Source organism: Streptomyces sp. NPDC104106, from assembly GCF_055584345.1.
In genome coordinates this window covers 1-230,686 of the sequence record NZ_JBVJMF010000004.1, presented here as the reverse complement: position 1 = coordinate 230,686, position 230,686 = coordinate 1, and the positions used below count along the sequence as shown (strand labels likewise).

Below are 230,686 nucleotides of genomic sequence, written 5' to 3'. Positions count from 1 at the left end.
AGACCGCCGACCAGGGCGTTGAGGTCGAGGGCACCGAGGACGAGCAGCGCGTCGACGACGGAGCCGAGGATCGCCGAGGCCGCCGAGCCGACCGCGAGGACCGGGGTCAGCGGGTCCTGGAGTTCGCCGCGTACGGCGCGGCCCAGCCGGTAGGTCCAGCGCGCGGGCGCGGCGAGCGGATGCCGGGCGACGCCGGCGGCCGCCTTGCGGACACGGGCGGTCAGCGCCTCGAACTCGCCGCCCTCGTCGGGCCGTTCCTGCTCCAGCCGCTCCTGCGCCGCCGCGCAGTCCAGCTCGTGCCAGTGCACGCGCGGACGCGGGTGCGGAGGCCGGGCCGCCGCCACGCTCAGTGCGCCCCTCGCCCCGGACAGCAGGGCGGTCAAGGCGCCCGCGTCGACGGGGGCGTGCCTGAGGCCCGGCAGCGCGGCGAAGCGGCCGCGGGCGCCGCGCGACTCGCCGACGGCCACGAGCAGGCCGGAGAGCGCGGCCCCGGAGCGGGCCAGGGTCTGGGCGTGCCGGCCGACCCTGCGGGCGGGCGGGATCGCGGTCAGCACCCGCCATACGTCGGGCAGTCCGTGCGGGGCCAGGAGGTCCGCGCCCCAGACCACGGCCCCGTCCCGGTCGGTGACCGCGACGGCGATGTCGGCGGCGGACAGCGCGGCCAGGAGGTCCCGCTCTTCGGCCGCGCTCACCCTGGCGACGACGAGCACCGCACCGGCGTCGTCGCCGCGCGCCTCGTACACCACGTCGTCCAGCGGCCGGCGCGCGTCCACCACCTGGTCGGCCAGACCGGTGAAGTCCTCCAGGGCCGGGTCGTCCACGAGCACCACGCGCAGGCCCGCCCGGCGGGCGGCGTCCAGCACGGGCTCGGCCCACGGGTCCGCCTCGCCCTCGTCGGTGCGCAGCACACCGGAGTGCAGCACGACCGTGCCGGCCAGCTCCAGCCGGCGCAGCCGCTCCGGGTCGCGGACCAGCACTCCCTTGCGGGCGAGCGCGGCGCTCAGCAGCGCGTGGAAGGCGGCGGGGCCGTAGCGGGCGGCCTTCGGCGAGCCGGCGAGGACCGCCTCCGCCGCCTCGGCGCCGTTGCGTTTGACGAGCAGGGTGGCGGCTGCCCCCAGCAGGCTGCCGGTGAAGGCGTGGTCGGCGTACTCCTGCGCGGGGGACTCGCGCAGCGGCGGGCGGGGGGCGCCGTCCGCCGGGAGGCTGACGCGGCCGGGCGCGCACAGTTCGTCGTGGTGGGCGTCGAAGGCGGCGGCGCGGGCCACCGTCTCGGCCACCTGGCACGCGCGCAGGGCGCCGTCGAGCACGAGCGACGTCGGGGTCTGGCCGGCACCGTGGACGGCCGCGTTCGCGGCGGCAAGCCCCAGGTCCATGCCGGTGTGCCCCAGCCGCGCGCGCAGCCAGGCGCGGCAGTGCGGGTTCTCCCGCAGCAGCGTGACCACGGCGGTCGCCAGCCGGGGCGAGGGCGGCAGCCGGAGCGCGTACGCGGTGAGCGCGCCGGCCACGCCGAGCCCGTCGGCGGCGAGCGCGGCCACGGCGGCGCGCACTCCGGCGGGGTCGGCCGGATGCGTGGTGTCCTCCGCGTCCGCGTCGGCCACGCCGAGCCCGTGCCGCTCGGCGAGGTCGGCGGCGTGCTCCACGACCCGGTCCGCGGCCTCGTCGCCGACCGCGGTCACCACCAGGCGGGCGAGCCCCTGGTCCCAGTACGCGACGAGGACGTCGGGGTGCTCGGCCAGTGCCCCCGCCACCTGGCGCGCCAGCACCGCGATGCCGCCCGCGCGCCGTACGCGCTCCGGCTCCACGGCGTGCAGGGCGAGGTGGGCGCGGGCACCGGCCCGCCACAGGTCACCCGTTCCGGGCAGAGCGTTGCGCGCGACCCGTCCCACGCGTACGGCGGCGTCCGCGCCGCGCACTCCGGCCCGCGCCGTCCCGGCGGCGGCACCGGCGACCGCCCCGACCGCGGGTGCCAGCAACCGCGTCGGGGCGGGCAGCCGCCGTACCATCGCCGACGGCGCCGTCAGCAGCCCCACCATGGGCCCTCCTCAGAGTGTGGTGCGATCGGGTCGTGCGGTGGGCCCGAGCGGGCCGGTGGCGCCTGTGGACTCTCCTCTGGTGCCGTGGGTGGCGCGGGAACCACGGGACGCCGTGCGGTGGTGCGGGGCCTCGGAGCCACCGGAGGCGCCGCCGGACCTCTCCGCACCGCCGGCTTCGAGTGCACCGCCGGACGCCGCGCCGCCGTGGGCGGCCTGCGCACCACTGCCTCCTCCAGGTGCGGTCCCGGTCTCGTCCTCAGGCTCGCCGGACGCCGCTTCGGCGGTCTTTCCGCCATGTCCGGACCTGAGCGCCGCGGAGCCGAGGTCGAGCGGGGGTTCGGGCTCCGCGCCGGTGGTGCCGTGTCCGGCCCGCCGCTCGGTGGCCGCCCGTCCGCCGACGGCCACGGGACCGGGGGGCTCGGCCCCGCCCCGGTCCCCGGCCGCCGCGAGCCCCGCGGCCGACGTGTCCGCGCCCTGGCCGCCGGCCGCCTGCTGTGCGGGCCGGGGCTGGGTGAGCCAGGCCACCGCCGCGCCGGTGAGGGCGACGGGCCACTCGACCACTCCCGCGGCACCGAGCACTCCGGCGCCCACGTACACGGCGATCCGCCGCCCCCGGGGCGACACCGCGCCCACCTTGTCCAGGGTTTCCGTCGCGGTCCTGCCCACCATGCCGGCGCCCGGCACCTTGCGCACCGCCGACAAGGCACCACGCACGGGCGCCGTGAGGGCCGGCGACGACTTCTGCTCAGCCATGACTCTCCTCGGGTGAGACCCGCCGTTCCAGTCTCACCCGAGTGCCCGGCACCGCGCCTTTTATCCCCTTTCGCCCCGGTCACGGAAGAGTCCGCCGGGCACCGCCTCGGCGAGCACGCGGTAACCCTCGGGGTTGAGATGCAGCCCATCGCCGACCTGCAGGGCCGGGCGCAGCCGGTTCGGCGCCGAGGGGTCGCGGACCGCGCGGTCGAAGTCGATCACCGCGTCGAAGTGGCCCGGGGTGCGGATCCAGGTGTTCACCCGCTGCCGTGAGGCCTCCCGCAGCCCGGCCGGGTCGTCGTACGGGGTGTTGCCCCCGAACGGCGTGATCGTCGCGCCGTAGACGCGGATGCCGACGGCGTGGGCGCGGACGACGATCTGCTGGTAGCCGGCGATCAGGTCGTCGGTGACCGCGCGCTGCGCGGCGGGGGTGGCCTCGGCGGTGCCGATGTCGTTGACGCCCTCGAAGAGGATCAGCCAGGAGACACCGCTGCGGGACAGTACGTCGCGGTCGAGGCGGGCGAGGACGTTGGGGCCGAGCCCGTCGTTGAGGACGCGGTTGCCGCCCGCCGCCTGGTTGAGGACGGCGACGCCGGAGGTGTCCGGCCGGCTCCGGAGGCGGTCGAAGAACTGGTCCGGCCAGCGGTCGTTGCCGTTGGTCGTGGAGCCGCGTCCGTCGCTGAGCGAGTCGCCGACGACGGCCACCGCGCGGGTGCGTGCGGGCGCCGGCACCTCGACGTCGCTGAGCAGGTACCAGTGGTCGACGGCGGTCGCCCCGGTCAGATCCTGGTCGCGCGTGTGGTCGCCGCGCACGAGGTACGAGGTGGTGCGCGAGCCGGGGTGCGAGGTGAGCGCCAGGGAGGCCTGACCGCGCGCGGTGTACGCCGTGACCGTCAGCTCGGTGCCGGCGCGCAGGTCGAAGTCGAGGTCGTCGGAGACCACTTGGGCCCCGACCGGCACGGTCGTCGCGTCCCGGCCCGCGAAGGTGACCCGCCGTACCGAGCCCGGTTCCACCGCGCTGACCCCGGCCTTCCCGCCCTGGGGCAGGGCGACGGTGACGGCGGTGAGCGGCAGCGGGGTGTCGCCGTAGGCGTTGGAGAAGCGCAGCCTGGCACGGTGGCCGCCGACGGTGACCCGGACGGTCTGCCGCAGGGTGGCGTCCACGAGCACCGACTTCTCGCCGGTGTACGGCGCGGGCGGCAGGTTGGCGGGCTCGGTCAGCTGGGGCATGGCGGTCCAGGTGTCCACCCAGTGCGTGCCGGGGCCCGGGCTTTCGGCGGCTGCGCCCGAGCCGGGCCGGTCGAGCAGTGCTCCGACCGCCGAGCCCGTCACGACCAGGGTCAGCACGAGGACACAGACACTCAGCACAGTGGCGAACGACGCTCTCATGGGCTGCTTCACGGCCGCATCGTGGCATGAACACGCCCGCTATGGAAGCGCTCCCACGGCACTGCCACCGCCCGCGCGGCCACTGGCCCACCGCCGACGGAAGCCAGGCGGTCGCCAAGACCATCTCGCGGCGGCCTGCAAGGGCCTCGCGATCGTCGGCATCAACACCGACTACGGCGACGGCGCGACCCTGAAGAGGATCACCATCGTCGGCGACTTCGGCAAGGAGCTCGTCCCGTGCCAGAAGTGCATCGGGAACATCAGGTACAAGTGAGCCCCGACCAGGGCCGCCGCCACCGCGCACGGCGGCCCCGCACCCGCCCCCTCCCCCGTCCGCGCCGGGCGGGGGAAGGATGCGGGGCGAGGGGGAGGGCGGATGGGGCGCAGGGAACGGGAGGCGGTCGCGCGCGGGGCGCGGCTGTACGAGGCGGCGCGGTCGCCGGCCGGTGGATCACGACCAGGCCATGGAGGTGGTACCGAGGACGCGGCGGTTCAGCAGGCGCTCGCCGCCCTCCCCGTGGCCCGGCTCCAGGACGCCACGGGCGGACGGCTGCGGCTCGGCGATGTCGAGGCCGGCGGCCTGCGCACGGTCCGGCAGGTGCTCGAAGCCGGTCCCTACCGGGTGCGCCAGATCCCCGGAGTGGGGGCGCGCGGCGCGGACCGGATCGTCGCGGCCGCGCGTCAGCTCGCCGACGCCGTACGGAACGCCGTCGCCGTCCATGTCGACGTCGACCGGCCGGAGCCGCGGACGACCGCGCTCGTCGCGGCCCTGCACGTGCTGGTGGAGGCGGGGCCAGGGGCACGGCGCGCCGTCGGGGCGGCCGAGGAACTGGCGCGACGGCTCGAACCGCTGCTGGCCGACGCCCGGCCCGCCGCCGGGCGGCTGAGCCTGCTGGTGGCCGGGCAGGACGAGAAGGCTCGCGCGCTCAAGGCCGTCGAGGAGATCCGTACGGTCGTGGCGCGGGCCGAGCGGACCGGCATTCCGGAAGCGCTGGCGCAGGCGTCGGCGGACCTGCTGCGGCCACCGGCGGACGGCCTCGCCGTCCTGGTGGACTTCGAGCTGCGCTCCGCCGAGTACTACGGCCTCCTCGCGGAGATCTCGGGGCGCGCTCCGGACACGGCCGCCGCCGAGGGGTTCCTGCCCGCCGACATAGCCGAGCGGGTGCGCGGCCAGCGGTTCGACGACTCCCGGCTGCGGGTGTCGCTGCGCGGCTACCGGGCGTTCGGCGCCCGCTTCGCCCTGGCGCAGCGCCGGGTGATCCTGGGCGACGAGATGGGGCTCGGCCAGACGGTCCAGGCGCTGGCCGCGCTGGCCCATCTGGCCGCCGAGGGGCAGAGCCGCTTCATGGTCGTCTGTCCGGCGAGTGTGCTGGTGAACTGGACGCGGGAGGTCGAGGCGCGTACCGCGCTGCCTGTCACGCCGTTGCGGGGCCGGACCGGCGCCGGGCGTTCGCCGACTGGAAGGAGCGGGGCGGCGTGGCCGTGACCACCTTCCAGGCCCTGCCGCCGGTGCCGAGGTCGTGGTCGCGGACGGGTCCCCGGGCACGGGCTGCCCCACGCCGTCGTAGCCCGCCGGGACGAAGCAACCGGTGGGCGGCCGGATCCCGCAGGGGCGTGTCCGCGTTCGTACGGGCGTCGGCGCAGGCGCCGCGGTGCCAAGCCGGCTGACGCACGTCACGCGATCAGGGGCAGATCCGCGCGGGCACCGGTCCTGGGCGCAGGGCCCGGCCCGCTTCGTCTTTCGCGGGTGCGGCCGTCACTCGCCACGCAACACCGGGCGATGGCTGCCGTTCGGCCGGCGCGATCCCGGGCCGACTACGGGCACACGGCCGGGCGACACCTGCTGGGGGACCATCCGGGCCCGGCCGGATCAGATGTCGGGCACCGTTGAGCCTCCCGCCCCCGTGGCGCGCGGGAAGGCCGCGCGGGGCGCCGCAGTCACGCGGCACGCGCCCGCCGGCCCACCGACGCGGACAGCTCTCCCTGGTAAGCGGCGTACGCCGTGCGCAGCGCGCCCCCGGGCCAGTCGGCGGGCAGGAGCGCGGGCGGCAGCACGGGGTCGGTGAGCAGGTGGCGTACGGCAGCGGTGTAAGCGGTGAAGCGGTGCGCCGGGCCGCGGTCGGCCGCCGTGTGCGTGAGCAGCGTCCGCGCGGTGGCCGCCCAGTCGTCCAGCGGCCAGAGCCGGGCGGCGAGTTCGCGGTCGGGCTCGTCGGGGCGGGCGGTGCAGGTCAGGGCGACACGGCGGAGTTCGTCCGGCAGCGGGCGGACGAGGTTGGCGGGGCGCAGCCACACCCCCTCGCGCAGTTCGGCGAGGCGCAGCGCGGTCAACCGGGCACGCAGATCGGCGCGTTCGGCGGGGCCGCGGCCCGTCGCCGTGATGACCACCATCTCCCAGTCGCCGTCCCACGCGCGCGTGCCGGGGTGCAGCGCCTCGTCCTGGCGGCGCTGGCGGGCCAGCAGCCGGTCACTGAGCCGGTAGACGGCGTCGGTGCGCCGCAGGTCCCCTGCGGCCACCATCCGGCTGAGCGCGGCCCGCAGCGTGGAGCCGCCCACGCCGAACGGCTCCACCAGCCTGACCAGGTCCTTCACCGGCAGCTCAGGCGGGTGAGCGCCGAGGAGCAGGCTCAGCACGGCCGACCGCGCGGACAGCGGCCGCGCGGCCGCCTCCTCGGCTTCCGGCGGGACGTTCATACGCATGGGCACGTACTGTACGTGCGCCCACGCTGTTGCGTTATTGCTACAGCCGCAGGAAGAGTGCAACATGGCCGCATGGTCTCGATTCCCGCGCAGCCGCCGTCGCAGTCGCCGTCCCTGCCGCCGCAGTACGCCACCCACGACGTCACCAACCAGGCCCCGCCCCTGGCCCCCTACGATGCCTCCGACGACCGCGCCCTGCTGGAGGGGCTGCGCCGGGAGGGCGCCGGGTGGGCCGAGGCGGACATCCGGCGGCTGGGGGCGCGGGCCGGGAGCGCGGAGGCGCAGGAGTGGGGCGAGCTGGCCAACCGGCACGAGCCCGAGCTGCGCACCCACGACCGCTACGGCAACCGGATCGACGAGGTCGACTTCCACCCCAGCTGGCACCACCTGATGCGCACGGCGGTCGCCGAGGGCCTGGCCGGCGCGCCCTGGGCGGACGAGCGGCCCGGCGCCCATGTGGCCAGGACGGCGGGCGGGCTGGTGTGGGGGCACACGGAGGCCGGGCACGGCTGCCCGACGTCGATGACGTACGCCGCCGTCCCCGCGCTGCGCGCCCAGCCGGACCTCGCCAAGGTGTACGAACCGCTGCTGACCAGCCGGGAGTACGACCCCGGGCTGCGGGTGCCGGCCGAGAAGCCGGGGCTGCTCGCCGGGATGGGCATGACCGAGAAGCAGGGCGGCTCGGACGTCCGCACCAACACCACCACGGCCACGCCCACCGGCGAGCCGGGCGTGTACACCCTGCGCGGGCACAAGTGGTTCACGTCGGCGCCGATGTGCGACGTCTTCCTGGTGCTCGCCCAGGCCCCCGGCGGCCTGTCGTGCTTCCTCGTGCCGCGCGTGCTGCCCGACGGCAGCCGCAACACCTTCCGCATCCAGCGGCTGAAGGACAAGCTGGGCAACCGCTCGAACGCCTCCTCCGAGCCGGAGTTCGACCGTACGGTGGCCTGGCTGGTGGGGCCGGAGGGGCGGGGCGTGAAGACCATCATCGAGATGGTCAACTGCACCCGGCTGGACTGTGTGATGTCCACGGCGACGCTGATGCGCAAGACGCTCGTGGAGGCGGGGCACCACACGCGGCACCGCAGTGCGTTCGGCGCCCGGCTCCTCGACCAGCCCCTGATGCGCAACGTCCTGGCCGATCTGGCACTGGAGTCGGAGGCGGCGACCACGCTCACGCTGCGGCTGGCCGGCGCGGCCGACCGCACGGTGCGCGGGGACGCCGGGGAGCGGGCCTTCCGGCGCATCGCCACAGCCGTCGGCAAGTACTGGGTCACCAAGCGGGGCCCGGCGTTCACCGCCGAGGCCCTGGAGTGCCTGGGCGGCAACGGCTATGTGGAGGACTCCGGCATGCCCCGGCACTACCGGGAGGCCCCCCTGCTGTCGATCTGGGAGGGTTCGGGCAATGTCAACGCGCTCGACGTGCTGCGCGCCCTCCGCCGGGACAGCGACACCGCCGAGGCACTGTTCGCCGAACTCGCCCTCGCGCGCGGGGCGGACACCCGCCTGGACGCCGCCGTGGCCGCGCTGAAGGACCAGCTGGCCGAAACCGGCCAGGTGGGCGCGCGGCGGCTGGTGGAGCGGATGGCACTCGCCCTCCAGGCCTCGCTGCTGGTCCGGTACGCGCCACAGCCGGTCGCGGACGCCTTCTGCGCGAGCAGGCTGGGCGGCGACTGGGGGCACGCGTTCGGCACGCTGTCCGCCGGAACCGGCCTCGACGCGATCCTGGAGCGGGCCCTGCCCGGCCTGAACTGACCCCTCTCCCCAGGCGAGTGCGGGCCACGCGCGCGTGGCCGGTGACTGCCGACGGATCGCACACAGTCAGCGTGCGGCTGCGGTGCGTTGTCAGTGCCGTGGTGCACACTCGCGATCAGGTGGCACTCGCTGGGGGAGGACTACGTGTTCACGGGGATCGACGAGGTCGACTGGACCTCGCTGCGGCACGCTCGCGGCAGCGCGCGGAACGTGCCGGGATGGTTACGGGCGCTGTCGTCGGCGGACGGCGCCGAGCGGGCGAGCGCGCTCGACGCTCTGCACGACGCCCTGCGCCCCGGGGGCGGGGGGTACGACGCGACGCCGGCCTGCGTTCCCTTCCTGCTCTCGCTCGCGGCCCGCACCGAGGTCGCGGACCGGGCCGGCATCGTGGAGCTGCTGGTCGGCATCGGCGCGGAGGACGAGGACTCGGACGGGGACACCCGCGCGCGGGACGCGGTACGGGCGGGTGCGGAGGCCTTCGTCCCGCTCGCCGGGGACCCGGATCCGGCGGTGCGCGCGGCGGCGGCCGGGGCCGTCGTACGGTTCCTGCCCGAGCCCGCGCGGGCGCTGGAGGTGCTACGGCGGCGGCTGCGCTCCGAGCGCGACGGCCGGGTCCTGCTCGCCCTCGTCGAGGCGCTCGGCCTGTTCGCCCGCCGTCACCCGGCGCGCGCCGACGGCGCTGTGGATCTCCTGGCCGAGCAGAGCGCGGCGCCGTACGAGGCCGGGCCGCGGCTCGCCGCCCTCGGGCAGCTCGCGCTCGCCGCGCCCGGGCGGCTCCCGCCCGACCTGGTGCCGAGGGTCGTCCGGCTGCTGCGCGAGCGGTCCGCGCGCCGCGCCAGGGCGGCCGAGTCCCCGGGCCCCGACACCCTCGTGGAGCGGCTGCGGCGGCTGCGCCCCTCGGACGAGGAGGGCGCCCGTCTGCTGCGTACCCTGCACACCGCGCTGGGCGACCGCGTGCGCGACCGGAACGCCCTGCTGTCCGGGCAGCTGACCAGCCCGGCCCCGGTGGACCGGTGCAACGCCGTGTGGCTGGCGGCGGCCCTGCTGCGCGGCTGGCGCGGCGACCACACGGCGACCGTCGCCCTGCTCGGCCGCCAACTGGGCGCCGACCAGGACAGGTTGCGGGACGCGGCGGTCGCGGTCCTGGCCGAGCTGTACGCGCTGGCCGCTCCCGCCGCCGACGACCTGCACGTGCTGGTGTGCGCCCGGCCCGACCTGTGGGTCCACCGCTGGGAGCGCGGCTCCCCCACGCTCGGCGGTCCGCTGAGGGCGCTGGCCAGGAGCGGTGACCGCCGCGCCCTGCCGGCCCTGGCCCAGCTCCTCGCCGGCCCGGCCCTGCCCGTGGACCTGGGGTTCGAACTGGCCCACCTGGGCGCCGCCGCGGCCCCGCTCGCCCCGGCGGTACGTCACCGGCTCGCCCGGATCCGGCCGTCCTCCCCGTCCGCCGCCGGGCTCGCGGCCCCGTTACTGGCGGCGGTCGCTGCCACGAGGGACGAGGATGCGGTCCCCGAGGTGCTGCGGCTGCTTTCGGGCGCGCCCGACGGCCTGGGCGCGCGGGACGCCCTCGCGGGCCAGGTGATCGTGACGCTGCAGGCCCTGGGCGCCACCGCGCGGGCGGTGCCGCTGCTGCGCGCGCTCCTGTCCACCCGGCACGCGGCCGCCGCGGCCGGTGCGCTGTGGTCGGCCGACGGCGACACGGCCGCCGTACTGCCCGTCCTACTGCGGGAGTTGACACAGGGCGACCCGACGAGCCGGTGCGTGGCCGCCGACCGCCTCGGTCGCCTGGGCCCCGCCGCGCGGCCCGCCCTGCCGGCGCTGCGCCGGGCCGCCCTGTCCGGACGGACACGGCAGCGGGCATCGGCCGCGTGCGCCCTGTGGCACATCGACGCCGATCCCGAACCGGTGCTTCCCGTCCTCCGCGCGGCCTGGACGGACGACCCGCGCGCCCGCGGCCCGATCGCCGACTGCCTGGCCACGATGGGCCCGGCCGCGTCCCCCTTCCGTGACCTGCTGTCAGCGGAACTGGCCGCCCCACACCGCCACCTGTCCCACGCGGCCGCGTCCTGCCGCCGACGCATCCCGAAGGACGAGGCACTGCTGACCGCGTGCCGCAAGGTGCTTGCGGTGGTGTAGGGGGCGCACGGCCGGTCGGATGCCGGGGTCTTGTGCGCCCCGTGTGACATGGAGCGGGGGGACGAGTAGTGGTGGGAGCAGGGGCGGGGACGGGGGCCTCACGTACGGCCGTCGGACCGTGAGCGCCCCTGGCCGGAACCCGCTGGTGGCCGGCCCCGGCCACGGATCCAACCGGTGATCAGCCCTCGCCATGATCCCACCGACCGCCAACTCCCCCGGCATAAGATCCAGTCAACGGCCGGCCCCGGCCGCCACGAAACGGCCACCTGCCACCAGCCACCAGCAGCCCACGAGCCAGGCTCCGGATCCGGCCCACAGCCAGTCCCCCGCCAGGAACCCTGCGAGCCGCCCGCAGCGGCGGGTCGTCGGTGGCCAGTCCCGCCCCCACGGAACGGGCCAGTGCTCGGCCCGGTCAGAACCGGCCGGTGGTCGGCCCACCGGTACCGGACCCGGCCGGCGGCCAGTCCCGACCGAGGCCTGGAACCGGCCGTCAACCCGCTTCCGCCCCGGCACAGAACCGGCCCGGTGACCAGCATCACCGCACGGAACCCTCCCGACGACCAGCCCCCCACAGCGCGGAACCGGGTCGGCGAGCGGCGGCCGCCGGGGCGGTCGACCGGTGGTCAGACCATCCGTCCCCACTGGGGACCGAGCCTCGACCATTCCGTGTCCCACGCGGCCATCCGGCGGCGTTCCAGCCGGCCGCGCAGGGCCAGGCCGCCGACGAAGGGGACGGCCGCGACGCCGACTCCCACCAGTCCGCCGATGAGGGTGCCGCGGAAACCGGCCTCGGAGGCGGAGGTGGGACGGCCGACGAGGCGGCCCTGGGGATCGGTCCAGACGGTGACCGGGGTGCCGACGTTGCTGCCGGGATCGATCTGGACCTGTCCGGTGTGAGCGGTGCCGTCGGCGCCCCTCCAGCGCACCTTGGCCCACACCCGCTCCTCCGCGGAGGCGTGGCTGTCCATGGGCGAGGCCGATCGCGTCGACGTGACGCGGGCCGCGACGGGGTGCGACGCTGCGCGCTCCCGGGCGAGACCGCCCTCCACCGCCCCGGCGGCGACGAGACCGGCCAGCACCCCGGCGACGACCGTCACCAGCCAAGTGCCGAGGACCACCCAGGCCTCCACCACGTCGGCCCGGCGTTTCAGCGGATTTCGCCGCCAGCGCCAGAGCCACACCTTCGGACCACGGAACGCCTTCAAAGGCATCCTCCTCACGAGCGCACCGACCGCCGGACCGCCCTCCCATACGCGGGAGATCGCACCGTTGCTCACCACGAACCGTCTCCTCGACGGTCGCACGAGACGGCCCGTTCGCGCAGGCACATGACAAAACGCATCCGGCCGGTCCTGGCCACCCCCGGCGCCGCCGCCCGCGAACCATCGAGGAGTCACCGACGAGCCGCCGATGACCTGCGCGAACGCTCGTGCGGGGGAGAGTGTCAGTGGTGGGGTGCAGACTGGCCGATAACTGACGACTACCTGGACAACGGCGTCCCGGAGGTGAGCGGCATGACCGAGGTTCTGCTGGCGGTGGGCACCCGCAAAGGGCTGTTCATCGGGCGGCGAAAGGGCCGCGGCGGCTGGGAGTTCGACGACAGCCCGTATTTCAACGCACAGGCGATCTACTCGGTCGCCATCGACACCCGGGAGGACCGGCCCCGGCTGCTGGCGGGCGGCGACAGCGCGCACTGGGGTCCTTCGGTCTTCCACTCCGACGACCTCGGCCGCGGCTGGACCGAGCCCGCGCAGCCCGCCGTCAAGTTCCCGAAGGACACCGGCGCCTCGCTGGAGCGCGTCTGGCAGCTGCATCCGGCCGCCGCCGAGCCCGGCGTGGTCTACGCGGGCACGGAACCGGCCGCGCTGTACCGCTCGGAGGACCGCGGCGAGAGCTTCGAGCTGGTCCGGCCGCTGTGGGAGCATCCGACACGCGCCCAGTGGGTGCCGGGCGGCGGCGGTGAGGGGCTGCACACCGTGCTCACCGACGCCCGCGATCCGAAGGCGGTGACCGTGGCCGTCTCGACGGCCGGAGTGTTCCGCACGACCGACGGTGGCACGAGCTGGGCTCCGGCCAACTCCGGTGTGTCCGCGGTGTTCCTGCCGGATCCGAACCCGGAGTTCGGCCAGTGCGTGCACAAGGTCGCCAGGGACGCGGCGGACCCGGACCGGCTGTATCTCCAGAACCACTGGGGGGTGTACCGCAGCGACGACGCGGGAGGGAAGTGGACCGACATCGGCGCTGATCTGCCGTCCACGTTCGGCTTCGCGGTGGCCGCGCACCCGCGCCGGGGTGACACGGCGTACGTCTTCCCGATCAACGCCGACGCGGACCGGGTGCCCGCCGAGCACCGCTGCCGGGTGTTCCGTACCGCGGACGCGGGCCGCACCTGGGAGCCGCTGACCGCGGGACTGCCGACCGAGGACCACTACGGCACGGTCCTGCGGGACGCCCTGTGCACCGACGACGCCGACCCGGCCGGTGTGTACTTCGGCAACCGCAACGGCGAGGTGTTCGCCTCGGCCGATGACGGCGACAGCTGGCAGCAGCTGGCCTCGCATCTGCCGGACGTGCTGTGCGTGCGGGCGGCGGTGATCGGCTGAGCCCCCGCGAGCCGGGCGCCGCAGACCCGCGCGTCGTGCTTCGGCCATCGGTTGATCACTCGCCTGTGTCCGGCAGTAGGGTGACGCCCGTGGCACCACGACCCTTGCATGAGATCGTCGAACCGGGCTGGGCGAAGGCCCTGGAGCCCGTCGCCGCGCGGATCGCGGCGATGGGTGACTTCCTTCGCGCGGAGATCGCCGCGGGACGCACCTACCTCCCGGCCGGATCCAACGTCCTACGGGCCTTCCAGCAACCCTTCGACGAGGTGCGGGTCCTGATCGTCGGTCAGGACCCGTATCCGACTCCCGGGCACGCGGTGGGCCTGTCGTTCTCGGTCGCACCCGAGGTGCGACCACTGCCGCCGAGCCTGATCAACATCTTCCGCGAGCTGAACGCCGACCTGAGCGTGCCCCAGCCGTCCAACGGAGACCTGACCCCGTGGACGCAGCAGGGTGTCCTGCTGCTCAACAGGGCGCTGACCACGGCTCCGCGCAGCCCCGGCGCCCATCGCGGCAAGGGCTGGGAGGAGGTCACCGAGCAGGCGATACGGGCGCTGGCGGCCCGCGGCAAGCCGTTGGTGTCCGTGCTCTGGGGCCGCGACGCCCGCAATCTGCGCCCGCTGCTGGGCAATCTGCCGGCGGTCGAGTCCGCGCATCCCTCGCCGATGTCGGCCGACCGCGGCTTCTTCGGCTCGCGCCCCTTCAGCCGCGCCAACGACCTGCTGATCCAGCAGGGCGGTCAGCCCGTGGACTGGCGTCTGCCGTGACCCACGGCGGCTATCTGGCGGTCGACTCCGGGGGCTCCGGCCTGCGGGTGGCCGTCGGTGTCCCGGGGCGCGCGCCCGGAGCGCGCCGGGAGTCACGGGAACCGGTCCGCACCGGCGCGCGGGGTATCGATCCGGCGCATCTGCTGGCGGAACTGCTCCCGCTGGCCCGTGCCGCGGCCACGGAGGCGGAGGTGAACGGGCTGGACACGGCCGTCGTCGGGGCCGCGGGGTTCGCCACGCTGGGCGACGCGCTGCGCGCCGAGCTGCCGGGCGCGCTGGCCCGTGAGCTGGGGGTGCGGCAGGTGGCACTCGCCGCCGACGCCGTCACCGCCTACGTGGGCGCCCTCGGGCCGCGTCCGGGCGCGGTGCTCGCCGCGGGCACCGGGCTGATCGCGGTCGGTACCGACCTCACGCGGTGGCGGCGGGCCGACGGCTGGGGTCATCTGCTCGGCGACTGTGGGAGCGGCGCGTGGATCGGCCGGGCCGGCCTGGAGGCGGCGCTGCGCGCCCACGACGGCCGCGACTGCGGCTCCGTACCGCTGCTGGACTGCGCGCGGGCGCAGTTCGGCCCGGTGGGCGAACTGCCCGGCCGGCTCTACCCGCGCCCCGACCGGCCCGCCGTGCTGGCCTCCTTCGCGCCCCAGGTGGCCGGGTGCGCGGCGCACGACCCGGTCGCCGCGGGCATCCTGCGTGCGGCGGCCCGGCACATGGCCGACTCCGCCGCAGCCGTGTGCCCGGCGGACGGGGCGCCCGAAGTGGCGCTCACCGGCGGCCTGTTCCACATGGGCGACCCGCTCCTCGTACCGCTGCGCGAGGAGTTGGCGACCAGGCTGCCGCATGCCCGGCCGGTGCCGGCCGAGGGCGATCCGCTGCACGGTTCGGTACGCGTCGCGACCGACCTGGCGACCGGTCGGCTCACTCTGCCGAGTGAACCGACGATGCTCCACGTGGTCGCCGTCGCAGGGGATCGCGGGCCCCGGGAGACAACGACGCCGAGATCACCGTAAAAGCGGATTGTTCGCCCCCCGGGTCATGTTCCGGGCACGTGCCCGGAACACGCGCGCTGCGTACGTAACTCATCAGACAAAACCGGACGGATACCGCTCACCTGCACCCTCCCCGAACGGAGCAACCCGCAAAGCCAGTAACATGCGGCGCCATGAGCTCCCCCACTGGACCCGCGTCCGGCCTGCCAGTACGAATGCCGCGACCCCGCCAGCCCGGACGGCACCGCCGACCGGAGCCGCTGGTGGCTCCCGAGGGCGCGCCCGCGCTCGTCCTCGCGGTGCCAGGCGCGCCCAGCACCGCCACACGCGGCCTCGCGGAGGAGGTCGTGAGCATCGCCCGCTCCGAGCTGCCCGGCCTGGATGCCCGGATCGGGTACCTGGACGGGGACGACGCCGAGTTCCCCACGCTCCGGTCCGTGCTGGCGCACGCGGCCGAGGAGCGCACGGCCCGGTACGAGCAGGCCGTCGCCGCCGGGATCGAGGGGATCAGGGAGCCCGACGGCCCGGTCGCCGTCGTCGTACCGCTGCTGGCCGGGCCGGACGGCGCCCTGCTGCGCCAGATCCGGCAGTCCGTGATGGACAGCCGGGTCGCCGCCGACCTGACCGACGTCCTCGGTCCGCACCCGCTGCTCGCCGAGGCGCTGCACGTACGGCTGTCCGAGGCGGGCCTGGCCCGCGCCGACCGTGCCCGGCTGTTCACCGTGGCCACCGCCGCGGACGGCATCATCCTGGCGTCCGTGGGCGGCGACGAGGCGGCGCAGGCGGCCGGGATCACCGGCATGCTGCTCGCCGCGCGCCTGGCCGTGCCGGTGATGGCGGCGGCCCTGGACCAGGAGAGCTCGATCTCCTCCGTCGCCGAGCAGCTGCGCTCCTCCGGCTCGCAGCAGCTGGCCCTGGCGCCGTACCTGATCGGCCCGGAGATCGACCCGGCGCTGCTGGCGGCGGCCGCCGAGGAGGCGGGCTGCGCCACGGCCGAGCCGCTCGGCGCGTACCCGGCGATCGGCAAGCTCGCCCTCGCCAAGTACACGACCGCGCTCGGCATCGCCCCGCAAGCGCCGCAGAGCGCGCCGGTCCGCTGATCCTTCGCCGGCACCCACCCGGCATCCGTACGCCCAAGGGCCCGCTCCCCTCCCGGGAACGGGCCCTTCGCGCCGCTGCGGGCCGGCTCAGCCGAAGACGACGCAGGAGGCCGCGGGCACCGGGACCGAGCCGTCGTAGCGGGGCAGTCCGGTCGCCTCGTCCACGGTGAACCAGGTGACGTCGCCGGAACGCTCGTTGGCCACGTACAGGAAGCCGGCGTGCTCGGCGAGCGCGCGCGGCCAGTCGCCGCCGCAGGTCACCGCGCCGACGAGCCGGAGTCCGTCGCCCTCCACGGCGAGGACCGACAGGACGTCCTCGCCGCGCGTGGCCGTCCACACGAAGCGGCCGTCTGACGAGACGACGATCCCGGACGGATAGGCGTCGCCGGCCGGGGCGCCGGGCAGTACGGGGACCTCGGTCAGCGGCTTCAGGGAGCCGCTGTCGGCGTCCCAGTGGCAGACGGTCACCGTCGGGGTGAGTTCGTTGACGAGGTAGGCGTGCCGGCCGTCCGGGTGGAAGGCCAGGTGGCGGGGGCCGGAGCCGGGGCGCACGGCGGTCTCGCGGTGCAGGACCGGGACGCCTTCCGCCAGGGCGCACACCCGGACCGAGTCCGTGCCGAGGTCCACGCTGACGGCCCACCGCCCGCTGGGATCGGCCTGCACCTGATGGGCGTGGGGACCGCGCTGGCGCCGGTCGTGCGGTCCGGAACCGGTGTGCTGCAGCAGGCCCGAGGGCTTGGCGGCGAGCGTGCCGTCCGGGCGCACGGGTACGGCGGTGACGCTGCCGGAGCCGTAGTTGGCGGTCAGCACGTGTCCGGCGTACAGGCCGAGGTGGGTGGGGCCGCTGCCGTCCACCGGCACGGGCGGCCCGGCGAGTTCCGGCCGCTCGCCGCCGAGGCGGAACGCGGCGACGGCGCCCTCGGCCGTCTCGCTGACCGCGTAGAGCGTGTCGCCGTCGGGCGACAGGGCCAGATAGGAGGGGTCGGGTACGTCGTTCACGGCGGCGCCGAGGGTGAGGGCGCCGTCCGGCGCGACGGACGCGGTCACCAGTCCGGGACCGCCGGCCGCCGTGAAGGAGCCGATGAACGCCCGGGGCCTGCCGGAACTGCCGTCCTGTGCCACCGCTGTCCCCTCTCGGTCGTGCCGGTCCAGGGCCGACCGTAGCAGTCGATCACGCCGGTCCCGGCCGAGAGAGCACGGTGCGTTGCGCCCTCTCCCACTGGTCGCGAGCCGACTCAGGCCCCCACCAGCCGCGAGCCGGACGGTGCGCGCAGGGACTCGGCGAGGTCGGTGAGAGCGCGCTCCAGACCATGCAGATGGGCCAGAGCGGGCACGTGGGCCGGGGCGGGCACGTGGGCCGGGGCGGTCTCGGCGGATGCCTCGCCCTGGCCGCGGACCGGCTCGGGGCGGTCCGCGGTGAGCGCCTCGACGGCGGCCTCCACCCGCCAGCAGGCCGCGGCCAGCCGGGCGTCGTGCGAGGCCTCGGGATCCGCGGCGACCGCCACCAGGCCCCGCACCTCGCGGGCGCAGTCGTCGAGGAGGGCGAGGACCCGGCGGGCGCGCCGCTTGCGGGCCGGCATCGGGTTCAGCGGGTGCACCAGAGGGGCCACCGCGAGCCGGACCCGGCCGAGCAGCTGCTCCAGCTCGGCCACGCGCGGCGCGGGGTCGGCCGTGGCGGAGCCCGCGAGCCGGGCCGCGGCCTCCGCGGTGCAGGCGTGGACGCAGCGAAGGGCGCGCTGGATCCAGGCGTCGGTGACCGCGTGGGTGGTGACCGGCAGGACGAACAGCACGGCGAGCGCGGCACCGAGCGCGCCGACGCCGGTCTCGGCGAGGCGCAGGGCGAGCAGGCCGGGGCTGAGGACGCCGAGGAGGCCGTAGAGGGACTCGGCGAGCACGGTCACCCAGAGCATCATCCAGGTGTAGGAGACGGCGGCGGTGTAGAAGATGCCGAAGACGGCGAGGGCGACGAGGACGGCCGTCGGCACGTGCGCGCCGTGCACGGGGACGGCGACGAGGAAGCCCAGGCCGATGCCGATCAGCGTGCCGAGGACCCGGCGGAAGCCGCGGACCAGCGTCTCGCCGCGCGAGGCGGTGTTGACGAAGACCCACCAGGTGGCACCCACGGCCCAGTACCAGCGCTGTCCGGACACGAGCTGGCCGGCGACCAGGGCGAAGCCCGCGCCGGCGGTCGCCTGGATCGCCTGCCGTGTGGTCACCCGGGCCAGTCCGCGGCCGGCGGGCGGGGCCGGGGTGGCGGCGGGGGGCAGCCGGCGTTCGTAGCACCACAGGCCGAAGCGCACCGCCGCCGCACTGAGCACGGACAGCAGGACGGCGGCGTACAGCTCGGGCAGCTTCTGCGGGGTGGCGTGCAGGAACTGGGCCACGAAGAAGGTCATGAAGGCGAACACGCCGAGGCTGTGTCCGCGCGGCCCCCATCGGCGCGCGTACACCCCGGCACCTACGACGGCCAGGAAGGCGAAGTCCCGCGCCACGGGGGCGGCGTGCAGCTCGGCCGCCACGGCGAGCACCGGCGCGCCCACGACGGGCAGCAGTGCGGTGGTGACCGCCTGCCCGCGCACGGTCGGGTCGGTGACGGTGAACAGCGCGAGCAGCGCGGCGAGACCGCCGGTGACCGCGCCGACGAGGGAGTGTCCGGCGAGGAAGCACACGACGACCGCCAGGCCGACGCCGAGGACGGCCCGGGCGGCGAAGCGCAACCGCGCCCGCCCCGGGTCCGGCGCCACGAACATCCTCTTCAGCACTGCTGCCCTCCCCTGGGAACACGGCACAGAAAAGGCGCCGCGGGGATCCGCAGCGCCATCGACTCCCCCATGAGAGCATCCAACGGGTCACTGGCTCAAGTGTTGCCCCGATCACTGAGCCATTGGCCCAGATCCAACCCTCCGACGCCATCAGCCGGACGGCCAACGGACCAGGTCGGGCGGTCCACCCCGCAGCCACTCCGCTGAGCCATTGGTACAGTCAGCGGTCATGGCCGTGGACGAACTCGACACCCGCATCCTGCGGCTGCTCCTGGAGCAGCCGCGCACCAGCGTGCGCGAGTACGCGCGTGTCCTCGGCGTCGCCCGCGGCACGCTCCAGGCCCGGCTGGACCGCATGGAGCGCGACGGCGTGATCACCGGCACGGGCCCGTCCCTCTCCCCCTCCGCCCTGGGCCATCCGGTGCTGGCGTTCGTGCACATCGAGGTCACGCAGGGCCATCTGGACGACGTGGGGGACGCGCTGGCCGCCGTACCGGAGATCGTGGAGGCGTTCTCGATCACCGGCGGCGGGGATCTGCTGGCGCGCGTGGTGGGCCGGGACAACGCCCACCTGGAGGACGTCATCCAGAAGCTGATCAGCCTGCCGGGCGTGGTGCGCACCCGCACGGAGGTGGCGCTGCGCGAGCGCGTCCCGTACCGGCTGCTGCCCCTGGTGGAGTCGGTGGGCCGGGCGGCCCGCGCCTGACGCCCGGCACGGCCGCCCGGGCTTGGCATGCTGGACCGCATGGGCGATCTCGGCGCACTCCCGGTCATCTTCGATCTCGACGGAACGCTGGTGGACAGCGAGCCGAACTACTACGAGGCGAGCCGCCAGACCCTGGCCGGCCACGGCGTTCCGGATTTCTCCTGGGCGGAGCACCAGAGCTACGTCGGGGTCAGCACGCTGGAGACGGCGGCCCTGTGGCGCAAGCGCTACGGCCTGAGCGTTTCGGCGCGGGACCTGGTCGCCGAGCTGAACCCACGCTATCTGGCACTCGCCCGTGCCCGTACCCCGGTCTTCCCCGAGATGCGCGCGCTCGTGGAACTGCTGGCCGCCGACGGGGTGCCGATGGCGGTCGCGTCGGGGTCCTCCCCGGAGACGATCGCGGCGGTCCTCGCGAGAACGGGCCTGGACACGTCGCTGCCCACGGCGGTGTCCGCCGAGGAGGTACGGCAGGGCAAACCCGCCCCTGACGTCTTCCTGGAGGCGGCCCGGCGCCTCGGCGCGAACCCCGCCGACTGCGTGGTCCTGGAGGACGCGCCCTTGGGCGCGGCCGCCGCCCACGCGGCCGGCATGCGCTGCGTCGCGATCCCCTACGTGGCCGCCCAGGCCGACGCCCCCGAGTTCGCCACGGCGGCGCTGCTGCTGCGGGGCGGTCAGCGGGAGTTCACGGCGCGGCGGGCGTATGCATGGCTCAGGGACACCGCCGCCGCGCGCGCTGGGCGTTCCTAGCAGCCGAGGGGCCGTGCGGTCCTGGGAGCGGTCCGAGGGATCAGTACCACCGGTACGGCCGTACGCGCCGGATCGCCGTGACCGGCCCGCACCCCGGCGCGCGACAGCGCGTCCCATGCCGCGCGGGGGTACACGTCGTGCGCGGAAGGCCGTGACTGCATAGCGTGATCGCATGACCACAGACCAGGCCGGACCGGTCGTCGGCGACCGGCGGTGGAAGGCGCTCGCCGTCTGTCTGACCGCGGCCTTCATGACGCTGCTGGACACGTCGATCGTGAACGTTGCCCTGCCCTCGGTGGAACGCGGGCTGCACGCCGACGAGGCGGAGCTGGCGTGGGTGATGTCGGGTTACGCGCTCACCTACGGTCTCTGTCTCGTCCCGGCGGGCCGGCTCGGTGACATGCGTGGGCGGCGCCAGGCCTTCCTGACCGGGCTCGCCCTGTTCACGCTGGCGTCGGCGGCCTGCGGGCTGTCCTCGGGGGCCGCCTGGCTGGTGCTGTTCCGGCTGGTCCAGGGCGCGTCGGCGGCGCTGATCGCACCGCAGACCTCGGCGCTGATCCAGCAGATGTTCCAGGGCCCGGAGCGGGCGCGGGCCTTCGGCATGATGGGCAGCACCATCGGCATCTCCACGGCCGTCGGCCCGCTGGCGGGCGGCCTGCTGATCGAGGCGGCCGGCGGCCCCGACGGCTGGCGCTGGGTCTTCTACGTCAACCTGCCCATCGGCATGGCCGTCTTCTGCGCGGCGTTGCGGCTGCTGCCCCGGTCCTCCGGCTCGCCGGGCAAGCGCGAGTGCTTCGATCTGCCCGGTGTGCTGCTGCTCGGTGCGGGCGTGCTCGCCCTCATGCTGCCGCTGGTGCAGAACCAGCAGTGGCACGGGCGGCTGAAGTGGGCGCTGCTCCCGGCCGGCGCCGCCCTGCTCGCCGCGTTCTGGGCATGGGAGCGACGCCAGGGGCGGCGCGGCCGGGCCCCGCTGATCGACCTCGGGCTGTTCCGGCTGCGCTCCTTCACGCTCGGCGCGCTGTTGAGCCTTGTGTACTTCGGCGGCTTCACGACCCTGTTCTTTGTCTACACGCTGTTCCTCCAGAACGGCATGGGCTACGGCGCCCTCGCGGCGGGCCTGTCGTCCATGCCGTTCGCGCTGGGCGCGGCGGTGGGGGCGGCCCTCGGTGGCCGGCTGGTGCTGCGGTTCGGGCGCCGGACGGTCATCGGCGGGCTGGGCACGGTGGCCGTGGGCATGCTGGGCGTCGTCGCGGCGGTGCAGTTCGTGCCGGGCCGGGCGGTGGCCTGGGGCGTCGCGCTGCCGCTGCTCGTCGCGGGGCTCGGCTCGGGCCTGACCATCTCCCCGAACACCACGCTCACCCTCTCCCGCGTGCCCATCGGCCGGGGCGGGGCCGCGGGCGGTGTCCTGCAGACCGCTCAGCGCATCGGTTCCGCCGCCGGTATCGCGGTGGTCGGCTCGGTGTACTTCGCCCACCTGGCCCATCAGGGCAGCCCCTCGACCGCGCTCCAGCTCGGGCTCCTCACCTCCGTCGGCATCATCCTGCTGGCCCTCGCCCTGGCCTACACGGACCTGCGGGACCGACGCGCCCACCCGGAGCCCGAACGCACACCGGAGGCGGCGCGGCAAGGGTCGTAGCCCGCCCGTCCTCGCGGCCGCGACAGGGACCGGGCGCCCGTCCCGTACGCGCCCTGCCGTCGGCCGTGCCGGATCCCGGGGCATCGGCGTACGGGGCACCCGGCGCCGGGGCCCTGCCCTCCACCCCGGTGGTGGCCGCTGGTGGGCTACGACCTCCGGCGTGGTTTGCCCCGCTTCGGTGCCGGCTTGGTTCCCGCGGTGCGGGCGCGCGGGGTGCGGCTCGGGGTCTTCGGCTGTGGTTTCTGGCGCGTGCGGGTGCCCTCGGCTCGCTCGGCCTGCTGCCCGGCCGGAGGCTTGGCGCGGCCACGGGTGCTGTTGACCGTGCGGCCGCGGACGATGCCGATGAAGTCCTCCACCAGGTCGGTGGTGGCCTCCTCGGGCCAGGACAGGGCGACGGTCGACTGGGGGCCGTCGGTGACCGGGCGGTAGGTGAGGTCCTTGCGGTGGTAGAGGCGGGCCAGGGACTGCGGGACGATCAGGAGGCCGACGTTCGCGGCGACCAGCTCGATCGCGTCCGGTGTCGTCGCGGGACGCTCGAAGGCGGGCTCGCCGGGCGGGCTGTCCCAGCCGAAGACGTCGTCCAGCGGGTGGAAGAGCACTTCGTCGGCGAGGTCGGCGAGGGTCACCTCGTCCACCGCCGTGATCAGGTGGTCCCTGGGCACGACGACCACCGTGGTCTCGGTGTAGAGAGGGATCGCGCTGAAGTACGTACGGTCGACGGGGAGCCGTACGAGTCCCGCGTCGGCCTCGCCCGCGCGCAGTGCCCCGGGCGCCTCGGCGGCCGGGACCTGGAGCAGGGTGAGCGGGATGTCCGGCAGGCGCTCGTTCCAGGTCTTCGCCCATTTGGCGGGCGTCACTCCGGGGACGTACGCGAGCCGGAACGACGGTGATTCCTCCGAGCCTGTCACCCGGCCAGGTTACCGGCCGTGGCCGACGTCCCGTGACCGGCCGTGGCCGAGGCCCCGCGACCGGCCGTGGTCGGCGGGCCGGGACGCGGCCGATACCCTTGGCCTCATGAGTTCGCAGCAGAGCACCCAGACGATGAAGCCCGCGACCGCGGCGAAGAAGCTGGGTGTGTACCTCCCCGCCACCCCCGCCTCGTTCCAGGAGGGCGTCGTCACGCGCGCCGAGCTGAGCGAGCTGCAGGCGAACCCGCCGGAGTGGCTGAGCGAGCTGCGCCGCAACGGCCCGCACCCGCGCCCGGTGGTCGCCGCGAAACTCGGGGTGTCCATCGCCGGTCTCGCGCGCGGCGGGGTCACCGAGCCGCTGACCACCGAGCAGATCGAGGCCCTCAAGCAGGAGGGGCCCGAGTGGCTGGTGAAGGAGCGCGCCACCCAGGCCGAGGTCCGCAAGGAAGCGGTCCGCATCAAGAAGAGGAACGCCGAGCGCGCCGAGCAGACGCGCCCCTGACGCGCCGGGCGCTCCCCTTGCGGGACGCTCCGCCCCCTCCCCCGACGCCCCCTCGCCGATTCGCACGGCGGTGGGGGCGTTGTCGTGCTCGGGAGCGTCACAGACGTGAAGACTCACTCTCATGTCTTGACATACGGAACGACGCGATCCGCAGCTTGGCCGATCATTTAGATATGGTCCGCAAGGACTGGCGCGAGAAGCTCGGTCTGCCGCGGCCGAGGACCTGGCAGGACATGCTCACGCTCGCCAAGGCCTTCGCCACCCGCGACCCGGACGGCGACGGCAGGAACGACACCGGAACCCACTCATCGTCACCCCGATCGCCTTCCGCGACCCGCCCCTGCTGAACTCCAACGGCGTGCACGAGCCGCCGGCGCTGCGCCTCGTCCTCCACCTGGTGCTCGACGACGGCACGGTGGGGCTCGGCGAGTCACCGGGCGGCGAAGCCCGCCTGGAACGGCTGCGGGCCGCGGCGAAGATCGTCCGCGGTATGGACGTCTTCGACACGGCCGCCGTCGCCGCCGCGATCGACGCCACCCTGCTGCCCACCGTGCCCAGCTCCCACGAACGCGGCTGGACCGCCTCGGCCGTGGAGGTCGCCTGCCTGGACGCGCAGGGCCGGCTCCTCGGCCGGCCCGTGAGCGACCTGCTGGGCCGCCGGGTCCTAGACACGGTGCCCTTCGCCGCGTACCTCTACTCCAAGTGGCCCGAACACCCCGCCCTGGACGGCCGGTCCGCCGTCCGGGACGGCTGGGGCGGAGCGCTCGATCCTGCGGCGATCGTCGAGCAGGCCCGGCTCATGGCAGCGGTACGGCTTTCGGTCGTTCAAGCTGAAGGGCGGTGTCCTCCCGCCTGACGAGGAGATCACCGCGATCAGGGCGCTGGCGGAGGCCTTCCCCGGACAGCCGCTGCGGCTGGACCCGGACGTCGCCTGGACCGTGGAGACGTCGCGCCGCGTCGCCCGGGAACTCGACGGGGTCTGGAATACCTGGAGGACCCCACCGCGGGCATCGACGGCACGGCCGAGGTCGCCCGGGAGGTCACCGCTGCCGCTCGCCACCAACATGTGTGTGATCGCCTGGGAGCATCTGCGGCCGGCGATCGAGCGGAACGCCGTACAGGTCCCCCTGCTCAGCGACCACCACTACTGGGGCGGTCTGCGTCGCACCCGCGAACTGGCCGCCGTCTGCGAGGCGTTCGGCATCACGCTGTCCATGCACTCCAACTCGCACCTCGCTATCAGTCTCGCCGCCATGACCCATGTCGCCGCGGCCATCCCGAACCTGGACCACTCCTGCGACACGCACTGTCCCTGGAACGTGGCCGACGACGTGATCGTTCCCGGCGCGCTGGAACTGCGTGACGGAGGCGTCGCGGTCCCCACCGGCCCGGGGCTCGGAGTGCGGCTCGACCACGACGCCCTCGACCGCCTGCACCGGCTGTACCTGGACTCCGGGGTGCGCAGCCGCGACGACGCCGGGTACATGCGCCGCTTCCAGCCGGACTACGAACTGCGGCTGTCGCGCGGGTGAGCGCCCCGGGGACGGCGGTTCTCCCGCTGCCCCGGCCACCTCGGCAGCGGCCGGCAGCCCCGCCCGTGACGCCCGCGAGCCCTTCCTCCCCAGGGCCCGCGGGCGTTGTCAGTGTCCTGCTCTACAGTTCCCGTCACTTGATCAGCACGGGTGCGGGAGGCACGCATGGGGTGGGTGTCGGCCGGCGACTACGAGGCCGCCCTCGGCAGCGGGAACGTGGTGTGCCGCAACGCCTCGGGGCGGCTGCTGAAGTCTTCGGCCGCCTCCTGTCGGCGGGCCCGGCCCGGTTCGCCCGCGCGTGGCTGGCGGCGGCGCGCTACACCGAGGAGGTGGACCGGGCACTCTGCGCAGCGGCCTGGGCTCACTCTCCGTGATTCGTTACCGTGGAGCGGTCCGCCGGGGGCGTGCAGACCTGAAGGGTTGTCAGCCGATTTGTCACGTGATAGGGGCGACTGTGCCGCGAACCCGCGAACCCGCGAACCCGCGAACCCGCGAACCCGCGAACCCGCGAACCCGCGAACCCGCGAACCCGCGAACCCGCAAACCCGCAAACCCGCAAACCCGCAAACCCGCAAACCGCTGACGGTTTCGCGGGGGTTCCGGCCGCCGCCGGGCCCGGCTTCCTCCGGGTTCCGGTAGGTCCCGACGCGCACCGCTGGCGTACGTTTCCCGCCGACCGGACGCTCGTCGTCGCCGCCCGTACCGTGACCTCGACCGTGCGTGTCCTCGAAGCCCTGCCCGCCGTGCTGCGCGACGACCCCCGGGTGAGCGTGGTCTTCGCGCACGACCCCGGCTCCGCGTTCGCCGACGGGGTGCCCGACCTCCTGCGGGCCGCCGGCTGCCGGGTCATGCCCTGGGCGCAGCTGGCGGAGATCCGGGCCGATCTGATCCTCACGGCCAGCGAGAACGTGGACCTGCCGGAGGGTGACTGCCCGGTCCTGGTGCTGCCGCACGGCGTGGGCTTCCACAAGCGTGTCCCGGACGCCCGCGGGCCGCACGACCGGCTCTCCGGCCTCGTCTCCGACGCCCTGCTGGAATCCGGCCGCGCCTGGCTCGCCGTGTCGCACCCGGAGCAGGAGCGGCAGCTGCTCGCCGCCCACCCCAAGACCGCGGGCCGCACCCTGCTGCTGGGCGACCCCTGCTACGACGAGTTGCTCACCGGCCGGGCACGCAGGGACACCTGTCGCACGGCCCTCGGCGTCGCGGAGGATCAGCGGCTCGTCGTCGTCAGCTCCACCTGGGGCCCCACCTCCCTGCTCGGCCGGCACCCGGATCTGCCGGTGCGCCTCCTGGGCGCACTCCCCCACGACGCCTACCGCGTGGCGGCCGTCGTCCACCCCAACGTCCCGTCGGCGCACGGCGACTGGCAGCTCCGCGCGCTGCAGGCCTCGGCGCTGGAAGCGGGCCTGATGCTGATGCCGCCGGTGCACGCCTGGCGGCCGGCGCTCGTCGCGGCGGACCTCGTGATCGGCGACCACGGCTCGGTCACCCTCTACGGTGCCGCCCTCGGCACGCCGGTGCTGCTCGCGGCCTTCGGCGCCGACGCGGTGCCGGGCACGGCGGCGGACGATCTGGCCGCGGCGGCTCCACGCCTGGATCCGGACGCGGATCTCGCGGCGCAGATCGAGAACGCCGTACGCGACCACACCCCCGAGCGGTACGAAGCGGTGGCCCGGCGGGCCTTCGCCGGGCCGGGGCGGGCGCTCGCGCGGCTGCGCACGGCCGTGTACGACCTGCTGGACCTGCCCGAGCCGGGCTCCGCGCCCCCGCCGGACCTGCTGCTGCCCGCCCCGGAACGGCCCGCCGCGCCCGTCACGTCCTGGCTGGTCGTCACCGAGGTGAGCGAGGAGGCGTCCGGCCCGGTGGTCGCGGTGCGACGGTATCCGGCGGTGGCGCGGGCGTACGCGCACGGCGGGCCGGAGGCCGAGGAGAGCGGCCCCGACGCGTCGCCGGACCGCTTCGCCCATCTCGCCTGCTCGGACACGGAACGCGACCGGCGGCTGCTGGAGAGCGCCTCGGTGATCGACCGGGCCGCACCGGCCGGGACGGCGGCCGAGGCGCTGCGCTGGATCCGGGACACGCTGGCGCGGCTGCCGGGCAGTCTGCTGGCCGCGTGCCCGGTGCGGGACGGCCGCCATCTGGTCGGACTGCGCGACGGCCGGGTGGTGGAGGCGGCGGTGACCGGACCGGCGACGGCGGCCGGGCTCGCGGCGGCGGTCGTCCACGCGAGCCTGCGCCAGGGCCGGCCGCCGGACGGGGAACCGCTGACGCTGCGCCTCGCCGGGGTGCGGGACGAGGACGTCGTCCTGCGGCCTCGCCCGGCGTCCCCGCCCGTCAGCTGAGACCGTCGAGCCGGCGGCGTACGTCGTCGGCGCGCCGGTTGCCGTTCGCCTCGTGGATCTCCAGGGCCCGGGCCAGCCAGGCGCGCACCCGGTCCGGGTGACGCCCGGTCCGCTCCGCGAGGTCGGCGAGGTGCTCACGCGCGTCCGCTTCGTAGCTGTACGCGCGCCGCCGACGCAGGGTGTCGGCGGCCGTTTCCAGGGCCTGGAAGGCCTCGTCGAACGCGTCGCGGTGGGCGTGGGCGCGGCCGATGGCGAGGAGCGCGCGGGCCGCCATGCGCTCGTCCGGCTCCGGCAGGTTCAGCAGGTCCGTGCGCGCCTGGCGGAGCAGCGTGAGGGCCTGCTCGTGATCTCCTCGCGCGTCCAGTGCCGAGCCCAGGAAGAGCAGTGCCAGGGCCTCGCCGCGCCGGTCTCCGGCACGGCGGTTGAGGTCGAGGCAGTAGCGGTACGTCTCCACCGCGCGGACCGGGTCGAAGAGGTCGAGGTGGCGGCCGTGGAACTCCTGGACGGAGGCGCGCAGCAGCAGCCGGTCGGTGGGTTCGGCGAGCGCGACCGCCCGTTCCAGCTCATCGCGGGCGCGGTCGTGTTCGCCGAGGTCCGTGAGCGGGCGGGACAGGAGGCTGCGCAGCCGGGCCTCCCCGGCCAGGGCCTGCGCGGCGGTGCCGGCGGGGGCGGCCGGGTCGGCGGCGAGAGCGGCGGCGGCCTCGACGCCGAGGCTGAGCGACTCCTTCCAGGCGCCGAGGTAACGGTGGTGCAGGAACAGCACGGTGAACGCCTCCGCCAGCGGCCAGGCGAGGGCGTACAGGCGGTGGCGTACGGCCGCGCGCAGGACGGCGAGGATCGCCGGGCACTCGGCGTCGAGCCAGGTCAGCGGGGCGGGGTCGCCCGGCGCGGAGAACGGGTCGCCGGCACCCGTCGGCAGCTCGGCCAGGTCGGCGACGCGCAGCCGGTCCGCGCGCAGCGCCCGGTCGGCGAGGGCGGTGAGGACGAGGTAGTGGGTGGTGACCCGCTCGATCAGGGCGGTCTCCTCGGCGGGCCGCTCCTCCGCGGCGGCGCGCTCGCGGGCGTAGAGGCGGACGAGGTCGTGGACGCGGTAGCGGCCGTCGCGGTCGGTCTCCAGCAGGCTCGTGGCGGCCAGTTCGCGCAGCAGCCGCCGTGCGGTGCGCCGGTCGACACCCGCGGCGGCGGCCGCGACGGACTCGTCGAACAGCCCGGCGGGCAGCCAGCCCAGCAGCCGGAACATCCGGGCCGGTCCGGGCGGCAGCAGCCGGTAGGAGGGGCCGAGGACCGCCGAGAGCGAGTGGTCGCCGCCGGGCAGGGAGAGGCCCGCCAGCCGTTCGGCCTCGTCCGCCAGCTCATCGGCCAGATAGGACAGGCTCGGGGCGTCGCCGGTGGTGAGCCGGGTCGCGACGATGCGCAGCGCCACCGGGAGCCCGCCGCACAGCTCCACAAGGCGTTCGGCCGCGGTGCGTTCGGCGGTCACCGCCTCCCCTCCGCACTGGCCGGCCAGCAGCTCCAGGCCGCCGCGCGCATCGAGCGGTTCCAGCGCGACGAGTTCGGCGCCGTCCACGGCGACCAGTTCGCCGAGCTTGCTGTGGCTGGTCACCATGACGGTGCTGCCGGGGCCCGTGGGGATCAGCGCGCGCACCTGGGCGGCCAGGGTGACGTTGTCGATGAGGACGAGCATGCGCCGGCCGCGCGAGTGGGTCTCGTACTGCCGCCTCAACTCCTCGAACCGTTCGGAGACATGGGCGTCGCTCCCGAGCAGCGCCCGCAGGATCGAGGCGAGGGCCTGGGAGGCCTCGGCGGGCCCCATGGCGGCGCCGACGGCGGACTCGTCGCGCAGGGCGCCGTAGTCGACGTAGAACAGCCCGTCGGGGAAGCGGTCGCGTTCCTTGTCCGCCCAGCGGCAGGCGATCGCGGTCTTGCCGACGCCGGGCAGCCCGGCGAGCACCGCCAGGTTGACGCGGTCGGGCTCGCCGCACACGCGGTCGAGCCGGTCGAGTTCGGCGACGCGGTTGCTGAACGTGCCGGTGCGGGCGGGGAGATGGTCGGGCTGGACGCCCGCCGCCGGTGCGAGCGAGGGGACGTCGAAGGCGATGTCGTACGACGCCCCCGGCAGCAGCTCGGCCAGCAGCCGCCGCAGTTCCTCCGCCGCCTCGGGGTCGTCCTCCAGGATGCGCAGCAGGCGCCGTTCCCAGTCGGCGGCGACCCGGTCGGCGGCGCCGTCCTCGTCGCCCTGCTGCCGTGCCGCCGCCAGCTCCTCGCGCGCGGCGTCCAGTTCACCGTCCGCGTCGCGCCGGGCGAGCCAGCGGGTGACCCGGCGTCGCGCCTGTTTCATCTGCAGCCAGGCGTCCGTGACCATGAGCCCGACCAGAGCCGTGGCCCCCTGCGCGGCGAGCGTCCCCAACTCGGCTTCCACCAAGCCCCCTTCACGTCGTCCGGCGGCACCGGGACCGGCGTGGACCACGGTAGAAGGATCTTCGCCGGATTCCCAGTCGGCACCGCCGGAGTCAGCCGAGGAAACTCAGCCGGACCGTGCGCTCGGGGTTGTCCTTGTTGGTCACGACCAGTACGACCGGCAGGATCTGCACGATGCCCCCCTCGTCTCGCGGATGCCGCACGCCGGTCACGAACCCGACGGACGCCCGCATCCGGTACACGCGACCGCCCGCGCCTACACCTCGATGTAGGAGCCCATGATCACGGTGCGGTCGCGGGGCAGGCCGAAGTACTCGGCCGCGTCGGCGGTGATGTACGAGGTGGCGATGAACAACCGCTTGCGCCAGGGTGCCATCGTCGGTGATGTGCCGCGCCGGAGGTCGATCTTCGACAGGAAGTAGGACGCCTGGTCGAGCTGCAACGGTCCTTCGGTCTGGGCCGGGGTGAGCATCGTCAGGGTGCCGGGCACGTCCGGTGTCTCCATGTAGCCGAAGCGGGCGGTGACGTGGATGATCCCGTCGTCGGTGTAGCCGAGGTCGTCGACGGCCAGCCGCTGGTCGGCCGGGACCCGGGGTACGGGTTCTGTCTCCAGGGAGAGGATCACGACCTGGTCGTGGCGTACGTGGTTGTGCTCGACGTTGGCCCGCATGGCCAGGGGAGCGGTCTGCTTGCCCCGGTTGAGGAAGACCGCCGTGCCCGGGATCCGGAGCGTCGACACCTTCCCCGATCGGAGGGCTTCGATGAACTCGGGGAGCGGACCTTCGAGCCGTGCCCGCTCAGCTGTGACGAGCTCACGGCCGCGCTGCCAGGTCGTCATGACGGTGAACACGGTCAGGCCGATCAGCAGCGGCAGCCACGCACCGTGGACGAGCTTGGTCATGTTGGCCGCCACGAACAGCAGGTCCACGAAGAGCAGCACAGTGGCGCCGACGGCGACCAGCCACCTCGGCGTGCCCCATTTCGCGCGGGCGACGTAGAAGAACAGCAGGGTCGTGATGGTGATGGTGCCGGTGACCGCCATGCCGAACGCGAAGGCCAGGGCTGCGGAGCTGCGGAAGGCGAAGACCAGGGTGAGGACCGAGACCATCAGCAGCCAGTTGATCCAGGGGACGTAGATCTGGCCGATGGTGGACTCGGAGGTGTGCGCGATCCGCAGCCTCGGCAGGTAGCCCAAGTGGGCGGCCTGAGAGGTCACCGAGTACGCGCCGGTGATCACGGCCTGGGACGCGATCACCGTGGCGGCCGTGGCCAGCACGACGATCGGCAGCCGCCCCCAGCCCGGTGCGAGCAGGAAGAACGGACTGCTGACGTTGTGCGGATCGGCGAGGATCAGCGCGCCCTGTCCGAGATAGCTCAGGATGCAGGCGGGGAAGACGAGGAACATCCAGGCGCGGGTGATCGCCCGGCGACCGAAGTGCCCCATGTCGGCGTACAACGCCTCGGCGCCGGTGACCGCCAGCACGACCGCGGCCAGCGCGAAGAAAGCGGTACCGAAATGGCCGAACAGAAAGCCCAGCGCGTACGTCGGCGACAGCGCCCTGAGGATGGCCGGATGGCCGGCGATGCCGGCGCCGCCACACGCGCCGATGGCCATGAACCAGGCGATCATGACCGGCCCGAACACCCGGCCCACCGCCGCGGTCCCCCGGCGCTGCACCAGGAACAGCAGGACGATGATCACCGCGGTGATGGGTACGACCGCACTGTGCAGCGACGGCTGGACGACCTTGAGCCCCTCCACCGCGGACAGCACCGAGATCGCCGGAGTGATCATGCTGTCGCCGAAGAACAACGACGCCCCGAAGATGCCCAGCGCGGCCAGTACGGCAGCGGTTCGTCCGGCCCGCCGCGAGCTCCATCGCCGTACCAGGGTGATCAGCGCCATGATGCCGCCCTCGCCCTCGTTGTCGGCGCGCATCGCCAGCAGCACATAGGTGACCAGGACGATGACCACCACCGACCAGAACACCAGCGACACCACGCCGTACACGTTCTGCGTGGTGACCGGGATCGGGTGCGGGTCGCCCGGGTCGAAAACGGTCTGGAGGGTGTAGATCGGGCTGGTCCCGATGTCGCCGAAGACCACACCGAGGGCGCCGATCACCAACGCGAGGCGCACGGGGTCATGCCCGCCCGCACGACGCGCCTCCGGCGCCCCCGACGGCAATCCGTCATGCGGTACAGGCCCTTGCTCGCGATCGGCCATGGTGATTCCTCCTCCTCGCGGGCTGCTGTGCTGCCGGCCCGGCGCACCGGAGCGGACAATACCGATCAGCGGTGCGAATACCGGTAGGCGGAGGCCGTTTCGTTGGACGGAGCCGCTGAGCAATCCACCTGGATTATTTGGTGGGTGCGTTGGACGAGGCCCGGGTGGAGGCGATGGCGGCGGCCTCGGATGAGGGGTGGAGGTTGCGGCGGATCGGGGCGTTCCGCGGGGTTTCACACGAGCAGGTACGGCGGCTTGCCGGCCGAGCGGCAGGCCGGGGGCGGGCCGCCGGTCAGCTGACGACCGTCTCCCGCGTCGTGCGCAGCGGGGAGCTTGCCGACGGCGAGTTCGGGCGGCGTGGCCATCGGCAACCGGGACCCAGGACTGATCTCGTCGGCGCCGAACCTCGCAGTCCCCGTCCTCGCCGCCCTGGTGCTGCGCGCCCGGAGCGGCACCGAGCCCGTCGCGGCGGCTGAAGCGGGCTGAACGGAAGCGAGGGCCGGCCGGGTGTCGCCACCCGGCCTCGCGCCCGGCTGACTCAGTGACCGGAGATCAGGTCGACGTTGCCGTCGAACTGCCACAGCGGGTTGGGCGTCGGCTTGCCGGCATTGATGATCAGGAAGTACCCGTTCACCTGCACCGGTCCGTCCCCGTCGGCGATGTAGCGCCCGGTCGGGGTGACATCGACCTGGTAGACGGCCTGGGCGGTGACGTTGTAGCCGGGAACGTTCCAGGAGACCGTGCAGCGCCAGTCGTTCCCCGGCCCTGCCTGCGCCCCGAGCCCCTCGCTCTTGTCGCAGGCCGCTGTGGTCCGCAGTTGCGCTGCGGTGAACGCCTGCTGGCGCATCTGTGCTTGCTGGAACGGGTAGAGGTGGGCGAACACCGTGGCCACCGACCGCTGCACCTTGTCCTGGGTGATGCCGGAACCGCCCGCCCCGGTCCCGACGGCAACGACACCGACCGTCGCGGCCAGCACGCCCGCCAGCGGGAGGGCACCCAAGGTCAGCGCCCTGCGTCCGGCGCCGTCGTTGTTGACGTTGGTGAAGTCCCGGCGGAGGAACAACAGACAGGCCAGTACCGTCGCCACGACCGCCCACACCAGGCTGACCCCGATGCCGATCAGCAACGGCCCCAGCTGCTGGGGATCGGTGAACAGGCCGTTCCAGGAGATGAAGGCGTAACCGGGCAGTGCCAGGCGCACCGGGACCGGCAGCGGCAGCATCTGCGCCGTCTGCATCCCGAGGGCGGCGATCACGGGCAGCAGCAGGCCCATCGGGGATCGGCCCAGGGCCACCGACCCGAGCAGCCCGATGGCGGCCAGGGCGAGCGTCGGCGCCAGCACGCAGACCCACGCCAGCAGGACCTTGCCGGTCGCGTCCCCGCCGGTGAGCAGGTGGCCGTCCAGGCCGATCAGCGGCTGGTTCCCCTCCGCGAGCAGTCCGCCGAGCATGCTGGAGACGGCCAGACCGGCTACCAGCAGTCCGATCACGGTGACGCTGGCGATCGCCTTGGCCGCGAAGATCCGCCGGTGCGAGCGGACGGCGATGATCAGGTGGCGCCAGGTGCCATGCCGGTCCTCGGAGGCGAAGACGTCGCCGGCGACCACGGACGTGACCAGCGGCAGGGCCCATGTGCCGGCGACGCCGAGCACCACCAACGATCCGGCCCAGCCGGTGGCGTGCATCCACCGGCCGAAGAGGGTATCGGACGGCAGGGTGCTCTGCTGGTCGATCGCGAACACCAGCAGGCCCGGACCGAGCCAGCACAGCAGCACCAGCAGGCGCACCCGCCAGGCAGAGAACTGCTTGACCAGCTCCATCCGCAGAATCCGGACCACCGGAACCGGGCGTCTGCCGGCCGTCCCGGGCTTCAGCCCGACCCCGGCCCCGGCTCCGGATCCGGCGGCGGGGGTGTCGGTGAAGGTCGTGGTCATTGGTCGGCCTCCTGCCCGGCGAGGGCGAGCTGGTCCGTCAGGGAGAGAAAGGCCGCTTCCAGCGGCGAGACGACGGGCGCGAGTTCGCGCACGGGGATGTTCGCGCGCACGATCCGCGCCACGAGTTCGTCCAGAGCAGCCGCCCGCGCGCGTACGACGATCACGTCGTTGTCCGGTCGTGCCGCGGCGGCGGAGTCCTCGACGACGCGAACGCCGGGCGTTCCGGCCGCGACAGCGAGCGCGGCGGACGGATCCAGGGCGCGCAGCCGGTAGTCGAGTTCGTGCTTCTCATCGCTGAGCTTCTTCAACGGGCCGGAGAACACCACACGCCCCTTGGCCAGGATGGTGACCTCGGAACACAGCGCCTCCAGATCGTCCATCCGATGGCTGGACAGGACGACCGTGACGCCCTCGGCCGCGAGCCGGCGCAGGACCTGGTGCACCTGCCTCTTGCCCGCCGGGTCCAGGCCGTTGGACGGCTCGTCGAGTACCAGCAGGCGCGGTTTGGTCAGCAACGCCGCGGCCAGTCCCAGTCGTTGGCGCATCCCCAGGGAGAAGCCGCGGACCTTCTCATCGGCGGCCTCGGTGAGTCCGACCTGCTCCAGAGCCTCGCCGACATCACCGGCGAGCGAGTCGTCGGGCTGCAGCGAAACCAGCGTCGCGAGGTTCTGCTTCGCGGTGAGAGTGGGGTAGAGGCCGGGTCCGTCGACGAACCCGGAGACACCGTCAGGCTCCGGCAGCCCACGGCCCACTGAAGCGCCGAGGATCTCCAGATCCCCCTCGTCGGCGACGGCCAGGCCCAGCATCAGGCCCAGCAGCGTGGTCTTTCCCGCACCGTTCGGGCCGACCAGGCCGTGGATCTGCCCCTGCGCGACGCTTACATCGACATGGTCGAGCGCGACGACGTCACCGAAGACCTTGGTGATGCCGTGGCCCCTCACTGCGATGGTCGTGTCCATCCGTTCCCTCCTCAGCCGGCGAGCAAGTGGGCCCCCGTCCCGCTGGGGGGAACGGGGGCCGTTACCGAGTGGCGCTGGTCACTGCACGTTGATCGCGGTGTCGTCGAGCACGAAGGAGGTCTGGTACTCGTAGTCCTCCGCGCCGGTGAACTTGAGCGTGACCGTCTGGCCCGCGTAGGGGGAGAGGTCGAAGGTGTGCTGCGCGTATCCGGTGACGCGGTCGAGGTTGGAGTAGGTGTGCAGCGTGCCCAGCACCGTGCCGGAGCTGTTCAGCACCTGCACCTTGAGCGTGTCGTAGGCGGTCGTGGTCGAGGTCTCCGCCGTGTCCACGTGCAGCCAGAAGCTCAGCTGCTCCGAGGTGCAGCCCTTCGGCAGGGTCACCGTCTGCGACAGGGTGTCGGTGTGGGTGGTCCCGTAGCCGTCCAGCCACGTGCCCCAGCTGCCGGAGTGCGGCGGCTCGGAGGAGGAGTTACTGATCACGCCGGAGGACGCGGTCCACGGAGCGGGGTTGGAGCTGCCGTTCTCGAAGCCGGGGTTGCCGAGCAGCTGCTTCGCCTGGCAGCCGGTGCTTCCGGTGGGGGTGGCGGACGCCTCGTTGCTCTGTGCCCCCTCGCCCACGCTGTTCACCGCGGTGACCCTGTAGTAGTAGGTCTGCCCCGTGGTGAGCCCGGTGTCGGTGCACGAGGTCACCGCGCCCAGTCCGCTGCAGCCGCCGCTGGTCAGCAGCGACTCGCCGCCGCTGGAGGTGCCGCGGTAGACCTTGTACGAGGTGAGGTTCTCGCCGCCGGTGCTGGCCGGTGGTGTCCAGCTCAGCGCGACCTGCCCGGTTCCGGCTGTCGCCGTCAGGCCGGTGGGCGCGCCCGGTACCGTCGCGGCGATCGGCGAGGCTGTCACGGTCACAGTCGAGGACGCGGAGTTCGCCGGCGAGGCGCTGTCGGTGACGGTCAGCGTCGCGGTGTAGGTACCCGCGGTGCTGTAGGTGTGGCTCGGGTTCTGCGACGTGCTGGTCGACCCGTCACCGAAGTTCCAGCTGTAGGTGTACCCCGGCGTGCCACCGGTGCCGGTGCCGGTGAAGGCGACGTTCAGTGGCACCTGGCCGGAGGTCGGGGTGGCCGAGGCGCTTGCGGCCAGCGGGTTGCCGACGGCGCTGACCGTGGTCGTCACCTGCGAGGTCGCGGTGTTGGCGGGCGAGGCGCTGTCCGTGACGGTCAGCGTCGCGGTGTAGGTACCCGCGGTGCTGTAGGTGTGGCTCGGGTTCTGCGACGTGCTGGTCGACCCGTCACCGAAGTTCCAGCTGTACGCGTACGGGGCCGTGCCGCCGGTCGCCGAGCCGGTGAAGTTCTCCGTCAGCGGCGCGTTGCCGGTGGTCGGCGAGCCCTTGGCGCTCGCGGACAGGGGGGTCGCACCCTGGACCCAGAAGTCCTCCAGCGGGTCGCCGAGCGCGGCCTGGTCCGCGGTCGTCATCGGGAAGGTGGACGAGCCCAGGTTGTTGTTCGGGTCGATGACACCGGAGTGCACGTTCTCCATCGTGCGCTCCATCGCCGCCAGCACGTTGGCCGTCGTGTACGCCACGTGGGAGACGTAGTGCTGCTTGACGTAGGCCGGGTTCCCGATGACGAGCAGCGGCACGCGGTAGGTGTTGCTGACGTGGTCCGGGCCGTTGCTGCCGTTCTGGGTGTCATCCTCGGTGACGACGATCAGCGTGTTGTTCTTGTACGTCGGGTTGCTCATGATGGAGCTGACGATGTTGTTCGTCGCGGTGTCGTTCCCGGCGATGTCCTGGTACGTGCCGGGGTGGTCGTTGAACAGCTCGACGTAGTTGTAGGCCGGCATCCCGTACTTGTTGACGAAGTTGAGGTAGTCGCCGGAGACGGTGCTGTCGGGGATGCTCTGGTTGTTGCAGGTGTACTCGTTGGTGTGCAGCTCTTCGGGGATGGTAGTGCCCGGACGGTTGGGCGGCAGGACCTCGGTCTTGCCGTCGGCCGGGTTCTTCCAGTAGCCGCTGCCACTGTTGAGCATCCAGTAGATGTCACCGTTCACGATCATCGAGTACGGGCTGGTGCCACTGCTGGTGCCGGACGGAGCGGTGCAGGCGCTGGTGCCCTCGTCCGTGGGGCCCTGGTCGCTCTGCAGGAACCGGTCGAACTGGGTGCCGTTCGAAGGGTAGGACTGCTGCTGGCTGCTGGACGAGGACTGCCCCGAGAACAGGAACCAGTGGTTGGGGCCGGACGGCGGCTGGACGCCGGTGCTGTACGAGTCGGACAGCGAGTAGGTCTTGGCCAGCTGGTGCAGGTCCGGAACGGAGCTCATGTGATTGGTGCTCTCCACCTGGCCGTTGCAGCCGGCGGCGATCGTTGTGGCGCAGTCGCCGAGGTAGTCGTCGAAGGTGTGGTTCTCGCGATAGATGATCACGAAGTGCTGGAACGGCGGGAAGTACGGCGTCAGCGGGTTCACCGCCACTGTGGGCTTCCCTATGATCGTCTGATGACCACCGGCCGTCCGCACGACGCTCTTGTCGGTGATCTTGAAGTTCTTGGGCTGCGGGAACTTCGCGAACTCCACGCCGGGCGCGGCGAACTTCGCGCCGGAGCAGTCGAAGTCGTCCGGCTTGTACGTCATCGGACGCTTGCCGGGCGGCAGGTCCTTGGCCTTCGAGGGGGTCGTCGCCGGGTTGTACCCCTTCAGCGTGCACGAGCCGACACCCGTCGCGGGGTGGGCGGCCTCAGCGATCCCGACGCCGTGAGCCACGCTCTCCACCCCGCCGAACAGCAGGGCGAGGCCCGCGCCACCGGTCAGCAGCAACTTCTTCGATCTCTTCATTGGCACTCCCGTGTCGGAGGCGCGCGAAGGCGCGCGAATCTACGCGCGCTGAATGGAGCCATACGGGATTGTGGCAATGAGTCAGGGGCACGACAAGTCACTCGGCGTGATCGACTTTGTTCGCCACGCAACGTTTGCCTGCCGTCCCCCTACGAGCCGTCCCGGCCGTCGGCGAGGAGCGGGACAACGGGGTATTCCGTCCTGCCCGTCACCGATTTCGGCAGCATGTTCGTCGGGATGCCGACGTACCGGGACGCCAGGCGCTGGTCGGGGTGGGGGGAACTCGCCGCAGGCGTCCTCGACCGTGGCCCCCCGCCTTCGGCTGCGGACCGCACCACCGCGGCGAGCGTGGGGAGCACCGGTCCTACAGCCGTCGGGGTGTGCTCCTACTCGGGCGAGGCGTCGGCCTCGGAGTCGGCTCCGAGGACCGGGACCAGCAGGGTGAAGGTGGCCGGAGCTCTGCTGGCCAAGGAGAGCCGGCCGCCCAGGGACACGGCCAGGTCGGCGGCGAGGGCGAGGCCGACGCCCGTTCCCTGACCGCTGCCGGTGTGTCCGCGGTCGAACAGCCGGGCCGGGTCCGCCCTCCGCGGCCCCCTCGTCGTTCACGTCGAAGGCGAGGGCGTCGTCGAGGTCCCGCAACCACGATCCGCGTGGTTCCGCTCCCGTGCACCCGGGCGTTGTCCAGCAGGATGCCGCGCACCTCCGCAACCGGACCACCGGGGACCTCCACATCCGCGGGCGCGTCGCGTGTGCCGCACTCCAGACGTCTGCCGTCGGCCGCGAACAGCCCGTGCCAGCGCTCCTCCGCGTCCCGGAGAAGCTGTGCCACCGTGGTGTCCCCGGCGGCTGGGCGGGACGGGTCCGGCGAGCGGGACAGGCGCAGCACTTCCTCCACCGTGTGGTGCAGGCGATGGGCAGTGGCCAGTACCTCGGCCAGTACCGGCCGCAGCCTGGCGTCGTCGTCCTGGGCGAGGCCCGCCTCCAGGGCGAGCTGCAGGCCGGTGAGCGGGGTGCGCAGCTGGTGGGAGGTGTTGGTGGCGAAGTCGCGTTCACGGCGCGGGAGTTCGGACAGGCCGTGCGTCGGTCGCCGCACAGGGGCTGATGGGCGATCTGCACGAGCCAGGCGCCGTAGACCAAGGACGCGGCGGCCAGGCTGCCGCCCACCGGTGCGGCCCGTTCCGGTCCTGTGCGCCATGCCCGCACCAGGCCGCAATCCGTGGGCAGCAGCGGCGGGAACGCGGGGAGCAGGAAGCGGGGCTTGGACGAGAAGGGGCCGGAGACCACGGTCACCATGGCCGGCAGGACACCGCCGAAGACGACCGGAGGCAGCGGGGCCCTGTCCAGGTCCAGCAGGAGGAACAGTACGAGACTCGCCGCGGTGATCATCAGGGCGATCGGTTGTACGGCCCCGCCGCCGTTCAGCAGCCGCCCTTGAGGAACCTCAGCGTGCCGGTGGCGAAGTCGAGGCGGGAGTCCCAGACGCTCGGGACCTGGAAGTACCCGTGCAGCAGATCACCGGTGTGCTGCCCGATCCACAGCACGTAACCGGTCCAGCCCAGCGGCGCGAGGAGAGCACCTGTCCAGAGCGCGGGAGGGACGCGGCCGCGACGTCGCACCGCCGGCGATGGTCGGCTTGGCCACGGACGTCGACTGGCGAACGAGCTGTCCGCGTCCGGAAGGGCCGATCGCCTGCTCCGCTCGACGGCCAGGTCGGCCGCGTACCGCTCATCGGCCTGGACTCGCGAGTAGGTGAACGCCTTCACGCCCAGCGGACGGTCCAAGGGGCTCCTGACCCCGGTCAGGGCATCGGCGGCCCAGTAACCAGCACCAACTGCGCGACATCGCACCCCAACGGCGTCCCGGGTGCGCCCCGATGCTGTGGATGCCATGGTGATCACAGTCAGCGGCTGCGAAGGGACGGTCACGTGAGGACGCCGAGCAACCACCATCTCCGGGTCCGCTGCTCTGCTGTGCGGGCGGTGCACCTCGCCGGGACGCTTCGCACGGCGGCAGTCACGGTCGCGCTCGTCATGGCGGCCGGCGGCTGTGCCGTGGAGCCGTCCGGGGCCGCCGCGAACGCGGCCGCCAGTCCGGCACTGCCACAGGTCTCAGTGGTCGACCACACCTACCAAGTACCGCAGCCGCTGCCCGATCGCCCCCCGGGCACGCTGATCGCTGCAACCGACCACGGAAGGGACACCCGGTTCGGTGGCGCCCGGCGCTGGACCGTGCTCTACCACTCGGTGAACGCCCGCCGGGCCGACGTCGCCGTCAGCGGCACGGTCCTTCTCCCGCCGGGCGCACCGCCGCGCGGCGGGTGGCCGGTGGTGTCCTGGGCACACGGCACCACGGGCGTCGCCGACTCCTGTGCACCGTCGCAGATGGCGAACCTGGGGTCCGACGCCTATGCCAAGGAAGTGCGCGCACTGCTGCAGGCGGGCTACGCGGTGACCGCTTCGGACTATCCGGGCCTGGGCACCCCCGGCATGCACACCTACCTGGTGGGCGCGGACGAAGGCAACGCGGTCGTGGACATCGTCACCGCCGCCCACCATCTCCTGCCCGGCCTGGGAGACCTCTGGTTCGCGGTCGGGCACTCCCAGGGCGGGCAGGCGGCGCTGTTCGCCGCCCAGGCTCCCGACCGAGCGGGGGCCACCCGTCTGGCCGGTACGGTCGCCATCGCCCCGGCCAGCCACCTGGAAGCGATGCTGCCCGGTGTCAAAGCCTCGCACGTGCCCAGCGAGCTGTCCTTCACCTTCTACGCACTGGCCGGTCTGAGTGCCGCCGAGCCCTCCCACACACTGCGGTCACTGCTCGGGTCCCCTGCGGCAGACGTCGCCGTCCGGTTCCTCGCCCAGTGCCAGGCGGACGGCTACCAGGCGCTCAGTCACCTCGACACCGAACAGGCCCTGCCGCTGAGCGCCGGCCAACTTGCGCGGATCGGGGAAGAGATGGGCGCCTACGGGGACCCCGACCGAGCCGCCATCCGCACCCCGGTCGCGGTCATCCAAGGCCAGGACGACCACGACGTGCCGCCCGCGTGGACCGCTGCCGTGGTCCAGAACCTGCGCCGCCTCGGCTCGCCCTCGATCATCGCCCGCACGTATCCCGGCGCGGGCCACGACGAAGTCCTCGGCCAGTCCATCTGCGACCTCCTCGCCTTCCTCGACACACACGCAGCACACACGCCCGCCCCCTGCGCCCCGTTCCGCACCGACCGCGGCTGAGGTGCAGCAGGCAGCGGGTTCTGGGCGGGCACAGCGCACCTCGTACGCCCCTCCGGACGCTGGGCACCGCGTGGCGTCCACGGGTGGGGCGCCGAGCGGCAGCCGTCGCCGACTGGTCTCCCAACACGTGGGCTCGGACGTACTTCGGCAGCGGACCCACCCAGCTGGGGCATGCGGAAGTCACAAGGGCCCCTTGGGCCGGGTCCACGGCATGGTCATCCACCACACCGGCTCACGAGGCCGCCGTGCCGCGTCGGCCGCGACCCACTGCCCGCCCGGGAGACCCTGCCCGCACGCTCCGGTTTCGGCCGATGGTCGCTGAGGACACGCCACTGCGCAACGGCGTGCAGCCCTCCAAGCTCGTCCGCCTCCATCGCCACGAGCGGACCGAGCAGCGATGCGCGCCCGGAGGGGACCACCGTCCGGTATCCGATCCGGCCCGCAGCGGAAAGGCGCCGACAAGGAGCGGGCAGCAGCTAGCCCCAGCCACTAGTGCCCCGGCAGGCGACGTTTGCCCGTCAAGGAGCGGCGTCCGGTGCGTGCTGTCGGCGTGCCGGCCGGAAGTCCTCGTACTGGGCGTACGTGGGCTTTCGGCCGGTGCGGCGAGTGGGGGCACCTCCCGCGCGGCGGGGAGCGTGCCGGGCGTCGCGACGGGGCGAACGCTGCCTGCCCGGGCACTAGCCCCAGCTACTAGTCGGTACGCCCGGCCGGCACCGTCTCGAACCGCTTCGGGAGCCGATGGACGTCACCGAGGACCATTGCCGGATCGGCGATCGCGTCGGCAGCGGCGCCCGGTAGTTCCTCCTGGGCGCACCAGCGCTGCGGGAGGAGCAGGACGCCTGCCGTGAGCAGCAGCACGGTCCACAGCCGCAGGGTCCCGAGCAGGGACGCGTCGCCGATGACACCCGGCGCCAGATGCAGGCCCGTGAAGGCGGCCAGAGACCACACCGGGACGGGGCGCCGCAGGCCCAGGAGCTCCCAGCACAGCGCGCCGAGGAGCAGACCGGCGGTGTAGTAGTCGTAGACGCCCGGGTCCAGCACGATCCGGGCGCCGACCCCCAGCAGCAGCACCGCCGGCCAGCGGCGTCGCACGACCGCGAGCACGCCCAGGGCGCAGCCCAGGGCGAGCTGCGCGGTGCGGTCCCACGAGGGCGTCCCGGCCGTGGCGACGCCGAGCGCGCGCAGGGCCGAGGAGGGCTCGTTGACGATGGTGTACTGCGCGGCGGTGAGCGTGCCCGGGTCGGCGATCACGAAGGGCAGCCAGGCGAGCAGGACGGTGGCGGCCGCGTAGACCGCGACGTGCCGCCGCCGCATCCGGGGCGCGGCCAGGACCAGCGGCACGAAGGCCAGTGCCCAGGGCTTGGAGTCGGCGGCCAGGCCCAGGCAGAGCCCCGCCAACGCCGGGCTGTCCGCAAACAGGGCCCGTACCGCGAGCACGGCGAAGAGCAGCGCCAGCACGTCGTCGAGGTGGCCGTAGTGCACGGACAGTGACTCCCATACGACGAGGAACACGCCGCCGCCCAGGAGCACGGTCCGCCGCAGGGCGGTGGGCCGTCGCAGCAGGTCCGGGCGCGCGAGGACCGCGCAGCGCTCCAGGGTGTGCAGTACCAGCAGGCCGGCGGCCGTCATCGCCAGCTGGCCCGCCACCATCCCGTTGTCGGACCCGATCGAGCGCAGCGCCTGGGCGCCGATGAAGGCGACCGGCCCTATCTGGAGGCTCGGATAGTTCGCGTAGAGGTGCAGGCCGCCCGCCGGGCTCGCGCCGGAACCGTCGAACAGCAGCGCACTGCCGTGGGCGAAGTAGTGCCACGAGTAGCCGCCGCCCGGCACGTACGCGAGCAGCCACACCAGCGCCCACAGCCCGAGCGCCCACCGATGCCAGGTGCCTCGCAACGACACGTGCTCACCCCACTTCGGCTGATCGCTTCCGAGGGAAGGACGTTCCCCGCGACCGGCCGGGTTCCCGTCGTTTGGTGTGGGTTTGCTGACGGGCAGTTCGGTGGTGGCACCGCCTCGGACGACCCCCACCGCGTGAGCCGGACGGCGGCCTGCCGGCGCCCCTGTGGGACGGCGGCCGGACTCGTCCGACGACGGCGGGGTCCGCGCGTACGCCGTCGACCCCGGCGACGCCGCCCGGCTCGGGGACCTCTCTGTCGCCGCGACCGGCGCCACACCGTTCCCGGCCGCCCCGGGCCAGCCCGCCCGGCGATCCGCCGCCAGCGGCAGAGGGATCCAGTGCCCGGGCAGGCAACACTCGCCCCGTCGCGACGCCCGGCACGCTCCGCCGCTGCGCGGGAGGTGCCCCCCACTCGCCGCACCGGCCGAAAGCCCAGGTACGCCCAGTACGAGGACTTCCGGCCGGCACGCCGACAGCACGCACCGGACGCCGCTCCTCGACGGGCAAACGTCGCCTGCCGTGGCACTAGGTATGCCGCACCGCAATGCACCTCTTACGGTCGAGGGCCGGCGGGGGCTCATTGAGCGCTGCCGCACCCGCCCCATCTCGCACGTCGCCGCCGAGATGGGAGTTCCGCCCGCCCCTGCGCGGCGTCATCCCCGCCGCCCTCGCCCGGTGCAACCGCCCCCAGCACATGGGTCCGCCACCTCAACGTCCCCCACGGCTACGCCACCCACCGGACAGGAGCAGCAGTTCCAGCACCGGGTCAAGAGGGTGAGCCGTCCTCCACCTTCTCGAAGAAGAACTCGTGTTTGAGGAAGGAGACGTCGTACTCATGACCGGACTGAGGTGGCAGCAGTTGGGAGGCCTGGAACAGGCGCCACCCGTCGTGCAGCGCGGCAAGCCCAGTGGGGTAAGGCGGTTCGTCGCTGTCGCCGGTCGTCGGACGGGTCCGGCCGGTCCCGTCGTATCGGGACCAGCCCACGACATCGGAGTCCAGCGCCGACGTCGCGAGATAGAGGACCAGAACCTGCTGCCTCATGCGCGACTCCTCAAAGTGGGCCGATTGTTCACGCGCGTGACCCAGTACTCGACATCGAACGAGTCGTCACCGGTCAGGGCCCGCCACAGCAGGACCCGGTTGAAGATCTCCAGTCGGGCCGTGGCCTGCTCGTACCAGGGGAAGTACGTATTGAGTTCCGCGGCCACCGCAGGGTCGTGCAGGTCGGAGAGGTCCCACAGACGCACCTGCGGCACGGTGGGGTTGAGGCGGAGTTTGTACATGTAGCGGCGACCCGCGGTGTCGTTGCGGCGGCCACTGTGCCAGATACCGTGGTGCACGAGAACGACCGTGCCTGCCGGGCAGGTCAGACGGATCTGCCCCCTGAGGTTCTGGACGCGGCCGACGTCCGTCTCATTGATCCTGCGCAGATGGCTTCCGGGCACGCTGAGGGTGCCGCCCATCTCGGCGGTCACCTCGTGCGGGTAGTACATGAGCTGGATGTCGAACGCGTCCGGCCGCACATCGATGATCGCGTCTCCATGGAGCGGCTGCGCCTGTCCCTCGTGCGGCTCGCGCACATGCACCGCATGATGGTCGACGGTCGGCTCGGGGCCGACCAGGCTCTCGACAGCGCCTGCGACGACCGGCAGGGCGAGCAGCTCGTGGACGAACGTGTCCTGCGCGAAAGCCACGCCCAGCGGGGTGCCGTAGGACACCTCCGGCAGGCCCTCGGTCAAGGCCGCGATGGCCCGTTCATTGATCTCCTGCGGCACCACCCCGTCCAGGCGCAGGAATCCCTGCGCGACGAAGCGCGCTACCTGAACCGATGTCAGGAGTTGCTTGCTGGTTGACATGCGACGAACGTACGTGCCTTGCAGGGATCCGTCGTGGGCTGAAATCGTCCACTGCTGGTAATTTTCCATCCTCGTGAAGCACACAACACTGCGGCTCGACGAGGCGCCCACCGTGGTCGATGCCGGCATCGGGGTGCACGGCGTCTCCACCGCCCACGACGTCTTCCGGCTGCCCGACCTGTGGCAGCTGCACCTCTACCACTACGAGGGTGCTCTGTCCCTCGGGCAGTCGGTCCACCCCATACGCCCCGGCCACGTCAGCCTGGTGCCGCCGAACACGGAGGTGCACTTTCACTACCGGGGCAGGTCGGAGCATATCTACGTCCATCTGCGGCTGCACGACGGCGGAACCGCGCGGGTGGTGCCGGTGATGCAGGACGCCGCGGCCGAGAGCACACGCCTGGCCGATCTGCTCCGACACGCCGTGACGGCCATGCCGACTTCTCCCCCGCGAGCCTCGGCCGAGGTCTGGACCGCTCTGTGGCGCATCACCGAGTTGCCGAGCGGCGATGCAGCCGGGCGCCGCCACCCCTTCGTGTCAGTCGCCCAGGCCTACGTCGAGGAACACCTGGCCGGCCCGTTGTCCGTACCGGACATCGCTCGCGCCGTCGGAATCTCCCACACACACCTGACGCGCGTGTTCCGTGCCGAAACCGGCCTCACAGTCGCTTCGTACATCCGGCATCGCCGCCTTCAACGCGCCCGCCACCTCCTGTTGTCCTCCACTCTGTCCATCACCGCCATCGCCGCTTCCGTGGGCATCGCCGATCTCCAGGCCTTCAACAAGGCCTGCCGCCGTGAACTCGGCGCGAGCCCGCGTAACGTGCGTGCGGCTGCCCCCGCGAGGCTGGACAGCCCAGGACCGTAAGGCTGCCGGCGGACACCTTCGCGGCCCACTGCACCTCTCCCCCGGCTGCCGATCCGATCCCGCTCCGGGCTTCCTCGTCATCGCTAACCTCCCCGCCATCATGCGCACCTCCGGAGCCCGGATCGTCGTCGCCGTGCTTGGCTACGGCGTCGGCCACGTCACCGGAACAGCCCTCGTGCCCCGGCCCATCCGCCTGGGTCAAGTCAGCCGAGCCGGGCTGCGACGTCTGCCCCTTCCCGTACGAAGACCGGGATGCGCTCCAGTGGGGCCTCGGCGTCGAGCATCGTTCCGCCCTCCAGCACGCGTCCGGTGGCCGGGTCGAGCCAGCGGGCGCCGGACGGCAGGTAGACCCGGCGGGCCCGGGCACCCGTCTCGTACACGGGTGCCACCAACACGTCGGGACCGAGCAGGAACTGGTCGTCCACCTCCCAGGCGTGCTCGTCCTCGGGGAAGTCGAAGAACACCGGGCGCATCGGCGGGGCCCCGGTACGGTGGGCGGCCTCGGACAGCGTCCTCAGGTATGGGCGCAGGCGTTCACGCAGCCGCAGGTGATCGCGGAGGATGCCGTACGCCTCCTCCCCGTACGACCAGACCTCGTTCGGCCCACCGGTCATGTCCGCGGAGAAGGTGGGGTGGTTGGGGTTCCTGTCCCCGTGCAGCCGCATGACGGGGCTGAACGTGCCGTACTGGAACCACCGGATCAGCAGTTCGCGGTACGCGGGGTCGTCCGGGTTGCCGCCGAAGAAGCCGCCGATGTCGGTGTTCCACCAGGGGATGCCGCTCATCGCGACGTTCAGGCCGGCCCTGATCTGGCGCCCGAGGGAGTCGAAGGTGGTGGGGATGTCGCCGGACCACAGCAAGGCCCCGTGAGCCTGGCTGCCCGCCCAGGCGGAGCGGATCAGCGACAGCGGCCGGTCCTCGCCCGCCGCGCGCAGGCCGTCGGCGACCGCGCGGGCGTGCAGCAGGGGGTAGAGGTTCGCCGCCGCGGCGGCCGGCCCGACGGCGTAAACGGCGCGGTCGGAGTGATCGCGCGGCAGGTCGGGCTCGCAAGCGTCCAGCCAGAAGCACGCCACGCCCACCGAGCGGTAGTTGTCGTTGAGCCGCCGCCACAGTGCGGCGCGTGCTCCGGGGTGGGTGGCGTCGTAGTACGCCATCGGGCGGATCAGCGCATCCCCGCTGTACCGGGACGGCCACGGGAAGGTGAGCAGGCCGCCGTCCGCGTCCCGTACGAGGTGGCCGGCCGAGCGCAGTTCGTCGTGCGAATCGCTGCCGGGCTCGACGGTGGGCCACACCGAGACGGCGAGTTTCACCCCAAGCTCCGTCAGTTCCTTGACCATCGCGGCGGGGTCGGGCCATTCGCTCTCCTCGAAACGCCAGTCGCCCATCCTCGGCCAGTGGAAGAAGTCGCAGACGATGACCGACAGCGGCAGTCCACGCTCCTTGTGCTCCCGTGCCACCGCCAGGAGTTCGTCCTGGGTGCGGTAGCGCAGCTTCGACTGCCAGAAACCGGACGCCCACTCGGGCAGGAGGGGCGGGCGTCCGGTGGCCCGCGTGTAGGAGTCCAGGAGCTGGGCCGGGGTGTCGCCGGCGGTGATCCAGTAGTCGATGCGCCCGCCGGCGTCGGCGGTCCACCGGGTGGTGTCGGCGCCCAGTTCGACCCGGCCGGTGGCGGGGTTGTTCCACAGCAGTCCGTAGCCGCGCGAGGAGTGCAGGAAGGGGACGGCCGCCACGGTGTTGCTCTGGACGAGGTCGATCACGCAACCCTTCTGGTCCAAGCGCCCGTTGGGGTTCTGCCCCAGGCCGTGCAGCCGTTCACCGTCGTACGCCTCGAAGTGCTGTTCCGTCCGGCCGCCCGCCGCGTGGACGCGAGGGCCGCCGGGTGGCCCGTACGGGCCTTTGTCGGCGAGGAGTTCGCGGCCCGAGACGGCGTGGCTGAACCTCAGCCGGCCGTCCGCCGAGGCATCGACCACAAGGCGGCCGTTGACCAGGCGGGCACAGCCGTCGTCCGATACGGACAGTTCGGCGTGCGGGGCGGGCGAGGGGCTCTCCAGCGCACCGGGGGCTCGGGGGTCCACGGTCCCGGACGAGGCCCGCACCCGGACGGCGTCCGGTCCCCAGGGTTCGACGCGGAGAATCTCTGCGGCGGTGTGCCGTTCCAGACCGCCAGCGCGGACGATGTAGGACAAGGTGATTCCTCCGTTCTTCTCAAGTGGTGGATGAGTAAGGCCGGTCGCCGGTCACCGGCGTCGTATGTCTTTCGCGCGGGGCGCACTCCACGACCATCAGCAGGCCCAGGTAGAGCTGGTAGAGCGCCATGCGGTGCCGGAGGGCGGGCTGAAGTCCAGGCTGCCGCCTTGAGGATGCCCCGCTCGTAGCGCAGTACCGGTGCGTCGGCCGGTGGCGCAAGCTTGACGACGGCGGGCCGGCCATCATCCAGCAGCACGCGGTAGGCGCCGTTGAACCAGCCGTCGGTCAGCTCGTGCTCCGGACGGCACCCGATGCCGAAGGAGCTGCGCAGCAGGGCGTCCGGCGCGGCACGCGTGAGGTGACGTTCGGTGCGGCTCTGCACGGGCACCTCCGGGTGCCAGGTTTGGAGGCGGCAGGGCCCCGGCGCGCCCTTGCGGGGGCGCCGGGCCTCGCACGGCCGGGGTCCGGCCTCAGCCCGGGTAGGGCAGCTCGGCCTCCGCGGTGCCGGGCGGGCCGACGTGCAGGACGCCGTCCGGGCCGCCGATGCGCAGCTGCCAGGGGTGCGGGCTGTCGGTGGTCACCCGCAGCAGGTCACCATCGCGGCGCAGGTGGAAGACGGCGGTCCGGCCGGGGCCGTCGGTGTTCGGGATCACCACGGTGCGCTCGACGCCGTCGGCGAGGGCGTGCACCCGCAGTTCCACGCCCTCGGCCCAGGCAGAGACCGGGTGCTGGTCGTCGGCGGCGAGGGGGATGACGGAGTCGGGGCGGGCGAGCAGCGGCAGGGTGTGGAAGCCGTGCTGTTCGCGCAGCCAGCGCGGGCCGGTGACCTGGTCGCCGGTCAGGAAGTTCGTCCAGGTGCCCTCGGGCACGTAGTAGTCGACCGTGCCGTCGTCGGTGAAGACCGGGGCGACGAGCAGGTCGTCGCCGAGGAGGTACTGCCGGTCGAGCGCGGCGGCGGCGGGGTCGTCGGGGAACTCCAGCACCATGGCGCGCATCACCGGCACGCCGGTGGCGTGCGCCTGCTGGGCGGCGTACTGGAGGTAGGGCGCGAGGCGGTGCTTGAGGAGGGTGAACTCGCGGGTGACCTCGACGGCCTCCTCACCGTAGTCCCACGGCACGCGGTAGGACTTGCTGCCGTGCAGGCGGCTGTGCGAGGAGAGCAGGCCGAACTGCACCCAGCGCTTGAAGACGGTGGGGGTAGGGGTGCCCTCGAAGCCGCCGATGTCGTGGCTCCAGAAGCCGAAGCCGGACAGGCCCAGGGACAGACCCCCGCGCAGCGACTCCGCCATGGCGTTGAAGTGCGATTCGCAGTCCCCGCCCCAGTGCACCGGGTACTGCTGGCCGCCGGCGGTGGCGGAGCGGGCGAAGAGCAGCGTCTCGCCCTCGCCGCGCTCGGCGCGCAGCAGCTCGAAGACGGCCCGGTTGTACAGGTGGGTGTAGTAGTTGTGCATCAACTCCGGGTCGGAGCCGTCGTGCCAGACGACGTCGGTGGGGATGCGCTCGCCGAAGTCGGTCTTGAAGCAGTCCACACCGACGTCCAGCAGGGTGCGCAGCTTGCCGGTGTACCAGGCGCGGGCGGCGGGGTTGGTGAAGTCCACCAGTGCCATGCCGGGCTGCCACAGGTCCCACTGCCAGACGGTGCCGTCCGGGCGACGCACCAGGTAACCCTCGCGCATGCCCTCCTCGAACAGCGCGGACTTCTGCGCGATGTAGGGGTTGATCCAGGCGGAGATCCGCAGGCCCTGCGCCTTGAGCCGGGCCAGCATTCCCGCCGGGTCGGGGAAGGTGTCGCAGTCCCAGTCGAAGTCGCACCACTGGTACTCGCGCATCCAGAAGCAGTCGAGGTGGAAGACGCTCAGCGGGATGCCGCGCTCGGCCATGCCGCCGACGAAGCGGTTGACGGTGTCCTCGTCGTAGTCGGTGGTGAAGGAGGTGGTCAGCCACAGGCCCAGCGCCCAGGCCGGGGGCAGTGCGGGGCGGCCGGTGAGCGCGGTGTAGCGGGCCAGGATCTGCTTCGGGCTCGGGCCGTGGACGATGAAGTACTCCAGCGACTGGTCCTCGACACTGAACTGCACCTGCCCGACCGACTCCGAGCCGACCTCGTAGCTGACCTTGCCCGGGTGGTTGACGAACACGCCGTAGCCCCGGTTCGTCAGGTGGAACGGGACGTTCTTGTACGCCTGTTCGCTACTGGTGCCGCCGTCCGCCTGCCAGATGTCCACCGTCTGCCCGTTCCTGACGAACGGGGTGAACCGCTCCCCCAGCCCGTACACCAACTCGCCTACTCCCAGGGAGAGCTGACCGAGCATGTGGTGACGGCCGTCGGCGTCGGTGACGAAGCCGGTGCCGCGCTCACCCACGGAGGTCAGCACCCGGCCCTCGGCGGTGAACTCCAGCCGCCACGGCTGGGAGGTGTCCACCCGCAGCGTCAGTTCTCCGGAGCCGAGATGCACCACCTCGCCTTCGCGGTGCACCTTTCCGGCCCCGGGCTCCGCTCCGACCAGTGCGAACTCCGGCCCGCGGCGCACCGATCCGGCGTGGTGCGTGGTGCGCACCCCGATCACGCCCTCGGCCGGTGACCAGCACTCGACCGTCAGCAGCGGGCTGTTGAGCGTGTCACCGCGGCCGCGCACGTGTTTGACGGGCGCGTAGAGGGTCATCCGGCCCTCGCCGGTGCGGACGTCGGCGACCTCAGTGGCGTAGCGCGCGGTGACGCCGGGGCGCATCAGCCAGTAGCCGTCGGTGAACTTCATCGGGCAGGTTCCTCCGTCCGCGCGCGGTGCGCGGTGATCAGGCCCCGGTACCAGTGGTAGCTGTCCTTGGGGGTTCGGGTCAGGGTGTCGTAGTCGACGCGGACCAGGCCGAAGCGTTGCTCGTAGCCGCGGGCCCACTCGAAGTTGTCCAGCAGGGACCAGACGTAGTAGCCGCGCACGTCGACGCCGGTCGCGATGGCGTCGGCGACGGCGGTGAGGTGGCCGGCCAGGTAGTCGATCCGTTCCGCGTCGTGGACGAGGCCGTCAGGGGCGACGGTGTCGTCCTCGGCGGAGCCGTTCTCGGTGATCCAGACCGGCGGAAGCTGCGGGTAGCGGGCGTGGAGTCCGCAGAGCAGTTCGGTGAGCGCGGACGGCACGACGGGCCAGCCCATGGTGGTGAGCCGGGTGCCGTACGGGTTCGGCTCGGCGACGCCGATGTCCACGGCGGTGCGCAGTTCGAAGTGGACCCGTCGAAGTAGTCGAGGGTGGCGAAGGTCGGCTGCAAGCGGTGCCGGCTGTGCCAGCGCAGGTACTTGACCAGCTCCTGGTACGGGCCGCCAAGGGATGTCTGCGCGCCCTGGCGGTAGTGGCACAGGAACGGGACGTCCGGCATCACCGCGGCCACGCGGTCCCCGGTGAGTCCGGCGACGGCGAGGGCCAGTCCGCCGCCCTGGCTGCCGCCGGCCACCACGATCCGGTTGGCGTCGAGGCCGGGCAGCTCTGCGACGGCGTCCACGGCGCGCACGCAGTCGGTGATCAGGCGCCGGTAGTAGTAGTTCTCGGGCGAGTCGATGCCGCGGGTCATGAATCCCTCGGCCCACTGCGTGCCGTCGCCCAGGGTTCGGTCCGGGGTGTCGTGGCCCTGGCCGCGGCTGTCGACGACGAGCTGGGCGTAGCCCGCCGCGGACCAGAACAGGTGCTCGGTGGGCAGGCCCCTGCCGCCGGTGTATCCGACGTAGGTGACGACGACCGGCAACGGGCCTTCGGCGGCGCGCGGGCGCAGCAGCCACGCGGCCACCGGTTCGCCGTTCCAGCCGGGGAAGCGCACGTCGTCCACCTCGATGGTGCGCAGCCGGTGCCGGTCGGTGACCGGTTCCGTCTTGATGGCCCCGGCCCGTGCCCGGGCGTCGTCGAGGGTGTGCTGCCAGAACGCGTCGAAGTCGAGCGGGGCGGCTGACTCAGGGCGGTAGCGGACGAGTTCGTCAAGCCCGAAGTCGGTGAACGGCATGGGGTGTTCCTCCGGGTGGAGCGAGTTGGAGGTGACGGACGGGAGGATGACGTGCGACACGCGCGAGCTCCTGGGTGTGGCGGGACGGCGTGGTGGGGGCGGGTGGTGCCTACGTTCCGGTATCCGGGACCTCGTGGAGCGTCTCGAAGAAGAGCTCGTGCTTGAGGAAGGAGACGTCGTACTCGTGTCCCGGGTAGGGCGGCAGCAACTGGGCCGCCTGGAACAGCCGCCAGCTGTCGCGGAGAGCGGCGGTGCCGTTGGGGTACGGGGGTTCGTCGCCGTCGCCCGTGATGGGCGAGGCGCGTCGGGTGCCGTCTCGGCCTGGCTGATCGCCTGCTCCACCCGTGCCCGGGTGGGCTCGGAGATCGCCCGCCTGCCGCTGAGCACGTAGCTGACGGTGCTGGGCGAGACGCCCGCGGCCTTGGTCACCTCGGCCAGTGTCACCATGCCGGTGGTTCCCTCTCTCGTTCTGTCGCCGGCGTGCCGTCAGCCCTTGATGGCGCCGGTGAGCACCCCGGTCTTGAAGTGCTTCTGCATGAACGGGTAGACGAGCAGGACGGGGACCAGCGTCAGCACCACAACCGCCATCTGCAGGGACAACGGTGCGCTCTGCTGGTGCAGCGACCCGAACCCGGAGTTGGTGGTGCCGGGGATGGACTGGCCGTAGCTGACGTACTGGAGCAGCACGTACTGCAGCGGCCACTTGGCGCTCTCGGTCGGCATGTAGAGCATGACGTTGAAGAAGGAGTTCCAGTAGCCGACCGCGTAGAACAGGGCGATCACCGCGGTGACCGCGCGCGAGGTGGGCAGTACCACCGACCACAGGATGCGCCACTGGCTGCACCCGTCCATGCGGGCCGCGTCGATGAGGTCGGCCGCCGTGCCGGAGTAGAAGGCGCGCAGCACCAGGATGTTGAAGACGGAGACCGCGCCGGGCAGGATCAGCGCCCAGTACTGGCCGTAGCCGCCGAGGCCGGTGACGACCAGGTAGGTGGGGATCAGTCCGCCGCTGACGAACATGGTGACGATCAGCCCCATGAGGATGGTGCGGTGTCCGAACGAGCGCGAGCGGGAGAGGCCGTAGGCGCAGAGCACCGAGACGACCATCGACAGGAGGGTGCCGGCCGCGGTGATCACCAGGCTCACCAGCAAGGCCCTGGTGACCGGGCCGTCCCCGAGCACCGCACGGTAGGCGTCCAGGGTGAGGCCGTCGGGGACCAGCACCAGGCCACCCGCGCGGTTGATCGCCCCGCTGGTGGAGAAGCTGGTCAGCACCACGATCCAGAGCGGCACCAGTACGGCGGCGAGGACCAGGAGCAGCACGCCGCCCTTGAGGGTCTGTCCGGCGGCGCCGGGCTGCTCGTCCCACGCAGGGCGGCCCTTGTTGCGGTCGGGCCGAAGCGCGGGCCGGTTCCGAGTGTGCGTCAGCGTCTGGCTCATTTCCGGTACAACCCGTCCTCACCGAAGGCGTGCGCGACCCTGTTGGCGCCCCAGATCAGCAGCAGCGAGATCACACTCTTGAACAGCCCGGCGGCGGCGCCGTAGCTGTAGTTGTTGGTGGTGATGCCGTAGTAGAAGGAGAAGGTGTCCAGCACGTCCGCCGTGTCGTGGCCGACGGCGTCGCGCTGGATCAGGAACTGCTCGAAGCCGACGGTGAGCGCGTTGCCCAGCCGCAGCACCAGCATCAGCACGATGACGCCGCGCATGCCGGGCAGGGTGACGTGCCACATCCGGCGCCACCGGCCCGCGCCGTCGACCGCGGCGGCCTCGTAGAGGTTCTGGTCGATCGCGGCCAGCGCCGCGAGGAACACGATGATGCCCCAGCCGGCCTCCTTCCACACCGCCTGCGAGGCGACCAGCAGCGCGAAGGTGTGCGGGTTGGTCATCACGTCCCAGGTCCCCAGGTTGTGCTCGGCGAGGAAGTGGTTGAGCACCCCAGCGCCCCCGAGCATCTGCTGGAAGATGCTGATGGCCAGCACCCAGGAGAAGAAGTGCGGCAGGTAGACGACCGACTGGATGAAGTTCCGCAGCCGCTCGCTCATCACCGAGTTGAGCACCAGGGCCAGCGCGATCGGGACCGGGAAGAACAGCACCAGTTGCACGAAGCTCAGCCAGAGGGTGTTGCGCAGCGCCCCCCAGAACAGCGGGTCGTTGAACAGCGTGCGGAACTGGTCGAGCCCGGCCCAGTCGCTGTGGAGCACGCCGACCAGCGGGTCGTAGTACTCGAACGCGGTGATCAGGCCGAACAGCGGCGCGTAGTTGAAGACCAGCAGCAGCGCGACAGCCGGCAGGGTCATCAGGATCAACGACCTGTCCCGGCGCAGGCGCAGCCGCCAGGTCAGTCCGCCCTCCTGGGCCCGTCCGGGCCGCGTCCTCGGCCGGGCGCGGCCGTCGGCGTCCGGCTCCGCGTCGGCCGCCGGTTCGGTGCCGCCGGAGCTGCCTGCGCCGACCTTCTTCGTCTTGGTGGTGAACGTGCCGGCCACCGTTCCTCCTCGCTCCGGCGGCGAGCCGAGCGGCCCGCCGTCTGACGTCGTCTGCTACTGGCCGGTGCCGTACTTGTCCAGGACTTCGGTCTGGTACCAGTTCTTCAACTGGCCGCCGCCACTGGACTTCCAGGAGGACACCGCGGCCTGGAAGTCGGAGACCTTCTTCAGGCCGTGGGTGACCTCGGTGATGGTGTCCACGACCGACTTCGCGGCGGCCGCGGTGGCGTACCGCTGCGGCACGGCGATGTTCATGCCGTAGAACACCGGCTTGTAGACGTGCGGGGCGGTGCGGGCGAACCAGGACGTGTAGTCCTTGGTCACCTGGTCGGCGCCCGGGTTGCTGATCACCTGCGGGGCCGCGGCGAGGAAGGTGTAGGTGGTGGGCTGGGCGTACTTCTTGCCCTCGTCCGTGTAGCTGGGCATCCCGTTCACCATCGTGTGGTGGACGCCCTCGGCGCCGTACGTGATCATCGTGTACTCGGTCGAACCGTAGGGCGCCGCAAGGTAGTTGGCGACGGCCAGCAGCTCCTCGATCTGGGCCGGGGAGAGCCTCGCGTTGAGGTAGCTGATGACGCCGGTGGCGGCACCGAGGAAGATCTGCGGGTTGGACTTCCCGTCGGCGGCGATGACGTTGAACGCCCCGCGCCGGTAGTTCTTGTTCGCGGCGGTGCCGGACTGGTGGTCCGACAGGTTCCAGGCGCCGGTGCCGCCGCCCTGGATCAGTTCCTTGCCCGCGTAGAAGCGGTTGGCACTGGCGTTGACGTTGCCGGCCAGGGCGTCGGGGTGCACATAGCCGGACTTGGCGAGCTTGTAGTGCCAGTCGAGTGCCTCCAGGAACTCGGGCAACTCGTAGGCGTGGACCAGCTTCCCGCCCTTGACCGTCCACCCGGGCGGAAGGCCCCAGGAGAGGGACAGGTAGGTCCACACGTCGCCGAACGCCCACACGCCGGCCTTGGCGCTGGTCAGTTCCTTGCCCAGGCTCATGTAGTCGTCGGCGGACTTGACCTGGTCGGCGGTGATGCCCTTCGACTCCAGGATGTCGGCCCGGTAGAAGACGTGGCCGGCCAGCGACATGCCGCTGGCGTTGCACGGGATGCCGTAGAGCTTGTCCTCCCAGGCTCCGACCTGCCAGGCGAAGGTGGGGATGGCGGCCAGGTTCGGATACTTCTTGATCTTGTCCCCCGCCAGGTACGGCGTCAGGTCCGCCAGCTGGGTACCGGCCAGCTCCCCCATGTTGAACGCCGCGTTCCACCACGTGGGCAGCTGGATCCAGTCCGGCAGCTTCTTGGACGCGGCCATCGTCGGGACGATGGTGTCGTAGTTGACGCCGTTGGCCGGCTTGATGGTGAGGTTCACGCCCAGCGCCTTGTTGACGGCCTGGTAGAACGAGTTGTTCGCGGGCGGGACGGTCCCCCAGAGGGGGGTGACCGCGGTGTAGCTGCCGCCCTTGCCCGGGGTGCCGGACACCGTCGAGATCTGCTTGGCCGGGTACGTGAGGAAGCCCGGGTCGGTGAACGCGCCTGCCGCTCCCCGCACCGAGGGGATGTCGGGCTTGACGGCCTGTCCCGGCACGTAGTCCGGCAGCGCGGCCCTCAAGCCACTCTTCGAGCTGGTCCCGCCCTTGCTGCGGGAGGAGCCGCCGCCGCAGGCGGACAGTAAGGGTGACAGGGCAGCAGCCCCGGCGACGGCGACGGCGCCGTTCACGAAGGCTCTGCGGTTCATTGCGATGCTCATGGTGGGCGGCCCTTCGCCGGTGACGATCCGTATCGAGCGACGTGCGGGTGTGCTGCGGTGCGGAGGGAACGGCGCGAACGGCACCGTCGACATGCAGGCAACCGGCTGGTTGCCGTCGCGTCCCTGCGGAGCGTCGAAGCGCTTGAATGTTGCCGCGAGGTTAAGGGTGGCTTCACGCACGATGCAAGAGCTCCAATGGAAAATGCCACCGCCAACATGAACAGGACTTTCTTGGAAACTTTCTCTTGACAGCCCTTGGGGTGCATGCCAGCGTCGAAGCGCTTCAACGCACCATCCTCACCACCGCTCTCGGACGACCGGAGCCGGCCATCCGGCCCTGCCGTCCGGGGCGTTCCACCCTGCCTCACACACCTGCAAGGGACTTCCGCCTGTGAGCACTGCTGCCGTCACGCTGCCCTTCCGCGATCCAGGGCTCCCGCTCGCCGAGCGCGTCGAGGACCTGCTCTCCCGGCTGACCCTCGAGGAGCGGATCGCGATGCTGCACCAGTACTCGCCCGCGATCCCGCGTCTCGGGGTCGCCGAGTTCCGCACCGGCACCGAGACCCTGCACGGCGTGTCGTGGCTGGGCGAGGCCACCACCTTCCCGCAGGCCGTGGGCCTCGGCGCGACCTGGGACGAGGACCTGGTCCATGAGGTGGCGGCGGCGATCTCCGTCGAGCAGCGGGCGTTCCACCATCATCGGCCGCCCGTCATCGGCACCGGCCGCAACAGCCTGCAGGGGTGGGCACCGGTGGTGAACCTGCTGCGGGACCCGCGCTGGGGCCGCAACGAGGAGGGCTACTCCGAGGACCCGCTGCTGTCCGCCCGGCTGGGTACGGCGTTCTGCCGGGGCATGACCGGCGACCACCCGACGTACCTGCGCACAGCCCCGGTACTCAAGCACTTCCTCGCCTACAACAATGAGGACGACCGCTGCACCACCTCCTCGGCGATTCGGCCCCGGGTCCTGCACGAGTACGACCTGGCCGCCTTCCGCCTGGCCGTCGCCACCGGCGCGGCGACCGGCGTCATGGCCGCCTACAACCTCGTCAACGGCCGCCCCTGCCACGTCAGCCCCCTGCTCGAGCAGGAGCTGCGCCGCTGGGCCGAGCCCACCGGCCACGAGCTGTTCGTCGTCAGCGACGCCGAAGCCCCCTCCAACCTGGTCGACCCGGAGCACTACTTCGACGACCACGCCGCCTCCCACGCCACCGCACTCAAGGCCGGCATCGACTCCTTCACCGACCACGGCGAGGACAGCGCCGTCACCATCGGCCGGATCACCGCCGCCCTCGAGCGCGCCCTGCTGACCCGGGACGACATCGACCGGGCGGTGCGCCGCCAGCTGTCGATCCGCTTCCGCCTCGGCGAGTTCGACCCCGAACTCGACCCCTACGCCGGAATCGGCTGGGACGTCGTCAACTCCCCCGCACACCAGGCCCTCGCGCTGCGCGCCGCCACCGAACAGGTGGTGCTGCTCAAGAACACCGGGCTACTGCCGCTGGCTCCGGAGCGGCGGATCGCGGTGGTCGGGCCGCTGGCTTGCACCCTGTTCGAGGACTGGTACAGCGGCACCCACCCCTACCGCGTCACCGTCTGCGACGGCCTCGGCGTCGAAGGGGTGGAGGGCGTGGACCGGATCGTGCTGCGCACCACCGACGGGCGAGCGGTCACCGCCGTGGGCGAGGACGGCCTGCTGGTGCTCGGCCCGGCCCAGGACACGGACGCCGCCGCCCAGTTCGACCTGTTCGACTGGGACCTGGGCGTGCTCACCCTCCGCTCCGCCGCCACCGGCCGGTACGCCTCCCTGCGCGACGGCGACCAGCGCGTCACCGCCAACCGCGACCAGCCCGGCGACTGGTTCGTGCACGAGACCTTCCACCTCGAACCGGCCACCGACGGCACCGAGGTGCTGCGCAACCAGTTCACCGGCCGCTACGCCCAGGCCGACCCCGCCACCGGCGAGCTGACCATGACCGCCGACACCCACGAGCAGGCCCTGCGGTTCACCCGCACCACCGTCCGCGACGGCATCATCTCAGCCGTAGCCGCCGCCCAAGCCGCGGACGTGACCATCGTCGTGCTCGGCAACGACCCTCACATCAACGGCCGCGAGACCCAGGACCGCGCCGGGCTGCGGCTTCCCCCGCAGCAGGACCGGCTGCTGCGTGAAGTCGCCGCCGTCCAACCCGACACCGTTCTCGTCGTCATGTCCAGCTACCCCTACGCGGTGAACTGGGCCGACCAGCACCTGCCCGCCATCGTGTGGACCTCCCACGCCGGCCAGGAGACCGGCCGCGCCCTCGCCGCCGTCCTGCGCGGTGACACCGACGCCAGCGGCCGCCTCCCCCAGACCTGGTACCGCAGCGACGACGAACTCCCCGCACCCCTCGACTACGACATCATCAAGGCCGGCTGGACCTACCAGTACCACCAGACCGCACCCCTCTACCCCTTCGGCCACGGCCTGTCCTACACCACCTTCGACTACGGCGAACTCAAGCTGCGCCGAACCGAGTTGGACGCGGACGTAGAGATCACCGCCGCCCTCACCGTGACCAACACCGGCACCCGCCCCGGCACCGAAACCGTCCAGCTCTACACCCGCCACCTCGACGCCCGCTACCACGCGCCCCAGCTCCGCCTCGCCGCCTACCGCAAAGTCCGCCTCGCGGCAGGCGCGACCACCGAGCTCGAGTTCACCCTCCCCGCCACAGACGCCCTCGCCCACTGGGACGTGACCACCAGCGCCTTCACCGTTCACCCCGGCCGCTACGAACTGATCACCGCCCGCTCGGCAACCCAGCCGGTCCGCAGCGCCACCCTCACCGTCACCGGCCCTGCTCCGGAGCCTCGCCGTGTCCTCGAAGCCCCGCTCCACGCCGCCGACTTCGACGACTACGAGAACATCACCCTCGTCGACGCCACCCCCACCCACGGCGATGCCGTCACCCCCACCGCCGACCACGGCGAACTCCTCTTCCGCGACGTCGACCTCACCGGCGCCGGCTCCGTGGCCCTCCAGGTCTCCCGCACCACCCCCGGCACCGCCCAGCTCCAACTCTGGGCCGGAGACCGCCTGCTGACCACCGTCACGGTGCCCTCCACCGGCGACCGCCACACCTGGATCACCGTCCTCGCCGACCTCACCGAACACCGACCCACCGGTGTCCACGACCTCCGCATCATCTTCAGCGGCGAACAACGCCTCACCGCCCTCACCTTCACCCCCTGAGAGCCAACGGCGGCCGTACTCCTGTGAGGGGAGGCACGGCCGTCGTCCCCAACGCTCTCCTTCCGTTTCCCTGCCGAGGACCTGACTGCCCTATGCCGACGCCCCAGCCGTCCACCGTCGCGACGAACCCGGTGATCCCGGGCTTCCATCCGGACCCGAGCATCTGCCGGGTCGGCGAGGACTACTACCTCGCCTGCTCCAGCTTCGAGTACTTCCCCGGCGTGCCGATCTTCCACAGTCGCGACCTGGTGAACTGGACGCAGATCGGCAACGTCCTCGACCGGCCGAGCCAGCTGCGGCTGCCCGTGGAGACGTCCTCGTCCGGAGGCATCTACGCGCCGACCCTGCGCCATCACGACGGGCGCTTCTGGCTCATGGTCACCAACGTCTCCGGCGGCGGGAACCTGGTGGTCACCGCGACCGATCCGGCCGGCCCCTGGTCCGAGCCCGTTCACGCGCCCGGCGTGCCCGGCATCGACCCGGACCTGGCCTGGGACGAGGACGGCGACTGCTGGTGCACCTTCGCAGGCGTCGGGCAGGTGCGGTTCAACCCGTACACCGGCGAGACCCTGGGCGAGCCGTACCGTGTGTGGTCCGGCACGCCCGGTGCCGCCGCGCCCGAGGCGCCGCACCTGTACCGGATCGGCGAGTACTGGTACCTGATGATCGCCGAGGGCGGCACCGAACGCGGCCACGCCGTCTCCATCGCCCGTGGCCCCTCCCCCAGCGGGCCCTTCGAGCCGTGCCCCGCGAATCCGATCCTGACCCACCGCAGCACGACCAAGCCCGTGCAGAACACCGGGCACGCCGACCTGGTCCAGGCTCCGGACGGGAGTTGGTGGATGGTGCTGCTGGGCGTCAGGCCTCAGGGCGGCACCCCGGGCTGGCACGTGCTGGGACGTGAGACCTTCCTGGCCCCGGTCACCTGGGAGGACGGCTGGCCCGTGGTCGGCGAAGTCGGCCTCGAAGTCGCGGAACTTCCCTGGCAGGTGTCGCCGCCTCAGCCGCCGGCCGAACGGGACGACTTCGACTCGGCCGAGCTCCGGCCCTGCTGGATCTCGCTGCGGGACCGCCCGGCGGACCTGGTCGACACAAAGGAGCGCGGCGGCTGGCTGGCCCTGCGCGCCCGCGGCAGCTCCCTCGACGAGCCGGACGTCGTCTTCGTCGGCCGCCGCCAGCAGCACCTCGCCTTCGAGGCGCGCACGCTGATCGACCCCGGTACGGGCACCGGCGGCCTGGCCGTGCGACTGGACGAGCGCCACCACTACGCGATCGAGGCCGACACCGACGGGCGGGTCCGGGTGATCGCCCGGATCGGCACGGTCCGGTCTGTCGTCGCCGAGCGCGCGCTCCCCGCAGGCCCGTTGGTCCTGTCCGTGCGCACCGGCCCGGCCCCCGAGCCGCACGACGCGCGCAGGGGCCCGGACTCGCTCGTCTTCGCGGTCGGCACGGCGGACGGCACCACGAGCGAGCTGGCGTCGGTGGACGGCCGCTACCTGTCCACGGAGGTCGCCGGCGGCTTCACCGGCCGCGTGATCGGCATGTACGCCGCCGCGGGCACGGTCTGCTTCGACTGGTTCGAGTACGAGCCTCTCCCGCTCTCCTGAGCACGCATCAGGAACCTTCTCGCCCCGCCACCCATTTCATCCGAAGGGACGAACCGTGAACGACGCACAGCAGAAGGGCACACCGCGCGCCGCCCGCCCACACAACCGCCGCCTGCACCGGACGGCCGGGCTCCTGGCGGCCGTGGTCACCGCCGGCAGCCTCACCTGCGGCACCGCCGTCGCCTCACCGGCCGGCCAGACGCCGGCAGCAGCGGACCACACCCCCCGTAGCGCGATGGCCGCCGTGGCCCAGATGCAGCCCAGCTGGAACCTCGGCAACACCTTCGACGCGTTCCCCGACGAGAACTCGTGGGGCAACCCGCTCACCACCAAGGCCACGTTCGACGGTCTCCGCGCCCAGGGCTTCCGCAGCGTCCGGATTCCCGTCACCTGGTACCCCCACCAGTCCGACACCGCCCCGTACACCATCGACCCCGTGTGGATGAAGCGGGTCAAGCAGGTGGTCGACTGGGCGTTGGAGGACGGCCTCTACGTCGAGATCAACGTCCACCACGACTCGTGGAAGTGGATCGCCAACATGTCCACCGACCACGACAACGTGATGACGCGGTTCAAGTCGACATGGCAGCAGATCGCCACCGCCTTCAAGGACGAGCCGCGCAAGCTGCTCATGGAGAGCGTCAACGAGCCGCAGTTCTCCAACGCGACCGACACCCAGAAGACCCAGTACCTGCGGGAACTCAACACCTCGTTCTACGACGTCGTGCGCAACTCCGGCGGCGGAAACAAGGACCGCCTGCTCGTCCTGCCCTCGGAGGAGACCAACTCCGCCCAGCACTGGCTCGACGACCTGTCCACGACGATGAGCTCGCTGCACGACCCCAACCTGGTCGCCACCGTGCACTACTACAGCTGGTACCCGTTCAGCGTGAACATCGCGAACGGGACCACCTACGACGCAACGGCCCAGAAGGACCTGACCGACGGCTTCGCCCGCGTGCACGACACCTTCGTGGCCAAGGGCATCCCGGTCTACCTCGGCGAGTACGGCCTGCTCACCTCGCCGTACTCCGGCGTGGTCGAACGCGGCGAGATGCTGAAGTACTTCGAGCACGTCAACTACGAGGCGCGGATCAACGGCATGACCTCCGCCGTCTGGGACGCCGCCAACGACTTCCTGAACCGCTCCACCATGCAGTGGCAGGTCCCCGAGATGAAGGCCCTGATCCAGAGCTCCTGGCGGACCCGCTCGGGCACCGCATCCACCGACAACGTCTTCCTGCCGACGTCCGGTCCCATCGCGGCGCAGACCCTCACGCTCAACCGCAACGGCCTTTCGTTCACCGGCCTCTGGCAGGGCGACCGCCCGCTGATCCCGTTCGTCGACTACACCCTCAACGGCGACCGGCTGACCCTGACCGCCCACGCCCTCACCCGGCTCGCCGGCGACCGTGCTGCCGGCGTCAACGCCACCCTCGAGGCCCGGTACTCCGACGGCGTCCCGTGGAAACTCTTCGTGCGCTCGTACGACAAGCCGGTGATGACCAACGCCACCGGAACCGAGGACGGACTCACCATCCCCACCCGGTTCAACGGTGACCTGATGGCCAACGTCGAGTCCACCTACGCCGACGGCACCGCCGCCGGCCCGGCCTCCTGGACCACCTTCCAGTCGTTCGCCAACTACGGCGCCGACTACGGTGGCAACACCACCACCGTCAAGGCCGACTTCCTCAAGACGCTCAGGGACGGCGCCCCGGTGACGCTCACCTTCCACTTCTGGAGCGGCGCCACCGTCACCTACCACCTGACCAAGTCCGGCACCACCGTCACCGGCACCGCCTCCTGAGCCCGGACGCGCCGGTACCGCGAGCCTCTCCGGTGCGGAGCCTCCCCGGGACTGCGCACCGGAGAACTCATGTCAACTTCACGACTTCCAAGGGAAGTTCGGCCGCCGGGACGACCCGGCCGGAGACCGCCGCGACCACGCTTCCGCCCCGCGTGTCCGGCGGCCAGGCGCACCCACCCCTTCAGGAAAGTTTCGTTCATACGCCTGCGAGGAGTGACCATTGTCCGCACGACACCGGAGGCGGCACCGCCGGGCCTGGCCTTGGGCGGCGACTACAACCCCGAGCAGCGGGACGCGGCCGTCGGGTGGTTCTCCCTGTCCGAGGCCCTGCCGGTCACCGCTCAGGGCGTGCGGCTCACCCACGGCAGCCGCGACTCCTACTGCCTCGCCGCCCCGGTCCACCGCGTGGCGGCCCGCCGCCGCGCTGGCCGAACGCTACGGCGACCAGCCCGCCGTAGCGCTCTGGCGTCCACGACGAGTACGCCACGCTGTGCTGGTGCGACCACGTCGTCGCCGCCTTCCGGACCTGGCTGCGCGCCCGGCACGGTTCCCGCGACGCCCTCGACAAAGCCTGGAGGACCGCCTTCTGGAGCCAGCGGTACGGCAGTTGGGCCAGGCGTCGCCGCCGCGCGCCAGCCGGTGGCACCGCAACCCCGGGCAGAACCCCGGCGGACGGGCCTGGCATTTCCTGCTCAACCACCGCCGAGAAACGGTGTCACTGCCCGACCCCGGCCACGCCCTGCTGACCGGCACCTGCGTCACCGAACTGCCTCCCGGCGGCTGCGTCGTACTCCGAAGGTTCTGAACTCCCCTGCCCGCCTTGGCCATTCATCCGGAAAGGAATCCCCGTGACCGAGGAATCCCCCACCATCCGCTGGGGCCACGACGCCCTCCGCCTGGAGATCGGCACCGACCCGGACGGCCCGCCACGGCTGCGCCGGATCGGCGTCCCCGGGCAACTGCCCGCGGAACCGCCCGCGGCAGCGCCCCTGCCGCTCGTCGAAGCCACCACCACCAACCACGGCCACCACTGGTCCGGACACCGGGTGATCGACACCGTCATCGGCGCCGACCTGCGCTACCGCGGGCACACCGCAGCCCGGGACGGCGACTGGCACCGGCTGACCGTCCAGCTCCATGACCCGGCCGGCGGACTGGCCGCGGAAGTGGTCCTCAGCTCCCCCGACGGCGTCCCGGCGCTGCGCAGCCAGGTTGTGATCCGCAACGAGAGCACCCGGAGCCTGCGCCTGGAGTCCGTCACCTCCCTCGTGCTGGGCGGCCTCACCGCGGATGCGGACCTCGAGGCGGCCGACCTGCTGTGGGCGGAGAACGACTGGCTCGCCGAGTACCGCTGGCAGCGCCGGCCGATGCGGCTCAGCTCACCGGTCCTCAGCGGCCGCGTCCACTACCGGTACGGCAAGGGCGGCTTCGCCGTCGCCGGACAGGGCACGTGGTCCAGCTGCGACCGGCTGCCGATGGGCGGGCTGACCGACCGCCGGACCGGCCGGACGTGGGTGTGGCAGATCGAGCACAACGGCGGGGGCTGGCACTGGGAGTGCGGCGAGCACGACGACTCCGCATACCTGGCCCTGTCCGGCCCGAGTGCCGGACGGCACGGCTGGTCCCGGCTGCTGGAGCCCGGCGCCTCCTTCGAGACCGTCCCGGTCGCGATCGCCTTCGGCGTCGAAGGACCCGACGAGGCCTTCGCCGCGCTCACCCGGTACCGGCGCGCCGTCCGCCGACCGCACCCCGACCACCGGCGCCTGCCCGTCATCTTCAACGACTACATGAACTGCCTGATGGGCGACCCGACCACGGCCAAACTGCTCCCCCACATCGACGCGGCGGCCGCGGCGGGTGCCGAGTACTTCGTCATCGACGCCGGCTGGTACGACGACGAGGGCAACTGGTGGACCGGCGTCGGCGCCTGGGAGCCTTCGTCCTCCCGCTTCCCCGGGGAGCGCGGCATCCACGAGGTGCTGGACCGCATCCGGCAGCTCGGGATGGTCCCCGGCCTCTGGCTCGAACCCGAAGTCGTCGGCGTGAGCAGCCCGTTGGCCCACTCGCTGCCAGCGGAGGCGTTCTTCCGCCGCGGCGGCGTCCGGGTCGTCGAGACCGGCCGCTACCACCTGGACCTGCGCCACCCGGCCGCACGCGACCACCTCGACCGGGTGGTGGACCGCCTGGTCGGTGAACTCGGTATCGGCTACCTCAAGTTGGACCACAACATCGACCCCGGGCCGGGCACCAGCGGGAACCCGGGCGAGGCTGCCGCCGACGGCCTGCTCGGCCACAACCGCGCCCACCTGGACTGGCTGGACGGCGTCCTGGACCGCCACCCCGAGCTGGTCCTGGAGAACTGCGCCTCCGGCGGCATGCGCACCGACTACGCGCTGCTGTCCCGGCTCCAGCTCCAGTCCACCAGCGATCAGCAGAACCTCGCGCTCTACGCGCCGATCGCGGCCTCCGCACCCACCGCGGTCACCCCCGAACAAGGCGCCGTCTGGGCCTACCCGCAGCCGGAGGACACCCTCGACGAGGTCGCCTTCACCATGGCCAACGCCCTGCTCGGGCGGATCCACCTGTCCGGTCGGCTCCCGGAGCTGTCGCCCGCCGCACAGGACCTGGTCGCCGAGGCGGTGGCCGTGCACAAGGCCCTGCGCGCCGACCTGGCCACCGCGCTGCCCACCTGGCCGCTCGGACTCCCTGCCTGGGACGACCCGTGGATCGCCCTCGGCCTGCACACCCCGGCCACCACCTACCTCACTGTCTGGCGCCGCCCGGACGGGAAGGACACCACCGTGCTCCCGCTGCCGCAGTTCCGTGACGCCGCCGTACACGCGGAGGTGCTGTACCCCTCCACCAGTCAGGCACGCTCCCACTGGAACCGGGAGAGCGCCGCCCTGACGCTGACCCTCCCCGCCGCGCCGTCCGCCGTCGTGCTCCGGCTCGTCCCGGAGACCGGCGGGCAGGAGGCCGCGGGACCGGCGACGCCGACCGGGTGAAGCCTGAGGGCTCCGCCCCGGGCCGGGGATGCCAGAATGACCCCAGCAGGCACGCTCGCACGTCGCAGCCGTCCCTCCCGTACCAGGAGGCGGGTCCCGGGTGGAGCCATGGTCGAGGAAGGGGCGAACGTGACGGACAACGGATCGGGCGAGCCGACGGCGGACGAGCAGAGTTCTCCTGACGACAAGCCGGGTTCCGTCACCATCGCCTACATCGCGGAGTCCGCCGGCGTCTCGATCCCCACCGTCTCCAAGGTGCTCAACGGTCGCTCGGGCGTCTCCGACCAGACCCGGGCCCGCGTCGAAGAACTGATCAGCCGTTACGGCTACCGGAAGTCGGCGGCCAACCGCGCCAACGTGGTGGAGCTGGTCTTCCGGGAGCTGGAGAGCCTGTGGGCGGTGGAGATCATCCGCGGCGTGGAGCGGGTGGCGCGCAGGAACCGCGTCGGCGTCATGGTTTCCGAGCTCGCGCTCCACGACAGCCATCCCATGTCCATCGACGACACTGTCAGGCGCCGTCCCACCTGCGTGCTGTCCGTGTCCCAGCTCTCGCGGAAGGAACGCGAGCAGCTGGAGGCGAGGGGCATCCCGTTCGTCGTCATCCACCCGATCAGCGACCTGCCGGACGACGTGCCCTTCGTCGGTGCCACCAACTTCCGCGGCGGCCACACCGCCGTCCGGCACCTGCTCGGCCTGGGACACCGGCGCATCGCCATGATCACCGGACCGGACCACCCGTACTGCCTGGCCCGCAAGGCCGGATACCTCGCCGCACTGGCCGAGGCCGGCGTCCCCGCCGAGCCCGACCTGCTGGTGCAGACCCAGCTCACCTGCGAGGAGGGGCACGCGGCCGCCCGCGACCTGCTGTCCCGCGACGACCGGCCCACCGCCGTGTTCACCGCGAACGACCTCCAGGCCGTGGGCGTCTACCATGCCGCCCGCGAGCTGGGCCTGTCCATCCCGGCGGACCTGAGCGTCGTCGGCTTCGACGACCTGCCCATCGCGGCCTGGGTGGAACCACCGCTGACGACCGTGCATCAGCCGCTGACCGAAATGGCCGTGGCCGCGACCGAGTTGGCTCTCGAGCTCGGCCGCGGCGAGGAGGTGGGCCAGCTCGGCCTCGAGATCGCCACCACTCTCACCGTCCGGGCCAGCACCGCCCCGCCGAAGGTTCGCCCGGCACGGGCCGCCCGCAAGGAGCCCAGGTAGCACGGGCGAACCGCTGTTCACGGTGCGCCGCCGGGCAGTGCCGCCGACTGCGGCGGCAGTCGCTCAGGACGCCGGCGGGGCGGTGCTGTCCCGGACCACCAGTGACGTGGCGATGTCGAGCCTGGTCTGCGGCACGTCCTCGCCGCTGCCGAGAGCGAGGGCGAGTTCCGCGGCCGCCCTTGCCATGGCCGTCAGCGGCTGGCGCACGGTCGTCAGCGGCGGGTCCATCCACGCTGCGACGGGAAGGTCGTCGAAACTCGCCACACTCAGGTCCCGGGGGATCGACAGACCGAGTTCCCGGGCGGCCTGATACAGGCCGATGGCCTGCATGTCGCTGGCGGTGAACACGGCGGTGGGCCGGTCCGGACGGGACAGCAGCTCACGCGCCGCCGCGTATCCGTCCTCACGGGTCAGCTCGGTGCGAAGGAACAGAGCCGGCTCCCGCCCGAGGCCCGCCTCCTGAAGCGCGGAGGCGTACCCGGCCACCCGGGCCACGCAGAACGAGTGGTCGGGCCCGCTGATCATGCCGATGTGCCGATGTCCCAGGTCTGCCAGATGCCCGACCGCGGCCCGTGCCCCCTTCCAGTGCGTCGCGCTCACGAACGGCACGTCCTCGGCAAGCTCCTCGGCCGGGTCGAACACGACGAAGGGGATTCCCTGGGCCCGCAGTTGCTCCCGCTGGCCCTCCCGCAGGAACGTGACCGACAGTACATCCTGCCCGCGTTGCCCCCCGCTGTCATCGAGGTACACAGCGGTCGCCCGGTCGAAACCGAGCTCCGAGAACACCACCCCGACGCGGTTCTCCCTGGCGACGCGCTCCACACCGCGGAGGATCTCCGCCCCCCACATGTGCACCAGCTCCGGGAACAGGATCTCCACGATGTCGCCCCGGTCACCCCCAGTCGAAGGCTCGCGGCGAGCGTGCTTTCTGATCAGCTCTCCGAACCGTCTCCGGCTGCGGTCCCAGGTCGGGGAACCGTCCTCGAGCACCGAGAGCGCGGGCACCGGCACGCCGTCCATGGGCTCGGGTATGTAGGCGATGGTCGGCCACGGCGGATCCACGAGGCGCGAGCGCTCGTGACCGACCGGGGCACCTGCGGATCGAATATTCGTCACAGCAGCAATTCCTGTTCGCCGTGGCCTGGCCGCCCCTGTCCAGCCAAGAAGCCTGTGCAGGAGCACTGGGACACAGGCTATTCACCAAGTCCTCCGTGCAACAGCTCCCCAGACAAAGCGCTCCACCCGGACACACACAGGGGGCGGGCTCGGCTCTGCCCCGGCGGTTCCGCGGGCGAGGGGGGGACGAAAGTCGTCGTCCCCTCGCTTCCAGACAGTGCTGCGGCAGGACGCCGGGGCCCGCCGCTGCGCTGCCGAGGCCCTGAACGGCATGGTCGGTGTGCAGATGACGACATGGTCTAGATGGCATCCGATCAGCGATGCGGCACCGCACCCACGAGCACCGTCAACGGCGCATGCACCACTCATGCTCCGATGACTCCGTGCCGCGAGCCATCCCGCCTGGACTCGCCCCCGCCGCGGGACCGGGAAGTCATCGGCGAGACATCGGAAGGGACCCGCGGGACGAGCCCGCCGGACACAGGACCTGATCGTCTAGTGAAGGCCGGGAGCAGCAGGCCACCCGCACCGAAAGCACGGCCACGGGCCTTGACCTGGTCAAGGCCCCCGGCTCCCCGGCGACCAGGTCACCATTCAGCGCGCCCTGTCGATCCGTGGCCTGTGACCGGCGCTGACGCCTTGGCGACGGTAGGCACTGAGCCACAGGGAGCTGTACGGCATATGTCTCGGGGCTCGGTGCTGACCAGGTCATCGACTACGTCGACGACCGCTTCGAGAACCACGTGGACGGCGCCGACGTCGTGCTGGACACCGTTGGCGGCGGAACGCTGGCCCGCTCGTGGGCGGCGCTGCGCCCAGGCGGCACCCTGATCAGCATCGTGCAGCCCCCGGATCCCGATGACGCCGCCTCGCGCGGAGCGCGGGGAGTGTTCTTCGTCGTCGAGCCGGACCGTGCCGTTCTGGAGGCCGTCACCGGGCTGATCGCCAATGGCCGCCTCACGCCGGTCGCGGACCGGGCCGTCCCCCGCACCTGACACAACGAGCCCGGTCCCGGCACACGATCTCGGCTCCGGGGTGCCGCAGGAACAGGTGTGAGCGTCTCCGGTGTGCGATCTGGCTGCACGTCGACGTGCAGCCGCTCTTGATGTCGATGGGCACGGTGCCGTAGACGTGGCCCGTGTCGGGGCTGACCCGGCAGTGCAGCATGTGGGTGAGGCGGGCTCCGGTTCGCCCGGCCAGGAGGCGGGCGATCGCCACCAGTTGTGTCTCCTGGCTCCGGAACCTTCGCACGGCCAGACGTACCACCACGGGTCGTCCGCCGCCCGCGGCGTCGGCAGGCGTTCAGACGCGGCTCCGACGGCCACGGCTGCCAAGTGCGGAAGGAGCAGGAATGACCCAGGGCTCGCGGTACGCACCCGGAGCGATGCGTCACGCGCTTTCGAAATTTCGAAGGTGCCGGCGCTCAGTGGCGGCCGGGGGCCGGGCTGTGCTGCTGCGCTCGATCAGGCTGGTGGCCAGGTCCACGCGCAGCGCGGACGGTGGGTTGCCGCGGGCAAGGCCGATCACCATGCGCGCGGCGACCTCGGCCATCTCGGTCAGCGGCTGGCGGACGGTGGTCAGGGGTGGACCGACCCAGCGGGCGATGGGCAGGTCGTCGAAGCCGACGACGCTGAGATCCTCCGGGATGCAAAGGCCCAACTCCCGTGCGGCCTCGTAGAGGCCGAGCGCCTGCAGGTCGTTGCCGGTGAAGATCGCCGTGGGCCGGTCCTTGAGGCTGAGCAGCTCCAGGCCCACCTGGTAGCCGGTTTCGTGGTGGAAGTCGCCCTCGCGGATCAGTTCGGGATCGAAGGCGATGGCGGCCGTCTCCAGCGCGGCCCGATAGCCGTCAATCCGGGCGCGGCTGCACATCATTCGCCGTGGTCCGGCGATCATGCCGATGCGCCGGTGGCCCAGGTCGAGCAGGTGGCGGGTGGCGGCAAGGCCGCCGTTCCAGTTGGTCGTCCCGACCGCCGGCATGTCCGGACCGGGGTCCCCTGCCGGGTCCATCACCACGAACGGGATGTCGCGACTGGTCAGCTCCGCCTGCTGGGCCTTGTCGAGCCCGGACAGCACCAGGACCACGCCCGTGGGGCGGCGGGCGAGCACCCCGTCCATCCAGGACTGCCCAAGGCTGAGCTGGCCCGAGGACTCTGACAGGACGACGCTCATTCCCTCCTCGCGGACGACGTTCTCGACCCCGCGGATGACCTCCATCGCCCAGGCGCTCTCGAACTCGTGGAACACCAGCTCCAGCAATGGGCCGGACGTGGCGCTGTTGCTGCGTCGCCGCTGGTAGCCGTACTGATGCAGCAGCTCCTCCACTCGCTTCCGGGTGGCGGAGGCGACGTCCTCGCGGCCGTTGAGGACTTTCGAAACAGTCGGCGTGGACACCCCCGCTTCGCGCGCGATTTCGGCGAGTGTTGCCGCTCTGGCCACGACCCCTCCTGTGCTGCCCCGGGTGTGCGAAGTACGAAGCCCTCGCGCCTGACGGTACGGATGCTAGCTGGTCAGGACCTCGCCCGTACGTGCCGGTCGAGACGGACCGACCAACTCCTTGACGAGGGTCGATGTTGCGCCTAGGTTTCCCGCATCATTCGGTACCTGCTTCGAAACTATCGACGGATGGCGAGCCATGGGCTTTCTTCGCGTGACCGTTCACAACGGTGCGACCCGGAACAGATTCGCCGCGGTAGCGGCAACGACCGCGCTGGTGCTCGGTCTGACCGCCGCGTGCGGGTCCAGCGGCGGCTCCAACTCCGGGACGATCCGCGTCCTCGTCTACGGGGACGCCGCGAACAAGGTCGAGAAGCAGATGGTCGACACGTTCAACAAGACCTCGAAGGTCAAGGCCGTGCTGGACACCATCCCGGGCGCCGACTACCAGCAAAAGCTCAACACGATCATCAACACCCCGCAGGCCCCGGACATCTTCTTCAACTGGGGCGGCGGCAGCATCGCACCCTTCGCCAGGAAGAACCTCCTGCTCCCCCTGGACGACATGATCGCCAAGGACCCGGGGCTCAAGTCCAACTTCCTCCCCTCGGTGTTCAACACCGCGGTGGTCGACGGCAAGTCCTACGGTGTCCCGATGCGCGGAACGCAGCCCGTGCTGCTCTTCAACAACAAGAAGGTCCTGGCGAGCGCCGGCCTGAGCGTCCCGCGGACCTGGGACGACCTGATCAACGACGTCAAGGTGCTCAAGGCCAAGGGCCTGACCCCGATCGCGCTCGGCGGCGGCGACCAGTGGCCCAGTCTCATGTGGTTCGAGTACGTCTTCGACCGGGTCGCCGGACCGGGCCTGTTCCAGAAGGCGCTCGCAGGTGACAAGAGCGCGTGGGTCGGCCCGGACAGCCAGAAGGCTCTGGGCATGCTGAAGCAGCTGATCGACGCCGGCGCATTCGGCAGCAACTTCGACTCGGTGAAGTTCACCGACGGCGGGTCCCCGGCACTGCTGGCCAAGGGCAAGGCCGCCTTCGAGCTGATGGGTTCCTGGGAGTACTCCACCCAGCAGTCCAACAACCCCGACTTCGCCAAGAACGACCTCGGTTACAGCGCCTTCCCGACCGTCAGCGGCGGTAAGGGCGACCAGAAGGACGTCGTCGGCAACACCAACAACTTCTACTCCGTCGTGAAGAAGACCCGGCACCCCGACGCCGTGGCGGCCTTCCTCAAGCTCATGTACTCCGACGAGTTCGTGAAGGCCCAGCTCGCCATCGGCAACCTGCCGACCACCACCAACACCGCCAACTTCCTGTCCACCTCGGCCAGTCCTGACTACTCGAAGTTCCAGTACGACCTGGTCAAGGCGGCACCGTCGTTCCAGCTGTCCTGGGACCAGGCCTACCCGCCGGCGGCGGCCACGCCGCTCCACACGGCCATTCAGAAGTTCTTCGACGGCAAAACCGACGCGGGCGGCTTCATCCAGGCGATGCAGTCGCTGTCCAACTCCTGAGTAGGACCGATGAGCTCACTTTCTCTCGCAGCCGTGTCCGGCCGCCGGCTCAAGGCGCGCCGGGCCGGCGTCGGGGTGACCCGCCCGGGCTTCGCCTGGGCGATACCCGCGACCGTCTTCTTCCTGCTCTTCGCGCTCCTCCCGCTGGTGCTGGTCGCGGTGCTGTCCTTCACCAGCTGGGACGGCGTCACCTCGCCGCACTTCAACGGCCTGGCGAACTGGACCAAGCTGATCCACGACCCGGTGATGACCCAGAGCATCTGGCTGACCGTCGTGCTCACGGTGCTCGGGGTCGTGACGCAGACGCCCGTCAGCATCCTGCTGGGCGTCTGGGCGGCCGGACCCCAGCGCAACCGGGCCGTGCTGTCCGCGATCTTCTTCGTCCCCCTGCTGCTCTCGGCGACCGCGGTCTCGGTGCTGTGGCGCGCCCTGCTCGACCCCAACTTCGGCATCCCGGGCCAGCTTCCCTGGCTGTTCGGCAACGGCAACCTGCTCGGCAGCCAGGCCGGTTCGATCGCGGTGCTGACCTTCGTCGGAATGTGGCAGTTCACCCCCCTGCACGCGCTGCTCTACCAGGGCGGCGCCCGCGCGGTTCCGCAGGTGCTCTACCAGGCCGCGGCGATCGACGGGGCCGGCACCGTGCGGCAGTTCTTCCACATCACCCTGCCGCAACTGCGCAACACCATGATCACCTCGATGATCCTCATGGTCGTCGGGGGGCTCACCACCTTCGACACCGTGCTGATCCTCACCCAGGGTGGCCCCGGCACCGACACCACGGTCAGCGCCTACTACATGTACGAGCAGGGCTTCAAGGAATTCGACTTCGGCGCCGGCTCGGCCATCGCGCTGGTCCTGGTCGTGGTCGCCACCCTCATCTCCCTGGCCGTGGTCCGGCTCTCCGGCTACGACAAGATGCGCAGCACGGCGGAGGGGATCTGATGCGCCAGCGCCCCAACTACCTTGCCGGACTGGGCTCCCTGATATGGCTCGCTCTGATCGGTCTGCCGCTCTACGTGCTGCTGATGGCGACCCTGCGCACCACCTCCAACTACTCCAGCCAGGGCCCGCTGAGCTTTCCGTCGCAGCTGACCCTGAGCAACTACTTCAACGCGTTCTCCAACGGCTTCGGCCAGGACTTCCTCAACACCCTGATCGTCACGGTCAGCGTCGTCGGCATCGTGCTGCTGGTGGTGCCGCCGCTCGCCTACGCCATCGTGCGCGCCCAGGGCCGGACCATCACCGTCGTGTTCCGGGTCTTCCTGCTGGGACTCGCGGTCCCCGCGCAGGCGGTGATCGTGCCGATGTTCTACGTGATCAGCCAGGCCGGGTTCTACGACCACCTGCTCGGCGTCATCCTGCCCACCGCCGCGTTCTCGCTGCCGGTGTGCACCCTGGTGCTGACCGGAGCGATGCGCGACATCACCCCCGACCTGTACGAAGCCATGGCGATGGACGGAGCCTCCCCGGGGCGGGTCTTCAGGCAGCTGGTGCTGCCGCTGTCGAAAGGCGGGCTCTCCTCCATCGTCGTCTTCTCGGCCCTGCAGGCCTGGAACGGCTTCCTCTTCCCGCTGATCCTGACCCAGTCGGACTCGACCAAGGTGATCACCCTCGGTCTGTACAACTTCCAGACCGAACACGGCGTCGACGTCCCCGGACTGCTCAGTGCCGTGGTGCTGTCCATGCTCCCCATCTTCATCGTCTACCTGTTCGCCCGCCGCGCCCTGGTCCAGGGGCTCATGGGGGTCGGAGGAAAGTGACCGGCGACATGAACCCCACCGTCGAGTTCGCCACCCCTGTGTGGCGGGACGTCTCGCTCGACCCCGCGATCAGGGCCGACGCCCTGATCGCGGCGATGACCCTGCGGGAGAAGACAGCGCAGTTGGTCGGCGTCTGGGTGGGCGCCTCCGACGAGGGCGGCGAGGTCGCCCCGCATCAGCACGAGATGGAGGAGCCGCCGGACCTGGACGAGCTGCTGCCGCACGGTCTGGGCCAGCTGACCCGGCCCTTCGGTACCGTTCCCGTGGACGCCGCCGTCGGTGCGCTCTCCCTCGCCCGCTCCCAGCAGCGCATCGCCGCCGCCAACCGATTCGGCATACCCGCGATCGCCCACGAGGAGTGCCTGGCCGGGTTCGCGGCCTGGGGGGCGACCGCCTACCCGGTCCCGCTGTCCTGGGGAGCGACCTTCAACCCCGAGCTGGTGCGCACCATGGCCACCGCCATCGGGACCGACATGCGCGCCGTCGGCGTCCACCAGGGCCTCGCGCCCGTGCTCGACGTGGTGCGCGACGCCCGCTGGGGCCGCGTCGAGGAGACCATCGGCGAGGACCCGTACCTGGTCGGCACCATCGCCACCGCCTACGTGCAGGGCCTGGAGTCCGCCGGGATCGTCGCCACGCTCAAGCACTTCGCCGGCTACTCCGCCTCGCGGGCCGGCCGCAACCTCGCACCGGTCACCATGGGCGCCCGTGAGCGCGCCGACGTCATCCTTCCCCCGTTCGAGATGGCGCTACGCGAGGGCCGACCGCGCTCGGTCATGCACGCCTACACCGACACCGACGGCATCCCCTCGGCCGCCGACCAGGAACTGCTCACCGGTCTGCTCCGGGACACCTGGGGCTTCGACGGGACGGTGGTGGCGGACTACTTCGGCATCGCCTTCCTCAAGCTCCTGCACGGTGTCGCCGGAAGCTGGGACGAGGCTGCCGGGCTCGCCCTAGCCAGCGGCGTCGACGTCGAGCTGCCGACCGTCAAGACATTCGGACAGCCGCTGCTCGACGCGGTCGAGGCCGGCACCGTCCCTGAGGAACTGATCGATCGCGCCCTGCGCCGGGTCCTCATCCAGAAGGCGCAGCTAGGCCTGCTCGACCCTGACTGGAACCCGCTTCCGCCGGCGCTCTGCGGAGGGAATCCGACCGATCCCGAGGCGCTGCGCGGCAGCGTCGACCTGGACCCCCCGGCCAACCGGCTGCTGGCGCGCGAGCTGGCGGAGCAGGCCGTCGTGCTGCTGCGCAACGACGGCACGCTGCCGCTCGGCCGCCCCCGCCGGATCGCGCTGATCGGCCCCAACGCCGACACCCCGACGGCGGTGCTGGGCTGCTACTCCTTCCCCGTGCACGTCGGCTCACACCACCCAAAGGTCCCGACCGGCATCGCACTGCCCACGCTGCGTGAGACCTTGGCGGCCGAGTTCCCGGACGCCGAGATCTTCTCCGCGCCTGGTGCGACGGTCGACGGGGACAGCACGGCCGGCTTCGCCGAGGCGGTCGCGGCGGCCCGCGTCGCCGACGTCGTGGTGCTCGCGCTCGGGGACCGTGCCGGCCTGTTCGGCCGCGGCACCAGCGGCGAGGGGTGTGACGTCGAGTCGATGCAACTGCCTGGCGTGCAGGAGCAGTTGCTCGACGCCCTGCTGGATGCCGGCACGCCCGTGGTGCTCGTCATGCTGGCGGGCCGCCCTTACGCGCTGGGTCGCGCCGAGACGGAGGCGGCGGCGATCCTGCAGTCCTTCTTCCCCGGGGAGGCGGGCACCGAGGCGATCGCCGGCGTGCTCAGCGGACGGGTGAACCCCTCCGGACGGTTGCCCGTGAGTGTGCCGCGGCACAAGGGTGTCCAGCCCTCCACCTACCTGGCCGCCCGGCTGGCCCAGGACAGCGACGTGTCCAGCACCAGCACCAGCGCGGCCTACGGGTTCGGCCACGGGCTCGGCTACACGGAATTCGAGTGGTCCGCGCTCGACGTCAGCGTCGCGGAGACCGGCACCGACGGCAGCTTCCGGATCGCCTTCGAGGTCCGCAACACCGGCGAACGCCCAGGCTGCGAGGTGGTGCAGTTCTACCTGCACGACCCGGTGGCCTCCGTGGTCCAGCCGGTGCAGCGCCTCGTCGGCTACCGGCGTCTCCCGCTCGGAACCCGGGGAGTCTGCCGGGTTCTCCTGGAACTGCCCGCGGACCTGGCCTCCTTCACCGGCCGCGGAGGCCGTCGCATCGTCGAACCCGGCGAGCTGGAGCTGCGGATCTCCGCCAGCAGCACCGACCACCGCATCACGGTCCCGCTGCACCTGACCGGCCCGGTCCGAGAGGTCGACCACACCCGCAGGCTGCACCCCGTCGTCACCGTCGAGCCCCGCTGACGCAACGAGAGGCCGCGCGTGTACACCGACCTGTGCGGGAGCACCTGCTCGAAGCACCGCAGGGTACGTCCACCTCAGTTGGACACACGCGGGCCAGGCGCGGGCTGGAGGGGGCCGCCCCCTCCAGCCGCAGCGCTGTGACCGGCTTTCCGAACTGACGCGGACTCAACCCGGTGAACCTGCGACCAGCAGTCGCGGCACCTCTCGGACTCGCTCCACGGCGCCCGGCGGCCCGAAAGGAACACATTCTGTGCGTACGTACGACAACCCTGTGATCAGCGGGTTCCACCCCGATCCGAGCGTGTGCCGGGTCGGTGACGACTACTACCTGGTGTGCTCAAGCTTCGAGTACTTCCCCGGGCTTCCGCTCTTCCACAGCAAGGACCTCGTGCACTGGGAGCACATCGGCAACGTGCTCGACCGGCCCGAGCAACTGCCGCTGCCTCTGCCCGGTGCCAAGGCGTCCGGCGGCCTCTACGCCCCCACGATCCGCCACCACGACGGCCGTTACTGGGTCATCAACACCAATGTCGACGGCGGCGGCAACTTCGTCGTCTCGGCCGAGCGGCCCGAGGGGCCGTGGAGCGACCCGGTGTGGATCGACCTGAGCGGGATCGACCCCGATCTGGCCTGGGAGGAGGACGGCACCTGCTGGTGCGCCTTCTCCGGGCCCGAAGGCGGCATCAACATGGCCAGGATCGACCCGGTCAAGGGGGAGGTGCTGGAGGGGCCGTTCGCCACGTGGTCGGGCAGCGGCCTCAAGTACCCTGAGGCGCCGCATCTCTACCGCATCGGGGACTGGTGGTACCTGCTGATCGCGGAAGGCGGCACCGAACGCGGCCACAGTGTGTCCATCGCCCGCGGCCGCTCGCCGCGCGGCCCCTGGGAAGGCGCACCCGCCAACCCCCTGCTGTCCCACAGCGGTACCGCCCGCTCCATCCAGAACACCGGCCACGCCGACCTGGTGCAGGCTGTCGACGGCAGTTGGTGGATGGTGCTGCTCGGCGTCCGTCCCCGCGGCTTCACACCCGACGTGCACGTGCTCGGCCGCGAGACGTTCCTGACACCCGTCGAGTGGGACGAGGACGGCTGGCCCGTCGTCGCGCCCGTTCCCGAGAGTCACGCGGCCCCAGGCGGTGCCTGGCACCCCGTTCCACCCCTGCCCTCCCGCGAGGACTTCGACGAGTCCGCCCTCGGGCCGCACTGGGTCTCGCCATTCACCCGCCCAGAGGGCTGCTGGTCGCTCACCGAGCGCCCTGGCTGGCTGACTCTCAGAGCCACCGGCGCCACCCTCGACCGCCCCGGGTACACCTTCGTCGGACGCCGCCAGCAACACGACGACTGCCGCGTCACCGCCGCGATCGACCCGGGTACGGGACGCGGCGGCCTCAGCGTGCGCCTGGACGAAGCCCACCACTACGAACTGGAGGTCGGAAACGGAGAGGCCGGCGTCGTCGCCCGGATCGGTCCGCTGCGCCAGACCGTGGCCAGCCGACCGGTCCCGTCCGGGCCGCTGACCCTCACCGTCGCGATCCGCACGTCCGACCTTGTACCCGCGTCACCCGAACTCACCGATGGCGGGACCACCGGCCCCGACACCATCGCCTTCTGGCTCGGCGACCCCGACGCCCCGGACGCCCAGCCACTCGTCGAACTGGACGGGCGCTACCTGTCCACCGAGGTCGCCGGCGGCTTCACCGGCCGCGTTGTCGGGATGTACGCCACCGAGGGCACGGTCGCCTTCGACTGGTACGAGTACACCCCGGCCTCGGCGCCCTCCGCTTGACGCTCGGCCTTCGGCCGCGTGCGACACCTGCGTCGGTGCGGGCGCCGCACGCGACATGTGGCGAGACCGCCCGCCGAACGGAGTGGCCGACGTACTCCGCGAGCGCACCGTGGGACGGCCTCGCCACGCTCACCAGCGGTTTGAGGTCGTCCCGGGGTGCTCAGCCCAGGTCGACCGGGGAGACGCGGGCAAGGTCCTTGCCCATGTTGGCATCGCGAAGGTCTACTCCTTCCACATGACGCTGTGGTACTCACGCGCGTGTGGTGGCCGCCTACCGCCCGCAGGGCAAGGGCCGGGTCGAGCGGCAGGTGAACATCGTCCGCGACCGCGTCCTGGCCGGGCGGGCCTTCTCCTCCATCGAGGAGCTGAACTCCGCCTTCGCCGCCTGGGTCCCGCTGCGGCGGGCGAAGGTCCACGGCACCCACGGCGAAGTCATCGGACACCGGGCCGTGCGCGGTCGACGGTGTGCCGCTCGTCATGATCTACCCGCGACGGCCTGGGGTGAGGCGATCGAGGTCGCCTTGACCGGGTTGCCGATCTCGTGGCGTTCGCCGTAGACGTGGAACTCGGTCATCTCGAACAGGTTGCGGACGATGCCGTAGAGCACGTCGGGCAGGGGTTTGAGCATCTGGACCTTGAGGTAGCGGAATTGCGCGTTGCGCAGAGCCGGGTCGACGTCAAGCGTGTTGAAGTCCTGGGTGAACTGGGTCACGCCCGGGGTCAGCCGGGTCCAGTTCTTGCCGTCGTTCGAGCCGTAGACGGTGGAGTTCGCGAGCCGGTCGGCGAAGATGTTGCTCTGGAATCCGAAGCGGGTCGCCGAGACCCGGAAGTCGGGCCCGAAGTCGAAGGTGTGGGAGAGGTTGACCGCCTGGGTGTACACCGGCGATGAAGCGGCCGTTGAAGCCCTGGCTTGAACGCGTCGGAGGCAGGCTTGCTCGGGTCGGCGCTGCTCCGGTTCGACGACGTCACGCCGGTCCCGGCCGCTGACGACTGCTGCATCGCGTGAAGGGACGAGGTCCAGGGTTCGGCGCCGGCGGCGATCTGCCGACGGGCATTGTCCAGGATCGGCTCGGTCAGGCCGACGCCGGGGTGGACAAACCCCTGCGCGCTGACTCTGGACTGGAACGTCACGGCACACGTACCGAGATCCTGCGCGGCGGCCGGCCGGGCTGCCGCGAAGAGGAGTCCGGTGACGAGCAGGAGCGCTGCGGCGAACGCGCCGAGTCGTCGGACGCGAGCGCCTGCGACGGCTGGAGTCGGATTCACAGAGAGCACCTTCTTCCTTGGGCGAGGATGCAAAGGAGGGGTTCGGTGCGAGCAGGTGCCCTGCGGCGAACGCGTCGGTACCTGCGGCGGCGGATCAAGCAACGGATCGACCATCTCCGTGACCACGAAGAACCGGGTGATGCGCGCAGTCCGCCAGCTCGACGACGTCGTCAACGCCCAGGCCCGGGCCCTGCAGGCGGGTGCCAGCCGCACCATCGCCTTCGTCCTGCACGACATCACCGGGCCGTCCTTCGCCGAAGCCGCGGCCGGAGTCGAGGAGGAGGCCGCCCGCCACGGCCGGCTGTGCGTCGTCTGCACCACGAACGGCAGCCAGGAGCGCCGGTCGGAGGTCATCGACCTCATGCGTGCGCAGGGTGCCGAGGCGGTGATCCTCATCGGCGGGACCGACAACGACGAGGAGGCGCACGACCGACTGGTGGCCTACGCCCGATCCCTTGCCGCGGCCGGCTCCCGACTGGTGCTGTGCGGCTGCCCACCGCCCAGGGAGCCGCTGCCGGTGACCGTCATCGACTACGACAACGAGGCGGGCGCCTACGCGGCCACCGCCCATCTGCTCTCGCAGGGCCACCGGCGGATTCTCTTCGTCGGCAAGGGAGAGGGATACACCACCTCGGAGGCACGGTTCGCCGGGTACCTGCGGGCGCTGACCTCCTTCGGCATCGAACCGGACCCCGCGTTGCAGGTGGTCGTCGACTTCAGCCGCGCGGCGAGCGTGCGCGCGATGCGGGAGGTCCTCGCCCGCCAGGTCGCGTTCACCGCCGTCTTCACCGCCTCCGACATGACCGCGGCAGGGTGCATGCAGGTCCTGCGCGAGCAGGGCAGGAAGGTTCCCGAGGACGTCTCCGTGGTCGGCTACGACGACATCCCGATGGCGATCGACATGACCCCCCGGCTGACCACCGTGCACGTTCCCTACCGGGAGCTCGGCCGGGCCGCCGTCCGACACGTCATGGAACTCGACCCCGCGGCGCGCCAGGACGTCGACCACGTCGTGCTGGGAACGCATCTCATGGTGCGGGAGTCGGTCGCACCGCCGGCTGTCGAGCCGGCCTGAGACACGGTCAACCGGCGAGCAGTTCCACGGCGAAGGACATCGCTCCCGCGGTGAGCCGATGGGCGGGCCGTACGCCGGGCCCGCAGGAAGCGCTGCCGATGCCGTGCTGTGCCGCGTCGAGCGCCAGGTGCAGGTACCCGTCGGGACGCAGGTCCGTGGTGTGCCCGGCCCGGTCCAGTGCTGCGGCGGACCAGGGTCGCACCGCGAGCGAGAAGGGTTCGGGACCACTCACCCGCAGACTGCTGCCGGCCGGTCCGCCGTGCAGCTCGGCCCACCGCACACCCGTCCTGCTGCCGTTGTCCTGCGCGAAGACGTAGGGGGTCTGAAGGTCCTCGACGCGGGCGGTGAAACGCCCGATCCGGGCGGCGGCGCACGTGTCGGGGTACGCCTCGCCCGAGCCGCCGCCGTACCAGGTCAGTGCCGTCGCTGTCACGGGCGGAACGATGTCCAGTCCGACGCGGCGAGGGAGGGCATGCGGTGTTCGTCGCACCGGCACCGCTAGGAGTGCGCGCTCAGGCGCGGGTACGTCGTCGTACAGGGCGGGGGGAGCCCTCGACACGGGCATGTCGGCTCCTGGACACCACGATGTCGAGATCGGTGATCGGTTTGGCGCCGCGCCCTGGCACGGCCGTGCTGCCGACAAACGGCTCGGGCCATCGGGGTTGTGGTCACTGCCCCACGATCACGTCAGTCACCTAACCGAACAGGCGCCGCTGGATCTCCCGCCGGTAGTCCTCGAGCGTCCTGTCGAGATGCGCGGCCGTGGCCTGGGCCGCTTCGTCCGGAAGGCCGTCTCGGATGGCCCGGTAGATCGCCTCATGCTCCTCGACGGCCGACTCGGTGCCCTCGCCCAGTTTGTCGTGGATCCCGATCGCACTCGACTGTCGCTGCAGTCGTCGCGCATCGCGCACGGCGCTGACGAGGAAGGTGTTGTGCGAGGCGGCCGCGACGCCCATGTGGAAGTCCTCGTCCGCCTGGTTGAACTCGTCGACCTGACCGTGGACGAACCCGTGCCGGCACTGCTGCATGGCCACCTCGATGGTCCGCAGCTCGGCGGGCGTGGCACGGGTGGCGGCCAGACTGCTCGCGGCCATCTCCTGAACCCTGCGGAACTCGAACAGCATGAGCACGTGATCGAGGTCGACGGGGCGGAAGAAGCCGCCCCAGCGGCTGGTGATGAGCATGCCCTCGTCGTCCGCCACGAACAGTCCGCGCCCCTTGTGCGCCCGGACCCGGCCGAGCGCCGAAAGGATCTTCACGGCCTCCCGCACGACGGCCCTGCTGGTGTTCAGCCTCTGCGCCAGATCGTTCTCCGTGGGCAGCCGATCACCCGCCACCAGACGCGACTCGGCGATGAACTCGAGAATCCGCTCCGCCACGACCTCATAACCGGGCCGGTAGTCACGCCGCTCGTCCGCGCCGTTCACTGCTTCCGTCACAGCCGGAGGTGCCTGCGTCGGCATGGCCGGCTGGGCCGCGGGCGTGTCGTTCACCTGTCCTGCCTCCTGGCTGACGCAACTGGGGCGGCTGATCACTGTGGAGAGCCACGCTCATCATATCTCAGGCATCAATGAGTCGTACTCATTCTGCGGGAAGATCCACCTCGTAAGACGGGAGGCGTAATCGATATATACGGTGACTTATCAGCCATTCCTCGCCTCAGGTTTCCAACGTCACGCGCAAATCATTGAGAAGAAGGCTGCACAAGCCCTTGACGGTCCCCTCAATGAGGCGGCTAATTTCTTCCGCGGCGGCAAACGGGACGGCCGTCCGTGGTTCCCGACGCCCGACCGGTACGGCCTGGCGTCGCCCCATCCTCGCGCCACCTGCCCATCTGCTCGGGGCGCCTTGTGAAACCAGTGGAGTGGCACATGACCGTCGACAAGCCTTCGTCAGGCCAGGGGAGAGTGTCCGGCAAGGGGCGTGCGGCGTTGCTGGCCGGCTGCGCGGCCGCCGCGGCGCTGACCCTGACCGCCTGCGGCGGCGGCGCCGCGGGTACGACGACCAAGGACGGCTTCGCTCAAGTGCCGCAGAAGGAGGGCGCGTTGACGGTCTGGGTGGACGCGACCCGCATGGACGCCGCGAAGCTGTACCAGAAGCTGCACCCGGACGTGAAGATGAACATCGTCAGCTACGACGGCGACGCCAACGGCTCGAACTACCTCCAGACCAAGGTCCAGCTGTTCAACCGCACCGGCAAGAGCTGGCCGGACGTGGTGTTCAGCTCCCAGAACAACGAGGTGACCTGGGCGGTCGACGCGGGCTTCGCGGCGCCGCTCAACAAGGGTCTGATCTCCTCCGCGACCCTGGCCGGTTTCGCCAAGGGCGCCAACGACGTCTGCACCGTCAACGGCACCGTCTACTGCCTGCGCAACGACCTCTCGCAGGCGGTGCTGTGGTACAACGCGCCGCTGCTGAAGAAGTTCGGCTACACGGTGCCCACGACATGGGAGGAGTACCAGCAGCTCGGCGAGAGGGTGGCCAAGCAGCACCCCGGCTACCTGGTCGGTGACGCGGGCGACTCCTTCACTCCCGAGATCTACCTGTGGGCGAGCAAGTGCGGCGCCAACCACATCACCGGCCCCAAGTCCGTGTCGGTGAACACCACCAGCGAGTCCTGCACCAAGATGGCCCGGCTCATGGACGTATTGATCAAGAACAAGTCCCTGTCCACCACCGGGGTCTTCAGCACCGACTTCGCCAAGAACAAGGCCGACAAGGTCCTGCTCATGCCCGGCCCCGCCTGGTACGGCGGCGCGCTGTTCGAGGGCACCTTCAAGACGCCGGCCAAGCAGATCGCGGCGGCGCCCATCCCGCAGTGGACGGGGGAGACCTCACCGTCCACCGGCAACGTCGGCGGCGGCACCTGGCTGCTGTCCCAGCACTCCGCGCACGTCAAGGCCGCCACCGACTTCCTGAAGTGGGTCACCACCGACAACGCCTACCAGGGTCAGAAGGCACCGGGCTTCCCCGCATACGTGCCCGCCGCCGACATCTGGCTGAAGGGCCAGGGCACCTCCGGCTACTACAACGGTGACCTGAGTGCCCTCAAGGCCGCCTCCTCCCAGGTCTGGCCCGGCTGGGGCTCGGGCCAGTTCAGCCAGGAGGCGATCTGGGCCGCCACCGTCAAGCCCGGCCTGACCCAGGGCAAGACCGTCGTCTCGATGTTGCCGGCCTGGCAGGACTCCATCGTCAAGTACGCCAAGTCCAACGGATACAAGGTCTCCCAGTGACCCTCACCCACTCCCCGGCAGGCCCTGTTGCCCGACGCCGTGGCGGCGCCGCCCGGCAGAGCCGGGCCGGTATGGCCTTCGTCGCCGCCTACGTGCTCCTGCTGATCGCCTTCGGCGTCCTTCCGACCGCATACGCGGTCTACTTCGCCTTCACCGACGCCGGGGGCACGGTCACCGGCGTCTCCAACTTCGTCACCACGGCACAGGACTTCCGCTTCCTGGACGCCGTGAGCCACGTCGCCGTCTACCTGGCCTTCTGGCTGGTGTCCCTGGTGGTGTTCGTGGTGGGCCTGGCGCTGCTGCTGCACCGCCTGGCCTCCGGTTCCGCCGGCAAGGCGCTGCGCTTCCTCTACTACGTCCCCGGAGCGCTCGCCGGCGCCGCCAGTGTTTTGGTGTGGCTGTTCATGCTCGACCCGACGGTGAGCCCGGTCAGCCCGCTGCTGGACGCGCTGGGGTTCCACACCTTCGGTGAGGTGATCGCGCCCGGCAACCTGCCCCTGCTGTTCACGATCATCGCGTTCTGGACCGGCGCGGGCGGCTGGATCGTCGTCATGTACGGCGCGCTCAACAACATCCCCACGGACGTCATGGAAGCCGCGCGCATCGATGGCGCGGGCGCCTGGCAGACCGCCTGGCACGTACAGATCCCGATGCTCCGCAAGTGGATCGTGTACATGGTCATCCTGGCATTCGCGGGCGGTGCCCAACTCTTCGTGGAGCCGCAGTTGCTCTCCCTCGCCAGCGTGGGCGTGGCCGGACGTGACTACTCGCTCAACCAGCTGACCTACGACTTCGCCTTCCAGATGAACAACATCAACGGCGCCGCCGCGGTCTCGGTGGAGCTCCTGGTCGTCAGCGTGTCGGCCGCCGCAGTCTTCGTCGCACGGTCGGGGTTCTTCGATGCCGAATGAGTCCCTTGCCATCCCGGTCCTCGCCACCTCGCATGCGGAAGGAGAACCAAGTGTCATGAGCCGAACGCGGCACCAGGGTCCGGGGCGGCGGCCTCGTCCCCAGCGGCGCGTGGCATCACGGCTGCTGACCGGCTCCGTACTGGCCGTGTTCCTCGCCTTCTTCGTGCTGCCGGTGCTGTGGCTCGTCCTCGCGGCGACCAAGACCGACCAGCAGCTGGTCCACGACAACCCGCTGTCCTTCGGGTCGTGGCATGCGCTGAAAGCCAACTGGGACGCGCTCACGGCGTTCCAGGACGACGCCGTCATGCAGTGGCTGGGCAACTCGGCTCTGTACGCGGTGATCTCACTGGCCATCACCCTCTGCGTGGCCATACCGGCGGGATACGCCCTGGCGATGACCGAGTTCCGCGGTCGGCGCACCCTGCTGATCGCGACCCTGGTCGTGATGCTCATGCCGAACGCCACGCTGGTGGTGCCGCTGTTCCTGGAGATCAACGCGGTGCACCTGATCGGCACGATGTGGTCGATCATCCTGCCGTACTCGTTCTACCCGTTCGGGGTGTACCTGACGTACATCTACTTCACCACCGCCGTGCCGAAGGACCTGCTGGCCGCGGCACGGATTGACGGCTGTTCGGAGTTCCGCGTCTTCTGGCACATCGCGCTGCCGCTGGCGACCCCGGTCATCGCGCTCGTGGGCTTCTTCAGCTTCGTCGCCAACTGGACCAACTACTTCCTGCCGTACGTCATGCTCCCCGAGAGCGGCCAGATGCCCATCCAGGTGGGAGTCGGAACCCTGCTCAGCAACGTGCCGTCCTTCAACCCGGCCGTCGGCGACCTGGCGATCCAGCGGCCGGAGCTGGCCCTGGCGACGCTCGTGGCCATCACGCCCGTACTGATCGTCTTCCTGTTCGCCCAGCGCTTCCTGGTCAGCGGGATGCTCGCCGGCGCCACCAAGGAATAGCGGCCCGTCCCGGCCGTCGTCCCCGGCGTGCGCCGTCCCGCCATCCGCCCCGAACGGAGTCCTGCCCATGCCCTTCAGCTCTGCCCACCGCACCCCGGCCGAGGACGCCCCCTGCCACCACACGGTCGCGCCACCCGACATAGAGGCGGGGGTGCCGCTGCTCGAACCACCCCGCTGGGCCGTGGCACAGCGGTCCCTGTTCGACCTCCTCGACCACGCATGGCGCCGCTTCGCCCGCGACTTCACCGGCCCCGACGGACGACTGAAGTACAGCGGCCGGCTGACCACCCGCGACGGTGTGGACGACTTCTACGAGGTGTTCTTCAACTGGCCCCAGCTGTACCTCCTCGGCGGCGCCGACGACCTGCTGCCCGCCAGTGAGAGGCACTGGGAGGGCGTGACCCGCCAGCTCACCGAGCTGGGCATGCTGCACGACGAGTACGAGCGCGGCTACGACTGGTTCCACCAGGGCGAGAGCCTGCTCCTGCTCTACTTCCTGTGCATGGCCGCCCCTGACCGCTGGCGTGAGCGCGCCCTGCGCTTCGCCGAGCTGTACGTCGACCCGGCCAACGGCAACTACGACCCCGCCCACCGCATCATCACCCGTCCCCACAACGGCAGCGACCCCGACCGCACCGGCCTGTTCGACGGCGACGTCTACCCCTGGCTGCTGAAGGAAGCCGAGACCTACGGCTTTCCCCTGGACTGGATCCCCGAGGCGGACGGCGGCCCGTACGCCCTCTGCGAGGACCCGCGTCTGGGCGCCCAGATGCGGGACCGGACGGGTGTCGGCGACACGGCGGTCAACCTCGCGGCGGCCGGACTGGTCCTCAACGCCTGGATCCTGTCCGGCGAGAAGCGCTACCGCGACTGGATCGTCGAGTACGTCGGCGCATGGCGCGAACGCACCCGTGCCAACGGCGGCCTGGTCCCGGACAACGTGGGGCCGGACGGCGTTGTCGGCAGCCTGCTGGAGGGCCGCTGGTACGGCGGCCACTACGGCTGGTCCTGGCCGCACGGCTGGCACAGCGTGGGCCACGCGGCGTGTGTGGCGGCGCTCGCGGCGGCCACGGTCACCGGGGACGACGACTACCTCTCCATGGTCACGGCCTCACTCGACACCCTCATCGGCCACGCCAAGGTGATGCCCCACACCGAGGCGGACTCCAGCCTTCCCTCCAAGTGGGCGGTCGAACTCGGCCCCGACGTCCACACCCCCACACCGCACCTGCCGTTCCGCCACAACGACTCGGGCTGGTTCGACTACAACCCGGCCACCCCGCCGGTCCCGGTGGCGCTGTGGCACCACACGGCCTCCGACGCCGACCGCACCCGGCTGGAGCGGCTGCGTGCGGCCGACGGCATCGACTGGCGCACCGTCCGGCCCTTCCGCGCCAAGGAGGAGTCCGGGCACGAGAAGGCCTGGTTCGCCTTCCTCGCCGGTGACGACCCCGGCTATCCCGAGCGGATCCTCGCCGCCGCCCAGGCCCAGGTCCGCCACCGCCTGCGGCGCATCGACCGCTACCGCGACCTGGACGTGCCCGAAGCCGACATCCACGTCTGGCAGCAGTGCAACCCCGTGGTCACCGAGGCCCTCGTCCAGCTGACCTGGGGCGGCCCCCAGGTGCTGTACCAGGGCGGTCTGCAGCAGGCCCGGCTGCGTTACCACGACGCCGAGGCCCGCCGTGCCGGCCTGCCGCCGGACGTGGCCGCGCTGGTCACTTCGATCGACCCGGAGGCGACCACCGTCGAACTGGTGAACCTCGCCCCCGAGACGGACCGCACGGTGATCGTCCAGGCGGGCGCCTTCGCCGAGCACACCATCACCACCGTCCGGTACACCACCTGCCAGGACGACGGCTGGATCGGGGACATGTACGACTACGGCCACCGCGCGCCCGTCGTGACCGAGACGGAGCAGGTCCGCGACAGTGCCTTCCTGACGGTCCGGCTGCCCGCGTCCACCCGCATCCGGCTCACCCTTCGCCTCCGGCTGCGCGCCAACGCCCCCAGCTATCGCACCCCGTTCGACACCCCAGCGGGCCGGCCCTCCCCGGGCACGGAAGGAGAAACCGCATGAAGCGCGTCGCCCAGACCATCAGGCTCCGAGCCGAGCACCGCGCGGAGTACCTCGAACTCCACTCGGCGGTCTGGCCCGGAGTCGAAGCCGCGCTGCACCGGGCGAACGTCCGCAACTACAGCATCTTCCTCCACGGCGAGGTGCTGTTCGCCTACTTCGAGTACCACGGCGACGACTTCGAGGCCGACATGGCCGTCCTCGAAGCAGACCCGGAAACCCAACGATGGTGGAAACTCACCGATCCGTGCCAGGAGCCCTGGCCCGACCGGGGCGACTCCCGCCAGTGGACGGAACTCACCGAGGTCTGGCACCTGAACCCGCCAGGCGACGACGCCACCGCCTGACACGGCCCGCACCGGACGACCCGACTTGGAACCAGCCGTGGCCTCAACCCCCTCCCCCTCCCTCGTCGACGCCCACCACCACCTGTGGGACCTCGACCAGCGCCCGCAACCCTGGCTGGACGACCCCACCATGGCATCGATCCGCCTCACCTTCACCCCCGGTGACCTGCGTGCCACCGCCACCCACCCCATCGCGGACCGCCGCCTGCACAGCACGGTGGTCGTGCAGTGCATCCCGGACCTGTCCGAGACCGAGGACCTGCTCGCCCTCGCCGAGCAGGAGCCGCTGATCGAGGCCGTGGTCGGCTGGGTCGACCTGACCTCCCCGGGGATCGGCGAGGTGCTGGACCGGCTGCTGGCCGGGCCGGGCGGTACATATCTGCGGTCCCTGCGTCATCTCGTCCAGGGCGAGACGGACCCGGAATGGCTGCAACGCCCCGACGTCGAAGGCGGACTGGCGACGGTCCAGGACCGTGGACTCTGCTACGACGTACTGGTCCGCAGCCACCAACTCGGCCAGGCGATCCGCCTGGCCGAACGCCTCCCCGACCTGCCCCAGGTACTCAACCACGCGGGCAAGCCGGACATCGCCCGGCGCGAACTGGCGGACTGGGCACGCCAGGTGCAACGACTGGCCGCACACCAGCAGGTGGTCTGCAAGCTGTCGGGACTGATCACCGAGGCCGACCACGACACCTGGACCACTGCCGACATCCGTCCCGTCCTGGACATCCTGCTCACCGCCTTCGGCCCCGACCGCCTGATGTTCGGCTCCGACTGGCCGGTCGCGAACCTCGCGGGCGGCTGGAACCGCTGGGCCACCGCCGTGGACGAACTGCTCGACGGCTGTTCCGACACCGAGATCCACGCGGTTCTGGCCGGCACGGCAACCGCCTTCTACCGCCTTCCCTCCCGCAGCCGACCGTCAGCGTTCGTGCCGGAGGAACCCTGGAGAGCACGATGACAATCGCCGTCCGCTACACGGCCGCACGCACCCTGGACACGGCCCCCGCCGAGACCCGCTCGCCCGGACCCGGTGAGGTGGAGCCGGCCTCCGCCAACGTCGGAATCTGCGGCACCGATCTGCGCACCTTCCACGGCGACATGGACGCCGGGGCCAGGTGCCGGTCCTCCCGGGCCACGAGATGTCCGGCTGTGTCGTCCGCGTCGGCCCGGGCGTGCAGGGCCGGCAGCCCGGTGACTCGGTCACCGTGATGCCGCTGCGCCGGGACGACACCTCCCCGGCGTGCCAGGCCGGCCGTCAGCACATCTGCCGGCACTCCCGCCCCCACCCTGTGGGCCGGCCGGGGCGGCGCCGACGCCGCCCGTGAGGTCGACCTGCGGCTCACCCGGCAGGCCGATGTCGTGGTGGGCGCCCTCGACCGGGCCGGGACGTACCCGGGACAGGCGCGCATCGGGGCCGACGAGATGGCGCAGGCACTTGCCGAGGTGGCCGGCCTGCTGCCCGCCGGTGAAAGTCCCGGCGACGACCCTGCGCGGGGCGCCCTCGGGCAGGGATCAACGACTGGTCCTCGGCCCGGCTGGTCCGCCGCAACGGGCTTCATCACCGGCCCACGCATGCCCGGCCTCGCATGCCCGGCCTGCACGTCCTGGACCGCATCGGCTCCGGCGACGCCTTCGCCGCCGGCCTGATCCACGCACTGCTCACCGGCACCGGCCTGGAGCACGCCCTGGCCTACGGCACCGCTCACGGCGCGCTCACCATGACCACGCCGGGAGACGTCTCCATGGCCACGCTCGCCGAGGTCGAGGCGCTCATCGCGCCGGCTCGGCCCACGCGCGGCGCTGACGCCGCCGACCGACATCCACCAGGAGGACGCCATGCGACGCCGGACCATCCACGACACCCCCGTAGAACTCACCGAGCTAGGATTCGGCACGTCGGTGATCGGCAACCTCTACCGGACCACCTCGGCGGCCGACGCGTCGGCCGCCGTCGACGCCGCCTGGGACGCGGGCATCCGGTACTTCGACACCGCACCGCACTACGGCCTCGGCCTCTCCGAGCGCCGCCTGGGCGCCGCCCTGCGGCAGCGTCCTCGGGACGAGTACGTCGTCTCCTCCAAGGTCGGCCGACTCCTCGTCCCCAACGAACGCCCACAGGGCGTCGACAGCGAAGGCTTCGTCGTACGGGACGACCTGCGCCGGCAGTGGGACTTCAGCCGCGACGGCGTGCTCCGGTCCATCGAGGGCACACTGGAGCGCACCGGCCTGGACCGCCTCGACGTCGTCTACGTGCACGACCCCGACGACCACTGGCGCCAGGCCGCCGAGGAGGCCATGCCCGCCCTCGCGGACCTGCGCGACCAAGGGGTTGTCCGGGCCATCGGCGCCGGCATGAACCAGTCGGCGATGCTCGCCCGCTTCCTGCGCGAGACCGCCGCCGACGTGGTCATGCTCGCCGGCCGCTACACCCTCCTCGACCAGTCGGCGCTGGACGACGTCCTGCCCGCCGCCCAGGAATCGGGCAAGAGCGTGGTCGCAGCCGGCGTCTTCAACTCCGGCCTGCTCTCTCACGAGTGGCCCACCGAAGGCATGAAGTACGACTACCACGACGCCCCACCGGAACTGGTCGACCGGGCACGGGCGATCGCAGAGGTCTGCAAGGGGCACGGCACCAGCCTTCCCGCCGCCGCCATCGCCTTCCCGACCACCCACCCCAGCACCGTCAATGTCACGCTCGGCATGCGCGATCGCGCACAAGTGACACGGAACGTGGAACTCCAGCGAAGCGCCGTACCCACGGCGCTCTGGGACGACCTGCGGTGCCAAGGGCTGATCAGACCCGACGTCCTCACCGCCGGCGGTACCCAGGCAACGCGGCAGCCACCGTCGACGAACTGCTCCACGACCTCGTAGGGGACACGGGTAACGCGTCCCCGCCGGCGCCACGACCGCATTCTGTCGCCGGTCCGAACGATGGCACAGGCCACGCCGCGGCCGCCGCGCGGGAAGTCCGTACCGCCTCTGTCGCTGCGAAGTCTCCCCCGTCCGCGAGGTTGTGCCGCTCACCGACGCTCCTGAACCCTCGGGACGCCCGATGGCCGGGGCGAAGAAGATCCGCGTCCATCACACTGACAACATCCCGGAGCCGCCTCATGAACGCTTTCCCGACCGTCCGAACGAGCGGGAGGGGCAGGCGATGAAGCCCGTCACCTCCACGATCCGCAAGCTGTCAGCGGTGCTGGCGATGGCTTGCTCCGCAGTGCCGCTGACTTCCCTCACGACGCCGGCCCCGGCCTCGGCCGCGACCCAGGCGACCTACTACGTCGCCCCGGACGGGGACGACGCCAACCCCCGGTACGATCACCGCGCCGTTCAAGACCGTGCAGCACGCACGGGACGTCGTGCGCACGGTCAACAGCAACATGACCGGAGACATCACCGTCTATCTCCGCGGCGGCAACTACCCCGTGAGCAGCACCATCGACTTCACGCCGGCCGACTCGGGAACGAACGGCCACCGCGTCGTGTACGCCGTCTACCGGCACGAGAAGCCGGTGCTGAACGGAGGCGTTCGGGTGACCGGCTGGGCACGGCACAGCGGGGACATCTGGAAGGCCACGCTGAACCGCGACATCAAGCTCCGCGCGCTCTACGTCAACGGCAAGCGCGCGCAGATGGCTTCGAAGACGATCAACTCGGCCGGATGCTACGGGACCTACACCGTCACGGCCGGCCAGGCTCCGTGGGCCTGGGAGCCGGGTTCGCAGTGCGACGGAGCCAAGTACAGTCCCTCCGATCTGCCTGCCGTCGCGTCCAACCAGGACGACGTCGAGATCAAGTCGGCGACGACCTGGACCACGGCCATCGTGGGAGTCCGCCAGATCACCACGAGCTCGGACGGCGCCAACCGCGTGGCCCTGTTCCAGCAGCCGGGCGCGGCCATCGCCCAGGGGCCGCCGAACGGCAACTTCAACCCCAACGGCACCCACACGTTCATGAACGCCTACGAATTCCTGGACCAGCCGGGTGAGTTCTACTTCGACAAGACGCACCACACGCTGTACTACTACAAGTCCCGCTCCGAGAACATGAGGTCGGCGCAGGTCTTCGCACCGAACAACGTCTCCACCCTCATCAGGATCGCCGGCACGTCCACGACCCACCACGCGCGGAACATCACGTTCTCCGGGCTCACGGTCGAGCACTCCGACTGGAACCTGGTCAATGTCGCGGGCTCGGTCTTCCGGCAGGGCCAGCAGGGCAACGCCAGCTCGACCGTGTACGCGAGGAAGAACTTCCACGCGTACACCTACCGCAACGTCGACCTGCCGCCGAGTGCCGTCCAGATCGAGAACGCCGACGGGATCATCCTGCAGCGCAACACGGTGCAGCACACCGGCGCCGACGGAATCACTATGGCCAACGACGTGACGGACTCGCAGCTGACCGGCAACATCACGAACGACATAGCGGGATCCGCCATCACCGTGGGGCACCCCCAGCACGTGTACATCGGCGACCACACCTCGACCAACCACGAGAAGTACCCCGTGAACGTCGAGGGAGTATGCAAGAACATCTCGGTCACGGACAACTACCTCTACGACAGCGCGGTGTTGTTCCAGGGTTCGAGCCCCGTGTCGGCGTACTTCGTGGACTCCCTGTCCGTGCAGCACAACAGGATCGAGCAGTCCCCCTGGGCGGGCATCACGCTCGGCTGGGGATGGTGGAACTTCGACGGTTCGGCGAAGTCCATCAATCCCGCCAACCCGACCACCACGGCGAGGAACAACACCGTGAAGTACAACGAGCTCATCGACACCATGCAGGTGCTCGGCGACTCCGCTCCCGTCTACACGCTGGGCAGTCAGCCGAACACCGAGATCAGCAACAACTACATCCAGGGTGTGCCAGCCGGCCACAAGTACGGAATCCACCCGGATGAAGGCTCCGCCTACATCAACGAGCACGACAACGTGCTCGACGTGGACCCGAACGTCGCGTTCGTCATCAACTCCGGCACCTGGGGCCGGCAGCACGACCTGACCATCACCAACACCTACGGCCCCGTCAACACGATCTTCAGCAAGAACGTCCCGAACAGCACCATTCAGGACGTGCACGCGTACGCGGACCATGTGTGGCCGACGCAGGCGTACAGCATCGCCGTGAACGCGGGCCTCGAAAATGCCTACAGGGACCTCGTCCCGCGGACCAACCTGGGCCTGCAGGACTACGCCCTGCCCGCGAGCACGTTCACCGGCAAGGGCGTGTCGTCCATCCCCCTCCGCAACATCGGCGAGGCGACCAGGACACTCTGGCTGGCTCCCTCCGGCACGACGAGGTTCGCCGTCGGCCCCACCATGACGAAGGCAGCCGGAACCGCGCCGACCATCAACGTCCCGCCGACGGCCGGCGACTACCGCCTCTACGTCGTGGACGCCAAGGGGAACGCATCCCCCGCGTCGAAGTCGCTCGTACGGCAGCAATAGGCCTACGTCGACGACGAGGACTCCGGTCTCACCTACTCCTCCGGCCGGTCGAACCGGAACGGCTCCCGTGACTTCAACGGATCCGAGAAGTACACGCCCCTTCCCTGCCAGGAACGCGTTCTACAAGGTCCTCAACAAGAACAGCGGCAAGCTGCTCGCGGTGTCCGGCTCCTAGGACGTCCGGGATGGTGCCGGTGACAGGAACCGGCACCACCTCGCGGGTATGGGCCGCCTCCTGGTCGGCGGCGAGAACTCGTGTCGGTGACCGCGTGCTTCTCCAGCGGCGCGGGCACCGGCCGCCCGGCCTCGGACAGGGCATCCCGCCAGCCCTCGGCGCGCTGCCCGACCCTGGCTGTGGAGGAAGGGAGCGTCACATAGTGCACGGTCGGCTGAGCACGACAGGTGTCGTATGTGCAGCGCATCTGTTGGAAGCCGTAGGACGGCTTGCCCTTGGGACGGCCGGCAGCACGGGTCTTGATCGTCGCGTCGCGGTTGCTGCACTGGATCGCGCCGAGTTCCATCTGTGCGCCCCACGCTTCCATGGGGAAGCGATTCTCGTCGGCGGGATCGTCAAGACCCCAGGCATCATCGTGCCCGTACGTGACGAGCATCTTCTTCTCGTCCCGCATCTTGTATCCGGTGTTCAGGCAATCGACGACGTTGCGGCCGAGCCGGTCCACCGCAGCCGCGACCAAGCCGTCGTAAGGTCCCTCCTCGTCGCGGAACCAAGGGCCGAGCTTCGGGCGGGTCATGGGGTCGGTGGCGCCTGAGCCCTCCCAGCCATCCGCCCAGCCGATGATGTGCGCGCCGACGGAGGCGGGCGGCGCAGCTTCACGCGCGACAGCCGCCGCACTCCGGGCAGGCAATTGCCTCATCCGTCGTAGGGACGTTCGATCACACTCGGGTCCGTACCGCGCATGTTTCTCTGCGTTCGCGCACGCATGGTACGGAGAACTGGCGGCACGACCCCCTCGAGTGATCTTGGTCAGCCGAGGAAGCTCAGACGAACCTGACGGTTGACATTGGAGATGTTGGTGTCGACCAGGCACACCGACTGCCAGGTCCCCAGTTCCAGGCGGCCGGCGATCACCGGCAGGGTCGCGTGCGGGGGGACGACGGCAGGCAGGACGTGGTCGCGGCCGTGGCCGGGGCTTCCGTGGCGGTGCTGCCAGCGGTCGTCGGCGGGCAGCAGGGTGTGCAGGGCGGCGAGGAGGTCGTCGTCGCTGCCGGCGCCGGTCTCGATGACGGCGATTCCGGCGGTGGCGTGCGGGACGAAGACGTTGAGCAGCCCGTCGCGGCCGTCCGCCACGTCCCGCAGGAAGTCCTCGCAGTCGGAGGTCAGGTCGACGACCCGTTCCCGGGATCCGGTGGTGACGCGCAGCGTACGGGTAGTGAAGGCATCTGGCATGCCACCATCCTGGCCCATACGCCGCCTTCCCTCCCGATGGCACGACCGGCTGCTGATATGTCAGGTCCACAAGGCGAGACACCATTGACCGTGGACCGTCCGCCTGGCTACGTTCGGCCGCATGTTGCGTTCAGCCCTGCTCACCACGCGCGGTCACATCGACCTGCTGCGGGTGGTCTCCGCCGCGTGTCGCCGCGGCCGCTGACGCCCCCTTCCGCCTGACCCCTCGCGGCGCCCCTTCCGGCGCGTGCCGCCGCCGGTCCCGCACGCCCGCATCCGGCGATCCGGTACGTCCGTGACCGTCTCCCTCATCCGCGCGTGAGCCGGCGGCACCTGCGCCGCCCCTCTCCCCTCCCGTGGAGGACCGATGAGCATCAGTCATGCCCCACCCGGCTCCCCCGAGCCCGACATTTCCCCGATATCCACCTCGAAGGAGTCCGAATCAGCGCCCTCCGACGGCGCCGCCGCCCCCCTCGACCTCCAGCCCGTCGTCCCCTCGTCCTCGCGCTCCGTCCGCGTCCCCCGCTGGCTGCGCCGCACCACGGGCCCCGTCCTCCTGCTGGTCCTGTGGCAACTCCTCAGCGCCACCGGTGTGCTGACGCCCGATGTGCTGGCCTCGCCGGGCCGGATCGCGCGGGTCGGCTGGGATCTGGTCAGCGACGGTTCACTGCCGTCGGCGATGGGGACCTCGCTCCGGCGCGTCGCGCTCGGGCTGCTGTTCGGTACGCTGGTCGGCACCGGACTCGCCCTGCTCTCCGGGCTGTTCCGGATCGGCGAGGACGTGGTGGACGCCCCGGTGCAGATGCTGCGGACGGTGCCGTTCGTCGGTCTCATCCCGCTGTTCATCATCTGGTTCGGTATCGGCGAGGCCCCGAAGATCGCCATCATCGCCCTCGGCGTGACCTTCCCGCTCTATCTCAACGTGTACGCCGGCATCCGGGGGGTCGACTCCCAACTCGTCGAGGCGGGCGAGTCGTTGGGCCTGTCCCGGTGGGGGCTGGTGCGGCACGTCGTGCTGCCGGGCGCGCTGCCCGGCGCGCTGACCGGGCTCCGGTACTCGCTCGGCATCGCCTGGCTCGCGCTGGTCTTCGCCGAGCAGGTCAACGCCGACGCCGGGATCGGCTTCCTGATGGTGCAGGCGCGGGACTTCCTGCAGACCGACGTGATCGTGGTCTGCCTGATCGTCTACGCCTTCCTCGGCCTGCTCGCCGACTTCATCGTCCGTTCCCTCGAAAGGGTGCTGCTGCAATGGCGACCGACGTTCACCGGCCGGTGAGCCCCACGATTTCCGCGGGATCCGCCGCGCCCACGGCCGTGCATGTCGAGGGGCTGACCCGCTCCTTCGACGGCCGTACCGTCATCGACGATCTGCGGCTCGACATCGCGCCCGGCGAATTCGTCGCCCTGCTCGGCCGCAGCGGCTGCGGCAAGTCGACGCTGCTGCGCATCCTCGCCGGCCTCGACCGGGACATCCGGGGCACGGCGCTGGTCCCGCGCCGCAGGGCCGTCGCCTTCCAGGCGCCCCGGCTCATGCCCTGGAAGAAGGTCTGGCGCAACGTCCTGCTCGGTCTGCCCGGCAGACCCGAACGCGCCGTCGCCGAGCGGGCTTTGACCGAGGTCGGACTCGGCCATCGGGTCGACGCCTGGCCGAGGACCCTCTCCGGCGGTGAGGCCCAGCGCGCCTCCCTCGCCCGTGCCCTGGTGCGCGAGCCCGACCTGCTGCTGCTCGACGAGCCCTTCGGCGCCCTCGACGCGCTGACTCGGATCAACGCCCAGCGCCTGGTCGGGGAGTTGTGGCGGCGCCGCGGCTGCGCGGTGCTGCTGGTCACGCACGACGTCGAGGAAGCCGTGCTCCTCGCCGATCGCGTGCTGGTCATGGACGGCGGCCGCATCGCCCACGAGCAGCACATCGACCTCGACCGGCCGCGCGAGATCACCGACCCGCGCTTCGCCGCACTCCGCGCCGGCCTGCTGGCACGGCTCGGCGTCCACGCCGCCGCCGAAGCGGCCTGACTCCCGGGACTCCGGCGCGCGCCCCGGCCAACCCGGTGCGCGACCCGTCGGCACCCCGAACCCAGCACTCCCCCGCTCCACGTGACGACCCATCCGCTCCCATGGATTACGCCCTCCACATCCCCGCACGCACGTCCCCTCACGCACAGCCCCTCACCCGACATCCACGCACCTGAACGGAAACGTCATGCGCCGACGCCTCGCCCCCGCCGCAGCTCTCCTCCCCCTCGCACTCCTGCTCACCGCCTGCGGCGGAAACTCGTCCGCGAGCACCGGCAGCGACACCGACGGCAAGGGCTCCGTCACCCTGAACGTCGGCGACCAGAAAGGCGGTTCGGAGACCATCCTGCGTGCCGCCGGAGAGCTGAGGAATCTGGACTACAAGATCAAGTGGTCCACCTTCACCTCCGGCCCACCGCTGCTGGAGGCCGTCAACGCGCAGGCCGTCGACATCGGCGGCGTGGGCAACACCCCGCCCGTCTTCGCCGCCGGCGCCGGTTCGAAGATCTCCGTCGTGGCCGCCTGGCACGGGACGTCCAGGGGCGACACGATCCTCGTCCCAGGCGGCTCCGCGCTGACCGACACCAAGCAGCTGAAGGGCAAGTCCGTCGCCGTGGCACAGGGTTCGTCCGCCCACTACCAGCTGATCGCCTCGCTCCGGGCGGCCGGGCTCAGCCTGTCCGACGTCAACGTCAAGTACCTCCAGCCGGCCGACGCGCTCGCCGCGTTCACCTCCGGCAAGGTCGACGCCTGGGCGGTCTGGGACCCGTACACCTCGCAGGTCCTCCGGGCGAGGCAGGGCCGCGTACTGACCACCGGAGACGGCGTCACCAACGGGCTCACCTTCCAGGTGGCCGCGCCCTCCGCGCTGAAGGACCCGAAGAAGGCCGCCGCCATCAAGGACTACCTCGCCCGGCTGCGGCGGGCGACGGCCTGGGTCCACGGCCATCAGCAGGAATGGGCCACGGTGTGGGCCAAGGACACCGGGCTGCCGTACGACGTGGCGCTGGACTCGGTGAAACGGACGAACGCCACGCGCGTCGCGGTCGCCGTCGACAAGCCGCTCGTCGCCTCCGAGCAGCAGATCGCCGACGCCTTCACCACGTTGCGGCTGATCCCGAAGAAGGTGGACTTCGGCGACTTCGTCGACACCCGCTTCAACGGCGGCCTGCCGCCGTCGACGACACCGCCGGCCACGAGCTGACCGGCCGATGCCCGCCCGACGGCCGTACGGCTCTACCTGTGGACGACCGGCACGCCGCGTTCGACGGTGAAGACGTGGACGGCCGTCACAACCGTGTGCTGGTCGGCGGTGATCCCGTGGCTGTCGCTCGTTTCTGGGAAGGGGCGATCAGGGGGCGGGCCTCAAACTTCCGCTGCCTGGTCCTGGTGGAGGACGCGGTAGGTCAGGGCGAAGTCGGCCGCCGCGCACGCGAGGAGGCACGGGGGAACCGCGGCGACGCGCTCTGCGGCTCGCCGAGGGCGAGGAGCGGGGCTGGCGCGAGGCCATGGGACCGTTCTGCGAGACCTTCTCCGCCCACCGCGCGATCGCGTCGGCGGCGTGGGCCGCCCAGTACACCAGCGCCGCCGTCAAGGACCTGTAGTCCCAGGTGATGGAGCGGTTCGTGACCGAGGTGACGGCCGCGATCGAAGCCGAACGCCGCCGCGGGGCCGCCCCCGAGGGCGTCCCCGCCCGTGACCTCGCCGCCTCGCTGAACTGGATGGTGGAACGCGCGCTGTTCAGCACCTTCCGCGGGCAGTCACCGACCGTCCCGGAAGAACGCCTGCTGGACACCTCGGTGTCGGTCTTCATGGGCGCGATCTACCGGCGTTCCGACAGCTGAGCCGGGCGGAACGGGCCGGTGTGCGGAAGCGGCCCGGCTCGGCTCACCGTCGCTCGGCCTGCCGGCAAGGACTAAAGGAGAGAGGCCAACTCCGCGAAAACCACGGGCTCTTTCTCGCTCAGCTCGGCCCAGACCGTCTTGCCGTGCCGGGCGTGGCGTGTTCCCCACTGCTCGGCGAACTGGGCGACCAGCAGCAGTCGAGTCCGGAACCAGCGACCTCCGGGCAGACGGACCATGGAGGGATGCCGAAGGTTCAGCGCACGACGGCCTCGTCCTCCTTCCGTTCCGCCTCGGCCGCCGCGCGCACAGGAAGCCGTGCGCCCTCGATGTCGACGTCCGGCGTGATCCGCTCCAGCCAACGGGGCAGACCCCAGGCGCGGCGGCCGAGCAGGGCCATGACCGCCGGGACCAGGGTCATGCGGACCACGAAGGCATCGACGAGGACACCGAACGCCAGGGCGAAGCCGATGGACTTGATGATCGGGTCGTGGTTGAAGACGAAGCCGCCGAAGACCGCCGCCATGATGAGCGCGGCAGCGCTGACGACCCGGCCACTGCGGGCGACGCCGTGGGTGATGGCCTCGACCGCGTCATCCGTGTGCTCGTAGTGCTCGCGCATGCGGCTGACGAGGAAGACCTCGTAGTCCATGGCCAGCCCGAAGAGGACGCCGATGAGGAGGACCGGCAGGAAGCTGGTGACCGGGCCCGCCGACGGGATGTCGAGGACTCCGTTGAGATGTCCGTCCTGGAAGACCCAGACGGTGGCTCCCAGGGACGCCGCGACGGACAGCAGGAAGCCGAGCGCGGCCTTGACCGGAACCAGCAACGATCGGAAGGCGATGGTCAGCAGAATCAGGGCCAGGACCACGATGATGGCGATGAACAGCGGTAGCGCGTCGGCGAGTTTGCCCGCCACGTCGATCGCGGCTGCGGTCGTACCCGCGATGTAGAGGGTGCCGCCCGCCCTGTCGACGGCGGGCGCGTTCTCCCGCAGCCGGTGCACGAGGTCGGTGGTGGCCTGGGCGTCCGGCCCGGTCTTCGGGACGACGGCGATGACGGCGAGGGTCGAGTCGGCGTTGGCGACCGGCGGGGTGACGACCGCCACACCACGCTCACCGGCCAGGCTCGCCCGCAGATGCGTCACTGCCGAGCCACGATCGGCCGTCGGCACGTCGCGCAGGTCGACCACGGTCGTCAGGGTGGCGTTGAAGCCGGCCCCGAAGCCCTTTGTGAGCAGGTCGTAGCTCTTGTGCTGGGTGCTGTCGACAGGCTGCGAAGCGTTGCTGGGCAGGCCGAGTCGCAACTCGCGCGCGGGTACGGCGAGCGCGAGCAGACCGATCGCTCCCCCCAGCAGGACGAGCAGCGGCTTACGAGTGACCACGCGGGCCCCGGCCAGGCCCCAGGCGCCCGGGGCGCGTCCGGCCGCAGGGCGACCGCGCGGTCGCAGCCGGTCGCCGAACAGGGCGAGGACGGCGGGTACGAGGCTGACGGCGACCAGGACCGCCAGCAGCACGGTCACCGCCGCGGCCAGGCCCATCACCGTCAGGAACGGGATGCCGGTGACCGCGAGCGCCGCCAGCGCGATGATCACCGTCGCCCCCGCGAAGACGACCGCGCCGCCGGCCGTGGCCACGGCACGCGCGATCGAGTCCTCCGCGTCCTGTTCGGGATCGGCGAGCTGCTCGCGGTGGCGGGAGATGATGAACAGGGCGTAGTCGATACCGACGGCCAGCCCGATCATCAGGGCGAGCACGGTGGCGGTGCTGGTCATCTCGACGTATCGGGTCATGAACCCGACGCCCAGGACGCCGATCGCCACGCCCACGAGGGCGGTCAGCAGGGGCAGCCCGGCGGCTATGAGGGAGCCGAGGGCCAGGGCCAGGACGGCGAAGGCGATCACGACGCCGACCACCTCGGCCGGGCCGCCGACCTCCGTCTTGACATCTATCGCCGAGCCGCCGAACTCGATCTGCAGTCCTGCGTCGCGGGCCTGGGCCATCGCGCGGGACAGGGCGTCCTTGGACGACTGCGGCACGTCGCTGGCCTGCTGGCGGAAGCGTACGTCCGCGTAGCCGATGCGCAGGTCGGGCGAGACCGTCCTGGCCTTGAGCGGGTCGGAGACGTTCACGACGCCGGGGACCCCGGCGGCCTTCCTCAGGCTCGCCTCAACGGCCGCCGTCGCCATCGGCTCGGTCAGCTGCCGCCCCTCGGGCGCAGCGAAGACCACCCGGGCCACCCCGCCGGCGGCCGCGGGGAACTTCTCCTTCAGCAGGTCCTGCGCTCTCTGTGACTCGATCCCCGGCACCGAGAACTCGGTGGTCACCTTCCCGTGCAGGGTGATCCCGAGGCCGCCGACGACAGCGAGCAGCAGCAGCCAGCCCGCGATGACCCGGCCGCGACGGCGTACCACCCATCGCGCCCATGCGTACAGGCGTGAGGCCAATTCCCGGCATTCCTGTACACGTCGTCCCGCGAGGTGGCGAAGATCGGCGTCGACGCGCTCGACGCCGACCGGGGCGTGGTCGTCGCCGGCCTGCCCATGCGGATCGTCAGCCGCCTCATGCGCCTGACACCGCGACGTGTCCTGCCGCCCGCGCTCGCCCGGCAGAACCCGGGGATGCAGCGCGACCGCCAATGACCTCCCGCGAAGGCAGGGAAGATCCGCGTCCGTTCCCCCGTTAGTAGAAGCGTGAACGAATCGCGCGAGGTCGAGGTTGTCGTCATCGGCGCCGGTCAGGCGGGGTTGTCCAGTGCCTACCATCTGCGCCGCACCGGCTTCGAGCCGGACCGCGACTTCGTGGTCCTCGACCGCTCCCCCGCGCCGGGCGGCGCCTGGCAGTTCCGCTGGCCCTCGCTGACGTACGGCAAGGTGCACGGGATGCATGCGCTGCCGGGCATGGAGCTGACGGGCGCCGATCCGGCGCGGCCCTCGGCGGAGGTCATCGGCACGTACTTCGACCGCTACGAGCGCGCCTTCGGTCTGCGGGTGCGGCGGCCGGTCGGTGTACGGACCGTGCGGGAGGGCGACGGCGGCCGACTGTCGGTGGAGACCTCGGCCGGCACCTGGTCCGCACGGGCACTGATCAACGCGACCGGCACCTGGGACCGTCCGTTCTGGCCGCGCTACCCCGGCCAGGAGTCCTTCCGCGGGCGGCAGTTGCACACCGCCCAGTACGCCGGTCCGGACGAGTTCACCGGGAAGCGGGTCGTGGTGGTGGGCGGTGGCGCCTCGGGCACCCAGCATCTGCTGGAGCTGGCCCCGTACGCGGCCGAGACCACCTGGGTCACCCGGCGGCCCCCGGTGTTCCGCGAGGGACCGTTCGACCAGGAGGCCGGCCGGGCCGCGGTCGCGCTGGTCGAGGAACGGGTGCGCCAGGGACTGCCGCCGCGCAGTGTGGTCTCGGTCACCGGTCTGCCCCTCAACGACGCCGTCCGGCAGGGCCTGGCGGACGGCGTCCTGGACCGGCAGCCGATGTTCGACCGGATCACCCCGGACGGCGTGGAGTGGAACGACGGCCGCCGGGTCGAGGCCGACGTGATCCTGTGGGCCACCGGGTTCCGAGCCGCCCTGGACCATCTCACCCCGCTCCGGCTTCGCGAGCCGGGCGGCGGCATCCGGGTCGAGGGCACCCGGTCGGTCGCCGATCCGCGGATCCACCTCGTCGGCTACGGCCCCTCCGCCAGCACCATCGGGGCCAACCGGGCCGGACGCACGGCCGTACGGGACATCCGGCGACTGCTGGCCGAGGAACAGCCGATCGCCGCGTGACGCCCCCGCCCTGTCGACCGCTTCGTACACCTGCCTCGCGCGCCGGCCCTCGGGGACGACCACCGTGGCGGGCCAGGTCTCCGCGGAACCGCCACGGCGGTACCGGCCACGACGAGGACGTGCCTGCCCCTCCGTGTCAACCGGTTCGTGCTCCGGGGCGGCATCTTCGTCTGCGTGCGGGAACGTTGATACTCGCATCCCCCCGATCCCGGCACGTATTCAGCTTGTCAGCCGGCCCTGTCCCCCGCGGGCGCGCATCCCCGCGGATTCAACTGGTCGGCTCCAGTTGCGCGTCCCGGCGCACCAGGGCGGCGTACCGTCCGTCCCGCTCCAGCAGTTCCTCGTGCGTGCCGCGCTCGGCGACGCGGCCGGAGTCCAGCACCACGATCTGGTCGGCGCCGCGGATGGTGGACAGGCGGTGGGCGATGGTGATCGTGGTCCTGTCGGCGGACAGGGCGTCGATGGCCTCCTGGACCGCGGCCTCCGTACGGGTGTCGAGCGCGCTGGTCGCCTCGTCGAGGATGAGGACCGGCGGGTCGCGCAGGATGGTGCGGGCTATCGCCAGGCGCTGCTTCTCGCCGCCGGAGAAGCGGTGGCCCCGTTCGCCGACGACCGTGTCGTAGCCATCGGGCAGCGCGGCTATGTGTTCGTGGATCTGCGCGGCCTTGGCCGCCGCGTGCAGTTCGTCGTCGGTGGCGTCCGGCTTGGCGAAGCGGAGGTTGTCGGCGACGGTGGCGTGGAAGAGGTACGTCTCCTGCGAGACGACGCCGACCGCCCGCGCGAGGGTGTCGAAGTCGAGATCGCGGACGTCGACGCCGTCCAGGGTGACGCGGCCGCCGGTGACGTCGTAGAGCCGGGGCACCAGGTAGCCCAGCGTGGACTTGCCCGCGCCGGTCGGGCCGACGACGGCGAGACTGCCGCCGGCGGGCACGGTGACGTCGACGCCGTCGAGGACCGGACGGCCCGTGTCGTCCTTGTCGTAGCGGAACTCGACGCCCTCCAGCCGGACTTCGCCCTTGATCCGGTCGAGGTGGACGGGCCGCTCCCGCTCGGTGATGTCGATCGGCAGGTCGAGGTACTCGAAGATGCGCTGGAAGAGCGCGAGGGAGGTCTGGATCTGGACACCCGTCGCGAGCAGGCTCACGGCCGGGCGGAACAGGCCCTGCTGGAGCGAGACGAAGGCGACGATGGTGCCGAGCGAGACCCTGGGACCACCGAACTGGAGGGCCAGACCGGCGGTCCAGTAGATGACGGCCGGCATCGCGGCCATGACGATCGTGATCACGGCCATGCGCCAGCGCCCGGCCATGTTCGACCTCACCTCCAGGTCGACGAGGCGCTCGGACTCCTCGGCGAAGGAGGCGGTCAGCGAGTCCGACCGGCCCATGGTGCGGCCGAGCAGGATGCCGCTGACCGACAGCGACTCGGTGACCGTGGCGGCCATCGCGGCCATCTGCTTCTGCCGCTGCGTGGTGATCTTCTTGCGTTCGTTGCCCACGCGGCGGCTGATCCACACGAACGCGGGGAGCAGGACCAGCGAGACGATCGTGAGCCGCCAGTCGAGGGCGACCATCGCGACGATCGTGGCGACCACGCTGGTGACGTTGGAGACCAGGGCAGTGGCCGTGGAGGTGACGGTGGCCTGCATGCCGCCGATGTCGTTGGCTATGCGGGACTGCACCTCGCCGGTGCGGGTGCGGGTGAAGAAGGCGAGCGACATGCGCTGGAGCCGGCCGTAGACGGCGGTGCGCAGGTCGTGCATGACGCGCTGGCCCACGGTGGTCGAGATCAGCGTCTGGAGCACGCCGAAGACGCTGGAGAGGACCGCGCTGAAGATCATGCCGAGGGCGAGCAGGCTCAGCAGGCCGGTGCGGCCCCGGGGGATCGCGACGTCGAGTGTCTCCCTCAGCAGGAACGGTGTGGCCACCGAGACCAGCGAGGAGGCGCCGACCAGCAGGCCGACGATCGCGAGCCGCCCGCGGTAGGGGCGGAAGAGCTTCAGGATGCGACGCACCTGCCGGGGCTGCTCCTTGGCATCGGCGGGTGGGGTCCAGGACGTTTCACGGTCGGGATGCATGGGCTCCTACGGGGGTGGGCGGGGGCCGGGCAAGGACCGGCCGACGATGACTGAGGGATCGTAGCTCATTGTTACCTATACTCACAATGAACGGCATCCTGATATTGTTCCCGCATGAGCACCCCTGATTCCGACGGCCTGCTCGCCGAGCAGTTGCTGCGGCTCACCCGCCGGGTGCACCGCATCCAGAAGCGCCATCTGGAGGAGCGCGACCTGGGCGTCACCCCGGCCCAGTCCCGGCTGCTGCGCACCCTCGCGCACTATCCCTCGCCCCCGCGCATGGCCGACCTGGCCGAGCGCCTGGAAGTGGTGCCGCGCGCGGTGACGACGCTGGTCGACGGGCTGGAGGCGAGCGGAAAGGTGCGTCGGGCGGCGGATCCCGCGAACCGGCGCGTGACCCGCATCGAGCTGACCGACGAAGGGCGAGCGACCCTGCGCGAACTGCGCGGCGCCCGCCGGTCGGCCGCCGAGGAGATACTCGCCCCGCTGACCGAGAAGGAGCGCGCGGTGCTGGGCGTACTGCTGGACACACTGATCGACGGGGAGACGGCCAAGAACTGCTGACGGCGGCGGAGTGCGCCGTCGGCGCGTGGTGCAGGTGCAGCCCGGGCACACCGCCGACCCCGTGTCGCACCCCCGCACCGCACCGCCGGCACGTCGGCACCCCCCAACGCCGCGTCGCCGCACCGCCCCACCCGTCCCACCACCACGGCACGCTTCGTGGCGGAGGGCGGCGCCGCGGACGGCGCGGGCCCCGCGCAGGGCCTCGTCCTCGCCGGCCGAGAGGGCCGGCCGGCGAACGCGTGAGGTGCGCGGGCGGATGGCGCCAGGCGGGCTCAGAGGCCGTGAGGGCGAAGTGGCGCGCGGGAAGCCGGCGAGGGCGAGGACGAAGGTGTCACCCCGCCTCGGGGGCGGGTTCCTTCGCAGCGGACCGGACCGGCACCACGACATCGGCATCCTGGTTCGTCCCGCCGGTGCTGCTCTCCCCGTCCCCCGCGCCCACCCCGCTCGTCCCCCTCGTGGCGCCCTCCTCCGGTACGACGATCTCCCCGTCCAGTACCTTCTTCGCTCGGGCGGAATCCAGCGCGCCCTCCCAGCGGGAGACGGCGAAGACGGCGACGCAGTTGCCGAGCAGGTTGGTGGTGACCCGCATGGAGTCCATGATCCGGTCGACGCCGAGGAGCAGGGCGACCGCTCCGGCGGGGATGACGCCCAGAGACGTCGCGGTGGCGGACAGCGCGAGGAAGGCCGAACCGGGCACGCCCGCCATGCCCTTGCTGGTCAGCATGAGCACGAGGACGACCGTGATCTGCTGACCGAGGCTGAGGTCCACACCCACCGCCTGCGCGATGAACAGCGTGCCGGTGGACAGGTAGATCGAGGCGCCGTCGAGGTTGAAGGAGTACCCGGTGGGCAGCACCAGGCCCACGGCGTCGTCCCGGCACCCGGCCTGCCGCAGCTTGTGCATCATGCGCGGCATCACGGTCTCGCTGGAGGCGGTGCCGAGGGCGAGCAGCATCTCCTCGCGGGTGTAGCGCACGAACTTCCACAGGCTCAGCCCGCTGACCAGTCGCAGCGCGACCGCGAGCACCACCAGGAAGAGCGCGGCAACGGCGTAGCACAGGGCGATGAGCTTGCCGTAGGTCGTGATCACACCGAGGCCGTACTGACCGACCAGGTGCACCATCGCACCGAACACGGCGAGCGGCGCGAGCCGCATGACGAAGCCGACGACCGCGAAGACGACCTCCTGCACCTGCTCGACGGCCGGCAGGATCCACGGGACCCTGGTGTGGCCGAGACGCAGCAGCGCCGCGCCCACCAGGCAGGCGAGGACGAGGACTTGGAGCAGCGCGTTGTCGGCGAAGGCGCCCACGAAACTGTTCGGCAGCGCGTCGAGGACGAACCGGGTCGTGGACGGCAGCGAACCGCCCTGCGTCTGCTTGTCGAGCGCTGCGGCGTCGAGCTTGGCGCCGTCGACGTGCATCCCGGAGCCGGGTGCGACAACGTTGGCGGCCACCAGGCCGAGGACCAGCGCGGCCGTGGAGGCGACCTCGAACCAGATCAGAGCCTTCAGCCCGATCCGCCCGAAGGCCTTCAGATCGCCGGCCTTGGCGATGCCGACGACGACCACGCAGAACACCAGCGGCGAGATCACCGCCCTGACCAGGCGCACGAAACCGTCGCCGAACGGCTGGAAGGCCGCGGCCGATTCCGGCCACAGCCTCCCGACGACGATACCGAGCACAAGAGCACAGGCGACCTGCGCGAAGAGAGAGGTACGCAGTATGCGTGCGACGCGTCGCGGCAGGGACGGTACGGACTGCGGCACGGGCACTCCTAGAGGACGTCGACTCGCGGAAGCCGAACGGAATTTCCGTCATACGGAAAACGGCTTCCGTGTCGATCACTCTGGAGACGTCGTTGATCCCTTCGGAGACGCCCGTGTCACAGCCGTGTAAATCACGCCACGCGTGGCGCATCCCACATCGCCGGGCTCAACAGCGCCTGCGGTCCTGCGTCAGCACTCCCTGAGCCGTGGCCAGCGACCGGTCGTAGCAGCCGGCGGAGCCGTAGAGGCGGTAGCGCTCGCCGGAGGTGCCCACCGCGTGCCGCTGGTCGCGCGGCACGTTGATCGTGTACGCCGCGTCGCCGCTGTAGATGTCGTCGAGCCGCGACCACGCGATGCTCCGGCCGCCCTGCCGCTGTGTCACCGCGGCACGGTCGCCGAGCGTCAGCACCGTGCGCAGCCGGTTGTCGGTGCCGATGGTCGTCGCGCCGTCCAGGGTGTACGTCCGCTGCGTGTGCGCGGTCCGGACGGGGCCGTGTCCGCCGGTGGTGACCGTCTCGTCGTCGCTCCAGGTCGCGTCCAGCGCGTCCGTGTTCTCGCCGTCGGTCCAGCGGTGCACGGAGGTGTTGGCGAGCGTGCGGGTGACGGTGGTGGTCACACGGCCGTGCGAGGTGTCGACGTACCCCGAGACGGTGAGCCGGTGTCCGGCCTCGGTGTTCACCCGATTCAATGTACCGGGCGCGTATACGGAGGAGTTGGCGAGATCCGTCGCCTTGTCCGTGGAGAGCGCGCCGGTGAGGCGGTCGCGGTGCGCGTCCTGCCAGACCAGCACGTTCACCGGCGTGCTCCAGCCCGGCTGCCCGGCGGGCACGCCGGCGACGGAGACCTGGACGCGGTGCGGGCGGCCGTCGTCGAGCAGGCCCGCGAAGGGCGTGAGGTCGTACTGGATCGGCCGTACGTCGAAGGCGCCGGGCGCGGGGAGGACGTACCAGAGGAAGGGGTTGGACCAGCCGCCGGTCCAGACGTTCGGGAACGGCGCCGCGATCCCGGCGAGCCGGCCGTCGACGGTGACCTGCACCTCGCGGTAGGGGCCGTGGTCGGCCTTGCAGGAGTACGAGGCCGGGTCGGCCACGGTCAGGTACCAGAACTCCTCGCAGCCGCCGCCCGAGCCGGCCGCGTACACCTCGGCGACGATCCGCTCGCTGTTGCGCGGGGTGGTCAGGGTCGTGCCGTTCGGGGTGTCGGCGAGGGTGAGGACCCGGTCGGGAGTGCGCTCGGCGGGGCGGCCCGCGTAGAAGGTCAGCGTGACGTGCACGCCGATGACGCCGGTGTACGTGCCGTCCACGACGTTGCCGATCAGCATCTCGACGTCCTGCGCGCTGCGGAAGGTGTCGCTGTAGCGGGTGACGTCCTTCTCGACGTGCCACGCGATGCCGTCGGGCGAGGGCTCCGGGGTGGAGGTGCGCAGGATCTCGACCCCGCCGACGTGCAGATAGCCGAGCCGGTCGTACTGACGGCCCTTCACCGTGCCGTCGAGGCGCAGGACGACCTTGCTCCAGCGGTCGCCGCAGCCCTGGGGCGGGGTGTAGGCACCGCGGTAGGGCGTGAAGTCACGGAACTGCGCGTCGGCCAGGGTGACCTGGCACGACTTCGTGTGCGGCCGGGCGATGGGCGGTGCGGCGGTGACCGGGTCGTGCCAGTCGGTACCGAACTCGGCGGGAACATCGGCCGCTTGGGCGGCGGACGCCCCGGCGCCGAAGAGCGCGCTCGCCAGGAGGGTCACCCCGGCGACCATGGACATGACTATCCGTCTTCTCATGGCCCGTGTTCTACGGGCAGTACGCGCCGCCCCGCAATGACGCCTCGTACGACACCCCCGCGGTGACGGCCCGCATGACGCCTCGCCGCGTCAGGCGCCCAGCTCCTCCTCGTCCCCCATCACCATCACCGGATGGCGGGCCGGGTCGAGCGTGCGCAGCAGGAACCTCATCGCCCCTTTGGGCACGCTGACGCAGGCGGACGTGCCGTCACCGTGGTCGGGGTGCAGCCAGATGCCGCCGCCCCTGTCGTTCCCCATGGGGCGGGTGGGGTCGTGCGGCGGTGTGCCCGGCCGGCGGTTGTAGTCGATGGCGATGACGTAGTCGAAGACGTGCTCGTACGCCTCCCCCTCGATCGTCGGCGCGTAGGCCCGCACGTCCTGGTCGTACGGCAGCCTGCTGCCCGGGTCGTCGAGGACGCCGCCCGCGTCGGTGAGGCCGAACACGCCGACGGGGCTGCGGTCGTCACCCGAGTAGTGGTGCTTCGTCCAGCCGTTCCGGCCATTGTGGGCGGGCCACGTGGCCACCGGCCGCCACTCCGGGCCCTCCTTCATGTACAGCACCGCCGTGGAGTCGGGAGAGTCCCTGCCCTTGCCGTACACCGCCAGCACCTGACCGGAGTCGTCGGGGATCCGTTGCTGCAGGCGGTCGCCGAGCCCCGGGACGCGGGTCGGGTCGGTCGGCGGGAGGGCCGCGACGGCCGGGTTGGGCGCGGCCGGCCCGCGGGGACCCAGCGCGCCGTCGGCGCGCGCGGGACCGGATCCGCCGCTGTCACACCCGGAAAGGACCGCCAGCAGGGTTCCGAACGCCGTCACCGCGACCGTCAGGCGCCGCGCACTGTAGATCTGCACGTGACCATGGTGGCATCACACACACTTGATTGTGTGATTAATGCGGATATTTCACTGTGTTGGGCGACGGTGCCGGAGAGGGCAGCCGGCTGACGGAACGGCAGACGGCCACTTGCCGGAAGGCGGCCGAATCCCCGACCCCGCCGGGAAAACCGTTTGAAATTCACCACTGCGCGACGCGAACCTTTCACGGCTTGCTGCCACCTCTCATCGCCTCCCCCTCCTGACACGAGCCACTGGGACGTCATGCAGATTCAAGACCTTCCGTACTCCGATCCGGGTGTCCCTGACGCTCGTTCGGGCCCCCGATTCCTGTGGTGGCTCTGGCGGAACCAGCTGGGCGGACAGCTGAAATCACTCGCCTGGGGCCTGCTGCACTTCGTCTCCGTCTCGGCCCTGCCCTTCTGCGTCGGCCTCGCCGTCCAGGCCGTCGTCGACCGCTCCGGCACCCGGCTCGCCCTGACGGGCGGTCTGATGCTGCTGTGCGGCACGGGTATCGCCGCCGGCGACACCTTCCTGCACCGGGCCGCCGTCACCAACTGGATCACCGCCGCCGCCCGGGTCCAGCAACTGCTGGCCCGCAAGGCCGCCCAGCTGGGCTCCGCGCTGACCCGCCGGGTCGCGGCCGGCGAGGTGGTGGCCGTGTCCACCGGCGACGTCGAGAAGATCGGCTGGTTCGTCGAGGCGGTCTCCCGGTTCACCGCGGCCGCCCTGACGGTCGTCATCGTCTGTGCCGGCCTCCTCGTCTACCAGCCCGCCCTGGGCGCGATCGTCGCGATCGGACTGCCCCTCGTCGCACTCTCGGTACTGCCGCTGCTGCCGCGGGCCACGCGCCGCGCGGACGTCCAGCGTGAGAAGGCGGGCCGGGCCACCGAGCTGGCCTCGGACACGGTCGCCGGGCTGCGCGTGCTGCGCGGCATCGGCGGCGAGGAGCTGTTCCTCGACCGCTACCGCCGCGCCTCGCAGGAGGTGCGCCACGCGGCCGTGCACAGCGCCCGGATGTGGTCGCTGATCTCCGCCGTCCAGGTGCTGCTGCCCGGCCTCCTCCTCATCACCGTCGTCTGGCACGGCATCGACCTGGCCCGGCAGGGCCGCATCTCCGTCGGCGAACTCGTCACCGTCTACAGCGCCGTCATGGTCCTCAACTACCCGCTGCGGCATTTCGAGGAGATCGCCATGGCGTACTCCTTCTCCCGTCCGTCGGCCAAACGGGCGGCCCGGGTGCTGTCGCTGCGGCGGACCACGGCCACCGACGGCACCCGTGCGGCCGAGGCGCCCACCGGGGACCTGTACGACCCCGGCACCGGTCTGCTCGCCCCCGCCGGCCGGCTCACCGCCGTCGTCTGCGGCGACCCCGACGCGGCCGGACGCCTCGCGGAACGCCTGGGCGGACACCCCGCCGAGCCGGACCGCTCGGTCCTGCTCGGCGGCGTCGCCCTGGACGAACTCCCCCTGGACAGCGCCCGAACGGCCGTCCTCGTCCAGGACAAGGAGCCGGTGCTGCTGTCCGGCACCCTGCGCGAACTGCTCGACGTGCCCGCCTCCGGAGCCGTCGCGGCCGAGGACGCGCTGGCCGCCGCGCAGTGCGACGACGTGCTGGACGCACTCGTCCAGGGGTCGCTGGACGCCGCCGACCCGATGGACGCCCGCATCACCGAGCGCGGCCGTTCCCTGTCCGGCGGCCAGCGCCAGCGGCTCGCGCTGGCCCGGTCGCTGGTCACGGACCCGGAGGTGCTGGTGCTGGACGAACCGACCTCGGCGGTCGACTCGCACACCGAGGCCCGGATCGCGGAAGGACTGCGCCGGCTGCGCTCGGGCCGCACGACCGTGGTGTTCACCTCCTCTCCGCTGCTGCTCGACCGCGCGGACCAGGTCACCCTGGTCCACGACGGCGAGGTCGTGGCCGTCGGGATCCACCGCGACCTCGTCGACAACGAGCCGCGGTACCGCGCCGTGGTCACCCGGGAGACGGACGAGGAACTGGCCGCGGCCGACGAAGAGGTCCTGCTGGACGCCCTCCAGGAACTGGAAGAGATCGAGGGAAGCGCATGATCGGCGTTGCGCCACCGGCGTACGACCCGGCGGCACCGATGACCGCCACCACCCTGCCCGTCGGCGCGAGCGCGACCGTGCGGGCCTACGTCACCGAGCTGTTCCGCCGGCACCGGCGGGCCTTCCTGCTGCTCATCGCCGTCAACACGGTGGCGGTGATCGCCTCCATGGTGGGTCCGTACCTGCTGGGCGGCCTGGTCGAGCGCGTCTCCGACCGCTCGCGGGACCTACAGCTGGGCCTGACCATCGGGCTGTTCGCACTCGCGCTGGCCGTGCAGGCCGTGTTCGTCCGGCAGGTGCGGCTGCGGGGCGCGGTGATCGGCGAGCGGATGCTGGCCGATCTGCGCGAGGACTTCCTCGTCCGCTCCGTCGGGCTGCCCCCGGGCGTGCTGGAACGGGCGGGCACCGGAGATCTGCTCTCGCGCATCACGACCGACATCGACCGTCTGGCCAACGCGATGCGCGAGGCGGTGCCCCAGCTGGCGATCGGTGCCGTGTGGGCTCTGCTGCTGCTCGGCGGGCTGGTCGTGACGGCCCCGCCACTGGCGGCCGCCGTGCTGCTCGCCGTGCCGGTGCTGCTGGCCGGGTGCCGCTGGTACTTCAAGCGGGCACCCTCCGGCTACCGCTCCGAGGCCGCCGGGTACGCCGCCGTCGCCGCCGCGCTCGCCGAGACGGTGGACGCGGGCCGCACCGTCGAGGCACACCGCCTGGGCGCGCGCCGGGTCGCCCTGTCGGAGCGGCGGATCAAGGAATGGACGGCCTGGGAGCGCTACACCCTGTGGCTGCGGTCCGTGCTCTTCCCCGTCATCAACGCCGTCCACGTGATCGTCCTCGGCTCGGCCCTGATGGTCGGCGGGATGTTCGTCCTGCACGGCTGGATCGGTGTGGGCCAGCTGACCACCGGCGCGCTGATCGCGCAGATGCTCGTCGACCCGGTGAACCTGATCCTGCGCTGGTACGACGAGGTGCAGGTCGCCCAGGTGTCGCTGGCCCGCCTGGTCGGCGTGCGGGACATCGAACCGGATGCCGGGGACGCCGCGCTGGCCCCCGAGGGACGCAACGTCTCCGCCGACCGGGTCCACTTCGGCTACCGCGAGGGCGTCGACGTGCTGCGCAAGGTCTCGCTGACGGTCGCACCGGGCACCCGGCTGGCCCTGGTGGGCCCGTCCGGAGCGGGGAAGTCCACGCTGGGCAGGCTGCTCGCCGGGATCTACGCGCCCCGGGACGGCACGATCACCCTCGGCGGCGCCGAGCTGTCCCGCATGCCGGCCGAACGCGTCCGCGCGCACGTCGCCCTCGTCAACCAGGAGCATCACGTCTTCGTCGGCTCCCTGCGCGACAACCTGCTGCTGGCCCGGACCAGTGCCACGGACGCCGAGCTGTGGGCCGCCCTGGGCGCGGTCGACGCGGACGGCTGGGCGCGGGCCCTGGACGACGGTCTGGACACCGAGGTCGGATCGGGCGCCCTGGCGCTGACGCCGGCGCAGGCCCAGCAGATCGCGTTGGCCAGGCTGGTGCTGGCCGATCCGCACACGCTGGTTCTGGACGAGGCGACCTCGCTGCTCGACCCGCGCGCCGCCCGCCATCTCGAGCGGTCCCTGGCGCGCGTCCTGGACGGCCGCACGGTGGTCGCCATCGCCCACCGCCTGCACACCGCCCATGACGCCGACGTGATCGCCGTCGTGGAGAACGGCCGGATCAGCGAGCTGGGCAGTCATGACGAGCTGGTCACGGCGGGCGGCCCGTACGCGGCCCTGTGGCGGTCCTGGCACGGGTGAGCATCCGCCGGTGCGTGCGGTGGCCGGCGCCGGGGTGGCAGCTCCACTGGCGGCGCCGACCGCCCCGCCGGCCTCGCCGGCTGGGGCAGCATCCGCGCGGAAGGGGCCGGGAAGGGGCTCGCCACCGGCCTCCGGGAAGCCGGAGCGAGGCCGGCAGCCGACGTCCGGCCTCCCGCCGGAAGCGGGGGCCCATCCGATCGCCGGTGACCCGGGCAGGGGCGGGGCGTGATCCCCCCGCCCAGCGTGTCCACGCGGTGCGGCCGCCCCATGGGGTACGGCCCCCTCACCGTTCCCGCTCCCGCCCACCCGCGACGACGGGGCCGGGCCTCGGCGCACCGGGCCGCTGCACCACCGCCACGGGCCCCGGACGGACGGGGCCGGGTCCCGGCGGTCCGCGTCGCCCAGGGCCCCGCCGCGGTCGCGTACCCGTGCGCGGGACCGCGCCGGGAGCCGTGCCGTTGCGCGGTCCCGAGCCGGGGTGGAAGGCTGGAGAGCGGCACCGGTTCGGGGAACTCCGGAGGACCACCTGGTTCCCGGCGTTCGGCACCCGTGCCGTGCGTGTCGGCGGCCCGCCGCCCCGAGCGGTGGTATGAGGCCGTCCTCATCACCCGGAGGTACTCGTGGACAACGCCGACAAATGGGGGGATGACGTCTACCAGCCCGATCCAGCGGAGATCGCGGAGGACTCGGGGATTCTCGACGTCGAGGACACACTGGACTTCGACGGCGTCACCGACCCGCTCGACCGCGGCTGGTCCCCTCCCGAGCGGCCGTGGGCGGTCGAGCACACCGGGGTGACGGCGGCCGAGCGCCAGGCGGGCGAGACCCTGGACCAGCGGCTCGCCGAGGAGCAGCCCGACCTCGTCACGTCCGACAGCGACGGCATCGGAGACTGCGCCGGCACCGACGGGGAACCCCTCGACAACGAGGTCGGCGACCGCCGCTCCGGCCGACTGGTGGCCCCGGACGAGGGTGTGCACGAGGACGACGAGGCCGCGCTGGTCGCCACCGATGTCGGCATCGACGGCGCCGCCGCCTCCGCCGAGGAAGCCGCGATGCACATCGTCGACGAGGACTCCCTGCCCAGCTGACCCGCCCGAGGAGCCGCCATGCAGCAGGACAAGCACCCGGACTACCACCCCGTGGTCTTCCGGGACCGGGCAGCCGGATACGCGTTCCTGACCAGGTCGACGGCGCGGAGTGAGCAGACCATCGAGTGGGACGACGGCGAGAGCTACCCGGTGATCGACGTGGAGATCTCCTCGGAGAGCCACCCCTTCTACACGGGCAAGGCCCGCACGGTCGACACCGAGGGCCGGATCGCCCGCTTCGAGCGCCGGTACGGCGGAGCGGGGTCCGGCGAGACCGGCTGACCGGGACCGAGGGCCCGCCTGCTCCGGGACCCAGCGGCGAGACCTGCCCCGGATGCCGCCCCCGGCGCGACCCCGCCGGTCAGATCACATTGAGCGCGGCCGCGCAGCCCACCCCGCCGAGCAGCATGAACACGGGCATCAGCACCTTCAGCTCCACCCAGCTGCCGGCGCGAAAGCGCATCGCCTTCGGCGGGCCCAGCGGATACCAGCGCTTGCGGCCGATCGGGATGGGCCACAGGATCGGGCAGCCGGACACGGTCAGCGCGTCCCCGAGGTCGTGCACGAGCGCACCCAGCACGATCGGCAGCCCCAGCCACAGGTACTGCTGGTCCGGCCCCGAGAACAACCAGTCGGAGCCGTTGCCCGGCTGGTCCAGGATCCCGGCGAGGATCCAGGCGCTGGTCGCCGCCAGCAGCCAGACCAGGACATCGCTGCTGGAGCCGCGGGCCGCCCGCCACAGCAGGCCTTCGATCGCCAGCACCATGTGCACGAAGAGGATCCCGAGCACCGCCCAGCGGCCTCCCGTGATCGCTCCCGCCGAGCAGCCGGCGCCGATCAGGACCGCCCACAGCCACGTGTGCGTCAGCGTGCGGTGGCCGCCGTTGCGCCGCGGGTCGCCCTTCATCCGCGTCGCCTTGTACACGCCGTAGGACAGCTTGTCCACGATCTCGCAGACCCAGTGGGAGACCGGACCGAAGGAGCGGGAGATGGTCGCCGCCTTGTGGTCCAGGTCCGGAGCGAGCGCGGCACCGGCACAGATCAGCGCACCGACGAGGAGGACGGGCCAGGGCATCGGGTGCCCCGCCGCCGCGGCGGCCGCTCCGATCCCGAGCCAGGCCGCGGCCCCCGACAGTGAGTGTGCTGGTCCCATCATGGCCGCTGCCCGCCCCATTCCTCGTATCACGCCGCTCAGTTGACCCGGCGCGCTGATGCCTCGTCGGTGACACAGCGTAGCTTCCGTGATCTTCGTCGTCCCAGCCGATTCCCCCCTCGGGGACCAGGCCAGGCAAGATGGGTGCGTGACCCTCATCGATCAGCTGCCGCCGACCGCCGACCCCGACGCCCTGTACGAAGCCTTCGAGTCGTGGGCGCAGGAGCGCGGCCTCACGCTCTACCCGCACCAGGAGGAGGCGCTGATCGAGGCGGTCTCCGGGGCGAACGTGATCGTCTCGACGCCCACCGGGTCCGGCAAGAGCATGATCGCCGCGGGCGCGCACTTCGCCGCGCTGGCCCGCGACGAGGTCACCTTCTATACCGCCCCGATCAAGGCGCTGGTGTCGGAGAAGTTCTTCGAACTGTGCAAGCTCTTCGGCACCGAGAACGTCGGCATGCTCACCGGCGACGCCTCCGTGAACGCCGACGCCCCCGTGATCTGCTGCACCGCGGAGGTGCTGGCGTCGATCGCGCTGCGCGACGGCAAGAACGCCGACGTCGGCCAGGTCGTCATGGACGAGTTCCACTTCTACGCCGAGGGCGACCGCGGCTGGGCCTGGCAGATCCCGCTGCTGGAGCTCCCCCAGGCGCAGTTCATCCTGATGTCAGCGACTTTGGGCGATGTGTCCTTCTTCGAGAAGGACCTGGCCCGCCGCACCGGCCGCCCCACGGCGGTGGTCCGCTCGGCGACCCGCCCGGTCCCCCTGTCCTACGAGTACAAGCTGACCCCGCTCACGGAGACGCTCACCGATCTGCTGGAGAGCAGGCAGGCCCCGGTGTACATCGTGCACTTCACGCAGGCGCAGGCCGTGGAGCGGGCGCAGGCGCTGATGAGCATCAACATGTGCTCGCGCGAGGAGAAGGACCAGATCGCCGAGCTGATCGGCAACTTCCGCTTCACCACGAAGTTCGGCCGCAACCTCTCCCGCTACGTCCGGCACGGCATCGGGGTCCACCACGCCGGCATGCTGCCCAAGTACCGCCGACTGGTGGAGAAGCTCGCCCAGGCCGGCCTGCTGAAGGTCATCTGCGGCACGGACACGCTGGGCGTGGGCGTCAACGTGCCCATCCGTACCGTGCTGTTCACGGCGCTGACCAAGTACGACGGCAGCCGGGTGCGTACACTGCGCGCCCGCGAGTTCCACCAGATCGCGGGCCGGGCCGGCCGCGCCGGGTTCGACACGGCCGGACTCGTCGTGGCGCAGGCGCCCGAGCACGTCATCGAGAACGAGAAGGCACTGGCGAAGGCGGGCGACGACCCCAAGAAGCGCCGCAAGGTGGTGCGCAAGAAGGCCCCCGAGGGCTTCGTCGGCTGGACGGACAACACCTTCGAGAAGCTGATCGCCTCCGAGCCCGAGCCGCTGACCTCGCGCTTCCGGGTCACGCACACGATGCTGCTGTCCGTGATCGCCCGCCCGGGCAACGCCTTCGAGGCGATGCGCCACCTGCTGGAGGACAACCACGAGCCGCGCAGGCAACAGCTGCGGCACATCCGCCGGGCCATCGCGATCTACCGCTCCCTGCTCGACGGCGGGATCGTGGAGAAGCTGGACAAGCCGGACGCCGAGGGCCGCATCGTCCGGCTCACGGTCGACCTCCAGCAGGACTTCGCACTCAACCAGCCGCTGTCCACGTTCGCGCTCGCCGCGTTCGAACTCCTCGACCCCGAGTCGCCGTCCTACGCGCTCGACATGGTGTCCGTGGTGGAGTCCACCCTGGACGACCCGCGGCAGATCCTCGTCGCCCAGCAGAACAAGGCACGCGGCGAGGCCGTGGCCGCGATGAAGGCGGACGGCGTCGAGTACGAGGAGCGCATGGAGCGCCTCCAGGACATCACCTACCCCAAGCCGCTGGAGGAGCTTCTCTTCCACGCGTACAACACCTACCGCAAGAGCCATCCGTGGGTCGGCGACCACCCGCTGTCGCCCAAGTCCGTCATCCGGGACATGTACGAACGGGCCATGTCCTTCACGGAGTTGGTGTCCTTCTACGAGCTGGCCCGCACCGAGGGCATCGTGCTGCGCTACCTCGCCGGCGCCTACAAGACCCTCGACCACACCATCCCCGACGACCTGAAGTCCGAGGACCTGCAGGATCTGATCGAGTGGCTCGGCGAGATGGTGCGCCAGGTGGACTCCAGTCTGCTGGACGAGTGGGAGCAGCTCGCGAACCCGGAGGAGATGACCGCCGAGGAGGCCCAGGAGAAGGCCGACGAGGTCAAGCCGGTCACCACCAACGCGCGCGCCTTCCGGGTGCTGGTCCGCAACGCCATGTTCCGCCGCGTGGAACTGGCCGCCCTCGACCAGGTCGAGGAACTGGGCGAGATGGACGCCGAGGCCGGCTGGGACGCCGACGCGTGGGGCGAGGCGATGGACAAGTACTGGGACGAGTACGAGGACCTCGGCACCGGCCCCGACGCCCGCGGCCCCAAGCTGCTGGTCATCAAGGAGGAGCCCGAGAACGGCCTGTGGCGCGTGCGTCAGATCTTCGACGACCCGAACGGCGACCACGACTGGGGCATCAGCGCAGAGGTCGACCTCGCGGCCTCGGACGCCGAGGGCCGTGCCATCGTCCGTGTCACCGAAGTCGGCCAGCTGTGAGCCGTCCGCGACCAGGTGTGAGCCAAGGAGAGACCCACCGATGACCAACCCGGCCGAGAGACTGGTCGACCTGCTCGACCTCGAACAGATCGAGGTCGACATCTTCCGTGGCCGCAGCCCGCAGGAGTCCTTGCAGCGGGTCTTCGGCGGCCAGGTGGCCGGCCAGGCGCTGGTCGCCGCCGGCCGCACCACCGAAGGCGACCGCCCGGTGCACTCGCTGCACGCGTACTTCCTGCGCCCGGGCCGACCGGGCGTACCCATCGTTTACCAGGTGGAGCGGGTCCGCGACGGCCGGTCGTTCACGACCCGCCGGGTCACGGCCGTGCAGCAGGGCCGTACGATCTTCAATCTGACCGCCTCCTTCCACAAGCCCGAGGAAGGACCGTTCGAGCACCAGCTGCCGCCCGCCCGTGAGGTGCCGCACCCGGAGTCGCTCCCGACGGTCGCCGAGGAGGTCCGGGGGCACCTCGGCGCGCTGCCCGAGCAGTTGGAACGGATGGCGCGCCGTCAGCCCTTCGACATCCGGTACGTCGACCGGCTGCGCTGGAACGCCGAGGACATACAGGGGGCCGAGCCGCGCAGCGCCGTGTGGATGCGCGCGGTCGGACCGCTCGGCGACGATCCGCTGGTCCACACCTGCGCGCTGACCTACGCCAGTGACATGACCCTTCTGGACGCCGTCCGCATCCCGGTCGAACCCCTGTGGGGCCCGCGGAACTTCGATCTGGCCTCACTGGACCACGCCATGTGGTTCCACCGGCCCTTCCGCGCGGACGAGTGGTTCCTGTACGACCAGGAGTCGCCGATCGCGGTGGGCGGCCGGGGCCTGGCCCGGGGCCGCATCTACAACCTCGAAGGGCAGCTGATCGTCTCCGTGGTCCAGGAGGGACTGTTCCGCAAGCTGGGCTGACCTGGGTTTCAGCTCACGGTCCCTCGCCGGGGCGAGGGCGTACGGCGTCAGTGCGCCAGGCCAGAGCGAGTTGGGTGCGGTTGGCGCTTCCGGTCAGTTCCATGGCTCGGGTCAGGTGTTTCTTGACGGTGTCGACCGTGACACCGAGTGGTGATCGGCGATGCGGGCGCGGTGGACCTGTGGCTGAACGGCAAGGGCATCGGGTCACCGAGTCCCTCCGACGAGCTGGTCCGGCTCGCCTTCACGGACAAGGCACCGCCCTGACCCGGCTCCCAGGTGTTCTCACCGGCAGCTGATGCGGTGCACCGGCCGGCCCGTCGCCGGGGATCGTGTGCGCCGGCGGTTGGGTGTCACGCCGGCCCCTGCGGCCTCGGTCCTCTCCCGTGCCGACGCGTTCGGTGCCAGGGGTCGCGGCCGGCAGGCCGATGAACCCGGAGGCCTCGGAACCTGTTGGCCGTCGGGATCGCGGGCGATGCTGCGCCGTGCGAAACGGAGTTGGAGCGCCCTGTGCGCAGGGCCTGGGACAGCTCGCCGACCCTCCTGCGAATCCTGCCAGACCGGGATCGCCGGGACCGCCCTCGCTCCGGATCACTGCCCGTACCTCAGCACCAGCACCGCCGCCGCGGCCGCCCAGCGCAGGGCCATGGAAACGAGGACCGGCCGCCCCGCGGAACGCGGTCTCGTTTCCGGCGCCATCACCCCCGGTCTGCGGGCGTACGGCGCAGTGAAGCCGTTCAGCGCCCGCAGGGTGCTGCCGTTTCGCGCTATGCCGATGTACGCGGCGATGGAACCGACCCCGAAATGCCCCCAGGTCCAGGTGAACCGCTGGGCCTTGCGGGCGGCCTGCTGCCCGCAGGCGCGGCAGAGAACCTTGGTCTCGCGCTGCACCTTCGCGGCCAGCAGGATGCTCAGTACTCAGGTCGCCGAGACCGGTACCGCCGGGAACCAGCCGCAGATCTCGCACTCGCAGGGCAGCCGGGCACTGGCTGGGTGAGACGACTCCGGCCGTCCCGGAGTGGTCGTCCTGGTCATCATCCAGGTGGAGTTGACCGCCACGCCGGTGGCCGCGGTACGGGTGCCAAGGTCGTCCAACTGCTTGCGGTAGCCCAACCGCAACCCGAGCGCGCCCACCACAGCGGCGTACACGTCGGTGTACGCCCGCGCCGCCGCCGCGACGTCCACCCGGCCGGCCGCGAGGTCCTGGTCGATGGAGCCGATCCTGGCAGCGGCCGCGCGGTGCACGTCATCGGGCTCGGCTCCCTCGGTGACGCCGAGCCAGGCAAAAGGACTGGCAGTGGCCACAGAATCCCCCCAATCACCCGATATCAAAGCCGCGTTGAACGGCCGACCTCCGACGAGCCCCTCGGCCGGCGGGGTGAAGACCGCACGCCCGTACCATGGCCCTGCCGAGCCCGGCTCCCCCGTTGCCGGCGGAACGCCAGGTCCCATGCTCGTGCGCCTTCTGCCCAGGTACGTACGACACAGCCCGACGTCCCCACGCAGCGGGCACGACGAGCGCGGACCGCGGCCCGCACCGCACCATCGTCGCCGCCCCGGGGGCACCTGGCGATTACCCGAAGGTGGAATCGAACACCGCCTGAATCCGCGCCGCCCGGGCGTCGTACCGCGCCACGCAGCAGCACCCACGACCAACCCCCCTGCACTGGCCGGCGCCGTCAGCCCGTGGCACCCTGGTCCTCGACAGCCGGGGCCTCGCCAAGGCCGGCCTGCGCGACGCACCGTCACCAGACGGCTCGTCTGCGCCTGCGCCGACGGCCTTCGGTGATCAGCTTCGCGGCCACCTCGTCGAGGTGGCCCACCCCTGGGTCAACCGCCCCGCCCCGAAGTGGCCCCTGTCCCGCCTCGTCGTCGAACCGGTCACAGAGAGTCTGATCAGCGGCCGGTCCCGAGGGTGCAGCGGCGTGCAGCGCGCGGGCCGGCATGTGCAGTCCCGTCGAGACCTGGCCAAGGTCAGGTCACCTGCGGGAGCGGCATCAGGCATGCCCACCACGGTCGCTGTGACCGTCGCCGGGCGGGACGATCCCGATGGCGGCAAGGTTCCGCGCCTCCTGACCTGCCGGATCGAAGGGCTTCGCCGCGGTGAAGACGATCCGTGCGTTCTCGGGGGTGATCACCTCCACATCGCGGGTGTTCCAGGGCGTGTCCCGTGGACCGTCCACCGAGTCCGCGCGCACCGCGCGGCAAGCCTCGGCAAGGGCATCGACCTGGCTGAGCACGCACGCGAAACTGAAGCTCACCGCCGGCGGCTGCTCCGGAACGTCCGCGGCCGAGACGAGGAGTACGTCCTGGAACGCCCAACGGCGCAGATGCACGAGCCTGCCGGGGATGCTGAACAGCTCGAAGAACCCGAGCCCGCGAATCCAGAAGTCCACCGACGCGGCCAGATCGCTCGTCGGGATCGTCATGAAGGCAGGCATCCCGTAGATGCCGCGGAACGGCTCCGGCGGAACCGCATCCGGTCCGGGAGCGGGCACAGGACTCATCTCGAACGCGTTGTAGTAGTCACTCATGCGCCCCACCCTCCAGCCTCACGCCACGTGAGGAGCAAGCCGGTTCCGTGGATCTCGCCCCACTAGGTCTCATGTCTTCCGACATCAAAGAGCCCATGGGCAACGGGCGTCGTCAGCGTGATCGCGATCTGCATCTGCCGTCCGCCCATGCTTCATTGCCCACTTGCGCAGTAGGTAAAGTATTTACACTCGTCGTCTTGTGGACCAGGAGGTTCCCCTTGCTCTCCTCTCTCGTACGGCCCCGGTACCTGGTCCGGCCGTTGGCCGCGCTGGCCGTGACAGCGACGGTCACCCTCGCCCTGCCGCCGGTCGGCGCATCTGCCGCCGAAACCGGCCCCGCCGCGGTGGCGGACGCGTTCCGGACGGGGCCGGTCTACGTCGACCCCCGGGCTGGCGGCGAGTTGCCGAAGGCGGAGGCCGACCAGCTCGCGGAGAAGATCAGGAAGGCGGACAAGCCGGTCTTCGTCGCCGTACTGCCCGCGACATCCGACTACCCGCGGGCCACGCTGTTGCGCGACCTGCGCTCGCTGACCGGCATCACGGGCGTGTACGCGGTCCGGCTCGGCACCGGGTTCAACGCGGGCGCGGACCATCAGGTGATGCCGAGGGACGCGGTCGACAATCTCAAGGGCGCGGTGAGGCGTTCGTACGCCTCCGATGCCTCCGCCGAGGTGAACGCGTTCGTGGACCAGGCGCTGAGGCAGGCTGCGGGGCACGCACCCGCCTCCTGGCAGGATTCCGGCAGCGGGAGCGAAAGCGCGGCCACCGGCATGCTGGTGGGCGGCCTGGTGGTGGCCGGCGCGGCCGGGGGCGGGTACGCACTGTACCGGCGGGCGCGCAAGAGGCGGGAGGAGCGCGAGCGGGTCGAGCTGGAGGCTCTGCGCCTGGTGGTGGACGAGGACATCACCGCCTTCGGCGAGGAACTGGACCGCCTCGATTTCTCGCCGTCCGAGCCGGGCGCCACGGACGCGATGCGCGACGACTACGGCCGCGCCCTGGACGCCTACGACCGGGCCAAGCAGCAGATGGCCGCGGCACATCGCCCGCAGGACGTCCAGCCAGTGACGGAGACCCTTGCCGAGGGACGTTTCGCGCTGGCCGTCCTGGCGGCCCGGCGCACCGGTGCGCCGCTGCCCCAGCGGCGTGTCCCGTGCTTCTTCGACCCCCGTCACGGCCCGTCGGTCAGCGATGTGAACTGGTGCCCGCCGGGCGGGGTACTGCGGATGGTGCCCGCCTGCGCCGAGGACGCGCTGCGGGTGAGCCAGGGCGGACAGCCGCTGACCCGCATGGTACCCACCGACCAGGGCGCCCAGCCGTACTGGAACGCGGGCCCCGCCTATGCCCCGTGGGCGGGCGGATACTTCGGCGGCGCCGGCGGTGTGGTCGGCGGCCTGCTCGCCGGCACCCTGCTCGGCAGCCTGCTCGGCGCGCCCTCGGCCTTCGCCGACGGCGGCGACGGCTTCCCTGGCGTCGAGGGCCTGCCGGAGGGCGGCGAGTTCTCCGGTGCGGATTTCACCGCCTCGGACTTCGCGGGCGGCTTCGGTGACTTCGGCTCCGACGGCGGTGGTGACTTCGGCGGCGGCGACTGGTGACCTGACGCCGTCCGGTGCCGGCCGAAACGCCGGCACGTTTCCGGGGTGGCTGCGGTCTACTTCCCAGTGCACCCCAATCCGGCCGTGGGACTGACGACATCGGTCCGCCGCGATGCCCAGGAAGCGCTCGGAGAGGGAAAGCATCCATGCCTCGCGGCAACGATCTCCGAGACAGGGAGCCTCGCCCGTGCCCCGGCGAGGCACACGCCCGGACCGGCGCTCCGCACTGGTCGAACGGGGCGCAGCGTGGATCAGCGAGGTCAGGTCGGCAAGGGCCGGTGCAACGCCCTGCGGATCACACCTCTGTGCTCTGGAAGTTGATCTCCAGCGCGTCACCTTCGTGACCCGTGGCGGAGGGTGCGCCTTCCTCTCCGCGCCGCACGCGGCACAGCAGTACGGCGCAAGGCTGGTCGTCGCCCACGCCGGCGCACAGGCCCGCGACCCACTCCAACGGCTCGGAGTGGTCAGCACGCGTCGGCGGAGCCGGATCCCACGGCATCTCCCTCTGCGCGTCCGACCGGGCGTTGCGGCGAGCGTTTCATTTGCTAGATTGCGCAACTAATTAATTCACGTCGCCTCACTTCGCCTGCCGGACACGGACGCTCCCCGGACGGCACCCGGGGCGTGACCGTTTGTGGGAGTGGGAGATGTCTGACCTGCGGGACGGCTCCACCGGCCGCGCCACACGCCGCCGTGGTACCGAGGTGCCGCACCAGCGTACGGACGGGTCCACCGGCGGGCACCCCCCTGGCGGCCGGGCCGCCGCGCGGGCGGCGGCCTCCCGCTCCGCCGGCCGGGGAGGCGCACGGCGCCGTGTCCGGCCGGCGAGCCGGGCCAGGCGGGCCCTGCGGGCGGCCGGGATCTGCCTGGCTCTGGTGGTGCTGGCGGCGGCTGGTGCCGGGTGGTGGTTGTACCAGCACCTCAACGGCAACATCACGAGTGTCTCGCTCGACGGCAAGGGCGGCGCCGAGAAGGCGGACGCCTTCGGCCGCACGCCGATCAACATCCTCGTCATAGGCTCGGACGGGCGCACCAGCGCGGCCGACTGCAAGCTGGGCGGCGGCTGTTCGCAGACGGGCGTGCAGTCCGGCAACGGGAACGCGGACGTGGAGATGGTGGTGCACATCGCCGCCGACCGCTCCAACGCCACCGTGATGAGCATCCCCCGTGACACCATGACCTCCGTCCCGGCCTGCAAGGACAGCGCGAGCGGCGCCTCCACCGCCGGCTACTACGGCCAGATCAACAGCGCCCTGTCCTACGGTCCGGCCTGCCAGGTCGCCACCATCCACCAGTTGACCGGCATCCCCATCGACCACTTCGTCAAGCTCGACTTCGCCGGCGTGGTGAGCATGTCCGACGCGGTGGGCGGGGTGTCGGTCTGCGTCAGCGACAACGTCTACGACACGTACTCGCATCTGAAGCTGTCCAAGGGCACCCACATCCTCAAGGGAGTGGGTGCGCTGGAGTTCGTCCGCTCGCGGCACGGCTTCGGCGATGGCAGCGACCTGGGCCGTACCTACGCCCAGCACATGTTCCTCAGCTCGATGATCCGCAAGTTCAAGAGCGCGGGCACCCTGACCGATCCCTCTGCGGTCTACGACCTGGCTAACGCGGCCACCAAGGCACTGACCGTGGACGACGGCCTGGGCAGCATCAGCAAGCTGGCGGGACTGGCCTCCGACGTGAACAAGGTGCCCTCGCACCGGATCACCTTCACCACCATGCAGACCGCTCCCGACCCCAACAACAAAGACAGACTGGTGCCGGGCGCCGGGGCGAAGTCGCTGTTCGCGACCATCGCCGGCGACCAGTCCCTGACCGGCGACTCGGGCAAGAAGTCCACGACGGCCACCGCCACCCCCCAGCCGGTCGACCCCTCCCAGATCGCCGTGAAGATCGAGAACGGCACGGGCACCAGCCGCCCGCGCGCCTCCGAACTCGCCACCGCGCTCACCGACAAGGGCTTCAGTTCGGGCACGACCACGGCGAACGCCCCCAGTACGACCACCACCACGACCCTTGCGTACGGAGCCGACCAGAAACCGCAGGCCCAGGCGGTGGCCAAGGCGCTCGGCCTGCCGTCCTCCCATCTGAAGCAGGGCACCGCCGGCGGCCTGACCCTCGTGATCGGCAGCGACTGGCCCAGCGGCACCACCTACTCGAGCACCAACGGCAGCGGGTCCTCCCCGGCACCCGCCGACACCCATGCCGCAGTCTCCAACGCCCATGCCGAGACCGCCGACCAGTCCAAGAGCTGCGCCCAGGTCAGCCCCTACAAGACCGTCCAGCTGAACGGCGTCAACATGACCCCCGCCCAGGCGTACGCCGCCGCCACGGACCAGCCCGACTCGGACCGCTGACCCGTAGGCAACCGCCTCAGCCGCCGGGAGCACGCGAACGGGGAGCCGGGCCGCGACCCACCACGGCCCGAGCGGTCAGCCGGCCGACAACTCCTTCACGACGGTGGCCGCGTCCCTGTCGGCGGCGAAGCAGACCTGGCGTCGCCCCGCACGCCGGGAGCCGACGAGGCCCGCGAGGGTCACGTCGCTCTCGCCCTGGGCGAGCACCGACAGCGGATGCAGCCGTACCGAGGACGCCGGCAGTCCGAACAGCGCACCCCTCCGCGAGCACGTCGGCAGACGGCTCGACGGGTCCGCCGGCCTGTGCTGCCACGTCTTCTCCCGCTTCCCGAAGTCCTGGGCGATGCCGTGCGGACCCGAGGCATAGCCCTGACCGATGGCGCGGAACTTCCACTCGCCGCCGTGGCGGTACAACTCGCCGAAGACCATCGCCGTCTCGGTGGAGGCGTCCTCGGTCACGTCGTCACGGGCGATCTCGCGGCCGTCGGCCTGGTTGACGACGCGGGTGCTACCGCAGTTGCGGAGGTGCGGGGCCGATGAAGCCCGGACCGCCAGGGTCGTCGTCGGCGACTGCCTCGTGAGCGGAGCGGACGGCTTCCTCCGGCGTGTGCTCCCGCTCCAGGAGGCCGAGGAGGAACGGCACCACGCCGCGCTCCAGCAGCGCCGCCTGCCAGGCATCCCGCGCCTGACGCACGCGCGGATCTCTGGCGCCATGATCCGCGTGCCCTGTCAACGACCGGTTGCGCGCCGCGGCGACCAACAGCCATATGAGATCGACGACCCCGGATCCGACAGCCAGGACGGCGGCAACCGCGCCTGCGGCGACCAGGGCGTCGCCGATGCGCCGGGCCTGGTCCAGGGCGTGCAGTCCGTATCCGAACACCAGGAACACGGCCCCCGCCATGGCCGAAAGGCTCGGCACGAACACGGCCAGCACGGGGAGGATCCCGCCTGCCGAACGGGCGGCAGCGCCTTCGTCGCGCCTGCCGGACGCCCCTTTCAGTTCAAGGTAGTCCTGGTACTCGACTCCGGCTGCGGCCGTGATCGTCTCTCGTGCCGCCAGTGCCCGGGCACGCAGGTCTTCACGGGTGGCCCTCCCCGCATGCCGACGCAGTGCCTGACTCACTTCCGGGGAGTCCAGGGCCTGGTCCAGGATCCGCTCGAAGACGGCACCGCCACCTGCCGGCAAACGGTCGGGCGTGGGCATGTGTGGCTCCCCGTTGGAAGTGGTCCCGCGTTCGGCACCGTAATAGTTCTCCGATTGCGCAACTAAGAAACCTTAGTCAAGCACGAATGACGGTTCGCCGGAGAAGAAGCGCGGCCGGGATCAGACGCGGGGACCGTCGGGCCACTGTGCAGACGCCGCCGTCGAGGTTGCCGCACGCCCCGCAGACGGGAGAGAGGTCCGCTGATGCCCTCCGGGGCACTGATGGCGACCACGCTCTTCCCCGCGGTCAGGGCAGCGGTCCCGATCGATCAGTGCCGCTGCCGGGCGGCGTCGACCAGGAGGCAGGTGATGTCGGCGGGCAGGTTCAGATGGCGCTCGATCCAGTGGGCGTCCTGGGCGTGGACGGCGAAGACCCAGGCGGTGTACAGGGTGTTGAGACTCGGCGCGTTCTTGCCGAGCAGATACGGGCGCACGCCCTCCATCGGGAATCCCTCCAGCGTATGGGCGGTGAACCACGACTCGTCGACCGTCTCCGTCAGGTTCCGGCGGCGTTGGCGGGTCGCGCCGTGGTGGCCGTGCCACAGGGCCGCCACCACGACGAACGTGGCGGTGCCCGCGCCGATGAGGGCCCCGCCGACGAGCGGCCGGTCCCGGGCAGGCGCGGTGGCCAGCGCCGTCACCTCCAGCACCATCAGCACGATCACGCCCAGCAGGGCGGTGACCTCGCCGGTGTGCGGCTGGGCCCTCATGACACCCTCTCCTTCGGCTTCCATCCTGGCCCGGCACCGGACCGATGTCCTGGGGCCGTACGACCCCTGCCCAGGCCGGGCGGGCGGAGGGCGCTGTCCTGGTGTGTCAGGCCAGCGCCCGGGGGCGTTCCCGCTCGGACTCCTCGTCGTCCACGTGCCAGTGCAGGTCGCTCACACCCGGCTCCAGCGACAACCGGGAGATGACCTGCTCCAGCGCGGCGGCGACATCGCCGTTGATCACGACCGCGGCGCGCAGGCTTGCGGCCTCCTCCTCCCGGCGGGCACGCAGCCCGGTGGGGGCGAGTCCGGAAGCGGTCAGGGTCTGCAGCAGCAGGGCCCGCAGGTGCGTCTCGGCCTCGCGGTCGCACACCAGGTGCACCGTGGCGCGGACGGTGGCGTCGGGGTCCGTACCGGAGGCCGGCGCCCGGTCCAGCAGCCGCCCGGCCGGCCGCAGCACCACGTGGACGGCCAGGACCACCACGGTGCCGAGCACGGCCAGGCTCAGCTTGCCGGATGCGGCCAGCACCCCGACGGCCGCCGAGCACCACAGGGTGGCGGCGGTGTTCAGACCCCGCACCCCGGCCCCGTCGCGCAGGATCACGCCACCGCCGAGAAACCCGATGCCGGACACCACGTAGGAAGCGACCCGGGTGGGACTGCCCATATCGCCCACGGCCTCGCTGTACAGCACGAACAAGGTGGCGCCGGTGGCGACCAGGGCGTTGGTGCGCAGGCCCGCCATCCGGGCGCGCCACTGGCGCTCGACGCCGATCAGCGCGCCGCAGGTCACCCCGGTGCCGAGCCGGGTCAGGAAGTCGACGGTGGTCAGAGCGTGCACGAGGCACCTCCTTCGGGGAGCGGGGCCGCGAGCGGCCGGATCAGGTGCGTGACAGTGAGGCCCCGGGCGGTGGCCGTACGGCGTCCGGGGCCGGACGTCAGGCGAGCGGTTCGAGGAATTCCAGGCGGTTGCCGACCGGGTCGGTACTGTAGAAGCGGCGGTGGCCGGGCAGGTTGTCGTCCCACACGACCGGTGCGCCGTGTGCGGCGAGACGATCGGCGAAGGCGTCGATGCCGGTGACGCGCAGGCCGGGGTGGGCCTTCATCGCGGGGTGGAAGGGGTCTTCGATGCCCAGGTGGATCTGGACGCTGCCGTCGGGCGTGGCGAACCAGCAGCCGCCACGGGCGGCCAGGACCGGGGGCTTGGGGATCTCGGTCATGCCGAGGGCGCCGGTGTAGAACCCGCGCAGCGAGTCCTCGCTGGCGGGCGGTGCGGCGAGCTGGACGTGGTCGAGAGCGGTGAGCATGCGGACCGGCCTTTCCGTACGGGCTGTGGGTGGATGGTTCTCCACGGCGTCCGGGGTGGCTCGGCCACCCCGGCACAGTCCGGGCTCAGTGGCCGAGGGCCACTTCGACGATCTTGATGACGACGAGGATCATGGCGACGAGGAGGTAGGTACGCAAGGCGCCCATGCCCATCTTGCGGGCGGTGGACATGGCCGGCCGGGTCAGCGTGTCCAGTGCGGGCATGCGCCAGGTGTCCCGGCCGGTGCGGTCGATCGGGTCCTCCCTGGTGCCGGTGCGGCGACGCGTGAAGGCGTATCCGGCGGCCAGCACCCCGACGACGCCGCAGGCGGCCATGATGTCGAGGATCGCGGTCGCGGAGATGTCCGGGAAGAGGACCGAGGCGGTCAGAATGACCGACAGGGCGACCAGGACACCGACGACGGCGGAGGTGAACGCGTTGGTCTTCGGGCCGTTGACCCAGGGGCCGAGGACCTGCCTGTCGTTGCACAGCAGGAGCAGGAACACGCTGGCGGAGGGCAGCAGGACGCCGGCGAGGGTCTGGACGCCCTCGGTGAGCAGGCCCAGCGGGGAGCCGGGGATGAGCACGATGGCGGCAGCTGTGGCGACCAGGCCGGCGTAGACGGCGTAGAAGCCCTTGGCGCCCTTGACGCCCCGGTGGAGCGAGTGCCGGATGCCGAACACGTCCCCGATGGCGTAGGCGGTGGACAGGGACACGGCGAACGCGCCGATGATCGAGGCGTCCAGCAGCGCGATCGCGAACAGCACGCCGGCGAGCTTGCCGGCCTTGGCCTGAAGGCCGGTGGCGATGCCCCCGGCGTCGGTGAACTGCCCGAAGCCGTGGGTGCCCGCGAACGCGGCGGCGGTGAAGCCCATCATCGCCGCGGCCCCGATGACGACCACGACGATGCCGATCCACAGGTCGGCCTTCTCGTACTTCATGAAGCGCGGGGTGATCCGCTTGTCGATCACGTAGGACTGCTGGAAGAACAGCTGCCAGGGCGCGACCGTGGTGCCGACGATGCCGATGATCAGCAGCATGACGGTGGACAGCTGGCCGGTGCCGCCGGGCATGTTCGGCACGACGAAGTCGCGGGCCATCTGCGAGGCGTGCGGGTGGACCATGAAGTAGACCGGCACCAGCAGCAGCGAGGCCGCGCACAGCGTGATGGCGACCCGCTCGAAGCGGCGGAAGGAACCGGTGAAGGCCGAGGCGATGATGATCGCGGCGGCGAGCACCACGGACGCGGCCTTGGGTAGGCCCAGGTAGCCGGTGGCCAGGGTGATCCCGATGAACTCGGTCACCAGGGTCAGCGCGTTGAGCAGGAACAGGTCGATGACGGAGAACGCGCCCCAGAACTTCCCGAACCGCTCCAGGATGAGCCGGGCGTGGCCGACGCCGGTGACGGCGCCCAGGCGCAGCACCATCTCCTGGTTGACGTACAGCACCGGAACCAGGAGCAGCAGGGTCCACAGCAGGTGGGTGCCGTAGTTCTGGCCGGCCTGGCCGTACGTGGCGAAAGCACCGGCGTCGTTGTCGCCGACCATGACGATCAGGCCGGGCCCGACGATGGCCAGCAGCGTCTTCAGCTTCGCCGACAGGCCGGTGCGCGGTGCGGTGTCGTCGAGCCGGATGGTGCCGAGCGCGCCCTGGATGTCGCCGAGGTGCGCGTCGTCCAGGACGGCGCTCTGGCGGGGCTCGATCGTGGTGGTCATGACGTACCTCCCGAATCCCCCCCAAAAGGGGAAGGTAGGGGGCACGCGAAAGCCATCCCCCCTGCGCGAGCGCGCAGGACGGCGGCCCGTGACGGCACGGGGCCGTACGGGAGCGCGGGACGCGGACGTGAATCCGCGCAGGGAAGGTGGTTACCGCGTGCCGGAAGAATGCGAGGACAAGCGGGAAAGGGGCCGACTGTGGCCCGGACTACTGCAACTGCAATCCATGTCTCTCGCCTCCTTCCGGCCGGGGACGCGCACGGCGCACGTCAGCATCGACTCGGCAAGGAGCGGACCGGCACACACGACAGCGGCCGGTACACCCCAACTCGTCAGAGCTTTGGCACTCCACGGCGTAATCCCCTTGCCGGGGAAGCCACTTGGCCTCACCCCTTAGGCCGGGGAGAGGTGTCCTGACCCTGGGCGTCTCTCGACGTCGTGGGGTCAGTGGCCTGTGTCCGTGAAGACGCCTCACCGAACGAGGTGCCTCTTCAAACCTCCAGAAGCATAGCCCTACAGTTTCAAGATCGCGCAACTGATTGACGGATTCTTGACGTGCTCACGAGCCGAGGGCCGTATCGCCACGGGCGATCCAGCCATCGATCACGGCGAGCTTCACCCCTGCGTCCAGGGCCAGGACCTCGGGCGCGACACCGGCGCTCCACGCAGCGACCACCGCACGCCGCAGCTCCTCCGCACGCGTCGCCAGCCCGGCCTCGGCTGCCTCCGCGGAGGCAGCCATCAGGGCCCCGGCATCCTCGGTCAGCCGGTGTGCAGCCTGGCGCACCGCGAGGCGTTCCTCTTCCCACCGCCGATCGTTCACCGTCCGCCTCCCTGGGCCCGCGTCCGATCAGTCCTGCGTGGCCGACCGGGCCAGCTTGGCGCCGAGCCCCAGCAGGCGCACCGGCGTCCCGACACCGCAGGCATCGGCTACGGCGAGGAGGGCCGGCTCCGCGAACGGAAGCAGCATCCGCAGGCCACGCTCAGCCCCTGCGGGCAGCGTGAAACGGGGCAGTGTGATCGTGATCGTCATGACGCACCTCCGCCTGATCAGCACCCGCGGACGGACCGGAGGCAGACGTGATGGCTGCCTGGCACATCCAGGAGAGGCAGGCCGTCAGACAGGGATGCGGTGCCCGCCGGGCGCCCCGGGTGCCACGGAATGGGAGCTGGGACTACTGCTACAGGAACTCATCCCGTTCACCTCCTCGCGCTCGCGGCGGTCAGATCGGGCAGCGACGCATCGCTCCCTCCGACCAGGGTACGCCCGCCCACGGCGCGACAACATGCCACGGCGGTTCGCGCACCTGCGACGCGGGCCAGGCGGCTCCGCGACATCGACCATCAGACGCAGAGGGCCCTGGCGAACGGCCCGCACGGTGGACGCCGGCGATGAGCGTGCGGCATGCGTGCGGGCCGTGGGCGGCGGCCGTGATCGTGAAGACGCGGGCTCCGGGACGCCGCTGCCGACGATTGGCCGACATCGCTCCACACGGAGTCAAGGCGCCATCAAGGAGTTGCGAGCTTGCGCAAGCATGGGTCTAGACTCTGACGCGTTTGAAGAGGCACCTCGTTCGGTGAGGCGTCTTCACGGACACAGGCCACTGACCCCACGACGTCGAGAGACGCCCAGGGTCAGGACACCTCTCCCCGGCCTAAGGGGTGAGGCCAAGTGGCTTCCCCGGCAAGGGGATTACGCCGTGGAGTGCCAAAGCTCTGACGAGTTGGGGTGTACCGGCCGCTGTCGTGTGTGCCGGTCCGCTCCTTGCCGAGTCGTACGGCGCCACGGCGCCACGGCCGGAGGGAGGCGAGAGTCGGATGGACCACAGTTGCAGTAGTCCGGGCCACAGCCGGCCCCGCATCCGATCGACCTCGCCCGTCCTCGGCACGCGGTAACGCCACTCGGCCACCTGCACTTCGATTGACCTGACACCCGTGCGGCCCTACGCCGCCGCGGGCGGCCGGGCTGTCCAGGTGTGCCCGTGGAGTGTGCCGCGGTGTCCGTTCCCTCCCCCATCGGGGAGTAGGAGGCTCACGCATGACCACGCCTGAATCCCTCATCCCCACGCCGCTCAGCGCCGTCGCGGACGACGCCACCAGCACATCGGTGCTTTCGCGCGTCGGCTCCGGACCGGTCCTCGACGTCGGGGCCGCCTGCCGTGCCGTAGGGGCCCTGGCCGCCGGGAACTGCCTGCACCCGCCGACGCACCACGACCGAGGAGGGGCCGCCCGACCGCGCCGGGAGCGGCAACCGGCGGATGCCGCCGTTGTCCCGCCCCAGCCCGGCGACCACGTCCTCTGCTCGCAACGTCGGCAGCGGGGCCCCGCGCGCCTACCTGCCGGTGGTGACGGTCCGGTTCGCCGGCGTGCCGGAGCAGAGGCAGCTGAGCGGGAGGTGCGTTCGTGATACTCGCCGCTCTCGACCACGTGCAGTTGGCCGCCCCGGCCGGGTCGGAGGAGACGCTGCGCGGTTTCTATCTCACCGGGTTGGGGATGGTGGAGATTCCGCAGCCTGCGGGACCGGCCCGGCTCGGCGGATGCCGGTTCGCCGCCGCCGACGGGGGCCGCCTGGAGATACACATCGGCATCGAGGACGGGTTCCGCCCACCGCGCAGGGCTCATCCGGCGGTGCGGGTGAGCGGTCTCGACCAGCTCGCTGCCCGCCTCGAAGCCTACGGCGCACCGGTTGTGTGGACCACGAGCCTGCCGACCCACCGCCGCTTCTACACCCAGGACCCGGTCGGCAACCGCCTGGAGTTCCTCGAACCGCTGCCGTGACGGCCACGGCAGCCTCGGATCCCCCACCAGGTGGATCCGTTTTCAGCCTCGGAATCCGCGCGCTCCAGCGCGCCCTTCCCGGGAAACAGGAGGCTTCTCATGAGCCGCTCCGCACTCATGGTGCTGCGTCTGATCCTGGCCGACGGCACCGAACGCCGCTACCTGGTCGAGGATCCGACCTCCGAGGCACTCGCCTCCGGGGCGGTGTACGACCCGTGGGTCCACCTTGCCCATCTGCTGGCCCAGCAGGGCCGCGACGTCGACTGGCTCGTCCGCTTCACGGGCCTGCCGCCCGCGGCCGCCCGCCGTATCACCGAAGCCGCCCGCTCCTCCTGACCCGCCCTACCAGCAGACCCGTTGCCGTACCCCCGTACGCACGCGCCCGTCCCCGGAGGTGACTTCCATGTCCGCGCTCATCCACCGCAGCACCCCGCGCACCACGTCCGTCCCGACCACCGACGCCCTGCTGGCCTTCTTCACCCGCGCCATCCGGCGCCTGGCCGACAGCCCGCTCGACCACACCGTGCTGCACGTGGCCACCCGCTCCCCCACGCCGCCGCGCACGTCCGCCCTCGCTCCGGGACGGCTCCGCGCTCACTGGCACACCGTCACCGGCCCGGACGGCCGGCGCCGCCCCGAGGCCCGCTGGCACATCGGTGCGTGACCACCCGCCCGTCGCTGTTTCCACGCCGTTTGGAGGGCCCCTTGCCATGCTGGCGACCCTGGACCACGTCCGACTGACCGCCCCTGCCGGATGCGAACCGCTGCTGCGCACCTTCTACGCCGACCTGCTCGGCATACAAGAGGTGACCGGCCCACCGGTGCTCGCCGTGCGAAACGCCTGCTGGTTCACCGGCGAACACGGCGGCGCGCAACTCCACCTCGGCGCCGAGACGCCGTTTCTGCCCGGGATCCGCACCCATCCCGGTCTGCGCGTCCACGACATCGACGCCCTCGCCGACCGGCTCGCCGCCCATCGCGCACCCGTCGTCTGGGACGATCGGCTCCCCGGCCGGCGCCGCTTCTTCACTCTCGACCCGGTCGGCAACAGGCTGGAATTCCTTCAGTGAAGGTGGATCAGTCGACGCACGGCACACCGCCCGCTTTCACAGCCGGGCCGGAGCCGTCCGCTGTTGCCGTGTTCGACGCCGGAAGCGGGCGGCGTCGGGGGGGGGGGAGAGCCGCCTGGCCGGGATGCGGGCCGCGTCGCCGGGAGTGACGACGACGCGGCCCGCGGGCAGGCCGCGGGCCGGTGTTGCCCGTCGTACCGGCCCTGTAGCCGAGTTCGGCCAGGCAGGACGGTTCCACTGGGCTGAGTCCCCGGCCGCCGTCGCCGTTGACGACATCGCCGTGGGCACCGTCGGTGTGGGTCAGGCCGGCCCGGTCAACGACCGGCGCCCTCGACGTTGGCCACCATCTTTCGGAGCACCTTGAGAGCGGCCACGTACTCCTCATCGCTGATGCCCTTGTGCACCACGGTCCGAAGGTCGGTCACCAGCTCACGCAGCCGCGCTCTGGCAGCCTCCCCCAGGTCCGTGAGGTGCAGACGCTGATCGGCGCCGGTCCGGAGCCAGCCCCGATGGAGCAACTGGTCGACGGCCCGGGCCATCTCATGCTCCCCGTCGGCAAGGGGTGTCAGCTGCGTGACGGCCTCCTCGCGGGTCGGTGCTGTCGTTGCACCGTTCACACGGTTCAGCACCCAGTACTGCGGCTGCGTGACGTCGATCTTGGCCATCGCGTCACGCAGATGCCGGGTCACGGCCGTGTGCGCCAAGCCGCTCCAATAGCCGACCGGCTGAGTGGCCAGCGCGTCGTCGGTTGCCGCCGGGTCTGCCGGCGCCTGGTCCGTAGTGATGCCAGTCAGCTGTTCCATGAGCGCGACGCTACAACCCGCCGTGAGCGCCCTTGGGACGCCGCATCAGTCGAGCTGAACAAGGAGGTCGAGGCGGGATGCCCGCAGACGACGCAGCCGGATCGCCGGAGCCGGTTCAAGCGGGCCGACGCAGCACCGCGCCACGTCCGCCTTCAGGAAACCGACCGGCGGGTCGTCACTCACCCGCCCCACCCTGACGGCTGCTATTCACGCCTCGTCAAAAGCCCTGCCAGCTACGGCAGTTCTCCATTCCGTTCCTGCTGGGGCCCTCGGAAGCCCAGCCGCGGGACGGAGCGAGTCCTGGTCACTGCTATCGCCGGATCTTGCGGTTGATGACGCGCTGGACCTCGGTGATCGCGACACGGATGTCCCCGCTCCTGGCGCCCTGTTCACGGGCGAGCTTCAGGGCTTGGTCGACGTACTTCTTGTTGGTGAGCACCTTGGCGAGCCCCTTGGAGCACTCCTCGGTGACGGCGGTCGCCTGGTACGCCTCGATCGTGGCGACGACGGTACCGAAGGAGATCTTCGGGAAGCGCCGCTCGTCCTGCTTGACGAGGCTGAGCAGTTCCTTGAGCTCGTTGAGGTCGTTCGTCGTCACGGTCTTGTCTGCCAGCTTGTCGAGCTCGACGACCACCTTGTCGAGGACCACCGACGCCTTCTCCAACGGTTTGGCCCTCTTGTCGAGCCAGCGGTAGACGAAGCCGACGATGACGGCGATCGCCGCGATCAATGCCGCCCAGGTGAAGGTGCTGTCGAGGCCACCGCCGGCAGCGGCGGCCGACCGGATCACGCTGCCAGGGGAGGCATAACCGGCGTTCTGCTGCGGAAAACTAGGAAGAGAGGGCATCATTAGGGTGTCCTAACTGAGAACTAGGGAGGATGCCCGGCGGGCGGGTCCTGGCAGATCACCCGGCGAGCGTCAGAAGGTTCTCCGTGCATCGAAGACACGATGCGCGTCATACAGCTGCGGTCTCTGGCTCCACCAAGCCCGAGGCCGCAGTTGTGTCTAGGGCAGCTCACTTCCTCGGGGGTCCGAGTATCGAGAGCAGGTACCGGTGCGCGTACGCGCGTATGAGAGGCCTGGTCATCTCCCGACCGCGACGCGGGCAGAAACGTCCCGGATGCACAGAAGATCTGTCATTTGCTGCATACATTGCCGTATGTGTGGAAACTGACGGCATCGGCTCTTCCTTCAGTCGTCTTGCTGAACAGCGTGCAGGGAGCGAGCGGGGACGGGCTGCGGCCGCTCGGCGCTTCCCACGGGCTCGGAATCCTGGAAGCGCTGGGCGGTCTGCCCGTCAGTCGAACGGGTGCCGGGGGACCAGCCGGGCCAGCACGCGGTGTCGGCGCCGCCAGTCGGGGTTGTCATGGACCACCGAGATCCGCACGTCGTTCACGGCGCCGTACATCGCCGCGGACACCGCGCCGATCGACAGCCCGGCCGCCGTCGACACCCCGCAGAACGCGAGCGTCACGACCGCCGCGATGACCAGCAGCGCCACGCCGGCGATCGGCATCACGGCATCCGGCACCCTGGCGAGCCGCAGCCGGGTCTGCACCCGGGCCGTCCGTCGGCCCTCGCGGCACGCCTTCTCGACAGACGCCGCGTAGGCCTCGATGTACATGTCGCGGGTGGCAGACGTAGGGGGCTCCGTCACTGCTTCCTCCTTGATGCCGTCGGTGTGGCAGGTACCAGGCATGGCTTTTCCTTCGTTCTCTCAGTTCACTTACGGGGCATGGACTCGGGCACCTTGCCGGTGAGGAACCACCGCACGGCCTTGTCGTCGACGCCGTCCTCGCGCATCCGCTTCCAGGCGTTGCTCAGGTGCGTCTTGAGGTTGCCGCGGGTGATTCCCATGACCCTGGCGGCCTCTTCACGGCCCCTGTGGATGACGCACCCCAGGTGGATCGCGTCCTTCTCGCGCTTCGTGAGCCCCCCGTTCTCGATGTAGTCGAGACTCCGGTGGATCTCCGCCTCCTTCTCGATCGGATCCCACAAGTCCGGGAGGTCGACCGCGAGCTGCTCACGGATCTGGTCCGCGAGCAGGGGGCTGAGCGGCTCCAGGTACAGTTCGGGCACTTCACGGGAAGACAGGATCTTCTTCCGCTCGTTACGTGCCTCCTTCATGGTTTTGGCCGAGAACTTCCTCCAGTTGGAGCTCCACCGCCTCGCGTCGGACGCCGCGTAGTTGCTCACCCGGTCCCTCACCCAGTCCGGGACCCGGAACACCGGCGCGCCCTGGAGGTAGACGTTCCTCATCAGTTCGAACACACGGCTGCCGTCGTCCGACTGGTGATGGTGGTTGCTGAAGCTCACCGGAGCCTCCTGTGGCGTCCCGCACGGGGTGAACGAGGTTTGGCGCAGAACCTACTCGGCGGGTGAACTTCCAGGGTTTAGGCGGAGAGTTCGGTGAGGCCAGAGAAGTCAGTGCGCTGCTGCGGAGCGACGATCTGATCGGGGCCGGCCTCGCGCGCCAGGCACAGCATGGCCGTTCCGGCCACCGGCGGCACCATCCTCGCCCGGTTCGCCCGTATCCTAGCCGCGGCCACGTGCTCGATGCGCTCGAGCCTGGCGCCGCGCTCGGGGTCCGACGGTTCCTTCCGCGTCTTGGTGCGCTGGAAGGTGACGCCACGGGCGGACAACCAGGCGCCGCGGCGCCGCGGTTGGATCCCGATCGCGCGCAATCACGGCTTCGGCATCCGCGAACTGCCGTTCACGGGGCTGTTCCGCAGCACGCTGCACGGGATGGTGCGGCGCTGGGACCCGAGTCCGCACCGTCGGCAGCAGCTGTCCGCCGTCGCGGGTCTGCTGGCTGGACCCTGCCCGATCTCTTCGCGGTGGCCGATGAGCCGTACTCGGAGGAACTCCGCCCGATGCTGCACTGCCCCCCTTGGCCACCGCTCAGCTGATCTCAGGGCTCTGCCAAGCAGTGCCCGGACTTCCCCAAGCCCCTGATCAGTACGGTCGGGTCGTTCGCTCCAGGCGGACGACGACGATGGCGATGTCGTCGTCGGCGCCGCTGGCAAGGCCCAGGCGGGCGAGGAGGGCGTCGGCGAGGTGTTCCGCGCCGAATTCGGTGCAGGTGGCGAGCGTGGAGGTCAGACGGGTCAGGCCGGTGTCGATGTCCTCGCCACGGCGTTCGATCAGGCCGTCGGTGTAGAGGATGAGGGTGTCGCCGGGGGTGTAGCTGGCGGTGGCCTGGGGTCGGGGGACGTGTTCGGGGCGGGCGCCCAGGGGTGGGTCGGTGGCCTGGTCGAACAGCTCGCAGGTGCCGTCCGGGTGCAGCAGGACGGGCGGGGGGTGGCCGGCGCTGCTGTAGATGAGCAGGTGGCTGTGGCAGTCGACGAGGACCTGGACGGCGGTGGCGGCCAGTGCTCCCTCGACCGAGCGGGCGTACAGGCCGAGGACCTCCAGGGCTTGCGCGGGGCCGTGGACGGTGCGGGTGGCTGCGCTCAGCGCACTGCGGAGTCTGCCCATGACGGTGGCGGCCATCAGCCCGTGGCCGACCACGTCGCCGACCGCGACGGTGAAGCGGTCCGCGGGCAGGTCGACCGCGTCGTACCAGTCGCCGCACACATTCAGTGCTCCGACCGCGGGCAGGTAGCGCACGGCGATGTTCGGGTGCCGGTCCAGGTCCGGGGAGTGGAGCATGGTTTCCTGGAGAGCGACGGCGATGCGCCGTTCATGGGCGTGGGCCTGGCGCAGTTCCTCGTTCAGCCGCTGCAGCTGCCGCGCCCGGGCGTACAGCTCGGCCTCCATGGCCGCTTCCCGCCCGGGGCTGACCGACGGCAGCGCCGTGCGGTGGGCGTGGACGACATCGGTCATGTCCTCGGACCGGTGGATGATCCAGGCGACCTTTCCGTCCGGGCCGAGGACAGGCACGTTGATCGCGGTCCACCACCGCTCCTTGAATACCTCGCGGTTGCCGGGGACCGGAATGTCGTACTTCTGCAACTCCATGTGATCGGTCTGGCCGGAGGCCAGGACACGGTGCAGCGAGGCCTGCAGCGTTGCCACCCCGTCGGCCGCCGAGTCGGCGGGGTTGTCCGGGAAGGCATCGAAGAGGTAGTGCCCGAGCAGCTCGGCCCGGCTGCGTCCGGTCACCTCGCAGAAGGCCCAGTTGGCGTCGGCGATCACCAGGTCCGTGCCGAGCACCAGGCACGGACTCGGAAGGGCGGCGAACACCCCGGTATAGTCGATCTTCGGTGTCACACGCTTTTCCTGCCGGTCGCTCCCTCTTCAATCTACGGAAGGTCCCGCTCCCGCGCCCGCCGACCTCGCTGGCGGGCAGTGTTGCCCCGTGCCCCGCGGCGGCCTAGGCGTGGCCGGCGCGACGACACCTGGTGCCGGGCCCTAGGCTGCGGACATGGCCGAGTCCAAGACCCCGACGCCCCGCGACGCCTTCGAGCTGCTGCTGGCCGGTAACCAGCGCTTCGTCGCGGGCACCCCCGAGCACCCGAATCAGGACGCCACCCGCCGCGCCGAGATCGCACCGTCCCAGCAGCCCTTCGCCGTGCTGTTCGGCTGTTCCGACTCCCGTCTGGCCGCCGAGATCATCTTCGACCGCGGCCTGGGCGACATGTTCGTGGTGCGCACCGCGGGCCACGTCATGGGCCCGGAGGTGCTGGGCAGCATCGAGTACGGCGTCGACGTGCTGGGCTGCCCGCTGGTCGTGGTCCTCGGCCACGACTGGTGCGGCGCGGTCGGCGCGGCGTGCGCCGCCCTGGAGGACGGCATGACACCGGCCGGATACGTCCGGGACGTCGTCGAACGGGTGACCCCCAGCGTGCTGGCGGCACGGGCCGCCGGACACGTCGAGCCGGAGGATATCCTCGCCGAGCACATAAGGCACACGGTCGACCTGCTGCTGGACCGCTCCCGGGTGCTCGCCGAGAAGGTCGCCGCCGGCCGGGCCGCCGTGGTGGGCCTGTGCTACCGCCTGGGCGACGGCAGTGCTCAGCTCGTCGCGGCCCGCGGCCTCGACGTGGTCGTGCCCGCCGCGTCCTGAGAGCCACGACCATGGCCGCTCGGGCACGCCGCCGATCCGGTGCCGGTCACTCGGCAGGCCGGGCCCCGCGGCGCGGCGGAGCCGGTTGGCGATGGCGAGCCCCAGCCCCTCCTCCGCCGGCAGGGACGTGACGATGAGGTCGCACCCCTGCTGGTCGAGTTCGCGCAGGAACCCGTACAGGCCGCGCGCGCAAGCGGCCATCGGAGCGGGGACCGTGACCACAGCGTGCGCCGTCGACGAGGAAGAACCGCGCCGGCGGCCCGTAGTGCGACGGATGCCGGCCCGGCGCCCGGACACGGCTGGTGGAGTGGACCGCGAGCGGGCAGCCCAGCACCGCTGCGAGGTCCTCGCACGTCACCCCGCCGGGCGGGAGGAGACTGGGGATGGATGTCGCCCGCGGCGTCGACGATGGTCGACTCGACGCCGACCTCGCAGGGGCCGCCGTCCAGGCCGCCCGGCACGAAGTCGACGGCATCACCAAGCTCGACACACACGTGGTACGCCGTGGTCGGGCTGACCCTGGCCGAAGCGGTTGGCGGACGGGGCCGTGACACCGCCGCCGAAGGCCGACAGCAGCGCGAGGGCGACGGGGCGGCCCGGCACGCGCACGGCCACCGTCTGAAGGCCACCGTTCGTTTCGAGGGGCACACGGGGACCGCGCCTCACGAGGAGCGTGAGTGGTCCCGGCCAGAAGTCTTCCGCCAGCAGGCGCACCGTCGCGGGCACGCCCTGGACCCGGTCGTCCAGATGCCGCGCGCCGCCGATGTGGGCGATCGGCGGGTGGGAGGGCGGACATCCCTTGACCTGGACCGACGACGCTCGTGATCGGCCTCAGCGCCGACCTGGGACCCCGGCACCAGCCGTCGCACCACCCGGCCCGGCCGCAACTCGCCGGACCGGGCCACACCGACGGCTCGGCCACCACCCCCAGGCGCCGGGCGAGGACCGCCCGGTCGGCACCTCGGCGAGCGGCGCCGCTGGTCCAGAACCCGCCGGTTCGTCATCCACGCGCGTGACGAGCGGAGCGCTGCCTGCGCTGTCAGCCGAACGCCGGCTTGCCTGCCGGGGCGGGGGAGAGAGCCCCGGCCGCCCGCATCGGGTCGTGCCGGGTTTCGAGGCGGACCTCCTGGGGAGTCGGTGCGCGTGGTGTCGTATACGCCGGAGCAGCGCGTGTACCTGCCGACACTGCGGGCCGACTGGCTCACGCAGACGTTCCTGCACTGGGCCTACTCACCCGACCAGGTGCAGCCCCTTTTGCCGGCGGGTTTGACAGTGGACACCTGCGACCGGTGGGCGTGGGTGAGCCTCACGCCGTTCGTGATGGCTGGCGTGCGCCCGCCGGGGGTGCCTGCCGCCCTGCCCTCGTTCGAGGAGACCAACCTGCGCACGTATGTGCGCGAAGGGAGCGGCAGGGACGGGCTGTGGTTCCTCTCCCTCGAGGTGGACTGCCCGGTCATGCTGGCCGCCCGCGCGGTCGGTGCGCCGTACCACCTCGGGCGCATGACCCTGTCACTCGGCGGTGATGTACTGACCTACACCGGGACTCGGGGGCGCGGCGGGCCGTCGTACCGCGTGGTGGTCCGTCCGGGCGAGCCGGTCCGGCCGACCCAGCGGGACATGTGGCTGACGTCGCGGTGGCGGGCCTTCACACGGGGCCGCGGCGTGCTCTGGCAGACGCCCGTCGAACACGAGCCCTGGGCGCTCCGCGCGGCGCGCCTGGAAGACGTCGAGGAGACCCTCACCTCGGCGGCCGGGCTGCCGCCTCCCGCGCAGGAGCCGCTCGTCCACTTCTCGGACGGGGTGCACAAGGTCCGTTTCGGGGTCTCACGCCCGGTGTGGCCGACAGTGAGGAGACGGGGATGAACGCGGTGCTCGTGGCGCGGTCCCAGGGGCTGTTCAACCTGGTCGGCGGCGGCTGGCCGCTGCTGCGCCTGCGCAGCTTCGAGTGGGTCTTCGGACCCAAGTCCGAGGAATGGCTCCAGCGCACGACGGCCGGGCTGCTGGCCACGGCAGGCTGGAGCATGCTGTTCACCCCGGCCACGACCGCGGGAGTGCGCCAGGCCCGCCGCACGGGGCTCGGGACGGCGGTGACCCTGCTGGCCGTCGACCTGGTGTACGTGCCGATGCAGGCCGGATGGCTGCTGGCATGGCGCCGTTGCGGCCGACTCGGGCCGGCCGCGGGCGGATGAACCGGACCGCCACCGAGGCGCCCCTGATGCGCCGATCCCCGAGGACCGGCCGTCTGCGCTTCCGCGGCTGGATCGCCGGCATCGGCACAGCGTCCGGCGTCCGACTGATCCTCGGCCACTGGCCCCGCTCCCCCTTCGGGCCGTTCAGCGATGTGCTGACGGAGGAGGCCGACGGCCACCGCCTGCTGCTGGCCCCCACCCGCCGCACGGCGGACTTCGTCGCCGGCACCTACGCCTTCGACGAGGTCCGCATCGAACCCGTACGCCTCCGCGTCACCGGCGACGACTGGACGGTCACCGCAGGCCCGCTGCTCGACCTCCGCTTCACCGTGGGCCGGCGCGGGTCCGTGGGGCTGCTGCTGCGGGCGGTCCCCGGTGCACTGGCCGACCGGCCCTTCTGGACGGCAGTGACGAACCCACTCGCCCGCATCCTCCTGGGCGTACGCACCCGGGGGACGGCCGGCGGCGGCCGGTACGAGTGGTACGGCGCCCGCGATCTGCATCTGATCACCGCGGCCACCGCGATCCTCCAGGGGCGGGACCTCGGCGCCCTCACCGCCGTGGAACCGCCGGTACGGTTCGGCTTCGGCTCCACCCCCCGCACGCCCTGCCTCGTCCGCGTCACGACGACGGTGAGTACACCGCGCACGCCCCCACCTTCCGCGGGACCATGTCCGCGGGAGCCACGCACACACGACGGAGGCTTGAGATGAACGCCCCACCACGCTCGGAAGCCGCCCGGCGCCGCCCGCCCGCACACGGCGCTGACATGGATTTGCTCGGCATCTATCTGAACGACCACCTCGCGGGCGCCACCGCGGGCGCCCAGCGGGCCGCCCACCTGGCACGGGTCGCCCGCGGTTCCGCGCTCGGCGGGGCGCTCGGGCCTGTCGCCACCGACATCGCCGAGGACCGGACGGCGCTCGTCGGCATCATGCGGGACTTGGGCGTCCCCGTACGCCGCCACAAGGTATGCGCGGGCTGGGTGGCAGAGAAGCTGGCACGACTGAAGGGCAACGGCCGCCTGGTACGGCGCTCTCCGCTGAGCACCGTGCTGGAGTTGGAGGCGCTGCGGCTAGGTGTCGAGGGCAAGGCGGCCGGATGGCAGACCCTGCGCCGGCTCACCGGGACGGACGAGCGCCTCGATCCAGCCCTGCTGGACAGGCTGCTGGAGCGAGCCCGACGACAGCAGGACACCGTGGAGGAATGGCGCATCCGCCAAGCCGAAGCGGCACTGCGCACAGCGACCGACTGAACGAGCGCTCCGCGGGCCGGGGGCGGAACCATCCGTCGGGAAGGGAGGCACCTGGGGGATGCGAGTCGCTTGGATGGAGGTTCGCCGCAGCCGTACCGTCCTCGGCCGCACAGACTCGCCCTGGCTCTTGTCCTGCCTGGACCACGGGAGGACGGCTCCGCAAGCTCGGCTTCCGGCTCGCGGAGGCCCGCTCGACCGCGTTGTTCCAGCTCGCCGTCGCACTGCCCGCCGTGGTCCTCGCCCGCACCTTCGGCATCGACATCACCGTCCGCCGTCAAACGGCGGAGACCTGCCGCCGGAGACGGGGGCGCCCACTCAGCCGAGATCGACACGACGGAACTCGAAAGCCGACCCCCGCACCGATGTCAGACCCGCTCGAACGGCTCCGCGTACGTGAAGGCGCCCCACAGCGCGGGGTCGTGGCCGGTCAGGGTGCGGACCTGGAAGTACTCGCCCCACGAGGGATCCGGTGCGGTGATGCCGTAGTCCGCGCTGCTGCGGAAGCCGTAGCGGCCGTAGTACGCGGGGCTGCCGAGGAGGGCGACGAGGGGCTCGCCCAGGGCATCCGCTGCGCCGAGCACGGTGTGGACGAGGGCGAGGCCGACGCCTCGGCGCTGGTGGCCGGGGTGCACGCTGAGCGGGCCGAGGCCCAGGGCGGGGGCAGTGCCGACATAGCCCCGGGTGCAGACCACGTGGCCCACTACCTCGTCCTTGTCGCTGAGTGCCACGAGCGACAGTTCCGGCAGCCAGCCGTCGCAGGTGCGCAGCTCGTCGAGGAGGGTCACCTCCACCGGAACCGGGGTCTCCGGCTTGGCGAAGGCCGCCGCGGTGACGGTGCTCACGGCGGGGACATCGGCAGGCGTTTCACGTCGGATCAGCACCGGCACAGTCTGGGTCCCGGGCCGCGGCACCGCAAAGGACTTTTGGGACGCCGGGCTGACCGCCCAACCGGCCTGATCGATCCCGAGCAGGACCCCGGCAGTACCAGCCTCGCCGTCGTCCGCTCGGAGGCCGCCCGCGCCAGTAGCCGGTGCAGACGACGCGGTCGCCGCACGGGTGGCGCGCGATCGGTCGCCGGCCCGAAGCCCTTCGCCTGGCGTGTGGCGACACCCGTGACGAGGTCCTCATGTTCCTCGCCCCGCTCTGTCACGGAGGCATGCGGGCAGTTCCGTTCCAGGCCACCGAGGACGAACGACGGCACCACGAACGCCCCGTGAGTCTGTCGTCCGCTCCGGTCAGCTCAACAGGGCAGCCGTGAACCTCTTGCGGTGGTCCACCAGCCATGTCCGCATACGGTCCCAGCGTTCCCATCCACCACGTTCGGCCAGCGCCTGGAGATAGACGGGGTCACCATCGGTCACTCGGCGGGTGACGAAGGCGCGGCAAACCTCGGTGGCCTGCTCGATGACGCCGGGCAACTCGGCGCGGTCCCCCGCCGGGAGGCCGTAGCTGTCGGCGAGGATCCGCAGCCGCGCGGGAGCGTCAAGGCCGGTGGGATAAAGGGCAGTTGACGATTTCAGATCGAGCATGGGCACCCAATAACGGGCGGTCATGGCGATGTCCCAGAGGGGACGGCCCGGGGCCGCCAGGTCGAAATCGATCAGGGCAGCGGCACGACCATCGCGGAAGACGACGTTGTCCGGGCACACGTCGTTGTGGCACAGCATCGTTCCCCCCTCCGGGTCGGCCAGGTCCCGGGGCCACTCGGCATGGGTGTCGACCGCGACAGCCCTGCTGGTCTCATGCAGGCGCCGCAGCAGGCTCCCCACCGATTCGAGGGCAGTCTTCGTCATCGCCCAGTCCGGGAACGGTGGCAGAGCCACGTCGCCGGGGATGAAGGTCAGCTGCTCGCGGCCATCCGTGAGACCGACAGGGGCCGACGCCGCGTCGAAGCCGTGCTCCTTCAGCGCACGGAGATAGGCGTGCAGGGCGCGCGCGTTGCGCGGCGCCGGGCGCTCGACCAACGCACCCCGGCGGAAGACCGCCCCCGCGTTCGCCATCCCGCCGACCAGCGCCTCGCCTTCAGCCGTCACGAGGATCACACTATCGCCGGATCGACCCCGCACGGACCGGACCGCAGACTCGGCGCGACGCTGCGGCAGCAGCGGTCCCGCAGCTCATCCGACACGATCCGCGGCGACGTCCCCACATCGAACCGAACGCTCAAATGCCGCCTCAGGTACGGCGATCGAGGGACAAGGAGTTTCAGAGGTCGAGGACCAGGCGGTCGCCCTTGGCTCGGGAGACCCAGATCATCATGGTGGCGCCTGCGGCGCGCTCCTGGTCGTCCAGTACCGAATCTCGGTGGTCGATCTCCCGGACAGCACCTTCGTCTCGCAGGTTCCGCGGATCCCCTCCCTGCTCCGCGATGTGCAGTCTCACTCCGTTCACGTCGACGAAGCGGTGGGTGAGCGAACTCTCCATGGGAATGACCTTGAATCGTTGAGGGCGTGCTACTGGTTCAACTGCGGGTACAGGGCTTCCAGATCGGCGGACAGCTGCGACTTGACCCAGCGAGTGGTGTCATCGGCCAGCACCTCGTGCGCCCCCGCCTCGATGCCGTCGAGGGCGGCCACGGCGACGTCGCGGGGGTCGGCCTTGGGTGCGTCGAGGCCCGACGTCATGTCGGTGTCCACGTAGGCCACGTGGAGCCCGGTCACCGCGATGCCGCGCGGCTGCAGCTCCAGACGCAGGGAGTTGGTCTGCGACCACAGGGCGGCCTTGGAGGCGCCGTAGGGCGTGCCGTCGGCCAGCCAGGACAGGGCGGAGTGGACGTTGAGGATGTGGCCCCCGCCGTTGCGCTCGATGACCGGCACGAAGGCCCGGGTAACCAGCAGCGGCCCGTAGAAGTTGGTCTCCAGGTCGCGGCGCACTTCCTCCATCGGGGAGTCGAGGTACGAGGCGCGGACCGAGGCGCCGGCGTTGTTGATCAGGATGGTGACGTCCCGGGCCTGCTCGGCGGCGGCCGTCACGGATGCGGGGTCGGTGACCTCAAGAGCCAGCGGAACGGCACCGGGGTGCGTCACCGTGCGCGGGTCACGGGCCGTGGCGTAGACCTTGCCGGCTCCGCGCCGGGAGAGCTCCTCGACGAGCATCTTGCCGATACCCCTGCCGCCTCCGGTGACCAGCACGGTGGCGCCTTCGATTGCCGTCACGACTACCTCCAAGAGTTGGAAACCGATCGGTTTCAACCACCGTAAACCGATCGGTTTCCAGCTGCAAGTCCAGGAGCATCCCGAATGGCACCAGGCATGAAGGGCGGCATGGGCAGGATCAGCGCACAGGAGAGACGTCAGAGCGTCATCCGCGCGGCCATCGCCAAGTTCGCACTCAGGGGCTACTACGGCACCTCCATCGAGGCGATCGGCAAGCACGCCGGAGTCACGCAGCCGTACCTCACCTCTTCCGACCCTTTCCGGGCAAGCAGGCGACCTTCGCCGCCGCCTCGATGCGGAGAATGGAGGGCACCCGGCCGGCTTTCGAGGCACGGGGCGATGAGCAGATCGGCGAGCTTGTCCGGGCCGACTGGACAAGGCTTCGGGAAACCGTGCGCCTGCCGCCGGCTCGGACACCGACGAGGCCACGGCCTTCCTCGCGCACGGCATGCTGATCAACACCCGGCCATCGGGCTTCTCGCCGACCACCAGGAAGCAAAGCCGTGATCGGGAACTGCTGCGGGCTGCCGCGGGCGGGCGTCAGCCCCGCGAGTACATCGGTCACCGGGCCCGCCGGCAGAGGTGGTGCGTCAGCGCACGCCTGCCGCGTCGAGCAGGGTGGCCACCGTGGGCGCGATGAGCCCGGTGAGGTTGTCCGCCCCGATCCCCGCGCGGGCGCTGGCGCCGTCGAAGACCAGGCTCAGCTGGCGGGCCAGCAGGTCGGGATCGCTCGCTCCGCCCCGTTCGGCCTCGGCCCGGAAGAAGGCCGTCAGGCTTCCCTTGATCCGGTGAGCCACCTGACTCGCGGGGTGACCCTGGTCCTTGAGCTCGATCTGCACGGCCAGGTACTGGCATCCCCGGAACTCGGGCGCACCGGCCTGCAGTTCCACCCGCTCGAAGACATGCAGGATACGCTCGCGGGGTGAGCGGCCGTCGTCCGCCGCGGGCAGGAGTGTCGTCACGAAGACGGAAGCGCGCTGCTCCAGGCTCGCCGCCAGCAGTTCGTCCTTGCTCTCGAACAACTGGTACATGGAGCGCTTGGACACCCCCGCTGCCTTGCACAGCGCCTCGATGCCGATGCCGACGCCGTCTCGGTAGGTGAGCGTGGCCGCCGCCTCCAGCAGCCGCTCTCGGGGAGTTGCCTTCACTTCAGTACGCATACGGCGAGGTTAACCCGAATCGGGCGAAATATAAACCGATCGGTTTCGCGGCCGTCGGGACGGCAGCGCAGCCACACCACGGAGAGGACACCCGAAGGCCCGACAGGCGCTCGGCGACGGCCCCTGGGAAAGGTACCGTCGCTGCGCCTCGGTACGGGCATCGTCGGCCTGACCGGCGAGTCCGGCCGGGTCTCCGGCGTCCGGCTCGCGGGCGACGAGGTCCTGCCGGCCGATGTGGTGGTCGTCGCGATCGGCGCGGAGCCCGCGACGCGATGGCTCGAGGGCAGCGGCCTGAAGCTGGACAACGGCGTGGTGTGCGACTCCCACTGCCGGGCCGAGGAGGGCATCTACGCGGTCGGTGACGTCGCTCGCTGGTACCACGGGCACCTGGGCCGGCCCATCCCTCTGGAGAACCGTACGAACGCAACGGAACAGGCCATGGCCGTCGTCGGCGGCATTCTCGGCGCGGACCCGCCGACGCCGAAGTCGACGCCATGGAGGGCGAGCTGTCAGCAGGAAACCGTGGACCTGGAGCTTGGCGGCGTACTGGTCGGTCCAGAAGTACGGCACCGGCGCGTAGGGCTCTGTGCACGGTCCTGCTCATCGCCGGTCACGAGACCAGCGCCGACATGATCACCCTGGGCACTGCCCTGCTCCTGGACAACCCCGACCAGCCGGCCCTGCTCCGGGCGGGCGACGACCCCGCGTTCGCCGCGAACGCCGTCGAGGAACTCCGGCGCTACCTGACCATCCCGCACCTCGGCCAACGCCGCATCGCCCGCGAGGACATCGAGCTCGGAGGTGAGATCATCCGGGCCGGAGAAGGCATCATCGTCCCGCTGCCCGCCGGCAACTGGGATCCGCCCGCCTTCCCTGGGCCGGACCGCCTCGGCCTCACCCGTGAGGCCCGCCACCACCACACCTTCGGCTGGGGCGTCCATCCGTGCGTCGGCCGGCAACTGGCCCGCATCGAGCTGCAGGTCGTCTTCGGCACGCTCTTCCGACGCGTCCCCACCCTCAAGGTCGCCGTGAGTCCGGACGAACTCGGCTTCACGCACGACTCACTCGCCTACGGCATCCACGAGCTGCCCGTCACCTGGTGAGCCGGGACCAACTGCTGCACACCGGTGCCAGGCAGCAGCGTCGCGTCCCGGCGCCCGAGCAGCCCGTGTCGCAGGCGGTGTCGAGGGCGGGCGCACCAGGCGGCCGCCGATCATCGGCCAGACCCAGGGGAGCCAAGCCTGTCGAGGTGGGCGAAGCAGAGCGTTCCGCACCGCCGAGGGCGTCCTTGACGTCGCAGGCGGCGACCGACCTCGCCGATGACGCCGTTGCCCTCCGGTGCCGGGCGGCCACCAGAGGACGACGGTTCATGTGACCTGCCCCACACCAGTGCGATCAGGATCAAAACGATTGAGTTTCGCGGGCGCACTGCCCTAGATTGGTGTACGAAACCGTTTCGGACTTTTAGTGGGCGAGACCATGATGACCGACGCGGAGGTCAGACTGAAGGGCGCGAGCCGCCCCAGCGCATCTCTGGAGCGGGAGCGCTTCGCTGCCGTCACGAGCCTGCCGAGCGGAGTCGGTGAGGGCCTCACCGCGGGCACTGGTGTTCCCCGGAGGCAGCGCCAAGGCCGCCGCGCATCGATCCGCCTCAGACAGAGGGACTCGCCGCGCGGTGGTCGGCACGACAGCGCGACAGCACCCGTCCATCGCCCCGCCACCGCGCAGACCCGGCTACAGCGCTCCGAGAGACGCCCGGCCGAGCGAAACCGTCACACCTGATCTCAGGGCGCTCCTTGGTCCGTGGGTCGTCGCCCGTCGGTCGAGTCGACGCCGACACCTCATCCGTCGAGGCACGGCACGGCCACCGCGTCCTGTCATTGACCGACAACCGACCAGCACAGCCCCTTGAGGGGAGTTCCATCTTGGAAGCCATCCCGGTCGCCGCCGTCCAGGCCGGGCCGTCCGGCCAGACCCATGCAACGCCGAAGCACCGCTGGTGGGCGCTGGCCGTGATCGGCCTCGCTCAGCTCATGGTCGTGCTCGATGCCACGATCGTGAACATCGCGCTGCCGTCCGCCCAGCAGGACCTGGGCTTCGACAACAACGGGCGGCAGTGGATCGTCACCGCCTACTCCCTGGCCTTCGGCAGTCTGTTGCTGCTCGGCGGCCGACTCGCGGACCTCTTCGGCCGCAAGACCACCTTCATCATCGGCATCGTCGGCTTCGCCGCCGCCTCCGCGATCGGTGGTGCGGCAAACGGGTTCACCATGCTGGTCGTCGCGCGCGCCGTGCAGGGGCTGTTCGGCGCCCTGCTCGCGCCGGCGGCCCTCTCCCTGCTCACCACGACGTTCACCGAACCCAAGGAACGCGCCAGCGCGTTCGGCATCTTCGGCGCCATCGCCGGCTCCGGCGCAGCCGTCGGCCTTGTCCTCGGCGGCCTGCTCACCGAGTACCTGAACTGGCGCTGGACGCTGTACGTCAACGACGTCATCGCGGTTCCCGCGCTGATCGGTGCCATCGTCTTCATAGGCCGCTCCGTCCCGGCCGAGCGGCCCAAGCTGGACCTCCTCGGAGCCGTTCTGGTCTCCGGCGGCCTGTTCGGCATCGTCTACGGCTTCGCCAACGCGGAGACCCACCACTGGGGCCACTGGATGACCTGGGGCTTCCTCGCCGCGGGCGGTGTCCTGCTGGCGGCGTTCTTCCTCTGGCAGACCCGAGCGAGGCACCCCGTTCTGCCCCTGCGCGTCCTGGCCGACCGCGACCGCGCCGCCGCCCTGTCGACCATCCTCATCTCGTCCGCCGGTATGTTCGGCGTCTTCCTGTTCCTCACCTACTACCTGCAGTCGACGCTGGGCTACTCGCCGGTGAAGAACGGCGTGGCATTCCTGCCGATGGTCGGCGCGCTGATGGTGATGGCACAGCTGTCCACCAACTGGCTGGTGCCGAGGATCGGGCCCAAGATCGTCGTCCCGGTCGGCATGCTGCTGGCCACAGGCGGCATGGTCTGGCTGACCCGCCTGGACCTGCACAGCGGCTACGCCGCCCATGTGCTGCCGCCGCTGCTCCTGATGGGCGCGGGACTCGGCATGTCGATGCCCGCGGCGATGAGCTACGCCACCCTGGGGGTGCAGGCGAGCGACCAGGGCGTGGCCTCGGCGGCCCTCAACACCACACAGCAGGTGGGCGGTTCGATCAGCACCGCGCTGCTGAACACTCTGGCCACCAGCGCCGCCACCGACTACGCGAAGCACCATCTGACCGACCCGCTGGTCAAGGCCAACGCGGCGCTGCACAGCTACACCGTCGCGTACTGGTGGTCAGCCGGCTTCTTCGCCTTCGCCGTCGTGGTCACCGTACTGCTGTTCCGCGCCAAGAAGAAGAACGCGAGCCCGCCCTCACAGGACGCCGGTGCGCAGGTCCGGGCCACGGCCACGCCCGACGCCGGGGCAGCCGGGCGGACCGCACCCACACCCGTGCTTCCCGCCGACGGGAGCCACGCGGTCGCCATCCGCGGACGGGTACGGGATGGCCAGGGCGCACCCGTACCACGCACCGCGATCACCCTGCTCGACACGGCGGGCCACCAGCTGGCCCGCGCCGCCTCCCGCGACGACGGCACGTACGCGGTGGACTCCCCCGAGCGCGGCAGCCTGGTCCTGATCGGCTCGGCGCCCGGATACCAGCCGCAGGTCGTCACGCTGACCGTGAACGGCTCACCGGTCTCCCACGACCTTGTGATGGTTTCCAGCACGATGGTCCTGGCCGGTACGGTGCGCGGCGGGGACGGCGCGGCCCTGACCGGCGCGCTGGTCGTGGCCACCGACCAGCGGGGCGACGTGATGGCTTCCACCACCACCGGAAACGACGGCGGCTACCGGATCAGCGACCTGCTGCCCGGCGAGTACACGCTCAGCGTCAGCGCATCCGGCCACCGACCGACCGCCGTGCCGGCCACCGTCTCCACCGAGAGCCCCCGCTGCGACATCCAGCTTCCCGTCGCGGCAATTCTGCGCGGCACGGTGCGCACCCAGGACGGACGTGCGCTGGACGACGCCCGGGTCACCCTCCTCGACGCCGCCGGCAACGTCGTCGGGACCCGCACCACGAGCATCGACGGAAGCTACGTCTTCACCGACCTCTCCAACGAGCACTACACCGTGATCGCCACCGGATACCCGCCGGTGGCCACGCAGGTCACAGTGAGCGGCGGCAAGGACGACGTGGACATCGTGCTGGGCCACAAGGAGGCGTAGGCACTCGGCCGCCAGGATCCCGAAGCGGTGAGCCGCCGGGGGCTCAGGTTCGCACGGGGCGTGGGCCTCTGCGCCGCAGCCAGCCGCGCAGACCGCGGTTCGCCGGCGCCGGGTTCTGCTCGGCCCGTTGTTCCCCGCGCGCGGGTGGGCCGGCCTGGCGTGCCATCGGTGCGCGGCGCCACTGCGGCGTTCGACCTCCGGTCCTGTCCTCGGGCCAGGGCGCCCCGAACACCGGACCGTCGTTCACCTCGGGCACTGCGAGGTCCGGCCCGCCACCCGGCTCGGGCGCCGATGGCGCTCGCTCGCCGTTCGGCCCGAGCACTGCGAGCACCCGACCCCCTCCGGTCACCGGCTTCCCATCCGGCGCGGGCCTCCGGAGCACTGGCTTTCCCGCCGGCGCAGGGGCGCCGAGCGCTGACACGCCCTCCGGCCCCGGTGCTCCGCGCAGCGACGCCCTGTGCGGCCCGGGTACTCCGCGCACCGGCGTCTTCTGCAGCCCAGCTGTCCCGAGCGCCGGCTGCCCTTCCGGCTCGGGAGCCCCGGGCAGCGGCGCCCCGGCCGGCTTCGCCGGCTCCATGGCCCGTGTGACCGTGCGGGCCAAGGGCGGGATCGGGCGGGCGGCTCCTCGCACCATGGGTGCGCGGCGGCGGGCCGCCGGCCGCGGAGCGGGTGAGGTGCCGCGCGCTTCCGCGAGCACGTGGGCCAGTTCGCCACGCAGCCAGTCGATCTCGTCCGCGTCCTGCGCGATGGTGATCCGCTCGGCGAGATGCGCCGCGGGCGATCCGGGAATGCCCTGTCCGGGTGGCACGGGCCGGAAGCGGTTGACGTAGGCCCGTTCGTACGGATCCCTGACGACGTCGGCGATGTCGACGGGCGCGAGGAAGGCTGCCACGGCTCCGGCCCGGGCCCACGGGTCCTCCGCCTGCCGCAGCAGGAAGCCGAGGTGCCGTCCCCGCCAGTTGCGGGCACGCAGGTCGACTCCCGCCTCCAGTTGGCCGCGCAAGGTCTCGGGGGTCCGTCCTTTGAGCAGGTGGGCGTTCTCGGGCGCCTGGGCGAAGTTCCGCAGGTCGTCGGCGAGATAGAGCCAGACCACGGCGCGGTAGCGGTTCAGGTACCAGCGCACGGGCACCACCAGTCCGAGACGGACGAGGCGGGTGAACCGCCCGGCCGGGATCTCCATGAGCGCCGCGCCCTCGGCGGTGCCCACCACCTGCACGCGCTCGCGCAGGGCTTCCGTGACATCGCCCTGTTCGCGGAGGCGGTCGATCTCCGCGCGCTCGACACGCCGGGCTCCTCCCCCACCCTCGTCGGGCACCGTACGGATGTGGCCGAGATGCACGGCGAGGTCGAACTCGCTTCGCTTCAGGCCCAGTTCCCGAGCGGCGTGACCCGGAGTGCAGGTGACGGGGCGGGGCTGGCCGATGATGCTTGCCGACATGATGTCGCTCCCCCGAGGAGTGAGGACTCACGCCCTGTGCGCGAGCCGTGCACACACCGTAGCCGGTTCGGCGCATCCCGTGGCGAGCCTGTGGATAACTCCACGCGACCTAGGAAGAGGCAGGTCAGAGGTCTGTGTGGGGGGTGCGCTCAGGATGTCTGGCGTCGACGCCGAGGTGTTCGCCGACGCGATTGACGAGCAGGGTCATCTCGTAGGCGATCTGGCCGATGTCGGCCTCGGCTCCGCTGAGCACGCACAGACAGCTGCCGGTACCCGCGGCCGTGACGAACAGCACGGCGTCGTCGTACTCGATCATGGTCTGGCGCACGCTGCCCGCGCCGAAATGGCGCCCCGACCCCTTGGCCAGACTGTGCAGCCCGGACGCCACGGCCGCCAGATGCTCGGCGTCCTCGCGGCGCAGGCCCGTGCTCGCGCCCGTGACCAGTCCGTCGTTCGACAGGACCAGCGCGTGCCGCACATGGTCCACCCGTTCGGTCAGATCGTCCAGCAGCCAGCCGAGTCCCTGGTTCTGCGCCATCTCCGTCTCCCCGTGTGGCGTCCCCCTGGCTGGAGGAATTCCCCGCCAGCCTTCACCACGACCGGCGCCCGGGCAAGCGGGATGGACGCATGGCACAGAAGATGACCGACGGGCGATGTCGGACCTTCGCCCCGGAGGGGGCAGATACCGCCAACCTGGCCGCGCGATCACCCGGCTCAGCCCACCGAGTTCAGGAGGCGTGCCGTGTGCATGCGGCCCGCGTACTCCACGAGCCGGATCAGGACTTCCTTGCCGGAGTCCCGCTCGCGCGCGTCGCACAGCACCACGGGGGTGCCGTTGTCGAGGTCGAGTGCACGGGAGACGTCGTGGGCGCCGTAGGCGCGGGCTCCCGCGAAGCAGTTGACGGCCACCACGAACGGAATGTGCCGGTGTTCGAAGTAGTCGACCGCGGGGAAGCAGTCCTGCAGGCGCCGCGTGTCCGCGAGGACGACGGCGCCGAGGGCGCCCTGCGACAACTCGTCCCAGAGGAACCAGAACCGGTCCTGTCCGGGAGTGCCGAAGAGGTAGAGGGACAGGCCGGAGCGGATGGTGATGCGCCCGAAGTCCATGGCGACAGTGGTGGTGACCTTGTGATCCACGCCGTCGGTGTCGTCGACCAACTGGCCCGCCTCGCTGAGCAGTTCCTCGGTGCGCAGCGGCCGGATCTCGCTGACGGCCCCGACGAGGGTCGTCTTGCCGACGCCGAACCCGCCGGCGACCAATATCTTCAACGCCAGTGCGGTGGTGTCGTCGGCGGCGTCGGAGTGCTCGGAGACCATGTTCGCTTCTCTCGGGAGGGCCGGTCGCGTTCGGTGCCCGCGCGCTTCGGGCGTGACGTCGGCATCATGGCAATGGGGACAGCCTCAGGGGCGGTTCGACCGAAACGATCCTGATGTTTTCGGCTCTCGCCCTGTCGGTGCCGCAACGCGTCCGGATGGGGTTGCGGTGGGGCGTACCGCGCTCTCCGCGCGGTCCTCTACAGCGCTCTCAATCCCTCGATGACCTCGCGCAGGATCCGCTCGTCGGGCAGGTGCGCCGGGGGCACGGGGCGGCTGATGACCACGCGGCCGAGTTCCAGGAGATCCCCGAGGAGCACCCTGACCACGCCGACGGGAAGGTCGGCGCCAGCGGCGAGTTCGGCGACGGACTGCGTCTCCGTACGGCACAACCGGACCAGGGACCGGTGTTCGGGGCCGAGCGCGGTGTCGTCGTCGATCGCCGGTGCGGCGGGGTCGAGGGTGACGAGGGCGATCAGGTCGAACCGCACCCCGGTGGGCCCCGGCTGGGTGCGCCCGCCCGTCATCGCGTAGGGGCGGACCAGCGGCCCCGCCTCGCCGTCGTACCACTGGCTGCCCGGCTCCCGGGAGCCGTCCATCGGGATGTCGGTCATCGTTGCCGCCTTTCCGGCTCACCCGGCGGCGGGCGGTTGTGCTGTGGCGCGCGGTGGCGTGTAAAGGTGTTCACCGACCCGTTTGACCAGGCGTGCCATCTCATAGGCGACGAGCCCGATGTCGGCCGTGACGGCGGTGAGCAACGCGAGGCAGGAACCGTCGCCCGCGGCGGCGACGAAGAGGAACGCGTCGTCCATCTCGACCATGGTCTGGCGCACTCCGCCCGCCCCGAAGTGCCGTCCCGCGCCCTTGGCGAGACTGTTGAAGCCGGAGGCGACGGCGGCGAGATGTTCGGCGTCCTCGCGCGTGAGGCCGGTGGAGGCGCCGACGGCCAGCCCATCGTTGGAGAGGACGACGGCGTGCCGTACCTCGCTCACCCGCATCACCAGGTCGTCGAGCAGCCAGTCCAGTTCGCCGGATCGTCGGCCGACGCTCGTGTGGGGGTCCTGGATCATTCCGGGTCTCCTTCTTCGCTGCTGTCACTGGCCGTTTCCGGTTCCGGGGCGGCGCCGTGTCCGGGCTGTCTGCCGCCGCCGCGCGCCCAGCCGTCGCGGTAGGCCGTCATGCGGTCCCGCACCAGTTCGGGGGTGCGCCGTTCGTCCCCGCGCCGGTCCGGCGCCGGCCCTTCGCCGGGCTGCCGCCGGAGCTGGGGAGCGAGGCTCGCCTGGCGCACGCGACGTGGAAGGTCGACGGAGGTCTCGGGGTCGTTCGGCTCGCGGTGCGGCCGCAAGGCGGTGACTCCGGCAGGCGGGGCTTGGCCAGTCATTCCGGGGCCGCCCTGGTCGGCCCTGCCGTGGCGTCCCGCTTGGGCGGCCGGGGGGTGCGGGCCGGGCCCGGTGGCCGCGAGGGCGGGGCGGTCCGGCCGCGCGGTGACGACTTCCTGGGGACCGCTCGTGCCGGGCACGTGCGCGTACGCGCGTTCCCGCTCGCGCGAGGGCAGTTCGGCCTGTGGGGTGGCGGCTTGGGCCGGCCCGCCGTGGAGCAGCGCCGTGGGCAGCAGGACGACGGCCGTCGTACCGCCGTACGGCGACGTGCGCAGGTGCACCTTGACGTCGTGCCGGGAGGCGAGCCGGCTGACCACGAAGAGTCCGAGGCGGTCGCTGTCGAACAGGTCGAGGGCTTCGGACTGTTCGATGCGCCGGTTGGCCTCCGTGAGGCGCTCGGCGCCCATGCCGAGCCCCCTGTCCTCGATCTCCAGGGCGTAGCCGTTGCCGACGGGTTCGCCGGTGACACGCACGCGCGTGTGCGGTGGCGAGAACTGGGCGGCGTTCTCGACGAGTTCGGCCAGCAGGTGGGTGAGGTCGGCGACAGCGGCACCGATGACATGGGTCTCGGGGAGTTGGCGCACCTCCACGCGCGCGTAGTCCTCGATTTCCGATACGGCGGCCCGTACGACGTTGGTGAGGGACACCGGCATGCGCCAGGCCCGGCCCGGTGCCGCACCCGAGAGGATGATCAGGCTCTCGGCGTGGCGCCGCATCCGGGTGGTGAGGTGGTCCAGCCGGAACAGGTCGCTCAGTTCGTCGGGATCGTCGGAGCGGCGCTCCATGGTGTCGAGGAGACTGAGCTGGCGGTGGACCAGTACCTGGCTGCGGCGGGCGAGGTTGACGAAGACTCCTGAGATGCCGCTGGCGAGTTCGGCGCGCTCCACGGCGGCGCGCACGGCGGCGCGGTGGACGGTGGTCAAGGCCTCCGAGACCTGACCGGTCTCGTCCTCCGCAGGTGGTCCCGCGGGTGCCTCCGCGTCGATGTCGAGTTCCTCGCCGGCCCGCAGTCGGCGCATGGCGTCCGGGAGTTTGCGGCGGGCGATGTCCAGGGCGTCGTTGCGCAGGCTCACGAGTTCGACCACGAGCCCGCGTCCGATGCGCACGGAGATGACGAGCGAGGCGGCGACGGCGGCCAGGCCGAGGAGCACGGCGGCACCGGCGGGGCTGAGCAGTCCGCGCGTGACGGGGTCGGCGCGGCCCGCGACGGTCCGGCCGGTGTCCGCCGCGACATTGCGCATGCCGTCCTGCACGCGCGCGTGGTCGGCGCTCCAGGCCGCCTGCGCCACCGCCCCGCCCTGCTTGCCGCCGGACCCGGCGAGGACCGTGTCCTCGGCTGCGCCGAGGGCGGCGTAGGAGCGGCTGTCGGCCAGGCTCCGCCAGGCGGTGCGCTCGGCGGCCGGGAGATCGGCGACGGCGGTGTCGGTGAGGGTGCGGCGCGCGGCGACGGCGGCGCCGAACAGCCGGAGCCGCTCACCCCGCAGGCCGGCCGGGCCACCGCCGAGCAGTGTGTCCTCCTGGGCCAACGCCTCGGCGGCCCGGGAGAATTCGAGCAGTACGCGCGCGTCGGAGCCGACGTCGGCCTGCTGGATGCCGGTGAGAGCGCCGTCCACGGCGAAGGCCGCCCCGATGGTCTTCGTGTACTGCGCGAACACCGTGTCCCAGCCGGCCTTGTGGTCGAGTACGGCCGTGCGCAGCGCCCGCAGGTGCTCGGCACCGGTGACGAAGGCGTCCATGCGGCCGGAGACCCCGGAAGGCAGTTCCTCGCTGTCCGCGACGGTGTTGTCGCTGCCGAGCCGCAGTCCGGCGACGGCCCGGTCGGTGCGGCCCGCCAGATCCTGGAGGTCGCTGCCGTCACCGGAGCCAGGTGAGGTGGCGTAGCGCACGGCCGCGGTGCGCTCGGCCTGGAGCGCGGCGACGGCGGTGGCCAGCGGGGTGCGCAGCTCGGCGTCGACTCGCTGGGACTGGCGCAGCCGGGCGATGTCCTGGGCGGTGCTGACGGTGGCGTAGGCCCACAGGGCGAGCAGCGAGACGACGGGCACCATCAGCAGGCTGACGACCTTGGCGCGCACGGTACGGGGGCGCAGGTACCGGCGGTTCCCACGCGCGCGTGCCGGTGCGGCGGACGCGGCGGCGAGGGGCTCGGCGGCCTCGTCGGCGGGCGGTCCGGCGTGCGCGCGGCGGCCGCGCGGGGGGCCTGCCGGGGCTCCGGTGTTCAGGGCGGTACGGGATGGGCGCATGGCCTCCTCGCTCGGGACGTGGGTCGGGGCGCTCGGGCCGGGTTCCGCTAGCGGGAGACGGTCTCGACGGGCCGTTGGGCGGAGGCGGAGGCCGCGCGCTCGTCTGCGGTGGGCGAGAGGGCGACGAAGGCCGAGGTGATGAAGAGGTAGGACCCGAGGCCGACGGCGAGGGGGAAGATGAACTGCATCGCCGTGGCCCCGGGCAGTGCTTCGCCGGAGGGGTTCACCCGCACGCTCACCGCGAACATCCCGGTGTAGTGCATGCTGCTGACGGCCGCCCCCATGACGAGGGAGGCGACGGTGACCGCGAGGGGCGAGCTGATGTTGAGGCCCGCCCACAGAGCGGCGCTCGCCGCCACGACGGCGATCAGCACGGACAGTCCGACGAGGACGGGGTCGTACCGGATGTCTCCGTGCAGCCGCACGGCGGCCATGCCCAGGTAGTGCATGCTGGCGACGCCCAGGCCGGTGGTGAGTCCGCCGAGCAGCAGGGCCCGGTTCCGGTCGCGGCTGTAGCCGACGGCGAAGACGCCGGCGCAGACGACGACCATCGCGACGAGGAGGCTGAGGATGGTCAGCGGTACGTCGTAGCGGATGTCGGTGCCGCTGACGCGGAAGCCGAGCATGGCCACGAAGTGCATGGTCCAGATGCCCGTCCCGATCGCCGAGGCGGCGGTGACGAGCCAGTTGCGGCGTGAGCGGCCAGTGGTGGCGAGCGCGCGGACGGTGCAGCGCAGTCCGAGCGCGGCACCGGTGCAGGCCATGACGTACGACAGCACGGGGGTCAGCCAGCCGAAGGCGGCGTGGTCCAGGTGTCCCATGGCCAAGGGACGCTAGGGGGCACAGGCGCACGCCGGGGGCGCATTTCGAAAGCTGCTGGAATATGACAGGCGGATGCGCCGGAACGATCGGGTCCGGCCCGAACATGTGCGCATACGTATCCCTCGTGACGGTGAGGAATCATGCGGAACATGAGCGATGACCACACACATGTGCAGAAGTTCTTCGGTGCCCGGGCGGCCGACTGGGACAGCCGGTTCCCCGACGACGGCCCCGCCTACGCGGCCGCCGTGTCCGAACTCGGGCTGAGGCAGGGGGGCCGGGTGCTGGACGCGGGCTGCGGCACGGGACGCGCCCTGCCGTCGCTGCGGGCCGCCGTGGGGCCCTCCGGGGTGGTGGTGGGCGCCGACCTGACCTGGGCCATGCTCCAGGCGGCTGTGCGGGCCGGCCGGGACCGGGACGGACGACTGCTGCTCACGGACGTCGCCGCGCTGCCGCTGCGGTCGCGGACACTGGACGCCGTGTTCGCCGCCGGTCTGATCGCCCACCTGCCGCATCCGGTGAGCAATCTGCGGGAGTTGGCCCGCGTGGTACGGCCGGGCGGCACGCTCGCACTGTTCCACCCCATCGGGCGCGCGGCCCTGGCGGCCCGGCAGGGCCGGCAGATCACGCCCGACGACCTGCGCGCCGAGGCCAACCTCGGTCCGCTCCTGGCCCGTTCGGGGTGGCGCATGACGTCGTACGTCGACGAGGACGCCCGGTTCCTCGCCCTCGCGACGAACGCAGCGGCATAGCGACAAAGCCCTCCGCGCACGGTGCCGCGGCGACGCGATGGTCGCGTCTCCTAGCGCGGTGGCCTCGGCTGCGCGGGTGAGAGGCCCCGCGCCGGACTCACCCGGCCGCGCGCGGCCGCGTCACTCGGCGCCGTCGGCCGCCGGGACGTCCCGGTGCCGTACCGGGCAGCCGCGCACTCCAGGAATTGGGTCGCGTGCCCGGTTGTCGGCACGGTAGCCGTTGGGGTAACCCTTGATCTCTCGGCTCTGGCGCGCGAAGTGCGGTTCGCGGCGCGCCGCGCCAGCGCGGTGGTGGCCGCGCCGGGTGGTGCGCAACGGAACGCACGCAGCAGTGGCTCGCCGAGCAGGGGGAGCGTCGCCGTGCGCGGCACCGGCGCCGGCGGGGGAGGGTACCAGGAGGTCTGTCGTCGTCGCCGATGTCGTAGCCGCGGTGCGTCCGATTGATGCGTCGGGTCGCCGCGCGGCCCTCCTGGGCGGCGAAGCCGTGCTCCACGATCGTGTCCGCGTCACCACACCGTCCCGCCACGGGCGTCGGGAGCGGTCCGCACACAACGTGTTCGAGGCAGCGCCGGCGTCGGCCGGTGATCCTCCCGGGTCGTCGCGGGCCGTACGGACGCCTGTCGTCCGCTGTGGCCGTTTCGCCCCCGTCCAGGCGGAAAGCAGCAGCTCCGCGTGGTGTGAGGGGTCGTGACAAGGCCCTTCCGCTCGCACTAGGGTGCGCGCCGTTGGACGAACCACTGGGAGGCAGGGATGGCCGGGACGGACGATGGGGCCGTCGCCGCCGCGGAAGATGCGCTGTACGTGCTGACGGCGGTACTGCTGACGCCGGCACAGTTTCCGAGCGTGCTGGGCGACGACTATCCGGAGGCGTGCGCGGCGCTGGGTCTGGCGCCCCGTGCCGACGGGTACGGCCTGGTGCTGGGTCAGGACGGCGAGGGCGCCCGCTGGACGGTCGTCATCGACGACGTCTCGCTGGTCGCCGTGGCGATAGCGTCCTGGGACTGCGGCATGGAGTACGAGCTGTCGCCGGACGAGCGCGCGGTCGTCGCGGCTCTGCCCGGCTGGCCCCTGGCGGTCGCCGTGGCGGCCCCCGGAGTCCCCGCACCGCACGATCCCGCCCCCGAGGCGGCGGACGGGCCTCCGCTGAGCCCGCCGGACACCAGCAGCTGGGGACCGGCCCAGCGTCGCCTGGGGGCCGACGAGATCGCCTTGCAGTGGGCGGCGTGGCGGGAGCAGATCAACGACGAGGAGTTCTCCGCACCGGACGAGTCGGCGAAGGACGCGCCGTCGCCGCAGGAGGAGAACGCGCGGTCCGCGCAGGAGCCGGAGGCCTCGCCGGACGGCGGTGACGTGCCGCAGCGGGGTCACCGTGGGGTCCGGCGGGTGCTCGCGGAGGCGCGCGCCTATGTCGACTCGCCGCCGCCGCTCGGCCGGGTGCGTTCGGCGTTCGCGCCGGGTGACGCCCGTACGCTGCGTGCCGACGGCCCCGGCTGGTCGATCGTGGCCCGCACCGACGACATCGCCTTCGTGCTGCTGGACGAGCAGCCCGGCGAGGTTCTGCCGGTGGGCCGGGGCCCCGAGTTGCCCGGGCTGCTGGAGGCGCTCGACAAGATGGCCGTCCGGCCCGTCTGACGCCCGGCGCTCCTCATGCCGGATACGACGACCCGCCCTCCGAGCCGGCCCGCGGGCACCGTTCGCCGGGAGCCGCGCTCCGAGGGAGGGCGCGGCCCGCGCCGTCGACAGGCACTCGTGGACGCCTGCCCCCACGGCACCCGGGCAGGCGTCTGCCGACTGTCCGCCGCCGCCTCAGCCGCCGAGCTCCTTGCGGGTCACCCTGCGCAGCCTGCGCCGCTGTGAGGGGTCCAGTGCCAGGTACGCGGCCACGGGGACCCCGACCACGATCAGGAACGCCACCCACCAGGGCAGCCATATCAGCAGGATCAGACCGACCGCCACGCCCCCTGCGGCGATCTTCGCGTTCTTGGACATGAACGTCGCCTCCTTCGCGGCCGCTGCCGCTCTCTGTTCGGAAAACGGCCCGACGCTCCCGGCGGTTCCGGGCGCCGCCCCTGAGACATCCCCGAGGCCCGACCCCTAATGGTCCGCCAGGCGGGGGCGTTCCCGCCAGGCTCCGTGTGCGCGGTCTGCGGGACCTGCTCGCGGTGCCACTCGGTGAGGCAGCCGGGATCGGCCGCCGGCGCGGGTATTCTCTGCCGCCTGCGCCGTGCCCTCTTCGCCCCGGCCGACGGCGCCCGACAGCCGCGCCGACGCGACCGCCCACGACCACGGGCGCGGCCGCCGCTCGAACAGATTGTGAAGCGGGCTTGGTCACGACGTCCGCACGCCGGGTCGGCCATGGCGGGCTGTGCCCTCGGCCGCCCGTCTCCCGGTAGTCACGTTCGAGCGGTCGGCGAGGGTCGCCAGGATCATCCGGCGAGGAACGTCTCGGTGTCGGTCTGCCCGGCTTCCTGCCGTGTCTGCAGCCACAGCACCAAGTGCCAGTCCTGGTCGTTGGCGAGGGGCTCGGCCGCGTGGGCGCGGCGGCCGTCGATGGTCGAGGGCATGACGAAGGCGCAGGTGGCGGAGCCGTCCTCGCGGTAGTTGGCCATGTTGGCGCGCAGGATCACCTCGGCGAGTCGGTCGGTGCGGTCCGTGCGCAACGTGCGGGGAAGGCGCAGCAGGGTGGTGGCGGTCAGGGTGCTCCAGTAGTGGGGGAAGACGTCTCCCCACAGTCGGTGGGCGCCGAACCAGTAGCCGTCCCGATGGCGGATCGCTATGCCGTGCAGGCGCACGTGGGGCTGGGGGCCGCCGAAGGCCAGCAGCCACGGCAGTCGTTCCTCCACCGCGTCATGGAAGAGGCGATCGCCGGTCAGGGTGTGGGCGTCGATGAGGAGGTCCAGCAGGGGGGCCACGATGGACTGCTCGTAGGCCACTTCGTGGGCGGGGAGTTGCCTGCCCATGCGGACGAACCGCCGGGCGCTGTCCAGGAGTCGGCTCCGGAGCTTGTCGGCGCGGCCGAGCTGGCCGGTGTCGTCCAGACTCTCGCAGAGCGCCGGCGTCGTGGGCGAGAGGCCGATGGACAGGTGGTTCGCGCCGCCCAGTTCGAAACTGCGCTCGATGATGCGGGCGGCGAGGTCGAGGTCGTCCTCATGGCCGAGGACGCGATGCCGGTCGTGGAAGAAGCGGGCCAGCCACGGGGTGTCGTACAGCCTGGGGCCTGTGTGCCAGGTCTGGGAGCCCCGGCGGGGGGCGGCGGTCTCGTCCAGCAGGTGGCGGCGGGCGAAGGGGACCAGCCGTCCAGCAGGGGGGCGGTCTTCCCCGGGTCCGCCAGTTCGCGAGCGGCGGTCGCCTGGAGCAGGAGCGGCATGGCGATCCGCTCGGAACCGTCCGTCCAGTCCGGCCAGCCGTTGGTCGACTGGGTCAGACCCGTCCGGGTGTCCACCGGTACGAAGGCGTGCTTGAGCAGGTCGGGCCGCTCCCGGGCGCGTTGGTGCTCGATGATGTAGGCCACCCGGCGCCGTACGACGTCCTCCAGGGGCAGGTGGAACACCACCTCGGTCCGGGCGTCGGCACCGAGGTCGAGCGTGTACGTGCGGTGCCGGGAGGCCGTGACCTGGTAGCGGCCGTTCGCGGTGCGCCGAACCCTCACGCCCGCATCGGGGCTGCTCACCGAGGACGCCTCGACGACGATCGGCCGGCCGGTCTCGGCGGCGTAGGCGGACAGGACGGCGGGTGGCGTGGTCGCGGCGGTGAAGTCATCGACCGACGTGAGCCAGGCCAGTTCCCGTGCGACCGTCGTCGACGCACCGGGCGCCAGCGTGAGCACCGGCCGGCCGCCGAAGGCCTCCGGGTTGCGGGCGTGGTCGGTGACCAGCAGGACGAGGTGGCCGCGGGCGTCGGACTGGGAGTTCTGGTTGCGCGACTCCACCGAATACGCACGTACGGCGCCTTCCCGCAGATCGGGCCCAGGCAACGGCCCTTGCCCGACATGGGCTGGGCCAGCGCCCATGCCCAGGTCCCGCCGGTGAACAGGTGCGCGTGCACGGCCCGGTCCAGCGAGCCTTCGGCACCGTCGTAGAGATCGGTGAACGGAGTCTGGATGCCCAGACCGGTGAGGGCGAGCGGCGTCGGCGAGCTGTTGACGACCGAGTACCCTTCGTGCAGCCGGTCCCCTCGTACCCGGCGCCGCACCTCCACACGGACTCCCTCGAAGGGCCTGTGCACTGCCTCGACAGTCCCCTCCGCCCCGCCCAGCACCCGCAGCTCGGCGGGGGTGTGCCAGCGGGCCGCTCCCCGGTCCGTGGCCAGGTGACCCGAGCCCCACTGGTGCTCGACGGAGTGCCACGCGGTGGCGGCGCCGTCGAGCAGGAACCGTCGGGCCCGGTTCCCCTCGTCCACGAATTGCACGGGCGCGCCGGTGACGGGGTCAAGTACGTGTGACCAGGGCCGAAGGCAGCCACATGACGGAGCCTGCCGAACCGGCCCGCCAGGCCGGGCTGATGGAGTCCTACGGCGCTACGTGCGTCTACGTCACCGACTCCGGTGGCCGCCTCACCATGGACGGCGTCCGCGACCGAGTCCGCGCCTGTCGCGACCTGCTGGATCCGGCCACCGAGCTGGGCATCCACGCCCACCACAACCTGGCCCTCGGCGTGGCCATTTCGGTCGTCGCCGTCGACAACGGCGTCACGCGCGTCGACGCCTCGCTCGCCGGACAGGGCGCGGGCGCCGGCAACTGCCCTCTCGAAGCGTTCATCGCCGTCGCCGACCTCATGGGCTGGGAGCACGGCTGCGATCTGTTCCCCCTCATGGACGCCGCCGACGACCTCGTACGACCGCTCCAGGACCGTGCGGTACGGGTGGACCGGGAGACGCTCAGCCTCGGCTACGCGGGCGTCTACTCCAGCTTCCTGCGGCACGCCGAGACCGCCGCCAGCGCTACGGCCTGGACACCCGCAGCATCCTTGTCGAGGCCGGCCGCTGGGGCATGGCCGGCGGTCAGGAGGACATGAACACCGACATCGCCCTGGACGTGGCCGGCCGCACCGAGACGGCGGCCTGAGTCCCGGCCACCACGGCGGTGAGCCCACGCGTGGGCAGCGGGAACGGGGCGGGCGGGCAGGAGACCCGTCCGGCCCGGGGGTGCTGTCAGGCGTCGGGGATGCCGGCACCGCTGAGGGCGGGGACCGATTTCTCGGGGCGGGCGAGGGAGCGGGCGCCGAGGCCGGAGCGGGTGAGTTTGCCGACGATGGTCCGGCCGACGGGGTGGCGCCCCAGATGCTGGTGCCCTGGTGGGTGCCGGGTTCCCAGTGGTCTCGTCGATGACGACGGGGTTCCAGCGGGCCTCCCACTCGAAGCCCATCCGCTTCCCGACGGCCGGTGGTGGCCGTACCGCCCCGGTCGCTGCCACCGCGCTCCGGCGGGCGGCGGCCCGGACCACGAGGCGCCGGCCGGCGCCCGCCTCGGCACGACGAACGGGCCGCATCGGGCCGGGAGCGGCCCGGTGGCGGGGCAGTGCCCGGTGGCGGGCTGACGTCCCGCCACCGGACGATCGCCACGATCGGCCAGGCGGCGGCCGGCTTGGCGACGGCCGAGCAGAACGGCTCATGCCTGTCCGCCCGAGCCGACCACCGTGGCGGCGCCATGGGGCTGCCGCCGGTCACCGCCCTGGTGGCCGGTGCTACGGCCACGGCGGCCCCGGCATCAGGCCGGCGAGGTCCCTTCAGCTGCCCCGGTCCGGAGCGCGTGCCCTCAGGCGCCGGTGAGGGCACGCGCGCGTGGGGCCGGTTCAGCCGCGGGCGCCGAGCAGGTGGTCCATGGCGAGCTGGTCGAGCCGCTCGAAGCCCATACCGCGGGCGGCCGCCGTCTCCACGTCGAAGTCCTCGAAGGCCGTGCGGTCGGCGAGCAGGGCCTGCAGGCCGTCGGCAGCGGTCGGCTGGGCCAGCTCGTCCAGGCGGGAGGCGCGCAGGGCCTCCTGGACCTCGGGGTCGGCCCGGAACGCGGCCGAACGCTCCTTCAGGATGAGGTAGTTGCGCATGCAGCCCGCCGCCGATGCCCACACGCCGTCGAGGTCCTCGGTCCGCGGCGGCTTGAAGTCGAAGTGGCGCGGTCCCTCGTATCCGGCGCTCTCCAACAGGTCGACCAGCCAGAACGCCGCGCGCAGGTCACCGGCGCCGAAGCGCAGGTCCTGGTCGTACTTGATGCCGGACTGGCCGTTGAGGTCGATGTGGAACAGCTTGCCCGCCCACAGGGCCTGCGCGATGCCGTGCGGGAAGTTCAGGCCGGCCATCTGCTCGTGCCCGACCTCCGGGTTGACGCCGTACAGCTCGGGGCGCTCCAGGCGCTCGATGAAGGCGAGGGCGTGGCCGACGGTGGGCAGCAGGATGTCGCCGCGGGGCTCGTTCGGCTTGGGCTCGATGGCGAAGCGGAGGTCGTAGCCCTGGGCGGTGACGTACTCGCCGAGCAGGTCGAAGGCCTCCTTCATACGGTCCAGGGCAGCGCGCACGTCCTTGGCCGCGCCGGACTCGGCGCCCTCGCGTCCGCCCCAGGCGACGTAGGTCCTGGCGCCCAGCTCGACCGCCAGGTCGATGTTGCGGATGGTCTTGCGCAGTGCGTAGCGGCGCACGTCCCGGTCGTTGGCGGTGAACGCGCCGTCCTTGAAGACGGGGTGCGTGAAGAGGTTGGTGGTGGCCATCGGGACGGTCATTCCGGTGGCGTCCAGGGCCTGGCGGAACCGCTTGACGTGGGACTCGCGCTCGGTGTCCGAGGCGCCGAAGGGAATGAGGTCGTCGTCGTGGAAGGTCACCCCGTGGGCGCCCAGTTCGGCCAGGCGCTGGACCGTCTCGACCGGGTCGAGGGCGCGGCGGGTGGCGTCGCCGAACGGGTCCCTTCCCTGCCAGCCGACGGTCCACAGGCCGAAGGTGAACCTGTCCTCGGGGGTGGGCTGGTAGCTCATGGCGCGGCTCCCTTGCTGCGTTGCGACTATTTCGTCATGGCCGTTTACAAATTAGTATGCCCGCGCACCGCTGGGAAGAGACAAGATGCGGATACCGCAGAGCCGCGGAAAGAGGAGAGCCCGATGTCAGCAGCCGAAGGTCCGCTCGTCGTCGGCGTGGACACGTCGACCCAGTCCACGAAGGCGCTGGTCGTCGACGCGTCGACCGGGCAGGTGGTGGCAAGCGGTCAGGCACCGCACACCGTGTCCTCGGGCGCGGGCCGCGAGAGTGATCCACGTCAGTGGTGGGACGCGCTGTGCGAGGCGCTCGGCCAGTGCGGTGACGCAGCGCACGAGGCGGCCGCGGTGTCGATCGGCGGCCAGCAGCACGGCCTCGTGACGCTGGACGCGCGGGGCGAGCCGGTGCGTCCCGCGCTGCTGTGGAACGATGTCCGATCGGCACCGCAGGCCTGCCGGCTGGTGGAGGAACTGGGCGGGCCGAAGGCCTGGGCGGAGCGCACCGGCAGCGTGCCCGGTGCGTCGTTCACCGTGACGAAGTGGGCGTGGCTCGCCGAGCACGAGCCGGAGGCGGTCCGCGCGACGAAGGCGGTACGGCTCCCCCACGACTACCTCACCGAGCGGCTGACCGGGTACGGTACGACCGACCGCGGCGACGCCTCGGGCACCGGCTGGTGGGCGGCCGGCACGGAAGGCTACGACGAGGAGACCCTCGCGCACGTCGGGCTGGACCCCGCTCTGCTGCCCCGGGTGGTGCGCCCCGGCGAGGTGGCCGGCACCGTGCGGGACAGCCATGACCTGCCGTTCTCCAAGGGCACGCTGGTCGCCGCGGGCACCGGCGACAACGCGGCGGCGGCCCTGGGGCTGGGCCTGCGGCCCGGCACCCCGGTGCTCAGCCTCGGCACGTCCGGCACGGTCTACGCCGTCTCCCGGCGCCGACCGGCCGATCCGACCGGCACGGTCGCGGGCTTCGCCGACGCGCACGGGGACTGGCTGCCGCTGGCGTGCACCCTCAACTGCACGCTCGCCGTGGATCGCGTCGCGGCACTGCTGGGCCTGGACCGGGAGGCCGTCGAGCCCGGCGGCTCCGCGACCTTGCTGCCGTACCTGGACGGCGAGCGCACCCCGAACCTGCCGCACGCCTCCGGGCTGCTGCACGGCCTGCGCCACGACACGACCGGGGGCCAGGTGCTCCAGGCCGCCTACGACGGCGCCGTGCACGCGCTGCTCGGCGCCCTCGACCTGGTCCTGGACGAGGACGCGGACCGCAGCACCCCGCTGCTGCTGATCGGCGGCGGGGCCCGCGGGACGGCCTGGCAGCAGACGGTACGGCGGCTGTCGGGACGATCGGTCCAAGTCCCCGAGGCGCGGGAACTGGTCGCCCTCGGTGCCGCCGCGCAGGCCGCGGGGCTGCTGACCGGCGAGGACCCGGCCGCGGTCGCGCGCCGCTGGAACACGGCCGCGGGTCCGGTGCTGGAGGCGGTGGAGCGGGACGAGGCGACGCTGGAACGGATCACCGGGGTACTCTCCGACGCGGCCCCGCTGCTCGAGCGGGGGACGCAGAGCGGGCCGCTCGGAGGAAGCCGGGCGGCGGACAGCGAGGATTGACGCAGGCATGACCGCACCGCAGCACGAGGCCCGGACCCCGGGCGCCGGCCGCGCCCTGCCGGACACCCAGCAGGGCATGCGCCGGCGCAATCTCGCGCGCGTGATGCACGCCGTCAGCGCCGAGGGCTCGCTGTCGCGGGCCGCGGTCGCCTCGCGCATCGGGCTGACGCGGGCGGCCGTGTCGACGCTGGTGGACGAGCTGATCCGGTGGGGGCTCCTGGAGGAACTGGGCCCGCAGCGGCCGGGCCGGGTGGGCAGACCCGGATCGGCCCTCGCGGTGAGCAGCCGCGGTCCGGCGGGGATCGGGGCCGAGATAGGCGTCGACCATCTCGCGGTGTGCGCGGTCGACCTGCGCGGCACCGTCCGCGCCCGGACCGTGCGGCGCGGGGCGAACCGGGGGCGGGCGCCCGGGGAGGTGGCGGCGGAGCTGACGGCGCTGGTGCGCCGGGTCGTCGCGGAGGCGGAGCGGGGGGAGCTGTGGCCCGCCGGGCTCGCGGTCGCCGTCCCCGGGCTCGTGGCACGCGACGGCCGGAGGGTCGTGCGCGCCCCGAACCTCGACTGGCACGACACGGACGTCGGCGCCCTGCTGTCCGGCGAGTGGCCGCTGACGGTGGACAACGAGGCCAACTACGGCGCTCTCGCGGAGCTGTGGCTGGGTGAGGGCACCCCGCGTGACTTCCTGCACGTGTCGGCCGAGATCGGCATCGGTGCCGCGGTCGTCGTGGACGGCGGGCTGCTGCGCGGCACGCGGGGCTTCGCGGGCGAGCTGGGCCACGTGCCCGTACGGCCGGACGGCCCGCCGTGTCCGTGCGGCGGCCGCGGTTGCCTGGAGCAGTACGCGGGGGAGGAGGCCGTGCTGCGCGCGGCCGGGCTGGAGCCGGGTGAGGACAGGGTGGGACTGCTCGCCGACCGTGCCGGAAAAGGCGACGAGAGGGTGCGCTCGGCCCTGCGGGACGCCGGTGCGGCGCTGGGCATCGCGCTGACGGGAGCGGTGAACCTGCTCGACCCCGAGACGGTGGTGCTGGGCGGCGCCCTGGCCGGCCTCTCCCCCTGGCTGCTGCCGTCCCTGGAAGCGGAGTTGACGGGCCGCACGGCAGGACCGTCCTGCCCGGTGGCCGTCTCCCGGCTGGGTCCGCAGGGCCCCCTGCTGGGTGCGGCACACTCCGTCGTCCGGTCTGTCCTGGACGATCCGGCGGGGGTGGCGGAGCGCTCCTGACGGTCCGGCCCCTCCCTGAGCCGGAGTTCGTCCGATGCCGGAGTTTGCCGGAGTTCACCCGATCGGGTGGCGGAGTTTTCCACAGGCGGCCCTCCCTCCACGGATCCCCGGCGCGCCCTTCTGCCCAACCCGCCCGCGCCGTACCGTGATTCACGTGAGACACCGCCGACGGCCCGTCATGGATCGTCGGCAGCCATGCGGGTTGACGGCACTTCACTCACGTTCGGGTGTCACTGGGCTGACAGTCATCGGGGGGACACGCATGCACACGGAGGCGACCGGGGCGCTGCGGCACGACGCGATCGGCCTGCGCGAGGTGCTGTTCCAGAGCATCACGGCGATGGCGCCGGCCGCCGCGGTGGCCGCGTCGATTCCGTCCGGCGCCGCCTTCGCGGGCGGCAGCCTGCCGCTGGCGGTGCTGATCGCTCTGGTGGCCTGTCTTTTCACCGCGTCGTGCGTGGCCGAGCTGGCCCGGGCACTGCCGACGGCGGGCTCGGTGGCCACGTATGCGGCCCGGGGGCTGCACCCGGCCGTCGGCTTCATCGTCGGCTGGGGCTACGTCTTCGTGGAGATGCTGATTCCGCCCCTGCTGCTGTTGCAGCTGGGCTTCACGGCGGCCGGCACGCTGCACGAGGAATGGTCTTCGTATCCGGCCGGCCTGTGGTGGCCCTGGTCCCTGGCCGGTGCCCTCGTGATCGCCGTCGCCGGATACCTCGGCGTGCGCGCCTCGGCCCGCTTCGGGACCGTTCTCGGCATCTTCGAGATCCTCGTCTTCCTGGTGTTCGCGGTCCTGCTCATCAGCAAGGCGGGCGGCGCCAACACGCTGTCGGTGTTCGGTACTTCGCACACCGCGCAGGGGTACGCCGGGTTCAGCGGCGTGTTCGCCGGATCCGTCTACACGGTGCTGGCGTTCGCCGGGTTCGAGGCGGCGGCACCGCTCGCCGAGGAGACGCGTGATCCCCGGCGGACGATGCACCGCGCGGTGCTCGGAGCGGCTCTGGGGATCGGCCTGTTCTATGTCATCACGACCTACGCGATGACGGTCTACTACGGGCCGGACCACTTCGCGAAGTTCGGCGCCTCGGGCGCGGCCTCCTGGGACGGCGTCGCCCGGGCCTCCTTCGGCCTCTTCTGGGTGCTGGTGTTCCTGGCGGTGATCAACTCCACGATCGCCAACGCCAACGCGTGTGCCAACGTCTCCACCCGCACGGCCTTCGCCCTGGCCCGTATCCGGGTCCTGCCCGGACTGCTCGCCACGCTCCACCCCCGGCACCGCTCCCCCGTGGTCGGTATCGCGGTGCAGACCGTCGTTGCGGTCGGGGCGGTGCTGGGCCTCGGTTTCGCCTACGGTCCGGCGACCGCGTTCCTGCTGCTCGCGACGGTGATCGTCACCGTCGTCGTCGGCGTGTACATCGTCGTGAACCTCGCCTGCGCGGGCTACTTCCTGCGGGCCGGCCGGCCCGTCCTCGAACCGGTGCGGCATGTGCTGTTCCCCGTGCTCGGCATCGCGGCGTTCGTCCCGGCCCTGCTGACGGCGGCGGGCCTGCCGGTGTTCGACTTCGTGACCGAACTGACGGCCCCCGTGTCCTACGCGGGCCCCGTCGTCGGGATCTGGATGGCGTCGGGCGTGGTTGTGCTGCTCCTGCTGATACGGCGGCACCCCGAGCGGATAGCCGAGACCGCGCGGGTGCATCTCGACCAGGACGACCCGGCCGGCCACCGGCGGGACGGCACCGTCCCCGGCTGACAGCCGCCTGCCCAGCACCACCACGGCGCCGGTCCGTCTCCCGAAGGCCCCCGCTCCCGCAAGGGCTCCGCTCCCCGACCGCCCGCCAGAAGGGACCACTGTCACGATGACCGACCCCCGGATCCTCACCGTTCGCCCGGAACCGGGCCAGTACGCCTGGACGTTCGGCGGGGCGTCGCACGTCGCGCGGATCACGCCCGGCACGGTGCTCGACCTCTTCACGGAGGACTGCTTCGCCGGCCGGGTCCGCTCGGAGAAGGATCTCGTCTCCGAGGTCTGCGAGTTCCCGTACCTCAACCCGCAGACCGGCCCGTTCCACATCGAGGGTGCCGAGCCCGGCGACACCGTGGCGGTGCACTTCGTCTCGATCGAGCCGGCCCGTGACTGGGCGGCGTCGACGACGGTCCCGCTGTTCGGCGCGCTCACCTCCACGCACACCACGGCCACGCTGCAGCCGCCGCTGGAGGAGCGGGTCTGGATCTGGCAGCTGGACCGAGCGCGGCGCACCGCCCTGTTCCAGGCACGGGACAGTGACATCGAGGTCGAGCTGCCCATGGACCCGATGCACGGCACGGTGGGCGTCGCCCCCGCCAACCTCGAGGTGCGTTCCGCCCTCGTTCCGGACGCGCACGGCGGGAACATGGACACGCCCGAGATGCGGGCGGGCGTCACCTGCTACCTCGGGGTCAACGTGGAGGGCGCGCTGCTCAGCCTCGGGGACGGGCACGCGCGGCAGGGCGAGGGCGAGACCTGCGGGGTCGCCGTGGAGTGCGCGATGAACACGGTGGTGATCGTGGACCTCCTCAAGGGCGTCGCCACCCCGTGGCCCCGGCTGGAGTCGGACACCCACATCATCTCGACCGGCTCGGCCCGCCCGCTGGAGGACGCGTTCCGGATATCGCAGCTCGACCTGGTGCGGTGGCTGGCCCGCGACTACGGCTTCAGTGAGCCGGACGCGTACCAATTCGCAACCCAGGCGGTCGAATCACCGTTGGCCAACGTGTGCGACACGAACTACACGTGCGTGGCCAAGCTCCGTAAGGAATGGCTGCCGGCCCGAGAGACGTACCGCGGTGTCCACGCGCGGCTGCGCGAGACCGCGCGGGCACTGCGCCGCTGACGCCCGCGCCACCCTTGCCCCCCATCCCCCACCCTCCGCGATTCCCGAAAGGCGCCCGCCGATGGACATCGACCCGCCCGGCCCGGCACGGCCGGAAGACCCAGCCCGACCGGAGACACCAGCGCGCTCGGCCCGCCCGCACCTCAGCAGGCGACGGCTGCTGAAGGGCGCGGCGCTCGCCGCCGTCCCCTACGCCCTGCTCCCGGACCCGCGGGCCGGTGCGCAGCCCGAGACCGTCGACCGTCTGCCCGCCGAGTGGCGGCCCGCGAGCAGTTCCAACTTCACGGCGTCCGACCGGCCGGGCAGCTACGCGATCGACCGGGTGATCATCCACGTCACTCAGGAGACGTACGACAAGACGCTGGAGATCTTCGCCAACCCGGAGAAGCAGGTGTCCGCGCACTACCTGGTCCGTTCGGCCGACGGGCACATCGCGCAGTGCGTGCACGAAGCCGACATCGCCTGGCACGCGGGCAACTGGGACTACAACACGCGCAGCATCGGCATCGAACACGAAGGGTGGGTGGATCAGTCCTCCTACTTCACCAACGCCCTGTACGAGCACTCTGCCGCCCTCACCGCGGCGATCTGTGACACGTACGGCATCCCCAAGGACCGGGAGCACATCATCGGCCATTACCAGGTGCCGGGCACCGATCACACCGATCCGGGGCCTCACTGGGACTGGGTCCGCTACATCCGACTGGTCAACTTCGCCTAGCCGGCACGCCGAGCCCGGCCGGCCGAGGGGCGGAGCCGACGGCCGGAGCCGGCGTCGCCGCCGGAATCGGGTGACCTCCGGTCGTACGGGTTGCCCACACGAACACTGTGAGTGACGATGTTCCGAGCCGTGTCAGCGTCGTTTCACCGTCCGGGGAGGCCGAGTTGACCGATCCTTGGGTGGCCCTGGAGCCGGGAGCCGACCTCGCCGAGCGGGTCCGTGCGCTGCGCCGGGCGCACGAGACGTTCACCACCGTGGGTACGGTGCCGCGCCCGGTGCGGTCGGTGGTGGCGGAGTCGTGGCGGCGCAGTGCCCGAGCCGGTGTCGGGCCGGACGGCGGCGCCAGTGTGGAGCTGACCGACGACGACCTCGGCACCTACCGTGCGGAGCACCCGCTCGCCAGAGTGATGCCGCTGTTCCGGGAGTTGCTGGGCACCTTCGCCGCCGACGGCGAGCATCTGCTGGCGGTGTGCGACGCGCACGGCAGGCTGCTGTGGGTCGAGGGGCACCGGGCGACCCGGCGCCGGGCGGACGGGATGAACTTCGTGCCGGGCGCGCGCTGGTCGGAGGCGGCGGTCGGCACCAACGCGCCGGGCACCGCGGTCGCCGTGGACCGGCCGGTGCAGGTGTTCGCCGCGGAGCACTTCATACGCCGGGTGCAGCCGTGGACCTGCGCCGCCGCGCCGGTCCACGATCCGCGGACCGGCCGGGTGCTGGGCGCCGTGGACATCACCGGTGGTGACGGGCTGGCGCATCCACACAGCCTGGGATTCGTGCACGCGGTGGCGCGGGCGGCGGAGGCACAGCTCGCGCTGCTCGCGCCGCCACGGAGCACCACGGACACGCCGATGCTCAGCGCGCTCGGCCGGGACGAGGCGGAACTGGCCCTGGACGGCCGCCGGATCCGGCTCAGCCGACGGCACAGCGAGATAGTCGTCCTGCTCTCCCGGCATCCGGAGGGCCTGAGCGGGGACGAGCTGCTGTGCGCGCTGTACGCGGACGAGTCGGTGACCCCGGTGACGCTGCGGGCCGAACTGGCGCGGTTGCGCAGGCTGTTGGGGCCGGGATTGCTCGCCTCACGGCCCTACCGGCTATCGGCCGCGGTCGAGTCGGACGTGACCGTGGTGGAGCGGCGTCTGGAGGCGGGGGCTCTGACGGTGGCGACGGAAGCGTACTCGGGCCCGCTGCTGCCCGGTTCGCAGGCGCCCGCGATCGTTCGGCTACGGGAACGGCTCGCCGACGGGCTGCGCACGGCGCTGATCGCGCACCGCGACCCGGACCTGCTGGCGGACTGGGCGCACGCGCCGTGGGGCGAGGACGACGTGGCGGTGTGGCGAGCGCTCGCCGCGGTGCGGCCCACGGCCCCGGTGCGGTCCCGGCTCGCCGCGCTGGAGGCCGAACTGACGGCTCCGGCCGGCCTGCTGCCCCCACCGGCCCGCGGTGCAACGTACTCGCAACGTCGGCCCGCCTAGCCTCGCGCCCGACAGCTGCCCAACGGCGGGCAGCGCTGCACCGGGAGGCAGACCAGCATGACTCGTTACGCGGCGCCGGGCACCGAGGGCGCGATCGTCTCCTACCAAGCGCGCTACGACCACTTCATCGGCGGGGAGTACGTGCCGCCGGTGCGCGGGCAGTACTTCGAGAATCCGTCGCCGGTCAACGGGCAGCCGTTCACGGAGATCGCGCGCGGTACGGCGGACGACGTGGAGCGGGCGCTGGACGCGGCGCACGAGGCCGCGCCCGGCTGGGGCCGTACGTCGGCGGCGGAGCGCAGCGACATCCTGCTGAAGATCGCCGACCGGATGGCCGCCCGTCTGGAGCCATTGGCGGTGGCCGAGAGCTGGGAGAACGGCAAGCCGGTCCGGGAAACGCTGGCGGCCGACATCCCGCTGGCGATCGACCACTTCCGGTACTTCGCCGGTGCGATCCGGGCGCAGGAGGGCTCGCTCAGCGAGATCGACGACGACACGGTGGCGTACCACTTCCACGAGCCGCTCGGGGTGGTCGCGCAGATCATCCCGTGGAACTTCCCGATCCTGATGGCCGCCTGGAAGCTGGCGCCGGCGCTCGCCGCGGGCAACGCGGTCGTCCTGAAGCCGGCGGAGCAGACACCGGCGTCCATCCACTACTGGGTGAGCCTGATCGCGGACCTGCTGCCGCCGGGCGTGCTGAACATCGTCAACGGCTTCGGCGTCGAGGCGGGCAAGCCGCTGGCGTCCAGCCCGCGGGTGGCGAAGGTCGCGTTCACCGGGGAGACCACGACCGGGCGGCTGATCATGCAGTACGCCTCGGAGAACATCAAGCCGGTCACGCTCGAACTGGGCGGCAAGTCGCCGAACATCTTCTTCGACGACGTGTGGGCGCACGACGACGACTTCCGCGACAAGGCGCTCGAAGGCTTCACCATGTTCGCGCTCAACCAGGGCGAGGTGTGCACCTGTCCGTCGCGGGCGCTCATCCAGCGCGGTCACTACGCGGACTTCCTCGACGCGGCGGTCGCCCGCACGCGGCAGATCAAGCCGGGGCATCCGCTCGACACCGACACGATGATCGGTGCCCAGGCCTCCAACGACCAGCTGGAGAAGATCCTCTCCTACCTGGACATCGGCCGGCAGGAGGGCGCCAGGGTACTCACGGGTGGGGAGCGCGTCGAGCACGACGGCGAGCTGAAGGGCGGTTACTACGTCCAGCCGACCATCTTCGAGGGCGACAACCGGATGCGGATCTTCCAGGAGGAGATCTTCGGCCCGGTCGTCTCGGTGGCCTCGTTCGACGACTTCGACGACGCCATCAAGATGGCGAACGACACCCTCTACGGGCTCGGCGCGGGGGTGTGGACGCGGGACGCCAACACCGCCTACCGGGCGGGCCGCGCGATCCAGGCGGGCCGCGTGTGGACCAACTGCTACCACGCCTACCCGGCGCACGCGGCGTTCGGCGGCTACAAGCAGTCCGGGATCGGCCGCGAGACGCACAAGATGATGCTGGAGCACTACCAGCAGACGAAGAACATTCTTTGTTCCTACAGCCCTCAGAAGCTTGGCTTCTTCTAGAGCCTGAAGTCGGTTGCCTGGAGGCATCGTTGCACTCCAGGCAACCCGAAATAACGGGCTACACACTGTGCTGAGCTGGCTGTTCGCGCTACTTTCTGACACCCAAGGGAGTCTCGCCCGGACCAGTCGTGGACCAAACGGCGCCGAGGGACATCACCCCACGAGCCGCCCGCTCATGAGCGCCGCGAGTCCAGGACTTCCTGGGACCGGCTCGAGACAACGGCCGAGCCGCCCCCGCGCGACCTCGTCGTCGAGTTCATGGGGCTCCACATCGGGTTCCGGCATGGCTGACGGGGGCGGCGACCGATTCGGGGACACCGCCAACTGTCCGCCCGGCGAGAGAAGCTGCCCGGAAGATTTCAAGTCCAGCGAGACGGTCGCCAGCCCCCGCTGCCATACCGCTGCTCCCCACCCCGTGCGCCTCCCGCCCTACGCTGCCGGTGATCCTACTGACGGGGAAGGAGCCCTGAAGAACCGAGTCGCCATCAGGCCAGGAAGGCCCACACCGTCAGGCCGATCACGGTACAGCGAGCCTGAGGCGACTCAGCTGGGCGAACACCCTTCCAAGCTCCCAAGCCGTTCACCGTGGCCCTCTCCGCCAGCCCTCACGCGACGCGTGACCACCCGTCTATCACCTGCGGAAACAGCTCCGGTCACGCCGAGCGAAGCTCTGCCGGCGCATGGCGCAAAGCAGCGGAAACGCTGACCGACGGCGAGACGTGAACTGTGGCGCCTGTGTACGGGGTTGGGGCTGGCGGGCAGAGTATGGGCACGGCGAGGACGAGGGGGAACGTCATGGGCAGCGAGCCGCTCGGGGGCTCCCGCATCCTGTCGGAACAGAACGGAGAGGCGGCACTGCACCGGCTGCGGGCCATGACGGTGTCCCACCGCAGGGCCCAGCGCCTGGCCAATGCGCGCATGGGGGTATCGGTTCTCCTGGCCGTGTCCGGCCTCGTCACCGTCTTCGTGCCGCATGTCAGCGATTCCGTCACGGTGGTGGGCGGGGTGTGGGCGGTGGCGCACTCGGTCGGGCTCACACAGTGGGAGAGCAGCGAGGCCCGTCGCGCAGCGTTGTTGCAGGAGTCGTTCGACGTTCGGCTGTTCCACCTGGAGTGGAACAGCGCCATGGTGGGCTCCCCGCCCGCGTCACACCTGATCAGCAGTCTCAGCCGGCGTTACTCGGGTGAGGAGGCGGAGCTACGTGACTACTACGAGATCCCCGAACTTCCGCACCCTTATGACGTGGTCGCCTGCCAACTGCAAAATCTCGGGTGGGGGGCGCGGGTCCGCCGCCGTTACGCGCGGACGGTGCTGGCAGCAGTCCTGCTCTGGCTGGGTGGCGGTCTCGTCGTCGGCCTGACGATGCGTATGGAGGTGCTCGACCTGGTGCTGCTGTGGTACGTGCCGTCGCTCGGCGCGGCGATGATGGGTCTGGAAGTGTGCCGCACCCAGTGGCAGGTCGCCGCAGAACGGGAGCGGGTGATGGAGCTACTGGAGGCCAGGGTCGCCGCGGGCGGTGACACCGGCGCACTGATGGGTCTCGCCCGGCAGGTGCAGGACGTGATCTTCCATTCGCGGCAGCGGTACACGCGCGTGCCGGACTGGTTCTTCCGCCGCTTCAAGAGCACGGACCGGGCCGATTTCCAGGCCGCCATGGACGACGTGGAACGTCTCGTCGCCCGCCGGACGCCCCAGCCTGGCTGACCGGCCGGCGTCCGGCTGGAGTGGATCGCGCGCGAACGGGACACGGATCAGGGGAAAGCACGGTGGAGAACGCGGACAGCCTCGCCTCTCTGTTCGATAACGACGAGCTGGCGTCCAAAGCGCTGGTCGCCTGGGCCCACAAGGTGCATCGGGGCCTGGTTCGGCCCCACGTGCCCCGGTGGCGACCGTTGGGCCAGGGTGCCAGCGGTGCCGGGCTGACGGCCGTGGTGGCCAGCCGGGGACCGGGGGTCATGGTGGTCAAGGTGTCCCCCCACGGCCAGGGAGGCGAGGGGCATCCCCACGCGGAGGCCCGCAAGACGGCTCAGAACCATGTGCCGACGTTGCACGGTTCATGGCCGGTGGAGGACGGGCGCGTACTGACGTTCCAGTCCCCCGCGACCGGCAGCCTGGACGACTTGTGCGCCATGGCGTCCCTGGGGAACGACCTGCCTGCCGGTTGCGCGTACCTCACGAGGTGGCTGCTGACGGAATGGAACAACGGCCCGGGGGGCGGCACGTCCGACCACCTGCCTGTCGGTGAGTTGCTGCGCCAGGAACTCGGAGCGCTTGTCTCCCGCGGTGGCTCGGCACTCGCCTACGGATCACGGATCGGGGGCCTGGAGGCGGACACGCCGTGGATCAAAATCAACGGCCTGGACCTGCCGAACCCTCTGGCGCTGGCCCAGGCGGACGCCGGGCACCCGAAGCTGGACGTCATGCGGGGACGGGCGCACGGCGACCTGCACCTGCACAACGTCCTGGTGCCCGTCCGGGAAGGCAGGGCCCGGTTCGAGAAGTTCCAACTCATCGACCTGGCGACGTTCTCGCAGAACGCCCCGTTGTCGCGGGACGTAGCCACGCTGCTCCTATCCGCCGTGGAACCGACCGTCCGGGAACAGCCGACGGAGGAAGGCGATGCCCTGCTGCACTATCTGGTGCGACCCCACGAAGATTCCCTGCGCCAGATCAAGCCGGCGACGAAAGACATCGTGCAGACAGTGCGGGACACTTGCGAGGAGATCTTCGCGGGCGGCCTGTACGACCTGTGGCACCGCCAGTTCCTGCTCTCCCTGATCGTGACCGGTCTGCGGGGCAGCACCTACGAGAACATGGGCGACGGCGGCCGGTGGTGGAATTTCAGGCTGGCGGCGCGCGCCGGAGGTGAGCTGCTGCAGCGGTTGGGCACCCCGATTCCGCCGGGCGTGACGATCACGGGACCGGAACCGGCCGGGCGGTACGTGCCGTGCGGTACAGCGGTTCCGCCGGAGCGGTGGACCGGCGCCGCCGCAGCGGCGGACCGCGCGGTGCGGGCCGCGTCCGTGTCCCGGGGAGCGACCACGGATCGGTCGGAGGAGCTCCGCGAACTGGAAGCGTACAGCCACACCGCCGTCGCTGCGGCGGGCCACCAGGGTGCGTCCGGTATGCAGGCGCAGCCCCTGGACCTCACGGCGCTCGCTGTCCCTCGGGATCTGGAGAGAGACCTGCTCAAGCTGCTCGGCATGGGGCAGCCGATCTGCGTGGTCGGGGATCCGGGGAGCGGGAAGACGACGCTGCTGTGGCGGCTGCACCAGGAGCTCTCGGCTGACCCGTTGGGCCCCCGGCCGTACTTCCTGCGGGCCGGCGACCTCCGGAACACGGCGTCCGGTGCCGGACTCGCCCTGGAGACGCTGCGCGCCGCCTGTCGTTCCCTGACGGATCCCGCGGTCTTCCTCTTCGACACCGCGGACCTGCTGGTGTCGGACGCGACGGGCTTCCATGTGCTACAGGAACTGCTCACGATCGCCGCGGACAACTCCGTACGGGTCCTCATGACGTGCAGGAAGGAGGAGTGGAACGTCCTGCAGTCGCAGGTGGAGGACTTCGGCGTCCAGCAGCGCGTGCTGGGCCCCTACAGCCCGCGGGAGCAGGAAGCGGCCATCCGGTCGCACGCGCGGTACTTCTACGAGGGAGAGGCCGAGGTCTCCGTGGACAAGGTGTGCCGGGACATCGCCAACGCGGCGGTGAAGGGGCTGCCGATGCGTAAGGTCTGCGAGGCTCCCCTGACACTGCGCATGCTGTTCGAGACGTTCGCCCCCCAACCGCCCCAAGTGCAGGACATCGACACCGCGATCCTGTACGACCGGTACTGGAGCCACCGTGTCAGCCAGGACCAGCGAGCAGGAGATGCCCCCGCGACCGGCACGGGGCCGCTGCCCGATCTCACCGGGGCCGGTGAGGAACTGGCCCAGTTAATGCTGGGGGAAGGCAGGCTCGACATCTCGGGCGCGGAGGTGCTCGCCGATCGCTCACCCTCCGGCCGCCCTGGACTGGAGCGCGGCCTCCAAGGGCTCGTGGCGCGGGGCGTGGTCGAACGCCAGGGTGCCGGCACCACGGAGCGCTACACCTACTTCCACCAGACACTGTTCGAGTACGCGGCGGGCCGCCGGCTCTCCCGGACTGCCGCGTCCGACGTCCCGTCACTGCTGGGTGAGCTGCTGGGCTGGCTGAAAGAGCATCCCGGGGACCAGTTCCGGCTCGCGGTCGCCGAGCAGGCGCTCGTCCAGGCCGGCAGGGGCGGCAACCAGGCCGCCGAGGCGTGCACAGCACTGCTGACCGGCACGCTCGCCGACACCTGGGACGCCGGCACGGCGGACACACACTCGCTGCGCGCGATGCAGCTGCGGGTTTACGCCAGACTGCCACAGCCCGATGCCGCCCTGCGTTGTCATTTCACGTCGCTGATCGCCACGCTGGATCCCGACCTGGCGCGGGTCTACCTAGGGGCACTGCCGACAACCCTGCACAAGGACGGTGACCGAATCGTCGATGAGTTGCTGGCCTTGTGGCGCAGCGACTCCGAGGAGTTGAGGCAGCCGGTGCTCATCGCTCTGAAGTGGTTCGCGGAGACGCTGCCCAAGAGCGTGATCACCGTCTTCGACCGGAGCTGCCCGTCCAACGGGTCCCGAGGGGGCGCCTGCAAAGGCCCGCGCTGTGATCCCAGGAACTGCGTGTGGGCTTGGTTGCTGACTCTGCATAACTCCGAGATGCACAAGTTCCTCGGGGTTCTCGAGGCGCTCGCGCTGGAGAACGCCGGCTGGGTGTGGCATCGGCTGCGCATGGTGGTGACGGATCCGCGGCGCGACCTACTGACGGTGGCCCGCTGCCTGCGGCTGGTGGCCCGGCCGCTCGAATGGCCGGAATGGGAAAGGCCGTTCTCCGCGGTCCGGCATATCGTGCGCCACCGATGGGGCCACGGCGCCAGGTTCAACAACAGCGATGTACAGGTCCAGGCGGCACTGGGACAATTGATCGCCGGCAACTGGCTGTCCAGCGGCCGACAGCCGCCGCTGGACTCCGTCCTGAGGGCCGCTGCCCGGCATCCCAAGGAATTCACGTCGTACGTGCAAGTACACGCCGTGGCGCGGATGGCGCGGCAGGCGTCCCCCGAGGAGGTCGGCCACCTACTCGACGTGCTGGAGGAGGTCGCCGCGCCGACGTCGCTGACTCTGCTGTCGACCTGCCTGCTGCTGCCGTTGCTGACCGCCACCCGCGCCTCGGACACGCTCGGCGGCGACACCCTGCCGAGCCGTGCCCGCGGACCGGAGCCAGCCGCCACCAAAGCCGTGCGCAGCTGGCTGGCGCTGAGACTGCGGACCCAGAACCGGGCCGCTCCCGCCGACGCCACCCACCAGTTGGCGGCAGAGACCTGGAAACGCAGCCTGGACGTGGCCACCACGGCCCGGTTGGTCGGCGAAGCGTGGCCGGAGGGCGCCGCGGGCCAGCAGCCTGATAGCGGAGGCAGATGCGGTGCGGAAGCGGAGTTGCACCGGATCTGGCTGACCGATCCAGACGTGGCCGTTCTGCTGGTCGCCGCCGCCGCGGCGGGACAGGCTCAGGCTCGGACGGCCCTGCGGCTGTGGCGCACCGAACGGGCGGGCAAGGGCCACGTCACGGGGCCTGGCAGGGGCACCGGTGTGACCCAGACGGACAAGAAGATCTCCGGCTCGCTGCAGGTGCTGGTAGCGGAGCATCCCGAGCTGCTGGACGAGTTGTTCGCCGGAGGGGCCGTGGATCCCCGGCTCGATCCGGCGTGGCTGAACGCGGTGCTGCCTCAAGCCGGGACGGACATCGACCGCCGGCTGGCGGCCGCCCTACGTCGGCATCGCACCGCACTCGAGGAGGTGTGCGATCTCGCCGTTACGCATGAATACGGCGCGGACAACGCCAGGACCGCCTTGCACGTGCGCGGCAGGCTCATCGCCCTGGGCGTCCTCGGCCCCCCTGCCCTGACCCGGCTCCGGGAGATGCTGGGCAGGCGCGGTCATCCGCGCCATGTCGGCGCCGCGCTGCAGCTGGTGGAGACCGTGGTCGAGCACAGTCCGAACGGCTCTCTAAACACTCCGGAGTGGCAGCAACTGGAGGAAGAGGACCTGCATCACTTCGCGGCCGCCGACTACGTCGAGGGGCGTACCGGCCAGGGCGAGCGTGAGCTGGTGCAGGCCGCGGCCCGCCGGTGTATGACGGGCCTGCTGTGCCGCCACTACCCGCTCACCACGCAGGCGGAGGTCAGCCGGGCACGCAACGGGGCGTTGCGCCACCTGGCGACGGCCACGCAGGTCGGTGACGTGACGGTGCTCGGACGACTCCTCGAACGCCTGGCCGACGCCGCGCCGCAGGAGGCGGTGACGGTGGTCAACGCGGCTGCCAGGAAACTGCGCACGCTGTCCACGGGCAAGGTGACGACGCTGGCGCAGCGCTGGCAGAGACCCCTCTCGCGCCTTGCCGAACGGGCCAGCCCGGAGCAGTGGAGGGAACTCGTCGAAGGTGTGTGGGACGGCCCGGTGGAACTCCTGCGCGTGCTGATCCGCAGTGGCATCCGCCACCGCACCGACGACACAGCGCGGTACCTTCTCACGATCGCCGACAGCAGCCCATGGTCCGGCGTGGTGAGGGAGACGGTCCGGATCGGCACCCTCCTGCGCAGCGAGGGCAGTCCGCAGCGCTGGCTGCCAGCCCTGGAAACTCCGTCGAACGCGCAGAAGTGATGGCCATCGACCGGGGGCCCGGGCCCAAGGCCCATCACCAAGGCCCGGACCATTCCCGGACCAGCCGCCAACCGAAGCTCACCCTGACGCCCATATCCGCAGGTCAAAGGGACCGCAGTCGTGTACCACCAGCAGACGAAGAACATTCTTTGTTCCTACAGCCCTCAGAAGCTTGGCTTCTTCTAGAGCCTGAAGTCGGTTGCCTGGAGGCATCGTTGCACTCCAGGCAACCCGACATGAAAGGTACCCGGTGTAATCAATTGGGTTCTTAAAGCTACAGTCTGGCATCCAAGGGAGTTCCCGCCGGACCAGCCGCGGACCAAAGAGCTCCGAAGGACACAACCTACGAGCCGCCCGCTCACGAGCGCAGCGATCCGTTGATACCCGTAAGCAGCGCTGAACCGTCGGCAGCACTGGGAGAGCTTTTCGACCTGATGGCCGCCCTGAACGAGTCCGTATCGCGAGTGAAGGCTCCTCGCGGCGGGAGCGCCCTGCTCGAGGTGGGCGGCCCGGTCACGTGGCCGGGATGGCTGTGCGGACCGGCGGCATCCTGCACGGCGACGAACACGGAGTCCTCCAGATCCCCGCCGAGGCACTGCCCCGGATCACGGAGAAGGCCGAACTGATCCAAGAGGAAGAGCGGAACGTCGTGGGGTGGTCGGGGTCCGCCGACTTCAGCATCCGGAAGCTGCTCGAGTTGCGCCGCGTCCGGCACTGAGAACCCTCTTGGTGGAAGGGAGCCGCGCCTCAGCCCACTACGACGCTCACCCAGCGGCGGCGCGTGGCAGGGTGATCAGGACGAGTGCACCGCCGCCTGGGGCCTCGTCGAGCGTGATGTGGCCGCCGTGCGCGGTCGCGATCTCCTTGGCGATGGCAAGGCCGAGACCGCTCGATCCGCTGGTGCGTTCGCGGCTGGCGTCCAGCCGGACGAAGCGGTCGAAGACGCGCTCGCGTTCCTCGGGCGGGACGCCGGGACCGTCGTCGGCGATCTCGATCCGCACCTGATCGAGCGGCGCGTCCAGGACCGACACCTGGACCGTGTGCCGGGCGTGACGGATGGCGTTGTCGAGGACGTTGCGCACCATACGGCTCAGGTGCTCGGCGTCGCCGACGACCATCACGCCGGTCCTCACGTGGTCGATGCCGACGGGCACCTGCGGGGCGGCACTGGTCGCGCGTACCTCCTCGACCAGCTTGCCGAGATCGACCCGACGCCGTCGCGTCACGAGCTGGCGGTCGTCGCTCCTGGCAAGGACGAGAAGCTCGTGCACCAGCGTCTCCAGGCGTTCGGACTGACGTACCGCGCGCCGGGCGATCTCCGGCCAGGGCGCGGTCTCCGGGTGGGCGAGTCCGACCTCCAGTGCGGTGCGGATCGCCGCCAGCGGGCTGCGCAGCTCGTGCGAGGCGTCGGCGGTAAAGCGCCGCTGCCGCGCCGCGGAGTGGTCGAGCCGGGTGAGCATGTCGTTCATCGTGCGCGCGAGGTCACCGATCTCGTCGTGGGTGTCCGGCTGCGGAACACGCCGCGACAGATCCGCGGCCGTGATCTCGGTGACCGAGCGGCGGATGCGCTCAACCGGGCGCAGGGCCCGGCCCACGACCAGCCATACGGTGCCGCAGGCCAGCAGCAGGATGCAGGGCACGCCCACCAGCAGCAGCCGGGCGAAGGTCTCGTTGACCTGGCTGAGCAGGTCGGTGGTGGTGAGGGTGATGATCGTCACCGGTCTGCCGCCGACGGTGGCCCGGCTGCCGTGAACGCGTACCTCGCCGTTCACCACCGTGTCTGCGCCTTTCTGCCGCACGGGGGTCTGGGAACCGGGGGGCAGGGTGTAGACGGCGCGCTGCCCCTGCAGGACCGGGGTGGCGGCAAGGACGGTGCCGTCCGTGGTGAGCACCTGGGCCTGGGCGTTGGGGTCCAGGGCGGATGAGGGCAGCGGGTGCGGCCAGCTGCCACCGCGCGCGGACTGCTCGACCTGTGCTGCGTAGGTGCGCAGTTGGTCGTCGGCGGTCCGGTGGGCGGATCCGACCTGGAGGAGGTACAGGATGACCAGGCCGAGGGTCACCGCCGCCGTGAGCGCGAGCCCGGCGACGACGGTGACCCTGGCACGCACGGTGCGCATGCCGACCCGGTGGCCGAGGCGTCGGCTGCTCACGGCCTGTCCTCCCGGATCAGGTAGCCCTCGCCTCGGATCGTCTCGATCACCGCCGCACCGCCCGGAGTCTCTATCTTCCGTCGCAGCCGGTGCACATGGACCTCGACCACGGACGGGCCGCCGTCGAAGTTCACGTCCCAACAGTGGTCCAGCAGCTCGGACTTGGACACCACGCGTCCCTTGCACCGCATCAGGTGCTCCAGGACGGACAGCTCCCTGGTGGTGAGCTCCAGTTCCTGGCCGTCGCGGGTCACTGTGCGGCTGGCCGGGTCCAGCATCAGGCCGGCTGCGGTGAGCACCGCCGGCCGGGCGTTGAGCCCCCGCCGGGTCAAGGAGCGCAGGTGCGCGAGCAGCACCGTGTAGGAGAACGGTTTGGCCAGGTAGTCGTCGGCCCCGCTGTCCAGCCCCTCGGCGTGGTCGAGGTCCTCGTCCATTGCGGTCAGCATCAGGATCGGCATCCACAGGCCCTGCTCGCGCAGGGTGCGGCAGACTCGATAGCCGTTCATCCCCGGCAGCATCACGTCCAGGATGATCACGTCGGGAGAGGTCTCGCGGGCCTTCCACAGCCCGTCCACGCCGTTGTCCGCCACGTCCACGACGTAACCCTCGGCCTTGAGTCCCCAGGCGAGTGAATCGGCCATGTCCCTGTCGTCCTCAACCATCAGCACGCGCATCTATCCAGCATCCCCGACCGGCACGGGCTCTCGCTCCCGCTCGTCCAGCGATTGCATTGGGCCGGGTTTGATCCGCAGCAGCCGGGCCGTGCGCGGGGGCATCCAACAGTTCAGCTCGCCGAAGAGCGAGACCAGCGCGGGCAGCAGGAGCATCCGCACCACGACGGCGTCGAGCAGCACCCCGGCCGCCAGACCGGCGACGATCTCACGGACGGTGACCTCGTAGTCCATCGAGACCCGTGTGCAGGGCTGCAGCCGGCTCGAGACGCTCGGCGCGACCTGGACGCCCACCACGGTGACGGCCGGCCAGGCCGCGAACACGGTCAACCGGTGTCGGACCGCCCACCTGCTCAGCGCTTCCATGGTTTCCTCGCAAGAGTCGGTAGCAGCTCGCCTCGGAGGCTACAAGCCGCATGCTTACGAGCGGCTTTCACGCGTCAGACGGCACGGGGCCGCCGCCCAGGAGCGGGCGGCGGCCCTTCGCAGCCAGGGCATCGGAAGCCCTCGGCGGGCCCTGTCGCCCGCACTCTCAGTCGAGGCCGGCGTTCACCGGGACTGGAGAACTGATCCCGTCGTCACCACCGGCCTGGGGAACGCGCAGGAGCCGGGCGAGCCTCTCCGGGAGCCACCAGTTCCACCGGCCCATGATCGCCACCAGGGCGGGCACCAGCAGGGTCCGGACGACGACGGCGTCGACGAAGATGCCGACGCCCAGCCCGGTGGCGATCATCTCCACCACCACGTCGGGAGCGCTGGACAGCGACGCGAAGGAGATGGCGAGGATCACCGCTGCGCAGGTGACGAGGCGTCCGGTACGGGCCAGCGCACCGACGATGGCCTGCTGGGTGGCGTGGGTGCGGTCGTATTCCTCACGCATGCGGGCCAGGATGAAGACCTCGTAGTCCATGGACAGCCCGAAGAGGAACGCGAAGGTGATGATGGGGATCCAGTTGCGGATCGATCCGGTGGCCGCAATCCCGTAGACCGCCTGGGACCCGAGGCCGTTCTGCCAGAAGAGCACCAGGAAACCGAACGAGGCGCCGAGCGACACCAGGTTCACCACCACGGCCTTGACGGCCAGTACTGCGGAGCGGAATTCCCGGGCCAGCAGCAGGAAGGCGAGCAGCGAGATCACCGCGAGCATCAGCGGGAAATTGCCGTACACCGCGCGGTTGAAGTCGACGTTCTGTGCGGTGTTGCCGCCGACCTCGACTCCTCCTGGGAGGTTGGCGAGTGCCGCACGCACCCGAGCCACGGTGGCCGTTCCGGCGGAAGTATTGCCCTCGTCGTAGGGGATGGCGGTGATGAGGGAGTCGCCTGTCTGCCGGAAGGAAGGCGTCGCGGGCGCGAGAACCGTGTAGATCCCGGGCGTCTTCTCTGCGATCCGTGCGGCTTCCTGGGCGGCGCCGGGTCCGCCGTGGGCGAGGACCTGGACGGGGAAGACCACCCCGCTGGGCACCCCCTGCCTCTCCAGGGCGTGCAGGGTGACCGCGGCCTGGCTCTTGCCCCCCAAGGAGTTGGCACGAGGCTGTCCCGTGTTCATGAACAGTCCCGGGATCGCCAGGCCGACGACGATGACCAGTCCGGCGATGCCCGCCGCCCAGCGGTGGCGCACCACCACACGGGCCCAGCGCTCCCAGCCCCGGCTGAACGTCGTCGACCCCTTGCGGATGCGGTGCTTGTCCAGGGCCGGACCCCATGCGGCGAGGATCACCGGCAGCAGGGTGACCGCGGCGGCGATGGCCACCAGTGGGATGAGCATGCCGCCGACACCGATACTGCGCAGGAACGGCACCGGCAGGATGATCAGGGAGAGCAGACCCGCGGCGACGGTGAGGCCACTGAGCACCACGGCGCGTCCGGCGGTCGGGCCGGCGGCCACGATCGCCTCCTCGTTGCTCCGCCCGGCCTCGCGTTCCTCGCGCCAGCGGGTGATGAGCAGCAGTGAGTAGTCGACGGCGATACCGAGCCCCATGACGGCGATCAGGTACTCCACCAGGAAGCTCACGTCCATGGTGTGGGTGAGACCCAGGACCAGGAGGAAGGTCGTCAGGATCGCGGGCACGGCGATCAGCAGCGGAACGAGGGCCAGCGCGGAGCCGTAGACGAAGAGCAGGACGGCCAGTGCTCCGGCGACTCCGATCAGCGTTTCCACCAGCACACCGGGGCCGCCGCCCGCGGAGCCCTGGGTGGTGGTCTGGATCTGCTCGAAGCCGGTCACCGAAACGGCGGCGCCTGCGGGCGCCGCGGCCCTGACCGCCGGCTCGATGCGATCCATCACCCCGGCGCCGCTCGGGGTGTCGGGATTGGGCATGTTGAAGATCGCCCAGGTCGTGCGCTTGTCCGCGGAGACGAGCCTGGGGTCGTGGGTGTTGGCCCAGTCGGCGACAGCCAGGTGGCCCGCTTTGTTCGCGGCTGCGAAGGTGCGCGCGGCGATGTCCTGGCCGGCCGCGGTGTCCATGCCCTTGCCCGCGGGGAGTGTAAGGACGCCGATGGACGGCTGCTCATTGCCGTCGATGCCGAACTTCTGCAGCAGGTGCAGGTTGGCATCGTAGCCCTTGGTGGCGGGGGTGGCGAAGGTGTGTGTCAGACGCCCGGTGGCCTGTCCGACGGTCATGGCACCGATCACTGTCAGCACCAGCCAGGCGAGTACGACCAGGCGCTTGTGATCCAGACAAAAACGTGTGACGGCGTTCACGGCATCAGGCCCCAGACTGCAGAAGCGACATGTGGGCGCAAGTGTCGGGACTCCTTCCTTACAGGAAGCTTTCACTGCCCGAAGCCGCAGAGGGGCTCTTCACAATCCAGGGTGTAGTCGTGGCCTGACGCCGCCGGTTTCCAGCAGGGATCTGGCGATGGAGTTGGTGAGGTTGCGGAATCCGAGGGCGGAGCCGCGAAGGTGATGAAGCCGTCCGTTGATGGCCTCGGGCGGTCCGTTACAGTAGACGTGCCTGGGCGTTCGAAGTAGGCCCGCACGTCGGTGGCTCGCTCATGCCGAGCAGCCGGGCAGGGCCGGTGCCGTCGCGGATGTCGGTCAGGTCAATGATCAGGGACGTACTTGTCGCCACGCCTGGTGTGGCGCCACACGTGCTCGTCTCGTCGACGCCGATCGCGGTGACGTCGTCGAACCGGCCGGTGCCGTCGATGAGGACGCGCTTGCCCTCGGCCAGGACGGCGTCGTTGGCGGTGTTCCAGGCGACCCCGAGCCCTTCGGCGACACGGGCGACAGTGAGGTGCTGGCAGACGATGGCTTCAAGCGCCCACCGCAGCCCGCGACGCGAGAGCTTCGCCCGCGGCTCAGCCGCCCTGGCGGTGTCTTGCCGCCACCCGTGCCCACAGTCCATGCAGCGGTAGCGTCGGATCGTGACGTCAGGATCGTGGGCCGCCATCCGAGTGGCTCGTGCGCCAGTCGCCGGGTCACGGTGTCACGCGGTGTGCCTTCGCAACCGCAGCGGCGGCACCACTAATCGGACTCGACGACCCGGCACGCGAGAACCGCACGATCCGGGGCGAGTCGCTGACCGGTGACTTCGAGCCCGAGCTCGGCAAGGCGGCAGAACGCATTCATGTCAGCGCGGGCGAAGCGCGCCTCAGGCGTAGCGTCGTACAACGTCGAAGTCTTCCGGATGGGCTTGGTGTAGGAATCCCCGTCCTCGGGAGACCTCGACGCCTACCCGGCCACCGACGCGGGGTGAGCTGCCACCGCCGGTATGATACGAGTTCCTGACGGGTGATGATCTGAAGTCATCCAGGTGAGGGCGGCTCATCCTGCTTCAGCCCCGGTCACGCGAAGGTGACCGGGGCCGGAACTTGAGCGGTGGCTTTGGTCGTGGCTTGTGATCCGTTCAGCTCTGGGGCATTCAGCGGCCGATGTCGTCCAGCTCGGTCAAGTCCTCATGAGAGAGGGAGAGTCCGCGCCGGCGATGTTCTCGCGCAGGTGTGGGTCGATGAGCTCGTCGTCATGGCGGTGGGCGAGGTTGTACATGCTCTGCACGCACATGATCGGCGCGATGCTCCGCGCCTCGGTGACCTGCTCCGCGGTGGCGTTGCTGACCCCGAGATGGCGGATCAGGCCCTGCTGCTGGGAAACTCCCCCGCTGGCACCACATCCCCAGATCCGGACCAGTTGCGGACCAATTCGGCTTCGCATCGGGCGATTCCACCCGTTGCCGCAGGTCAGAAGCGGGTGAGGTCGTGTACCACAAGGAGACCAAGAACCTCCTCGTCTCGTACTCGCCGAAGAAGCTCGGCTTCTTCTAGGGGCACGATAAAGGGCGCCTGACCAGGGCAGGTACCCAGCGGGCGCCCTTCCTTCGCAACATCAAAGGGGTCAGGCAAAATTCACCCTTACTCCCGATTCAGCCCACCCGTATCCCACCTCTGACCAGCTGTTCCGGGGCAGTTCCGGGCCAAGCCCGGACTCACGCGCCCTCGGCCGCGTCCTCGTACTCGTCCCACCGACGCATGGAGTCCTCAATCAGACGGTTCGCGTGATGACGTGCTTCAGCGAGGAACTTGGCGTAGTAGCGGAAGGGCACCTGGATGCTCTGCCCTGCCCTGCGGGCACACTCGGCCGGGTCGACGCCGGAGGCCAGCCAGAAGGAGATGCCCGCGTGGCGCAGGTCGTAGGGGCGCTGCGCCAGTTCAAGGGCAAGCTCGTCGAGGGTGAGCGTCGCCTCACGTGCCCGGCGCCATGTGATGCCGTCCGCCGCAGCGTCGATGTAGTTACCGGCCGCGTTGCGAAATATGCGTCCATCCGGTGCTACGCCGAAGCACTCCATGTGTTCGCGCAGCATGCGGACCAGGACAGGTGGGATCGGCACCGGCCGTGTGGCCTTGGCCGCACGCCGCTTCAGGGAGTGGACCTCATGGACGGCACCGTCATCGGTCCATTCCTTGCCGGCCGTGACGACGCCGCCTTTCAGGTTCAGCAGACCCCACCCAGTGGCGGGGAGGCGGCACTGGGACTTCTGCAGGTGGATGACTTCGGCGGGGCGCATCGCTGCGTAGTACATGCAGCCGAAGAAGGCGTACAGGTGAGGACCACGACCGGGAAGTGCCTTGACCCCCCGTCAGCAGGCGCGCGACCTGCGTGGGGTTCGGTACGCATTCCGGGTCGACTTCGTCGGCGACCTCCGGAGCGGTCCAGCGCAGTCCTGCAACGGGGTTCTGGCCGAAGTAGCCCCGCTCGACTGCAACGCCGAACACCTCGTTGATGGCCGCCTTCTTGCGCTTCACCGTCTTGGCGGCTGCAGGGCTCCCGTCGACCTTGCGGCACAAGGCGTCAAGCCCACGACGCAGGACATCGGGCTCCTCCAACTCGCTGACTGGTAGGGAGTGCCGTTCCAGCCAGTCCAGTGCCGCCTGCCACTCCTCCCCCGGCTCGGAAGCCCATGCCTTCTTGTTGAACGCCCATGAATAGAGGGCACGCCGCAGTACACAGGGTGACCGGTAGACGGCTCCCGGCTCGACAAGGGCCGGGGTGATGGTGGCCAGAGCGTCTGCGAGTGTGCAGCGAGAATTTCCCGGGGTACGGTCGCAACGCTGCTCGATGTAATCGCGTGCCAGGATGTACCAGGTGGTGCGTTGCTTCAGGGCACCCAGCTCGGAAGCCGGCAGACCCGTCCGAGGATCAAACGGCTCACCGTCGCGAGCAGCCGTCATCAGCTTGGCGCGGCGGCTCTCTGCAAGTCCCTTGGTAAGGAAAGACTCCGACTTCTCGGCGCCGTTGACAGTCCATCGTCACTCGCCCAAGGGCCTCACTGCACTACAACGAGCAGCGCTTCGGCGATTCACGGCATCAGCAGAGCGGTGCCGCTCGATACCTCCTCGCTTCTTTTGCGGCACCCCTGCTGTGTTCGCTACGGCCCCACCGCCATACACAGCCGAATGCGAACACCACTAATGCTCCGCACGATTCCCGGTTTCGGTAACCGGGGATCGTCTGCTATGTATCGCCCTGCACGACAAAGGCCGGGCATTCGCTCTCCGGTTCGGCACGTGTCAGGAAGCCAGTCGGTAGGACCGAAGCACCGGGTCGGCGACCAGCACCAGCAGCCCGTCGGCGGTAAGGCGGTCCAGGTTTTGGGCTACAGCTCGCAGGGAGATGCCGACGGCTGTGGCAGCTTGCCGAGTTGAGGCTCCGGGGTGCATAGCAATGTGCGCGTTGACTTCGCGGTAGCGGCGCTAGTACTCCAGTCGGACTTCTGTATTTCTGCTGGTCAACGGCTTGAGGGTGGGGAGTGTAGCGGGGGCGCGGCATGCGTGGGACGGTCTTGGAGGGGTCGTCCCACCAACGTGTGTCCGCGCCGCATGTAGTGACAGCGCGACGAGCAGTCCGTTCTTGTGATCCATGACGTACCAACGAATGCTTGGGACCTGGAACTCGAAGAACTCTTCCTGCGGACCGGAGCCCGCTTCTCCCGGGTGGAGTCCCGGCGGCGGATGCGGGACTATGTCCGCGGACTGCTCGGCCCGGTCGGCCGAAAGAACAGCTGGCAGCTCGCCGAGTACGCCGGCAATGCCACCCCACACGGCCTGCAGCATCTGCTTTCCCACAGCCGGTGGGACGCTGACGGCCTGCGCGACGACCTTCAGGCATACATCGCAGAACAACTCGGCACGCCGAATGGCGTGTTGATCCTCGACGACACCGGCTTCGTGAAGAAAGGCATCACCTCCGCAGGGGTGCAGCGCCAGTACTCCGGCACGGCCGGACGGACAGAGAATTGCCAGATCGGGGTATTTGCCGCCTACGCCACTACCCGTGGCCACGCCCTGGTCGACCGCGAGCTCTACCTGCCCAAGTCCTGGACCGAGGACCGGAAACGCTGCCAAGCGGCCCGCATCCCCGACGAGCGCATCTTCGCCACCAAGGGCGAACTGGCCCGCGACATGATCCTGCGCGCTCTGGCCTCCCCGCTCCCCATCGCCTGGGTGACGGCGGATTCCGCCTACGGACAGGACTCGCACTTCCGGCGCTTCCTGGAGGATGCCGAGCTTTCCTACGTGGTCGCCGTCCCCAAGTCACAGCAGGTCAACAGCTTGCGCGTCGACCTTCTCATCGCCCAGGCCCCGCCCGAGGCGTGGCAGCGTCTGTCGGCGGGGCCGGGAGCCAAAGGCGAACGGTTCTACGACTGGGCCGCCGCCCGCCTGCCCGCCAGGACCGAATCCGGCGCCGACGAGCCGACACGACAGAGGTGGGTGCTGGCCCGCCGAAGCATCAGCAGGCCCGACGAGATCGCCTACTACCTCGCCTGTGTCCCACTGGACGCAACCATCGCCGACCTGGTCCGCGTCGCCGGCTGCCGCTGGAAGATCGAGGAGTGTTTCCAGAGCGCGAAGAACGAGTGCGGCCTGGACCAGTACGAAGTCCGCCGCTACGTGGGCTGGCACCGGCACATCACGCTCGCCATGCTCGCCCACGCGTTCCTCGCGGTGATGGCCGTGCAGGAGCGTGAAAAGGGGGTGCCGAGGCCGACACACCCGACCTTGTGGACCTCACACCAGCCGAGATCCGTCGTCTGCTGGCAACTCAACCCCGCCACCGTCCTGCACGCCGCGATGTGCTGAACTGGTCACGATGGCGCCGCCGTCACCAGGCACGTGCCCGACACTGTCACTACATGCGGCGCGGACACACGTTGGTGGGACGACCCCTCCAAGACCGTCCCACGCATGCCGCGCCCCCGCTACACTCCCCACCCTCAAGCCGTTGACCAGCAGAAATACAGAAGTCCGGCTGGAGTACTAGTACTCCAGCAGGATTTCGGTGTCTGACCTGCGGGTTTCGCTGGGTGGCTGGAGTGTAGCGGGACTGCGAACGTGCAGGGGCGGTCTCACGGAGACCGCCCCTCGAACGTGCGACACCGCCGCAGGTAGTGACAGCGGCGGGGCAGCCTCCGAGGTCGCTCAGCATGTGGCTGAGGTCATCCTGGCCGTCCTGCTGTTCGTCGACGCAACCGAGCTGCCGGGCGGGCGGCTGTTCGGCAACGACCCCGGCTCCGCCGCGCGGGCACTGCTGGTGGCCCTGCCGCTGAGCCTGATCACGATGGTGCTGCTGGGAACGCTGCTGCTGCCCGGGCTGCCGGTGGCGCTGCTGCTGCTCATCGCGTGCATCATCATCCCGACCGACTTCGCACCGGCCGAGGCACTGGTCCGCGACCGGCGTATTCCGGCGAGGGTGCGCAGCGTGCTCAACGTGGAGAGCGGCTACAACGACGGCATCGTCTCGCCCCTCTTCCTGTTCGCACTGATCCTCGTCGGCACCAAATCCGTCACCCACACGCCCGCGCAGGCCCTCGGCACGGCCGTGCCGTTCGCACTGAAGGCCCTCGTGGTCGGCTTCGTGGTGGGGGCGCTGGTGGCATGGCTGATCAACCGGGCCGACCGCGCGCAGTGGATGACGGAGCAGTCCCGGCGGATCGTCGTGCTGGTCACACCGCTGCTCGCCTACACCGTGACCGTGGCGATGAACGCCAACGGCTTCGTGGCCTCGTTCGTGTGCGGGATCGCCTTCCGCTACGTCCGGCAGGCGCCGGTCCGCCGACGGGGCGCTCCGGCTCCGCACGTCTCGGACTTCCAGCTCATCGAGGACACCAACTCGATGATGACGATGTGCATGTGGTTCTTCTTCGGCAATGCCGTGGTGCTCGCCGTGGGCGAGGGCGTCCACTGGCCTAACCGTCGTGCTCTGCGTCGCCGCGCTCACCGTCGTGCGCATCCTTCCGATCATGCTCGCCTTCCTCGGCTCGACGTTCACCTGGCGAGAGAGGCTCAGGGTCGGCGCACTCGGACCACGCGGCACCACCTCCATCGTGTTCGGCCTGCTCGCGTTCAACGGTCTGCCGGACGGGCTGTACGCCGACACCGCCCTGTATGCCATGACCCTGACGGTGCTGGGCAGCGTTGTGCTCCACGGCGGCGGCTCGGTGGTCATCGCCCGGTCCCTGACCGGCCCGCCCCCGTCGGCTGCCGGCGCTCCGGGCTTCCCGGGGACCGACGAGCCGGACTCACAGGCCGCCGCCATGCGGAGTTGATGCCGGGCGGTGCTGTCGTGTCAGGCGGTGCTGCGATGTCATGCGGTGCTGCCATGCTTGCGGCGCGTCCGCCGCGCGGCCCCGGCGGCTCCTACCCCAGGCTGGTCTTCTCCAGCCACTCGGCGGGGGTGGACCCGACAGTTGCCGGATGTGCGGAAAGCGGCCGGGCGTCCAGGCTGGAGGCAGGACACAGCATGTTCGCACCAGGGAGCCCGGCCGTCACCCGCCCGCGAGGAGTGCAGCAGCTGCGGTCGGCGTCAGGCCGTCAGTGCCGGTGGCGGCCGCTATGTGGGGTGCACCGTCGGGCGGGGCTGTGCCCGTTTCCTGTACTCCGGAGCCGCCGTGCCGGCGTGGGGGAGGTCGCATAAGAGACCCCTGCCCACCGCGCCCGGCAGCACGCACAAGCGGGGCTGGCGGGCGCTGACCCGTGTGTGCGACGCTGCCAGGACAAACCAGCCTGGTCTGGTGAGAGGCCCCGCGCCGCCCTCAAAGGTCATTTTCTCGGTGACCGGGGCGCGGTACGGGTTGTCTTGCTCGGCTGTACGCGGCCCCAACGTCGCGTGCTTGATGCCCTCTCCCCACGGAGGGCGTGATGGGCTCGACCCCGAAATGCGAGGGGCGAACCGTGAGCAACTTCACCGTCGAGACACAGCAACACCCCGACCGCACCGTGATCACCGTGCGCGGGGAGATAGACATGCAGACCTGTCCGCAGCTGGCACAGGCCGCCTTCGTCATCCCCCTGGTCGGCAAGCCACTGTACCTGGATCTGGCGGGCGTGTCCTTCATGGACTCCAGCGGGCTGAACCTGCTCGTGCTGCTGCGTCGGCGCCTGCATGCCGAGGGCGGCAGCCTGGCCGTCACCGGACTCCAGCCCCAGCCCGCGCGCCTCCTGGAGATCACGGGAGCCTACGACCTGTTCACGGCCGATACCGCAGCCGCGAACGGCTCGGATGAGGCCCAGATCGCATGACCGGCAAAGCAGCCGATGCGCGGCCCGCCGTGAGCGAGTCGCCAGTCCACCCGGCCCGTCGGAACCGGCCGTGCCGGGTGTAGTACTTCAGCAGCAGCGCGAACCCCAGCCGCGCCCTGCTTCCCCGCCACGAGCACCGTGTCGTCATCGAGCACCGTCCAGTACTCGACCTGCTCAGTCCATCTCCGCCAGATGCCGGCTCAAGGCCGCAGGTGATACCCGACGTCCACATCTCGTGTGGGACTCACGACACGTTCGTTACTGGCACCCGTACCGGCGCCCCTCAAGGTCCAACAAGATCATTCGCGGCAGGGTTTTCTGTACTCACGCGCGGTTAAGACTCGGCTGATAGTGAGGCTTCAGCCTCGCGAGCGAGGCGCCGATGCCCGGATGCGGGCCCACGAGCATCCGTGGCCCGCTCCGCATCCGAGCGCGAGGCCAGCTGCCTCCCCATCCCAGCCGGATGAGGGGCCCGTGCCACTGTTTGCGACTGGCGAGCACCTCGGCGGCTGTCCCGGGCAATCGGTGGCCCCGATGGCGAGCTTCCGCGCCGTCCTCATCCTCGAAGTGAGCCCAGCACCGCCTCTGTCGGCAAGATCTTCCAGAACCCGTGCGACGACGGGAGAACCGTGCGGCGGATTCGGCATCGACTGGGCCGAACGGGCCATGACGCTTCCCGTACGGCCTATGGCCGCATTATGGGTCGACGCGGATGGTGGAAAAGCCGGCATCGGATCCGTATAGATCGATGGAGGGTGTTCCACCATGACTGAGCCGGTTGGCGGCCGCGCCACCCTGCGGGCGGACGACTCTCCGACCGGGTCCGGGGCGTTGCCCGCTGCGGTGGGGGCCGGTTCGGTCCGCACCCTGGGAGGACTTCAGCGGCCTGGTTCAGTGCCTTGGCACTCGTCCACTCAGTGGCTACTTTCAGTGAGAGGTCTCCGGTGCTCTCCTTGGTTGGACAGCAGTAGCGCGCACTGTGGCGATCTGGCTGCTCGCCGCAATCACGTGGCTGCGCAGCGGCACGAGGGAGGCCGTGATGCGGAATCTGTCTTACCCGCAGTACGGCAGTCACACGGTGGCTTTTCTGCCGCCGGTCTGGACCAGACTTCCGGCCGCCGATCGTGTTGGCGTGGCCGCGGCCGTGCTTGCCGTAGCTTTTGTCGCCCTGGTCGTCGGGGTGAGGGTGCGCCAGGCCCTCGACCGGCCGCCGAAGCGGCGTACAGAAGCGCAGGACGTCGTGCGGATGGACACGTCGTGGTTTGCCGCGCACTCCTTGGACGGCTTTCCCGCGGAGGCGGTCCGCACGACTCTGAAGGGGCCGGACGCGCCCTCGCTCGATCGTCTGTATGCCGCTTGGGTTCTGGCCCAGCACCCCCGAGGGATGAGTGCGGCATGGCTGGAAAGGAACCTGGCTCTTCCCTCCGATGCCGCGCACCTCATCGTCGACGCCACCGAAGCCAGACGTGCCGGAAGGCGGGAGAGTCACGATGTGAACACGACGGCGCCCCAGGTGGAGCGGGGCCCGACGTTCCGCCCGCCGGAGCTCCGCCTCGGAAGACATGAACAGGACGCACGGCACGGCGTACGGGACCACCTGCGGTGGGCCGAGTGGACCCCGTAGGAGTGAGCCCCTGCCTCGTGCGTCAAGAAGCCCTTAAGGAAATGTCCTATGGCGTTATAACTCCGCTAATGGGGCTAATCAAGCGGCTGACGTGGATCTGTACTAAATGGGTTGATGTCCTCCGATGTTCTCTTCTTCCTTCGTCCGCATGTCGCCCGGGAGCATTTCCTTCCCGTCGTCGCTACGGGGGTGTCATACATGTCGGATCTCGGATTCATCGTTCTCGTCATCGCCACGTTCACCCTGATCGGTGTGATCGCCAAGGGAGTGAGTCGGCTGTGAGCGTGGACAACGTGGTCGGCCTGGTTGTCGCCGTCTGTCTGGTGATCTACCTGGTCCTGTGCCTGATCTTCCCCGAGAGGTTCTAGCTGCGTCCCGTATGGGCCGTGGCTGGAGAGGTTCTCCATGAACGCCACTCTCGCAGGCTGGCTGCAGGTCATCGCCCTGGTCGGTGCGCTGGCCCTGACCTTCCGCCCGCTCGGCGACTACATGGCCCACGTCCTGACCTCCCCCCGTCACTGGCGGGCGGAGCGCCTGGTCTACCGGGTCGGCGGCGTGCACCCGGACGCCGAGCAGACGTGGCCCGGCTATCTGCGCAGCGTGCTCGCGTTCTCCGTGGTCTCAGTGCTGTTCCTGTACGGCTTCCTGCGGCTGCAGAACCATCTGCTGCTCTCCCTCGGCACGAAGCCGGTCGCTCCCGACCTGTCCTTCAACACCGCCGCTTCCTTCGTCACCAACACCAACTGGCAGGCGTACTCGGGTGAGTCGGCCCTGGGCCATCTGGTGCAGATGGCGGGCCTGGCGGTGCAGAACTTCGTCTCGGCGGCGGTCGGGATCGCCGTGGTCGCCGCCCTGATCCGCGGGTTCGCCCGGAAGAAGACCGACCGGGTCGGCAATTTCTGGCAGGACCTCACCCGGGTCGTGCTGCGGGTTCTGCTGCCGATCTCGCTGGTCATGGCAGTCGTGCTGGTCGCCGCGGGCACGGTCGAGAACTTCCACGGCTTCGAGTCGATCACCACCATCGCCGGGCAGCACCAGTCGATCCCCGGTGGCCCGGTCGCCTCCCAGGAAGCCATCAAGGAGCTCGGCACCAACGGCGGCGGCTTCTACAACGCGAACTCCGCCCATCCTTTCGAGAACCCCAACCCGTTCACCAACTGGCTGGAGGTCTACCTGCTGCTGGTGATCGGTTTCGCTCTGCCACGGACCTTCGGGAAGATGGTCGGTGACAAGCGGCAGGGCTACGCGATCGTCGCCGTGATGGCGCTGATCTGGGCCGCCTCGGTGGCCATCGTCACCGCCAACGAGTTGCACGCTGTGAGCAGTTCGGCCGGACATGCGGCCGGCGGGATGATGGAGGGCAAGGAGCAGCGGTTCGGGATCTGGGCCTCCGCCCTGTTCGCCGTGTCCACCACGCTGACCTCGTGCGGGGCGGTCAACTCCTTCCACGACTCGTACACGCCGGGCGGCGGCGGTCTGACGATCTTCAACATGATGCTCGGCGAGATCGCGCCCGGCGGCACCGGATCCGGCCTGTACGGAATCCTGATCCTGGCCGTCGTGGCGGTCTTCATCGCGGGTCTCATGGTCGGCCGTACACCGGAGTACCTGGGCAAGAAGCTGCGCGGCCGGGAGATGAAGTACGCCTCGCTGTACATCCTCACCACCCCGGCGATCGTGCTGGTCGGCACCGGCATCGCGATGGCCCTGCCGGGCGAGCGGGCGGCGATGCTCAACCACGGTCCGCACGGCTTCTCCGAGGTGCTGTACGCCTTCACTTCGGCCGCCAACAACAACGGCTCCGCGTTCGCCGGGCTGAGTGCGGACACCGCCTGGTACAACACCGCGCTCGGGCTCGCGATGCTCCTGGGCCGGTTCGTACCGATGGTGTTCGTACTGGCGCTGGCCGGATCGCTCGCCGAGCAGCAGCCGGTGCCCGTCACCGCGGGCACGCTGCCCACCCACCGGCCGCAGTTCGTCGGCCTGCTGTCCGCCGTGATCCTCATCGTCGTCGGCCTCACCTACCTGCCCGCACTCGCGCTGGGGCCGCTCGCGGAAGGGCTGCGCTGATGCCCACCACCACCTTGGAAGCCAAGCCACCGAAGGGCCCACCGGAGGCCGAATCACATCGCGTCTCCGCGGGAATGCTGGACCCGAGGCTGCTACGCGCCTCTGTCCCCGGCGCGCTGCGCAAGCTCGACCCGCGCGTGATGGTCAAGAACCCCGTGATGTTCGTCGTCGAGGTGGGGGCTGTGCTGACCACGCTGTCGGCGATCAGGGACCCGAGCGTCTTCGCCTGGGTTATCACCGTGTGGCTCTGGCTGACCGTGGTCTTCGCCAACCTCTCGGAGGCGGTCGCGGAAGGACGCGGCAAGGCTCAGGCGGAGACGCTGCGCCGGACGAAGAAGGACACCATGGCCCGCCGTGTCATCCGTGACCGGCAGCCCGGGGCACCGGAGGTCACCGAGGAGGTCATGGGCACCGAACTTCGGCTCGGCGATCACGTCGTGGTCGAGGCCGGCGAGGTCATCCCCGGTGACGGCGACGTGGTCGAGGGCATCGCGAGCGTGGACGAGTCGGCGATCACGGGTGAGTCGGCGCCGGTGATCCGCGAGTCGGGCGGCGACCGCTCCGCCGTGACGGGCGGGACGAAGGTGCTCTCCGACCGGATCGTGGTGCGGATCACCTCGAAGCCTGGGGAGACCTTCATCGACCGGATGATCGCGCTGGTTGAAGGTGCGGCCCGGCAGAAGACACCGAACGAGATCGCGCTGAACATCGTCCTGGCCTCGCTGACCATCGTCTTCCTGATAGCTGTGGTGACCCTGCAGCCGTTCGCCATCTTCGCCGGCGCCGAGCAGTCCATCGTCATCCTCGTGGCGCTGGTCGTCGCCCTGATCCCGACCACGATCGGCGCGCTGCTCTCCGCGATCGGCATCGCAGGCATGGACCGGCTGGTGCAGCGCAACGTACTGGCCATGTCCGGCCGCGCCGTGGAAGCCGCAGGCGACATCAACACCCTGCTGCTGGACAAGACCGGCACCATCACCCTGGGCAACCGGCAGGCCGCCGAATTCCTGCCCGTCAGCGACGTCGATCTCGCGACCCTCGCGGACGCCGCCCAGCTGTCCTCGCTCGCCGACGAGACACCGGAAGGGCGCTCGATCGTGGTCCTCGCCAAGGAACGTCACGCGCTGCGCGCACGGAACGAGGGCGAGCTGGCGCACGCCGCGTTCGTCCCGTTCACCGCACAGACCCGGATGTCGGGGGTGGACCTCAGCGACGAGCTGGACAACCGTTCCCTCCGTAAGGGCGCGGCCACCGCGGTCATGCGCTGGGTCCGCGACCACGGCGGCCACCCCACAGACGAGGTCGGCCCGCTCGTCGACGGCATCTCCGCCACCGGAGGCACGCCGCTGGTCGTCGGCGAGGTGGTACGGCGAGCAGGGGCTGAGAGCGCCCGGATCCTCGGGGTCATCCACCTCAAGGACGTGGTCAAGCACGGTATGCGCGAGCGTTTCGACGAGCTGCGCCGCATGGGCATCCGCACGGTGATGATCACGGGTGACAACCCACTCACCGCGAAGGCCATCGCCGGGGAAGCCGGCGTGGACGACTTCCTCGCCGAGGCCACCCCCGAGGACAAGATGGCCCTCATCAAGCGGGAGCAGGCGGGCGGCAAGCTGGTCGCGATGACCGGTGACGGCACGAACGACGCGCCCGCGCTCGCCCAGGCGGACGTCGGCGTGGCGATGAACACCGGCACGTCGGCCGCCAAGGAGGCCGGCAACATGGTCGACCTCGACTCCAACCCGACCAAGCTCATCGAGATCGTCGAGATCGGCAAACAACTCCTCATCACCCGGGGCTCCTTGACCACGTTCTCCATCGCCAACGACATAGCCAAGTACTTCGCGATCATCCCTGCGATGTTCGCCAGCGTCTACCCGGGGCTGCACCGTCTCAACATCATGGGCCTGCACAGCCCGACCTCGGCGATCTCCTCTGCGATCATCTTCAACGCGTTGATCATCATCGCGCTGATCCCGCTGGCCCTGCGCGGCGTCCGCTACCGGCCGTCCTCGGCGGCCGCGCTGCTCAGCCGCAACATCTGGATCTACGGCCTCGGCGGCCTGGTGCTGCCCTTCCTCGGCATCAAGGCCATCGACCTCATCGTCCAGTTCGTCCCCGGACTGCACTGACCCACAAGGAGGAAGGCCCTCATGCCCGGCTCTCTCGCCCACGTGGTGCGCCAGCACCTGGCGGCGCTGCGCATGCTGCTGGTGTTCACCGTGATCACCGGCATCGTCTACCCGCTGGTCGTCACCGGCATCGCCCAGGGCCTCTTTCCTTACCAGGCCAACGGATCCGTGATCAAGGACACCGGGCATCCGGTCGCCTCCGCCCTTATCGGCCAGAACTTCGACCTCCCGCCGCGCACAGGCCAGACCACGCCTGCGCCCGACCCCAAGTGGTTCCAGCCCCGCCCGTCCGCGGCGGGAGGCACCGGCTACGACCCGACCAGCTCCGGCGCCTCCAACCTCGGCCCCAACAACGCCACGCTGGTCAGGACGATCGCCGAGCGCCGTGCCGCGGTGGCGGCGTTCGACGGCGTTGCACCCAGCCGAGTTCCTGCCGATGCGGTCACCGCTTCCGGCTCTGGGCTCGACCCGGACGTCTCGCCCGCGTACGCCTACGAGCAGGTGAACCGGGTGGCGAAGACCCGGGGGCTGGACCCGGCCACGGTCCGCAAGCTCGTTGCCGCGCAGGTCAGTGGCCGCCAACTGGGCTTCCTGGGTCAGGAAAGTGTCAATGTCGTCCGGCTCAACCACGGTCTGGCCGCTTTGAAGTAACGATGAACCCTGGCGCGAGGCACCTTCCTGCACAAGGAGAAGGACAGAAGGGACAGAGATGACGCGACACGTGCTGGTCGTCGACCACGAGCCGCAGCTGTTGCGTGCCCTGGATGTCAGTCTCACTGCGCAGAGCTACGCCGTCGCCACGGCGCCCGACGTGGCCGGCGCCCTGCGCCTGGCCGCCGGCAAGCCGCCGGACGCGGTCATCGTCGACCTCGACGATCTCGCCCCGTCGGACGCCGACGGCACCGATCTCATCACCGGCCTGCGGTCCTGGTCGTCCACGCCGGTCATCGCGCTGTCGGAGCATGCCGCACCCGCCGACGTCGTCGAGGTACTGGACGCGGGCGCCGACGACTACGTGACCAAGCCGTTCGCCATGGAGGAGCTGCTGGCCCGGTTGCGTGCCGTGCTGCGTCGCACGGACCGCGGTGGCGGACCGGCGACGGTCAGCGTCGGCGACTACGCCGTGGACCTGACCGCCCGCACCGTGGTGGGCGAAGCGGGCCGCGGCGAGCCCGTCCACCTCTCACCCACGGAATGGCGGCTTCTCACCCCCCTGCTGCGCAATCCGGGACGGCTGGTCACGGGCCACCAACTGCTGCGCGACATCTGGGGGCCGGACCACGACGAGCACTCCAACTACCTGCGCATCTATATCTCGGGCCTGCGCCACAAACTCGAACCCGACCCGGCCCATCCGCGTTACCTGATCACCGAGCCCCACATGGGCTACCGCTTCGAACCCGGCGGAGGCACGGCACGGTGAGCGTGGGAGACACCGTCGTCATGGCGGTCTTCGCCGCCTGCGGTGGTTGCGTGATGGCGCTCGCCGGACTCTCCGGCCTGCGTCAGACCCGCAGGATCGAGCGGATCGGTGTCAGGGCCTGGGCACTGGTCAAGCGCAACCCCGGGGCGCGTGGCGGGGATCCGTCGTCGCCGCGACCACTGCTCCAGTTCAGCACGGAGGCCGGTCAAGTAGTGGAGATCGGCAGCCCCGTACCCGCAACGCGACGGCGGCCACTGCACGACGGCGACACACTGCTGATCACCTATGACCCGGCCGACCCGGGCACCATCGTCGTCCACAGCCGCGAACGACGCCTGTTGGACTACGGGTTCATCGCTGCCGGAACGCTCGTGCTCCTGCTCGCTGTGGTGCTGGTCGGCCTCACCGCGCCGTAATCCTGGCTCATCACTCGTACGGGTGCGTCGCCCCTTACGGAGCAGCTTCATCATCCCGGTCGTGCTCGTGCCGGCCGCCGTGAGCGTCGCCGCCGATATGCTCCAGTTGCCGCCTCTCCTGGTCGATGCGGAGCTGGCCGGTGAATACCCGCAGCAGCCGGGCGTCCTCGGCGCTGAGACGGCTGCCTGCCAACGCCAGGTTGCGGCCGCCGGCCAGAGCGACGGAGAAGGGTGCGTCTTCGGGGGCGGCCGGTGGAGAGGGGCCTGCCCCCGCTTCGGCCTCCCATCCGCCGTCCGTCTGCCGCAGGAGTGCGACGCCCTCCAGATCGAAGGTGCGACGCAGAGAGTCGACGAGGTCTACGGGTGCCATCGTCCCGGCCGCGAGCACGTCGGCCACCAGGCGGGCGAGGCTTTCGGCTTCCGCCTGCGCACGGGTCATCTGGAGTGCCCGTCTGGCCAGGCTGTCGACGAGGAGGCCTACGGTCACGCCGACGACGGCGAAGACGAACAGGCCGACGAGATCGATCGGCCGATCGACGCGCAGGCTGTAGTAGGGGCGGGTGTAGAGGAAGTCGGCGGCCAGAAAGCCTGTCACTGTCGCCAGGGCAGCCGGCCCGAGACCACCGACGACGGCCGCCAGAACGACGGTGAGGAGCGTGCACAGCAGCGCTCCCGCCAGGCCAAGACTGCCCCGGGCAGGGAGCAGTAGCGCCGTCACCGCCGGAGGAGCGAGCACCGACAGGGTCCAGCCGATCGCGGTGCGTCGGACCGGCAGAGGTACCCGGCCCCTGTGCATGGGACGGGCGAGGCGAGGCAGCCGGGCGGTCAGCGGGTGTTTGGGGGGCCTGTGTGGCGGGATGACGTGGACCTCGACCGGTCCGGCCGCCCGGACGACGCGGTTGATCACGGAGCCGTACAGCATCTGGTAGCCGTGGCTGCGGCGGCTGGCGCCCAGGACTAGCTGGCTCGCGTGTTCGGCGCGTGTGAAGTCGAGGACCGTACGGGCCACGTCCTCGCCGGCGACCTGGGCGTACCGTCCCCCGAGCTCGACCGTCCCCCGAGCTCCGCGAGCAGCCGACGCTGGCCGTTCAGCCAGGGCGGGTCGGGCTCTGTCAGGCCACTGGGGTTGCGGGCGTGGACGCCGACGAGTTCGGCCCCTGTTGCGGCGGCCAGTTGCGCGGCCCGGTGGAGGACGCGCTCGCCCTCTGTCTCGCCGGTCAGCGCGGCGACGATCCGCGAACCGGGTCGGACGGTCGCGCTGCCCCCGCCGCCGGCGTGGTCGTGGGCATGTTCGCGGATCCACTGGTCTGCCAGCTCACGCAGCACCGTGATGTTGCCTGGGCGGAAGAACCCGGCCAGTGCCCACTCGGCCGGGCCGGGCGGGTAGATCCGGGTCAGCCTGCGGCGCAGGGCCTCAGGGTCCAGGTCGATGACATCCACGCGGTCGGCCGCGGCGGCGACCGCGTCGGGAACCGTCTCGTGGACGGGCACACCGGTGAGCGCCTCCACCTGGTCGCTGAGGCTCTGCAGGTGCTGGACGTTCAGTGCGGAGACCACGTCCATCCCCGCGTCCAGCAGTTCCTCGACGTCCTGCCACCTCTTGTCGTGGCGGCTGCCGGGCGCATTGGTGTGGGCGAGTTCGTCGACGAGAACGGTCCGCGGGTGACGCGCGAGAATCGCTTGGACGTCCATTTCACCGAACCGGGTACCGCGATGGGCGACCGGCTTGCGTGGCATGACCTCCAGGTCGTCCAGACCGGCCGCGGTGTCCCGGCGGTCATGGGTCTCGGCCAGCCCCACCACGACGTCGTCGCCCAGCGCGGTGAGGCGGCGGCCTTCCGCCAGCAACGCGCACGTCTTGCCGACCCCCGGGGCAGTGCCCAGATACAGATGCAGTCGGCCGCGCATGACCGTCACCGCCGGGAAGCCTGACTACGAACGCGTTCATTTCGAGCATATGCAAGCCCTGCTGCGTAGATCCTGATGAGCTGCTGTCAAGACCACGTACGGGAACTCAATCCGCCGCGTTCCCGCTCTCGGCGGCCGCGGGCAGGCTCAGCACGGCGGTCAGGCCGCCACCGGCCGTGGCTTCCCACCGCAGGTCGCCACCGATCAGCTGCGTGAGGTCCGCGCACAGGCGCGGGACCAGACCGGTGACCGGGGCCGGGACACCGACGGCCTCCCTCGCCTCGATGTCGAGCGGGCCGTGATCGGCCAGCCGGATCTCGACACGGCCGTCGGTCGTCCCCACGGCCACGGCGGGCGGCGCGCCGTCGGGGCTGCGACGTAGTGCATGGGCCGCCAGGTCGGTCACCACCCGGGTGAGCATGGTGGCATCCGCGATCACGTCCGGGAGGTCCTCGGTCATCTCCAGCGTCAGGGTGTGCCCGCCCGGACCGAGGTCGCCAAGAGCGACCGCCATGACCTCGTCCATGTCCACCGGCCGCAGATGTACGTCCAGGGCTCCGGCGTGCACCCGGCTCAGGTCCAGCACATCGCCGACGAGCGCCCCGATCCGGCGGACGGCCTGCTGGGACCGGTCGCACAGCGCGGCCCACTGCGCGGCGGTCGCGGGCGTCCGGCGCTCCCGCAACCGCTCCAGCGCCCCGTACGCCGCCGCGACCTCCGTCTCCAGGTCGCTCGCGGCCGCCTGCAGTGCCTCGGCACGGCGCCGGTCGGCGACGGCACGCTCGCCCAGGGCCTCGGCCTGGCGACGGTTGCGCCGGCTTTCCCAGGAGGCCGCCACCTGCGCCGCGCAGCCGTGCAGAACACGCCGGTCGTCCGCGTCGAGCGGCCCGCCGCGCGCGGCCAGCATCAGCTCGTCCGTCACCGACACTTCTGTGTCCGCCTGCTCGGGCCGCTCGGGCGGGCGGGCCCCTGAACTGGCGGTGACGAACCACCGTCCATCGGCCGAGCCGTCCCGCTGGAGCAGGCTGAGCGCCTCAAGGCCGAAGGTCGTGCGGACACGTTCCAGCAGGGCGGGCAGGTCGTCCCGGTCGCGCAGCGCCGACGTCGCTAGATCCGCGAGGGCCCCCGCCTCGGCCGAAGCCCGCGCGTGCCGACGGGCCCGCCGGGCCGACCGTTCGACGGCCGCACTGACCACGGCGGCAACGACGACGAACAGCATCAGGACGGCTGCGTCGCCGACGCGGGCCACGGTGAGCGTGTGGATCGGCTGGACGAAGAAGTAGTCGGCCAGCGCACCGGCCCCCAGTGCGGCGGCCAGCGCCGGATACAGGCCGCCCACCACCGCGACGCCCACCACGGCCATCAGATACAGCAGCAGCTCACCGGCCAGCCCGAACCCCCGTACGGCGGTCAGTGTCACGGTCAGGACGGGCAGCAGTACCGTCCCCAGCACCAGCCCCCACCAGAACCGGCCCCGGCCGAGACCACCCGTCAGCGGAGGCAGGGCCGGCACGTTGGCGCGCTTGCTGCGCTGGTGCGTCAGGACGTGCACGTCGAGGCCGCCCGCCCGCCGGGTCACCCGGGCCGCCACACGCTCACCCAGCAGCTCATGCAGCGGACGGCCGGTCCCGCCCAGCACGATCTGCGTGGCGTTCTCCGCACGCGCGAACTCCAGCAGGGCCTCAGCGACGTCCGCGTCCACCACTTGGTGGTAGCTGCCGCCCAGCGACTCCACCAAGGCCCGGTGCCCGGCCAGCACCACCGGATCGGCCCCCACCCGGCCGTCGTCGCGCGCCACGTGCACCGCCAGCAGGTCACTGCCCGGGGTCCGGCCCGCGATCCGTACCGCACGTCGGATCAGCGCCTCCTCGTCCCGCTTGCCGGACAGCGCGACGACGATCCGCTCCTTCGTCTCCCAGGGCGCGATGATGCCGTGCTCCGCGCGGTAACGCTGCAATCCCTCCTCGACCCGGTCCGCCACCCACAGCAGCGCCAGCTCCCGCAGCGCGGTGAGGTTGCCGGGCCGGAAGTAGTGGGTGAGGGCCACCTCGACACGATCCGGTGGATAGACATTGCCGTGGACCATACGGCGCCTGAGCGCCTCGGGGGTCATGTCGACCAGCTCCACCTGCTCGGCGCGCCGCACCACCTCGTCCGGGATCGTCTCCGCCTGCCTGACCCCGGTGATCTCCTCCACCACGTCCGCCAGCGACAGCAGGTGCTGGATGTTCAGCGTGCTCACCACGTCGATCCCCGCCTCCAGCAGCTCCTCGACGTCCTGCCAGCGCTTCTCGTTACGGCACCCGGGCACGTTCGTATGGGCCAGTTCGTCGACGAGGGCGACCTGGGGCCGGCGCGCAAGCACGGCGTCCAGGTCCATCTCCGTGAACTCATGCCCCCGGTAGACCAGGGTGCGGCGGGGCACCAGTTCCAGACCCTCCGCCATCTGCGCCGTCAGGCGCCGCCCATGTGGCTCCACCAGCCCGATGACCACATCGGTCCCACGCCCCCGGCGGCGCTGGCCCTCGGCCAGCATGGCGTAGGACTTCCCCACACCCGGGGCAGCCCCCAGATACACACGCAGACGCCCGCGAGCCACCGCCGACCACCTTCCCGATCCGGTCGTGCACGAGCCCGGACCGGCCCGTATCCGGCCGCTGATCCGCTTCCCATACTGCGGCCCGCACCGCGTGGACGCCACGACGGTCTGCGCACCCCTGCAGAGGGTCTGCGATCACGCGGTCAGACCCCGCAAGTGCTACATGGATCCATGCGAGAGACGGTGCTTCGCCACGTTCAACGGAGCGCCGTAGTCGTACCTCCCTCGGCCATGGGAGGGTGGGGGGGGACGTGGCTGTATGGGGGGACCGGGTTGGGTTTGTCGATCGAGAGCCGGCCGTCGGAGCTGGCGTACATCGAGCGGGTGTGGCGCAGCCGCAGCGAAGACGTCAGCCGGATGATGTCGGTCGCGACGTCGCACTGGGAGCTGGTGTTCTGGGAGCACCGCGGCCAGGTGCAGGCGGCTGTGCTGGGTCCCGAGCCGAAGGCGAGCCAGGCGCCGGTCCCGGGGGATGCCGTCTTCTTCGGGATCAGTTTCGCGCTGGGTACGTCGATGCCGCACATCCCGGTCAGCACGCTGGTAGGCGGCAGCGCGGCAATCCCCGACGTGACGCGGCGTTCGGTGTGGCTGAAGGGGTCTTCCTGGCACGTTCCCGACTACGACAACGCAGAGGCGTTCGTGCTGCGGATGGTGCGCGAGGGCATCGTGGATGTGGACCCGGTCGTGCCCGCGGTGCTCGACGGCGGCCGCCCGGACGTCTGCGACCGCACCCTCCAACGGCGTTTCGTCGCGGCGACCGGCCTGCCCCAGGGCTCCATCCGGCAGATCCACCGCGCCCGCCAGGCGGCCGTGCTCCTCCAGGAGGGAGTGCCGGCCCAGCAGGTCGTGCACCGGCTGGGATACTTCGACCAGCCGCACCTGGCCCGGTCCTTGAAGCGGTATGTCGGGCGGACCGCGACTCAGCTGAGCGCCCGGGACGCGTCGGAGCCGCTGTCGCTTCTGTACAAGACCTGACCTGCGGCGCCTTTCTAGTGTTTGTGACGCAGCCGACGGGGTCGGCTGGCTGGGCCGGGGCGAGCGGAAGAGCCCGGGAATCATTTAGGGAGGAATCATGCGTAAGGTCGTATCGGGTCTGTTCGTCTCGCTCGACGGTGTCGCTCAGTCGCCGGACCAGTGGCAGTTCACGTTCGACGAGGAGATGGGTGCGGCGCTGGCCCGCACGATGGAGACCGCCGACACGATCCTGCTGGGCCGGGTGACGTTCACCGAATGGGCCGGATACTGGCCGACGGTGACCAGCGGTGAGGACGCCGGCTTCGCCAAGTGGATCAACGAGTCACCGAAGTACGTCGTCTCCTCGACGCTCGACAGCGTCGAGGACTGGGCGAACAGCACCCTGATCAGCGGCGACCTTGCGACCGCGGTCAAGGATCTCAAAGCGGGCGAGGGCAAGGACATCACCGTCGCGGGCAGCCCGACGCTGGTGCGCTCGCTGCTGGAGCAGGATCTGCTGGACGAACTGGTGCTGCTGATCCACCCGGTGGTGGCCGGCGAGGGCCGCAGGAAGCTCTTCACCGACCACGCCCCGCTGAAGAAGCTGGAACTGGTCAGCGCCCAGCCGACGAGCAGCGGGGTGATCATCGCAACCTACCGCCCGGCACACTGAGCCGAAGCGGTCCGGACCAAAGCAACGTCCGCGCATCAACATACCCGCGCTTTGGATCGCCTGGCGCCCCGCCGCCTCATCCTCCGCCCGCCCCGACACAGGTGCAGGCAGGACGACTCCACCGATCTGTGGACGGCAACCGGACTCTGACCCCTGATCCGTCACTGGTGGTGTCACTCCGTGACACCACCAGTGACGGTGACAGCTTGAAGAGGCTTGGAGGGCGGCCACCCCGCGGACGCGCTCCTCCAGTGGAAACCGACGGCAGGCGGGCTCCCACGTGCCGCAAGCCGACCTGCCGTGCTCGACGATCACGCCGAGGCAGTGCGGACGTCTTTGGCGTCCCGGCGCACCCCGAGAAGTCCGTGCAGCCAAGGTTCAGCACCTGTCCTGTGCGGTGCCAAGGCGCGCTGGTTCGGGACCGGACACGGCTGCGCCCCGGCCCGGTGACCTGCAACGGTCAACCTTCGCTGTCACAAGCCGACACTGGTCAAGGTTCTTCGCTGCGGTATGCCCAGCAACCCGGGGATTCAACGGCCGTGGGTCCTCAGCCGAAGTCCTTTGCGTGGTCGCGGACCCACTGCGCGAAGCTGCGGCCGGGTCGGCCCAGCACACGCTGCACGGTCGGCGTGCACGGCGACTCGCCGGTCGCGGCCAGGGAAAGGAACTGTAAGATCGCCTCGACAGTGGCCGGGTCGGAGAAGCGGCCGTAGTGCTCGCGGGCCTGGTCCGGGGACAGTTCCTCGATACGCAGCGTCCTGCCGACCGCCTGCCCGATCTGTTCCACCTGGCGGCGCTGCGAGATCAGTTCGGGTCCTGTCAGCACGGCCGCGGTCGATGGATCGGTCGCCACCGCGTCCTCGGCACCGAGACCCAGTGCCGTGACCGCGACGGCGGCGACGTCGCGTTCGTGGACCGGCGCCGTGACGGCGTCGGGGTGGACCAGCCGCACTGTGCCGCTCGACCTGATCGACTCCGCCCAGCGCAGGCTGTTGCTAGCCAGGACCAGGGGCCGCACCGGCGTCCAGGGCGGGCCGACGGCCGACAGTGCGGCCTCGACCGCACGATGCTCCTGGGCGATCGCGTTGTGCTCCATGCCCGGCAGCAGAACACTGCCGGAGGAGAGCAGCACGACGCGTTCAAGGTCCGCCTCGGCGGCCACCGTGGCAAAGCTTTCGGTTGGCCGGCGGGGCGTAGAGAAACACCCTGCGTACCCCGTCGAGTGCGGGACGCAGCGTGTCGGGTTCGGTGAGGTCGGCGGCGACTACTTCGGCCGCGGCGGGCAGGTCGGCTCCGGACCGCGGGTCGCGCACCGAGGCACGCACTGGTTCGCCGGCAGCGAGCAGGTCGACGACATGGCGGCCGACGCCGCCTCGGGCTCCGAGGACCAGAGTGGTCATGATGTGCTTCCTCTCGCAAGATCAGCACCGGCGAGGGTGAGCACAGGCACGTCGGCCGCCCGCGAGACGGCCAGGAGCGGGCTACAGCCCGGCTGATGTGCAACGCAGTGCCACAGAGCGCTCAACCTCGACCGGATGCGTTCCGGTACTCGCGCCTCAGGGCCACCGCAGTGACTGGCGAAGCGTTCCGACGCCGCACTTCGCCTACCGGAACCGTAGCACTGTCCGCGCCACGCGCATGACTCCACGTCAACCCAGCGATCAGCATCTGTCCTGTGCGGGCCCGGGCCCGGGCCGGGGTTCGGCACGGGGCACGGCTACGCCTTGGCCCGGTGGCCTGCAGCGGTCGACCTTCGCTGTCACAAACCGGCGCTGGTCAAGGAATTTAGCGAAGATCCAGGCGAGGTACAGCCGGTCCAGACTGGGTGCGTGCGATCCAAGGAGCATCGGGGGGATCGCTTCCATGGGAAAGCCCTCCTGGTCTCCTGCAGCGATCCAAATCAGTGGAGCGCGTCCCGTATGGACTGACGCGCTCTGGCGTTGGCGGTCTTCCTTCGCCGGTACACCACCATGGTTGTCAGGGCGAAGGCGAGGAGGGCGGCGGCGAGCAGCACGCCGCTGATCACCAATCGTTCAGCGGCGGGGGCGCTGTGGAGGACGAGCACTTCCACAAAGCCCAGGCTGATGGCGCTCAGCAGCGCCAGGGTCTTGCCGGCCTGCTGCCGGTGTGACGTCTTTCGAGCGCTTCTTCGGCTCCTCGGCTGCTGTGCACCATCCTGACGCGATTCAGCAGGCGTTGTCCTGGAACCGTCGGGCCGTTGCCGGTGTGCGGGATCAGCCGTTCAGACCTGTACCACATAACTTGCTCCACCAGCACCCCGCCCAGATGCGGTAACACGGTCTTCAGCAGCTCCTCACACTCGGCCATTGTCACGCCGCCGGTGCCGGCGTGTCACCGGCGCACGGGAGCATGATCGGTTTCACGGAAATCTTGGCAGAGCCAGGGTTCGGCCGTCGTCGAGACGCCCTCGTGCATGCTCCTCCCGGCGACGGGTCCGTAAGCAGTCGGCAGCTGTCAGTCGGTATCGGCTCCCTGAGCTGGTTCGAGAGACACTTCTCACGGGCGCCGATACCGTTGGCGCCGAGGGCAGGCTCATGTTCCGGGGCAGGTGGTGCGCATGGACAGGCCCATGCGCACCACCAGACCGTTCAGAGACACGCACAGGCTCGTCAGCGCGCTGTGCCGGTGCGTCCTTGGAACCCGACTGATGTGCCCGCACGCTTGTATCACAGCGATCGAGGGAGACGCGGGATGAGCGGCGCGGGAGGCATCACCACCCTGGTTGTCTACGACGGCGACACGGCGGTGGTGGGCGTCTTCGGTGAACTGGACCAGTTCACCGGTCCGGAACTGTGCCCTGCCCTGGCTGAATGTCTAGATCAACGGCCGGTCCGACTGCTGCTGGACCTATCCGGAGTATCGTTCTGCGACGCAGCCGGCCTCACGGCCTTGGTGGCGGCCAGAGACGGCGCCTTACAGGCCGGGACGGAATTCGCTCTGACCGGCGTCAAGCCGGTTCTGCTTCGCGTGCTTGCGATCACGGGCCTCGACGCCGTGTTCGTACTGCGCCCACAGCACGGTCCCGCTGCCAGTCCCGGCCCTGTCTCCTGACGCCTCTCAGCGCTCGCCAAAAGCCACTTCGCCGAGCAGCGCCAGCGACTGCGAACAGGTCAACCATGACGTTCGGACAGGCAGCCGACAGGGTCTGCACAACGACCGCTGTCGGCTCAGGGGGACCGCCCCGCCATGCGTCCTGGTGCCTTGGCAGAGTCCGATCAACCGTTCACTCAGGGAGCAGGCATGGGTGCAGGATCGCGGGGTATGCGCGCTGTCGTCGGCCGTTTCGGCAGGCAGCAACGGCGAGATCAATCGTGGGAGGGTCTCAGCATGGCGCCCAGCACGCTGGCAACGCACACCCGGACGGCCGAGTTGCCGGAGGTAACCGATCCTTGCCAGGTGGCGCCCAAGGACGCTCGTGAGCTGTCCAAGCTCTTCTTCCAGCAGCTGGCGCTGCTGGAAGAGGGCACACCCGAGTACAGCTATGCCCGTAACACGCTGATCGAGATGAACATGTCCCTGGTCCGCTACGCGGCCGGCCGGTTCCGCAGCCGGGGGCCGGAGGAGATGGAGGACATCGTCCAGGTCGGCATGATCGGCCTGATCAAGGCCATCGACCGGTTCGAGCTGTCGCGCGAGGTGGAGTTCACCTCCTTCGCCATCCCCTACATCGTCGGCGAGATCAAGCGCTTCTTCCGCGACACCACCTGGGCCGTGCACGTGCCGCGCCGGCTGCAGGAGGCCCGCGTCCAACTCGCCAAGGCGACCGAGGAACTGCGCAGCCGTCTCGACCGTGACCCGACGGTCACGGAGCTGTCGGAGCTGATGAGCCTGCCCGAGGAAGAGGTCCGCGAGGCCCGCTTGGCCTCCAACGGCTACACCTCCGCCTCCCTGGACGCCACGCTCAACGGGAGCGAGGACGGCGAGGCTGCGCTCCAGGACTTCATCGGGACCGAGGACACGGCTCTGGAGCTGGTGGAGGACTTCCATGCCCTGGCACCCATGATCGCCGAGCTCGACGAGCGAGACCGGCAGATCATCCACATGCGGTTCGTGGAGGAACTCACCCAGGCCCAGATCGGCGAACGCCTGGATGTCTCGCAGATGCACGTCTCGCGACTGCTCTCCCGGTGCCTGGCCCGGCTGCGCGAAGGCATGCTCACGACCGGCTGAGCCTATTAGCGGTACCCCTCTTGATGCCCGCCATGGCCGTGGCGGGCATCAGCCATGCTCAGTTCGTCCGGCTGGCGGAGGGCAGACGGCAAGTGCGTCGCGCAGAGTCGGGTGGCAGGGGATGACCTCGGGGATACCGACGATCCCGAGGGTCTCGGAGACAGCGCGGCTCGGTGCGGCGAGTCGCAGCCGACCGCCGTGGCGCTGCGCGGCGTGATGCGCGGCGATGAGAGCGTTGATGCCGCTGGAGTCCATGAAGGTGACGCCGCTGAGATCCACCACCGTCACCTGAGCGGCAGCGTCATCAGCGGTCAGGGCATTCAGCAGTTGCGGAGCACTGTCGAGATCGATCTCGCCGCACGCCGTGACCACCCGGACGCCACTGGTATGGCTCAGGTTGATCGACAGACGCGCATTTCCTGCAGAACGGTTGTCCGCCACAGTCCCTCAGCAAGTGTCGGTGCCGCCGTACCCAGCACTTCCTTGATGTGGATCTGCTCGCGCATGGTACTGGTACTGCACCCGGATGGCCCTGCCACCCACAGGTACATGTTGCGCGTGCGCGGTACCCGCCCGGGAGGAACGGCGTACGCGAGCGGGGCGGGAGTGACAGGACTGATGGGCGCGGACCCGGAACGTGAGTGTTGCCACGGACCGAACTCCACGGCGGTCGAGGAGACCATCGCGCTGTCGGGAGACGGCTCCTGCATCGCCGAAGCCCGTCACCGAACTGGCGCCTTCTTCACCGGGGACGCAGCCGCCAACCGTCCAACGAAGGTGACGGGGCACCTCGTGGGCTTGGCTCAGCTCGTGGTCAGCGAGCTGGTCACCAACGCCTGCAAGCACGCACCCGGCCCCATCCGGCTGCGGCTGCGTCTGGCGGATGAGGCGGTGGAGGTGGAGGTGTGGGACAGTCACCCCGAGATTCCGACGGCTCGGCAGGCGGACCCTTACAGGGTGGGCCAGCACGGTCTGGAGATCGTGAAGGCCATTGCGGCCGACCTCACTGTTCTGCCCGAGGGGGCCGGGAAACGGGTGACCGCCCGCCTTCTCCTTGACCCCCACCCTTCGGCCTGACGCCCTGCCCGGCAGGAGTGCCAGGCCCACTCTCGGTGCAACTCTCGCGAGGGTCAGCCGGCAGGTTGGTGCAAGGGCAGGTGTGCGACGGCTCGTTTGCCGGTGTCCAGGGCGATGGTGCGCACCTGTTCGCAGAGCCGGGTTACCAGATGCAGTCCGTGTCCGCCGATGCGGCCGGCGTCAGGCACCTGGAGGCGGGGCGGGAGCGGGGAGCTGTCACGGACGCTGATCCGCAACTGGGCGGCATCCAGAGTGACTTAGAGCGTGAGTTCACTCGGGCCGGGTGCGTGACGGACGGCGTTGGTGACCAATTCACTGACGACAAGCTGGGCGTTCTGGCTGGGCCGCTCGCGCGGATGATGCCCAGCCCGTGCCAGCAGCTGACGCACTGCGTGGCGGGCGTCGGCGATGTACGCACCCCTGCTGCCCCAAGCAGCGCCGTAGCGCCAGGGCACCCTCGACCTCTGCTCTTCCAGGGTCTGTTTACTGAGCGTGGTAGTCATGGAGAATCCCGTGCGGTTTCCTTTGGCTTTTGTTTACGTGCAGTAGCTCTTTCCTGTATTCGCCTACCCGCTGTGACGCTATTACTCCTTTGGCGGCTTACTGGGCGGCTGGGGCGGCCGTCAGGACGAGAGAGGGTGGCCAGCGTGAGGCGGTCTTCGCCGAACTGCTCCCCATGCTGGTTGCGGGCCTCGGTGAGGCCGTCGGTGTAGAGCAACAGACTCTCGTCGGGTCGAGGGAGAGACGATGGGTCTCCAGGTGAGGGTTTGGGGTGATGCCGAGCAGCGGACCCTCGCAGGCGGCATTGGCCGCCTCCACCATGTGCGCTGGACCGGCCAGGGACGCGAACACGGCATTGGACTGGCCGAACAAGGCCCGTAGATCGTGTTCGGCATCCCCCGTGTCTGGCTCGTCGAAGCCTGCAGGTTGCTGCTCCGAAACGTGGCTCATCGCCCACTACCTTCCACTGGCCGCACGCAACGACGGACTGTCCCCGCTGCCATGCTCTCGAACCGTGCTGCCGGCGCTCATGGCCTGGTGCAGGGGGGCGTGTACCCCAATGGCTTGCTCCAGTCCCGTCAGGGCGAACACCCACGCGACGGAGGCGGGCACTGCCGCGAGTCTTAGGGCTCGCAGAGAATCAACATGCTGATTTGATCTCCGCGGGGCTGCGGGTCGCGAGGAACGCGGTGACGTCAGCGGGGGTGCGGAACCTGACTGTCGGCTCCTCGCCGGCCTCCAGCTCGTCCACGCCCTTGCGGACCGTCGTCTCGCTGACCTGGGCCGCCCGTGCGACCACCCGGATACCACCATGCCCCAGGATCCTGGCCTCGGCCCCCAGCAGCAGCAGCCGCTGCCGCTCGTCCAGGTGTGGGAACAACGCCCCGAACTTCACGGCGAGTTGACCACGGACCTCATCGGAGACGCTCATATCACAACAACGAGCCGCATCACGCGAAGCAACACCTTGATTCTCTGCGAGCCCTTAGCACGCCTCCCAGCGCGGAAAGCCCCTGGTGCATCCGGACGAGGCAGCTGATGCCGGAGGAGTCGCAGAACACGAGCCCGGTGCAGTCGACCACCACCAGAGCGGCCCGGGGAGCATCAGCGAGGACCTGATCGGCTGCGTCCTGCAGCTGGACGGCACTCTCGTAGTCGATCTCCCCGCGCAGCGTGAACACACATGCCCAAGACGTCGGCCTGACCTCCACCGAGAGCACCCTTGACTGCCTCCGCATCATCGCCCGGTTACCAAGTGCCGATGATAGAGATTACTGTCCGAGCCTTTGGCCGGCAGGGCATGCGCCTACCGCTGGATTCGCCCGTGGAAGTCGCTGTCACCCGCGCGGGCGACGAACCGGCGGCCCCGACCACTCCCGGAAGGGCCCCCTGGTAAGGGGGCCCTTCCGGGAGTGGTGGCGAGTCAGTGCTTGAAGGCGTCCTTTGCCTTTTCCTTGGCTTCACGGACGTCCCCGGTGCTCTTCTCCGCCTGGCCTTCGGCGGCCATACGGTCGTTGCCCAGGGCGCTTCCCAGGGCCTCCTTGGCCTTGCCCTTGGCCTGCTCGGTCTTCGCCTTCGCCTTCTCGTTGGCAGTCACAGAACAACGCCTCCTCATAGCTTCAGGACCGCGGCTGCGGTAACCGGCTCGTGCCCCTGCTTTGCCTCTACAAACAAGACCAGGACGCCGAATATTGAGGGAATGGCAGGGAAGGCGGGCTGGCAGGAGGTCGATAACTATGGTTCCCCTGCTTCTGGTCCTGCTTCTCGCGGTCATCCTTTTCGGCGCCGGGTTCGCCATCAAGATCCTTTGGTGGGTGGCCCTCGCCGTGCTGGTCGTATGGCTGCTCGGCTTCGTCATGCGCTCCACCAGTGCCGGTGGTGGCCGTGGCCGCTGGTATCGATGGTGACCTGAGCGCGCATCCACCCAGCAGGGCCCGGCCGTCTCGGCTCGGGCCCTGTCGGCATGCCTGGGGAGCGGGTACGGAGCACGCCCCGTGAAGGCGCTGCGAAGCACCCGACAAAGGAGTCCCAAAAGGTAAACAGGGTAGGAAAGTTGCAGTCGGGGGCGAGATGGGCACGCGCGACGGGAACCGGCGCGACCTCCAGAGTGCGTCCTCGCTCCCGACCTCAGAGCGCAGCGACTCATGACGGCAGGACGGTCATGGGTGGTCGGAAGCAGGCAGTGACGTCTTTGCCGCGTGGGCAGCGGCGGGCCTGCCAGCGATCGGACAGGGCTTCGACCAGGAATGGCCCCCGCCCGCCGAGGGCACTGTCACTGGCCTAACGTCCCTCAGGAAGGTCGAAGCGTCATGCGCGGTGACATGCAGGCATTCCTCGTCCCAGGTGAGGATGAACTGTGCGGTGCTACGGGCATGGAGATGGGCGTTGTTCGGACACCGTGAGCACCATCGAGTCCACGAAATCCGGTGCGGACCGCTCCCAGCCCAGGGCGGCCAGGTGCGTCCGGGTACAGGCCCGGGCGGCTTTCACGCCGCTGCTGACGGGCAGCGACCGCGTCCATCCGATCGCTCGCAGGGAGCAGACGCGCCAGCTGGGATTGCAATCCGGTGTTGACGAGGCGGTGCGTCGCCGCAGCCGCGGGTTGTGGTTCAGCGTCCCCCTCCCGGCGGTGCCTCCCCTCAACGATCACCACCACTATCCCCTAGCGCACCTGCACGACCAGACGTCACCCGATCGGCCTACACGGCTCCCGCGCCGATGTGCGGCGTACCCCGTTCGGCCGCAAGGTGAGCGTGACCAGGTTGCCGCCAAGCAACGGCTGTGATCGCTGCAGCAGGGAGGCGTCGTGACCGTGATAGCTCTGCTCGTCCCGGTGGCGCTCATCCTCATTCTGTTCGGGACGTCCGCGCTGGAGGATCTTCTTTTCCCGCCACCTCAAGCACCTTCTCCAGAAGGGCAGACGGCACCGGAACAGGCCGAATGACTGACGTTTTCACCCGCAATTCACAAAGCGCATGCCCACCATCCGCGCGCTGACACGCCAGCGGGGCCGGACGGGTCGATGCTGCCCAGCCCCGCTCGAGTCCGGCTGCGCCACGATCGGCTGCAGCTCCGCCCCAGCTCGCCGTCAACTGACCTGAACGGTGAGCGGCGCGGAGTGGAACGTACCGGACTTGGTCGCCACCCGCACCTGCTCGGTGCCCTTCTTGGTGAACGTCCGCTTGATCGTGTAGGTGCCGTTCTTGTTGACGACGGCGGTGGTCTTCAGCGTGGTCCACTTGCCGTTGTGCCTGTGCTGGAGCACCAGTATGGAACCGGCCTTGATGCCTTTGACCCGGCCGGTGAACACGACGGTGTTGCCCACCTTGACGGCCTTGCGGTTGGCCGAGACGGTGATCGAGCCCATCGCGGTCGGTGTCCGCGACGGCTTCACGCTCGGCATGCCGGTGCGGGTCATGGTGGGCTTGGGGGCCAGCGTCCCGGTCGCTGCGACCGCTCCGGCCGTACCAGTCGACAGTAGGGCGGCGGACAGGGCGCCGGCGGCAAGCGCACGGGTGGTGTGATGGCTTCGGGTGACGCTCATGTGGGTCTCCTGGACTGGTCGGAGTTCCCCCCTGGGAGTGAGTCGGCCATTCGGGACGGCTCGCGCATCCAGGCTGGCCCGAGCGCGGCGGACCGGCATGTCCAAGCGAGCAGCAAAACCGTTGAAACATTTACCAATTTCGGCGAAGCCGCAGGTCGGACCAGCCTTTCTTCACCGCCCACTGCTAGTGCTGTGACCGCATAGGTTCGCCGGGGTGGCTCAGGAGGCAGCTTCGAGAGGGCGTCCGCCACGGGCGGATGCCCTTCTCGCTGCGGATCAGCGGGATCTCGTGCGCGTGAGGCACAAGGGCCGGTCACCGATCGGTGAGTTCCGCGAGTCTGCGGGCGAGCGTGGCACGCTCTAGTTCGTTGCCGACGAGTTCGAGGGCAGCCCGATAGGCAGTGGCTGCCTCGCTGGTGCGGCCCAGTCTTCTCAGCAGGTCGGCCCGTGCCGCGGGAAGCAGGTGGTAGCCGCGCAGTTCCTCGGCCCCGGTCAGGTCGTCCAGCAGGGTGAGGCCCGCCTCGGGCCCGTCGCGCATGGCGATGGCCACGGCCCGGTTCAGTGCGACGAGCGGGGATGGCTCGATCTGGAGCAGCACGTCATAGAGCGCGACGATCTGCGGCCAGTCGGTTGTCTCGAAGCCGGACGCCTCGTCGTGCAGCGCCGCGATCGCCGCTTGCACCGCGTATGGTCCGACGCCGGGACCGGTCAGGGCCGGCACGACGAGCCGGTGCCCTTCGGCGATGAGGTCGGCGTCCCAGAGTGCGCGGTCCTGGTCTTCGAGCAGCACCTGGCTTCCCGCCGCGTCGATCCTGGCCGCGCGCCGGGCGTCGGTGAGAAGGAGTAGCGCGAGTAGCCCCGTCGTCTCTCGCTCTCGGGGGAGCAGCCGGCGCAGGATCCGAGCGAGCCGGATGGCTTCGTCAGCCAGGTCGGGGCGGAGGAGGTCGTTGCCAAAGCTGGCGGCGTACCCCTCGGTGAAGATGAGGTAGATGACCCGGAGCACGCTGCAGCCGCGCGGGCAGTTCGTCCGGCTCTGGGACGCGGAAGGGGGTGCGCGCATTGCGGATCTTGCGTTTCGCGCGCACGATGCGCTGGGCCATCGTCGCGGTGGGCACCAAGAATGCCCGGGCGACCTCGGGTGTGGTCAGGCCCGCGAGAAGGCGCAGGGTCAGCGCGGTCTGTGCCTCCGGTGAGGGCGGGGTGGCAGCAGGTGAAGAACAGTTGCAGCCGTTCGTCGGGGATGTCGTCGAAGCCGGACTCTGCGGGGACCGCAGCGGCGGCCCGGTCGCTTTCCACCTGCAGCACCGCCAGCCGTTCCACGTATGTGCGGTCGCGTCGGATCCGGTCGATGGCCTTGCGGCGTGCGGTGGTGAGCAACCATGCCAGTGGTTTTGTCCGGCACTCCGTCGACCGGCCACCGCTCCAGCGCGGCCTCGATCGCGTCGGAGGCGGTCTCCTCGGCAAGGTCGAGGTCTGCGACCGGGCAGCGAGCAGGGCGAGCAGCCGACTCCGGTCTTCGCGGAACACCGCCTCCACGGAGCGGGCCGCTCGCTGCTCGTTCACGACTGATCCGGCTCCCAGACCGTGCGGACCTCGACGGTGCCGTGCCGGGCCCCGGGGCACCGAGCCGCCCAGTCGAGCGCGGCGTCGAGGTCGGGAACATCGATCAAGTAATAGCCGCCGACGATCTCCCGGGTCTCGGCGAACGGCCCGTCGGTCACGACACGCTCACCATTCACGCGGACGCGTACGGTGGTCGCGTTCGAGGTGTCCAGGGCGTTGCCGTCGAGCTTGACGCCAGCACCGGAGACGGCCTTCTCGAACGCCATGAACTCTTCCACGGTCGGTCCTTCGGCCGGTCGCTCTTCGGTGGAGTCCGGCGACGCGGTGTTGATCAGCAGCAAGTACTTCACGGTGCGCTCCTCATGCATCGGGTTGGTTGCGCAGATATGACGAATGGCCGGAGACAGAATCGACAGCACGACCAGAGAAATCTTGTCAGCGGCGCAGGTCAGGCTGCAGCAGCGAGAGGGCGTCCGCCCCAGCGGATGCCTTTCTCGCTGCGGATGCGGGCGCGTTCGCGTCGCTGGGCGGCGAGGACGTCGGGGTGGCGGGCGTTGGTGTTGCGCCAGCGCAGGTAGGCGTGCAGGGCCCGGGTCTGGACGGTGTGGTTGCGGTGGTGGGAGTTGGCGACGGTGAACTGCCGCAGCGGGCCGAAGTGGGCCTCGATCGGGTTGGCCCAGGACGGGTAGGTCGGGGTGAAGCACAGCTCGACGCGGTTCTTCTTCGCCCAGCGCCGGATTTGCTCGCCCTTGTGGGCGGAGAGGTTGTCCAAGATGACGTAGATCGGGGCGCCGTCCGGGCGGGCCGCGCGGATCGACCTGAGCGCAGCCAGCGTGTTCGCGGCACCCTTCTTGCGGCGGTTGACGCCCCAGAGCGTGTCGTCGCCGATGGCGTAGCAGCCGTGGAAGTAGCGGACTCCGTGGGTGCGGTGGTAGGTCGCGGGGTGCCGCTCGGGGTGTCCGGCGGTGGCCCAGCCAGATCCGGCGGTGGGACGGATGCCGAGCGGCCTGAACTCGTCGAACGCGAACACCCGGTCGGGAAAGCGCTCCAGGGGCCTTGACCCAAGGCCGGGAAGTTAGCCTGTTTGTGCTGGTGGCAAGGGGGTTGAGGTCCAGGCAGTGGCTGCGTAGAGGCCGGGCCCGAGTTTGTGGATGAGCCCGGTGTCGGCCCATCGGGACAGCTGCCGATACATGGTGTGCAAGGTGATGTCACCGAAGTGGGCGGCGATTTCCGCGGGTCTCCACAGGCGGGTCGGGTCGTCTTGCAGCAGGGCGAGAATCCGGTGTCGTCGGCGCTGGGCTGGGGCGGTGTAGCGGTCGTCGCGGGAAGCCCTGGGCAAAGGCGGCTGTTCGGGGTCGGGTTCGAGGACGCTGACGGTGAGGTCGGTGATGGTGCGGCTGTGATCGGGACGGCCGTCGTCGCGTCGCTCGCTGTAGCGGGACATTGGGGACTTGACCTTGCGGGTGCTGGTCCGGTGCCGGCGGGGTGCGAGGAGTCGGGCCAGCACCCGCCAGCCGATCAGCCCAAGGGAGCCTGGCTCGTCGGAGACGATCCCGGCGGCCTGAATGAGCTGGTCACGGGCGGTCTGCAGGGCGATGGTGAAGCAGCAGCGGTCGGGGTCGGTGCCGGGGACGGACTCGGCGGCCTCGACCATCACGGCCCGTAGGGCCTGGTAGAGCGTGAGCAGGGCTCACATCTCCTGTTCGAGGCCGACCCGGTCGCCCGAGCGGAGGTTCCGGCCGGCCAGGATCGTGTGGCGGAGCGCGAAGTACGAACTCTCGTGTTCCCAGCGCTCGTGGTAGAGGTTGATCAGCGCCCTGGCTGAGTGTCGGCGGGCATCAGTCAAGGTCGTGACCAGCCGGTAGGAGCCGGTGAAGACGGTGCCGTCGCTGCAGGTCACCGTGATCTCGGCGTCGATGATCCGGACGTTGACGGTGCCGATCACCGACAGGTAGGAGCCGTCGTCGAGACGGGCCAGGACCGGGGTGCGCCGGTTGCTGCGGAGCCGGCCCAGCACCTTCGCGCCGGTCGCGGTCACCTGGGCGAGGAAGCCGTTGGCGTCGAAGCCCTTGTCCCACCGCACCAGCATGTCCGGCCTGAGCAGGTGCAGCAGCCGGAGGGCGTAGGCGATCTCGCCCTCGTCGGTGGGGCCGAACACCGCCCCGATCAGCGCTCTCGTCCCGGTCTCGACCAGCGTCATCAACTCTAGCGTGGGATAGCCGTGATGAGCCGTCCGCCCGAGCCAGGCCCGGTTGCCGGGCGAATCGGGCACCCGCAGCGAACTGCAGCCGTCGAAGGACACCGTCCGGTAGGCACCGAACCGCACTCCCGGCGTCGTCGGGCGGGCCAGGGGACCGGCGAGCACCTCGCACAGTGACCGCACCGGTGCGGCCCCCAGCCTACGGCGCAGGTCCCGCAGGGCCTTCGCGCTCGGCGAGGCCACCGGCATCCCGGCCAGACCTGCGGTGAGCTTGTCCCACACCAGCCGGCAGCCGACCTCGGGGAACAGGCACATCGCCAGCAGGAAGTAGACCCCGACCCGAGACGGCAGATCACGCAACCGCCGCTGCACCGTCCGCGTCTCCGCCAGCACCGCGTCCACCAGCTCGAACGGCACCACGACGGTCAGCTCTCCCAGATGCCCCGGCGCAAACCGGCCCGCCGCCACGGGCACCGTACGGGTGATGGCCGCCAGCGCGGACGGCAGGACAAAATGAACCCGCAACGGAGCTCCTCACGTAACAAGCTGTCTTGGTCGACTGCCTGTACCAACGAGCTCCGTTGTGCTTACGCCTCGAACCCCCAACGGCTTTGCAGGACCTGCGAAAACGCTAACTTCCCGGCCTTGGGTCAAGGCCCCACATTTCAGCGCCTAAACCGACCCGCGGTTCTGACGGTCGATGGCTCCGTTCAGTGCCGTACCGAAGAGGCACCATGTCGCGTAAATCAGCAGGAGTTCGGCTGCCCTTCGGCCGGTGCGCGCGGTTCGCCGGATGAGTTCGATCCGGTGCAGGGCCGCGTTCGCTTGCCGGTCGCCGCCCCGGTTGAGACGACGGTACCGCCGACTGCCCGAGGAACGCTCGACCGGGCTGACCCCGCACAGCGCCGCGAAGGACGCCTCACTGCCCAGGCGTTCCGGGTTGTCCCCGATCGTGATCAGCAAAGTGACGGCCGTGTCCGGACCGACGCCCACCACCTCAAGCAACTGGGGAGCGTGGCGTTCCACCAGCCGGGTCAGGCGGCCTTCCAGGTCCTGGACCTCATCGCTGAGTTGCCTGATGCGCCGCTCCAGGAGCCCCAGAGTGACGTGGGTGGCGTGGAGCACCGCCCCCTCGTCGGCCTCGTGGTGCAGGCTGTCGTCGACGAGCCCTGCGCAGGTGCGGAAGAGCTCTGCGTTGCCCATCCCGGCAAGTTCCTCCCTCAGCTGCGGATCGGCACGGATGAGGACGGCCTTGAGCTGGTTGATCGCCTGGGTGCGGGCCTTGACCGCCGAGTCCTTGGCCAGCTTGTACATCCGGGCGATCTCCACCGGCCCGTCGCCCCCTTGGCCTGGGCGCGCGCCCGCCCGCTCAGCACCGCCCGAGCCGTTCTCGGCATCGAGCGGGTCCGACTTGCCGAGCCGACGGCGGTCGGCCCGGTCGAACCGGTTCACATCGAAAACGGCCACGTCCTGGGCCAGCAGGTAGCGGGACAGGGCCGCCCCGAAGGAACCGGTCCCTTCCACTCCGGCCCGCCGCACCGTACCCGACGCCCTCGCCCACCCCAGCAGGTTGCGGTAGCCGGCCGCGCTGGCCGGGAACTCCTCGGTGCCGATCACCTCCCCCACCGGGGAGAGCACAGCGGCCACATGGGCATCCCAGTGCGTGTCCACTCCCAGGACCACCTCCCCCGTCGGCCGACGCCGACGAGGACGCGAAGCGGTGGACGTGCCGGTCATGCTCGTTCCCTTTCAGGCTCGACGGCCTATCGCGTAGCCGGCAGCGGGCCGTGCAGACGGTCAGAATCGTGATGACGCCTTACCGGCAAGCCCCTATCGAGACACGTCCATCAGCCCGAGACCAACAGCGCGCTGTCCCGTGGCCGGCGGTCGACACAGTGTGATCAGGACACCGCGGTCAGGGATCTCAGGAGTCAGACCCCGCCGTAGGACAGGCACGCACCTACGGTTCTCGGCCCAGCCGGCCTCCAGCCACGTCAGCCCGCTCGTTCGAGCGAATTGACTCGAAGCACCGGTCGCCTGCCACCGGAACTGGCACCATGCCGCCGTCGTGCGTCACTTCGAGTCGAAGGCGGACCATTGGAACGGCGGGTCAATGAGCGGCAGCTGTCGGTGTTGCAGTGGGTGGGAGCCGGGTGCCCTGCAGGCGTATGGAACACAAGCTCCTACAAGACCACCTGCCAGGCACTCCACAACCGTGGCCTGGTGGCGGTCTCCCGGAAGAGCGGGCAGTGGAGCGTCGCCCTGACAAGCGCCGGTCGGCACTACCTGGCGCACGGCACGTACCCTCCCCGCGGATCACGCCCGCGGAAGACCCAGGCCGCCGGTCCACGACCTAAGTCCACCCGAGGGCAGGAAACTCCGGCCACCGAGCGGAAGCCAAGCCCTCCCTCACATCCTCGTGTGACGCTCACGGAGCAGCTGTTACAGGAGCTCGCGGAGGCCGGCGGCAGGATCGTCAAGAGCGGCAGCGGTCCCGGCTTGGAGAAGTGGCCGTCCCGCGTCGCCGCCGCACGCAGGTCCGGAAGGGTTCCGGAGACGAAGGAGCTGTACGGAAACTGGTGCCGCGACGGGTACGAGATCAAGCTCGTCGACATCCCCGCCTGGCGCCTTGCCGTCCTCGACCCCGTCTCCGTGCCCTCGCGCCTCACTCGGCCGCACACCGTTATCCGGGCCATGCAGAACGAACGCCAGCCGCTGGGCCTGACCAAGCCCGTCCAAGGACGCGCTCTCCGGCTCATCCAGGCACTGATCACCGCCGCCGAGGCCGAAGGACACACCTGCTCGGCGGGGCAGACCGGCTCCGCACCCCCGTCTCATCGCCGCCGCAGGGCACATCCTCACTTCACCATCACCGCACAGGGCCAGCCCGTGGGGTTTCTCGTACTCCAGGAACAGGACCGAGCCGAGCACGTCGCCACCGAGAAGGAACTCACCGACGCCAAGAAGCACTCCTGGGTCAGAATCCCCCGCTTCGACTACACCCCCTCCGAACGCCTCCGTATCATCCTCAGCGGCGGCCAGCCACACCGAGCGAGCGAATGGGCCGACACACCCGGCCGCCCCCTCGAAGAGCAGCTCGCCGAGATCGCACAGGAGGTCACCCTCCGCGGCGAAGCCGCCGAACGCAGACGCCAGGACGAAGCCGAAGCGGCACGCCAGAAACGCATCCGCTGGGAAGCCGCCATGGAACAAGCCCGCACCCGGTACGCGGAGGCGTACCGGGTCCGGCACCTCGAAGCCCAGGAAGCGGCATGGCGCCACGCCACCCGACTGACCCAATACGTGAGCACCGTACACACGCGAGTCGAGGACATGCCTCCGGGCCAGGCCAGAACCGACGCCGAGGAATGGATCAGCTGGGCAGCAGCCACCGTGGAGCGCCTCGACCCATTGAACACACCGCCCCGGCTGCCCGACATTCCCAACCCACGGGCCGACGACCTGAAACCCTTCCTCGGGCACTGGAGCCCTTACGGTCCCACCTACTGAACGCCCGCACCGCACATTGTGCGCCTACAACCGCAGTTCAGGAGGATCTTCGGAAAACCCGAGGTCAGATCCCATTTCGTGGCCCATCGCCATGCATGTGGGTGCCCAGGGAGTCAAACGGGCCTCACGGCCGACAGTCCGCCCTTTCCACCCGGTCGCTCCAGCCTTCGCCACCACCCTGCTCGACGCGACCGGCGTCCTCCTCGGCCAACTCCCGCTCAGTCGCGACCGGGTGTGGCTGGTCGTGCCGGACGCGGGCCTGGCGGATCGGCAGGTGGGCGACTCGTGGTGGAACGCTCCCTGTCAGCCGACCTGCTGCACCTTGATCGCGTCGCTCACCCGAACCGTCCCGGCTGCAAGGGCGTCCAGGTAGACACCGAGCACGATGCCGGGATCCGCCGGGAGTTCGTGGACGGTCGAAGTACGCGTCAACTGGCCCGAAGACCGACCGCCAGCGTCAGTTCAAGGACCCGGTGTGGCGATGCGAGATCCGGAAACAGCTCCCGCAGCTGCGACATCCGGTACCGGACGGTCTGGGGATGGACGAACAACGCCGCCGCCACCTCGTCCCGCCTGCCCTGGTGCAGCAACCACGCCCGCAACGTCTCCTCCAGCCGCCGTGCGGTCGCGACAGGCAAGGTCCGCAACGGTGCGAGGGCTCGGTCACGCAGGTCTGCGAACGCGTCCACGTCGGCGCTCAGCACCAGCTCGGGCAGGTGGTCCTCGGTGTCGCGAATATCAGAGGAGAGGGAGCGCGCGCGTACGGCTCGTGCGTACGAGGAGGACGCACGAGTCCATGGCCGGGCCGGCCCGACCACGGCGGTGCGGCCGGTCAGCTGCCGCAAGAGATGTGATCGGTCGGCATCGGGGACGAACAGCACCCCGGTGGCGTCCGGCAGATCGTCGAGGACGAGGGTGCTCGGGTCGAGCGCGCGGTAGGCAGGCCGGGCCTGGGCGGCAGGCAGCAGGACCGCGGTCAGCGTAACCGGAGGCTGCCATCCGACCCGTTGAGCAGAGGCCAGCAGCACCTCCGGGCTCGCGCCGGCGAGGAGGTCGCGGGCCAGGTGTTCCAGGTGGCGTTCGTGGGCCCTGCCCCGGGCGGCCAGTTCGTCGGCGTGGCCGGCGGCGCTCGCGGCGGAGAGCTCGTCGATGTAGGCGAAGGTCAGCTCGGCGAACTTGGCGACCTCGGCGGCGGGCAGACCTGCGGACACGGCGCCCGCTGCCAGGCATCGCCAGGCCACGCGGGCGCCGACGCGGTAGGCGCTGAGCAGGGCGTCCATCGAACGGCCGTCGCGCACCTCGCCGCGGCCCAGCTCGTAGGCCGCGTCACCGCCGTCGCCGCCCGCGGCGTTCCCGCTCGCGAGGTCGAGGTAGTGCCCGAGGGCGGTGCGAACGGCTCGGCGGATGGTGCCGCCCATGCTGCCCGAAAGGGCGTTGGCGTAGGGAGGGACCTCGTCGATGATCGCCTGGACGACCTCGTCGGCGGTGGTCTTCAGCGCGGCCCTCAGTGCGGTGACCGTCGTCTCATCCAGGGCCAGTTCGCTGGCCCTCCGGATTGCATGGCTCACGTCTTTGTTCCCTGCGAACAATTCAACCGACCAGATTCACGTCCTGCGGTCAGGACTTTACGCCCTGAGGCGCAGCAAGCTGGAGTCATGATGAGTGCGGCCCTCCGCGGCAGGGCGTGGAAACTGCTGGAGATGGTCACGACGCCGCTGCTGCCGTCGGACTACCTCGACCTGGTCAGCCCACTGCGTGCGGGCACCGATCTGCGGGGGCGCATCGAGGCCGTGCACCCCGAGACGGATGACGCCGCGACTGTCGTGATCAGGCCGGGACGGGGCTGGCGCGGCCACACAGCCGGTCAGTACGTGCGGATCGGGGTCGACGTCGACGGGGTGCGCCTGTGGCGTGCCTACTCCATCACCTCGCCGACGAACCGCCAGGACGGCCGCGTCACGATCACCGTGAAGGCGATCCCGGACGGCAAGGTCAGCAACCACCTGGTCCGCAGGGCGAAATCGGGCACGTTGATCCAGCTCGACCAGGCGGCGGGTGACTTCGTGCTGCCGCAGGCCAAGCCCGCCAAGGTGCTCTACCTGACGGCCGGCAGCGGCATCACGCCCGTGATGGGCATGCTGCGCGACACCGAGTTCGACGACGTCGTCATGGTCCACTGCGCGCCACGGCCGCAGGACGTGATCTTCCGCAACGAACTGCACGATCTGGTCGCGGACAAGAAGCTGCGGCTCATCGAGGTGCACACCGCCACAGACGGCATGCTCGACATCGCCCGTCTCGACGAACTCGTGCCCGACTGGGCCGAGCGCGAGACCTGGGCTTGCGGGCCCACGGGCCTGCTCGACGCCGCCGAAGAGCACTGGAGCGGGCACGGCGTCCAAGAGCGCCTGCACACCGAACGCTTCCGCCCCGGCATCGTCGTCGCCGGCGACGGATGCGGCGGCGGCGAGGTCACGTTCAGCGCCACCGGCAAGACCGTCGACGCGGACGGCGCTACGCCGTTGCTGGACGTCGGCGAGGAGGCCGGCGTGCTCATGCCGTCCGGGTGCCGCATGGGCATCTGCTTCGGCTGCGTCACGCCGCTCAAGGCGGGCGCCGTCCGAGACCTGCGTACCGGCGAGATCACCGAGGCCGAGCCGGGCGTCCTCATCCAGACCTGTGTGTCCGCCGCGGCGGGCCCTTGCGACATCGAACGGTAGGAGCACCTTGACCGCCATCGACCCCACCGCCCATCTGACGGCGGAGCAGATCGAGGAGCTCGGCCACGAGCTGGACGCGATCCGCGACGAGGTGATCGCCAGCCGCGGCGAGAAAGACGCCGCCTACATCCGTAGGGTCATCTCGGCGCAGCGCAAGCTCGAGCTGGTCAGCAGGGGCGTGCTGCTGTTCTCGATGTTCCCGCCGGCGTGGCTGCTCGGCACCGCCGGGCTGTCCGTGGCGAAGATCATGGACAACATGGAGATCGGCCACAACATCCTGCACGGCCAGTGGGACTGGATGCGGGACCCGAAGATCCACTCCACGACCTGGGAGTGGGATCACGTCTCGCCGGCCGACCAGTGGAAGCACTCGCACAACGAGCTGCACCACACCTACACCAACGTGATCGGCAAGGACAACGACCTCGGCTACGGCATCATGCGCGTCGACGAGGACCAGGAGTGGCACCCGTTCCACCTCGGCCAGCCGCTGTGGAACTTCATCAACGCCTGCTTCTTCGAGTACGGCATCGCCGCCTACGACCTGGAGCTCGGCAAGAACCTGCACAAGCGCCGCCGCAAGAACCCGGAGTTCCGCGCGCGGGCCAAGGCTGTGGGCCGCAAGATCCGCAAGCAGGTACTCAAGGACTACGTGATCCACCCGCTGCTGTCGGGCCCCTCGTTCCTCACCACGCTCACCGCCACGTTCACCGCGAACCTGGTCCGCAACATCTGGTCCCACTCGGTGATCATGTGCGGGCACTTCCCCGAGGGCGTACAGGTCTTCGAGCGCCGGTCGATCAAGGACGAGACGCGCGGCCAGTGGTACCTGCGCCAGATGATGGGCTCGGCGAACATCAGCGGCAGCAGGGCCGTGCACTTCATGACCGGCAACCTGTCGCACCAGATCGAGCACCACCTGTTCCCGGACCTGCCGAGCAACCGGTACGCCGAGGTCGCGGTGAAGGTGCGCGCGCTGTTCGAGAAATACGAGCTGGAGTACGTCACCGGACCGCTGCCCAAACAGGTGTTCTCCGCGTGGCGCAAGGTCTTCCGGCTCTCGCTGCCGAACAAGAAGCCCGAGGTCAAGACGCCGGACCGTGAGCAGGAGCTCGTCGCCGCCTGATTATTACAAGCGCCTGGCTCACGCACCCGAGGTCAGGCGCCCTTGCCCGCAGGCTCCAGAATCGCCACGCACTCCACGTGATGCGTCATCGGAAACACGTCACAAGGCGTGTGGACGGGAGGAGAATCTGCAGATCACATGGGGTTTTCCTGCCTTGGGCGCGGGCTGTGAGGCGGCCGGAGCGCCAAATGAGCGTCATGTCTGACGGACTTTCTCTCCTCCTCTGGCCGGTACACCGGGCTGTCCGCGTTTCTGGTCCCCCGTGGCCGTCATGTTGCTGCTCGGGCGGCAGGTCAGCTGCGGGATACCCGGCGCAGCGCTCGCCACCGGGCCGCCCGGGCCGACCCGGTGGGCCGGTGATGAGGCTGGACATCAGGACCGACTCGTCGCCGGGTTTCACCTCGTGCACATCGGCGACCGCCCCCGGACGCCTGCCCGGGTGTGGCTCAGGCGTCGATGATGACGGGGATGACGAGGGGCTTGCGGCGGTGGGTGCGAAACGCCCAGTTCGCCACGGCGCGGGCGAGGAGTTGTTCGAGTTGGCGGGCGTCCCCGACGCCTTCCTCGGCCGCGGTGGCCAGGGTCTTCTCGAT

Annotated in this window: 190 protein-coding genes, 23 pseudogenes and 2 riboswitches (1 of these 215 cut by a window edge); of the genes and pseudogenes, 105 read left to right on the top strand and 108 right to left on the bottom strand. The window is 70.9% G+C overall.

Annotation, left to right across the window (positions count from 1 at the left end; genetic code table 11):
* The 3 genes in view from ACZ60X_RS11720 to ACZ60X_RS11710 are tightly spaced (at most 60 nt apart) and all read right to left on the bottom strand, a layout consistent with a single transcriptional unit that may run on beyond the window.
* Positions 1-2,033, bottom strand: the beginning of a protein-coding gene (locus tag ACZ60X_RS11720; RefSeq protein ID WP_469596521.1) for an HAD-IC family P-type ATPase. Its footprint begins 2,251 nt before the window's first position; only the first 2,033 of its 4,284 coding nucleotides appear in the window; the start codon lies at positions 2,031-2,033; the stop codon falls past the left edge of the window.
* A 9-nt stretch (positions 2,034-2,042) separates the two neighbouring features.
* On the bottom strand, positions 2,043-2,786 hold the full coding sequence (locus ACZ60X_RS11715) for a hypothetical protein (protein ID WP_469596518.1): 744 nt from the start codon (positions 2,784-2,786) through the stop codon (positions 2,043-2,045).
* A 60-nt stretch (positions 2,787-2,846) separates the two neighbouring features.
* Positions 2,847-4,175 (bottom strand): SGNH/GDSL hydrolase family protein, encoded by a 1,329-nt coding sequence (locus ACZ60X_RS11710; RefSeq protein WP_469596516.1) that lies wholly within the window; start codon positions 4,173-4,175, stop codon positions 2,847-2,849.
* 139 nt (positions 4,176-4,314) lie between these two features.
* On the opposite strand from ACZ60X_RS11710, the pseudogene ACZ60X_RS11705 reads away from it, so the two are divergent.
* Together ACZ60X_RS11705 and ACZ60X_RS11700 are read left to right on the top strand one after the other, a co-directional pair.
* Positions 4,315-4,434, top strand: a pseudogene (locus tag ACZ60X_RS11705) (pectate lyase); the annotation flags it as partial.
* A gap of 117 nt (positions 4,435-4,551) precedes the next feature.
* Positions 4,552-5,690 (top strand): annotated as a pseudogene (locus ACZ60X_RS11700) (SNF2-related protein); the annotation flags it as partial.
* A 423-nt stretch (positions 5,691-6,113) separates the two neighbouring features.
* Here ACZ60X_RS11700 and ACZ60X_RS11695 read toward each other — a convergent pair.
* A complete protein-coding gene (locus tag ACZ60X_RS11695; protein WP_469596513.1) occupies positions 6,114-6,872 on the bottom strand; it encodes a PaaX family transcriptional regulator C-terminal domain-containing protein in 759 nt (252 codons plus the stop codon).
* A 72-nt stretch (positions 6,873-6,944) separates the two neighbouring features.
* Here ACZ60X_RS11695 and ACZ60X_RS11690 point away from each other — a divergent pair, with 72 nt between their 5' ends.
* A complete protein-coding gene (locus ACZ60X_RS11690; protein ID WP_469596509.1) occupies positions 6,945-8,627 on the top strand; it encodes an acyl-CoA dehydrogenase family protein in 1,683 nt (560 codons plus the stop codon).
* Positions 8,628-8,771: 144 nt separating this feature from the next.
* Complete coding sequence (locus ACZ60X_RS11685) at positions 8,772-10,760, top strand: HEAT repeat domain-containing protein (RefSeq protein WP_469596506.1); 1,989 nt, start codon at positions 8,772-8,774, stop codon at positions 10,758-10,760.
* Positions 10,761-11,383: 623 nt separating this feature from the next.
* Here the strand turns inward: ACZ60X_RS11685 and ACZ60X_RS11680 are convergent.
* On the bottom strand, positions 11,384-11,971 hold the full coding sequence (locus ACZ60X_RS11680) for an Rv1733c family protein (RefSeq protein ID WP_469597415.1): 588 nt from the start codon (positions 11,969-11,971) through the stop codon (positions 11,384-11,386).
* A 303-nt stretch (positions 11,972-12,274) separates the two neighbouring features.
* On the opposite strand from ACZ60X_RS11680, the gene ACZ60X_RS11675 reads away from it, so the two are divergent.
* The 4 genes from ACZ60X_RS11675 (at position 12,275) to ACZ60X_RS11660 (ending at position 16,216) form a co-directional block, all read left to right on the top strand.
* Positions 12,275-13,363 (top strand): WD40/YVTN/BNR-like repeat-containing protein, encoded by a 1,089-nt coding sequence (locus tag ACZ60X_RS11675; RefSeq protein ID WP_469596503.1) that lies wholly within the window; start codon positions 12,275-12,277, stop codon positions 13,361-13,363.
* An 89-nt stretch (positions 13,364-13,452) separates the two neighbouring features.
* A complete protein-coding gene (locus ACZ60X_RS11670; protein ID WP_469596501.1) occupies positions 13,453-14,130 on the top strand; it encodes a uracil-DNA glycosylase in 678 nt (225 codons plus the stop codon).
* Positions 14,127-15,137: an N-acetylglucosamine kinase gene (locus tag ACZ60X_RS11665; RefSeq protein WP_469596497.1), complete on the top strand. Its 1,011-nt coding sequence runs from the start codon at positions 14,127-14,129 to the stop codon at positions 15,135-15,137. The genes ACZ60X_RS11670 and ACZ60X_RS11665 overlap by 4 nt, the downstream gene beginning before the upstream one ends.
* A gap of 152 nt (positions 15,138-15,289) precedes the next feature.
* Entirely contained in the window at positions 15,290-16,216 is a 927-nt protein-coding gene (locus ACZ60X_RS11660; RefSeq protein WP_469596494.1) for a sirohydrochlorin chelatase, read from the top strand.
* 87 nt (positions 16,217-16,303) lie between these two features.
* Here the strand turns inward: ACZ60X_RS11660 and ACZ60X_RS11655 are convergent, their stop codons facing one another.
* Together ACZ60X_RS11655 and ACZ60X_RS11650 are read right to left on the bottom strand one after the other, a co-directional pair.
* Positions 16,304-17,338, bottom strand: a complete 1,035-nt coding sequence (locus tag ACZ60X_RS11655) for a lactonase family protein (protein WP_469596491.1) — start codon at positions 17,336-17,338, stop codon at positions 16,304-16,306.
* Between the two features lie 113 nt (positions 17,339-17,451).
* Positions 17,452-18,978 carry an FUSC family protein gene (locus ACZ60X_RS11650; protein WP_469596487.1) on the bottom strand — a complete coding sequence of 509 codons (1,527 nt, stop codon included), beginning with the start codon at positions 18,976-18,978 and terminating at the stop codon, positions 17,452-17,454.
* Between the two features lie 229 nt (positions 18,979-19,207).
* Here ACZ60X_RS11650 and ACZ60X_RS11645 point away from each other — a divergent pair, with 229 nt between their 5' ends.
* The 3 genes from ACZ60X_RS11645 (at position 19,208) to ACZ60X_RS11635 (ending at position 22,067) form a co-directional block, all read left to right on the top strand.
* Positions 19,208-19,684, top strand: a complete 477-nt coding sequence (locus ACZ60X_RS11645) for an Lrp/AsnC family transcriptional regulator (protein ID WP_469596484.1) — start codon at positions 19,208-19,210, stop codon at positions 19,682-19,684.
* 39 nt (positions 19,685-19,723) lie between these two features.
* The gene (locus tag ACZ60X_RS11640; protein ID WP_469596481.1) at positions 19,724-20,431 is read left to right on the top strand and encodes an HAD family hydrolase; all 708 of its coding nucleotides are present in this window, start codon (positions 19,724-19,726) and stop codon (positions 20,429-20,431) included.
* 172 nt (positions 20,432-20,603) lie between these two features.
* Positions 20,604-22,067 (top strand): MFS transporter, encoded by a 1,464-nt coding sequence (locus ACZ60X_RS11635; protein ID WP_469596477.1) that lies wholly within the window; start codon positions 20,604-20,606, stop codon positions 22,065-22,067.
* Positions 22,068-22,213: 146 nt separating this feature from the next.
* Here the strand turns inward: ACZ60X_RS11635 and ACZ60X_RS11630 are convergent, their stop codons facing one another.
* Positions 22,214-22,975: a LysR family substrate-binding domain-containing protein gene (locus ACZ60X_RS11630; RefSeq protein WP_469596475.1), complete on the bottom strand. Its 762-nt coding sequence runs from the start codon at positions 22,973-22,975 to the stop codon at positions 22,214-22,216.
* Positions 22,976-23,081: 106 nt separating this feature from the next.
* Between ACZ60X_RS11630 and ACZ60X_RS11625 the strand changes: the two genes are divergently transcribed.
* From ACZ60X_RS11625 to ACZ60X_RS11605, 5 genes are all read left to right on the top strand, one after another.
* Positions 23,082-23,477: a DUF5997 family protein gene (locus ACZ60X_RS11625; RefSeq protein WP_469596472.1), complete on the top strand. Its 396-nt coding sequence runs from the start codon at positions 23,082-23,084 to the stop codon at positions 23,475-23,477.
* 173 nt (positions 23,478-23,650) lie between these two features.
* On the top strand, positions 23,651-23,824 hold the full coding sequence (locus tag ACZ60X_RS11620) for a hypothetical protein (protein WP_469596470.1): 174 nt from the start codon (positions 23,651-23,653) through the stop codon (positions 23,822-23,824).
* Between the two features lie 11 nt (positions 23,825-23,835).
* Positions 23,836-24,333, top strand: a complete 498-nt coding sequence (locus tag ACZ60X_RS11615) for an enolase-like domain-containing protein (RefSeq protein WP_469596467.1) — start codon at positions 23,836-23,838, stop codon at positions 24,331-24,333.
* The gene (locus ACZ60X_RS11610; RefSeq protein ID WP_469597413.1) at positions 24,245-25,009 is read left to right on the top strand and encodes an enolase C-terminal domain-like protein; all 765 of its coding nucleotides are present in this window, start codon (positions 24,245-24,247) and stop codon (positions 25,007-25,009) included. The genes ACZ60X_RS11615 and ACZ60X_RS11610 overlap by 89 nt, the downstream gene beginning before the upstream one ends.
* 716 nt (positions 25,010-25,725) lie before the next feature.
* Positions 25,726-27,351, top strand: coding sequence for a hypothetical protein (locus ACZ60X_RS11605; RefSeq protein ID WP_469596464.1), 1,626 nt, complete (start codon positions 25,726-25,728; stop codon positions 27,349-27,351).
* Here ACZ60X_RS11605 and ACZ60X_RS11600 read toward each other — a convergent pair.
* From ACZ60X_RS11600 to ACZ60X_RS11585, 4 genes are all read right to left on the bottom strand, one after another.
* Positions 27,344-29,770, bottom strand: a complete 2,427-nt coding sequence (locus tag ACZ60X_RS11600) for an NB-ARC domain-containing protein (RefSeq protein WP_469596461.1) — start codon at positions 29,768-29,770, stop codon at positions 27,344-27,346. The genes ACZ60X_RS11605 and ACZ60X_RS11600 overlap by 8 nt on opposite strands.
* Before the next feature lie 91 nt (positions 29,771-29,861).
* The gene (locus ACZ60X_RS11595; protein ID WP_469596457.1) at positions 29,862-30,002 is read right to left on the bottom strand and encodes a hypothetical protein; all 141 of its coding nucleotides are present in this window, start codon (positions 30,000-30,002) and stop codon (positions 29,862-29,864) included.
* A gap of 23 nt (positions 30,003-30,025) precedes the next feature.
* Positions 30,026-31,909: a potassium transporter Kup gene (locus ACZ60X_RS11590; protein WP_469596454.1), complete on the bottom strand. Its 1,884-nt coding sequence runs from the start codon at positions 31,907-31,909 to the stop codon at positions 30,026-30,028.
* 320 nt (positions 31,910-32,229) lie between these two features.
* Entirely contained in the window at positions 32,230-32,361 is a 132-nt protein-coding gene (locus ACZ60X_RS11585) for a hypothetical protein (RefSeq protein ID WP_469596452.1), read from the bottom strand.
* Here ACZ60X_RS11585 and ACZ60X_RS11580 point away from each other — a divergent pair.
* A complete protein-coding gene (locus ACZ60X_RS11580) occupies positions 32,354-32,482 on the top strand; it encodes a hypothetical protein (RefSeq protein WP_469596448.1) in 129 nt (42 codons plus the stop codon). The genes ACZ60X_RS11585 and ACZ60X_RS11580 overlap by 8 nt on opposite strands.
* 52 nt (positions 32,483-32,534) lie before the next feature.
* On the opposite strand, the gene ACZ60X_RS11575 is transcribed toward ACZ60X_RS11580, so the two are convergent.
* The 4 genes from ACZ60X_RS11575 to ACZ60X_RS11560 form a co-directional block, all read right to left on the bottom strand.
* A complete protein-coding gene (locus tag ACZ60X_RS11575; RefSeq protein WP_469596445.1) occupies positions 32,535-33,929 on the bottom strand; it encodes an ABC transporter permease in 1,395 nt (464 codons plus the stop codon).
* Positions 33,926-34,888 (bottom strand): ABC transporter ATP-binding protein, encoded by a 963-nt coding sequence (locus tag ACZ60X_RS11570; RefSeq protein ID WP_469596443.1) that lies wholly within the window; start codon positions 34,886-34,888, stop codon positions 33,926-33,928. The genes ACZ60X_RS11575 and ACZ60X_RS11570 overlap by 4 nt, the downstream gene beginning before the upstream one ends.
* Positions 34,889-34,966: 78 nt before the next feature.
* The gene (locus ACZ60X_RS11565; RefSeq protein WP_469596440.1) at positions 34,967-37,708 is read right to left on the bottom strand and encodes a PKD domain-containing protein; all 2,742 of its coding nucleotides are present in this window, start codon (positions 37,706-37,708) and stop codon (positions 34,967-34,969) included.
* A gap of 364 nt (positions 37,709-38,072) precedes the next feature.
* Complete coding sequence (locus ACZ60X_RS11560) at positions 38,073-38,705, bottom strand: ATP-binding protein (RefSeq protein WP_469597410.1); 633 nt, start codon at positions 38,703-38,705, stop codon at positions 38,073-38,075.
* Between ACZ60X_RS11560 and ACZ60X_RS11555 the strand changes: the two genes are divergently transcribed.
* Positions 38,619-38,810: a hypothetical protein gene (locus ACZ60X_RS11555; RefSeq protein WP_469597455.1), complete on the top strand. Its 192-nt coding sequence runs from the start codon at positions 38,619-38,621 to the stop codon at positions 38,808-38,810. The two genes, ACZ60X_RS11560 and ACZ60X_RS11555, sit on opposite strands and share 87 nt — an antisense overlap.
* Positions 38,811-39,126: 316 nt before the next feature.
* Here ACZ60X_RS11555 and ACZ60X_RS11550 read toward each other — a convergent pair whose 3' ends face one another.
* Positions 39,127-39,324 carry a hypothetical protein gene (locus ACZ60X_RS11550; protein ID WP_469596438.1) on the bottom strand — a complete coding sequence of 66 codons (198 nt, stop codon included), beginning with the start codon at positions 39,322-39,324 and terminating at the stop codon, positions 39,127-39,129.
* 309 nt (positions 39,325-39,633) lie between these two features.
* Here ACZ60X_RS11550 and ACZ60X_RS11545 point away from each other — a divergent pair, with 309 nt between their 5' ends.
* On the top strand, positions 39,634-40,935 hold the full coding sequence (locus ACZ60X_RS11545) for an alpha/beta hydrolase family protein (protein ID WP_469596436.1): 1,302 nt from the start codon (positions 39,634-39,636) through the stop codon (positions 40,933-40,935).
* Between the two features lie 690 nt (positions 40,936-41,625).
* On the opposite strand, the gene ACZ60X_RS11540 is transcribed toward ACZ60X_RS11545, so the two are convergent.
* The 3 genes from ACZ60X_RS11540 to ACZ60X_RS11530 form a co-directional block, all read right to left on the bottom strand.
* Complete coding sequence (locus ACZ60X_RS11540) at positions 41,626-42,834, bottom strand: hypothetical protein (RefSeq protein ID WP_469596434.1); 1,209 nt, start codon at positions 42,832-42,834, stop codon at positions 41,626-41,628.
* Between the two features lie 764 nt (positions 42,835-43,598).
* Positions 43,599-43,874 (bottom strand): hypothetical protein, encoded by a 276-nt coding sequence (locus tag ACZ60X_RS11535; RefSeq protein WP_469596431.1) that lies wholly within the window; start codon positions 43,872-43,874, stop codon positions 43,599-43,601.
* Positions 43,871-44,689: a phytanoyl-CoA dioxygenase family protein gene (locus ACZ60X_RS11530; protein ID WP_469597407.1), complete on the bottom strand. Its 819-nt coding sequence runs from the start codon at positions 44,687-44,689 to the stop codon at positions 43,871-43,873. The genes ACZ60X_RS11535 and ACZ60X_RS11530 overlap by 4 nt, the downstream gene beginning before the upstream one ends.
* A 73-nt stretch (positions 44,690-44,762) precedes the next feature.
* On the opposite strand from ACZ60X_RS11530, the gene ACZ60X_RS11525 reads away from it, so the two are divergent.
* On the top strand, positions 44,763-45,557 hold the full coding sequence (locus ACZ60X_RS11525; RefSeq protein ID WP_469596429.1) for an AraC family transcriptional regulator: 795 nt from the start codon (positions 44,763-44,765) through the stop codon (positions 45,555-45,557).
* 203 nt (positions 45,558-45,760) lie between these two features.
* Here the strand turns inward: ACZ60X_RS11525 and ACZ60X_RS11520 are convergent, their stop codons facing one another.
* The 9 genes and pseudogenes from ACZ60X_RS11520 to ACZ60X_RS11480 all read right to left on the bottom strand — a co-directional run bounded on the left by ACZ60X_RS11520 (position 45,761) and on the right by ACZ60X_RS11480 (position 55,945).
* Positions 45,761-47,743 carry a glycoside hydrolase family 31 protein gene (locus ACZ60X_RS11520; RefSeq protein WP_469596426.1) on the bottom strand — a complete coding sequence of 661 codons (1,983 nt, stop codon included), beginning with the start codon at positions 47,741-47,743 and terminating at the stop codon, positions 45,761-45,763.
* Between the two features lie 471 nt (positions 47,744-48,214).
* A complete protein-coding gene (yicI, locus tag ACZ60X_RS11515) occupies positions 48,215-50,497 on the bottom strand; it encodes an alpha-xylosidase (RefSeq protein ID WP_469596422.1) in 2,283 nt (760 codons plus the stop codon).
* Positions 50,494-50,952 (bottom strand): annotated as a pseudogene (locus ACZ60X_RS11510) (family 1 glycosylhydrolase); the annotation flags it as partial. The pseudogene ACZ60X_RS11510 and the gene yicI, both read right to left, overlap by 4 nt.
* A gap of 68 nt (positions 50,953-51,020) precedes the next feature.
* Positions 51,021-51,785: pseudogene (locus tag ACZ60X_RS11505) on the bottom strand (acetylxylan esterase); the annotation flags it as partial.
* Between the two features lie 49 nt (positions 51,786-51,834).
* Positions 51,835-52,041: pseudogene (locus ACZ60X_RS11500) on the bottom strand (hypothetical protein); the annotation flags it as partial.
* 59 nt (positions 52,042-52,100) lie between these two features.
* Positions 52,101-52,172: pseudogene (locus ACZ60X_RS11495) on the bottom strand (LacI family DNA-binding transcriptional regulator); the annotation flags it as partial.
* A 39-nt stretch (positions 52,173-52,211) separates the two neighbouring features.
* The gene (locus tag ACZ60X_RS11490) at positions 52,212-53,165 is read right to left on the bottom strand and encodes a carbohydrate ABC transporter permease (RefSeq protein ID WP_469596420.1); all 954 of its coding nucleotides are present in this window, start codon (positions 53,163-53,165) and stop codon (positions 52,212-52,214) included.
* Positions 53,162-54,208: an ABC transporter permease gene (locus ACZ60X_RS11485; protein ID WP_469596417.1), complete on the bottom strand. Its 1,047-nt coding sequence runs from the start codon at positions 54,206-54,208 to the stop codon at positions 53,162-53,164. Before ACZ60X_RS11485 ends, ACZ60X_RS11490 begins: the two co-directional genes overlap by 4 nt.
* 54 nt (positions 54,209-54,262) lie before the next feature.
* Positions 54,263-55,945, bottom strand: a complete 1,683-nt coding sequence (locus ACZ60X_RS11480) for a type 2 periplasmic-binding domain-containing protein (RefSeq protein ID WP_469596413.1) — start codon at positions 55,943-55,945, stop codon at positions 54,263-54,265.
* Positions 55,946-56,336: 391 nt separating this feature from the next.
* On the opposite strand from ACZ60X_RS11480, the gene ACZ60X_RS11475 reads away from it, so the two are divergent.
* The 6 genes from ACZ60X_RS11475 (at position 56,337) to ACZ60X_RS11450 (ending at position 66,811) form a co-directional block, all read left to right on the top strand.
* A complete protein-coding gene (locus tag ACZ60X_RS11475; RefSeq protein ID WP_469596410.1) occupies positions 56,337-59,180 on the top strand; it encodes a glycoside hydrolase family 3 C-terminal domain-containing protein in 2,844 nt (947 codons plus the stop codon).
* Positions 59,181-59,272: 92 nt separating this feature from the next.
* A complete protein-coding gene (locus tag ACZ60X_RS11470; protein ID WP_469596408.1) occupies positions 59,273-60,787 on the top strand; it encodes a glycoside hydrolase family 43 protein in 1,515 nt (504 codons plus the stop codon).
* Between the two features lie 55 nt (positions 60,788-60,842).
* Positions 60,843-62,597, top strand: a complete 1,755-nt coding sequence (locus ACZ60X_RS11465; RefSeq protein ID WP_469596405.1) for a cellulase family glycosylhydrolase — start codon at positions 60,843-60,845, stop codon at positions 62,595-62,597.
* A gap of 488 nt (positions 62,598-63,085) precedes the next feature.
* Positions 63,086-63,343, top strand: a complete 258-nt coding sequence (locus tag ACZ60X_RS11460; protein ID WP_469597404.1) for a beta-galactosidase — start codon at positions 63,086-63,088, stop codon at positions 63,341-63,343.
* A 102-nt stretch (positions 63,344-63,445) separates the two neighbouring features.
* The gene (locus tag ACZ60X_RS11455) at positions 63,446-65,602 is read left to right on the top strand and encodes an alpha-galactosidase (protein WP_469596403.1); all 2,157 of its coding nucleotides are present in this window, start codon (positions 63,446-63,448) and stop codon (positions 65,600-65,602) included.
* 129 nt (positions 65,603-65,731) lie between these two features.
* Positions 65,732-66,811 (top strand): LacI family DNA-binding transcriptional regulator, encoded by a 1,080-nt coding sequence (locus ACZ60X_RS11450; RefSeq protein WP_469596400.1) that lies wholly within the window; start codon positions 65,732-65,734, stop codon positions 66,809-66,811.
* A 63-nt stretch (positions 66,812-66,874) separates the two neighbouring features.
* Here the strand turns inward: ACZ60X_RS11450 and ACZ60X_RS11445 are convergent, their stop codons facing one another.
* Entirely contained in the window at positions 66,875-67,993 is a 1,119-nt protein-coding gene (locus ACZ60X_RS11445) for a substrate-binding domain-containing protein (protein ID WP_469596397.1), read from the bottom strand.
* A 626-nt stretch (positions 67,994-68,619) separates the two neighbouring features.
* On the opposite strand from ACZ60X_RS11445, the pseudogene ACZ60X_RS11440 reads away from it, so the two are divergent.
* Positions 68,620-68,922 (top strand): annotated as a pseudogene (locus ACZ60X_RS11440) (zinc-binding dehydrogenase); the annotation flags it as partial.
* A 394-nt stretch (positions 68,923-69,316) separates the two neighbouring features.
* On the opposite strand, the gene ACZ60X_RS11435 reads toward ACZ60X_RS11440, so the two are convergent.
* Positions 69,317-70,363 (bottom strand): LacI family DNA-binding transcriptional regulator, encoded by a 1,047-nt coding sequence (locus ACZ60X_RS11435; protein ID WP_469596394.1) that lies wholly within the window; start codon positions 70,361-70,363, stop codon positions 69,317-69,319.
* 196 nt (positions 70,364-70,559) lie between these two features.
* Here ACZ60X_RS11435 and ACZ60X_RS11430 point away from each other — a divergent pair, with 196 nt between their 5' ends.
* The 5 genes from ACZ60X_RS11430 (at position 70,560) to ACZ60X_RS11410 (ending at position 77,794) form a co-directional block, all read left to right on the top strand.
* Positions 70,560-71,879 carry an ABC transporter substrate-binding protein gene (locus ACZ60X_RS11430; protein WP_469596391.1) on the top strand — a complete coding sequence of 440 codons (1,320 nt, stop codon included), beginning with the start codon at positions 70,560-70,562 and terminating at the stop codon, positions 71,877-71,879.
* A gap of 9 nt (positions 71,880-71,888) precedes the next feature.
* Entirely contained in the window at positions 71,889-72,821 is a 933-nt protein-coding gene (locus ACZ60X_RS11425) for a carbohydrate ABC transporter permease (protein WP_469596389.1), read from the top strand.
* Entirely contained in the window at positions 72,821-73,639 is an 819-nt protein-coding gene (locus ACZ60X_RS11420; protein ID WP_469596388.1) for a carbohydrate ABC transporter permease, read from the top strand. The genes ACZ60X_RS11425 and ACZ60X_RS11420 overlap by 1 nt, the downstream gene beginning before the upstream one ends.
* An 8-nt stretch (positions 73,640-73,647) precedes the next feature.
* Positions 73,648-76,008: a beta-xylosidase/alpha-l-arabinosidase gene (locus ACZ60X_RS11415; RefSeq protein WP_469596385.1), complete on the top strand. Its 2,361-nt coding sequence runs from the start codon at positions 73,648-73,650 to the stop codon at positions 76,006-76,008.
* A gap of 250 nt (positions 76,009-76,258) precedes the next feature.
* A complete protein-coding gene (locus ACZ60X_RS11410) occupies positions 76,259-77,794 on the top strand; it encodes a glycoside hydrolase family 43 protein (protein WP_469596382.1) in 1,536 nt (511 codons plus the stop codon).
* A gap of 475 nt (positions 77,795-78,269) precedes the next feature.
* Here ACZ60X_RS11410 and ACZ60X_RS11405 read toward each other — a convergent pair whose 3' ends face one another.
* Entirely contained in the window at positions 78,270-78,674 is a 405-nt protein-coding gene (locus ACZ60X_RS11405; protein ID WP_469596380.1) for a hypothetical protein, read from the bottom strand.
* A 504-nt stretch (positions 78,675-79,178) separates the two neighbouring features.
* On the opposite strand from ACZ60X_RS11405, the gene ACZ60X_RS11400 reads away from it, so the two are divergent.
* A complete protein-coding gene (locus ACZ60X_RS11400; RefSeq protein ID WP_469596377.1) occupies positions 79,179-80,135 on the top strand; it encodes a LacI family DNA-binding transcriptional regulator in 957 nt (318 codons plus the stop codon).
* Positions 80,136-80,142: 7 nt separating this feature from the next.
* Here the strand turns inward: ACZ60X_RS11400 and ACZ60X_RS11395 are convergent, their stop codons facing one another.
* The 3 genes and pseudogenes from ACZ60X_RS11395 to ACZ60X_RS11385 all read right to left on the bottom strand — a co-directional run bounded on the left by ACZ60X_RS11395 (position 80,143) and on the right by ACZ60X_RS11385 (position 81,598).
* Positions 80,143-80,700 (bottom strand): beta-galactosidase small subunit-related protein, encoded by a 558-nt coding sequence (locus ACZ60X_RS11395; protein WP_469596374.1) that lies wholly within the window; start codon positions 80,698-80,700, stop codon positions 80,143-80,145.
* A pseudogene (locus ACZ60X_RS11390) lies at positions 80,648-80,764 on the bottom strand (hypothetical protein); the annotation flags it as partial. The pseudogene ACZ60X_RS11390 and the gene ACZ60X_RS11395, both read right to left, overlap by 53 nt.
* Positions 80,765-80,830: 66 nt before the next feature.
* Positions 80,831-81,598, bottom strand: a complete 768-nt coding sequence (locus ACZ60X_RS11385; RefSeq protein WP_469597402.1) for a FadR/GntR family transcriptional regulator — start codon at positions 81,596-81,598, stop codon at positions 80,831-80,833.
* Positions 81,599-82,006: 408 nt separating this feature from the next.
* On the opposite strand from ACZ60X_RS11385, the gene ACZ60X_RS11380 reads away from it, so the two are divergent.
* From ACZ60X_RS11380 to ACZ60X_RS11335, 10 genes and pseudogenes are all read left to right on the top strand, one after another.
* Positions 82,007-83,368, top strand: a complete 1,362-nt coding sequence (locus tag ACZ60X_RS11380; RefSeq protein ID WP_469596372.1) for an ABC transporter substrate-binding protein — start codon at positions 82,007-82,009, stop codon at positions 83,366-83,368.
* Positions 83,365-84,279: a carbohydrate ABC transporter permease gene (locus ACZ60X_RS11375; protein WP_469596370.1), complete on the top strand. Its 915-nt coding sequence runs from the start codon at positions 83,365-83,367 to the stop codon at positions 84,277-84,279. Before ACZ60X_RS11380 ends, ACZ60X_RS11375 begins: the two co-directional genes overlap by 4 nt.
* A gap of 109 nt (positions 84,280-84,388) precedes the next feature.
* Entirely contained in the window at positions 84,389-85,243 is an 855-nt protein-coding gene (locus ACZ60X_RS11370) for a carbohydrate ABC transporter permease (protein WP_469596367.1), read from the top strand.
* Between the two features lie 67 nt (positions 85,244-85,310).
* Positions 85,311-87,323, top strand: a complete 2,013-nt coding sequence (locus ACZ60X_RS11365; RefSeq protein WP_469596365.1) for a DUF8034 domain-containing protein — start codon at positions 85,311-85,313, stop codon at positions 87,321-87,323.
* Entirely contained in the window at positions 87,320-87,667 is a 348-nt protein-coding gene (locus tag ACZ60X_RS11360; RefSeq protein WP_469596362.1) for an L-rhamnose mutarotase, read from the top strand. Before ACZ60X_RS11365 ends, ACZ60X_RS11360 begins: the two co-directional genes overlap by 4 nt.
* 37 nt (positions 87,668-87,704) lie before the next feature.
* Positions 87,705-88,631: an amidohydrolase family protein gene (locus ACZ60X_RS11355; RefSeq protein ID WP_469596359.1), complete on the top strand. Its 927-nt coding sequence runs from the start codon at positions 87,705-87,707 to the stop codon at positions 88,629-88,631.
* Positions 88,628-88,992 (top strand): annotated as a pseudogene (locus ACZ60X_RS11350) (alcohol dehydrogenase catalytic domain-containing protein); the annotation flags it as partial. The gene ACZ60X_RS11355 and the pseudogene ACZ60X_RS11350, both read left to right, overlap by 4 nt.
* A gap of 267 nt (positions 88,993-89,259) precedes the next feature.
* Positions 89,260-89,355, top strand: a pseudogene (locus ACZ60X_RS11345) (PfkB family carbohydrate kinase); the annotation flags it as partial.
* Positions 89,356-89,509: 154 nt separating this feature from the next.
* Positions 89,510-90,547 carry an aldo/keto reductase gene (locus ACZ60X_RS11340; RefSeq protein ID WP_469596357.1) on the top strand — a complete coding sequence of 346 codons (1,038 nt, stop codon included), beginning with the start codon at positions 89,510-89,512 and terminating at the stop codon, positions 90,545-90,547.
* A 467-nt stretch (positions 90,548-91,014) separates the two neighbouring features.
* The gene (locus ACZ60X_RS11335; RefSeq protein WP_469596354.1) at positions 91,015-93,126 is read left to right on the top strand and encodes a right-handed parallel beta-helix repeat-containing protein; all 2,112 of its coding nucleotides are present in this window, start codon (positions 91,015-91,017) and stop codon (positions 93,124-93,126) included.
* 131 nt (positions 93,127-93,257) lie between these two features.
* On the opposite strand, the gene ACZ60X_RS11330 is transcribed toward ACZ60X_RS11335, so the two are convergent.
* On the bottom strand, positions 93,258-93,878 hold the full coding sequence (locus ACZ60X_RS11330; RefSeq protein WP_469596350.1) for a recombinase family protein: 621 nt from the start codon (positions 93,876-93,878) through the stop codon (positions 93,258-93,260).
* 233 nt (positions 93,879-94,111) lie between these two features.
* Positions 94,112-94,534, bottom strand: coding sequence for a secondary thiamine-phosphate synthase enzyme YjbQ (locus ACZ60X_RS11325; protein ID WP_469596348.1), 423 nt, complete (start codon positions 94,532-94,534; stop codon positions 94,112-94,114).
* A 367-nt stretch (positions 94,535-94,901) separates the two neighbouring features.
* On the opposite strand from ACZ60X_RS11325, the gene ACZ60X_RS11320 reads away from it, so the two are divergent.
* The 4 genes from ACZ60X_RS11320 (at position 94,902) to ACZ60X_RS11305 (ending at position 98,391) form a co-directional block, all read left to right on the top strand.
* A complete protein-coding gene (locus ACZ60X_RS11320) occupies positions 94,902-95,810 on the top strand; it encodes an ABC transporter permease (protein ID WP_469596346.1) in 909 nt (302 codons plus the stop codon).
* Complete coding sequence (locus ACZ60X_RS11315) at positions 95,783-96,547, top strand: ABC transporter ATP-binding protein (RefSeq protein WP_469596344.1); 765 nt, start codon at positions 95,783-95,785, stop codon at positions 96,545-96,547. The genes ACZ60X_RS11320 and ACZ60X_RS11315 overlap by 28 nt, the downstream gene beginning before the upstream one ends.
* A gap of 187 nt (positions 96,548-96,734) precedes the next feature.
* Positions 96,735-97,751, top strand: a complete 1,017-nt coding sequence (locus tag ACZ60X_RS11310) for an ABC transporter substrate-binding protein (RefSeq protein ID WP_469596341.1) — start codon at positions 96,735-96,737, stop codon at positions 97,749-97,751.
* Between the two features lie 409 nt (positions 97,752-98,160).
* Positions 98,161-98,391, top strand: coding sequence for a hypothetical protein (locus ACZ60X_RS11305; RefSeq protein ID WP_469596338.1), 231 nt, complete (start codon positions 98,161-98,163; stop codon positions 98,389-98,391).
* Between the two features lie 71 nt (positions 98,392-98,462).
* Here ACZ60X_RS11305 and ACZ60X_RS11300 read toward each other — a convergent pair whose 3' ends face one another.
* A complete protein-coding gene (locus ACZ60X_RS11300) occupies positions 98,463-98,627 on the bottom strand; it encodes a hypothetical protein (RefSeq protein WP_469596336.1) in 165 nt (54 codons plus the stop codon).
* A gap of 17 nt (positions 98,628-98,644) precedes the next feature.
* Positions 98,645-100,834, bottom strand: a complete 2,190-nt coding sequence (locus tag ACZ60X_RS11295; protein ID WP_469596332.1) for an MMPL family transporter — start codon at positions 100,832-100,834, stop codon at positions 98,645-98,647.
* A gap of 33 nt (positions 100,835-100,867) precedes the next feature.
* Here ACZ60X_RS11295 and ACZ60X_RS11290 point away from each other — a divergent pair, with 33 nt between their 5' ends.
* Positions 100,868-101,029 (top strand): hypothetical protein, encoded by a 162-nt coding sequence (locus ACZ60X_RS11290; RefSeq protein WP_469596329.1) that lies wholly within the window; start codon positions 100,868-100,870, stop codon positions 101,027-101,029.
* A gap of 51 nt (positions 101,030-101,080) precedes the next feature.
* Positions 101,081-102,160 carry an NAD(P)-binding domain-containing protein gene (locus ACZ60X_RS11285; protein WP_469596326.1) on the top strand — a complete coding sequence of 360 codons (1,080 nt, stop codon included), beginning with the start codon at positions 101,081-101,083 and terminating at the stop codon, positions 102,158-102,160.
* 268 nt (positions 102,161-102,428) lie between these two features.
* Here the strand turns inward: ACZ60X_RS11285 and ACZ60X_RS11280 are convergent, their stop codons facing one another.
* Positions 102,429-104,237: an ABC transporter ATP-binding protein gene (locus ACZ60X_RS11280; protein WP_469596323.1), complete on the bottom strand. Its 1,809-nt coding sequence runs from the start codon at positions 104,235-104,237 to the stop codon at positions 102,429-102,431.
* A 114-nt stretch (positions 104,238-104,351) separates the two neighbouring features.
* On the opposite strand from ACZ60X_RS11280, the gene ACZ60X_RS11275 reads away from it, so the two are divergent.
* On the top strand, positions 104,352-104,801 hold the full coding sequence (locus ACZ60X_RS11275; protein ID WP_469596321.1) for a MarR family winged helix-turn-helix transcriptional regulator: 450 nt from the start codon (positions 104,352-104,354) through the stop codon (positions 104,799-104,801).
* Between the two features lie 331 nt (positions 104,802-105,132).
* Here the strand turns inward: ACZ60X_RS11275 and ACZ60X_RS11270 are convergent, their stop codons facing one another.
* The 3 genes from ACZ60X_RS11270 to ACZ60X_RS11260 all read right to left on the bottom strand — a co-directional run bounded on the left by ACZ60X_RS11270 (position 105,133) and on the right by ACZ60X_RS11260 (position 109,195).
* Positions 105,133-106,569 carry a cation:dicarboxylate symporter family transporter gene (locus ACZ60X_RS11270; protein WP_469596318.1) on the bottom strand — a complete coding sequence of 479 codons (1,437 nt, stop codon included), beginning with the start codon at positions 106,567-106,569 and terminating at the stop codon, positions 105,133-105,135.
* A gap of 166 nt (positions 106,570-106,735) precedes the next feature.
* Positions 106,736-108,346, bottom strand: a complete 1,611-nt coding sequence (locus ACZ60X_RS11265) for a peptide-N4-asparagine amidase (RefSeq protein ID WP_469596316.1) — start codon at positions 108,344-108,346, stop codon at positions 106,736-106,738.
* A gap of 90 nt (positions 108,347-108,436) precedes the next feature.
* Complete coding sequence (locus tag ACZ60X_RS11260; RefSeq protein WP_469596313.1) at positions 108,437-109,195, bottom strand: hypothetical protein; 759 nt, start codon at positions 109,193-109,195, stop codon at positions 108,437-108,439.
* Positions 109,196-109,441: 246 nt separating this feature from the next.
* Here ACZ60X_RS11260 and ACZ60X_RS11255 point away from each other — a divergent pair, with 246 nt between their 5' ends.
* The 4 genes from ACZ60X_RS11255 to ACZ60X_RS11240 all read left to right on the top strand — a co-directional run bounded on the left by ACZ60X_RS11255 (position 109,442) and on the right by ACZ60X_RS11240 (position 114,398).
* A complete protein-coding gene (locus ACZ60X_RS11255; RefSeq protein ID WP_469596310.1) occupies positions 109,442-111,247 on the top strand; it encodes an ABC transporter ATP-binding protein in 1,806 nt (601 codons plus the stop codon).
* The gene (locus ACZ60X_RS11250; RefSeq protein ID WP_469596308.1) at positions 111,244-113,025 is read left to right on the top strand and encodes an ABC transporter ATP-binding protein; all 1,782 of its coding nucleotides are present in this window, start codon (positions 111,244-111,246) and stop codon (positions 113,023-113,025) included. Before ACZ60X_RS11255 ends, ACZ60X_RS11250 begins: the two co-directional genes overlap by 4 nt.
* Before the next feature lie 620 nt (positions 113,026-113,645).
* Entirely contained in the window at positions 113,646-114,116 is a 471-nt protein-coding gene (locus ACZ60X_RS11245; protein WP_469596305.1) for a DUF5709 domain-containing protein, read from the top strand.
* A gap of 18 nt (positions 114,117-114,134) precedes the next feature.
* Entirely contained in the window at positions 114,135-114,398 is a 264-nt protein-coding gene (locus ACZ60X_RS11240) for a type B 50S ribosomal protein L31 (protein WP_469596303.1), read from the top strand.
* 79 nt (positions 114,399-114,477) lie between these two features.
* On the opposite strand, the gene ACZ60X_RS11235 is transcribed toward ACZ60X_RS11240, so the two are convergent.
* Positions 114,478-115,272: a metal-dependent hydrolase gene (locus tag ACZ60X_RS11235; protein ID WP_469596301.1), complete on the bottom strand. Its 795-nt coding sequence runs from the start codon at positions 115,270-115,272 to the stop codon at positions 114,478-114,480.
* 145 nt (positions 115,273-115,417) lie between these two features.
* On the opposite strand from ACZ60X_RS11235, the gene ACZ60X_RS11230 reads away from it, so the two are divergent.
* Both ACZ60X_RS11230 and ACZ60X_RS11225 read left to right on the top strand, forming a co-directional pair.
* A complete protein-coding gene (locus ACZ60X_RS11230; protein WP_469596297.1) occupies positions 115,418-117,931 on the top strand; it encodes a DEAD/DEAH box helicase in 2,514 nt (837 codons plus the stop codon).
* A gap of 40 nt (positions 117,932-117,971) precedes the next feature.
* Positions 117,972-118,841, top strand: coding sequence for an acyl-CoA thioesterase (locus tag ACZ60X_RS11225; RefSeq protein WP_469596294.1), 870 nt, complete (start codon positions 117,972-117,974; stop codon positions 118,839-118,841).
* A gap of 588 nt (positions 118,842-119,429) precedes the next feature.
* Here the strand turns inward: ACZ60X_RS11225 and ACZ60X_RS11220 are convergent.
* From ACZ60X_RS11220 to ACZ60X_RS11210, 3 genes are all read right to left on the bottom strand, one after another.
* The gene (locus tag ACZ60X_RS11220; RefSeq protein ID WP_469596292.1) at positions 119,430-119,729 is read right to left on the bottom strand and encodes a hypothetical protein; all 300 of its coding nucleotides are present in this window, start codon (positions 119,727-119,729) and stop codon (positions 119,430-119,432) included.
* 27 nt (positions 119,730-119,756) lie between these two features.
* Positions 119,757-120,143 (bottom strand): hypothetical protein, encoded by a 387-nt coding sequence (locus ACZ60X_RS11215; RefSeq protein ID WP_469596290.1) that lies wholly within the window; start codon positions 120,141-120,143, stop codon positions 119,757-119,759.
* Between the two features lie 692 nt (positions 120,144-120,835).
* Entirely contained in the window at positions 120,836-121,372 is a 537-nt protein-coding gene (locus tag ACZ60X_RS11210; RefSeq protein ID WP_469596288.1) for a VOC family protein, read from the bottom strand.
* A 218-nt stretch (positions 121,373-121,590) separates the two neighbouring features.
* Between ACZ60X_RS11210 and ACZ60X_RS11205 the strand changes: the two genes are divergently transcribed.
* Both ACZ60X_RS11205 and ACZ60X_RS11200 read left to right on the top strand, forming a co-directional pair.
* A complete protein-coding gene (locus tag ACZ60X_RS11205; RefSeq protein ID WP_469596285.1) occupies positions 121,591-122,964 on the top strand; it encodes a hypothetical protein in 1,374 nt (457 codons plus the stop codon).
* A 647-nt stretch (positions 122,965-123,611) separates the two neighbouring features.
* Positions 123,612-125,327, top strand: a complete 1,716-nt coding sequence (locus ACZ60X_RS11200; protein ID WP_469596283.1) for an LCP family protein — start codon at positions 123,612-123,614, stop codon at positions 125,325-125,327.
* 75 nt (positions 125,328-125,402) lie between these two features.
* Here the strand turns inward: ACZ60X_RS11200 and ACZ60X_RS11195 are convergent.
* The 8 genes and pseudogenes from ACZ60X_RS11195 to ACZ60X_RS11160 all read right to left on the bottom strand — a co-directional run.
* Positions 125,403-125,840 (bottom strand): annotated as a pseudogene (locus tag ACZ60X_RS11195) (TerD family protein); the annotation flags it as partial.
* Complete coding sequence (locus ACZ60X_RS11190) at positions 125,836-126,534, bottom strand: hypothetical protein (protein ID WP_469597453.1); 699 nt, start codon at positions 126,532-126,534, stop codon at positions 125,836-125,838. The pseudogene ACZ60X_RS11195 and the gene ACZ60X_RS11190, both read right to left, overlap by 5 nt.
* Before the next feature lie 269 nt (positions 126,535-126,803).
* A complete protein-coding gene (locus ACZ60X_RS11185; protein WP_469596280.1) occupies positions 126,804-127,244 on the bottom strand; it encodes a hypothetical protein in 441 nt (146 codons plus the stop codon).
* A gap of 106 nt (positions 127,245-127,350) precedes the next feature.
* A complete protein-coding gene (locus tag ACZ60X_RS11180) occupies positions 127,351-128,082 on the bottom strand; it encodes an MgtC/SapB family protein (protein WP_469596277.1) in 732 nt (243 codons plus the stop codon).
* A 97-nt stretch (positions 128,083-128,179) separates the two neighbouring features.
* Positions 128,180-128,548, bottom strand: a complete 369-nt coding sequence (locus ACZ60X_RS11175; RefSeq protein WP_469596274.1) for a VOC family protein — start codon at positions 128,546-128,548, stop codon at positions 128,180-128,182.
* An 85-nt stretch (positions 128,549-128,633) separates the two neighbouring features.
* Positions 128,634-130,262, bottom strand: coding sequence for an NRAMP family divalent metal transporter (locus tag ACZ60X_RS11170; protein ID WP_469596271.1), 1,629 nt, complete (start codon positions 130,260-130,262; stop codon positions 128,634-128,636).
* A 316-nt stretch (positions 130,263-130,578) separates the two neighbouring features.
* Positions 130,579-130,752, bottom strand: a riboswitch (M-box (ykoK) riboswitch).
* 69 nt (positions 130,753-130,821) lie between these two features.
* Complete coding sequence (locus ACZ60X_RS11165; RefSeq protein WP_469596269.1) at positions 130,822-131,085, bottom strand: hypothetical protein; 264 nt, start codon at positions 131,083-131,085, stop codon at positions 130,822-130,824.
* A gap of 27 nt (positions 131,086-131,112) precedes the next feature.
* Positions 131,113-131,295: a hypothetical protein gene (locus ACZ60X_RS11160; RefSeq protein ID WP_469596266.1), complete on the bottom strand. Its 183-nt coding sequence runs from the start codon at positions 131,293-131,295 to the stop codon at positions 131,113-131,115.
* Between the two features lie 529 nt (positions 131,296-131,824).
* Positions 131,825-131,998, top strand: a riboswitch (M-box (ykoK) riboswitch).
* Positions 131,999-132,668: 670 nt separating this feature from the next.
* Here ACZ60X_RS11160 and ACZ60X_RS11155 point away from each other — a divergent pair.
* The 4 genes from ACZ60X_RS11155 to ACZ60X_RS11140 all read left to right on the top strand — a co-directional run bounded on the left by ACZ60X_RS11155 (position 132,669) and on the right by ACZ60X_RS11140 (position 134,110).
* A complete protein-coding gene (locus tag ACZ60X_RS11155; protein ID WP_469597399.1) occupies positions 132,669-133,040 on the top strand; it encodes a VOC family protein in 372 nt (123 codons plus the stop codon).
* A 99-nt stretch (positions 133,041-133,139) separates the two neighbouring features.
* Positions 133,140-133,376, top strand: a complete 237-nt coding sequence (locus ACZ60X_RS11150; RefSeq protein WP_469596263.1) for a hypothetical protein — start codon at positions 133,140-133,142, stop codon at positions 133,374-133,376.
* A 67-nt stretch (positions 133,377-133,443) separates the two neighbouring features.
* Positions 133,444-133,704, top strand: coding sequence for a hypothetical protein (locus ACZ60X_RS11145; protein WP_469596260.1), 261 nt, complete (start codon positions 133,444-133,446; stop codon positions 133,702-133,704).
* Positions 133,705-133,750: 46 nt separating this feature from the next.
* Positions 133,751-134,110: a VOC family protein gene (locus tag ACZ60X_RS11140; protein ID WP_469596258.1), complete on the top strand. Its 360-nt coding sequence runs from the start codon at positions 133,751-133,753 to the stop codon at positions 134,108-134,110.
* A 314-nt stretch (positions 134,111-134,424) separates the two neighbouring features.
* Here the strand turns inward: ACZ60X_RS11140 and ACZ60X_RS11135 are convergent, their stop codons facing one another.
* The 7 genes from ACZ60X_RS11135 to ACZ60X_RS11105 form a co-directional block, all read right to left on the bottom strand.
* On the bottom strand, positions 134,425-134,913 hold the full coding sequence (locus ACZ60X_RS11135) for a MarR family winged helix-turn-helix transcriptional regulator (protein WP_469596255.1): 489 nt from the start codon (positions 134,911-134,913) through the stop codon (positions 134,425-134,427).
* Between the two features lie 45 nt (positions 134,914-134,958).
* On the bottom strand, positions 134,959-135,096 hold the full coding sequence (locus tag ACZ60X_RS11130) for a hypothetical protein (RefSeq protein WP_469596253.1): 138 nt from the start codon (positions 135,094-135,096) through the stop codon (positions 134,959-134,961).
* Positions 135,097-135,223: 127 nt separating this feature from the next.
* The gene (locus ACZ60X_RS11125; protein WP_469596251.1) at positions 135,224-135,703 is read right to left on the bottom strand and encodes a hypothetical protein; all 480 of its coding nucleotides are present in this window, start codon (positions 135,701-135,703) and stop codon (positions 135,224-135,226) included.
* A 508-nt stretch (positions 135,704-136,211) separates the two neighbouring features.
* Positions 136,212-136,613 (bottom strand): hypothetical protein, encoded by a 402-nt coding sequence (locus ACZ60X_RS11120; protein ID WP_469596249.1) that lies wholly within the window; start codon positions 136,611-136,613, stop codon positions 136,212-136,214.
* A gap of 23 nt (positions 136,614-136,636) precedes the next feature.
* Positions 136,637-137,230 carry an RNA polymerase sigma factor gene (locus ACZ60X_RS11115; protein ID WP_469596247.1) on the bottom strand — a complete coding sequence of 198 codons (594 nt, stop codon included), beginning with the start codon at positions 137,228-137,230 and terminating at the stop codon, positions 136,637-136,639.
* A gap of 77 nt (positions 137,231-137,307) precedes the next feature.
* Positions 137,308-137,598 carry a hypothetical protein gene (locus ACZ60X_RS11110; protein WP_469596244.1) on the bottom strand — a complete coding sequence of 97 codons (291 nt, stop codon included), beginning with the start codon at positions 137,596-137,598 and terminating at the stop codon, positions 137,308-137,310.
* A 271-nt stretch (positions 137,599-137,869) separates the two neighbouring features.
* Positions 137,870-139,126 carry a PP2C family protein-serine/threonine phosphatase gene (locus ACZ60X_RS11105; RefSeq protein ID WP_469596242.1) on the bottom strand — a complete coding sequence of 419 codons (1,257 nt, stop codon included), beginning with the start codon at positions 139,124-139,126 and terminating at the stop codon, positions 137,870-137,872.
* 154 nt (positions 139,127-139,280) lie between these two features.
* Between ACZ60X_RS11105 and ACZ60X_RS11100 the strand changes: the two genes are divergently transcribed.
* Positions 139,281-139,922: a carbonic anhydrase gene (locus tag ACZ60X_RS11100; RefSeq protein WP_469596239.1), complete on the top strand. Its 642-nt coding sequence runs from the start codon at positions 139,281-139,283 to the stop codon at positions 139,920-139,922.
* Positions 139,923-139,982: 60 nt separating this feature from the next.
* Here ACZ60X_RS11100 and ACZ60X_RS11095 read toward each other — a convergent pair.
* Positions 139,983-140,729, bottom strand: a pseudogene (locus ACZ60X_RS11095) (L-threonylcarbamoyladenylate synthase); the annotation flags it as partial.
* Positions 140,730-141,065: 336 nt separating this feature from the next.
* Between ACZ60X_RS11095 and ACZ60X_RS11090 the strand changes: the two are divergent.
* From ACZ60X_RS11090 to ACZ60X_RS11075, 4 genes are read left to right on the top strand one after another with little or no spacing between them, the layout of a single operon-like run.
* Positions 141,066-141,785, top strand: a complete 720-nt coding sequence (locus tag ACZ60X_RS11090) for a YqjF family protein (protein ID WP_469596236.1) — start codon at positions 141,066-141,068, stop codon at positions 141,783-141,785.
* Positions 141,782-142,111, top strand: a complete 330-nt coding sequence (locus ACZ60X_RS11085) for a hypothetical protein (RefSeq protein WP_469596234.1) — start codon at positions 141,782-141,784, stop codon at positions 142,109-142,111. The genes ACZ60X_RS11090 and ACZ60X_RS11085 overlap by 4 nt, the downstream gene beginning before the upstream one ends.
* Before the next feature lie 26 nt (positions 142,112-142,137).
* Positions 142,138-142,824: a hypothetical protein gene (locus tag ACZ60X_RS11080; RefSeq protein WP_469596231.1), complete on the top strand. Its 687-nt coding sequence runs from the start codon at positions 142,138-142,140 to the stop codon at positions 142,822-142,824.
* Entirely contained in the window at positions 142,821-143,366 is a 546-nt protein-coding gene (locus tag ACZ60X_RS11075) for a hypothetical protein (RefSeq protein WP_469596228.1), read from the top strand. The genes ACZ60X_RS11080 and ACZ60X_RS11075 overlap by 4 nt, the downstream gene beginning before the upstream one ends.
* Positions 143,367-143,731: 365 nt before the next feature.
* On the opposite strand, the gene ACZ60X_RS11070 is transcribed toward ACZ60X_RS11075, so the two are convergent.
* The 4 genes and pseudogenes from ACZ60X_RS11070 to ACZ60X_RS11055 form a co-directional block, all read right to left on the bottom strand.
* On the bottom strand, positions 143,732-144,247 hold the full coding sequence (locus ACZ60X_RS11070; protein ID WP_469596225.1) for a GNAT family N-acetyltransferase: 516 nt from the start codon (positions 144,245-144,247) through the stop codon (positions 143,732-143,734).
* Positions 144,248-144,601: 354 nt separating this feature from the next.
* Positions 144,602-145,408, bottom strand: coding sequence for a phosphotransferase (locus tag ACZ60X_RS11065; protein ID WP_469596223.1), 807 nt, complete (start codon positions 145,406-145,408; stop codon positions 144,602-144,604).
* A gap of 163 nt (positions 145,409-145,571) precedes the next feature.
* Positions 145,572-145,723: pseudogene (locus ACZ60X_RS11060) on the bottom strand (2Fe-2S iron-sulfur cluster-binding protein); the annotation flags it as partial.
* A gap of 96 nt (positions 145,724-145,819) precedes the next feature.
* Positions 145,820-146,521, bottom strand: a complete 702-nt coding sequence (locus ACZ60X_RS11055; protein WP_469596220.1) for an SDR family oxidoreductase — start codon at positions 146,519-146,521, stop codon at positions 145,820-145,822.
* 108 nt (positions 146,522-146,629) lie between these two features.
* Here ACZ60X_RS11055 and ACZ60X_RS11050 point away from each other — a divergent pair.
* A pseudogene (locus ACZ60X_RS11050) lies at positions 146,630-147,014 on the top strand (helix-turn-helix domain-containing protein); the annotation flags it as partial.
* Between the two features lie 97 nt (positions 147,015-147,111).
* Here the strand turns inward: ACZ60X_RS11050 and ACZ60X_RS11045 are convergent.
* A complete protein-coding gene (locus ACZ60X_RS11045; protein ID WP_469596217.1) occupies positions 147,112-147,681 on the bottom strand; it encodes a TetR/AcrR family transcriptional regulator in 570 nt (189 codons plus the stop codon).
* Between the two features lie 141 nt (positions 147,682-147,822).
* Here ACZ60X_RS11045 and ACZ60X_RS11040 point away from each other — a divergent pair.
* The 3 genes and pseudogenes from ACZ60X_RS11040 to ACZ60X_RS11030 all read left to right on the top strand — a co-directional run.
* Positions 147,823-148,158: pseudogene (locus ACZ60X_RS11040) on the top strand (FAD-dependent oxidoreductase); the annotation flags it as partial.
* Between the two features lie 152 nt (positions 148,159-148,310).
* Entirely contained in the window at positions 148,311-148,784 is a 474-nt protein-coding gene (locus ACZ60X_RS11035) for a cytochrome P450 (protein WP_469596215.1), read from the top strand.
* 822 nt (positions 148,785-149,606) lie between these two features.
* Positions 149,607-151,937: an MFS transporter gene (locus tag ACZ60X_RS11030; RefSeq protein WP_469596213.1), complete on the top strand. Its 2,331-nt coding sequence runs from the start codon at positions 149,607-149,609 to the stop codon at positions 151,935-151,937.
* Between the two features lie 43 nt (positions 151,938-151,980).
* Here the strand turns inward: ACZ60X_RS11030 and ACZ60X_RS11025 are convergent, their stop codons facing one another.
* The 7 genes from ACZ60X_RS11025 to ACZ60X_RS10995 all read right to left on the bottom strand — a co-directional run bounded on the left by ACZ60X_RS11025 (position 151,981) and on the right by ACZ60X_RS10995 (position 159,129).
* Positions 151,981-153,375 carry a DUF6397 family protein gene (locus tag ACZ60X_RS11025; RefSeq protein WP_469596211.1) on the bottom strand — a complete coding sequence of 465 codons (1,395 nt, stop codon included), beginning with the start codon at positions 153,373-153,375 and terminating at the stop codon, positions 151,981-151,983.
* 124 nt (positions 153,376-153,499) lie between these two features.
* Positions 153,500-153,913 carry a roadblock/LC7 domain-containing protein gene (locus tag ACZ60X_RS11020; protein ID WP_469596207.1) on the bottom strand — a complete coding sequence of 138 codons (414 nt, stop codon included), beginning with the start codon at positions 153,911-153,913 and terminating at the stop codon, positions 153,500-153,502.
* Between the two features lie 176 nt (positions 153,914-154,089).
* A complete protein-coding gene (locus ACZ60X_RS11015; RefSeq protein WP_469596205.1) occupies positions 154,090-154,692 on the bottom strand; it encodes a GTP-binding protein in 603 nt (200 codons plus the stop codon).
* 197 nt (positions 154,693-154,889) lie between these two features.
* Positions 154,890-155,303, bottom strand: coding sequence for a DUF742 domain-containing protein (locus ACZ60X_RS11010; protein ID WP_469596202.1), 414 nt, complete (start codon positions 155,301-155,303; stop codon positions 154,890-154,892).
* A gap of 18 nt (positions 155,304-155,321) precedes the next feature.
* Complete coding sequence (locus ACZ60X_RS11005) at positions 155,322-155,759, bottom strand: roadblock/LC7 domain-containing protein (protein ID WP_469596200.1); 438 nt, start codon at positions 155,757-155,759, stop codon at positions 155,322-155,324.
* Positions 155,756-158,308, bottom strand: coding sequence for a sensor histidine kinase (locus ACZ60X_RS11000; RefSeq protein WP_469596196.1), 2,553 nt, complete (start codon positions 158,306-158,308; stop codon positions 155,756-155,758). The genes ACZ60X_RS11005 and ACZ60X_RS11000 overlap by 4 nt, the downstream gene beginning before the upstream one ends.
* 47 nt (positions 158,309-158,355) lie before the next feature.
* Positions 158,356-159,129, bottom strand: a complete 774-nt coding sequence (locus tag ACZ60X_RS10995; protein ID WP_469596194.1) for an MHYT domain-containing protein — start codon at positions 159,127-159,129, stop codon at positions 158,356-158,358.
* Between the two features lie 150 nt (positions 159,130-159,279).
* On the opposite strand from ACZ60X_RS10995, the gene ACZ60X_RS10990 reads away from it, so the two are divergent.
* Entirely contained in the window at positions 159,280-159,882 is a 603-nt protein-coding gene (locus ACZ60X_RS10990) for a class I SAM-dependent methyltransferase (protein WP_469596192.1), read from the top strand.
* Positions 159,883-160,632: 750 nt separating this feature from the next.
* The gene (locus ACZ60X_RS10985; protein WP_469596190.1) at positions 160,633-161,514 is read left to right on the top strand and encodes a hypothetical protein; all 882 of its coding nucleotides are present in this window, start codon (positions 160,633-160,635) and stop codon (positions 161,512-161,514) included.
* Between the two features lie 174 nt (positions 161,515-161,688).
* On the opposite strand, the gene ACZ60X_RS10980 is transcribed toward ACZ60X_RS10985, so the two are convergent.
* The 3 genes from ACZ60X_RS10980 to ACZ60X_RS10970 form a co-directional block, all read right to left on the bottom strand.
* The gene (locus ACZ60X_RS10980) at positions 161,689-161,871 is read right to left on the bottom strand and encodes a hypothetical protein (RefSeq protein WP_469596187.1); all 183 of its coding nucleotides are present in this window, start codon (positions 161,869-161,871) and stop codon (positions 161,689-161,691) included.
* Positions 161,872-162,308: 437 nt separating this feature from the next.
* Complete coding sequence (locus ACZ60X_RS10975; protein ID WP_469596185.1) at positions 162,309-162,794, bottom strand: hypothetical protein; 486 nt, start codon at positions 162,792-162,794, stop codon at positions 162,309-162,311.
* Positions 162,752-163,810, bottom strand: a complete 1,059-nt coding sequence (locus tag ACZ60X_RS10970) for a hypothetical protein (RefSeq protein ID WP_469596182.1) — start codon at positions 163,808-163,810, stop codon at positions 162,752-162,754. The genes ACZ60X_RS10975 and ACZ60X_RS10970 overlap by 43 nt, the downstream gene beginning before the upstream one ends.
* A gap of 526 nt (positions 163,811-164,336) precedes the next feature.
* Here ACZ60X_RS10970 and dmpG point away from each other — a divergent pair.
* Positions 164,337-164,944, top strand: a pseudogene (gene dmpG, locus ACZ60X_RS10965) (4-hydroxy-2-oxovalerate aldolase); the annotation flags it as partial.
* Positions 164,945-165,670: 726 nt separating this feature from the next.
* Here the strand turns inward: dmpG and xylA are convergent.
* Positions 165,671-166,837 carry a xylose isomerase gene (gene xylA / locus ACZ60X_RS10960; RefSeq protein WP_469596180.1) on the bottom strand — a complete coding sequence of 389 codons (1,167 nt, stop codon included), beginning with the start codon at positions 166,835-166,837 and terminating at the stop codon, positions 165,671-165,673.
* A gap of 123 nt (positions 166,838-166,960) precedes the next feature.
* Here xylA and xylB point away from each other — a divergent pair, with 123 nt between their 5' ends.
* The 10 genes from xylB to ACZ60X_RS10910 all read left to right on the top strand — a co-directional run bounded on the left by xylB (position 166,961) and on the right by ACZ60X_RS10910 (position 183,745).
* On the top strand, positions 166,961-168,442 hold the full coding sequence (xylB, locus tag ACZ60X_RS10955; protein WP_469596176.1) for a xylulokinase: 1,482 nt from the start codon (positions 166,961-166,963) through the stop codon (positions 168,440-168,442).
* Between the two features lie 7 nt (positions 168,443-168,449).
* Positions 168,450-169,658: an ROK family protein gene (locus ACZ60X_RS10950; protein WP_469596174.1), complete on the top strand. Its 1,209-nt coding sequence runs from the start codon at positions 168,450-168,452 to the stop codon at positions 169,656-169,658.
* Between the two features lie 262 nt (positions 169,659-169,920).
* The gene (locus ACZ60X_RS10945; RefSeq protein ID WP_469596171.1) at positions 169,921-171,405 is read left to right on the top strand and encodes an APC family permease; all 1,485 of its coding nucleotides are present in this window, start codon (positions 169,921-169,923) and stop codon (positions 171,403-171,405) included.
* A gap of 106 nt (positions 171,406-171,511) precedes the next feature.
* Entirely contained in the window at positions 171,512-172,525 is a 1,014-nt protein-coding gene (locus ACZ60X_RS10940) for an acetamidase/formamidase family protein (RefSeq protein ID WP_469596167.1), read from the top strand.
* Between the two features lie 61 nt (positions 172,526-172,586).
* Positions 172,587-173,246, top strand: coding sequence for an N-acetylmuramoyl-L-alanine amidase (locus ACZ60X_RS10935; protein WP_469596164.1), 660 nt, complete (start codon positions 172,587-172,589; stop codon positions 173,244-173,246).
* A gap of 164 nt (positions 173,247-173,410) precedes the next feature.
* Positions 173,411-174,718: a GAF domain-containing protein gene (locus ACZ60X_RS10930; RefSeq protein WP_469596162.1), complete on the top strand. Its 1,308-nt coding sequence runs from the start codon at positions 173,411-173,413 to the stop codon at positions 174,716-174,718.
* 57 nt (positions 174,719-174,775) lie between these two features.
* Positions 174,776-176,299, top strand: coding sequence for an aldehyde dehydrogenase (gene adh / locus ACZ60X_RS10925; protein ID WP_469596159.1), 1,524 nt, complete (start codon positions 174,776-174,778; stop codon positions 176,297-176,299).
* Between the two features lie 795 nt (positions 176,300-177,094).
* Positions 177,095-178,003, top strand: a complete 909-nt coding sequence (locus ACZ60X_RS10920) for an S-4TM family putative pore-forming effector (RefSeq protein ID WP_469596156.1) — start codon at positions 177,095-177,097, stop codon at positions 178,001-178,003.
* 251 nt (positions 178,004-178,254) lie between these two features.
* Entirely contained in the window at positions 178,255-183,027 is a 4,773-nt protein-coding gene (locus ACZ60X_RS10915; protein ID WP_469596154.1) for an NACHT domain-containing protein, read from the top strand.
* Positions 183,028-183,553: 526 nt separating this feature from the next.
* Entirely contained in the window at positions 183,554-183,745 is a 192-nt protein-coding gene (locus tag ACZ60X_RS10910) for a hypothetical protein (RefSeq protein WP_469596152.1), read from the top strand.
* A gap of 46 nt (positions 183,746-183,791) precedes the next feature.
* Here ACZ60X_RS10910 and ACZ60X_RS10905 read toward each other — a convergent pair whose 3' ends face one another.
* The 8 genes and pseudogenes from ACZ60X_RS10905 to ACZ60X_RS10870 all read right to left on the bottom strand — a co-directional run bounded on the left by ACZ60X_RS10905 (position 183,792) and on the right by ACZ60X_RS10870 (position 192,004).
* The gene (locus ACZ60X_RS10905; protein WP_469596149.1) at positions 183,792-185,177 is read right to left on the bottom strand and encodes a sensor histidine kinase; all 1,386 of its coding nucleotides are present in this window, start codon (positions 185,175-185,177) and stop codon (positions 183,792-183,794) included.
* The gene (locus ACZ60X_RS10900) at positions 185,174-185,851 is read right to left on the bottom strand and encodes a response regulator transcription factor (RefSeq protein ID WP_469596146.1); all 678 of its coding nucleotides are present in this window, start codon (positions 185,849-185,851) and stop codon (positions 185,174-185,176) included. Before ACZ60X_RS10900 ends, ACZ60X_RS10905 begins: the two co-directional genes overlap by 4 nt.
* Positions 185,852-186,214: a hypothetical protein gene (locus tag ACZ60X_RS10895; protein ID WP_469596143.1), complete on the bottom strand. Its 363-nt coding sequence runs from the start codon at positions 186,212-186,214 to the stop codon at positions 185,852-185,854.
* A gap of 166 nt (positions 186,215-186,380) precedes the next feature.
* Positions 186,381-188,549 carry an MMPL family transporter gene (locus ACZ60X_RS10890; protein ID WP_469596140.1) on the bottom strand — a complete coding sequence of 723 codons (2,169 nt, stop codon included), beginning with the start codon at positions 188,547-188,549 and terminating at the stop codon, positions 186,381-186,383.
* A 99-nt stretch (positions 188,550-188,648) separates the two neighbouring features.
* Positions 188,649-189,419: pseudogene (locus ACZ60X_RS10885) on the bottom strand (transposase).
* 292 nt (positions 189,420-189,711) lie between these two features.
* A pseudogene (locus tag ACZ60X_RS10880) lies at positions 189,712-189,935 on the bottom strand (aldo/keto reductase); the annotation flags it as partial.
* 337 nt (positions 189,936-190,272) lie between these two features.
* Positions 190,273-190,866 carry a hypothetical protein gene (locus ACZ60X_RS10875; protein WP_469596137.1) on the bottom strand — a complete coding sequence of 198 codons (594 nt, stop codon included), beginning with the start codon at positions 190,864-190,866 and terminating at the stop codon, positions 190,273-190,275.
* A 988-nt stretch (positions 190,867-191,854) separates the two neighbouring features.
* Entirely contained in the window at positions 191,855-192,004 is a 150-nt protein-coding gene (locus ACZ60X_RS10870) for a winged helix-turn-helix domain-containing protein (protein ID WP_469596135.1), read from the bottom strand.
* 192 nt (positions 192,005-192,196) lie between these two features.
* Between ACZ60X_RS10870 and ACZ60X_RS10865 the strand changes: the two genes are divergently transcribed.
* The 11 genes from ACZ60X_RS10865 (at position 192,197) to ACZ60X_RS10815 (ending at position 203,527) form a co-directional block, all read left to right on the top strand.
* Positions 192,197-193,423, top strand: coding sequence for an IS701 family transposase (locus ACZ60X_RS10865; protein ID WP_469596133.1), 1,227 nt, complete (start codon positions 192,197-192,199; stop codon positions 193,421-193,423).
* Between the two features lie 199 nt (positions 193,424-193,622).
* Complete coding sequence (locus ACZ60X_RS10860) at positions 193,623-195,257, top strand: cation:proton antiporter domain-containing protein (RefSeq protein WP_469596130.1); 1,635 nt, start codon at positions 193,623-193,625, stop codon at positions 195,255-195,257.
* A 257-nt stretch (positions 195,258-195,514) separates the two neighbouring features.
* Complete coding sequence (locus ACZ60X_RS10855; protein ID WP_469596126.1) at positions 195,515-195,862, top strand: STAS domain-containing protein; 348 nt, start codon at positions 195,515-195,517, stop codon at positions 195,860-195,862.
* A 979-nt stretch (positions 195,863-196,841) separates the two neighbouring features.
* Positions 196,842-197,486 (top strand): hypothetical protein, encoded by a 645-nt coding sequence (locus ACZ60X_RS10850; protein ID WP_469596124.1) that lies wholly within the window; start codon positions 196,842-196,844, stop codon positions 197,484-197,486.
* Positions 197,487-197,600: 114 nt separating this feature from the next.
* Positions 197,601-197,768 carry a hypothetical protein gene (locus ACZ60X_RS10845; protein ID WP_469596121.1) on the top strand — a complete coding sequence of 56 codons (168 nt, stop codon included), beginning with the start codon at positions 197,601-197,603 and terminating at the stop codon, positions 197,766-197,768.
* Entirely contained in the window at positions 197,765-197,854 is a 90-nt protein-coding gene (kdpF, locus tag ACZ60X_RS10840; RefSeq protein ID WP_403180103.1) for a K(+)-transporting ATPase subunit F, read from the top strand. The genes ACZ60X_RS10845 and kdpF overlap by 4 nt, the downstream gene beginning before the upstream one ends.
* Positions 197,855-197,891: 37 nt before the next feature.
* Positions 197,892-199,556 (top strand): potassium-transporting ATPase subunit KdpA, encoded by a 1,665-nt coding sequence (gene kdpA / locus ACZ60X_RS10835; RefSeq protein WP_469596117.1) that lies wholly within the window; start codon positions 197,892-197,894, stop codon positions 199,554-199,556.
* Positions 199,556-201,688 (top strand): potassium-transporting ATPase subunit KdpB, encoded by a 2,133-nt coding sequence (gene kdpB / locus ACZ60X_RS10830; protein WP_469596115.1) that lies wholly within the window; start codon positions 199,556-199,558, stop codon positions 201,686-201,688. Before kdpA ends, kdpB begins: the two co-directional genes overlap by 1 nt.
* A gap of 21 nt (positions 201,689-201,709) precedes the next feature.
* The gene (gene kdpC / locus ACZ60X_RS10825) at positions 201,710-202,339 is read left to right on the top strand and encodes a potassium-transporting ATPase subunit KdpC (RefSeq protein WP_469596113.1); all 630 of its coding nucleotides are present in this window, start codon (positions 201,710-201,712) and stop codon (positions 202,337-202,339) included.
* Positions 202,340-202,397: 58 nt separating this feature from the next.
* The gene (locus tag ACZ60X_RS10820; RefSeq protein WP_469596110.1) at positions 202,398-203,111 is read left to right on the top strand and encodes a winged helix-turn-helix domain-containing protein; all 714 of its coding nucleotides are present in this window, start codon (positions 202,398-202,400) and stop codon (positions 203,109-203,111) included.
* Positions 203,108-203,527: a DUF3592 domain-containing protein gene (locus tag ACZ60X_RS10815; protein WP_469596107.1), complete on the top strand. Its 420-nt coding sequence runs from the start codon at positions 203,108-203,110 to the stop codon at positions 203,525-203,527. The genes ACZ60X_RS10820 and ACZ60X_RS10815 overlap by 4 nt, the downstream gene beginning before the upstream one ends.
* Positions 203,528-203,561: 34 nt before the next feature.
* Here ACZ60X_RS10815 and ACZ60X_RS10810 read toward each other — a convergent pair whose 3' ends face one another.
* The 3 genes from ACZ60X_RS10810 to ACZ60X_RS10800 form a co-directional block, all read right to left on the bottom strand.
* On the bottom strand, positions 203,562-204,536 hold the full coding sequence (locus tag ACZ60X_RS10810) for a DUF4118 domain-containing protein (RefSeq protein WP_469596104.1): 975 nt from the start codon (positions 204,534-204,536) through the stop codon (positions 203,562-203,564).
* Positions 204,485-205,435, bottom strand: coding sequence for a histidine kinase (locus ACZ60X_RS10805; RefSeq protein WP_469596101.1), 951 nt, complete (start codon positions 205,433-205,435; stop codon positions 204,485-204,487). Before ACZ60X_RS10805 ends, ACZ60X_RS10810 begins: the two co-directional genes overlap by 52 nt.
* A gap of 106 nt (positions 205,436-205,541) precedes the next feature.
* Positions 205,542-208,034 carry a sensor histidine kinase gene (locus tag ACZ60X_RS10800; protein WP_469596098.1) on the bottom strand — a complete coding sequence of 831 codons (2,493 nt, stop codon included), beginning with the start codon at positions 208,032-208,034 and terminating at the stop codon, positions 205,542-205,544.
* Between the two features lie 273 nt (positions 208,035-208,307).
* Here ACZ60X_RS10800 and ACZ60X_RS10795 point away from each other — a divergent pair, with 273 nt between their 5' ends.
* Both ACZ60X_RS10795 and ACZ60X_RS10790 read left to right on the top strand, forming a co-directional pair.
* On the top strand, positions 208,308-209,009 hold the full coding sequence (locus ACZ60X_RS10795; protein WP_469596096.1) for a helix-turn-helix domain-containing protein: 702 nt from the start codon (positions 208,308-208,310) through the stop codon (positions 209,007-209,009).
* A gap of 97 nt (positions 209,010-209,106) precedes the next feature.
* A complete protein-coding gene (locus tag ACZ60X_RS10790; RefSeq protein ID WP_469596094.1) occupies positions 209,107-209,661 on the top strand; it encodes a dihydrofolate reductase family protein in 555 nt (184 codons plus the stop codon).
* 547 nt (positions 209,662-210,208) lie between these two features.
* Here the strand turns inward: ACZ60X_RS10790 and ACZ60X_RS10785 are convergent.
* The 3 genes from ACZ60X_RS10785 to ACZ60X_RS10775 all read right to left on the bottom strand — a co-directional run bounded on the left by ACZ60X_RS10785 (position 210,209) and on the right by ACZ60X_RS10775 (position 211,732).
* Positions 210,209-210,823 carry a Rossmann-fold NAD(P)-binding domain-containing protein gene (locus ACZ60X_RS10785; protein ID WP_469596091.1) on the bottom strand — a complete coding sequence of 205 codons (615 nt, stop codon included), beginning with the start codon at positions 210,821-210,823 and terminating at the stop codon, positions 210,209-210,211.
* The gene (locus ACZ60X_RS10780; RefSeq protein ID WP_469596088.1) at positions 210,801-211,061 is read right to left on the bottom strand and encodes an SDR family oxidoreductase; all 261 of its coding nucleotides are present in this window, start codon (positions 211,059-211,061) and stop codon (positions 210,801-210,803) included. Before ACZ60X_RS10780 ends, ACZ60X_RS10785 begins: the two co-directional genes overlap by 23 nt.
* A gap of 500 nt (positions 211,062-211,561) precedes the next feature.
* The gene (locus ACZ60X_RS10775) at positions 211,562-211,732 is read right to left on the bottom strand and encodes a hypothetical protein (RefSeq protein ID WP_469596085.1); all 171 of its coding nucleotides are present in this window, start codon (positions 211,730-211,732) and stop codon (positions 211,562-211,564) included.
* A 641-nt stretch (positions 211,733-212,373) separates the two neighbouring features.
* Here ACZ60X_RS10775 and ACZ60X_RS10770 point away from each other — a divergent pair.
* Entirely contained in the window at positions 212,374-212,733 is a 360-nt protein-coding gene (locus ACZ60X_RS10770) for an STAS domain-containing protein (protein WP_469596082.1), read from the top strand.
* Between the two features lie 276 nt (positions 212,734-213,009).
* Positions 213,010-213,852 carry an RNA polymerase sigma factor SigF gene (locus ACZ60X_RS10765; RefSeq protein ID WP_469596078.1) on the top strand — a complete coding sequence of 281 codons (843 nt, stop codon included), beginning with the start codon at positions 213,010-213,012 and terminating at the stop codon, positions 213,850-213,852.
* 48 nt (positions 213,853-213,900) lie between these two features.
* Here ACZ60X_RS10765 and ACZ60X_RS10760 read toward each other — a convergent pair whose 3' ends face one another.
* Positions 213,901-214,293, bottom strand: a complete 393-nt coding sequence (locus ACZ60X_RS10760; RefSeq protein WP_469596076.1) for an STAS domain-containing protein — start codon at positions 214,291-214,293, stop codon at positions 213,901-213,903.
* A gap of 177 nt (positions 214,294-214,470) precedes the next feature.
* Between ACZ60X_RS10760 and ACZ60X_RS10755 the strand changes: the two genes are divergently transcribed.
* Complete coding sequence (locus ACZ60X_RS10755; protein ID WP_469596074.1) at positions 214,471-214,929, top strand: ATP-binding protein; 459 nt, start codon at positions 214,471-214,473, stop codon at positions 214,927-214,929.
* A 499-nt stretch (positions 214,930-215,428) separates the two neighbouring features.
* Here ACZ60X_RS10755 and ACZ60X_RS10750 read toward each other — a convergent pair whose 3' ends face one another.
* The 4 genes and pseudogenes from ACZ60X_RS10750 to ACZ60X_RS10735 all read right to left on the bottom strand — a co-directional run bounded on the left by ACZ60X_RS10750 (position 215,429) and on the right by ACZ60X_RS10735 (position 217,045).
* Complete coding sequence (locus ACZ60X_RS10750) at positions 215,429-215,887, bottom strand: SpoIIE family protein phosphatase (protein ID WP_469596071.1); 459 nt, start codon at positions 215,885-215,887, stop codon at positions 215,429-215,431.
* A 243-nt stretch (positions 215,888-216,130) separates the two neighbouring features.
* Positions 216,131-216,361, bottom strand: a pseudogene (locus tag ACZ60X_RS10745) (ISAzo13 family transposase); the annotation flags it as partial.
* Positions 216,362-216,380: 19 nt separating this feature from the next.
* Positions 216,381-216,668: an STAS domain-containing protein gene (locus tag ACZ60X_RS10740; RefSeq protein WP_469597397.1), complete on the bottom strand. Its 288-nt coding sequence runs from the start codon at positions 216,666-216,668 to the stop codon at positions 216,381-216,383.
* A gap of 185 nt (positions 216,669-216,853) precedes the next feature.
* Positions 216,854-217,045, bottom strand: coding sequence for a CsbD family protein (locus tag ACZ60X_RS10735; RefSeq protein WP_469596069.1), 192 nt, complete (start codon positions 217,043-217,045; stop codon positions 216,854-216,856).
* A 121-nt stretch (positions 217,046-217,166) separates the two neighbouring features.
* Between ACZ60X_RS10735 and ACZ60X_RS10730 the strand changes: the two genes are divergently transcribed.
* Positions 217,167-217,337, top strand: coding sequence for a hydrophobic protein (locus ACZ60X_RS10730; RefSeq protein WP_469596067.1), 171 nt, complete (start codon positions 217,167-217,169; stop codon positions 217,335-217,337).
* Positions 217,338-217,572: 235 nt separating this feature from the next.
* Here ACZ60X_RS10730 and ACZ60X_RS10725 read toward each other — a convergent pair.
* A pseudogene (locus ACZ60X_RS10725) lies at positions 217,573-217,956 on the bottom strand (ATP-binding protein).
* A gap of 280 nt (positions 217,957-218,236) precedes the next feature.
* Here ACZ60X_RS10725 and ACZ60X_RS10720 point away from each other — a divergent pair.
* Positions 218,237-218,374, top strand: coding sequence for a hypothetical protein (locus ACZ60X_RS10720; RefSeq protein WP_469596065.1), 138 nt, complete (start codon positions 218,237-218,239; stop codon positions 218,372-218,374).
* Positions 218,375-218,518: 144 nt separating this feature from the next.
* On the opposite strand, the gene ACZ60X_RS10715 is transcribed toward ACZ60X_RS10720, so the two are convergent.
* The 6 genes and pseudogenes from ACZ60X_RS10715 to ACZ60X_RS10690 form a co-directional block, all read right to left on the bottom strand.
* A complete protein-coding gene (locus ACZ60X_RS10715) occupies positions 218,519-218,974 on the bottom strand; it encodes a hypothetical protein (protein ID WP_469596064.1) in 456 nt (151 codons plus the stop codon).
* 313 nt (positions 218,975-219,287) lie between these two features.
* A pseudogene (locus ACZ60X_RS10710) lies at positions 219,288-220,537 on the bottom strand (RNA polymerase sigma factor).
* The gene (locus ACZ60X_RS10705; protein WP_469596061.1) at positions 220,534-220,956 is read right to left on the bottom strand and encodes a YciI family protein; all 423 of its coding nucleotides are present in this window, start codon (positions 220,954-220,956) and stop codon (positions 220,534-220,536) included. The pseudogene ACZ60X_RS10710 and the gene ACZ60X_RS10705 overlap by 4 nt, the downstream one beginning before the upstream one ends.
* 29 nt (positions 220,957-220,985) lie before the next feature.
* Positions 220,986-221,588 (bottom strand): annotated as a pseudogene (locus ACZ60X_RS10700) (transposase); the annotation flags it as partial.
* A 24-nt stretch (positions 221,589-221,612) separates the two neighbouring features.
* A pseudogene (locus tag ACZ60X_RS10695) lies at positions 221,613-223,244 on the bottom strand (transposase domain-containing protein).
* 165 nt (positions 223,245-223,409) lie between these two features.
* Positions 223,410-224,474, bottom strand: a complete 1,065-nt coding sequence (locus ACZ60X_RS10690) for a transposase (RefSeq protein WP_469596059.1) — start codon at positions 224,472-224,474, stop codon at positions 223,410-223,412.
* Between the two features lie 684 nt (positions 224,475-225,158).
* Between ACZ60X_RS10690 and ACZ60X_RS10685 the strand changes: the two genes are divergently transcribed.
* Positions 225,159-226,247 (top strand): hypothetical protein, encoded by a 1,089-nt coding sequence (locus ACZ60X_RS10685; RefSeq protein WP_469596056.1) that lies wholly within the window; start codon positions 225,159-225,161, stop codon positions 226,245-226,247.
* A gap of 303 nt (positions 226,248-226,550) precedes the next feature.
* On the opposite strand, the gene ACZ60X_RS10680 is transcribed toward ACZ60X_RS10685, so the two are convergent.
* Together ACZ60X_RS10680 and ACZ60X_RS10675 are read right to left on the bottom strand one after the other, a co-directional pair.
* Positions 226,551-226,679 carry a hypothetical protein gene (locus tag ACZ60X_RS10680; RefSeq protein ID WP_469596054.1) on the bottom strand — a complete coding sequence of 43 codons (129 nt, stop codon included), beginning with the start codon at positions 226,677-226,679 and terminating at the stop codon, positions 226,551-226,553.
* Positions 226,676-227,815 carry a PucR family transcriptional regulator gene (locus ACZ60X_RS10675; RefSeq protein WP_469596051.1) on the bottom strand — a complete coding sequence of 380 codons (1,140 nt, stop codon included), beginning with the start codon at positions 227,813-227,815 and terminating at the stop codon, positions 226,676-226,678. Before ACZ60X_RS10675 ends, ACZ60X_RS10680 begins: the two co-directional genes overlap by 4 nt.
* Positions 227,816-227,902: 87 nt before the next feature.
* On the opposite strand from ACZ60X_RS10675, the gene ACZ60X_RS10670 reads away from it, so the two are divergent.
* Together ACZ60X_RS10670 and ACZ60X_RS10665 are read left to right on the top strand one after the other, a co-directional pair.
* Positions 227,903-228,967: a ferredoxin reductase gene (locus tag ACZ60X_RS10670; RefSeq protein ID WP_469596049.1), complete on the top strand. Its 1,065-nt coding sequence runs from the start codon at positions 227,903-227,905 to the stop codon at positions 228,965-228,967.
* Between the two features lie 7 nt (positions 228,968-228,974).
* Positions 228,975-230,093, top strand: coding sequence for a fatty acid desaturase family protein (locus tag ACZ60X_RS10665; protein WP_469596046.1), 1,119 nt, complete (start codon positions 228,975-228,977; stop codon positions 230,091-230,093).
* A gap of 446 nt (positions 230,094-230,539) precedes the next feature.
* On the opposite strand, the gene ACZ60X_RS10660 is transcribed toward ACZ60X_RS10665, so the two are convergent.
* Positions 230,540-230,686, bottom strand: a 147-nt coding sequence (locus ACZ60X_RS10660; RefSeq protein WP_469597396.1) for a hypothetical protein, incomplete at its 5' end; no start/stop codon positions are given.

What these genes read in the sequence shown, in the direction of transcription:
- ACZ60X_RS11715 (WP_469596518.1), bottom strand. Translation starts at nt 2,786, where the DNA reads ATGGCTGAGCAGAAGTCGTCGCCGGCCCTCACGGCGCCCGTGCGTGGT.
- ACZ60X_RS11710 (WP_469596516.1), bottom strand. Translation starts at nt 4,175, where the DNA reads ATGAGAGCGTCGTTCGCCACTGTGCTGAGTGTCTGTGTCCTCGTGCTG.
- ACZ60X_RS11695 (WP_469596513.1), bottom strand. Translation starts at nt 6,872, where the DNA reads ATGCGTATGAACGTCCCGCCGGAAGCCGAGGAGGCGGCCGCGCGGCCG.
- ACZ60X_RS11690 (WP_469596509.1), top strand. Translation starts at nt 6,945, where the DNA reads ATGGTCTCGATTCCCGCGCAGCCGCCGTCGCAGTCGCCGTCCCTGCCG.
- ACZ60X_RS11680 (WP_469597415.1), bottom strand. Translation starts at nt 11,971, where the DNA reads ATGCCTTTGAAGGCGTTCCGTGGTCCGAAGGTGTGGCTCTGGCGCTGG.
- ACZ60X_RS11675 (WP_469596503.1), top strand. Translation starts at nt 12,275, where the DNA reads ATGACCGAGGTTCTGCTGGCGGTGGGCACCCGCAAAGGGCTGTTCATC.
- ACZ60X_RS11660 (WP_469596494.1), top strand. Translation starts at nt 15,290, where the DNA reads ATGAGCTCCCCCACTGGACCCGCGTCCGGCCTGCCAGTACGAATGCCG.
- ACZ60X_RS11645 (WP_469596484.1), top strand. Translation starts at nt 19,208, where the DNA reads ATGGCCGTGGACGAACTCGACACCCGCATCCTGCGGCTGCTCCTGGAG.
- ACZ60X_RS11640 (WP_469596481.1), top strand. Translation starts at nt 19,724, where the DNA reads ATGGGCGATCTCGGCGCACTCCCGGTCATCTTCGATCTCGACGGAACG.
- ACZ60X_RS11635 (WP_469596477.1), top strand. Translation starts at nt 20,604, where the DNA reads ATGACCACAGACCAGGCCGGACCGGTCGTCGGCGACCGGCGGTGGAAG.
- ACZ60X_RS11625 (WP_469596472.1), top strand. Translation starts at nt 23,082, where the DNA reads ATGAGTTCGCAGCAGAGCACCCAGACGATGAAGCCCGCGACCGCGGCG.
- ACZ60X_RS11620 (WP_469596470.1), top strand. Translation starts at nt 23,651, where the DNA reads ATGGTCCGCAAGGACTGGCGCGAGAAGCTCGGTCTGCCGCGGCCGAGG.
- ACZ60X_RS11595 (WP_469596457.1), bottom strand. Translation starts at nt 30,002, where the DNA reads ATGCGGGCGTCCGTCGGGTTCGTGACCGGCGTGCGGCATCCGCGAGAC.
- ACZ60X_RS11585 (WP_469596452.1), bottom strand. Translation starts at nt 32,361, where the DNA reads ATGGCCACGCCGCCCGAACTCGCCGTCGGCAAGCTCCCCGCTGCGCAC.
- ACZ60X_RS11575 (WP_469596445.1), bottom strand. Translation starts at nt 33,929, where the DNA reads ATGACCACGACCTTCACCGACACCCCCGCCGCCGGATCCGGAGCCGGG.
- ACZ60X_RS11570 (WP_469596443.1), bottom strand. Translation starts at nt 34,888, where the DNA reads ATGGACACGACCATCGCAGTGAGGGGCCACGGCATCACCAAGGTCTTC.
- ACZ60X_RS11565 (WP_469596440.1), bottom strand. Translation starts at nt 37,708, where the DNA reads ATGAAGAGATCGAAGAAGTTGCTGCTGACCGGTGGCGCGGGCCTCGCC.
- ACZ60X_RS11555 (WP_469597455.1), top strand. Translation starts at nt 38,619, where the DNA reads ATGGGCAGTGGCCAGTACCTCGGCCAGTACCGGCCGCAGCCTGGCGTC.
- ACZ60X_RS11535 (WP_469596431.1), bottom strand. Translation starts at nt 43,874, where the DNA reads ATGAGGCAGCAGGTTCTGGTCCTCTATCTCGCGACGTCGGCGCTGGAC.
- ACZ60X_RS11530 (WP_469597407.1), bottom strand. Translation starts at nt 44,689, where the DNA reads ATGTCAACCAGCAAGCAACTCCTGACATCGGTTCAGGTAGCGCGCTTC.
- yicI (WP_469596422.1), bottom strand. Translation starts at nt 50,497, where the DNA reads ATGAAGTTCACCGACGGCTACTGGCTGATGCGCCCCGGCGTCACCGCG.
- ACZ60X_RS11490 (WP_469596420.1), bottom strand. Translation starts at nt 53,165, where the DNA reads ATGAGCCAGACGCTGACGCACACTCGGAACCGGCCCGCGCTTCGGCCC.
- ACZ60X_RS11480 (WP_469596413.1), bottom strand. Translation starts at nt 55,945, where the DNA reads ATGAGCATCGCAATGAACCGCAGAGCCTTCGTGAACGGCGCCGTCGCC.
- ACZ60X_RS11470 (WP_469596408.1), top strand. Translation starts at nt 59,273, where the DNA reads ATGCCGACGCCCCAGCCGTCCACCGTCGCGACGAACCCGGTGATCCCG.
- ACZ60X_RS11430 (WP_469596391.1), top strand. Translation starts at nt 70,560, where the DNA reads ATGGGCTTTCTTCGCGTGACCGTTCACAACGGTGCGACCCGGAACAGA.
- ACZ60X_RS11425 (WP_469596389.1), top strand. Translation starts at nt 71,889, where the DNA reads ATGAGCTCACTTTCTCTCGCAGCCGTGTCCGGCCGCCGGCTCAAGGCG.
- ACZ60X_RS11420 (WP_469596388.1), top strand. Translation starts at nt 72,821, where the DNA reads ATGCGCCAGCGCCCCAACTACCTTGCCGGACTGGGCTCCCTGATATGG.
- ACZ60X_RS11415 (WP_469596385.1), top strand. Translation starts at nt 73,648, where the DNA reads ATGAACCCCACCGTCGAGTTCGCCACCCCTGTGTGGCGGGACGTCTCG.
- ACZ60X_RS11395 (WP_469596374.1), bottom strand. Translation starts at nt 80,700, where the DNA reads ATGCCCGTGTCGAGGGCTCCCCCCGCCCTGTACGACGACGTACCCGCG.
- ACZ60X_RS11385 (WP_469597402.1), bottom strand. Translation starts at nt 81,598, where the DNA reads ATGCCGACGCAGGCACCTCCGGCTGTGACGGAAGCAGTGAACGGCGCG.
- ACZ60X_RS11380 (WP_469596372.1), top strand. Translation starts at nt 82,007, where the DNA reads ATGACCGTCGACAAGCCTTCGTCAGGCCAGGGGAGAGTGTCCGGCAAG.
- ACZ60X_RS11365 (WP_469596365.1), top strand. Translation starts at nt 85,311, where the DNA reads ATGCCCTTCAGCTCTGCCCACCGCACCCCGGCCGAGGACGCCCCCTGC.
- ACZ60X_RS11360 (WP_469596362.1), top strand. Translation starts at nt 87,320, where the DNA reads ATGAAGCGCGTCGCCCAGACCATCAGGCTCCGAGCCGAGCACCGCGCG.
- ACZ60X_RS11340 (WP_469596357.1), top strand. Translation starts at nt 89,510, where the DNA reads ATGCGACGCCGGACCATCCACGACACCCCCGTAGAACTCACCGAGCTA.
- ACZ60X_RS11330 (WP_469596350.1), bottom strand. Translation starts at nt 93,878, where the DNA reads ATGACCCGCCCGAAGCTCGGCCCTTGGTTCCGCGACGAGGAGGGACCT.
- ACZ60X_RS11325 (WP_469596348.1), bottom strand. Translation starts at nt 94,534, where the DNA reads ATGCCAGATGCCTTCACTACCCGTACGCTGCGCGTCACCACCGGATCC.
- ACZ60X_RS11320 (WP_469596346.1), top strand. Translation starts at nt 94,902, where the DNA reads ATGAGCATCAGTCATGCCCCACCCGGCTCCCCCGAGCCCGACATTTCC.
- ACZ60X_RS11315 (WP_469596344.1), top strand. Translation starts at nt 95,783, where the DNA reads ATGGCGACCGACGTTCACCGGCCGGTGAGCCCCACGATTTCCGCGGGA.
- ACZ60X_RS11310 (WP_469596341.1), top strand. Translation starts at nt 96,735, where the DNA reads ATGCGCCGACGCCTCGCCCCCGCCGCAGCTCTCCTCCCCCTCGCACTC.
- ACZ60X_RS11305 (WP_469596338.1), top strand. Translation starts at nt 98,161, where the DNA reads ATGGAGCGGTTCGTGACCGAGGTGACGGCCGCGATCGAAGCCGAACGC.
- ACZ60X_RS11300 (WP_469596336.1), bottom strand. Translation starts at nt 98,627, where the DNA reads ATGGTCCGTCTGCCCGGAGGTCGCTGGTTCCGGACTCGACTGCTGCTG.
- ACZ60X_RS11280 (WP_469596323.1), bottom strand. Translation starts at nt 104,237, where the DNA reads ATGCATCCCGACCGTGAAACGTCCTGGACCCCACCCGCCGATGCCAAG.
- ACZ60X_RS11275 (WP_469596321.1), top strand. Translation starts at nt 104,352, where the DNA reads ATGAGCACCCCTGATTCCGACGGCCTGCTCGCCGAGCAGTTGCTGCGG.
- ACZ60X_RS11265 (WP_469596316.1), bottom strand. Translation starts at nt 108,346, where the DNA reads ATGAGAAGACGGATAGTCATGTCCATGGTCGCCGGGGTGACCCTCCTG.
- ACZ60X_RS11255 (WP_469596310.1), top strand. Translation starts at nt 109,442, where the DNA reads ATGCAGATTCAAGACCTTCCGTACTCCGATCCGGGTGTCCCTGACGCT.
- ACZ60X_RS11250 (WP_469596308.1), top strand. Translation starts at nt 111,244, where the DNA reads ATGATCGGCGTTGCGCCACCGGCGTACGACCCGGCGGCACCGATGACC.
- ACZ60X_RS11240 (WP_469596303.1), top strand. Translation starts at nt 114,135, where the DNA reads ATGCAGCAGGACAAGCACCCGGACTACCACCCCGTGGTCTTCCGGGAC.
- ACZ60X_RS11235 (WP_469596301.1), bottom strand. Translation starts at nt 115,272, where the DNA reads ATGATGGGACCAGCACACTCACTGTCGGGGGCCGCGGCCTGGCTCGGG.
- ACZ60X_RS11225 (WP_469596294.1), top strand. Translation starts at nt 117,972, where the DNA reads ATGACCAACCCGGCCGAGAGACTGGTCGACCTGCTCGACCTCGAACAG.
- ACZ60X_RS11210 (WP_469596288.1), bottom strand. Translation starts at nt 121,372, where the DNA reads ATGAGTGACTACTACAACGCGTTCGAGATGAGTCCTGTGCCCGCTCCC.
- ACZ60X_RS11200 (WP_469596283.1), top strand. Translation starts at nt 123,612, where the DNA reads ATGTCTGACCTGCGGGACGGCTCCACCGGCCGCGCCACACGCCGCCGT.
- ACZ60X_RS11190 (WP_469597453.1), bottom strand. Translation starts at nt 126,534, where the DNA reads ATGCCCACGCCCGACCGTTTGCCGGCAGGTGGCGGTGCCGTCTTCGAG.
- ACZ60X_RS11185 (WP_469596280.1), bottom strand. Translation starts at nt 127,244, where the DNA reads ATGAGGGCCCAGCCGCACACCGGCGAGGTCACCGCCCTGCTGGGCGTG.
- ACZ60X_RS11175 (WP_469596274.1), bottom strand. Translation starts at nt 128,548, where the DNA reads ATGCTCACCGCTCTCGACCACGTCCAGCTCGCCGCACCGCCCGCCAGC.
- ACZ60X_RS11170 (WP_469596271.1), bottom strand. Translation starts at nt 130,262, where the DNA reads ATGACCACCACGATCGAGCCCCGCCAGAGCGCCGTCCTGGACGACGCG.
- ACZ60X_RS11160 (WP_469596266.1), bottom strand. Translation starts at nt 131,295, where the DNA reads ATGACGATCACGATCACACTGCCCCGTTTCACGCTGCCCGCAGGGGCT.
- ACZ60X_RS11150 (WP_469596263.1), top strand. Translation starts at nt 133,140, where the DNA reads ATGAGCCGCTCCGCACTCATGGTGCTGCGTCTGATCCTGGCCGACGGC.
- ACZ60X_RS11145 (WP_469596260.1), top strand. Translation starts at nt 133,444, where the DNA reads ATGTCCGCGCTCATCCACCGCAGCACCCCGCGCACCACGTCCGTCCCG.
- ACZ60X_RS11140 (WP_469596258.1), top strand. Translation starts at nt 133,751, where the DNA reads ATGCTGGCGACCCTGGACCACGTCCGACTGACCGCCCCTGCCGGATGC.
- ACZ60X_RS11135 (WP_469596255.1), bottom strand. Translation starts at nt 134,913, where the DNA reads ATGGAACAGCTGACTGGCATCACTACGGACCAGGCGCCGGCAGACCCG.
- ACZ60X_RS11120 (WP_469596249.1), bottom strand. Translation starts at nt 136,613, where the DNA reads ATGCCTGGTACCTGCCACACCGACGGCATCAAGGAGGAAGCAGTGACG.
- ACZ60X_RS11100 (WP_469596239.1), top strand. Translation starts at nt 139,281, where the DNA reads ATGGCCGAGTCCAAGACCCCGACGCCCCGCGACGCCTTCGAGCTGCTG.
- ACZ60X_RS11085 (WP_469596234.1), top strand. Translation starts at nt 141,782, where the DNA reads ATGAACGCGGTGCTCGTGGCGCGGTCCCAGGGGCTGTTCAACCTGGTC.
- ACZ60X_RS11080 (WP_469596231.1), top strand. Translation starts at nt 142,138, where the DNA reads ATGCGCCGATCCCCGAGGACCGGCCGTCTGCGCTTCCGCGGCTGGATC.
- ACZ60X_RS11075 (WP_469596228.1), top strand. Translation starts at nt 142,821, where the DNA reads ATGAACGCCCCACCACGCTCGGAAGCCGCCCGGCGCCGCCCGCCCGCA.
- ACZ60X_RS11045 (WP_469596217.1), bottom strand. Translation starts at nt 147,681, where the DNA reads ATGCGTACTGAAGTGAAGGCAACTCCCCGAGAGCGGCTGCTGGAGGCG.
- ACZ60X_RS11035 (WP_469596215.1), top strand. Translation starts at nt 148,311, where the DNA reads ATGATCACCCTGGGCACTGCCCTGCTCCTGGACAACCCCGACCAGCCG.
- ACZ60X_RS11025 (WP_469596211.1), bottom strand. Translation starts at nt 153,375, where the DNA reads ATGTCGGCAAGCATCATCGGCCAGCCCCGCCCCGTCACCTGCACTCCG.
- ACZ60X_RS11020 (WP_469596207.1), bottom strand. Translation starts at nt 153,913, where the DNA reads ATGGCGCAGAACCAGGGACTCGGCTGGCTGCTGGACGATCTGACCGAA.
- ACZ60X_RS11015 (WP_469596205.1), bottom strand. Translation starts at nt 154,692, where the DNA reads ATGGTCTCCGAGCACTCCGACGCCGCCGACGACACCACCGCACTGGCG.
- ACZ60X_RS11010 (WP_469596202.1), bottom strand. Translation starts at nt 155,303, where the DNA reads ATGACCGACATCCCGATGGACGGCTCCCGGGAGCCGGGCAGCCAGTGG.
- ACZ60X_RS11005 (WP_469596200.1), bottom strand. Translation starts at nt 155,759, where the DNA reads ATGATCCAGGACCCCCACACGAGCGTCGGCCGACGATCCGGCGAACTG.
- ACZ60X_RS11000 (WP_469596196.1), bottom strand. Translation starts at nt 158,308, where the DNA reads ATGCGCCCATCCCGTACCGCCCTGAACACCGGAGCCCCGGCAGGCCCC.
- ACZ60X_RS10995 (WP_469596194.1), bottom strand. Translation starts at nt 159,129, where the DNA reads ATGGGACACCTGGACCACGCCGCCTTCGGCTGGCTGACCCCCGTGCTG.
- ACZ60X_RS10990 (WP_469596192.1), top strand. Translation starts at nt 159,280, where the DNA reads ATGAGCGATGACCACACACATGTGCAGAAGTTCTTCGGTGCCCGGGCG.
- ACZ60X_RS10985 (WP_469596190.1), top strand. Translation starts at nt 160,633, where the DNA reads ATGGCCGGGACGGACGATGGGGCCGTCGCCGCCGCGGAAGATGCGCTG.
- ACZ60X_RS10980 (WP_469596187.1), bottom strand. Translation starts at nt 161,871, where the DNA reads ATGTCCAAGAACGCGAAGATCGCCGCAGGGGGCGTGGCGGTCGGTCTG.
- xylA (WP_469596180.1), bottom strand. Translation starts at nt 166,837, where the DNA reads ATGAGCTACCAGCCCACCCCCGAGGACAGGTTCACCTTCGGCCTGTGG.
- xylB (WP_469596176.1), top strand. Translation starts at nt 166,961, where the DNA reads ATGTCAGCAGCCGAAGGTCCGCTCGTCGTCGGCGTGGACACGTCGACC.
- ACZ60X_RS10950 (WP_469596174.1), top strand. Translation starts at nt 168,450, where the DNA reads ATGACCGCACCGCAGCACGAGGCCCGGACCCCGGGCGCCGGCCGCGCC.
- ACZ60X_RS10945 (WP_469596171.1), top strand. Translation starts at nt 169,921, where the DNA reads ATGCACACGGAGGCGACCGGGGCGCTGCGGCACGACGCGATCGGCCTG.
- ACZ60X_RS10940 (WP_469596167.1), top strand. Translation starts at nt 171,512, where the DNA reads ATGACCGACCCCCGGATCCTCACCGTTCGCCCGGAACCGGGCCAGTAC.
- ACZ60X_RS10935 (WP_469596164.1), top strand. Translation starts at nt 172,587, where the DNA reads ATGGACATCGACCCGCCCGGCCCGGCACGGCCGGAAGACCCAGCCCGA.
- adh (WP_469596159.1), top strand. Translation starts at nt 174,776, where the DNA reads ATGACTCGTTACGCGGCGCCGGGCACCGAGGGCGCGATCGTCTCCTAC.
- ACZ60X_RS10920 (WP_469596156.1), top strand. Translation starts at nt 177,095, where the DNA reads ATGGGCAGCGAGCCGCTCGGGGGCTCCCGCATCCTGTCGGAACAGAAC.
- ACZ60X_RS10915 (WP_469596154.1), top strand. Translation starts at nt 178,255, where the DNA reads ATGGTGGTCAAGGTGTCCCCCCACGGCCAGGGAGGCGAGGGGCATCCC.
- ACZ60X_RS10910 (WP_469596152.1), top strand. Translation starts at nt 183,554, where the DNA reads ATGGCTGTGCGGACCGGCGGCATCCTGCACGGCGACGAACACGGAGTC.
- ACZ60X_RS10900 (WP_469596146.1), bottom strand. Translation starts at nt 185,851, where the DNA reads ATGCGCGTGCTGATGGTTGAGGACGACAGGGACATGGCCGATTCACTC.
- ACZ60X_RS10895 (WP_469596143.1), bottom strand. Translation starts at nt 186,214, where the DNA reads ATGGAAGCGCTGAGCAGGTGGGCGGTCCGACACCGGTTGACCGTGTTC.
- ACZ60X_RS10875 (WP_469596137.1), bottom strand. Translation starts at nt 190,866, where the DNA reads ATGTACTACGCAGCGATGCGCCCCGCCGAAGTCATCCACCTGCAGAAG.
- ACZ60X_RS10870 (WP_469596135.1), bottom strand. Translation starts at nt 192,004, where the DNA reads ATGCACCCCGGAGCCTCAACTCGGCAAGCTGCCACAGCCGTCGGCATC.
- ACZ60X_RS10845 (WP_469596121.1), top strand. Translation starts at nt 197,601, where the DNA reads ATGTCCTCCGATGTTCTCTTCTTCCTTCGTCCGCATGTCGCCCGGGAG.
- kdpA (WP_469596117.1), top strand. Translation starts at nt 197,892, where the DNA reads ATGAACGCCACTCTCGCAGGCTGGCTGCAGGTCATCGCCCTGGTCGGT.
- kdpB (WP_469596115.1), top strand. Translation starts at nt 199,556, where the DNA reads ATGCCCACCACCACCTTGGAAGCCAAGCCACCGAAGGGCCCACCGGAG.
- kdpC (WP_469596113.1), top strand. Translation starts at nt 201,710, where the DNA reads ATGCCCGGCTCTCTCGCCCACGTGGTGCGCCAGCACCTGGCGGCGCTG.
- ACZ60X_RS10820 (WP_469596110.1), top strand. Translation starts at nt 202,398, where the DNA reads ATGACGCGACACGTGCTGGTCGTCGACCACGAGCCGCAGCTGTTGCGT.
- ACZ60X_RS10805 (WP_469596101.1), bottom strand. Translation starts at nt 205,435, where the DNA reads ATGCGCGGCCGACTGCATCTGTATCTGGGCACTGCCCCGGGGGTCGGC.
- ACZ60X_RS10790 (WP_469596094.1), top strand. Translation starts at nt 209,107, where the DNA reads ATGCGTAAGGTCGTATCGGGTCTGTTCGTCTCGCTCGACGGTGTCGCT.
- ACZ60X_RS10780 (WP_469596088.1), bottom strand. Translation starts at nt 211,061, where the DNA reads ATGACCACTCTGGTCCTCGGAGCCCGAGGCGGCGTCGGCCGCCATGTC.
- ACZ60X_RS10770 (WP_469596082.1), top strand. Translation starts at nt 212,374, where the DNA reads ATGAGCGGCGCGGGAGGCATCACCACCCTGGTTGTCTACGACGGCGAC.
- ACZ60X_RS10765 (WP_469596078.1), top strand. Translation starts at nt 213,010, where the DNA reads ATGGCGCCCAGCACGCTGGCAACGCACACCCGGACGGCCGAGTTGCCG.
- ACZ60X_RS10755 (WP_469596074.1), top strand. Translation starts at nt 214,471, where the DNA reads ATGGGCGCGGACCCGGAACGTGAGTGTTGCCACGGACCGAACTCCACG.
- ACZ60X_RS10740 (WP_469597397.1), bottom strand. Translation starts at nt 216,668, where the DNA reads ATGCGGAGGCAGTCAAGGGTGCTCTCGGTGGAGGTCAGGCCGACGTCT.
- ACZ60X_RS10735 (WP_469596069.1), bottom strand. Translation starts at nt 217,045, where the DNA reads ATGAGGAGGCGTTGTTCTGTGACTGCCAACGAGAAGGCGAAGGCGAAG.
- ACZ60X_RS10730 (WP_469596067.1), top strand. Translation starts at nt 217,167, where the DNA reads ATGGTTCCCCTGCTTCTGGTCCTGCTTCTCGCGGTCATCCTTTTCGGC.
- ACZ60X_RS10715 (WP_469596064.1), bottom strand. Translation starts at nt 218,974, where the DNA reads ATGAGCGTCACCCGAAGCCATCACACCACCCGTGCGCTTGCCGCCGGC.
- ACZ60X_RS10690 (WP_469596059.1), bottom strand. Translation starts at nt 224,474, where the DNA reads ATGACCGGCACGTCCACCGCTTCGCGTCCTCGTCGGCGTCGGCCGACG.
- ACZ60X_RS10670 (WP_469596049.1), top strand. Translation starts at nt 227,903, where the DNA reads ATGATGAGTGCGGCCCTCCGCGGCAGGGCGTGGAAACTGCTGGAGATG.